Origin of the sequence: Metabacillus litoralis, assembly GCF_003667825.1 — a bacterium.
GTDB lineage: Bacteria > Bacillota > Bacilli > Bacillales > Bacillaceae > Metabacillus > Metabacillus litoralis_B.
Genome location: NZ_CP033043.1, coordinates 1,857,501 through 2,088,186, shown reverse-complemented (window position 1 = coordinate 2,088,186; position 230,686 = coordinate 1,857,501). Strand labels below are relative to the sequence as shown.

General features: G+C 35.1%; 245 protein-coding genes and 2 riboswitches (1 of these 247 running past the window's edge). Of the genes, 201 read left to right on the top strand and 44 right to left on the bottom strand.

Features of this window, described 5'->3' with window-relative positions:
* Positions 1-140: 140 nt before the first annotated feature.
* Together D9842_RS10215 and D9842_RS10210 are read right to left on the bottom strand one after the other, a co-directional pair.
* Positions 141-323: an H-type small acid-soluble spore protein gene (locus D9842_RS10215; protein ID WP_098799307.1), complete on the bottom strand. Its 183-nt coding sequence runs from the start codon at positions 321-323 to the stop codon at positions 141-143.
* Between the two features lie 72 nt (positions 324-395).
* On the bottom strand, positions 396-1,559 hold the full coding sequence (locus tag D9842_RS10210) for a DUF418 domain-containing protein (RefSeq protein ID WP_121662437.1): 1,164 nt from the start codon (positions 1,557-1,559) through the stop codon (positions 396-398).
* A gap of 91 nt (positions 1,560-1,650) precedes the next feature.
* Between D9842_RS10210 and D9842_RS10205 the strand changes: the two genes are divergently transcribed.
* The 11 genes from D9842_RS10205 to D9842_RS10160 all read left to right on the top strand — a co-directional run bounded on the left by D9842_RS10205 (position 1,651) and on the right by D9842_RS10160 (position 11,579).
* Positions 1,651-2,280 (top strand): DUF421 domain-containing protein, encoded by a 630-nt coding sequence (locus D9842_RS10205; RefSeq protein WP_121662436.1) that lies wholly within the window; start codon positions 1,651-1,653, stop codon positions 2,278-2,280.
* Positions 2,281-2,670: 390 nt separating this feature from the next.
* A complete protein-coding gene (locus tag D9842_RS10200) occupies positions 2,671-3,237 on the top strand; it encodes a tetratricopeptide repeat protein (protein ID WP_121662435.1) in 567 nt (188 codons plus the stop codon).
* Between the two features lie 2 nt (positions 3,238-3,239).
* Complete coding sequence (locus D9842_RS10195) at positions 3,240-5,156, top strand: tetratricopeptide repeat protein (protein WP_121662434.1); 1,917 nt, start codon at positions 3,240-3,242, stop codon at positions 5,154-5,156.
* On the top strand, positions 5,153-6,487 hold the full coding sequence (locus D9842_RS10190) for a phenylacetate--CoA ligase family protein (protein WP_121662433.1): 1,335 nt from the start codon (positions 5,153-5,155) through the stop codon (positions 6,485-6,487). The genes D9842_RS10195 and D9842_RS10190 overlap by 4 nt, the downstream gene beginning before the upstream one ends.
* A gap of 12 nt (positions 6,488-6,499) precedes the next feature.
* A complete protein-coding gene (locus D9842_RS10185) occupies positions 6,500-7,255 on the top strand; it encodes an amidohydrolase family protein (protein WP_121662432.1) in 756 nt (251 codons plus the stop codon).
* A 13-nt stretch (positions 7,256-7,268) separates the two neighbouring features.
* Entirely contained in the window at positions 7,269-8,531 is a 1,263-nt protein-coding gene (locus D9842_RS10180) for a phenylacetate--CoA ligase family protein (protein ID WP_121662431.1), read from the top strand.
* 1 nt (position 8,532) lies between these two features.
* Positions 8,533-9,639, top strand: a complete 1,107-nt coding sequence (locus tag D9842_RS10175) for a 3-dehydroquinate synthase II domain-containing protein (protein ID WP_121662430.1) — start codon at positions 8,533-8,535, stop codon at positions 9,637-9,639.
* Between the two features lie 20 nt (positions 9,640-9,659).
* The gene (locus D9842_RS10170; RefSeq protein WP_121662429.1) at positions 9,660-10,424 is read left to right on the top strand and encodes a 2-amino-3,7-dideoxy-D-threo-hept-6-ulosonate synthase; all 765 of its coding nucleotides are present in this window, start codon (positions 9,660-9,662) and stop codon (positions 10,422-10,424) included.
* Between the two features lie 8 nt (positions 10,425-10,432).
* Positions 10,433-10,621: a hypothetical protein gene (locus tag D9842_RS10165; RefSeq protein WP_121662428.1), complete on the top strand. Its 189-nt coding sequence runs from the start codon at positions 10,433-10,435 to the stop codon at positions 10,619-10,621.
* Entirely contained in the window at positions 10,614-10,754 is a 141-nt protein-coding gene (locus D9842_RS25845) for a hypothetical protein (protein WP_162987391.1), read from the top strand. The genes D9842_RS10165 and D9842_RS25845 overlap by 8 nt, the downstream gene beginning before the upstream one ends.
* Before the next feature lie 201 nt (positions 10,755-10,955).
* Positions 10,956-11,579, top strand: a complete 624-nt coding sequence (locus D9842_RS10160) for a CAP domain-containing protein (RefSeq protein ID WP_121662427.1) — start codon at positions 10,956-10,958, stop codon at positions 11,577-11,579.
* A gap of 39 nt (positions 11,580-11,618) precedes the next feature.
* Here D9842_RS10160 and D9842_RS10155 read toward each other — a convergent pair whose 3' ends face one another.
* Positions 11,619-11,801 (bottom strand): hypothetical protein, encoded by a 183-nt coding sequence (locus tag D9842_RS10155; protein WP_121662426.1) that lies wholly within the window; start codon positions 11,799-11,801, stop codon positions 11,619-11,621.
* Positions 11,802-11,933: 132 nt separating this feature from the next.
* A complete protein-coding gene (locus tag D9842_RS10150) occupies positions 11,934-12,152 on the bottom strand; it encodes an alpha/beta-type small acid-soluble spore protein (protein ID WP_121662425.1) in 219 nt (72 codons plus the stop codon).
* 261 nt (positions 12,153-12,413) lie between these two features.
* Between D9842_RS10150 and D9842_RS10145 the strand changes: the two genes are divergently transcribed.
* Both D9842_RS10145 and D9842_RS10140 read left to right on the top strand, forming a co-directional pair.
* Positions 12,414-13,193 (top strand): alpha/beta fold hydrolase, encoded by a 780-nt coding sequence (locus tag D9842_RS10145; protein WP_121662424.1) that lies wholly within the window; start codon positions 12,414-12,416, stop codon positions 13,191-13,193.
* Between the two features lie 143 nt (positions 13,194-13,336).
* The gene (locus tag D9842_RS10140; RefSeq protein ID WP_121662423.1) at positions 13,337-14,383 is read left to right on the top strand and encodes an aldose epimerase family protein; all 1,047 of its coding nucleotides are present in this window, start codon (positions 13,337-13,339) and stop codon (positions 14,381-14,383) included.
* Positions 14,384-14,429: 46 nt separating this feature from the next.
* Here the strand turns inward: D9842_RS10140 and D9842_RS10135 are convergent, their stop codons facing one another.
* Positions 14,430-14,621 carry a hypothetical protein gene (locus tag D9842_RS10135; protein ID WP_121662422.1) on the bottom strand — a complete coding sequence of 64 codons (192 nt, stop codon included), beginning with the start codon at positions 14,619-14,621 and terminating at the stop codon, positions 14,430-14,432.
* 147 nt (positions 14,622-14,768) lie between these two features.
* Between D9842_RS10135 and D9842_RS10130 the strand changes: the two genes are divergently transcribed.
* Positions 14,769-15,050, top strand: a complete 282-nt coding sequence (locus D9842_RS10130) for a hypothetical protein (protein WP_121662421.1) — start codon at positions 14,769-14,771, stop codon at positions 15,048-15,050.
* A 71-nt stretch (positions 15,051-15,121) separates the two neighbouring features.
* On the opposite strand, the gene D9842_RS10125 is transcribed toward D9842_RS10130, so the two are convergent.
* The gene (locus D9842_RS10125; protein ID WP_121662420.1) at positions 15,122-15,901 is read right to left on the bottom strand and encodes a hypothetical protein; all 780 of its coding nucleotides are present in this window, start codon (positions 15,899-15,901) and stop codon (positions 15,122-15,124) included.
* Positions 15,902-16,114: 213 nt separating this feature from the next.
* Here D9842_RS10125 and D9842_RS10120 point away from each other — a divergent pair, with 213 nt between their 5' ends.
* Positions 16,115-16,750 (top strand): hypothetical protein, encoded by a 636-nt coding sequence (locus tag D9842_RS10120; RefSeq protein WP_121662419.1) that lies wholly within the window; start codon positions 16,115-16,117, stop codon positions 16,748-16,750.
* A 57-nt stretch (positions 16,751-16,807) separates the two neighbouring features.
* On the opposite strand, the gene D9842_RS10115 is transcribed toward D9842_RS10120, so the two are convergent.
* Positions 16,808-18,340, bottom strand: coding sequence for a bifunctional metallophosphatase/5'-nucleotidase (locus tag D9842_RS10115; protein WP_121662418.1), 1,533 nt, complete (start codon positions 18,338-18,340; stop codon positions 16,808-16,810).
* 206 nt (positions 18,341-18,546) lie between these two features.
* On the opposite strand from D9842_RS10115, the gene helD reads away from it, so the two are divergent.
* On the top strand, positions 18,547-20,889 hold the full coding sequence (gene helD / locus D9842_RS10110) for an RNA polymerase recycling motor HelD (protein ID WP_121662417.1): 2,343 nt from the start codon (positions 18,547-18,549) through the stop codon (positions 20,887-20,889).
* 20 nt (positions 20,890-20,909) lie between these two features.
* Positions 20,910-21,188 (top strand): hypothetical protein, encoded by a 279-nt coding sequence (locus tag D9842_RS10105; protein ID WP_121662416.1) that lies wholly within the window; start codon positions 20,910-20,912, stop codon positions 21,186-21,188.
* Between the two features lie 72 nt (positions 21,189-21,260).
* Here the strand turns inward: D9842_RS10105 and sinI are convergent, their stop codons facing one another.
* Positions 21,261-21,395 (bottom strand): DNA-binding anti-repressor SinI, encoded by a 135-nt coding sequence (sinI, locus tag D9842_RS10100; protein WP_232273337.1) that lies wholly within the window; start codon positions 21,393-21,395, stop codon positions 21,261-21,263.
* Between the two features lie 176 nt (positions 21,396-21,571).
* The gene (locus tag D9842_RS10095; RefSeq protein WP_121662415.1) at positions 21,572-22,330 is read right to left on the bottom strand and encodes an NADPH-dependent oxidoreductase; all 759 of its coding nucleotides are present in this window, start codon (positions 22,328-22,330) and stop codon (positions 21,572-21,574) included.
* A 124-nt stretch (positions 22,331-22,454) separates the two neighbouring features.
* Here D9842_RS10095 and D9842_RS10090 point away from each other — a divergent pair, with 124 nt between their 5' ends.
* On the top strand, positions 22,455-23,252 hold the full coding sequence (locus D9842_RS10090; protein WP_232273915.1) for a glycerophosphodiester phosphodiesterase: 798 nt from the start codon (positions 22,455-22,457) through the stop codon (positions 23,250-23,252).
* Between the two features lie 45 nt (positions 23,253-23,297).
* Here the strand turns inward: D9842_RS10090 and D9842_RS10085 are convergent, their stop codons facing one another.
* Complete coding sequence (locus D9842_RS10085; RefSeq protein WP_121662413.1) at positions 23,298-23,480, bottom strand: hypothetical protein; 183 nt, start codon at positions 23,478-23,480, stop codon at positions 23,298-23,300.
* Between the two features lie 269 nt (positions 23,481-23,749).
* Positions 23,750-24,652 carry a glutamate biosynthesis transcriptional regulator GltC gene (locus tag D9842_RS10080; RefSeq protein ID WP_121662412.1) on the bottom strand — a complete coding sequence of 301 codons (903 nt, stop codon included), beginning with the start codon at positions 24,650-24,652 and terminating at the stop codon, positions 23,750-23,752.
* Positions 24,653-24,790: 138 nt separating this feature from the next.
* On the opposite strand from D9842_RS10080, the gene gltB reads away from it, so the two are divergent.
* The 7 genes from gltB (at position 24,791) to D9842_RS10045 (ending at position 37,206) form a co-directional block, all read left to right on the top strand.
* Positions 24,791-29,359, top strand: coding sequence for a glutamate synthase large subunit (gene gltB, locus D9842_RS10075; RefSeq protein ID WP_121662411.1), 4,569 nt, complete (start codon positions 24,791-24,793; stop codon positions 29,357-29,359).
* 15 nt (positions 29,360-29,374) lie between these two features.
* Complete coding sequence (gene gltD, locus D9842_RS10070; protein WP_121662410.1) at positions 29,375-30,859, top strand: glutamate synthase small subunit; 1,485 nt, start codon at positions 29,375-29,377, stop codon at positions 30,857-30,859.
* A gap of 135 nt (positions 30,860-30,994) precedes the next feature.
* Positions 30,995-32,626, top strand: a complete 1,632-nt coding sequence (locus D9842_RS10065) for a PAS domain-containing sensor histidine kinase (RefSeq protein ID WP_121662409.1) — start codon at positions 30,995-30,997, stop codon at positions 32,624-32,626.
* A 381-nt stretch (positions 32,627-33,007) separates the two neighbouring features.
* Entirely contained in the window at positions 33,008-33,412 is a 405-nt protein-coding gene (locus tag D9842_RS10060; protein ID WP_121662408.1) for a YuzC family spore coat inner layer protein, read from the top strand.
* Between the two features lie 208 nt (positions 33,413-33,620).
* Entirely contained in the window at positions 33,621-35,489 is a 1,869-nt protein-coding gene (locus tag D9842_RS10055) for an electron transport protein (protein ID WP_232273338.1), read from the top strand.
* 20 nt (positions 35,490-35,509) lie between these two features.
* Complete coding sequence (locus tag D9842_RS10050; protein ID WP_121662407.1) at positions 35,510-36,646, top strand: alcohol dehydrogenase catalytic domain-containing protein; 1,137 nt, start codon at positions 35,510-35,512, stop codon at positions 36,644-36,646.
* 104 nt (positions 36,647-36,750) lie between these two features.
* Positions 36,751-37,206 (top strand): SRPBCC family protein, encoded by a 456-nt coding sequence (locus D9842_RS10045; protein WP_121662406.1) that lies wholly within the window; start codon positions 36,751-36,753, stop codon positions 37,204-37,206.
* A gap of 74 nt (positions 37,207-37,280) precedes the next feature.
* Here the strand turns inward: D9842_RS10045 and yyaC are convergent, their stop codons facing one another.
* Positions 37,281-37,868 (bottom strand): spore protease YyaC, encoded by a 588-nt coding sequence (gene yyaC, locus D9842_RS10040; RefSeq protein WP_232273339.1) that lies wholly within the window; start codon positions 37,866-37,868, stop codon positions 37,281-37,283.
* Positions 37,869-38,139: 271 nt separating this feature from the next.
* On the opposite strand from yyaC, the gene D9842_RS10035 reads away from it, so the two are divergent.
* On the top strand, positions 38,140-38,859 hold the full coding sequence (locus D9842_RS10035; RefSeq protein WP_121662405.1) for a metallophosphoesterase family protein: 720 nt from the start codon (positions 38,140-38,142) through the stop codon (positions 38,857-38,859).
* A 161-nt stretch (positions 38,860-39,020) separates the two neighbouring features.
* Here the strand turns inward: D9842_RS10035 and D9842_RS10030 are convergent, their stop codons facing one another.
* From D9842_RS10030 to D9842_RS10020, 3 genes are all read right to left on the bottom strand, one after another.
* The gene (locus D9842_RS10030; RefSeq protein WP_098798989.1) at positions 39,021-39,299 is read right to left on the bottom strand and encodes a hypothetical protein; all 279 of its coding nucleotides are present in this window, start codon (positions 39,297-39,299) and stop codon (positions 39,021-39,023) included.
* Between the two features lie 127 nt (positions 39,300-39,426).
* On the bottom strand, positions 39,427-40,104 hold the full coding sequence (locus tag D9842_RS10025; protein ID WP_121662404.1) for an NAD(P)H-dependent oxidoreductase: 678 nt from the start codon (positions 40,102-40,104) through the stop codon (positions 39,427-39,429).
* Between the two features lie 100 nt (positions 40,105-40,204).
* Positions 40,205-41,041, bottom strand: a complete 837-nt coding sequence (locus D9842_RS10020; RefSeq protein WP_121662403.1) for a deoxyribonuclease IV — start codon at positions 41,039-41,041, stop codon at positions 40,205-40,207.
* A gap of 292 nt (positions 41,042-41,333) precedes the next feature.
* On the opposite strand from D9842_RS10020, the gene D9842_RS10015 reads away from it, so the two are divergent.
* The 19 genes from D9842_RS10015 (at position 41,334) to D9842_RS09925 (ending at position 63,761) form a co-directional block, all read left to right on the top strand.
* The gene (locus D9842_RS10015) at positions 41,334-42,521 is read left to right on the top strand and encodes an MFS transporter (protein WP_232273340.1); all 1,188 of its coding nucleotides are present in this window, start codon (positions 41,334-41,336) and stop codon (positions 42,519-42,521) included.
* 596 nt (positions 42,522-43,117) lie between these two features.
* Positions 43,118-43,396, top strand: coding sequence for a MerR family transcriptional regulator (locus tag D9842_RS10010; protein ID WP_098799007.1), 279 nt, complete (start codon positions 43,118-43,120; stop codon positions 43,394-43,396).
* 250 nt (positions 43,397-43,646) lie between these two features.
* Positions 43,647-44,813 (top strand): LL-diaminopimelate aminotransferase, encoded by a 1,167-nt coding sequence (locus tag D9842_RS10005; RefSeq protein ID WP_121662402.1) that lies wholly within the window; start codon positions 43,647-43,649, stop codon positions 44,811-44,813.
* Between the two features lie 371 nt (positions 44,814-45,184).
* Complete coding sequence (locus D9842_RS10000) at positions 45,185-46,258, top strand: branched-chain amino acid aminotransferase (RefSeq protein ID WP_121665021.1); 1,074 nt, start codon at positions 45,185-45,187, stop codon at positions 46,256-46,258.
* A gap of 309 nt (positions 46,259-46,567) precedes the next feature.
* Positions 46,568-47,509, top strand: a complete 942-nt coding sequence (locus D9842_RS09995) for a VanW family protein (protein WP_121662401.1) — start codon at positions 46,568-46,570, stop codon at positions 47,507-47,509.
* Between the two features lie 735 nt (positions 47,510-48,244).
* Positions 48,245-49,060, top strand: coding sequence for a Cof-type HAD-IIB family hydrolase (locus D9842_RS09990; RefSeq protein ID WP_121662400.1), 816 nt, complete (start codon positions 48,245-48,247; stop codon positions 49,058-49,060).
* Between the two features lie 257 nt (positions 49,061-49,317).
* A complete protein-coding gene (locus D9842_RS09985; protein WP_162987390.1) occupies positions 49,318-50,661 on the top strand; it encodes a 5'-deoxyadenosine deaminase in 1,344 nt (447 codons plus the stop codon).
* Positions 50,662-50,679: 18 nt separating this feature from the next.
* Positions 50,680-51,684 carry an XdhC family protein gene (locus D9842_RS09980; RefSeq protein WP_121662399.1) on the top strand — a complete coding sequence of 335 codons (1,005 nt, stop codon included), beginning with the start codon at positions 50,680-50,682 and terminating at the stop codon, positions 51,682-51,684.
* On the top strand, positions 51,677-52,300 hold the full coding sequence (locus D9842_RS09975) for a nucleotidyltransferase family protein (protein ID WP_121662398.1): 624 nt from the start codon (positions 51,677-51,679) through the stop codon (positions 52,298-52,300). Before D9842_RS09980 ends, D9842_RS09975 begins: the two co-directional genes overlap by 8 nt.
* A gap of 104 nt (positions 52,301-52,404) precedes the next feature.
* Positions 52,405-53,277, top strand: a complete 873-nt coding sequence (locus D9842_RS09970) for an FAD binding domain-containing protein (RefSeq protein ID WP_162987389.1) — start codon at positions 52,405-52,407, stop codon at positions 53,275-53,277.
* A gap of 5 nt (positions 53,278-53,282) precedes the next feature.
* Positions 53,283-55,550 carry a xanthine dehydrogenase subunit D gene (pucD, locus tag D9842_RS09965; RefSeq protein WP_121662396.1) on the top strand — a complete coding sequence of 756 codons (2,268 nt, stop codon included), beginning with the start codon at positions 53,283-53,285 and terminating at the stop codon, positions 55,548-55,550.
* Between the two features lie 14 nt (positions 55,551-55,564).
* On the top strand, positions 55,565-56,056 hold the full coding sequence (locus tag D9842_RS09960; protein WP_121662395.1) for a (2Fe-2S)-binding protein: 492 nt from the start codon (positions 55,565-55,567) through the stop codon (positions 56,054-56,056).
* A gap of 46 nt (positions 56,057-56,102) precedes the next feature.
* Positions 56,103-56,624, top strand: coding sequence for a 2-oxo-4-hydroxy-4-carboxy-5-ureidoimidazoline decarboxylase (uraD, locus tag D9842_RS09955; RefSeq protein WP_257536061.1), 522 nt, complete (start codon positions 56,103-56,105; stop codon positions 56,622-56,624).
* A 173-nt stretch (positions 56,625-56,797) separates the two neighbouring features.
* On the top strand, positions 56,798-57,586 hold the full coding sequence (locus D9842_RS09950) for an HAD family hydrolase (RefSeq protein ID WP_121662393.1): 789 nt from the start codon (positions 56,798-56,800) through the stop codon (positions 57,584-57,586).
* A 177-nt stretch (positions 57,587-57,763) separates the two neighbouring features.
* Positions 57,764-58,129 carry a hypothetical protein gene (locus D9842_RS09945; RefSeq protein ID WP_121662392.1) on the top strand — a complete coding sequence of 122 codons (366 nt, stop codon included), beginning with the start codon at positions 57,764-57,766 and terminating at the stop codon, positions 58,127-58,129.
* Positions 58,130-58,259: 130 nt separating this feature from the next.
* Positions 58,260-60,488, top strand: coding sequence for a DEAD/DEAH box helicase (locus D9842_RS09940; RefSeq protein ID WP_121662391.1), 2,229 nt, complete (start codon positions 58,260-58,262; stop codon positions 60,486-60,488).
* A gap of 78 nt (positions 60,489-60,566) precedes the next feature.
* On the top strand, positions 60,567-61,256 hold the full coding sequence (locus D9842_RS09935) for a ZIP family metal transporter (RefSeq protein WP_121662390.1): 690 nt from the start codon (positions 60,567-60,569) through the stop codon (positions 61,254-61,256).
* Positions 61,257-61,352: 96 nt separating this feature from the next.
* Positions 61,353-61,673, top strand: a complete 321-nt coding sequence (locus D9842_RS09930) for an ArsR/SmtB family transcription factor (RefSeq protein WP_121662389.1) — start codon at positions 61,353-61,355, stop codon at positions 61,671-61,673.
* Between the two features lie 24 nt (positions 61,674-61,697).
* Positions 61,698-63,761: a heavy metal translocating P-type ATPase gene (locus D9842_RS09925; protein ID WP_121662388.1), complete on the top strand. Its 2,064-nt coding sequence runs from the start codon at positions 61,698-61,700 to the stop codon at positions 63,759-63,761.
* A gap of 726 nt (positions 63,762-64,487) precedes the next feature.
* On the opposite strand, the gene D9842_RS09920 is transcribed toward D9842_RS09925, so the two are convergent.
* Positions 64,488-65,480, bottom strand: a complete 993-nt coding sequence (locus D9842_RS09920) for a hypothetical protein (protein ID WP_162987388.1) — start codon at positions 65,478-65,480, stop codon at positions 64,488-64,490.
* 260 nt (positions 65,481-65,740) lie between these two features.
* On the opposite strand from D9842_RS09920, the gene D9842_RS09915 reads away from it, so the two are divergent.
* Complete coding sequence (locus D9842_RS09915) at positions 65,741-65,995, top strand: hypothetical protein (protein WP_121662386.1); 255 nt, start codon at positions 65,741-65,743, stop codon at positions 65,993-65,995.
* A gap of 47 nt (positions 65,996-66,042) precedes the next feature.
* Here the strand turns inward: D9842_RS09915 and D9842_RS09910 are convergent, their stop codons facing one another.
* Positions 66,043-66,792, bottom strand: coding sequence for a 3'-5' exonuclease (locus D9842_RS09910; RefSeq protein WP_121662385.1), 750 nt, complete (start codon positions 66,790-66,792; stop codon positions 66,043-66,045).
* A gap of 6 nt (positions 66,793-66,798) precedes the next feature.
* On the bottom strand, positions 66,799-68,721 hold the full coding sequence (locus D9842_RS09905) for a DUF294 nucleotidyltransferase-like domain-containing protein (RefSeq protein ID WP_445159126.1): 1,923 nt from the start codon (positions 68,719-68,721) through the stop codon (positions 66,799-66,801).
* Positions 68,722-68,822: 101 nt separating this feature from the next.
* Here D9842_RS09905 and D9842_RS09900 point away from each other — a divergent pair, with 101 nt between their 5' ends.
* The 9 genes from D9842_RS09900 to D9842_RS09860 all read left to right on the top strand — a co-directional run bounded on the left by D9842_RS09900 (position 68,823) and on the right by D9842_RS09860 (position 75,006).
* A complete protein-coding gene (locus D9842_RS09900) occupies positions 68,823-69,464 on the top strand; it encodes a peptidylprolyl isomerase (protein ID WP_121662384.1) in 642 nt (213 codons plus the stop codon).
* 234 nt (positions 69,465-69,698) lie between these two features.
* Positions 69,699-70,595: an HD domain-containing phosphohydrolase gene (locus D9842_RS09895; RefSeq protein WP_232273345.1), complete on the top strand. Its 897-nt coding sequence runs from the start codon at positions 69,699-69,701 to the stop codon at positions 70,593-70,595.
* A 31-nt stretch (positions 70,596-70,626) separates the two neighbouring features.
* On the top strand, positions 70,627-70,947 hold the full coding sequence (locus tag D9842_RS09890; protein ID WP_121662383.1) for an 8-amino-7-oxononanoate synthase: 321 nt from the start codon (positions 70,627-70,629) through the stop codon (positions 70,945-70,947).
* Between the two features lie 164 nt (positions 70,948-71,111).
* The gene (locus D9842_RS09885; RefSeq protein WP_121662382.1) at positions 71,112-71,735 is read left to right on the top strand and encodes a YitT family protein; all 624 of its coding nucleotides are present in this window, start codon (positions 71,112-71,114) and stop codon (positions 71,733-71,735) included.
* 88 nt (positions 71,736-71,823) lie between these two features.
* Positions 71,824-72,108 (top strand): hypothetical protein, encoded by a 285-nt coding sequence (locus D9842_RS09880; protein WP_121662381.1) that lies wholly within the window; start codon positions 71,824-71,826, stop codon positions 72,106-72,108.
* 130 nt (positions 72,109-72,238) lie between these two features.
* Complete coding sequence (locus tag D9842_RS09875) at positions 72,239-72,829, top strand: spore coat protein (protein ID WP_212134108.1); 591 nt, start codon at positions 72,239-72,241, stop codon at positions 72,827-72,829.
* An 18-nt stretch (positions 72,830-72,847) separates the two neighbouring features.
* Positions 72,848-73,264, top strand: a complete 417-nt coding sequence (locus D9842_RS26545) for a hypothetical protein (protein WP_121662380.1) — start codon at positions 72,848-72,850, stop codon at positions 73,262-73,264.
* Positions 73,265-73,395: 131 nt separating this feature from the next.
* Entirely contained in the window at positions 73,396-74,376 is a 981-nt protein-coding gene (locus D9842_RS09865; RefSeq protein WP_121662379.1) for a ring-cleaving dioxygenase, read from the top strand.
* A 12-nt stretch (positions 74,377-74,388) separates the two neighbouring features.
* Complete coding sequence (locus tag D9842_RS09860) at positions 74,389-75,006, top strand: alpha/beta hydrolase (protein ID WP_121662378.1); 618 nt, start codon at positions 74,389-74,391, stop codon at positions 75,004-75,006.
* 39 nt (positions 75,007-75,045) lie between these two features.
* Here D9842_RS09860 and D9842_RS09855 read toward each other — a convergent pair whose 3' ends face one another.
* Complete coding sequence (locus D9842_RS09855; RefSeq protein ID WP_121662377.1) at positions 75,046-75,714, bottom strand: SOS response-associated peptidase; 669 nt, start codon at positions 75,712-75,714, stop codon at positions 75,046-75,048.
* Between the two features lie 161 nt (positions 75,715-75,875).
* Here D9842_RS09855 and D9842_RS09850 point away from each other — a divergent pair, with 161 nt between their 5' ends.
* From D9842_RS09850 to speD, 5 genes are all read left to right on the top strand, one after another.
* Positions 75,876-75,983: a YjcZ family sporulation protein gene (locus tag D9842_RS09850; RefSeq protein WP_098794764.1), complete on the top strand. Its 108-nt coding sequence runs from the start codon at positions 75,876-75,878 to the stop codon at positions 75,981-75,983.
* Positions 75,984-76,229: 246 nt separating this feature from the next.
* Positions 76,230-77,066: an aldo/keto reductase gene (locus D9842_RS09845; protein WP_121665016.1), complete on the top strand. Its 837-nt coding sequence runs from the start codon at positions 76,230-76,232 to the stop codon at positions 77,064-77,066.
* 108 nt (positions 77,067-77,174) lie between these two features.
* A complete protein-coding gene (dacB, locus tag D9842_RS09840) occupies positions 77,175-78,641 on the top strand; it encodes a D-alanyl-D-alanine carboxypeptidase/D-alanyl-D-alanine endopeptidase (RefSeq protein ID WP_257536026.1) in 1,467 nt (488 codons plus the stop codon).
* 71 nt (positions 78,642-78,712) lie between these two features.
* On the top strand, positions 78,713-79,357 hold the full coding sequence (locus tag D9842_RS09835) for an SDR family oxidoreductase (protein ID WP_121662376.1): 645 nt from the start codon (positions 78,713-78,715) through the stop codon (positions 79,355-79,357).
* Between the two features lie 159 nt (positions 79,358-79,516).
* Positions 79,517-80,323: an adenosylmethionine decarboxylase gene (gene speD / locus D9842_RS09830; protein WP_121662375.1), complete on the top strand. Its 807-nt coding sequence runs from the start codon at positions 79,517-79,519 to the stop codon at positions 80,321-80,323.
* A 30-nt stretch (positions 80,324-80,353) separates the two neighbouring features.
* Here the strand turns inward: speD and D9842_RS09825 are convergent, their stop codons facing one another.
* Complete coding sequence (locus tag D9842_RS09825) at positions 80,354-80,884, bottom strand: YceI family protein (RefSeq protein ID WP_121662374.1); 531 nt, start codon at positions 80,882-80,884, stop codon at positions 80,354-80,356.
* A gap of 332 nt (positions 80,885-81,216) precedes the next feature.
* Between D9842_RS09825 and D9842_RS09820 the strand changes: the two genes are divergently transcribed.
* Both D9842_RS09820 and D9842_RS09815 read left to right on the top strand, forming a co-directional pair.
* Positions 81,217-81,735, top strand: a complete 519-nt coding sequence (locus D9842_RS09820; protein WP_121662373.1) for a DoxX family protein — start codon at positions 81,217-81,219, stop codon at positions 81,733-81,735.
* Between the two features lie 135 nt (positions 81,736-81,870).
* The gene (locus D9842_RS09815) at positions 81,871-83,079 is read left to right on the top strand and encodes an acyl-CoA dehydrogenase family protein (protein WP_180320424.1); all 1,209 of its coding nucleotides are present in this window, start codon (positions 81,871-81,873) and stop codon (positions 83,077-83,079) included.
* A gap of 81 nt (positions 83,080-83,160) precedes the next feature.
* Here the strand turns inward: D9842_RS09815 and D9842_RS09810 are convergent, their stop codons facing one another.
* Genes D9842_RS09810 through fdhD form a run of 3 tightly spaced genes read right to left on the bottom strand, consistent with a single transcriptional unit; the run spans position 83,161 to position 85,222 of the window.
* Positions 83,161-83,388, bottom strand: a complete 228-nt coding sequence (locus D9842_RS09810; RefSeq protein WP_121662372.1) for a group-specific protein — start codon at positions 83,386-83,388, stop codon at positions 83,161-83,163.
* Positions 83,389-83,393: 5 nt separating this feature from the next.
* Positions 83,394-84,419 carry a GTP 3',8-cyclase MoaA gene (gene moaA / locus D9842_RS09805; RefSeq protein WP_373995125.1) on the bottom strand — a complete coding sequence of 342 codons (1,026 nt, stop codon included), beginning with the start codon at positions 84,417-84,419 and terminating at the stop codon, positions 83,394-83,396.
* An 8-nt stretch (positions 84,420-84,427) separates the two neighbouring features.
* Positions 84,428-85,222, bottom strand: a complete 795-nt coding sequence (gene fdhD / locus D9842_RS09800) for a formate dehydrogenase accessory sulfurtransferase FdhD (RefSeq protein WP_121662370.1) — start codon at positions 85,220-85,222, stop codon at positions 84,428-84,430.
* A 427-nt stretch (positions 85,223-85,649) separates the two neighbouring features.
* Here fdhD and D9842_RS09795 point away from each other — a divergent pair, with 427 nt between their 5' ends.
* From D9842_RS09795 to fabF, 25 genes are all read left to right on the top strand, one after another.
* Positions 85,650-86,912, top strand: coding sequence for an L-lactate MFS transporter (locus tag D9842_RS09795; RefSeq protein WP_121662369.1), 1,263 nt, complete (start codon positions 85,650-85,652; stop codon positions 86,910-86,912).
* A 74-nt stretch (positions 86,913-86,986) separates the two neighbouring features.
* The gene (locus D9842_RS09790; RefSeq protein WP_098794773.1) at positions 86,987-87,346 is read left to right on the top strand and encodes a Na-translocating system protein MpsC family protein; all 360 of its coding nucleotides are present in this window, start codon (positions 86,987-86,989) and stop codon (positions 87,344-87,346) included.
* Between the two features lie 308 nt (positions 87,347-87,654).
* Positions 87,655-90,015 carry an FdhF/YdeP family oxidoreductase gene (locus D9842_RS09785; protein WP_121662368.1) on the top strand — a complete coding sequence of 787 codons (2,361 nt, stop codon included), beginning with the start codon at positions 87,655-87,657 and terminating at the stop codon, positions 90,013-90,015.
* A gap of 122 nt (positions 90,016-90,137) precedes the next feature.
* Positions 90,138-91,811: a sigma-54 interaction domain-containing protein gene (locus tag D9842_RS09780; RefSeq protein ID WP_251406332.1), complete on the top strand. Its 1,674-nt coding sequence runs from the start codon at positions 90,138-90,140 to the stop codon at positions 91,809-91,811.
* Between the two features lie 213 nt (positions 91,812-92,024).
* Complete coding sequence (locus tag D9842_RS09775; RefSeq protein ID WP_121662367.1) at positions 92,025-93,614, top strand: long-chain-fatty-acid--CoA ligase; 1,590 nt, start codon at positions 92,025-92,027, stop codon at positions 93,612-93,614.
* A 13-nt stretch (positions 93,615-93,627) separates the two neighbouring features.
* Positions 93,628-94,494, top strand: a complete 867-nt coding sequence (locus D9842_RS09770) for a branched-chain amino acid ABC transporter permease (RefSeq protein WP_121662366.1) — start codon at positions 93,628-93,630, stop codon at positions 94,492-94,494.
* On the top strand, positions 94,491-95,498 hold the full coding sequence (locus tag D9842_RS09765) for a branched-chain amino acid ABC transporter permease (RefSeq protein WP_373995102.1): 1,008 nt from the start codon (positions 94,491-94,493) through the stop codon (positions 95,496-95,498). The genes D9842_RS09770 and D9842_RS09765 overlap by 4 nt, the downstream gene beginning before the upstream one ends.
* On the top strand, positions 95,498-96,271 hold the full coding sequence (locus D9842_RS09760) for an ABC transporter ATP-binding protein (protein WP_121662364.1): 774 nt from the start codon (positions 95,498-95,500) through the stop codon (positions 96,269-96,271). Before D9842_RS09765 ends, D9842_RS09760 begins: the two co-directional genes overlap by 1 nt.
* Positions 96,255-96,962 (top strand): ABC transporter ATP-binding protein, encoded by a 708-nt coding sequence (locus D9842_RS09755; RefSeq protein WP_121662363.1) that lies wholly within the window; start codon positions 96,255-96,257, stop codon positions 96,960-96,962. The genes D9842_RS09760 and D9842_RS09755 overlap by 17 nt, the downstream gene beginning before the upstream one ends.
* 82 nt (positions 96,963-97,044) lie before the next feature.
* A complete protein-coding gene (locus tag D9842_RS09750; protein WP_121662362.1) occupies positions 97,045-98,262 on the top strand; it encodes an ABC transporter substrate-binding protein in 1,218 nt (405 codons plus the stop codon).
* 66 nt (positions 98,263-98,328) lie between these two features.
* Positions 98,329-98,760, top strand: a complete 432-nt coding sequence (locus D9842_RS09745; protein ID WP_121662361.1) for a PaaI family thioesterase — start codon at positions 98,329-98,331, stop codon at positions 98,758-98,760.
* A gap of 148 nt (positions 98,761-98,908) precedes the next feature.
* Positions 98,909-100,072 carry a thiolase family protein gene (locus tag D9842_RS09740; protein ID WP_121662360.1) on the top strand — a complete coding sequence of 388 codons (1,164 nt, stop codon included), beginning with the start codon at positions 98,909-98,911 and terminating at the stop codon, positions 100,070-100,072.
* Between the two features lie 28 nt (positions 100,073-100,100).
* Positions 100,101-101,249 carry an acyl-CoA dehydrogenase family protein gene (locus D9842_RS09735; protein ID WP_121662359.1) on the top strand — a complete coding sequence of 383 codons (1,149 nt, stop codon included), beginning with the start codon at positions 100,101-100,103 and terminating at the stop codon, positions 101,247-101,249.
* 33 nt (positions 101,250-101,282) lie between these two features.
* Positions 101,283-102,467: a thiolase family protein gene (locus D9842_RS09730; protein WP_121662358.1), complete on the top strand. Its 1,185-nt coding sequence runs from the start codon at positions 101,283-101,285 to the stop codon at positions 102,465-102,467.
* 27 nt (positions 102,468-102,494) lie between these two features.
* Positions 102,495-103,670 carry an acyl-CoA dehydrogenase family protein gene (locus D9842_RS09725; protein ID WP_121662357.1) on the top strand — a complete coding sequence of 392 codons (1,176 nt, stop codon included), beginning with the start codon at positions 102,495-102,497 and terminating at the stop codon, positions 103,668-103,670.
* 51 nt (positions 103,671-103,721) lie between these two features.
* Positions 103,722-104,486, top strand: coding sequence for a 3-oxoacyl-ACP reductase FabG (gene fabG / locus D9842_RS09720; RefSeq protein ID WP_121662356.1), 765 nt, complete (start codon positions 103,722-103,724; stop codon positions 104,484-104,486).
* A 55-nt stretch (positions 104,487-104,541) separates the two neighbouring features.
* Positions 104,542-104,991, top strand: coding sequence for a MaoC family dehydratase N-terminal domain-containing protein (locus tag D9842_RS09715; protein ID WP_121665012.1), 450 nt, complete (start codon positions 104,542-104,544; stop codon positions 104,989-104,991).
* Positions 104,988-105,407 carry a MaoC/PaaZ C-terminal domain-containing protein gene (locus D9842_RS09710; RefSeq protein WP_121662355.1) on the top strand — a complete coding sequence of 140 codons (420 nt, stop codon included), beginning with the start codon at positions 104,988-104,990 and terminating at the stop codon, positions 105,405-105,407. Before D9842_RS09715 ends, D9842_RS09710 begins: the two co-directional genes overlap by 4 nt.
* Positions 105,407-106,354 (top strand): alpha/beta hydrolase, encoded by a 948-nt coding sequence (locus tag D9842_RS09705; RefSeq protein ID WP_121662354.1) that lies wholly within the window; start codon positions 105,407-105,409, stop codon positions 106,352-106,354. The genes D9842_RS09710 and D9842_RS09705 overlap by 1 nt, the downstream gene beginning before the upstream one ends.
* A 174-nt stretch (positions 106,355-106,528) precedes the next feature.
* The gene (locus D9842_RS09700) at positions 106,529-107,899 is read left to right on the top strand and encodes an MFS transporter (RefSeq protein ID WP_121662353.1); all 1,371 of its coding nucleotides are present in this window, start codon (positions 106,529-106,531) and stop codon (positions 107,897-107,899) included.
* A gap of 305 nt (positions 107,900-108,204) precedes the next feature.
* Complete coding sequence (locus D9842_RS09695) at positions 108,205-108,420, top strand: hypothetical protein (RefSeq protein WP_121662352.1); 216 nt, start codon at positions 108,205-108,207, stop codon at positions 108,418-108,420.
* 168 nt (positions 108,421-108,588) lie between these two features.
* Positions 108,589-109,353: a DUF4397 domain-containing protein gene (locus D9842_RS09690; RefSeq protein WP_121662351.1), complete on the top strand. Its 765-nt coding sequence runs from the start codon at positions 108,589-108,591 to the stop codon at positions 109,351-109,353.
* A 120-nt stretch (positions 109,354-109,473) separates the two neighbouring features.
* The gene (locus D9842_RS09685) at positions 109,474-109,683 is read left to right on the top strand and encodes a hypothetical protein (RefSeq protein ID WP_121662350.1); all 210 of its coding nucleotides are present in this window, start codon (positions 109,474-109,476) and stop codon (positions 109,681-109,683) included.
* A 322-nt stretch (positions 109,684-110,005) separates the two neighbouring features.
* Positions 110,006-110,443 carry a DUF6376 family protein gene (locus D9842_RS09680; protein WP_121662349.1) on the top strand — a complete coding sequence of 146 codons (438 nt, stop codon included), beginning with the start codon at positions 110,006-110,008 and terminating at the stop codon, positions 110,441-110,443.
* A 195-nt stretch (positions 110,444-110,638) separates the two neighbouring features.
* Entirely contained in the window at positions 110,639-111,880 is a 1,242-nt protein-coding gene (fabF, locus tag D9842_RS09675) for a beta-ketoacyl-ACP synthase II (RefSeq protein WP_121662348.1), read from the top strand.
* Positions 111,881-112,102: 222 nt separating this feature from the next.
* Here the strand turns inward: fabF and D9842_RS09670 are convergent, their stop codons facing one another.
* On the bottom strand, positions 112,103-112,402 hold the full coding sequence (locus D9842_RS09670; protein WP_121662347.1) for a hypothetical protein: 300 nt from the start codon (positions 112,400-112,402) through the stop codon (positions 112,103-112,105).
* A 136-nt stretch (positions 112,403-112,538) separates the two neighbouring features.
* On the opposite strand from D9842_RS09670, the gene D9842_RS09665 reads away from it, so the two are divergent.
* The gene (locus tag D9842_RS09665) at positions 112,539-113,639 is read left to right on the top strand and encodes a PRK06851 family protein (protein WP_121662346.1); all 1,101 of its coding nucleotides are present in this window, start codon (positions 112,539-112,541) and stop codon (positions 113,637-113,639) included.
* A 32-nt stretch (positions 113,640-113,671) separates the two neighbouring features.
* Here D9842_RS09665 and D9842_RS09660 read toward each other — a convergent pair whose 3' ends face one another.
* A complete protein-coding gene (locus D9842_RS09660; RefSeq protein ID WP_121662345.1) occupies positions 113,672-114,358 on the bottom strand; it encodes an SIMPL domain-containing protein in 687 nt (228 codons plus the stop codon).
* Positions 114,359-114,508: 150 nt separating this feature from the next.
* Here D9842_RS09660 and D9842_RS09655 point away from each other — a divergent pair, with 150 nt between their 5' ends.
* A complete protein-coding gene (locus D9842_RS09655) occupies positions 114,509-114,778 on the top strand; it encodes a DUF1292 domain-containing protein (protein ID WP_121662344.1) in 270 nt (89 codons plus the stop codon).
* Between the two features lie 102 nt (positions 114,779-114,880).
* On the opposite strand, the gene D9842_RS09650 is transcribed toward D9842_RS09655, so the two are convergent.
* Positions 114,881-115,783 carry an MBL fold metallo-hydrolase gene (locus D9842_RS09650; protein ID WP_121662343.1) on the bottom strand — a complete coding sequence of 301 codons (903 nt, stop codon included), beginning with the start codon at positions 115,781-115,783 and terminating at the stop codon, positions 114,881-114,883.
* A gap of 183 nt (positions 115,784-115,966) precedes the next feature.
* Here D9842_RS09650 and D9842_RS09645 point away from each other — a divergent pair, with 183 nt between their 5' ends.
* From D9842_RS09645 to D9842_RS09630, 4 genes are all read left to right on the top strand, one after another.
* Complete coding sequence (locus D9842_RS09645; protein WP_121662342.1) at positions 115,967-116,893, top strand: DMT family transporter; 927 nt, start codon at positions 115,967-115,969, stop codon at positions 116,891-116,893.
* A 138-nt stretch (positions 116,894-117,031) separates the two neighbouring features.
* Positions 117,032-117,589: a cysteine dioxygenase gene (locus tag D9842_RS09640; RefSeq protein WP_121662341.1), complete on the top strand. Its 558-nt coding sequence runs from the start codon at positions 117,032-117,034 to the stop codon at positions 117,587-117,589.
* A gap of 132 nt (positions 117,590-117,721) precedes the next feature.
* Positions 117,722-118,477 carry an exodeoxyribonuclease III gene (locus D9842_RS09635; protein ID WP_121662340.1) on the top strand — a complete coding sequence of 252 codons (756 nt, stop codon included), beginning with the start codon at positions 117,722-117,724 and terminating at the stop codon, positions 118,475-118,477.
* A 59-nt stretch (positions 118,478-118,536) separates the two neighbouring features.
* Entirely contained in the window at positions 118,537-119,109 is a 573-nt protein-coding gene (locus tag D9842_RS09630) for a branched-chain amino acid aminotransferase (protein ID WP_121662339.1), read from the top strand.
* A gap of 65 nt (positions 119,110-119,174) precedes the next feature.
* Here D9842_RS09630 and ppnP read toward each other — a convergent pair whose 3' ends face one another.
* Positions 119,175-119,489, bottom strand: coding sequence for a pyrimidine/purine nucleoside phosphorylase (ppnP, locus tag D9842_RS09625; protein ID WP_121662338.1), 315 nt, complete (start codon positions 119,487-119,489; stop codon positions 119,175-119,177).
* Between the two features lie 180 nt (positions 119,490-119,669).
* On the opposite strand from ppnP, the gene D9842_RS09620 reads away from it, so the two are divergent.
* From D9842_RS09620 to pepF, 37 genes are all read left to right on the top strand, one after another.
* Positions 119,670-120,587, top strand: a complete 918-nt coding sequence (locus D9842_RS09620) for an AEC family transporter (RefSeq protein WP_121662337.1) — start codon at positions 119,670-119,672, stop codon at positions 120,585-120,587.
* 86 nt (positions 120,588-120,673) lie between these two features.
* Positions 120,674-121,810, top strand: a complete 1,137-nt coding sequence (locus D9842_RS09615; protein ID WP_121662336.1) for a M20 family metallopeptidase — start codon at positions 120,674-120,676, stop codon at positions 121,808-121,810.
* Positions 121,811-122,147: 337 nt separating this feature from the next.
* On the top strand, positions 122,148-122,441 hold the full coding sequence (locus tag D9842_RS09610; protein ID WP_121662335.1) for a WXG100 family type VII secretion target: 294 nt from the start codon (positions 122,148-122,150) through the stop codon (positions 122,439-122,441).
* Positions 122,442-122,518: 77 nt separating this feature from the next.
* A complete protein-coding gene (locus tag D9842_RS09605) occupies positions 122,519-122,758 on the top strand; it encodes an ESX secretion system protein YukD (protein ID WP_121662334.1) in 240 nt (79 codons plus the stop codon).
* Positions 122,759-122,802: 44 nt separating this feature from the next.
* Entirely contained in the window at positions 122,803-124,158 is a 1,356-nt protein-coding gene (gene essB, locus D9842_RS09600) for a type VII secretion protein EssB (protein WP_121662333.1), read from the top strand.
* Positions 124,159-124,197: 39 nt separating this feature from the next.
* The gene (essC, locus tag D9842_RS09595; RefSeq protein WP_121662332.1) at positions 124,198-128,670 is read left to right on the top strand and encodes a type VII secretion protein EssC; all 4,473 of its coding nucleotides are present in this window, start codon (positions 124,198-124,200) and stop codon (positions 128,668-128,670) included.
* Positions 128,670-131,888 (top strand): type VII secretion protein EsaA, encoded by a 3,219-nt coding sequence (gene esaA / locus D9842_RS09590; RefSeq protein WP_121662331.1) that lies wholly within the window; start codon positions 128,670-128,672, stop codon positions 131,886-131,888. The genes essC and esaA overlap by 1 nt, the downstream gene beginning before the upstream one ends.
* 13 nt (positions 131,889-131,901) lie before the next feature.
* Positions 131,902-132,363 carry a type VII secretion protein EssA gene (gene essA / locus D9842_RS09585; RefSeq protein WP_162987386.1) on the top strand — a complete coding sequence of 154 codons (462 nt, stop codon included), beginning with the start codon at positions 131,902-131,904 and terminating at the stop codon, positions 132,361-132,363.
* 25 nt (positions 132,364-132,388) lie between these two features.
* On the top strand, positions 132,389-132,727 hold the full coding sequence (locus tag D9842_RS09580; RefSeq protein WP_162987385.1) for a YwqH-like family protein: 339 nt from the start codon (positions 132,389-132,391) through the stop codon (positions 132,725-132,727).
* Positions 132,728-132,755: 28 nt separating this feature from the next.
* The gene (locus D9842_RS09575) at positions 132,756-133,016 is read left to right on the top strand and encodes a DUF5344 family protein (RefSeq protein WP_121662328.1); all 261 of its coding nucleotides are present in this window, start codon (positions 132,756-132,758) and stop codon (positions 133,014-133,016) included.
* A 29-nt stretch (positions 133,017-133,045) separates the two neighbouring features.
* Complete coding sequence (locus D9842_RS09570) at positions 133,046-135,133, top strand: T7SS effector LXG polymorphic toxin (protein ID WP_121662327.1); 2,088 nt, start codon at positions 133,046-133,048, stop codon at positions 135,131-135,133.
* A 12-nt stretch (positions 135,134-135,145) separates the two neighbouring features.
* The gene (locus D9842_RS09565; RefSeq protein WP_121662326.1) at positions 135,146-135,403 is read left to right on the top strand and encodes a hypothetical protein; all 258 of its coding nucleotides are present in this window, start codon (positions 135,146-135,148) and stop codon (positions 135,401-135,403) included.
* A 792-nt stretch (positions 135,404-136,195) separates the two neighbouring features.
* A complete protein-coding gene (locus D9842_RS09555; protein ID WP_162987384.1) occupies positions 136,196-136,372 on the top strand; it encodes a pre-toxin TG domain-containing protein in 177 nt (58 codons plus the stop codon).
* A gap of 80 nt (positions 136,373-136,452) precedes the next feature.
* Positions 136,453-136,779 (top strand): hypothetical protein, encoded by a 327-nt coding sequence (locus tag D9842_RS09550; protein WP_121662324.1) that lies wholly within the window; start codon positions 136,453-136,455, stop codon positions 136,777-136,779.
* A gap of 60 nt (positions 136,780-136,839) precedes the next feature.
* Entirely contained in the window at positions 136,840-137,268 is a 429-nt protein-coding gene (locus tag D9842_RS09545) for a hypothetical protein (protein ID WP_180320423.1), read from the top strand.
* Between the two features lie 16 nt (positions 137,269-137,284).
* Positions 137,285-137,731: a hypothetical protein gene (locus D9842_RS09540; protein ID WP_121662323.1), complete on the top strand. Its 447-nt coding sequence runs from the start codon at positions 137,285-137,287 to the stop codon at positions 137,729-137,731.
* Positions 137,732-138,144: 413 nt separating this feature from the next.
* Positions 138,145-138,435 carry a hypothetical protein gene (locus tag D9842_RS09535; RefSeq protein ID WP_121662322.1) on the top strand — a complete coding sequence of 97 codons (291 nt, stop codon included), beginning with the start codon at positions 138,145-138,147 and terminating at the stop codon, positions 138,433-138,435.
* Between the two features lie 504 nt (positions 138,436-138,939).
* Positions 138,940-139,188 carry an Imm59 family immunity protein gene (locus tag D9842_RS09530; RefSeq protein ID WP_121662321.1) on the top strand — a complete coding sequence of 83 codons (249 nt, stop codon included), beginning with the start codon at positions 138,940-138,942 and terminating at the stop codon, positions 139,186-139,188.
* 292 nt (positions 139,189-139,480) lie between these two features.
* On the top strand, positions 139,481-140,086 hold the full coding sequence (locus D9842_RS09525) for a hypothetical protein (RefSeq protein WP_121662320.1): 606 nt from the start codon (positions 139,481-139,483) through the stop codon (positions 140,084-140,086).
* A gap of 172 nt (positions 140,087-140,258) precedes the next feature.
* Positions 140,259-141,257 carry a pre-toxin TG domain-containing protein gene (locus D9842_RS26115; protein WP_218975607.1) on the top strand — a complete coding sequence of 333 codons (999 nt, stop codon included), beginning with the start codon at positions 140,259-140,261 and terminating at the stop codon, positions 141,255-141,257.
* The gene (locus D9842_RS09515; protein ID WP_121662319.1) at positions 141,218-141,505 is read left to right on the top strand and encodes a hypothetical protein; all 288 of its coding nucleotides are present in this window, start codon (positions 141,218-141,220) and stop codon (positions 141,503-141,505) included. The genes D9842_RS26115 and D9842_RS09515 overlap by 40 nt, the downstream gene beginning before the upstream one ends.
* Before the next feature lie 960 nt (positions 141,506-142,465).
* Positions 142,466-142,690, top strand: coding sequence for a hypothetical protein (locus tag D9842_RS26315; RefSeq protein ID WP_232273353.1), 225 nt, complete (start codon positions 142,466-142,468; stop codon positions 142,688-142,690).
* 263 nt (positions 142,691-142,953) lie between these two features.
* Positions 142,954-143,193, top strand: a complete 240-nt coding sequence (locus D9842_RS09505) for a hypothetical protein (protein WP_121662318.1) — start codon at positions 142,954-142,956, stop codon at positions 143,191-143,193.
* A 367-nt stretch (positions 143,194-143,560) separates the two neighbouring features.
* A complete protein-coding gene (locus tag D9842_RS09500; RefSeq protein ID WP_121662317.1) occupies positions 143,561-143,884 on the top strand; it encodes a hypothetical protein in 324 nt (107 codons plus the stop codon).
* A 358-nt stretch (positions 143,885-144,242) separates the two neighbouring features.
* Positions 144,243-145,973 carry a carbon starvation CstA family protein gene (locus tag D9842_RS09495; RefSeq protein WP_121662316.1) on the top strand — a complete coding sequence of 577 codons (1,731 nt, stop codon included), beginning with the start codon at positions 144,243-144,245 and terminating at the stop codon, positions 145,971-145,973.
* 98 nt (positions 145,974-146,071) lie between these two features.
* Positions 146,072-146,335, top strand: coding sequence for a cory-CC-star protein (locus D9842_RS09490; protein WP_098799565.1), 264 nt, complete (start codon positions 146,072-146,074; stop codon positions 146,333-146,335).
* A gap of 10 nt (positions 146,336-146,345) precedes the next feature.
* Complete coding sequence (locus tag D9842_RS09485; RefSeq protein WP_257536025.1) at positions 146,346-147,287, top strand: ArsA family ATPase; 942 nt, start codon at positions 146,346-146,348, stop codon at positions 147,285-147,287.
* Between the two features lie 546 nt (positions 147,288-147,833).
* A complete protein-coding gene (locus D9842_RS09480) occupies positions 147,834-148,268 on the top strand; it encodes a YueI family protein (RefSeq protein WP_121662314.1) in 435 nt (144 codons plus the stop codon).
* Between the two features lie 156 nt (positions 148,269-148,424).
* Positions 148,425-148,637 carry an acetyl-CoA carboxylase biotin carboxyl carrier protein subunit gene (locus tag D9842_RS09475; RefSeq protein ID WP_121662313.1) on the top strand — a complete coding sequence of 71 codons (213 nt, stop codon included), beginning with the start codon at positions 148,425-148,427 and terminating at the stop codon, positions 148,635-148,637.
* Between the two features lie 15 nt (positions 148,638-148,652).
* The gene (locus D9842_RS09470; protein WP_218975606.1) at positions 148,653-149,558 is read left to right on the top strand and encodes a hydroxymethylglutaryl-CoA lyase; all 906 of its coding nucleotides are present in this window, start codon (positions 148,653-148,655) and stop codon (positions 149,556-149,558) included.
* A gap of 33 nt (positions 149,559-149,591) precedes the next feature.
* The gene (locus tag D9842_RS09465) at positions 149,592-151,121 is read left to right on the top strand and encodes an acyl-CoA carboxylase subunit beta (RefSeq protein ID WP_373995101.1); all 1,530 of its coding nucleotides are present in this window, start codon (positions 149,592-149,594) and stop codon (positions 151,119-151,121) included.
* Positions 151,122-151,163: 42 nt separating this feature from the next.
* Entirely contained in the window at positions 151,164-152,303 is a 1,140-nt protein-coding gene (locus D9842_RS09460) for an acyl-CoA dehydrogenase family protein (RefSeq protein WP_121662310.1), read from the top strand.
* Positions 152,304-152,328: 25 nt separating this feature from the next.
* Positions 152,329-153,669 (top strand): acetyl-CoA carboxylase biotin carboxylase subunit, encoded by a 1,341-nt coding sequence (locus D9842_RS09455; RefSeq protein ID WP_121662309.1) that lies wholly within the window; start codon positions 152,329-152,331, stop codon positions 153,667-153,669.
* A 15-nt stretch (positions 153,670-153,684) separates the two neighbouring features.
* Entirely contained in the window at positions 153,685-154,467 is a 783-nt protein-coding gene (locus D9842_RS09450; protein ID WP_121665009.1) for an enoyl-CoA hydratase, read from the top strand.
* A gap of 276 nt (positions 154,468-154,743) precedes the next feature.
* Positions 154,744-154,920 (top strand): hypothetical protein, encoded by a 177-nt coding sequence (locus D9842_RS25840; protein WP_162987383.1) that lies wholly within the window; start codon positions 154,744-154,746, stop codon positions 154,918-154,920.
* A 137-nt stretch (positions 154,921-155,057) separates the two neighbouring features.
* Positions 155,058-155,519 (top strand): DUF3052 domain-containing protein, encoded by a 462-nt coding sequence (locus D9842_RS09445; RefSeq protein WP_121662308.1) that lies wholly within the window; start codon positions 155,058-155,060, stop codon positions 155,517-155,519.
* A gap of 70 nt (positions 155,520-155,589) precedes the next feature.
* Positions 155,590-157,377, top strand: a complete 1,788-nt coding sequence (gene pepF / locus D9842_RS09440; protein ID WP_098799575.1) for an oligoendopeptidase F — start codon at positions 155,590-155,592, stop codon at positions 157,375-157,377.
* A gap of 62 nt (positions 157,378-157,439) precedes the next feature.
* On the opposite strand, the gene D9842_RS09435 is transcribed toward pepF, so the two are convergent.
* Complete coding sequence (locus D9842_RS09435; protein WP_098799576.1) at positions 157,440-158,294, bottom strand: MurR/RpiR family transcriptional regulator; 855 nt, start codon at positions 158,292-158,294, stop codon at positions 157,440-157,442.
* A 151-nt stretch (positions 158,295-158,445) separates the two neighbouring features.
* Here D9842_RS09435 and gnd point away from each other — a divergent pair, with 151 nt between their 5' ends.
* From gnd to D9842_RS09375, 12 genes are all read left to right on the top strand, one after another.
* Entirely contained in the window at positions 158,446-159,342 is an 897-nt protein-coding gene (gene gnd / locus D9842_RS09430; protein WP_098799577.1) for a phosphogluconate dehydrogenase (NAD(+)-dependent, decarboxylating), read from the top strand.
* A gap of 93 nt (positions 159,343-159,435) precedes the next feature.
* Positions 159,436-160,779, top strand: a complete 1,344-nt coding sequence (locus D9842_RS09425) for a GntP family permease (RefSeq protein WP_098799578.1) — start codon at positions 159,436-159,438, stop codon at positions 160,777-160,779.
* Positions 160,780-160,842: 63 nt separating this feature from the next.
* Positions 160,843-162,381 carry a gluconokinase gene (gene gntK / locus D9842_RS09420; protein WP_373995124.1) on the top strand — a complete coding sequence of 513 codons (1,539 nt, stop codon included), beginning with the start codon at positions 160,843-160,845 and terminating at the stop codon, positions 162,379-162,381.
* A 119-nt stretch (positions 162,382-162,500) separates the two neighbouring features.
* Positions 162,501-163,331, top strand: coding sequence for a sugar phosphate isomerase/epimerase family protein (locus D9842_RS09415; RefSeq protein WP_162987382.1), 831 nt, complete (start codon positions 162,501-162,503; stop codon positions 163,329-163,331).
* Between the two features lie 27 nt (positions 163,332-163,358).
* Positions 163,359-163,889: an SDR family NAD(P)-dependent oxidoreductase gene (locus D9842_RS09410; RefSeq protein WP_121662306.1), complete on the top strand. Its 531-nt coding sequence runs from the start codon at positions 163,359-163,361 to the stop codon at positions 163,887-163,889.
* A gap of 105 nt (positions 163,890-163,994) precedes the next feature.
* A complete protein-coding gene (locus D9842_RS09405; protein ID WP_121662305.1) occupies positions 163,995-164,207 on the top strand; it encodes a hypothetical protein in 213 nt (70 codons plus the stop codon).
* 140 nt (positions 164,208-164,347) lie between these two features.
* Positions 164,348-164,761 carry a GNAT family N-acetyltransferase gene (locus tag D9842_RS09400; protein ID WP_121662304.1) on the top strand — a complete coding sequence of 138 codons (414 nt, stop codon included), beginning with the start codon at positions 164,348-164,350 and terminating at the stop codon, positions 164,759-164,761.
* A gap of 110 nt (positions 164,762-164,871) precedes the next feature.
* On the top strand, positions 164,872-165,297 hold the full coding sequence (fabZ, locus tag D9842_RS09395; protein ID WP_121662303.1) for a 3-hydroxyacyl-ACP dehydratase FabZ: 426 nt from the start codon (positions 164,872-164,874) through the stop codon (positions 165,295-165,297).
* A 3-nt stretch (positions 165,298-165,300) separates the two neighbouring features.
* Positions 165,301-165,870: a histidine phosphatase family protein gene (locus D9842_RS09390; protein ID WP_121662302.1), complete on the top strand. Its 570-nt coding sequence runs from the start codon at positions 165,301-165,303 to the stop codon at positions 165,868-165,870.
* A 72-nt stretch (positions 165,871-165,942) separates the two neighbouring features.
* Positions 165,943-167,979, top strand: a complete 2,037-nt coding sequence (locus D9842_RS09385) for a molybdopterin-containing oxidoreductase family protein (RefSeq protein ID WP_121662301.1) — start codon at positions 165,943-165,945, stop codon at positions 167,977-167,979.
* A gap of 54 nt (positions 167,980-168,033) precedes the next feature.
* Positions 168,034-168,345 (top strand): DUF3892 domain-containing protein, encoded by a 312-nt coding sequence (locus D9842_RS09380; protein ID WP_121662300.1) that lies wholly within the window; start codon positions 168,034-168,036, stop codon positions 168,343-168,345.
* A gap of 153 nt (positions 168,346-168,498) precedes the next feature.
* On the top strand, positions 168,499-168,627 hold the full coding sequence (locus D9842_RS09375; protein ID WP_121662299.1) for a YjcZ family sporulation protein: 129 nt from the start codon (positions 168,499-168,501) through the stop codon (positions 168,625-168,627).
* 104 nt (positions 168,628-168,731) lie between these two features.
* Here D9842_RS09375 and D9842_RS09370 read toward each other — a convergent pair whose 3' ends face one another.
* Positions 168,732-168,953, bottom strand: coding sequence for a hypothetical protein (locus D9842_RS09370; RefSeq protein WP_121662298.1), 222 nt, complete (start codon positions 168,951-168,953; stop codon positions 168,732-168,734).
* Positions 168,954-169,127: 174 nt separating this feature from the next.
* Between D9842_RS09370 and D9842_RS09365 the strand changes: the two genes are divergently transcribed.
* Positions 169,128-169,346, top strand: coding sequence for a spore germination protein (locus D9842_RS09365; protein WP_121662297.1), 219 nt, complete (start codon positions 169,128-169,130; stop codon positions 169,344-169,346).
* An 85-nt stretch (positions 169,347-169,431) separates the two neighbouring features.
* Here the strand turns inward: D9842_RS09365 and D9842_RS09360 are convergent, their stop codons facing one another.
* Complete coding sequence (locus D9842_RS09360) at positions 169,432-170,280, bottom strand: alpha/beta fold hydrolase (protein WP_121662296.1); 849 nt, start codon at positions 170,278-170,280, stop codon at positions 169,432-169,434.
* 102 nt (positions 170,281-170,382) lie between these two features.
* A complete protein-coding gene (locus D9842_RS09355) occupies positions 170,383-170,823 on the bottom strand; it encodes a DUF2512 family protein (protein ID WP_121662295.1) in 441 nt (146 codons plus the stop codon).
* A gap of 155 nt (positions 170,824-170,978) precedes the next feature.
* On the opposite strand from D9842_RS09355, the gene D9842_RS09350 reads away from it, so the two are divergent.
* From D9842_RS09350 to D9842_RS09320, 8 genes are all read left to right on the top strand, one after another.
* Complete coding sequence (locus D9842_RS09350) at positions 170,979-171,182, top strand: hypothetical protein (RefSeq protein ID WP_121662294.1); 204 nt, start codon at positions 170,979-170,981, stop codon at positions 171,180-171,182.
* Between the two features lie 13 nt (positions 171,183-171,195).
* Complete coding sequence (locus tag D9842_RS09345; RefSeq protein ID WP_121662293.1) at positions 171,196-171,495, top strand: spore coat protein; 300 nt, start codon at positions 171,196-171,198, stop codon at positions 171,493-171,495.
* Positions 171,496-171,693: 198 nt separating this feature from the next.
* Positions 171,694-171,858: a hypothetical protein gene (locus D9842_RS25835; protein WP_162987381.1), complete on the top strand. Its 165-nt coding sequence runs from the start codon at positions 171,694-171,696 to the stop codon at positions 171,856-171,858.
* Between the two features lie 27 nt (positions 171,859-171,885).
* Complete coding sequence (locus tag D9842_RS09340; protein ID WP_121662292.1) at positions 171,886-172,107, top strand: YozQ family protein; 222 nt, start codon at positions 171,886-171,888, stop codon at positions 172,105-172,107.
* Positions 172,108-172,229: 122 nt separating this feature from the next.
* A complete protein-coding gene (locus tag D9842_RS09335) occupies positions 172,230-173,228 on the top strand; it encodes a DUF3231 family protein (RefSeq protein WP_121662291.1) in 999 nt (332 codons plus the stop codon).
* A gap of 58 nt (positions 173,229-173,286) precedes the next feature.
* Positions 173,287-173,727 carry a hypothetical protein gene (locus tag D9842_RS09330; RefSeq protein WP_121662290.1) on the top strand — a complete coding sequence of 147 codons (441 nt, stop codon included), beginning with the start codon at positions 173,287-173,289 and terminating at the stop codon, positions 173,725-173,727.
* A gap of 127 nt (positions 173,728-173,854) precedes the next feature.
* A complete protein-coding gene (locus tag D9842_RS09325) occupies positions 173,855-174,289 on the top strand; it encodes an Hsp20/alpha crystallin family protein (RefSeq protein ID WP_121662289.1) in 435 nt (144 codons plus the stop codon).
* Positions 174,290-174,306: 17 nt separating this feature from the next.
* Positions 174,307-174,519, top strand: coding sequence for a hypothetical protein (locus tag D9842_RS09320; RefSeq protein WP_121662288.1), 213 nt, complete (start codon positions 174,307-174,309; stop codon positions 174,517-174,519).
* 36 nt (positions 174,520-174,555) lie between these two features.
* Here D9842_RS09320 and D9842_RS09315 read toward each other — a convergent pair whose 3' ends face one another.
* Complete coding sequence (locus D9842_RS09315) at positions 174,556-174,780, bottom strand: hypothetical protein (RefSeq protein WP_121662287.1); 225 nt, start codon at positions 174,778-174,780, stop codon at positions 174,556-174,558.
* Between the two features lie 10 nt (positions 174,781-174,790).
* The gene (locus tag D9842_RS09310; protein WP_121662286.1) at positions 174,791-175,036 is read right to left on the bottom strand and encodes a hypothetical protein; all 246 of its coding nucleotides are present in this window, start codon (positions 175,034-175,036) and stop codon (positions 174,791-174,793) included.
* 83 nt (positions 175,037-175,119) lie between these two features.
* Between D9842_RS09310 and D9842_RS09305 the strand changes: the two genes are divergently transcribed.
* The 5 genes from D9842_RS09305 to D9842_RS09285 all read left to right on the top strand — a co-directional run bounded on the left by D9842_RS09305 (position 175,120) and on the right by D9842_RS09285 (position 177,019).
* Positions 175,120-175,467, top strand: a complete 348-nt coding sequence (locus D9842_RS09305; protein WP_121662285.1) for a hypothetical protein — start codon at positions 175,120-175,122, stop codon at positions 175,465-175,467.
* 1 nt (position 175,468) lies between these two features.
* A complete protein-coding gene (locus tag D9842_RS09300) occupies positions 175,469-175,696 on the top strand; it encodes a hypothetical protein (protein ID WP_121662284.1) in 228 nt (75 codons plus the stop codon).
* A gap of 29 nt (positions 175,697-175,725) precedes the next feature.
* The gene (locus D9842_RS09295; protein WP_121662283.1) at positions 175,726-176,547 is read left to right on the top strand and encodes an SPL family radical SAM protein; all 822 of its coding nucleotides are present in this window, start codon (positions 175,726-175,728) and stop codon (positions 176,545-176,547) included.
* 70 nt (positions 176,548-176,617) lie between these two features.
* Positions 176,618-176,809, top strand: coding sequence for a hypothetical protein (locus tag D9842_RS09290; RefSeq protein ID WP_121662282.1), 192 nt, complete (start codon positions 176,618-176,620; stop codon positions 176,807-176,809).
* 12 nt (positions 176,810-176,821) lie between these two features.
* Complete coding sequence (locus D9842_RS09285) at positions 176,822-177,019, top strand: hypothetical protein (protein ID WP_121662281.1); 198 nt, start codon at positions 176,822-176,824, stop codon at positions 177,017-177,019.
* A 66-nt stretch (positions 177,020-177,085) separates the two neighbouring features.
* On the opposite strand, the gene D9842_RS09280 is transcribed toward D9842_RS09285, so the two are convergent.
* Positions 177,086-178,315: a sensor histidine kinase gene (locus D9842_RS09280; protein WP_121662280.1), complete on the bottom strand. Its 1,230-nt coding sequence runs from the start codon at positions 178,313-178,315 to the stop codon at positions 177,086-177,088.
* A gap of 227 nt (positions 178,316-178,542) precedes the next feature.
* Between D9842_RS09280 and D9842_RS09275 the strand changes: the two genes are divergently transcribed.
* From D9842_RS09275 to D9842_RS09225, 12 genes are all read left to right on the top strand, one after another.
* Complete coding sequence (locus D9842_RS09275) at positions 178,543-179,460, top strand: manganese catalase (RefSeq protein ID WP_121662279.1); 918 nt, start codon at positions 178,543-178,545, stop codon at positions 179,458-179,460.
* 55 nt (positions 179,461-179,515) lie between these two features.
* Positions 179,516-179,683 carry a hypothetical protein gene (locus D9842_RS25830; protein ID WP_162987380.1) on the top strand — a complete coding sequence of 56 codons (168 nt, stop codon included), beginning with the start codon at positions 179,516-179,518 and terminating at the stop codon, positions 179,681-179,683.
* 97 nt (positions 179,684-179,780) lie between these two features.
* Positions 179,781-180,626, top strand: a complete 846-nt coding sequence (locus tag D9842_RS09270) for a gamma-glutamylcyclotransferase family protein (protein ID WP_162987379.1) — start codon at positions 179,781-179,783, stop codon at positions 180,624-180,626.
* 256 nt (positions 180,627-180,882) lie between these two features.
* Positions 180,883-181,989, top strand: coding sequence for an HD-GYP domain-containing protein (locus D9842_RS09265; protein WP_121662277.1), 1,107 nt, complete (start codon positions 180,883-180,885; stop codon positions 181,987-181,989).
* A gap of 1,021 nt (positions 181,990-183,010) precedes the next feature.
* Positions 183,011-183,235, top strand: coding sequence for a hypothetical protein (locus D9842_RS09260; RefSeq protein WP_121662276.1), 225 nt, complete (start codon positions 183,011-183,013; stop codon positions 183,233-183,235).
* A 490-nt stretch (positions 183,236-183,725) separates the two neighbouring features.
* Positions 183,726-184,310 carry a GNAT family N-acetyltransferase gene (locus D9842_RS09255; RefSeq protein ID WP_121662275.1) on the top strand — a complete coding sequence of 195 codons (585 nt, stop codon included), beginning with the start codon at positions 183,726-183,728 and terminating at the stop codon, positions 184,308-184,310.
* Positions 184,311-184,388: 78 nt separating this feature from the next.
* On the top strand, positions 184,389-184,583 hold the full coding sequence (locus D9842_RS09250) for a hypothetical protein (protein WP_257536024.1): 195 nt from the start codon (positions 184,389-184,391) through the stop codon (positions 184,581-184,583).
* A 356-nt stretch (positions 184,584-184,939) separates the two neighbouring features.
* Positions 184,940-185,767: a pentapeptide repeat-containing protein gene (locus D9842_RS09245; RefSeq protein WP_121662274.1), complete on the top strand. Its 828-nt coding sequence runs from the start codon at positions 184,940-184,942 to the stop codon at positions 185,765-185,767.
* Positions 185,768-185,890: 123 nt separating this feature from the next.
* Positions 185,891-186,763 carry an SDR family NAD(P)-dependent oxidoreductase gene (locus tag D9842_RS09240; RefSeq protein WP_121662273.1) on the top strand — a complete coding sequence of 291 codons (873 nt, stop codon included), beginning with the start codon at positions 185,891-185,893 and terminating at the stop codon, positions 186,761-186,763.
* A gap of 229 nt (positions 186,764-186,992) precedes the next feature.
* A riboswitch (ZMP/ZTP riboswitch) is annotated at positions 186,993-187,071 on the top strand.
* Between the two features lie 139 nt (positions 187,072-187,210).
* Positions 187,211-188,410, top strand: coding sequence for a phosphoglycerate dehydrogenase (locus D9842_RS09235; protein ID WP_121662272.1), 1,200 nt, complete (start codon positions 187,211-187,213; stop codon positions 188,408-188,410).
* 141 nt (positions 188,411-188,551) lie between these two features.
* Positions 188,552-189,316 carry an NRDE family protein gene (locus D9842_RS09230; protein WP_121662271.1) on the top strand — a complete coding sequence of 255 codons (765 nt, stop codon included), beginning with the start codon at positions 188,552-188,554 and terminating at the stop codon, positions 189,314-189,316.
* Between the two features lie 72 nt (positions 189,317-189,388).
* The gene (locus tag D9842_RS09225) at positions 189,389-190,390 is read left to right on the top strand and encodes an LLM class flavin-dependent oxidoreductase (RefSeq protein ID WP_121662270.1); all 1,002 of its coding nucleotides are present in this window, start codon (positions 189,389-189,391) and stop codon (positions 190,388-190,390) included.
* A 57-nt stretch (positions 190,391-190,447) separates the two neighbouring features.
* Here the strand turns inward: D9842_RS09225 and D9842_RS09220 are convergent, their stop codons facing one another.
* Positions 190,448-191,641, bottom strand: coding sequence for an MFS transporter (locus D9842_RS09220; RefSeq protein ID WP_121662269.1), 1,194 nt, complete (start codon positions 191,639-191,641; stop codon positions 190,448-190,450).
* 361 nt (positions 191,642-192,002) lie between these two features.
* Between D9842_RS09220 and D9842_RS09215 the strand changes: the two genes are divergently transcribed.
* Positions 192,003-193,061 (top strand): LLM class flavin-dependent oxidoreductase, encoded by a 1,059-nt coding sequence (locus tag D9842_RS09215; protein ID WP_121662268.1) that lies wholly within the window; start codon positions 192,003-192,005, stop codon positions 193,059-193,061.
* Positions 193,062-193,214: 153 nt separating this feature from the next.
* On the opposite strand, the gene D9842_RS09210 is transcribed toward D9842_RS09215, so the two are convergent.
* The gene (locus D9842_RS09210) at positions 193,215-194,408 is read right to left on the bottom strand and encodes an MFS transporter (RefSeq protein ID WP_121662267.1); all 1,194 of its coding nucleotides are present in this window, start codon (positions 194,406-194,408) and stop codon (positions 193,215-193,217) included.
* 463 nt (positions 194,409-194,871) lie between these two features.
* Here D9842_RS09210 and D9842_RS09205 point away from each other — a divergent pair, with 463 nt between their 5' ends.
* The 7 genes from D9842_RS09205 to D9842_RS09175 all read left to right on the top strand — a co-directional run bounded on the left by D9842_RS09205 (position 194,872) and on the right by D9842_RS09175 (position 201,304).
* A complete protein-coding gene (locus tag D9842_RS09205; protein WP_121662266.1) occupies positions 194,872-195,801 on the top strand; it encodes a methyl-accepting chemotaxis protein in 930 nt (309 codons plus the stop codon).
* A 177-nt stretch (positions 195,802-195,978) separates the two neighbouring features.
* Complete coding sequence (locus D9842_RS09200) at positions 195,979-196,701, top strand: response regulator transcription factor (RefSeq protein ID WP_121662265.1); 723 nt, start codon at positions 195,979-195,981, stop codon at positions 196,699-196,701.
* Positions 196,702-196,813: 112 nt separating this feature from the next.
* Complete coding sequence (locus tag D9842_RS09195) at positions 196,814-198,013, top strand: sensor histidine kinase (protein WP_121662264.1); 1,200 nt, start codon at positions 196,814-196,816, stop codon at positions 198,011-198,013.
* 150 nt (positions 198,014-198,163) lie between these two features.
* Positions 198,164-198,880 (top strand): ABC transporter ATP-binding protein, encoded by a 717-nt coding sequence (locus D9842_RS09190; protein ID WP_121662263.1) that lies wholly within the window; start codon positions 198,164-198,166, stop codon positions 198,878-198,880.
* A gap of 13 nt (positions 198,881-198,893) precedes the next feature.
* A complete protein-coding gene (locus tag D9842_RS09185; RefSeq protein ID WP_121662262.1) occupies positions 198,894-199,634 on the top strand; it encodes an ABC transporter permease in 741 nt (246 codons plus the stop codon).
* A 118-nt stretch (positions 199,635-199,752) separates the two neighbouring features.
* Entirely contained in the window at positions 199,753-200,670 is a 918-nt protein-coding gene (locus D9842_RS09180) for a glycerophosphodiester phosphodiesterase (RefSeq protein WP_121665007.1), read from the top strand.
* Between the two features lie 112 nt (positions 200,671-200,782).
* Complete coding sequence (locus tag D9842_RS09175) at positions 200,783-201,304, top strand: nitroreductase family protein (RefSeq protein ID WP_121662261.1); 522 nt, start codon at positions 200,783-200,785, stop codon at positions 201,302-201,304.
* 202 nt (positions 201,305-201,506) lie between these two features.
* Here D9842_RS09175 and D9842_RS09170 read toward each other — a convergent pair whose 3' ends face one another.
* The gene (locus D9842_RS09170) at positions 201,507-201,947 is read right to left on the bottom strand and encodes a cell wall hydrolase (RefSeq protein ID WP_121662260.1); all 441 of its coding nucleotides are present in this window, start codon (positions 201,945-201,947) and stop codon (positions 201,507-201,509) included.
* Positions 201,948-202,147: 200 nt separating this feature from the next.
* Between D9842_RS09170 and D9842_RS09165 the strand changes: the two genes are divergently transcribed.
* From D9842_RS09165 to D9842_RS25825, 3 genes are all read left to right on the top strand, one after another.
* A complete protein-coding gene (locus D9842_RS09165) occupies positions 202,148-202,420 on the top strand; it encodes a hypothetical protein (RefSeq protein ID WP_121662259.1) in 273 nt (90 codons plus the stop codon).
* Between the two features lie 16 nt (positions 202,421-202,436).
* Positions 202,437-203,762, top strand: coding sequence for a D-serine ammonia-lyase (locus tag D9842_RS09160; protein ID WP_162987378.1), 1,326 nt, complete (start codon positions 202,437-202,439; stop codon positions 203,760-203,762).
* 185 nt (positions 203,763-203,947) lie between these two features.
* A complete protein-coding gene (locus D9842_RS25825) occupies positions 203,948-204,088 on the top strand; it encodes a hypothetical protein (RefSeq protein ID WP_162987377.1) in 141 nt (46 codons plus the stop codon).
* 208 nt (positions 204,089-204,296) lie between these two features.
* Here D9842_RS25825 and adhP read toward each other — a convergent pair whose 3' ends face one another.
* Both adhP and D9842_RS09150 read right to left on the bottom strand, forming a co-directional pair.
* Positions 204,297-205,310, bottom strand: a complete 1,014-nt coding sequence (gene adhP / locus D9842_RS09155; RefSeq protein ID WP_121665006.1) for an alcohol dehydrogenase AdhP — start codon at positions 205,308-205,310, stop codon at positions 204,297-204,299.
* A gap of 362 nt (positions 205,311-205,672) precedes the next feature.
* Positions 205,673-205,819 (bottom strand): BH0509 family protein, encoded by a 147-nt coding sequence (locus D9842_RS09150; protein ID WP_121662257.1) that lies wholly within the window; start codon positions 205,817-205,819, stop codon positions 205,673-205,675.
* Positions 205,820-206,103: 284 nt separating this feature from the next.
* On the opposite strand from D9842_RS09150, the gene D9842_RS09145 reads away from it, so the two are divergent.
* Positions 206,104-206,292, top strand: coding sequence for a hypothetical protein (locus D9842_RS09145; protein ID WP_121662256.1), 189 nt, complete (start codon positions 206,104-206,106; stop codon positions 206,290-206,292).
* Positions 206,293-206,463: 171 nt separating this feature from the next.
* On the top strand, positions 206,464-206,607 hold the full coding sequence (locus tag D9842_RS25820; RefSeq protein WP_162987376.1) for a hypothetical protein: 144 nt from the start codon (positions 206,464-206,466) through the stop codon (positions 206,605-206,607).
* A 108-nt stretch (positions 206,608-206,715) separates the two neighbouring features.
* Here D9842_RS25820 and D9842_RS09140 read toward each other — a convergent pair whose 3' ends face one another.
* Positions 206,716-206,892, bottom strand: coding sequence for an aspartyl-phosphate phosphatase Spo0E family protein (locus D9842_RS09140; protein ID WP_121662255.1), 177 nt, complete (start codon positions 206,890-206,892; stop codon positions 206,716-206,718).
* A gap of 302 nt (positions 206,893-207,194) precedes the next feature.
* On the opposite strand from D9842_RS09140, the gene D9842_RS09135 reads away from it, so the two are divergent.
* From D9842_RS09135 to D9842_RS09125, 3 genes are all read left to right on the top strand, one after another.
* Positions 207,195-207,635 (top strand): helix-turn-helix domain-containing protein, encoded by a 441-nt coding sequence (locus tag D9842_RS09135; RefSeq protein ID WP_121662254.1) that lies wholly within the window; start codon positions 207,195-207,197, stop codon positions 207,633-207,635.
* The gene (locus D9842_RS09130; RefSeq protein WP_121662253.1) at positions 207,632-208,810 is read left to right on the top strand and encodes a macrolide family glycosyltransferase; all 1,179 of its coding nucleotides are present in this window, start codon (positions 207,632-207,634) and stop codon (positions 208,808-208,810) included. The genes D9842_RS09135 and D9842_RS09130 overlap by 4 nt, the downstream gene beginning before the upstream one ends.
* Before the next feature lie 126 nt (positions 208,811-208,936).
* A riboswitch (SAM riboswitch) is annotated at positions 208,937-209,036 on the top strand.
* 214 nt (positions 209,037-209,250) lie between these two features.
* Positions 209,251-210,354, top strand: a complete 1,104-nt coding sequence (locus tag D9842_RS09125; protein WP_121662252.1) for a 5-methyltetrahydropteroyltriglutamate--homocysteine S-methyltransferase — start codon at positions 209,251-209,253, stop codon at positions 210,352-210,354.
* 133 nt (positions 210,355-210,487) lie between these two features.
* Here the strand turns inward: D9842_RS09125 and D9842_RS09120 are convergent, their stop codons facing one another.
* The gene (locus D9842_RS09120) at positions 210,488-210,589 is read right to left on the bottom strand and encodes a YjcZ family sporulation protein (protein WP_098799660.1); all 102 of its coding nucleotides are present in this window, start codon (positions 210,587-210,589) and stop codon (positions 210,488-210,490) included.
* A 342-nt stretch (positions 210,590-210,931) separates the two neighbouring features.
* Complete coding sequence (locus D9842_RS09115) at positions 210,932-211,492, bottom strand: TetR/AcrR family transcriptional regulator (RefSeq protein WP_121662251.1); 561 nt, start codon at positions 211,490-211,492, stop codon at positions 210,932-210,934.
* A 205-nt stretch (positions 211,493-211,697) separates the two neighbouring features.
* On the opposite strand from D9842_RS09115, the gene D9842_RS09110 reads away from it, so the two are divergent.
* The 10 genes from D9842_RS09110 to D9842_RS09065 all read left to right on the top strand — a co-directional run bounded on the left by D9842_RS09110 (position 211,698) and on the right by D9842_RS09065 (position 223,555).
* Positions 211,698-213,698, top strand: coding sequence for an efflux RND transporter permease subunit (locus tag D9842_RS09110; RefSeq protein ID WP_121662250.1), 2,001 nt, complete (start codon positions 211,698-211,700; stop codon positions 213,696-213,698).
* The gene (locus D9842_RS09105) at positions 213,698-215,497 is read left to right on the top strand and encodes a YhgE/Pip domain-containing protein (protein ID WP_306821517.1); all 1,800 of its coding nucleotides are present in this window, start codon (positions 213,698-213,700) and stop codon (positions 215,495-215,497) included. The genes D9842_RS09110 and D9842_RS09105 overlap by 1 nt, the downstream gene beginning before the upstream one ends.
* Before the next feature lie 166 nt (positions 215,498-215,663).
* Positions 215,664-216,140, top strand: coding sequence for a pentapeptide repeat-containing protein (locus tag D9842_RS09100; protein WP_121662249.1), 477 nt, complete (start codon positions 215,664-215,666; stop codon positions 216,138-216,140).
* A 98-nt stretch (positions 216,141-216,238) separates the two neighbouring features.
* A complete protein-coding gene (locus D9842_RS09095) occupies positions 216,239-216,691 on the top strand; it encodes a VOC family protein (protein WP_121662248.1) in 453 nt (150 codons plus the stop codon).
* Between the two features lie 294 nt (positions 216,692-216,985).
* Entirely contained in the window at positions 216,986-217,801 is an 816-nt protein-coding gene (locus D9842_RS09090; RefSeq protein ID WP_121662247.1) for a lipid II flippase Amj family protein, read from the top strand.
* A 40-nt stretch (positions 217,802-217,841) separates the two neighbouring features.
* Positions 217,842-218,060, top strand: coding sequence for an ATP-dependent Lon protease (locus D9842_RS09085; protein ID WP_121662246.1), 219 nt, complete (start codon positions 217,842-217,844; stop codon positions 218,058-218,060).
* A gap of 24 nt (positions 218,061-218,084) precedes the next feature.
* Positions 218,085-218,900: a GNAT family N-acetyltransferase gene (locus D9842_RS09080; RefSeq protein ID WP_121662245.1), complete on the top strand. Its 816-nt coding sequence runs from the start codon at positions 218,085-218,087 to the stop codon at positions 218,898-218,900.
* 276 nt (positions 218,901-219,176) lie between these two features.
* Positions 219,177-220,193 (top strand): SGNH/GDSL hydrolase family protein, encoded by a 1,017-nt coding sequence (locus tag D9842_RS09075; protein ID WP_257536023.1) that lies wholly within the window; start codon positions 219,177-219,179, stop codon positions 220,191-220,193.
* 308 nt (positions 220,194-220,501) lie between these two features.
* The gene (gene fbp, locus D9842_RS09070) at positions 220,502-222,436 is read left to right on the top strand and encodes a fructose-1,6-bisphosphatase (protein ID WP_121662244.1); all 1,935 of its coding nucleotides are present in this window, start codon (positions 220,502-220,504) and stop codon (positions 222,434-222,436) included.
* A gap of 294 nt (positions 222,437-222,730) precedes the next feature.
* Entirely contained in the window at positions 222,731-223,555 is an 825-nt protein-coding gene (locus tag D9842_RS09065; protein ID WP_121662243.1) for a squalene/phytoene synthase family protein, read from the top strand.
* An 84-nt stretch (positions 223,556-223,639) separates the two neighbouring features.
* On the opposite strand, the gene D9842_RS25815 is transcribed toward D9842_RS09065, so the two are convergent.
* Together D9842_RS25815 and D9842_RS09060 are read right to left on the bottom strand one after the other, a co-directional pair.
* On the bottom strand, positions 223,640-223,798 hold the full coding sequence (locus D9842_RS25815; RefSeq protein WP_162987375.1) for a hypothetical protein: 159 nt from the start codon (positions 223,796-223,798) through the stop codon (positions 223,640-223,642).
* A 67-nt stretch (positions 223,799-223,865) separates the two neighbouring features.
* Complete coding sequence (locus D9842_RS09060; RefSeq protein WP_257536060.1) at positions 223,866-224,864, bottom strand: FUSC family protein; 999 nt, start codon at positions 224,862-224,864, stop codon at positions 223,866-223,868.
* 376 nt (positions 224,865-225,240) lie between these two features.
* On the opposite strand from D9842_RS09060, the gene D9842_RS09055 reads away from it, so the two are divergent.
* The 7 genes from D9842_RS09055 to D9842_RS09015 form a co-directional block, all read left to right on the top strand.
* Positions 225,241-225,693, top strand: coding sequence for an NUDIX hydrolase (locus D9842_RS09055; protein WP_121662241.1), 453 nt, complete (start codon positions 225,241-225,243; stop codon positions 225,691-225,693).
* Between the two features lie 145 nt (positions 225,694-225,838).
* A complete protein-coding gene (locus D9842_RS09050) occupies positions 225,839-226,090 on the top strand; it encodes a hypothetical protein (protein WP_162987374.1) in 252 nt (83 codons plus the stop codon).
* A gap of 247 nt (positions 226,091-226,337) precedes the next feature.
* Positions 226,338-226,559, top strand: a complete 222-nt coding sequence (locus tag D9842_RS09045) for a hypothetical protein (RefSeq protein ID WP_162987373.1) — start codon at positions 226,338-226,340, stop codon at positions 226,557-226,559.
* A gap of 542 nt (positions 226,560-227,101) precedes the next feature.
* Entirely contained in the window at positions 227,102-227,311 is a 210-nt protein-coding gene (locus tag D9842_RS09035; protein ID WP_121662237.1) for a hypothetical protein, read from the top strand.
* A 139-nt stretch (positions 227,312-227,450) separates the two neighbouring features.
* Complete coding sequence (locus tag D9842_RS09030) at positions 227,451-228,023, top strand: sigma-70 family RNA polymerase sigma factor (RefSeq protein ID WP_251395681.1); 573 nt, start codon at positions 227,451-227,453, stop codon at positions 228,021-228,023.
* Positions 228,013-229,320 (top strand): DUF4179 domain-containing protein, encoded by a 1,308-nt coding sequence (locus D9842_RS09025; protein ID WP_162987372.1) that lies wholly within the window; start codon positions 228,013-228,015, stop codon positions 229,318-229,320. The genes D9842_RS09030 and D9842_RS09025 overlap by 11 nt, the downstream gene beginning before the upstream one ends.
* Positions 229,321-230,115: 795 nt before the next feature.
* Positions 230,116-230,686 carry the 5' portion of a GNAT family N-acetyltransferase gene (locus D9842_RS09015; protein WP_121662234.1) on the top strand. It continues 11 nt past the right edge of the window, so the window shows 571 of its 582 coding nt (coding positions 1-571); it begins with the start codon at positions 230,116-230,118; the stop codon falls past the right edge of the window.

Here is a 230,686-nt window from a genome sequence, read left to right as displayed (position 1 = left end):
CATCCTTTAGTAAGGAGATTTAGTACTAAGTACATTATACACATTTTTTCTAACAATATGTATAAATGTTAACAAATTCCTATGTCATTACTTTATATCATGTTTGATTAGCATATTTTACTATCCTTTGGACACACTTATTACTCTACTTCTTTTAGCTCTGCAACACTTACCTGTGAACGTTCTTCAAGTGGCCCTCTTAAATGACAAGTAACCATTCCTTGCTCTTCATGCAACTCATCAATCCAAACAGAACTACCATTATACATGACTTTAATATCAGCAGATGAAGATAAAATTTGTTTTACTCGATTCATATCCATTCGTATAACCTCCTAAAAAATTATCAACATTTTATTTTTACCTGTTTTATTCGCTGTTATACAATTTGGAATTTATTTTTGGATCTTAAACGTGTTTAATTCTTTGTTTATGAAAAAAGGACTTATTTTTTGATAAGTAAAGCTGCGCCAAATCCATTCTACTGGACCATAGTGGAAATATAATAACCATAAATAACTAAAGCAAAGCTGTATAAAAAAGATAGCTACACTAATTAGCAACCCTTCAGTAAGAGTTAGGGTGTTATACAACTGAAAAAAACGAAAAAAGAAAATGACGATTACGGATTGAGCTAAATAATTGGTCAGTGACATTCTCCCAACATATTGGAAGGGGGAAAGAATCTTCTTGAAAAAAGTCCGACTGCTAAACAAATAGCTCGTCGTGAGATAAAAAACAGCAAGAAAAAGACCACTCAAGCTAGTAAGAAAATAGGCAATACTGTCATCAAATTTTGTGAGTAAAGCTAGTCCATTCAAACATACTGTGATCAAGCCTAAAAATAAACTAATTTTCCACCAGTTTTTCATACGAACTATATTTGTATGGTTTCGCTCATATAGCTTCTCTTTTCCTGCGAACAAACCTAATAAAAACCATCCTAATACAGGAATCATGACAATTGGTAGCTGTTGAAGTACCGGCAATACTTCAATGTTAAAGCGAAACAACACCCACTCAAAATAAGGAGCTTCCTTATACATTTGAATATACTCTAATGCGACTTGACTTTGGTTCGCTGTTGGAATCGTCGAAGCAGGAACGAATATAGTCATGAAAAGAAAAAAATGATAAGCAAATAATAAGCTTATACTCCATATTGCAACCGTTTTGCTCGAAAGCTTATGGAAGAAGATGAGAAACACACTTGTTATCGCGTAAACATGTAAAATGTCACCATACCAAATAAAGATAAGGTGAATCATTCCTATCAAAAATAGAAAAAGTGTTCTTGAAACAAAGTTGGAAAGAGTTGATTTAATCATAAAAAGATAAAAACCCAATCCAAATAAAAAGGAAAACATGGGGTAAAATTTCATTTGAATAAACAGTTGCAAAAAGTAATAAAGTCCTTGATCAAAATCATCTTTATAAGAAGTTTTACCGAACATCGTATCAATGAACTCTGAAGATTGAAAGCTCTTCATATTAACGAGAAGTATCCCAAACAATGCAAGGCCGCGAATTGTATCAATTATTTTGAATCTGTTTGTCATTCATTTCTATCCTTTCTTTCCTAAAAAGGCATAAAATAAGGGAATTAACAAAAAATAATGCAAACTAATTATAAAGGTGGTTTTATGAACCATGGATTTGGATTTAATCTGGAAAAGTGTCATTATTGTGATTGGTGGGACAATCCTCTTAAGGATAGCAGGAAGAAAGTCAATCTCGCAAATGACATTGGCTCAAGTTGTAATTATGATTGGAATTGGATCTTTACTTGTACAACCTTTAGTTGGGAAAAATGTGTGGACCACATTAGTAGTTGGTTTAACTCTCGTCCTAACCCTTGTCCTAGTGGAATTTACTCAAATTAAATCTGATAAACTCGAGAAATTCATTTCAGGAAAAGCAAAAATCTTAATTAAAGATGGCAAACTACAAGAAGATCAATTAAAAAAGCTTCGTCTTTCAGTTGACTTATTGGAAATGAAGTTAAGACAATCAAATGTTAATAAGATGGAAGATATTAAATATGCAACATTAGAACCAAATGGGCAAATTGGTTTTGAACTAAAAGAGAACAAAAAGCCAGCAACAAAAGAAGATATAAACATGATCTTACAGGAAATTCAGCAAATAAAACAATCAATGGGGTTCATTCCATTAGACCTTAATATGCAGCAAAATCAATCATCAACACAGGATACCACTTTATTTACTGAAATAACAAAAGGTAAACACAGACCAACACCTCCTAGTCATCTTCAATAAATTAGTTTTATCCTTCTTTTTTAACTGTCAGACAAAATCTGATGGTTTTTTTATGTTTAACATGATTTATATTTTTGGGGATATTGAATTTTGTTCTTTGCTCAAATAGTATTAATCTTTCCTTTAACTCACCTCTTATAAGAATACTTAAGCTCATAAAGCACATTTTTAAAATTCTTCCTTTAATAGGTTTAATAGTCTATACAACAATAAGATCATCAAGAATCATTAAAATGTTATCGCTTACATTGTAGACTCTATCATCAAATATCTTCTTTTCCATTAATGTCTATCACCATACTTTATCGTTCACATAAGTTGTAAATGTACTCAAGAAGATTGAGTGAGATAGATTTACGAACATGTATTGGTTAAAAGGAGGTGGAAGGATTGACTGATCAAAAAGGTGATTGGAAACAAGACTTTGAAGAGGCAGTAAAACTTCATCAAAAGGCAATTGATGGGGATCAACAGGCTGCAAAAAAAGCCTATGATATTTTGAAAAAAATAAAGCTTCAAGCTATGAATCATAGTATTGTTGAAGCATATTTTGGAAGTTCATCTGCCCTAATAGCAAGAGATCACCCTGATTTAATTGAAAAAATGAACTTAGCAAAAAGAGGATTAAAAGCTCTCGATAAGGCAGTGAAGGCAGAACCAAATCACACAGAAATAAGAATGCTTCGAGCAAACGTTGCTTATCGATTGCCCGAAATGTATTTTAAACGAACAAAAACAGCTATTGAAGATTTTCAGTTTTTAATTAGTGATTATGAAAAAAAGAAAACTGATATTTCGAAAGACCAATACTGTGAGTTTCTATTAAATCTAGGTAGTTCATATCAAACAATCGGTGATTCTGAGAATGCCGAGAATACTTGGGAGAAACTACTAAAAATAAATAGCGGAAATTATAAAAAACTTGTGGAACAGGCAAGGAATTCAGGGGGTGAATAAATTTGAGTTTTAGAAAAAGAGAAGATTTGTTGGAATCTCTAATGAAAACAAATCCCTTTATGAATAAAGCAAAAAAAGTAATCAATAAAAAAGTTGCACAATATACCCAGCCAAAATCAAATAATATGGAAGCAGCAACTACTAAAGCAATGAATCACCAAGTAAAAGAACCAACAAATTCTAATATTCCTTCAAAGATTAAAACAGAAGAAGCTTTGTCGAATAAGAGACCTGCACAAATTCAGTCACCTTTAGAAGAAGCAATTAAAGATCATGATGCAGGGATTAAGGGCAATAAACTAGCTGTAAAGAAAGCATATGCATCACTAAAAGAGCTGGCTAAAAAACAGCCTAAAAATTTGGAAATAAAAGCTTACTATGGAAGTGCGACAACTCTTCTAGCAAGAGATGCAAATAGTGTAACAGACAAAATGAAATATGCATTAGAAGGTTTAAAACAACTAGACGAAGTTGTTGAAACATCTCCTGATCTAATTCTAGCAAGATTTTTAAGAGGAAATGTATGCTATCGTCTACCAGAGTTATATTTTCAACGAACGTCAACTGCAATTGAGGACTTTTCATATTTGGTTACTGCGTTTGAAGGGGATTCTTCCATTTTATCTGAAGCTGAGTATACCGAAGTATTAAAGAACTTAGTTGAAGCTTATAAGCGAACAAACCAACTAGAAAAAGCTACAGATTACCAAGGAAAATTAAAAGCACTTAAACATGGTGGACATTTCAATGAAGCTGATGATAACCATAAAGTAGTGAACAGTAATTATGAAGTATCTAATGAAGGGCTAACTGATGAAGCAATGGAATATTATCAAAGGGCCTTATATGGTGATGCTGATGATGTAAAAGAAGCCATGAATTTCTTTGATGTATTTGTATTAACCAATCCTTCCCCAGAGGTGGAAATGATTCATATTGACCTGCAGTCGATGCAAGGTCGGGATTCTATTAACACGTACGAAATGTTCGGATCAGCTATTAAGTCTATGAAGGCAATGGATAGTTTAATTAATGAACATCCATCCTTGTATGAGTTACGTGCGATTCGTTCGAGACACTGCTTACGATTACCTGAACTCTTCTTTAGAAGAGCTGCAATCGCTGTAAGTGATATCGAAACATTATTAAAAGCTGAAAGTTATCTTAAAGAAGCAGGAGCAAACACACATCATCAACTGCTATTTGATTTAGGCTTTGCATATGAAAAGTTAGATATGCTTGAAGCTGCACATGAAACATGGAATAAGCTATTAAAGCTCAGACCTTCCAAAGAAATAAAAGATAGTGTACAAGAGAAACTATCCATTCACTCTTATAAGGAAATTGATCTTCGTACTCTTTCTACTGTAACAAAAGAAAAGCTATATGAAACTGCAAAAGAAATGCATCATTTAGGAGCAAAAGGTAGTAAGGTCGCGGCTAAACAGAGCTTAGAAGCATGGGAAAAAGCAAAAGATGCTTTTCCAGATTGTGAAATTGCTAAAACCTACTACGCAGCATCTGTTGCGTTAATGGGCAAATTCGCAAATGATCCACAAGAAATGTTTGGTGAAACAATTAAAGGCTTAAAACTATTAAAATCATGCATTAAATCTGATGACCCCGAATTAAAATACTTGCGAGGCTGCATTTATATGTGTCTGCCGGAAGGATTTTTCCATACTAGCGATAAAGCAGCTAAAGATTTTAAATCGGTTAAATCAGCATATGAAAACAATCGTGAAAATGCTCCAATTACAAAAGAACAGTATGTAAAACTGTTGTATGATTTAGGGCATTTATACAAAAAAACTAGTTTCATAGACAAAGCAAAGAAAACTTGGAAAACTCTTCTGAAAGAGGATCCACATTCAGAATATGCTCGTCGAATTGCACATCAGGTAGGTGAAGAAGAATGAGCTCATTATTTGAGAAAAAGATCAAAAAGGTGAGAATGCCTTTAACAATAAAGCGATTTTTCAATGGTACCACTCATCCTGATCAAATGTCACAGCAACAGATTGACTCGTATCATTTAGAATCGTTAAAGCATATCGTCAAAAATGCATATGAAAAAAATGAGTTTTACAAACAAAAGTTAGATGAAGTAAACATGAAGCCGAAGGACATTAAATCAGTAAGTGATTTAAGCAAATTACCTTTTTTAACAAAAGACGAACTACGTGGAAAACCGTATATCCTATTAACAGTTGATAAAAAAGACATTGCACTTGTTCAGGTTTCGACTGGTACAACAGGTGGAGAAGAGATTTATATGATGTATACGTGGAATGATTATTATTTACATGATCTTGCTCCACGCTATCCACAGCTTTTTGAAGTAGATCCCGGAGATGTTTGCTTAAATGCATTGCCGTACGAAATGAGCGCAGCAGGTTTAGCTTTTCATAAAACATTTATGGAGGGTTGTGAAGCAACAGTTATCCCTGCTGGTAAAGGTGGAGCTTATTCTACACCAAAGAAAACGTTAAAAATGATGAAAGACTTACAACCAAATGTTGTCATTACAACGCCTTCTTGGGCAATGTTGCTTGCAGAAGAAGCAGAAGAACAACAATTTGAGTTAAAAAGCTTGCAATTAAAGAAATTATGGATCACAGGAGAGGGTTGTTCTCCTGCATTCCGTGAACGTCTTGAAGAGCTATGGGGAGCTACAGCAAACTTCTTTTATGGAAGTCTTGAATGTGGCGTGTTAGGTATTGAATGTGACAGCCATGATGGCTATCACCTAGCTCAAGCTCATGCAATCGTTGAAATTGTTGATCCAAAAACAGGTGAACCACTAGATGAAGGGGAGATTGGTGAAATTGTTGTAACAAGTGCTCTTCGTTATGATACACCAATTTTGCGCTTCCGAACTGGAGACATAGGCTATATTGAGTCTGAAACATGTTCTTGTGGTGTTACGATGCCTAAGTTCTATTTACGAGGAAGAGTTGTTGATCAAATTAAATATAACGGAACATCACTTTCACCATTTTATTTAGAAGAGTTCTTAATGCGTGAGCCTGAAATTGGAAACTGGTTTGAATTTGTTTTGGCAAAAGAAGGAGATAATGAAGCAATCCACGTAAGATGTGAACTTGCTGAAGGTGTTGAAGCTTCAAATCATCTTGCAGATTCACTAGAAAGTAAATTGGAGTTTGCATCTGGAATTCCGTTTAAACTGGAGTTTGTTGATAAACTACCAAGACCTCAAGGGAAGACAGTACGTGTTGTTTATGAATAGAGGTGAAAAAAGTTGATTATTGATGCACATGCACATTTGTCTGACACAGAATATGGAAACACAGAGATGTATTTAAAAGTAATAAAAGAAGCAGGAATTGACCAAGGGGTGGCAGTACCTGGTGCGATGCTTGATGTTCGTAAAATGACTGAATATATTACAGGTCGAGCAAAGCCGGATAATCCTGTTCCTGACAATCAATATGTAGAAAAGGCTATAAAAGCAAATCAAAACATTCAAGGTTTTATCTGCATTAATCCTCACGACAAGGATGTTAACAAACAGCTGGAAAAAGGAAAAAAACAAGGATTTAAAGGATTAAAGCTATCACCTTTGTCACACCAATTTTCCTTTGCCTCAAAAGGTATTACAAGTTTAGCTGATCTTTGTGGTGATTATGGTTTTCCGGTTTATTCTCATGTGGTTTATAGTCCAGGGGCTTCCACAGCTAAGTTTATTCAACTTGCCAAACAGTTTCCTAAAACGAATTTTATTATCGGACATATGGGGTTTGGTCCTGCTGATCAGGAAGCGTTAGAGGCGGCAAAAAATTTATCAAATTTTTATTTAGAAACATCAACAGGCAATTTTCTTCACATCCAAGAAACAGTTAAGAAAATTGGATCATCAAAAGTAATATTTGGATCAGAATACCCGTTATCACATCCTGGAATAGAGCTTGAAAAAATTATGAAGCTACAGATAAAAGATCGTGAACGTGAAGAAATTCTATCCCAAAACATTAAACATCTTTTACAGATGAAATAAGGGTGTGTTTAAGATGAACACACAAGACAAGATTGCTGCTTTAAATGAAGTACTAAACTATGCAAAAACATCACCATTTTACTCTACTCGAATTCAAAATCTACCACTACATTCATTAGAAGACATAAAAAATATACCATTCACAACAAAATCTGATTTAAGAGAGCAATCACCTTTTGGTCTTTTGCCAACTTCTTCAAGTTCTCTGTCACAATACCATGAGTCTTCTGGAACAACAGGTACTCCTGTATCAGTATGGTATAACGAAAAAGATCTTGATGAAATTACGAGCGGTATCGCTAGCTGTGGTGCTTCTTTTAACGAAAGTGATATTGTTCTAATCCGATTTCCTTACGCACTTTCAACGATTTCACATTTTGTTCATCGTGCCGTACAAAGGCAAGGCGGGTGTGTTGTACCTGCTGATAGTCGAACAACAATTACACCAATGTCTAAAGTCATTGATTTAGTAAAAAGGTTAAATGTAACGGTACTGGCATGTATTTCTTTACAAGCAATCATGCTTGCTGAGGTAGCAGAAATGCTTGGATTAAATCCGAAAAGGGATTTCCCTTCATTAAGAGCTATTTGCACTGCTGGTGAACCATTAACACCGTTTCGTAGAAAATTAATAGAGGAAATATGGGGTGTACCTGTATTTGATAATTATGGGATGACCGAAGTAGGTACAACAATGGTTGATTGCTCATCACAACGATTACATGTATTTGAAGATTATTTTCATGTCGAAGTTCTCGCAGATGATTTAAAAACAGATGTAAAAGATGGTGAAATTGGAAATTTAGTGTTAACTACTCTTCGCAAACGGGCAACACCGATGATCCGATATGTAACCGGAGATCTAGTTCAAGTAGTAGAACATCCTTGTTCCTGTGGTAGAAATCGTTCTTTTGTTATTAGAGGTAGAAAAGAAAATCTAATTACGGTTGATCGTATGTCTTTTGATATGCATGAATTAGAGAAAATGATCTCACCCTTACCAGCAAGGCGTTTTTGGTCAGCGGGTAAAATCAACTCTCATCTCTATATCTTTATTGAAAAAGAAACAAAAGATGATCAGGTCTTAGGCGACTATGTGGAACGATTGAAAGAAAAATACGGAGTTGCCCTTTCTATTATCCTCTTAGATAGAGGAGCATTATATGACAGATCTGATGATTTATCCTTTGGCATGGTAGCAAAACCACATTACTTTTTATCAACTCAAGAAACAGAAAATTTATTAAAAATGAGCAGATCGGAAGGAGCTAATTAATATGCAACAAAAAGCTAGGCAAGTATGGTATGACGGTAGAGGAGTCTCAGTTGAAAATATGGATGTTTGGGAGTTAATTAATCATTCTCCAATTGATAAAGTACTAGTTTCTCTTCAACAGCGTCAAGAAGGATATTTCCCACAAAAAATGACATTCATTACAGAAGTAAGCAGCAGTGAAGAATTAGAGCAAGTGCCTGCTGAAGACACCGTTTTTTCTAATAGTCAAGAAGTTTTAGCAGATGCGAAAAAACGCGGTCATCAAACATGTATTTTTTATTCTGTTGATAATCGTGAAATGCTAGAGCGTTGTTCGAGAGAAGCAAGTGAATATGACTATGCTGCAGTAGATTTTGACTTACCAACAAACATTCCACTTGAACTAATTATTGCTAGATTAGAAGAAAGTAACACTGTATTATTACGTGCTGTTAACACAGCAATTGATACAGAAATTGCGTATGGAACACTTGAAAAAGGTAGTGACGGTGTTTTATTTGCGACAACAAATGTTGATGAAGTAAAACGATTAACTGCATTTATGTCAAAACAATCTTTGCCAAATTTAGAATTACACCCAATGGTTGTTACGGATGTTGTGCATGCTGGTATGGGTGTTCGTGCTTGTATTGATACAACAGGCATTATGACACAAGATGAAGGAATGATTATTGGTTCCACTTCAGGTGGAGGAGTATTTGTTTGCTCTGAAACACATTATTTACCATATATGAACTTAAGACCATTTCGTGTTAATGCAGGTGCAGTTCATTCTTATGTATGGCAGCCTGAAGATGCAGCGGAGTATTTAAGTGATCTTAAAGCTGGAGACAAAGTTCTTTGTGTGAATACAAAAGGTGAAACACGCGTATTAACGGTTGGTCGTATTAAAACTGAAGTTCGTCCAATGCTGTTAATCAAAGGGAAAGTAGGAGAGCGTGAATTGAATGTTGTTGTACAGGATGACTGGCACATCCGTATTATGAGTGCAGACGGCAAGCCTCGTAATGCTTCAACAATTAAGCCTGGAGATGAATTATTGTCTTACATTTGTGAACCAGGTCGTCATGTTGGTGTAAAAGTTAGCGAAACAATTATTGAAAGATAGAATAAATTGGAGGAATTTGTATGTCCGGTAAAGAAATTCGTCTGAAAAAATTATATCATCATTCCGATAAGTTACTAATTGTTCCAATGGATCATGGTATTACAATAGGTCCTGTAACTGGTTTAACGGAAATCAATCAAACAGTAAATGCCGTATTTGACGGAGGAGCGGATGCTGTTGTTGTGCATAAAGGACTTGTTCGGTATCTAACAGATGCATTAGGCTCCAATAAAGGTGAGCTAATTATTCATTTATCTGCTTCAACAGCGTTAGCTCCAGAATCTCAAAGTATGCGAAAAGAGCTTGTATCCTCAGTAGAGCACTCGATTCGTTTAGGAGCTACGGCGATTTCAACTCATGTGAATCTTGGGTCGCAATTTGAGGCGGAACAGATTAAGGATGTTGGTTTAATCGCTGAAGAATGTGATAAATGGGGATTGCCATTGCTTGCGATGATGTATGTACGTGACGGCTCAAAAGTACATGAATTTGATCCAGAACGTATACGTCATGCTGCCCGTGTAGCAGAAGAGCTCGGGGCAGACATTGTAAAAGTAAATTACAGTGGGTCACCGGAAACGTTTAGGCAAGTTGTTTCTGGTGTGAAAATCCCTGTTCTTATTGCAGGGGGAGAGAGATTAGGTTCGAATGATGATTTATTGACAATGATCGACGATGCTGTAAGTGCTGGTGCGAATGGAATTTCCATTGGTCGAAATATTTTCCAAGATGAAAATCCTGAAAAGCTATGTGCGAATATTCGCTCAATTTTAAATCAATCATGAGGTGAAACATGGATAATCAAAAAATGAATGAAGCTATTGGAAGTTTATCATCTAAAATCGCTGATTTAAAAAAACAAGGAGCAAGTGGCCAAGAGATTCAAGGTGCCGTATTTGAAATGTTACAAGGATTAGGCCTAAACATTCCACTTGATAAAATTACTCAAAATATGAATGGTGGGAATAAGAACGATGAATAAACAAGAAGTAAAAGAAGTTGTCCAAGAGTTCAAGCAACAAATTAATGCTGCTCTTGAAGGAGAAAACCAGTCAGAAGACATTAAAGCTGCTGTCTATGAAATGCTAAAAGCTTTAAACGTTCAATTACCATAGAAATATGAATGATTGTCAATAAATTCATCGCATTTTGAGGTTGGCCGTGTTATAGGCCAGCCTCTTTTTCATTTTTGTTATAAAACGTTTTAAATAATCTATTAATCATCATAATTTTGTGAAATTTTAATGAATGATTTTCAAGATCTAAGACAAACTATAGTGGTGGAAAAATGAATAATTAAATTGGAGGAAGACATGATGCTAAAAAAACTAGTACTTGCAACTTTTGTTTTTTTATTAGCGATTCCGGCCGTGTCCTATGGACAAATTAAAACATTTAAGGAACCACCATTTGAATTTTACAAAGTTTCTCCTGGCGATACTTTTTGGTACATAGCTCAAAGATATGGCTTAGATTATAAAAAGCTTATGGAACTAAATCCAAATGTTGAGCCAAGAAACATGCATGTTGGTGAGGTTATTCGCCTAAAGGCTTCTGCAGGTAGTGTAAGCAACTTCCAAGATCAAGTTGTCCAACTGGTCAATCAGGAGCGAGCTAAAGCTGGTTTAAAGCCATTAACACATAGAGCTGATGTGAAAAATGTAGCTCAAAAGAAAGCGGAAGATATGATTAATTCTAATTACTTCTCTCACACAAGTCCTAACTACGGATCACCTTTTGATATGTTAAAAACATTTGGCATTAGTTATTCATATGCTGGAGAAAACATAGCAAAAGGTCAGAAAACACCTCAAGAAGTAATGAATGCATGGATGAATTCGTCAGGTCATCGAGCAAATATTTTAAAGCCTGAATTTGATGCAATAGGTGTTGGCTTTTATCACGGAGCATGGGTGCAAATGTTTATTAAAGGAAGATAGGTTAGAGGGTCTGATTGTCAGACCCTATTTTTTTATGTTTTATTTATTTTCCTCGTCATAAACGTCTCTACCAACTGCTCCAACAGATTCATTCGTTTCGCCTCTTGTATTTGATTCACTGATGTTTTTATATTTTCCATGTGATGGTTGTGTAGAACCTAAATATTTTGCTTCATGTTTTGCTTCAGTTTTAATAAATTGATCGAAATTTTCATTTACCATTACGTCAACTCCCAAATTTTTTTGACTTCTCTTTTAGAGTAACCATCTCAAAATTTTTCATTAAATTCATTTTAAAAAGGGCATCGTAATTTACGATGCCCTTAGCCAAATTTATTTTATTTTTTATCTTGATTAAAACTGGTTACGTGTTTCTCCGCCTAATTGTTGCTGAGAAAAAGAAACTAATCGCTTTGTAATTTCTCCACCAACAGATCCATTTGCACGAGATGTTGTTTCTCCACCAAGATCTACACCGAATTCGTTTGCGATTTCGTATTTCATTTGGTCGATCGCTTGAGAAGCACCAGGTACTACTAATTGGTTAGAATTGTTGTTACTGTTGCTTGCCATGATAATCCATCTCCTTTTATAAATGTATTGTTTGGTGGGTTAGGTTGGAATTGCACCAATCCATTAACCATCTAGGTTAACCCCAGATAAATGAAGAAGATGTACTGCCTTGTTGCCTTGCTGTATCGTTGTTGATATTTAATATTGCACGATAAACAATATTTATTCTTTTTTATTGAAAGAAATATTTTCCAATCCTGATGGGTAACAAATTAAGAATGTGGAATAATACGACAAGACGTCTATAAGGAGGGAAATACAGTGCCAACTGTTCAATTAAATGAGAATAAAATAATAGCGTATGATGATTTGGGACAAGGGACACCGGTACTTTTTATACATCCACCTGGGATGGGGCGCCACGTGTTTTATTACCAAAGGAAACTTAGTGAAAAAATGAGAATCATTGTTCCTGACTTATCAGGGCATGGAGATAGCTCACGGATAAAATCCAGTGAAGTCTCAATTCGTCATTATAGTGAAGAGCTCATTGAACTATTAGATAAGCTGAATCTGGAAGAGGTTGTTATTTGTGGTTATTCTGCCGGTGGAGTAATTGCTCAAAATTTATGTATATCATATCCAAATCGGGTAAGTGGACTTATTTTATTTGGTGGATATCCAGCAGTTATAAATACAGCATTTCAGTGGGAACACAAGGCAGGCATGTACATGGTTAAACACCATCAAAAACTTTTAGGTCAATTGTTAGCTATTAGTCATACAAAAAACAAAAAATTGAGAGAATTGCTTATTCAGCATATGGAGAAATGTCAACCTGGTGCTTGGTATAAATACTATCAAGTAGTATTAAGAAGTAATTTGATAAATGATATTCATAAAATTAACGTTCCTATTCTTTTGATGTATGGAACGAGATCTGATTTGATTAATAAATATTTATCTTATTTTAAAAAAAGAACGAATAACCTTAGAGTTGTCTTCTTCAAAAGAACAAACCATCAAGTGCCAACGAAAAGATGGAAATCGGCAAATAGAGAGATTTCATCATTCATTGCCACACTGAACAAAAATAAGTAATATCTGGTTTTGATTAAGAAAATTTCCGTTTTTAGCAGGAATCGAAAAATACATGATTAATTATATAGATAAAGATGTATGAACAAGTTGTGTTATAATATCTTTATGGGAAAACAAAAAAGTGTTTTAAGGGAGAGAGAAAGATGAATATAACTAAAAATACTTTCGGAGAGCTTAATAGCGAAAACGTATACAGCTATTCTCTTGAAAATGATCATGGCATGAAAGTGACATGTATAACATTAGGCTGTATTATTACTGACATCATTGTACCTGATAAAAATGGAAACTATGAAAACGTTGTCCTAGGTTTTGATGATATTGACAGCTATTTAAATGACTCACCATATTTCGGAACAATCGTAGGTCGTGTTGCTGGTAGAATCGGCAATGCCGAATTTGAGTTAGATGGTAAACAGTATTCGTTACCGAAAAATGAAAATAATAACCATTTACATGGTGGACCAGAGGCATTTGACAGAAAACTGTGGGCTGCAAAAGAGTTTCAGCATGACGGAGAAGTTGGAGTTGAGTTTTCTTATTTAAGTCCAGATGGTGAAAATGGATATCCTGGAAACTTGACCGTACATGTAACGTACGTTTTAACTAATAATAACGAGCTGAAGATTTCATACAGTGCTACATCAGACAAGAAGACTTTAGTTAACCTCACAAATCATACATATTTTAATTTAAGTGGAAATCTAAAAGATGATATCCTATCACATAAACTGCAACTAAAAAGTAATCAATTTCTAGAACTAGGTGAAAACTTACTACCTACAGGGGAATTTCTTAAAGTGGGCAACACTCCATTTGACTTCAGAAATAGTAAAGCTATAAAGGAAGCGATTGAGGGAAATCACCAACAAATACAAATAGCGGGTAATGGTGTGGATCATCCATTTTTATTAGACGATCATCATAATGAAGAAATCACTTTAGTTGAAGAACAAAGTGGGAGAAAATTAACAGTTGAAACTGATGAACAAAGCGTTGTTATATATACAAGTAATATGATGGACGACTCCTTTGTAATAAGAGGCACTCAAGCAAGAAAATATCTAGGTATTTGCCTAGAAACACAAGGGCTGCCAGATTCAATACACTTTCCGCATTTCTCTCCTTGCGTCTTAGATGTTAATGATGAGTATAAAACATCTACAACTTATTCTTTTTCAGTACTATAATAATGAAGAAGAAGACCGTAATCATATGATTGCGGTCTTCTTCTTGTTAATCACCATAAGGGTATGGAACATGAATACTGTCAATTGTTCCTGGTTCATCTTGAATCGCATTTAATGATTCCACATATTCTTTTAACTCTTTTTTCATTTCATCTGGTGCACCCTCTTTTAAGTGCCAATTACCAGGTTCATCTACAAAAAATTCACTCTTTACAAAACTAGGATACTTTTTTGACATGATTTCCCTCCATTAATGGTTTCACATTATTATTTTTTCCTTTTTAGGTAATGGCAACTCATACTTTATAAAAATGATTAGATGGCATATTTTCACTTGTTACTAACCAAACTATGGTATATGACAATATGTGAAGGGACAGATAAGATGATTTTTTATGCATGTGTAAAATATGATGAACATCATCCAGAAACTTATAAAGGCATTGAAGTAACAACACTTGGTTCAAGTGATGTTATAGCTAACTTTGAATCTTATGACCCACTTCAGGATTATCACAACTTTGTTAGCTGGTCAGAAGGTGTAGGTCAAGATAACGTTGGATTTTGCGATAGTTTGAAGCATTTTGCAAAGGACTATGAAAGTGTTTCAGATGATGCCTCACATGAAATGATGAATATGATATATGGCGAACATTCAGACTGTTAGAATTAAGTGCATCATAATTAAAAAACTGATTTCATGTAGGTAGTAACACCTTACATGAAATCAGTTTTTTGCTATTTATTTAGCGTTGATTCTTTCTGTTTGTTTTCAGTCTCCACTGGTTTTTTTTGAATGATGTGAGTTTTCGTAAAGAATTGATTAATAAATCCTGTTACATGCCGGTAATTTTCTTCAATTTTGTCAATAACATAGCTAATTCGTTCGAATAATGTTGCTTTTAAGCTATCTACATCCCGTGAAGTTTTTAGGTTGATTGCTTCTTGCTGTTCAAGTTTTTGTAGTATTGTTTTGTGGAATGCTTCTTGAATTTCGACTGTCTTTAAGATTTGTTCGTTAATCTCATTTTGTTCAGCCAATTTATCATTAAGGTCATCATGATTTTCACCAAATTTTTCTAACTTAATTGATAAGTTTTGAACGGCAGTATCTTGAATGGTTAATTGATCAACTATTGCTTGATTAAGCAGGCCTTCATCTTCATGCTTTTTTAACAACTCTTGATTAAACATTTCGATTGCTTCAAATCTTTCGAGTAAAACTTTATAGGCTTCCTCTTGCTTTTGGATGTTATCTAGCAGAGGGGTTGTTCTTTCTTCTTGATTTTCTAATTTTCTTGATAATTGGTCAAAATGATGCTTTTGCTCAACTTTTGTTTCATGAACAAGTGTATTTACTTGTGTTGAAGCATTCTTTAATTGAGAATTTATGTTTTGTTGAGATTGAATAAATTCATGTAAATAGTTCCTGCGATAAGAGTCTTGGTTTGATGTAGCCTTAACGTTTGCTGAATGTTTATATAGTAAAGGATGTTGATCGTTTTTTATATAAACCAAAAAACTCACTCCTTTCAGTCAGTTTAATAGATGATGTTAACATCATATGCCGGTACCCAGCTTTTTGATCTATATTCTTTAAACTTTTTCGTTAAGCTAACTACTAGTTATGCTCAAGCGAGCTTCTAATTTACTCAAAAATAAAAAAATAGGAAAATTTTCAAAAAAGTAGGGAATAGTAAAATAGAAATCAGAGTAAAAGGTGGGGTAAAAATGAGTATGGAATGGTTTGATCGTGTAAGTAGTGAATTACAGGACCATTTGGAGTCAATTTGTGAAAAATATGACCAAGAAGGGCATATGTCAATTGATCGAGGAGCAAAGCATCCGCGTATTGAGTTCTTTGTTGAAACAGAGGATGATGATCGTGATTATTTCTGTACGTTGTTTTTTGATCCTCACAATGAAGAATTTTATATTGAAACGTTTGACCTAGAGTACGAGCAAACATCTAGAACAATACTTGGAGATATTGAAGATATCATTGATGCGGTGCATGAAAGCTTCCATCTTTATACGAATGACGATGACTTCGATGATGTTATATACTCAGATGATGAATTTGATGATGACGAGGATTCGGACATATTCGAAGAAATTGATGTTGAGTGGGAAACACCTGAAGTTACAGCCTTTATTTATGAAGATGAAGTTGAAGTTACTTATCAGTTTGGTGTTGTCCAAGAAACAGGTGATGGAGTTCTCCGTCGAATAAACCGTATTAAAACTGACGATGATGATATGATTAAAGATGAAACAAACTTTATCTTTAGTAAAGAAGAAGCAAGTACAATTATTGCTATGATAGCAAGTCATATGGACTCTCTATCAGAGTTTGATTTGGAATAATTATAGAGCTCCCCTTTAAAAGGGGGGTATTTTTAATTACTAATGTTCAAAAAGATTCTAGCTTTTTTTCAAGTAATGAATAAAAACATCCCGAATAGTTTCACCAGTAAAAATAATTTCTCCTGCTTTAAAAGCGGTAAAACCATCCCCTCCATAAGCAAGGTAATCACTTGTTACTACAGTATATATTTTATCTGGCTCTATTTCTTTTCCTATAGAATCTTTTAGCTCAATTATTTTATTTAATTTATTTTCTGTGTGGGTCATTTGATAACTAATTCCGCTAGATTGCAAAAGATTCTCTTTTTCGTGAGTCCATTGTTGGTTTAAAATGTTGATCAATTGTTGTCCAGTTACTTGCATTTTTACTAATTTGTGATTAAAAGGTAGTGACCTATAAATATCTTCAAGTGTGACCTTTCCTTTATTTAATGAAAACCTAATCCCTCCGTGATGCAGAAATGCAATGTCACTATTTGTTTTGTCTCGAATCGCCGAAACAATCATGCTTCCAAGTTCTGATTGTCCTTTAGTATTCTTTTTTCTAGAAAGATCATGAGGGAGTGAGGATATGATTTCGTTTGTTTGTCTAGAAAGCTTTTCCTCGTATTGAGTCAAAAGGTTTACTACAGTCTGGTCTGGGTTAATAAGAGAATGGAAGGTTAAATGAATGTCAGCTTTTTTGTTAATAATCTGACCATTTTGTGGATTGATTATAATTTTAACATCTGAAATGGCTTTTCCATAGGCATAACCTTGGACAATTAATTTATTATCTACAACTGTGTTGGCGTATCCATGACTGTGACCGGCAAATATAACATCCACTTCATCGTGTAGGAGAGGTGCCATTTTAATCATATCTAACTGAGGGTTTCCACCTTTTAAATTGGATTTAGCGGAAATATGTGCTAGTACAATAATGGAACGAACACCTTGATCGATAAGCTTTTCCGTTGCTAGATTTATTGCTGCAACTTCATCTGAAATTGTAATTTCTTGACGGTTTTCTGTAATGACAAATTTATTTGTTTCGGTAGTTAAAGCACCGATGAAACCTAATTTTACACCATTCATCTCTTTTATCGTGTATGGGGGGAGAAGGGGTGAGTTTGATTTATTTTCTATTACGTTTGCAGAAATATAAGTAGCAGTAGATCCTATAAAAAATCCATCTTTATTTCCTTCTACTAGTCTTAACATTTCTTGGACTCCTTCATCAAATTCATGGTTTCCAAGAGTACCTATATCAACATTTAGGTAGTTTAAAAACTCGATTGTAGGCTCATCATGGAATAGTGCTGAAAGTGGGGGGCTTCCTCCGACCATATCGCCTGAGTGAACAAGGAATGTGTTTTTGTATTGCTTCCTAAATTTATTGATATATGCTGATACATACTCTGCTCCACCAACTTTTTGGCCTAAAATGTTGTGGTGAGTGTTTAATTGACCGTGGAAATCGTTTAGTCCAAGTAAGTGAATTTCAATCGTATCTTCGGTTGACGTTAAGGTTGTTGCTGAATAAACGGTGGTTGATACAAGTAGTAAGCTAATAAGACAGTAAAGAATGATCATTTTATGTTTAGTCATAAGGGATCCCTCCTTCTTTTCTTACTATTAGCTTAGCAATGAAAAATGAACAGACAGCAAATATTCTGTAAAGTTTTAATGAATTTATTAAAAGTAACATAAGCTTTCCAATATGTAGGATTTTCACGATAATGTCTAGAATGTAAAGATAGGAGAACAAAAATAGCGGTTAGTTTCAATAGAATAGTCTATAAAGGCGGGATTTAATGGATACTTTTGAAAAAAATCTTCAAGATGAACAAATTAGAATAAATAATGTTTTACATAAATTGAAACATGATTTAATGGGTCTACAAAAACAAACGTCAACGGTGAAGACAGATATTATCGAAATAAGAAAGAATTTCTGGGAAGATGTAACGGTGAATTTTGATGATGCTGTAGAAGCAGGTGAAACAGCTACAAGTATAAAACAACAAGCTGAATTTTTAGCTGAACGAGAGCATCGACATAAAAATCTGGACCAAGACGAAAAAAACTTAAAACGACTTATTGAAGCACCGTATTTTGCAAGAATTGATTTTGTGGAAGAAGGGGAACAGGAGGTTGAAAGTATTTACTTAGGAATTGCATCTTACCTTGATCCGAGTACAGATGAGTTTCTTATCTATGATTGGCGTGCACCAATTTCTAGTTTATATTATGACTATTCTATAGGTTCTGCAGAATTTACTGCCCCAGGTGGGGTTGTTAGTGGGGAGCTTAAATTAAAAAGGCAGTTTATTATTAAAAACGGAAGCATTAAAAGTATGTTTGATACCGGAATTACAATTGGCGATGAACTTTTGCAGGAAGTGCTTGGAGATCAATCAAACACCCAAATGAAAAGCATTGTAGCTACCATCCAACAAGAACAGAATAAAGTAATTAGAAATGAAAAGGGGAAGCTACTATTTGTGCAAGGAACTGCCGGAAGTGGCAAGACGTCAGCGGCTCTTCAGCGCATGGCCTATTTACTATACAAGCATCGTGAGACTTTACAGGCAGAAGAAATTTTGTTGTTTTCTCCGAACTTTATGTTTAATAGCTATATACGTAATGTTTTACCTGAACTTGGTGAGGAAAATATGCAGCAAACAACATTTCAGCAATATTTACAACATTCACTTCGTGATCAGTATGAGGTGGAAGATCCATTCACTTCAATGGAATATATGTTAACGGAAAAAGATGATTCATTATATTCTGTTAGAAAAATGTCAGCTGCTTATAAATCTTCGTATGATTTTATGAGTGTAATTGATCAATATTTGGATTATTTGAGTAATGAAGGGTTATTGTTTCATAATATTACGTTTAGAGGAGATATTATTTTTAGATCAGATGACATTTCATCGTATTTTTATTCGTTGAGCTCAACACTGTCTCTTTCTAATAGAGTGAAGCTTCTTTCAGAGTGGCTACTGAGCGAGTTAAAGAAAATGGAAAAAGGTGAGAGGGAAAAGTCATGGGTTGAAGAAGAAATTCAGTTTTTAAGTAAAGAAGAATACCAAATTTTTTATGAAAAATTAACGAAACAAAGAAAATTTACTGAAGATACGTTTGATGATTATGAGCGAGAGGAGAAAATGCTACGTAAATATGTTGTTAAGCGACATTTACGTTCAGTTCGAAAAGAAATCAATTCTCACTTATTCCTAAATATAAAGGAAATATATCGACAGTTATATAATATGCCTTCTCATTTTATGATTGGAAAAAATGAAAGCCTCTTAGAAGAAGAGTGGAAAGATGTTTGTTCTTTTACAATTTCCGAGATTAATCAAAACAGACTGCCTTATGAAGATGCAACTCCTTATTTGTATATAAAGGAGAAAATAACTGGATTTCAAGTGAATACGAGTGTAAAATATGTGTTTATTGATGAGGCACAAGATTATTCTGCGTTTCAATTTGCATTTATAAAGCAGCTTTTCCCGAACGCAAGATATACAGTGCTAGGTGATATAAACCAAGCAATTTATTCACACCATTCCAAATCTGGAATTGATGCATTAATGAGCTTATTTCAAGGAGATTCAATTGAAAAAATTACGTTAAACCGAAGTTATCGCTCAACCAAACCAATTATTGAGTTTACTCGTGAAATTCTTAATACTAAAAATGACATTGATCCTTTTAATCGACAGGGACCAAAACCTATTATTATTGAAAAAACAGAGCTCTCAAAAGTTGTTTCTAGCATAGTAAATAGAATCAGAACATTGGAGAACTACCAAACGATTGCGATCATTTGCAAGACTGCAAAGGAGTCACAGGAAGCTTATCAAGAACTTAAACAGCATATGAATGTACAGCTAATTGATAAAAAAAGCAATGAGTTCCAAAAAGGGATTATTGTCATCCCAGCATATCTTGCAAAAGGTATCGAATTTGATGCTGTTATTTTGTTCAATGCTTCTAAAGAGCAATATTATGAGGAAGATGTAAGAAATTTATTCTATACAGCCTGCACAAGAGCGATGCACGAATTATTTATCTATTCTGCAGGACAAGTGACTCCATTTGTTGAAAAAATCTCTAGTCATCTTTATAGCAAGGAAGAATAATGTCAAAAAGGAGGGACAATGTGGAAGTAATAGCTAACTTACCCTATATTACAGTCAAAAGAAATATTGAAGAAAATATTTTATTTCATAGAGAAGAACAACATAATATCACATTGTCTACTAGTGAAATTACCACTTCTTTTGAAACTTTCTTAATAAAGGATGTATTAGATATTTCGTATCGGATCATTTCAAAGGAAATAGGATTTCTTTACTTACATACAACAAGAGGTATGTATTCATTTCAAATGCGATCCAATCCTGAGCAATTTATCAAGGAGTTTAAAAAGATAAAATAAGGTTTTAAATAAAAGGGACAGATTTTTCAAGGAGAAATGAAAAATCTGTCCCTTTTACATATGTACCGAAGATTAAGTGCGTTTTTTTTCTTTTGCTTTTTGTTTCAAAAATTGTTTGAACTCTTCTTTACTAATATTGGACTTCATCGCTTCGAGTGTTAATTCTAAAACTTCATTTTTCCTGTCATTTTTCATAGCATCAGTCAAAATGTATCACCTCCGCAGTTAGTAAAGGATGCTTAGAAAGATACTAATTCTCTATACCCGGATGAAATACGATTAAAACCATTTTTCATTCATTTAATCATAATTTTTTAGAAATGTTAACTAAAATATATGTTAGATTAACAAATGAAAAACTGACAAGGAAAGTATTGTCAGTTTTATGATAAATCTTTACAAGTAAATCCCTGCTTCTTAAGCATTTTGGGTACGTCAGGGTAGTTATTATTATAATGTGAGCCTTTATAAAAGTTCGATATTCTTTCAGTCCACGAAGTATCTCTTTGACCATTTGTTTTATTGAGTTGGTGCTGTTTATACTGCTTGTTGTACTCTTCTATATATTTTTGTTGATTCTCATTATAGGACTCACTATGAACAAAAGCGTCTTTAGGTAATCGAGGGTTTAAACCGGGATCCTCTGAAGGGTAGCCAATACATAATCCTGATATCGGAATAACATATTCAGGTAATTGTAATAATTCAATTACTTCTAGTGGTCTTCGACGTATCCCACCTATTGGAACAGTTCCTAATCCTAATGATTCAGAAGCTGCTATTGCATTACTAAGTGCTATCCCAACATCTGTTGCACCAACTAATAAGGAATCAGCATCATTTACTACTTCAAAAGGAACATTTTCCATTTCACTTGCTATTTTCGCCCGGTAAAAATCCGCACAAAAAACTAAAAAGACTGGTGCCTGATCAATATGTTTTTGATTTCCACATAAAACAGAAAGCTCTTGCTTTTTCTCTTTATTTCTTATAACAATAACAGACACCTGCTGCCCGTTAATCCAATTCGGAGCTGCTTGAGCTGAGGAAAGAATCGCATTTAGGTGTTCTTGTTCAACCTGTTTATCTTCATATTGACGAAAAGAACGGTGACTTGTTAATGTGTTAATAACATCATTCACAAATTTTACCTCCTAACAATCTTCTTAATTGTACTTTACTTGATTTTACCTTTTCTTTCAAAGATTTGAATTTATGTGAGCGGTGTCCTAATATGAACAAGTAAAGGAGCTTGGAAATGTGAAGATGGTTCGTAAATTTAAAGAGAGCTTTCTATTCTCCAAAAGAAAACATCATGATATAAAAGGTAACTTCAAAGTTGTTGCACATCGAGGTGCTTCAGGGCATGCTCCTGAAAACACCATGGTAGCTTTTAATAGGGCAGTAGAGCTTGAAGCAGATTATATTGAACTTGATATACAGATGACAAAAGATGGTAAATTGGTTGTTATTCATGACCCTACCGTTGATAGGACCACGAATGGAACTGGTGAAGTCAAAGAATTTACATACGAGGAATTAAGAAAACTAGATGCTGGTTCTTGGTATCATAAGAAATTTTCTGGAGAAAAAGTTCCAAGTTTAGAAGAAGTATTGCTAACATTCAAAGGGAAAATAGGTTTGTTAATTGAAGTGAAAAATCCTGATTTATATGATGATCTTCATATGAAATTAGCTGAAGAACTTTATGTTTATAAGAAGGATATGTTTAAAAGTGAAGAGGTTATTGTTCAATCTTTTGATTTTGAATGGCTAGAGAAGTTTCATACTAAGTTAGCGCAGGTTCCTCTCGGCTTACTTGTTAAATATCGAGTGCAAGGAGTGTCAAATGTACAATTAAAAGATTGGTCTTCATTAGTCCAGTTTATAAATCCAAATAAAGCTCTTGTTACGAAAAGATTAGTAAAAAAAATTCACTCGTATAATATGAGGACTATGCCATACACAGTTAGAGATAAAAAAACAATTAAACCCCTACTAGATGCAAAAGTGGATGGAATCATAACAGACTATCCTGACTTTTTTATGAGCAACGAGAGATAAATGAACAGAAAAGAGGTTCACTTCGTGAGCCTCTTTGCATAAGGTTTAAAGATTTTCCTGCTGTTGACCAATTTCTTTTTCAGCAATTAATGAATTAGCTACTTCTTGGTTTTTATGCTCCATAACTGAATCACCATCAATATTTTTCTTATTAGGAAACGTACCATCCGTTTGTAATGTGAGTTGCTCTTGTTTTGGTGCATTAGATAGGTATTGTTCTTTTTTCATAAACAACATCCTCCTCCTTTATTTTGTATTCTTATGTTCCTCTAAAACATAGATATCATTCCAAAGAAGAAAATCCTTCAAGCTCTAACTTTTTTTCTGAATACTAAAAATGAAAGCGTTTAATTTGTATATATAATAGAAGAAACTAGGAACAAGCTTACAAGGTAACTGAATGGGAAATCCCATTAATTTCTAATTTCATACAAACTAATAAATGTTATGATTAAGCAAGAGTTGACCTAGCAAAACCAAAGTCAACTCAGGTTGATTTATTGATATTGCTCTAGCATCGAGAAAAAGTCTTTTACAAACTTATAGAACACTTTTTCCGAAGGGGCAAGATCTCTTTTTTTCGAAACGATAATTCCAACTGAACGTCGAACTAAAGGAAGTTCAATTGGTATTTTTACTGTAAAGCGGGGAATGGACTCATGAAATGTACTTTCTGGTAACAAAGTAACACCCATTCCGGCAGAAACTAAACCTTTGATAGCGTCCAAATCTTCTCCTACAGAAGATATGTTTGGAACAAATCCTGCTTGCTTACATGCTTCCACCACAATTTCTTGTAAAACAAAGCCTCTAGGGAAAAGGACGAATGAGTCATTTCTTAACTCATTAAGCAGAATACTGCTTTTGGATGCTAGGTGGTGTGTTGATGGTATTAAAGCCGAAATGCTCTCTGTAAATAAAATTGTTCCTTCAATTTCAGGATTATTTTGAGGGACTGGTCCTAAAAATGCCAAATCAATTTCACGATTCACAACAGAATCAATTAAAAATTTATAAGAGCCTTGACGTAAATGAAAGGCAACATTTGGATGCTTATCCTTAAATGCTGATATAACGGTTGGCAACAAGTGACTTGCGAGACTTGTTGGAAAGCCAATCTTAATTGTTCCTCTCTCAGGGTCTAAGTACTCATCGATCTGTTTTTTCGCATAATCAATTGCTTTCATTGCAGTTTTTGTATGAGTAAGAAACACCTTTCCGATCGGTGTAAGCTTGACATTTCGACCTTCTCTTTCAAATAAGGTAACACCTAGTTCCGCTTCCAGATTAGCAATTTGTCTACTTATTGCTGATTGAGCAACATGTAAATATTGAGCAGCTTCAGATACATGCTCACGCTCGGCTACTTCCATAAAATAACGTAATTGTCGTAATTCCATTATAGGCCTCCAAACTATTTATATCAAAATGAGATTGATTTAATCTAAATTATATATTGTTAACATTAATTTTGAAAGATATAATGTAATTATCTGAAAATTCTCGGGTGTAAGATTATCTAACGGGGGGAGATATACATGACTTACAATCAAATACCTAAAGCACAAGGTCTCTACCGTCCTGAATTTGAACATGATGCATGCGGTATCGGTTTATACGCTCATATTAAAGGCCATGCTACACATGATATTGTAAAAAAAGGACTTAGTATGCTTTGTCAATTAGACCACAGGGGTGGACAAGGCAGTGACCCATTAACAGGAGATGGTGCCGGATTAATGGTACAAATTCCTGATGCATACTTTAAAAAGGCTTGTCAGGAAATGACCCTTCCTGAAAGTGGACGCTACGGTGTCGGGATGATGTTTTTCTCAAATGACGATTCAGAACGTCTACAGATTGAAGAACAACTAAACAACTTTATTGAAGCTGAAGGTCAAACTTTATTAGGTTGGAGAGATGTACCAGTAAACGCAGAGGAAATTGGACCAGTAGCTAAATTAAGCTGCCCAGTTGTTCGTCAGGTGTTTATTGGAGCAGATGAATCAATTCAAGATAACATTACGTTTGAACGTAAATTATATGTGATCCGTAAACAAGCAGAAAACTGGGCAAGAGAGCGTGAACTACGTTTCTATTTTACTAGTCTTTCAAGCAGCACAATTGTCTACAAAGGATTATTAACTCCTGAACAGGTTGATGCATTCTATCTTGATCTACAGGATGAAGATTTCGTATCTGCTTTCTCACTAGTTCACTCACGCTTTAGTACAAATACATTCCCAAGTTGGGAAAGAGCACATCCAAATCGCTATTTAATCCATAACGGAGAAATTAACACACTTCGTGGAAACATGAATTGGATGAAAGCAAGAGAACAACAATTCGTGTCAGAAGCATTTGGCGAAGATTTAAATAAAGTACTACCAATTTTAGATGCAGACGGAAGTGACTCATCTATTTTAGATAACGCATTTGAATTCTTTGTTTTAGCTGGTCGTAAGCCAGCACATGCTGCAATGATGATGATTCCAGAACCTTGGACTGAGAATCCTCATATGAGTCCTGAAAAAAGAGCGTTCTATGAATATCATAGTTGCTTAATGGAGCCATGGGATGGTCCAACCGCAATTTCGTTTACAAATGGTAAACAAATTGGTGCGATTCTAGATCGTAATGGTCTTCGTCCAGCACGTTATTATGTAACAAAAGACGACTACATCATCTTCTCATCTGAAGTAGGTGTTATTGAAGTCGATGAAAAAGATGTTTTATACAAAGATCGCTTAAGCCCAGGGAAAATGTTGTTAATTGACTTAGAACAAGGGCGTATCATCTCTGATGAAGAGATTAAAGAAGAGATGGCGCAAGAAGAGCCATATCAAGAATGGTTAAATGAACAGCTTATTAAGCTTGATGGCCAAGCGGCAGATTTAGAAGAAGAAGTTGTAACAGATATTGCTGAGCGTCAACAAGCTTTTGGTTATACGTACGAAGATATTCAAAAATATTTACTTCCTATTATTACAGAAGGTAAAGACCCACTAGGATCAATGGGTAATGACACTCCACTTGCGGTATTGTCAGATCGCCCACAATCTTTATTTAACTACTTTAAGCAATTATTTGCTCAAGTAACAAACCCGCCAATTGATGCAATTAGGGAACAAATTGTTACATCTACAATGACTTTATTAGGTACTGAAGGAAATATTCTTCATCCTACGAAAGAAAATGCACGTAGAATTCAAATAGATTCACCTGTTCTTTCAAATGGTCAATTAGCACAATTACGTTTAAACCTACACTCTAGTTTCAAGAGTAAAACACTTCAAGCATTGTTTACGGATAATCTTGATGCAGCAGTAAATGACTTATGTGCAGAAGCAGATCAAGCAATTGCTGATGGTGTAAATATCATCATCATCTCAGATCGTGCTATGAACTCTGACAAAGTTGCTATTCCAGCACTTTTAGCAGTAGGTGCACTTCACCAACATTTAGTACGTCAAGGAACACGTACAAAGGCGAGCCTTGTCATTGAATCTGGTGAAGCAAGAGAAGTTCACCATTTCGCTGCATTAATCGGTTATGGAGTGGATGCAATTAACCCTTATTTAGCTTTTGCAACTTATAAAGAAGCTGTTTTAGATGGCAGTCTTTCATATAGCTATGATGAGGTTGTTTCAAAATACATCAAAGGTGTTACTGAAGGTGTTGTAAAAGTAATGTCTAAGATGGGGATTTCTACTGTTCAAAGCTACCGTGGTGCTCAAATCTTTGAAGCAGTTGGAATCAGCCAAGGAGTTGTCGATCGATTCTTTACTGGCACAGCGACACAGCTTGGTGGAATTGATCTAGAAACAATTGCAAAAGAAGCTGTTTTACGTCATAAAGATGCTTTTTCTGAAAAAGTTGATAAAGTATTGGATTCTGGTAGTGACTTCCAATGGAGAAAGAATGGGGAACACCATGCATTCAATCCTAAGACAATTCATACGTTACAGTGGGCTTGTCGTAAAAATGATTACAGCCTCTTTAAACAATATTCAGAAGCTGCAAATGAAGAGAGAATTGGTTTCTTACGTAATCTATTCTCATTCAACAGCAAGAAACAATCCATTTCAGTTGATGAAGTAGAATCAGTTGATTCAATCGTAAAACGTTTCAAAACAGGTGCAATGTCATTTGGTTCATTAAGTAAAGAAGCACACGAAACACTTGCGATTGCAATGAACCGTCTTGGCGGTAAGAGTAACAGTGGTGAGGGTGGAGAAGATCCAAACCGTTTTACTGCTGATGAAAATGGAGATCTTCGCCGCAGTGCTGTGAAACAAATTGCATCTGGACGTTTTGGAGTTAAGAGTCACTATCTTGTAAACGCTGATGAACTTCAAATCAAAATGGCACAAGGTGCGAAGCCTGGTGAAGGTGGACAGTTACCTGGTAACAAAGTTTACCCATGGGTTGCCGATGTTCGTGGTTCAACACCTGGTGTGGGATTAATTTCACCACCGCCTCACCATGATATTTATTCAATTGAGGATTTAGCACAGCTTATCCATGATTTGAAAAACTCAAATCGCGATGCACGTATCAGTGTAAAACTTGTTGCTAAAGCTGGTGTTGGTACAATAGCAGCAGGTGTTGCTAAAGGTGCTGCTGATGTGATTGTTATTAGTGGTTATGATGGTGGTACTGGTGCTTCTCCAAAAACAAGTATTAAACATACAGGACTTCCATGGGAGCTTGGACTGGCGGAAGCGCACCAAACGCTAATGCTGAACGGTCTTCGTGATCGCGTTGTATTAGAAACAGATGGAAAATTAATGACTGGACGTGACGTAGCTCTAGCAGCTATCTTAGGTGCAGAAGAGTATGGCTTCGCTACTGCTCCACTTGTGGTTATGGGTTGTATTATGATGCGTGTATGTCATTTAGATACTTGTCCAGTAGGTGTTGCAACACAAAATCCGGAGCTTCGTGATAAATTCACTGGAGACCCAGATCACATTGTGAACTACATGCGTTTTGTGGCTCAAGAAGTTCGTGAAATTATGGCTGAGCTTGGCTTCAGAACAATGGATGAAATGGTTGGAAGCACAGATGTTCTTGAAGTAAGTGAACGTGCGAAAGCTCACTGGAAAGCAAAACATTTAGATCTATCTACACTATTATTCCAACCTGAGGGTACTCGTACTGCAAGAATGAAACAAAACCATAAAATTGATCAATCACTGGATATGGTTGAAATTTTACCTAAAGTTGAAAAAGCAATTGAATCTGGTACACCAATTGATGCTTCATTTACTATTAAGAATATTAATCGTGTTGCAGGTACAATTGTAGGTAGTGAGATTTCAAAACGTTACGGTGAAGAAGGATTACCAGAGGATACAATTACCCTTCGTTTCACTGGCTCTGCTGGTCAAAGCTTTGGAGCATTTGTTCCTAATGGTGTGACAATGCATTTAACGGGTGATGCCAATGACTACCTAGGAAAAGGTTTATCTGGTGGTAAAATCATTGTTAAACCTTCGGCTGATTCAAGCATTGTTGCTGCTGATAATGTGATCATCGGAAATGTACCATTCTATGGTGCAACAAGCGGTGAAGCATACATTAACGGTCATGCTGGTGAACGCTTCGGTGTTCGAAACAGTGGTGCAAATGTTGTGGTTGAAGGTGTAGGAGATCATGGCTGTGAATATATGACTGGTGGCCGTGTTGTCATCCTTGGTGAAGTTGGTAAAAACTTTGGTGCAGGTATGTCTGGTGGTATTGCATACGTGCTTACTGATAACAAAGATGAGTTCAAAGCAATCTGCAATGATGAAATGATTGAATTTGAGAGTTTAGTAGATGACCAAGAAATAAACTTCTTAAAAGAAATGGTTCAAAATCATTATGATTATACAGGAAGTCCGAAAGCAAAATTTGTTCTAGATCATTGGAGTGAAACAGTAGCAAAATTTGTTAAAGTTATTCCAAAAGATTACAAGCGTATGATGAATCGTATTGCTGAGCAAATGGCAGCTGGACTAACAAATGAAGAAGCAATTATGAGTGCGTTTGAAGCAAATGCGAAATCTGAGAAAAAAGGTTCGGCGACAAAAGCGTCACGTTCCAAAGCAGTAGTACAGTAGAAAGGGGAGAGGAAGATGGGGAAAGCAACAGGATTTTTAGAGTTTAAACGTGAAGAGGCAGCTGAGCGCGACCCTCTTAAACGTTTAAATGACTGGAAAGAGTATTCAGCTCCTTTCTCTGAGGAAAAGTTAAGCAGACAAGGAGCGCGCTGCATGGATTGCGGCACTCCTTTCTGTCACATTGGTACTGAGATTAATGGTTTCACTTCAGGATGTCCAATTCATAACTTAATTCCTGAGTGGAATGACTTAGTCTATCGTGGAAGATGGAAGGAAGCATTAGAACGTTTATTGAAAACAAATAACTTCCCTGAATTTACAGGGAGAGTTTGTCCGGCACCATGTGAAGGATCTTGTAACGTGGCGATCTCAGACCCCGCCGTTACTATCAAAAACATCGAAAAAGCAATCATTGATAAAGGGTTTGAAAATGGTTGGATCACTCCGCGTGTTCCTGAAAAACGTACAGGTAAAAAGATTGCTATTGTTGGTTCAGGTCCTGCTGGTCTAGCAGCTGCAGATCAATTAAACCAAGCTGGTCATACGGTTACTGTTTATGAACGTGCTGATCGCCCAGGTGGATTGTTAACATATGGTATTCCTAACATGAAACTTGATAAGGGCATTGTTGAACGACGTGTGAACTTACTAACTCAAGAAGGTATCACTTTTGTCACGAATACTGAAGTTGGAAAAGACATCACTTCAGAACAGTTACGTGAGCAACATGATGCAGTTATTCTTTGTGTTGGAGCTCAAAAGCAGCGTGATCTGAAAATTGAAGGTCGTGAAGCAAACGGTGTTCACTTCGCAATGGATTATCTTACTGATGTAACAAAAAGCTATCTTAACACAAACTTTGAAGATGGTCAGTTTATCAATGCTGAGGGCAAAGATGTTATCGTAATTGGTGGGGGAGACACAGGTGCTGACTGTGTTGCAACAGCTATCCGCCAAAATTGTAATAGTGTTGTTCAGTTTGGTAAGCATCCGAAATTACCAATGTCACGTACAAAAGAAAATATGTGGCCAGAAGCTCCACATGTTTTCACAATGGAATATGCTTATGAGGAAGCAGAAGCTAAATTTGGCGAAGATCCTCGCCAATATTGCATCCAAACTACTAAGCTTGTTTCAGATGAAAATGGAAATCTTAAAGAACTTCATACTATTCAAATGGAAAAACTAAAAGATGAAGAAGGTCGTTACTACTTTGAAGAAGTACCAGGTTCAGAAAAAGTATGGCCTGCTCAACTAGTATTCATTGCGATTGGTTTTGAAGGAGCTGAACAACCAGTTCTAAAGCAGTTTGGTGTTGACCAGACAGCTAGAAATGTTGTTGCTGCTAAATATGGTGATTTCCGTACAAATATTGATGGTGTATTTGCCGCTGGTGATGCTCGTCGTGGTCAAAGCTTAATTGTTTGGGCTATTAACGAAGGTCGTGAAGCAGCACGTGAAGTGGATCTGTATTTAATGGGTAGTACAGTATTAGCTTAATTTTCAAATAGATTCTTATATTAAAGACCTAAAGTCTCGTACTTTAGGTCTTTTGACATTTATTCCTATTGGACTGCTCTTTTAATCTTTAGTACAATAAACTTTATGTATCCTTCAAATAAGGAGAAGTAAATCTTGAATAAATACAAAATTCTTATTGGTTATGTTTTGTTTAGTTTTATATGGATTTTAGTCACTGACAATGTATTGGTTACTATAAATATATCAAAGGAAGCTTTATTAGTATTTCAAAATATCAAGGGGTTTATTTTTGTTTTAATAACTAGTATTTTTATATACTATTTGGTCTTAAAAAGAGAAGCCTATAAAACGGAAAAACAAGAAAAGACTAAGCTATCATTGTTAATTAATTCGATGGTTGACTTTGTTAATTTTAAGGATGGAGAAGGCCGGTGGACGCGGGCAAATGATTTTGCTCTAAGGCTTTTTCAGATTGAAAACGTAAATTATATTGGGAAAAAAGATTCGGAGCTTGCTGAGTATACGGAATTTTATGCTGATGCACTTAGGTACTGTGAAACTTCAGATGAACAAGCTTGGTTGGAAGGAAAACCAAGTCGATGTATTGAAATTATCCCAATGCCTGATGGCACTACTAAAACCTTTGATACAATAAAGATCCCAAGTTTTTATGAAAATGGTTCACGAAAAGAATTAGTTGTAATGGGAAGAGATGTAACAGAAAAAGTAGAGGCTGAAAAGAAGCTTGCTGAAAGTGAACAACGATATAAATCACTGTTTGAGTTCAATCCTGAACTTGTTTATATGATCAATTTAGATGGCAAGCTTACCGATGTGAATGAACATTTTGTTCGTTTTACTGGTTTTGAAAAAGGGAAATTTATAAATAAATCAGTATTACCTTTAATAGCTAGTAAAGACCATTCTAGAGTTAGAGAGGCATTTAACAGCGTTATTTATCAACATACACCATGGATAAACGAGGAAATTGAACTGATTCAAAAAGATCGTTCAGTTAAAGTGTTAAGGTGTACGTCAATGCCAATGATTATTAATGATAAAACCGTAGGAATTATTGGCTATGCAGTCGACATTACAAAAGAAAAAGAAACAGAGCTATTGCTTCTTAAATCAGAAAAATTATCTGTAGTTGGAGAGTTAGCTGCAAGTGTTGCTCACGAAATACGGAATCCATTAACATCTTTAAAAGGCTTCGTCCAGATGCTTCAGGCAGATTCTACGAAAAATAAACATTATTATAATATTATGCTTGATGAACTAGAACGGATTAACATCATATCAAGCGAGTTATTAGTACTTGCCAAACCCCAAAAAATACAGTTTCAAAAGATAAACATAAACCATCTCTTAGCAGATGTTCAGCAATTACTAAAATCTGAAGCAAATTTATATGGTGTTACATTGGATGTAGAGGTTAACACATCGATTCCTTTAATTGATTGTGAGCCAAATCAATTAAAGCAACTCTTTATAAATATAATAAAAAATTCAATTGAAGCATCAGCAAATTATGTTACAGTTACAGTTGGAATGGCTAATAATCAGAGTATTGATATTACGTTTAAAGATAATGGCTGTGGCATTGATGAGGATCGGTTGCAGCATCTTGGTGAACCATTTTATTCTATGAAAGAAAAAGGGACTGGTCTTGGTCTGACTGTTAGTTATAGAATTGTTGAGTTTCATAAAGGAAAGATTTCATTCAAGAGTGTCGTGAATAAAGGCACTGAGGTGAATGTATTACTTCCAACGACAAAACCCTAATTTTTTAGGGTTTTTTATATCTCTAAAAATTATATGTTTATTTAAAACAGGAATTAAAAATCCACACATTATTTTTGAGTAGGGATAATATATAATAAAAGTTGCATTAGTAAAATTTTTTTAGTGAAACGCAAAATTTAGATCATAAATGAAAAATTTATAAAGAAAGGTAGGTTGTGTATATGGAAAAATCTCGTCGTTTAGAGAAATATGACAAGTTGTTTGTTCAAAAAAGGATTTATCGTTTTCTAATGTCATTTTTACCAGTTTTTGTAGCATTTTGCATTCTGTCATTTTTACAATATTTAGAATTATAATCACGAATTATTGTAAACACCGTATATTATTTATGTGCAATTTTATTAAAAGGAGCTGCTAGTAATGACACAATTATACTGTTATCCAATGTGTTATTGTCCGCCTTACTTCAATGCTGCAAGACAGATTCATCCATTTCCTTCCTTTGCTAGTTATTCACCTTCAATAAGACAATATCCTGAAGTAGACCCGACGTTGTTAGAGCAATCAGCAAAGTCTATGCAAAAGTTAATGAAAGAAGCCAGTTTAGTTTTAAACAAGTTGGCTGATTCAAAAGACTTTGCAACAAAAGTGATGTCTGCAGCGCAACAATCGAATAAGAAAGAAGTGGATAAATTAATTCAATCAACTGGCATTAAATCAAAAGTTAATACTACTTTTAATCCAGATGGAATTAATATGAGACTTTCATCGGCAATTGGAGAAGCTGAATGCTGTCATTTAACCATTGCACTAAGGTGGCTTTAATCTCTCTTAAGTCATAAGGAGCAAAAATTCCTCTATCCTTTTTATATCCTCTAGGTTAAATCTTTAATGACTATAGCACTAATAAAGTTATGCTCCTTAGCTATATTATTAACTTCCATTTTTAAGCACATTGGTCGTATTTTACAATGAATAACTAACCTATTTAGATAAATATTAAGTACAAACATATGAAAAAAGGAGAATTTTTTTGCGAAAAGCTATCCTCATATTATCTGTATTTATCATTGGATTAATAGGCGTTATTACATATTTTTCAATAGTAGGATTCCAATATGCTTATATCCCTCCTGATGAAATTGTTGACAATAAAGAATCAGACAAACTTCCCGATGTGAAAAATGTTTCTTACATACAGGATGAGAATTCTGAAGAGCTTATTAAGCTAGGGAAAAAGCTATTTTATGAAGAAACGTTTGGTAATGAAGTGTTTTTTTCAGATATTATGGGGATGTTTGATGGAACTTTCACCTTAACGAATGTAGGAAAAGCGATAGTAAAGTTAAACGGACAAGGAACTGATAATTTATTAGTGGAGGCCGCTGAAACAGTAAAAATTGGTGATCGGACAATAGAAAAGGGAGAGCTGATCGAAACAGGACTTGATGTACCAAAAGGTGCTCTCACTCCACTTGGTGTTAAATTCGTATATGAAAAGGGAAATATTAAAGCTGGGATTAGTTGTGCTGTTTGTCACTCCACACTAAACGAACAAAAAGAAGTTGTACATGGAATGACAAACAGTGATTTAAATATTGGTTTACTTGTAGCCATGGGTACTAATTCAGCATCGTATTTTTCACATACAGAGATGGAAAGTATAAAAGAATTTATTTCAACAAATGATCGACTAGTCGAAAGTACAAAAGGAGAAAAAGTTGCGCTTCCTGATATTGAACAACTAGAAGATTTTGTTGACAGAGAAGTCATGAAGTGGCCAAAAGGAAGTAATGATACAACCATTGATTTTAAAAATAACCCGGTACAAATAATAGATGTTTATACAAAAGGTGATCATCCGTATGGCTGGAGTGGACAAGGTCAAATTGGACCCTTTAAAGGACTAAGTGCTGCTATAAACAATGCTCATGCTCAAAATATGGATACACTTTCGCAAACATCAATTAGTAATGAAATATTAAAAATTGATAAAGAGCTTTATTTAGGTACTCTTCTTCAAAACGCAGCAAGGAAAAGGTATCGTTATGACCCGGAGTCTGAGGAAAAGCCTTCAGAGTTTTTTGCAAAAGTTGATCCTACACCCGGTGTGGATGGAGTAAACACACTAATCCCAGCACCTACTTATCCAAGACCTTCATATGTAACAAGTGTTGGATTATTTTCAAGTTCTAAAGGATATAAAGCTTGGGAGCAAAAAAATGCATTATCTGCTTTTATGAATTCATTGCATCCTCCTAAAACAACTATAAAATCAAATGAAAAAACAGTAGAAGAGGGACGAAAAGTTTTTGTGAAAGCAGGATGTATAGCGTGCCACGGAGGGAATTATTTAACGAATAATAAAATAATCCCTTCTGAAGAGATCAAAACGGATGATTCTAGAGCAAAGGGCTTTCAAGCAACAGAGAATTATTTTACCTTACCATCCATATATGATCCAAGTACACCAGTGCCATTGCCAGAAAATCCGGTTGTGCAAAAAATTCCGTTAACAGAAGAGCAAAGGGAACAGCTAAGGTTAGCTTGGGCCCATGGTGGAACAAATGGTGCTTATAAAACAATTAGCTTAATTGGCTTGAACTGGAGTGCACCTTATTTGCATGATGGAGGAGTTGCAGTTGGTAAAGACCTTGTGAATGAAATTGGTGTACCTGGGACGATTTTGAGGGGTATAAAACCTGATCCACGAAATAGTTTGTTGGCAATGATTGACTCCTCATTAAGAAAAAAGGTCATCAAGGTAAATAATGAAAATCACAATTTAAAAACGGCTCATGTAAGTGGAAAAGGACATGATTTCTGGGTTGACCCCACAACAGGATTTACAAAAGAACAGCAACAAGCACTGATTGATTATTTATTGAAGGTATCTGATTAAAAAATGATGGAGGGCCAAGCATGAAGGCAGTCACATATCAAGGATTTATGGATGTTAAAGTAAAAGAAATGCCTAATCCTGTGATTAAACAAAATGATGACATTATTGTCAGAGTAACACATACCTCCATCTGTGGCTCTGATCGACACTTTTATCATGGAATGGTCCCAAGTATGGGAAAAGATTATATTATTGGGCACGAAGCAGTTGGAATTGTTGAGGAAATTGGTTCGCGCGTTCATAAAGTCAAAAAAGGTGATAAAGTAGCAATTGCATATAATATCGCATGTGGTGAATGTGTAAACTGCCAAAATCAGCTTGAGAGTCAATGCCTCGTATCGAACCCTGAAGGAGAAATTGGTGCATGTTTCGGCTGTTCTAGACTCTATGGTGATTATAGTGGCAGTCAGACTGAGTATGTACGTGTTCCTTTCGCTAATTTCGGCACTTTTAAAGTGCCGAAAAATAATTCCGTTCCTGATGAAGAACTATTATTATTAACAGATGCTCTTTCTACTGCTTATTGGGGTATAGATCAAGCAGGTGTGAAAAAAGGAGATACAGTCATTATATTAGGTTGTGGTCCCATTGGTCTTCTCACCCAAAAGCTTGCATGGTTTAGAGGAGCTAAACGTGTTATTGCAATTGACCATGTTCCATATCGACTCGAACATTCAAAAAAATGGAATAATACAGAAGTGTTTAATTTTAACCAACATAAGGATCTTGAGCACCATATTAAGGAGATAACAAAAGGTGGAGCTGATGTTGTGATCGACTGTGTTGGAATGAGTGGGAAGATGACTCCGACAGAAATGGTAGAAACAGCCCTTCGTTTACAGGGAGGCGCTCTTGGTGCAATCGAACTAGCAAGCCAGCTTGTTCGTTCGGGAGGTGTCATTCAACTTATTGGGATATATGGACTAAGATATAATCAATTTCCGTTAGGAGACTTATTTGCAAGGAATATTACCTTAAAAATGGGTTTAGCTTCTGTTATACATATCATGCCATTTTTATATGAACTTCTCCAAAGTAAGCAGATTTCTATAAATGATGTTATTACACACACTTTACCTTTAGATAAGGCAGAGCATGCTTACAGGATTTTTAATAGCCATAAAGAGAAATGTTTGAAAATTATTTTAAAACCTTAAGAAGAGACAATGATGTCTCTTTTTTTGTATTGCATAATGTACAGCCCTTATTGAATAAGTAAAAGTAAACAAGTTAATTTTTTAAAAGAAGGGAGAAATAAGAGATGCCAAGTGATTTATATAAGGTAGAAGTAGATCAGCCGATTAAGGCTATATGGGAGTTTGTTAGTGTAATGGACCATTGGGCACCACTTGTACCGGGTTATATTGAACATGAAATAATAAACGATTCAGAATCAACTTGGAAATTCAAAACAGATTTAGGTGTAATAAAGAAAAAAATTCATTTGAAAGTCGATATTACAGACTGGATTGAGCCCAAAAAAGTCATGTTTAACTTAACGGGTATAAATGAGAAGATCATTGGAAGTGGTTACTTTGAAGCGGAGGAAATCTCAGCGAAAAAAACAATGATGTTAGGGTATCTGGATATCACACCTGAAGGAAAAATGGCAAAAATGATTAATTCTAAATTAAAGAAAAGTTTATCGGAAATTACACAAGAATTAACAGAAGCTATTGTAGAAAAAATTGAAAAAAAGGAAAATGTTCTTCGATAATATCGTAATGCTCAAACCAAAAACAGAAGCAAGATGTTTGTCTCTGTTTTTGGTCTTACATAATTACATTAGAGTCATATAGGATAATTTGAAGGATATCGGAAATATTGTCTTACTGCAAGACAAATTCCTTTTGCAATTGTTGTTGTCATCGTATAGATAAGGTGTAGGTTTGTATGAAACAACGAAGAGTGTAGGGAGGAATCGTTTTCCTGAATAACACCCATAATACTGCAATCTCCAATGGCAGGGAGTTTTTTCCCTAGTCCCTCTCCTGGTCGTAATGACCCTTTTCGGATAGCAATGCTATTTACGATTTTTCTCGAACCAAGTACACTGTCAATAGCAATTATAAAGCTATTATTAGGCAGAGAGATGCTTCCATACTCTTTTTCTAGCGTTAAGGCATCCAATGGGAATTGCAGGTTTCCTAACACTGTTAAATGGTTTGGAAATTTTTCATTTAAAAGAGTTCCAACAAATGGACCCAGACTATCACCACTAATTTGATTTGAGCCAATTCCAATAACATATATATGCTCTGTACCTTGTGGAATAAGAGTAAATAAAGAGTTTCGAATATATAATGGAGCTAACTTATCATTATACGGAAAAACTCCTTCTAACATTGAATTCTTACTATCTGAACTTTGATCTATCATAGATCCCCCTCCCACATCCCTAAAAATTAAGCGGTAACAAATTAATTTGTTTACATATAAAACTATGTTAAATGACAATTCTTTTAAATATATCAAAATTCCTTCTTGATATTGATAAAAGTAATTAGTAATTTTTTGCATTTTTTATTCGGAATAAGTAAGATAAGTCTTACATAATAAGAATAAACTAGAGAGTAATTCCCGAGCGTATACATGTTAGAAGTGTACATGATATGATTTACACAACAATGTTTTAAGAGAGGGATTATAGATGAAAATAGCATTTATTTCAGATATTCACGGAAATGCAGTTGCTCTTGAAGCTGTCTTACGTGATTTGAAAAAGAAGGAAATTAATAAAGTATATGTACTAGGTGATATTTGTTATCGTGGACCTGAACCGGAGAAATCTTTATCTTTAGTACGTAATTTACATACAAAGGTCATAAAAGGAAATGCAGATGAATGGGTTGTTCGGGGAGTGAATGAAGGTGAAGTAGCTACACAAGCTCTTGAGATCATGAATAGAGAGCGAGACTGGACTTTTGAACGTTTGGAATCAGGAGATATTGACTATTTAAATACACTCCCACATTCTCTTGCTTTTGAAGAAAATGGGGTTAAAATTCATGCATTCCATGCAACACCAAACAGTTTATTTGATATTGTATCACCTGAGACAAAAGATGAAGACATAAAAGAAAAACTAATGTCTAAGGTTGATTCACATATATATGTTTATGGTCACATTCATAAGCCATATATACGTTACATAAATGGTAAAGTTGTTATGAATGTAGGCAGTATTGGCCTTCCATTTGATGGTTTAGCAAAAGCTTCCTACGGCTTGCTTAAGATAAATGAAAGTGGAATTAGTACATCAATTGAGCGGGTTGATTATGATGTTGAGAAGGTTATAAAACAATATCAAGATTCAGGATATCCTAATGCTAAGATGATGATAAATATTTTAAAAAATGCAAGCTTATAGGAAAGATTATTTCTCGGGAAAGCGCATAACTTGACATTTTAAAATATGAGAGTGTCGGAATATGGAGAGGGAAACTGCTAGTTAGTACTTATCCCTAAAAAGAGACAAGAAAAAGGATCAATCTCTATATATAGACTGATCCTTTTTTCTTGGTTACTTAATTACCACAATAAGAAGGGAAGTAAAGTAAGAGCAGTAAATCCGCCATACGGATATCTTACAAAAGGTCTTCTTCTGAATGGACGTGGACCGTAAAAAGGTCTTGGAGCAAAAAATCCGTATCCATATTCACTTTGATTTTCAGGGGAATGATATTCTTCTATTTCAATCCCGTTGTCATCAATATTCGCTACTCTTCCAACAACCCATTGATTTTCTTTATTTTTAAAACGTACCATCTTACCCTCATATTGCTTTTTCATTTCATTGATGTTTGACATCATTAGCACTCCTTTTAATGGAATGCTATAGTGTATGAAGACATATATTTTTTGATAGGGCTAATTACTAGATTAATTTGTCTATTTATTAAAAGTATCTAATAAACAAGATGTTCTACTTTACAAATTAATCAATAAATTGAACAATATCTTCCATCGATTTTCTTGTTTTTGGTCGAGGATCTTTTGCACGATATCCGAACGCAACCATTACGGAAACAGCTAGATGACCATCTTCTAATAACTCTTCCTCTTCTAATATTTTTTGGACTTTATCAAAATCAAATCCTTCGATTGGGCATGAATCAATTCCTATTAAAGCTGCGGCCGTCATCATATTTGCCAATGCAATATACGTTTGTTTACTTGCCCAGTCAAACATTGTTCGATCATTTTCTAGTAGCTTGAGATCATGTTCCTGAAAGTTTTTATAGCGCTCTTTAATTTGATCAAACAATTCTGGTGGGAATTTTTTTACGTTTAGCATCTGATTTTTCACATAATCTGAATCGTATTTTGTATCTTTTATTGTTCTTGCAAGGATAATCACAAAATGGCTCGCAGTTGGGAGCTGTCCTTGTGCCCCCCATGAAACTTCTCTTAACTTCTCTCTTAACTCTGGGTTTTGTACAACAAGAAATTTCCAAGGTTCATATCCAACTGAGCTTGGGGATAGCCTCGCAGTTTCCAATATATAGCGAAAATCATCTTCTGATATTGTTTTATTTGGATCAAATTCTTTTGTTGCATGACGTGAGCGAAATGCTTCAAGAATAGTTTCTTTTGTCATCGTTTTTTCTGTCATGATTAAATATCCTCCTTTTATGTATTTCACGTAAAAAAGTATAGATGATAGGTCGAGAATTGAAAAATAGTTTGCTCAAATAATAAAAAGGTCTAGCTATTTAAGTCTGAATGAATTGATATAACATTGATATTTCTTCTTGATGAGTAATTCCTTCATCAGAAGGGGTCTCTAGAACAAAGGGAATATCTGAAAGATTAGGTAACTGAAATAGATTTTTAAAGCACTCTTTTTCAATGTATCCATTTTTAAATATATTCGCATGGCGATCTTTACCGGAGCCAAGTTCATACTTTGAATTATTTAGATGGACTGCTTTTAGGGAATTTATATAGCCCAATTCTGATGCTTTGCCCCACAATTCTTCTTGATTCTTTCCGGACCAAAGTCCACTTGCATAAGCATGACAGGTATCTAAACAAAATCCAATTTTTTCAGGATAATCGGTTAAGTTCCGAACCTGGACAAGCTCCTCTAATGTTGTGCCTAGTGCTCCTGATTTCCCTGCGTTATTCTCGAGTAAAATAAGAGTTTGTCCGTTCCACTTCCTTAGAATAAGATTAAGCATCTCGATCATTAATTGATAACTGGCGAGTGGGTCAGTTTTACTAATTTGACTTCCAAAATGAACAACTACTCCAATTGAGCCACAACAATCAGCAATTTCTAAGTCATTAAGAAGAGAATCAATTGTTAGGTCTTTTTTATCTATTGTAGGTGTTAAGCTTGTTGGGTAAGGGGTATGGGCAATTGAAACAAGATTGTTTTCAACACAAAATTCATGACAGAGCTTTGCATCTTGCCGATTAAATTCCTTCACAGTTAAACTTCTTGGATTTTTAGGGAAATATTGAAATGCTTTGCCACCAATGCTATCCATATATTTAGCTGCTGCAAAATATCCATTCCGAATACTAACATGGCTACCAAATCTCATATAAGCTCCTTTCTTTTAAAAAGTTTTTATTTTTCTCCGGCTTCATTCATAAGGAAAAGCTTAAATCAGTAGTCGTTAAAATAATATATAGAGGTATCTTTTTATTATTTTTAAAATAATTAACTTTATTCTCAAATAGAATAGTAAGAACGGTATGCATCTCTTGAAGCAACCTTTGAGCGAAAGAATCATATGAGTTGAAATAAGAGTTAGTAAAGAATAACCTTGAAGAGTAGGATACAAGTTAACTTAGTTAAATTTTCATTTGAAAAATGAGAAAAGGAGGGCTTTTTTGGATCAACAAGCTAATACAAACGGAATTACATTACATAAAGAAAAGATTTGGACACGGGATTTTGTATTGATTTGTTTATCAAACTTTTTCATCTTTCTCGGGTTTCAGATGACGTTACCAACTATTCCCCTTTTTGTTAAGGAGCTTGGCGGAAATGATCAGTTAATTGGAGTTGTTGTTGGAATATTTACATTTTCTGCATTGCTTGTAAGATCATATGCTGGTCACGCTTTGGAATCAAAAGGAAGAAAGTTTGTTTATTTAACCGGCTTAATTATTTTTATCATTTCTGCAGGTTCGTTCGGATTTCTACCTACTATTGCTTTTTTATTTTTTATGAGAGTTATTCAAGGTATTGGCTGGGGTTTTTCAACTACAGCCTCTGGCACAATTGCTAGTGATATTATCCCTCCTAAGCGACGTGGAGAAGGAATGGGTTACTACGGTTTATCTGGTAATATCGCTTTGGCATTTGGTCCTTCTCTAGGACTCAGTTTGGTAGGAATGATAACATTTAAACAATTATTTGTTATTTGTGCTTTTTTAGGGATTGTAGCATTAATTCTGTCTTCACGAATACAGTATAAACAGGTGGAAAAGTCACAGCAAACAATAAAGAAAGATAAATGGGATTTTTATGAAAAAAGTGCACTTCAGCCAGCCATGCTTTTGTTTTTTATTACTGTAACATTTGGAGGAATTGCATCTTTCTTACCTTTATATGCTGAACAAAAGGGAATATTAGGGATTCAATGGTATTTCCTTGTATTTGCTATTGCTCTAATGGCATCAAGAACGTTCGCAGGAAAAATATATGATCGTAAAGGCCACCGGGCTGTTTTTATTCCAGGAGCCGTATTCATTATGATCGCAATGATCTTGTTGTCATGGCTCCCAAGCACAACCATTTTATTAACAGCTGCAGTATTGTATGGAATTGGATTTGGTTCTGTTCAACCGGCACTTCAAGCATGGTCAATTGAAAAAGCACCTAAAAATAGGAGAGGGATGGCAAATGCAACTTTTTTTTCATCCTTTGATCTTGGAGTTGGAATTGGTGCACTTTTATTTGGGCAAATTGGTCATGTTTTTGGTTATCATACAATCTACCAAACATCAGCTATTTCAGTTAGTATCTCAATTATTTTATATATTGTACTTCTTGTCAGAAAGACAAAAAGTTAGTATGTGGGAAAACCTACCATCCTATTGGATGGGAAAAGGGATGTTTTAAATAATGTGTAAGATTATCTCACAAACACCTTTTAATGCATGAATTTTCTGATAATATTAATTTAAATAGATTATTCGGAAGAAGGTTGATCATATGACAGTAATAGAATTAAGAGAAAATATTATTAAAAAAGTAGCGGAAGATTTTAATATATCTCTTGAACAGGCAAAGGACCTTATTAATAGCAGCTTTGAAATTGGGGAGCCTGAATGATTCAAAAAATACTGAAAAGCGGTTTATATTGCTTTCAGTGTGAAGTGTTTTTAGAAAACGACAAGATGGAAGATTGGGAATGCTGGTGTAACAGAAGTTACTGTGAAAAAGCAGATATTACTATAAATGTTCATTCTCATTCCGGATCTATAGAAAAAGACATCTAGATGGAGATGTCTTTTTCTATAGATTTTTTATAAAATTCTGTAAATTAATCTTGTTGGAAAACGCTTCCTATTGGTAAAGTAATGAAGAGATCAGAAAATAACGTACAAAAACCGGGGGCGTTTCTTTGGATAAGACGAAATCATATCGTGATAAAAAAGTGATATCAATGGGTACTGTGTGTGAATTGACCGGGTTGTCAGAAAGAAGAATCCGCTATTACGAGGAAAGAAAATTAATTTTTCCAGATCGTACGTCAACTGGATTTCGTAAGTATTCTTTTTCTGATATTGAGAAATTAATGGACATTGCTGAAAAGGTGGAGGAAGGCGTTCAAACCGACGAAATCCGTAGAGACTACAAAAAGAAAGAAACTGATGCTGATCTTAAGAAAAAAATGATTCGCGGTCAATTAAACTCTCATTTTCAAAGAAGTGGCTTTAAGTAAGGGGAAAAATAAAATGTTCTAATTTAGGATGCTCAACAAACAGCATTCTTTTTTATTTTGGATATTCAAGTATGAAGCAAGTGGAAAAAAGCTCGAATGTTTCATTTTATGCAAAACTTTACAATTGAAAAAAACGATTAAAAATTCAACTATTTCAAAAGATTTAAACTTCATTATTCCCGTATAACGTTTAGTTATGATACACTTATTTTCAGAAAAATGAGAACTTGCGATATAAGTGGGGTATAAAATGACTATTACATTATCAAATAAAATGAGCTTTTTTAAGCCTTCTATTTTTAGTGAGCTTGCACAATATAAACAGAGAAAAATAAGTGAAGGTGCACCGATTATTGATTTAAGTATTGGTAGCCCGGATTTGGCTCCACCATCTTTTATTACCAATGCTTTATCTAAAGAAGTGTTGAAATCAGATCAATATGGCTATTCTTTAACTGGAACTAATGAGTTTAATAGAGCAGTTTCTTCTTTTTATCATAGAAACTATAAAGTGGAGTTGGACTCAATAGAAGAGGTGCTATTATTAATGGGTTCTCAGGACGGACTTGTTCATTTTCCAATGGTTTTTGCAAATCCAGGGGATGTGATTTTAGTGCCGGATCCAGGTTATACTGCATACGCTGCTGGAATTGCGATGGCTGGGGCAACTCCTTATTTTATGCCATTGAAAAAGGAAATGAATTTTTTGCCTGATTTATCAATTATTCCTTCTGAGGTGGCTGAAAAAGCGAAGTTGATGATCTTGAATTTTCCTGGTAATCCGGTTCCCGCATTAGCTGATATAGAATTTTTTGAAAAAGTCGTTGCATTTGCTAAAAAATTCAATATACTCGTCCTACATGATTTTGCATACTCTGAGCTTTATTTTGAAGAAAAGAAGCCAGTAAGTTTTCTTTCGATCGAAGGAGCAAAAGACATTGGAGTTGAGATGTCTTCATTTTCAAAAAACTATAATATGGCAGGTACTCGAATTGGCTTTCTTGCTGGTAATAAAGAAATGGTACAAGCAATGAATCAATTGAAAAGCAATTTGGATTATGGTGTGTTTTTACCAATTCAAAAGGCTGCAATCCTTGCTCTTGAAGAGGGTGCTCACTTTTGTGAAGAAAGTAGACAGGTGTACCAAGAACGCCGTGATACTTTAGTTGAAGGTTTAAATGAATTAGGTTGGACCATAACAAAGCCTGATGCAGGTATGTTTATTTGGGCTGAAGTTCCTACGGGCTTCAGTTCGACAGAGTTTACTTATGAACTAATTGACAATGCACATGTTGTTGTAACGCCTGGACATGCATTTGGTCCAACTGGTGAAGGGTATGTAAGGATTGCTCTTGTTCAGGATGTAGAAAAGTTAAAGAAGGTTATTACCTCAATAAAGAATGCGAATATCTTATAGATTCTCATCAATTAATAGTGAGGGACCCATGAGCTTTTTAACAACACAAAAAGAACATTAATAACAATCGAACAAGTGGAATAAGATATTTTATATAAAAGAGTGGGAAGGCTACCCACTCTTTTTGATTGGATTAAATACCAAGAATAAAAATTTTTCTATAGAAAAATAACTTTAATATTGGGCTGAAATAATATTTTTATTGATTATTTTGAATCTTTTGTCGAAAAACAGTTGTTAACTGCTCCATGAAAGTTATAAAATAGTGAAATATAGAAAGTTTGATTAGATACCTTTTGTAAAATGATCAGAGGTTAGTTCTAGAAAATGATAACTTCTTTAAATTTTGTTGATTGGGAGAGTTTAAAATGATGACAAAAACAAAAATTGATGTAACACTTAGTACAACACGAAAAGAAAAGCCCAAATCAGATCAGTTAGAGTTTGGCCGCGTTTTTACTGATCATATGTTTGTAATGGATTATAGTCCGGCAAAAGGATGGCATGATCCAAAAATTGTTCCATATGAACCAATTACACTTAGTCCAGCTTCAATGGTCTTCCACTACGGACAAACAGTATTTGAAGGGTTAAAGGCATATCGTACGGAAGATGATAAAGTATTATTGTTCAGACCTGAGAAAAATATGGAAAGACTTAACTTATCAAATGATCGACTTTGTATCCCTCGAATTGATGGCGAGTTTGTTATTGAGGCCCTAAAACAACTTGTTTCGATTGAAAAGGATTGGATTCCTACTGCGGAAGGAACATCTCTTTATATTAGACCATTTATTATCCCAACTGAGTATTACTTAGGGGTAGCTCCATCGAAGTTTTATCGATTTATGATAATTCTTTCTCCTGTAGGTTCGTATTATAAAGAAGGAATTCATCCGGTAAAAATATACGTTGAGAACCATTACGTTCGTGCTGTAGAAGGTGGAACAGGGAAAGCTAAAACCGGCGGTAACTACGCTTCAAGCCTAAGAGCCCAAGAAGAGGCTGCGCAAAAGGGCTACTCACAAGTTTTATGGTTAGATGGAGTTGAAAAGAAATATATAGAAGAAGTAGGAAGTATGAATATTTTCTTTAAAATTAATGGGGAAGTTGTCACACCTGAAGTAAATGGTAGTATTTTAGAGGGAGTAACAAGAAGATCAATCCTAGAATTACTAAAATCATGGGAAACACCTGTTTCTGAGCGAAAAATATCAATGGAAGAAGTGTACCAAGCATATAAAGATGGACAATTAGAAGAGGCTTTTGGTACTGGTACTGCAGCAGTTATTTCTCCAATTGGTGAATTCTTATATGACGATAATAAAATTGTGATTAATAACGGAGAAACTGGTGAATTATCTAAAAAACTTTATGATACATTAACTGGCATACAAAAAGGTACGAAGCAGGATCCATTTAATTGGGTTACTGAAGTAAACTAATTAGTTAAAAAGGTTAATTCAACAAACTAAGCCGTTCTAAAGTTTTGTAACCACTCACTTTGCAAACGGGAACTATTGTTGAATTGGCCTTTTTTGTTTTAAACAAAAAAATGATAAATTTACATCCCATTTGGAAAAAATATGAAACATTTTCCCTTAATTAAACGTCTTACTAATGAGAAGAATATTAACTCATATATATTGTTCAGGAAGATTTTAACAAATATTAGGATATTTTGATTAAGTGAAAAATATATATGAGAATATAATAAGTGGTAAAGAAAATTTAATGGGAAATGTGGGAGAGTTATGCGTAAGAAATATGTTTCAACGTTGATTTTCTTGTTCATGATGACGGGTTGTAGTTCGAATGTAGTTAGTGGCAATGAAAAAGATGAACCTTTACCAGTGAAGAGCTTGGCAATGAATAGTTTTCAATTAGCAGAGAAACAAGTGGAATTTCAAGTTCAATTGCTGCATCCTGACACACAAAAAATATTATATTCCTTTTCTCCTTCACTAAATCAAGAGTCGGAAGCTTATGAGGAAGAAGTCAGGCGAGTTGCGAAGGACTTAGCTGAAAGTCTTGATCAACCGATGATACCGGTGAAGTATATGGGCAATGGTGGCTTAACAGGAGGAACAAGTCGTGTTCTTTTAGATGAAGAAAAATTAGTTGATATGTTATTGAATGTTCATGCGCTTGATAAAACATTAGATCTACCTATAGAAGTGATGTCACCGAATGTATCAGCAGAAACTGTAAAAAATATTGACGAAGTAGTTATTGGCCATTATAAAACATCTTTTAATCCCAACGTAGCTGGTCGCTCACAAAATATATTTTTATCAGCAAATGAGATTAATCAAATTGTATTGGGTCCAGGTGATCGCTTTTATTTTAATTTAGTTGTTGGTGAGCGTACTGCAGCAAGAGGCTATCAAAAAGCAAAAGAAATTGTAGATAAAGAATTCGTTGAAGGAATTGGTGGGGGTATTTGTCAGACTTCCTCTACTTTATATAATGCAGTTGCAAATGCAGGATTGGAAGTTTTAGAAGTTAACTCACATTCAAGATCTGTTGGCTATGTTCCTACCGGGAAGGATGCAACAGTATCCTGGGGAGGTCCAGATTTTAAATTTATGAATAACAAAGACTTCCCAGTTATGATTAAAACATTTGTGAATAAACAATCTGGAACAATAGAGGTTCAAGTAGTTGCTTCAAAGCATGATGCATCAAGGGTTTAATAGCTTAACACAAACTGGTTTGTAAGTATCTAACTGGTTCGGTTCCGTATACAAAAACTAAATTAGCCCACCAATTAGCAGCCTTATCACAACTGAGTAAGACTGCTAATTTTTTGTTGATATATTGGAGGTTAACAAAATGGACGGTAAATTAAAATGGTGACATAAATCAAGCTCTTTGTTATTCCAATTGGTATCCTGAAAATGATATTTATCTACCAGGGGTGGAGGATGATGGTGATTGAAGGGCGGATAAATAAAGAAGGCCTTGTTGAATTGAGTAACGGATAGTTTAAATAAGTGGAATTTTTACGGTTAGACTGAAGAATGGAACTCGGTTTGGATGATATAAGCGGATATATTCCGGTTAAGCAAAGTGAAATGGTCCATCTTCACCTTTTTAGATAAAATAAAAGGAACCTTTCCGTCTATTTTATCTTTTTTTCGTGCTTTTTCCTCAATAAGAGGAATTTCTCCGCTTATTTTCGTGTGATTTACTTATCAAATTGCCTTTTAATCCTAGTACGAATTACTCTATGTTAATTTTTATTTTCTTCAAATCAGAACTCGTTAGTGGATGTTAGACCAGTATTTTTATTTGTTGATAAGAGTTAAAGCGGGGTTCTAATGATTAATATAACATTAATTTTGAATTCCGGAATGTTTTTTTCCCTTAAGCCTCTTTTTATAGTAGGATATGAATATAGTGATCTATGTATAGAAAGGACTTAAAACATGACATATAAAATGATTGTATTAGATTTGGATGATACGTTATTATGTGACGATCATTCGATATCACCTCGTACAAAAGAGGCGTTAATGAGAGCGCAAGAACAAGGTGTGAAAGTGGTTTTAGCATCAGGTCGTCCTACTTTTGGAATGAGAGAGTATGCAAATGAATTATTACTACATCAGTATGGAAGCTATATTCTATCTTTTAATGGTGGTAAAATCATTAATTGCTCTTCAAATGAAGAAATGTTCAGCAGTACATTAAGTGCAGAATCTGTTCATCAATTGTTTGACATAAGCCGTCGTGAAAATGTATTTATTCATACATATATAGGTGATGAAATTATTACGATGGATGAAAATCCTTTCACGAAAAAAGAATCTACTTTAACCGGATTACCTATTAAGATGGTATCAGACTTTGTACAGTCAGTAACTGTGCCAGTAGTAAAAACATTAATGGTAGCGGAGCCAGATGTACTTAAGGATGTTGAAAAGAAGTTGCAGAAAGAATTAGACAATCAATTTTCAATCATGCGTTCAAAGCCGTATTTCCTGGAGTTTACTGAAAAAGGTGTTACAAAGGGAACAAGCTTACATCAACTAATTCAAAAATGTGGCATTAAACAGGAAGAAGTTATTGCAATTGGAGATAGTTATAATGACATATCCATGATTGAGTTTGCAGGTCTTGGAGTTGCAATGGGAAATGCTCCTCAAGAAATTAAAGATCTGGCAAATTTTGTTACAGATACGAATATGAATGATGGAGTCGCAAAGGTAGTAGAAGATTTTATACTAAATGTTACTGTTTAAGTAGTGATAAGGGTTGCTTACAATCATGTAGGCAACTCTTTTTTATTTCAGCTGAATAATAGAAAATACTTTCATTTAAAACTCTCTGTGAGAATTTCTAACATAAATGTAACAATAATTTACAATTGAGGATATAATTTAGCTAATTTAATAGATGAGAATGAATGTTTCTCTAGAAAGCAAGCTTCGTGTATTTATGATTGTTAGATTTAGTAACAAGGTGTTGGGATTGTCAGGTAGGTGGGAGGCGGAACTTAGTGGAAATTTTAATTAAAAATGCTGAAATCATAACGATGAATGAAAAAAGTGAAATTTTGCACGGAGATCTTTTAATAAGGGATGACCGAATTGTTGCAATAGAGGATAAAATTGAGAATGTGACTCCGGATAAAATGATTGATGCAACAGGGAAGACGGTTATTCCTGGTTTAATTCAAAGTCATATTCATCTTTGTCAAACACTGTTTCGCGGGCAGGGTGATGATTTAGAACTTTTAGACTGGCTCTCCAAAAAGATCTGGCCCCTTGAAGCTGCGCATGACGAGGAATCAATTTACTATTCAGCTATGCTTGGTCTAGGAGAATTAATTAGAAGTGGAACAACATCCATAATCGATATGGAAACAGTTAGGCATACCGAATATGCTTTTCAAGCTATAGCAGAAAGTGGAATTAGGGCTATAGCTGGTAAAGTTATGATGGATCAAGGAGCAAATGTTCCATCAATTTTATTAGAAAATACTAGTTCTTCCATACAAGAAAGTGTTGACCTATTAGAAAAATGGCATCTGTTTGACAATGGTCGTATTCATTATGCATTTTCACCACGGTTTGTTATTTCATGTTCAGAAAAGATGTTAACGCAAGTAAGGGATTTATCTCAGCAGTATCAAGTAATGGTACACACCCATGCATCAGAAAATCAAACAGAAATAGAAATGGTTGAACGTGAGCGAGGAATGAGAAATGTTGTTTATTTGGATCATATCGGCTTAGCAAATCCCAGATTATTACTAGCTCATTGCATTTGGCTCGACGAACAAGAGAAAAGAATTATTCGTGATAGAGGAGTAAAGGTAAGTCATTGTCCTGGCTCAAATTTAAAGCTTGCTTCTGGAGTGGCAAATACTCCTGAGATGCTTGATCAAGGAGTATTTCTAAGTATTGGTGCTGATGGTGCACCTTGTAACAATAATCTTGATATGTTCAATGAAATGAGGTTAACAGCACTTATTCAAAAGCCAGACCATGGTCCAACGGCTATGGATGCAAAAAAAGTATTCAAAATGGCAACGATGGGTGGAGCAGCTGCAATGGGAATGGAAAAAGAGATTGGTAGCTTAGAAGTCGGGAAAAAAGCTGATGTTGTGATATTAGACTTAAATGATTTTCATACGTATCCTTCAACAGAGGTTGACCCTATTTCAAGAATTGTCTATTCAGCAACGAGAGCAGATGTAGAAACATCGATCATTAATGGAAAAATTGTGATGGAAGACCAACGTTTACTAACAATTGATAAATCAATTGTGCTAAAAGAAGCAAATTCTTCTATTCAGCGATTATTACGAAGAATATCGAGAGTCGATACGATGATTTAATAGAGAGGGAGGAGCAGGATGGGAACCGACATTTATGAAATCCTCGACACCATTTCAGAATCCACACAGGAAATGGTATTAGCAACGATTGTTAATGTGGATGGCTCTTCGTATAAAAAGGCTGGATCCACTATGCTTTTTCATGAAGATGGAGTTCAAACGGGCCTGTTAAGTGGAGGATGTTTAGAAGAAGACTTAAAAGAAAGATGTAAAGAGTATTTTCATCAGAAGGGCTCCACTTTGATAACGTATGACTTAACAGCAGAAGATGACTTGTCATGGGGACAGGGGGTTGGATGTAACGGGACAATAAAGGTATTAATTGAGTCAATAACCCCAGAATTGATGTCGCACTTAAAAAAGGTAAGAGAGCTTACTAATCATGGTATATCGGTCTCGTACATTAAACAACTATCTCTTGAAGGTGATGTTTACGGTTATCTTTTTTATACAGAAAATGCTGAGTATTTTGGACAATGGAAAGGAGATTTTCCCCAAAAAGAAAAATGGCAATCAGAAGCAATAAGGATGGAGAATGACTATCTCCTTTTTAAACAAGAAATTCAAGCGAGACCTAGACTATTTATCTATGGAGCAGGAGCTGATGCTAGACCTCTTGCACAACTTGCTCAACAATCAGGCTATGGAGTCATTGTTGCAGATTGGAGGCCAGCTTATTGTCACAAAGATTATTTTCCTTCAGCAACCGAAACCGTTGTACGATCTCCTGAAGAATTTCTAACTAGCTATACGTTTTCAACCTCAGACTCAATTGTGTTAATGACACATCATTTTCAAAAAGATCTCGAGTTAGTGAAGTACTTACTAAAAAAACAACTATCATACTTAGGGATCTTAGGCTCAAAAGATCGAGCGCAAAGGTTGTTACAAGGAAAAAAGGTTCAAGATTGGGTTCATTCACCTGTTGGTTTATCAATAGGGGCTGAAGGACCACATGAAATTGCTGTTAGCATTGTTGCTGAATTAATCGAACAGAAAGCAAGGAGGTGTGTAAATGTATAACGAAAACATCGTGGGAATTTACTTGGCAGCAGGTCACAGCTCACGTATGGGTACTTGTAAACTATCATTGCCTTTAGCAGGTGACACTCTTGGAACAATGGCATTAAAGGAAATTGTTAAATCTAAGATTAATCATTTAGTCATTGTCACAAAAGACTTTCAACCAAACTGGCTTCGAACGATTGAGCCGCTTCTTACAAATTCTATTCATTGGGAGCATATTATCAGCTTGCAAGCACATCTCGGTCAATCTTATTCACTTCAAGCAGGTATTCAAAGAGCAAAGCAAGTAGGAGCTGATGCCGTTTTAGTTTTTTTAGCGGACCAACCGTTTATTACTTCACAATTGATAGATAAATTAATAAGTCGAACATCCAATGAACATGATTTTATCGCCTCGTTCGATGGAATTTCAATGAAACCACCAATCTTATTTCAAAAGAAGGGATTTGATTCTTTATTAAAAATTAAAGGTGATCAAGGGGCGAGAAGGCTTTTGAAAACGGGAATGTTAAATGGTTTAAAAATAAATACAGATTATCACCAATTAATAGATATTGATACACTAGAACAGTATGAGACTTATAAACAAATAGTAAGTCCCCAACTTGGCTAATCAAAGAATGTACTAGGTTTTAAATTAACCTCAAACTACTAACCTCCATTTTCTATTCTCATCTGTTTTATTCACAAAAATTCTAAATGAAATTAGGTGATGTAATGAATGCCGAACAACAATCAACTATGCTGAAATCCGAGATCTTCGTCGAACATCCAATAACAATTGAGAATGCAATAAAATTGAAAGTGCTTTTTGAAGGCGAATATGTAGCAGGAGGTACGCTTCATCAAATCCAATGGGAATCAGGTGTTCCCCTTCCTTCAAGACTAATTAATCTTTCCTGTATTGAACAATTAAAAAAAGTTAGATATGAAAAGAATGATGAGAATATTTTAGCAATCGGTGCACTTACATCGATTGCAGAGTGTATCACGCATCCTGAGATAGTAGAACACTGTCCATTATTAACTGAAGCTTGTAGAAACATTGCTGCACCTGCTGTTCGGAATCGTGCAACAATAGGAGGAAATGTAGCAAGTGGAATTGGTGACGCAATTCCAGCCCTTCTTGTGTTAGATGCGAAAGTGAAAATAGCGCTTAAAGACCAAATATACGTGATTGATTTAGCAACCTGGTTAAAAGAAAAAGGATCATACCCCTTTTTGCTTCTTGACATTTTAATTCCTCTTCAAGCTAAGAAAACAAAAAGTTTTTATCGAAAGGTTGGAAGAAGAGAAGCCTTTACAGCTTCTTTAGTGACGGTTAGTTGTTGTTGGAGCAAGTGCGGTCATAATGAAAATTCATTTATTCGCATAGCTGTCGGGGGAGGAACACATTTTCCTATTAGACTACAAAAACTAGAAAAGCTATTGACCGGTAGTAGATCTCAAATAACAAGAGACATTATATACAATACAATTTTAGAAGAATTTCATTCATATTCGGATGCCTTTGTAACAGAGTCGTACCGGAAGAAGGTTACAGCAAACATTCTTACAGAAAAATTAGAAACGATCCTAAGGGAGGGATAAGAGGGATGAAGGAGTTAAATAAAAACGAGTACAAAAGTAAATGGAGAATCCGTCCTGATGGCCATGATAAAGTAACTGGCTCGCTAAAATATTTAACTGATTATTGCTTCCCAAACATATTAATTGGGAAAGTGTTAAGAAGTTCGTTTCCTCATGCAAAAATTAACTCAATTAACACAACTGAAGCAGAACAACTTGAGGGAGTTGAAGCGATCATCACATATAAAGATGTTCCAGGGATGAATCGTTTTGGATTAATATTTCCTGATCAGCCTGTTTTGTGCGAAGACACTGTTCGCTACGTAGGTGACGCAGTTGCTGCAGTTGCAGCGATTAATGAGGAAATTGCTATGAAGGCACTTTCGCTCATTCTTGTTGAATATGAACCACTGGAGGTGATTGATTGCCCGGACAAAGCTTTAAGTTCACAAATGAAATTACATCCTGCTGGAAATGTTTTGCATCGTGCAGGGTACAAGAACAGTGAACATGTTTTAGATGAACTTAAAAAATGTCCTTACATTGTTGAGGAAACCTATGAAACTCCAAGACAAATGCATGCATATATGGAAACAGAGGGAGGAGTTGTTGTTCCAGAGAATGATGGTAAATTAACGGTTTATGCGGCAACACAACACGGTTTTAAAGACCGGATGCAGCTAGCTAGAATCTTATCTATACCTGAAAGTTCCATCCGAGTGATATCAAGTCCAATCGGTGGTTCATTCGGTGGGAAAGATGAGTTAAATATCCAACCATATGCGGCTTTGTTAGCTATTAAAACACAAAAACCAGTAAAGCTCCATAATAAGAGGACGGAATCAGTAAGAGCGGGTATTAAACGACATCCTATGAAGATAACCATGACAACAGGGGCGAACGAAGAAGGAAAATTAGTAGGACATATTGTTCGAATTGTTGCAGACACAGGGGCATATGCAACACTTGGACCAGCTGTTTTAGACTTCGCAGTTGAGCATTCAACGGGTCCTTATATCATTCCATATGTTGATATTGAAGGAGTCTCTGTGTTTACAAATAATGGAGTTTCAGGTGAATATCGTGGATTCGGAGGGAATCAAGTTACCTTTGCATTAGAGTCACAAATGGATAGACTAGCTGAGTTGTTACAAATTGATCCATTAGTATTTAGAGAACAAAATCTTAGAAATGCAGATGATCCCGGGCCGTTAGGACAACGAATAGTAAGGAATGATGGAGCTAGAAGTGTTTTAAATATGATTAAAAAATCTCCCATATTAACGCAGCCTTTAAAAACAGAGCCTCTAAATGTGAAAGGTAGAGGCGTGGCAATCACTATGCATGGCGGGGGTCTTGGCTTTGGTCGACCTGATCCTTCAGGTGCTCGCCTTTCTTTAACCAAGGATGGGAAAATTGAAATTGCTTTCGGATTTGAAGAATTTGGCCAAGGATTGTTGGCTTCAATCGAAATTATGATGATGGAAGCTTTAGGGTGTAGAAAAGAAGATTTAAAGATTGTAATAGGTGATACAGATCTCGTTCCTTCTTCAGGTTCCTCAACTGCATCTCGTTCAACAAATATGATTTGGAATGGCATTCAAAAGCTAAGAGATCCATTTTTAAATAAAATATTAGATGAGGCAGCCTCTTACACAGATACGACACGTGATCTCCTTTATTTAGGGGGAAAAGGAATTTGGCGGAAAGGAAAAATTGATCAACTTATTATCAGTTATTATGATTTAGCAAACTATTTATATGATAAACTTCCCGTTTTTCATACACAATTCCATTTTCCAACCACCCCAGATGCAGTTATAGGGGGACATTATTTATACTCCTTTGCCGCAGTTGTAGCAGAGGTGGAAATCGACCAGTTGACAGGGAGGGTAAAGGTAACAAAAATGGACCATTGTGTGGCTGCGGGGCCAGTAGTGAATCCACTAGGTTATTTAGGGCAGATTGAAGGCGGGGCAGTTATGGGGCTTGGTTTTACAATAAATGAAGATTCAGTGATGGAAAATAGTCGCTATCATACACAAAATCTTGATTCGTATCTCATTCCAACCATTAAAGATATTCCAAAAGAAATGAAGGTGTTTGTTGACGAGTCTTTAATGGAGGGAGATGTATTTGGTCCAAGAGGTGTTGGTGAAATTGGTACTGTTGCAATTGCACCTGCAGTAACTGCTGCTATTCATGATGCATGTGGCTTATGGGTGAAGAATCTCCCCGTTTCTCCCGAAGAAGTTTTGGATGCATTAACAATTAACACCTTTGTCGATAAGTAACAGGAGGTGCTTCTATGAAAGAGGCAAAAGTGGAAAATAAAATAGATCTTTCTTTTGAATTAAATGGTCAACCGTATCATTTAACCGTACCGCCAACTTATCGGTTAGTCGATATTATAAGAACAGATTTACAATTAACAGGCACTAAAATATCTTGTGAAATCGGAAGGTGCGGAGCATGCTCGGTATTACTAAATGGAAAAGTTGTAAATTCTTGCTTAGTCATGGCCTATCAGATACACCTTTCAACAATAGAAACAATTGAACATGTATCACATCAATCACTTCATCCTATTCAGCAGGCATTTCTTGAAGAAGGTGGACTTCAATGTGGATATTGTACTCCAGGAATGATCATAGCGCTAAAGGATTTATTAGAGCAAAATCAGCAGCCAACAGATGAGGAGGTTATCGAACATTTATCAGGCAACCTTTGTCGGTGTACTGGTTACACAGGAATCATTAGAGCTGTTCAACGATACAGAGAGGTGGTAAACAAAAAATAAGAAATTCAATAAGATAAAAATCTTTAATGGAGAGTGATATCTAGTGATGACAATTCATGATGCGAATGTGCTTACACGTGAGGAATTTGTTTCAACTTTTCGTTGGATTTTTGAGCATTCAATTGCCGAACAGGTATCCGAATTAAGACCTTTTCCCTCTTATCAATTTCTTCATCATGCAATGAAAAAACGTGTGAAAAAATATACAATCGAAGAAAGAGTTGCCCTACTTCAAACTCTTCCGGATTTTATTGAAACAATTCGAGGTCAAAACCCTTACAATTATGTAGGCAAGCAATCGGGATTTAGATCTTTAACACCTAGAGAATATAAAAAATTCATCGCTTATCATAATAAATATATAAAGAAATTCGGTTTTCCCTTTATCATCGCAATGCGTGGACACAATAAACAATCTGTTTATGATGCATTAAAAAAGAGATTAAAAAACAGTGAAAATGAAGAAATAGAAGCAGCAATTGAAGAAATGTTCCGCATTTATTTTTATATTTTAAGGGAAATTATTTCTAATGAAGATCGAGATGAAATAAAGAAACAATCCGTATAAATTTAATTGTAACCAAAAACTGCTCATAGAAGAGCGGTTTTTTTGCTGTTTTGAATATTTCATAAAAGGATTTTCTCAGGTACTATTTACATATTAATCAAATCTCTGTAAGCTATTGTTTGAATAGTAAGAGTTTTTAAATATGAAAATACATAGATTCTAGGGGGACAAACATGATTAAAGCTATTTTCTTTGATTTAGATGATACGTTATTATGGGATCAAAAAAGTGTAAAGGAAGCATTTGTTGCGACATGTCAATTAGCCGAACAAAAATATGGAATACATTCTGAAATGCTTGAAGAAGCTGTTCGAAGAGAAGCGAGGGAGCTTTATTCCTCATACGAAACATATGATTTTACGCAAATGATCGGAATCAACCCGTTTGAAGGTCTTTGGGGTAACTTTTTAGACGATGAAGAGAATTTTCGCAAGATGAAAGAAATCGTTCCCACATATCGGAAAGAAGCATGGACAAGAGGCTTAAAAGCATGTGGAATTGATGATCCTGACTATGGAGCAACACTAGCTGAAGAATTTCCAGCACAAAGAAGAAAAAAACCTTTTGTTTATGATGAATCTTTTCAAGTGTTGGACAAGTTAAAGGAATCTTACCGTCTTCTTTTGTTAACAAACGGTTCTCCAGACTTACAAAATACTAAATTAGAAATTACTCCAGAGCTTGTTCCTTACTTTGAGCAAATAATTATTTCCGGTGCTTTTGGAAGAGGAAAACCTGATCCAACTATTTTTGAGCATGCATTAGAAAAAATGAATCTTTCAAAAGATGAGGCAATAATGGTAGGAGATAATCTTATGACAGATATTTTAGGTGCATCAAGAGTTGGAATGAAATCTGTTTGGATTAATCGCCATAACAAAGAACGTAACGAAGTACAACCAGACTTTGAAATCACTCATCTTGAAGAGCTGTACCCAATTTTAGATCAACTTAACAAGTAGGGGTATCTTTCATATAAGTAAGGTAAATGCCTGAAACTGTAAGCTGCAGCATGCTAACTAGCTAGCTATAAAAAAATGATCAGATTCAAATCCAATTACTTGATAAAACCATCTAAAAGCATCTATATTTATATAAGTTAATAACATTGTCATTTACTTCTTAGAGGGGGAAGGGAGATGCTTTATCTCATAGCTGGTATTATTCTTATCGTGTTAATCGGAAGTTTTTTAAAAAGGTCAATTTCTATTAAGAATGTACCTTGTGTAGATATAGATCATCATGATCAATCTAGTCAAGTTGTGGATGTAAGAGATTATAATAATTTGTCAACGATGAAAAATTTCGATTCAATTGTTATACCTATTGCATATTTAAGAAGATACTTTCATGAAATTCCTAATAAAAGAGTACATCTTATTGCTGGAAGTCAACTTGAAAAAAACATGGGCGTTCGCTTCTTACAAAAAAATGGATTTCAAGTTACAGGCTACAGCTTAACTGAATGCACATGTACCAACCATTCAAAGGATATGTTGGTATAAGATAAGACTCGTGTTTAAGGGACCAATTTTGGTCCTTTTTTTATTTTAAAGATATTCGCTTTTCAAACTCGATCATGGTATAGTTTGTTTCGGTGAAAACTGTCAGAAAAACGATAAGGACGTTATAAACATGAAATCTACCAATTATTATATAAAAACATGGCAAAAGGCAATCCGTGTGGAAATCATGCATCTAAAGAAATATGGAAGTACGAGATACGCATTAAAAGATGGTCAACTGATGTCAAACGATGGGTCATTTACTTATTATTTTGAAACCACTGTACCCATTCGAGTGCCAATAGGCTCTTCAATTAAAGTCGAATTTGGAAAAAGAACAGTGAACGGTAAAGTTCTTTCATCAGAGGGGAAAAGTGTAATCTTATCCTTGGAGGAATCCCTTGGACATGAACCTTCCGAGCTCTTTTTACTTCATGATCCATGGGAGTTGTTAGATCAACTACATGAAAGATTCGATGAAATAAAAGAAAGTAAGCGGAAGAAAGTACGAATGAAAAGATTGATGAATCCATCTAATGCTCCTAAGCACCCTACCGAAAAAATAAAATCAGCTGTTCATGAACTTGTTTTACGAAGCAAATATAATCCTGTTACATTTGTTTGGGGTCCCCCTGGTACAGGTAAAACCTATACCTTGAGCAGGGTAGCAGGAAATAAATATGTAAAAGGCGATCGAGTATTAGTTCTGTCACAAAGTAATCAAGCAGTTGATGTGCTTATGATGGAAATTTCTCGTTTTATTCATAAAAAGGGCCATTTTCGAGAAGGTGATTTGCTTCGTTATGGATCGCAAACATCGATTACATCAAACGATAACCTAACAACATTGGAGCTGATTCATAAAAGGCACCCGGAATTAGCAAAACAAAGAAATGATTTGCATGAACATAGAAGAGGGATGAAACAAACTCTTTCACAATCCTATAGTCAAAGGGATTCTGAACAATTGCTTGAAATTGAACGTAAATTAGCGACAGTTTTAGAAAAAATAAGACAAAAGGAAATTGAGCTTGTTAAGGATGCCAATATTGTAGGAACAACATTATCAAAGGCTGCGAACGATCCGAGTATTTATGAAAAAGACTATGATCTTGTCATAATTGATGAAGCAAGTATGGCCTATATTCCGCAAATTGCTTTTGCTGCAACTCTCGGCCGAAGAGTGATCATTTGCGGAGATTTTAAGCAGCTTCCTCCAATTGCGGCTGCAAAACATGCTCTTGTTGATGAATGGTTAAGAAACGACATTTTTCATAAAGCAGGTGTAGTTGATTGGCTTGATGATCATTCAAGTAGTACTCTACATCCTCATCTTTTTCTTTTAAAAGAACAAAGAAGAATGCACCCGGATATTTCTTCATTCACAAATAAGTACATTTATCATGATCTTGTTGGAGATCACGAAAGTGTGAAATCTGCTAGAAATTCAATTGTAGAAAGAGAACCATTTTCAAATTGTTCGTCCATATTGTTAGACAGCAGTTATAGCGGAATGTACAGTATGCGTGAAAAAACATCAAATTCACGATATAACCTTTGGCATTTACTTTTATCCTTTCAAATAATACACGAGTCATTCTTAGCAGGAGCAAGGTCAATTGGATATGTTACACCTTATCGTGCTCAGGCAGCTTTAATGGACATGCTACTAAATGATGTATATTCAATAGAACGATTGGATTCGGACATTATTTCTGCAACAGTTCATAGATTTCAAGGAAGTGAAAGGGATGTTATGGTATTTGATACGGTCGATAGTTATCCGCAAGAACGACCTGGAATGCTTTTAATTGGCAAGGATAGTGAGCGACTTATTAATGTTGCCATGACAAGAACTAGAGGAAAGTTTGTTCATCTGGCTGATCAACAATTTCTTCAATCTAAGGTGTTCCGGGGAAAAACAATACGTCAGCTTGTTGATCATCAGGTAAGTAAAAATCAAAAAGTCGGACAACAGCAAATAGGGACATGGATTAAGAACCAACATGCAAATTTAACATGGGTTCATGCAAAAAAGCTGGAACTTATCATGAAAGATGTGAAAAAGGCCTATTCTTCAATAATTGTTGGACTACCTACTACCAAAGGGTTATCCGAGGAGTGGAAAGACATAATCAATAGCCGAAGCAGCAATGTCCGTTTAACTACAATATCCCCTGATAACATGAAAAGCATTAAAGCCCAATCAGTTTCATTTCCATTCATAATTATAGATAAAAAATATCTGTGGTTAGGTATGCCATATGAGATGAACAACCATATAAGGCCTCCATATGTTGGAGTACGTTTACATTCTGAAAGTGTTATTGATTACTTTCTTTCACAAATCATCTCTTAATTGCCCTTGTACTAAACAGGTAAAGCTGTTCATAACTTAAAGTAATTGCTTTATCTGTAATGTAATGGAGGGAATAGAGTGGATTTTTTGTTTTGCCTTTATGTGTTTTTATCATTGATAGCAGGTGGGGTTCTATCACTTATCATTAGTAAAATAGGAAATTGGAAGATCGACTACTTGTTCTCTCTTAGTGCCGGTATGATTGTGGGAATACTATGTCTTGAGTTTATTCCACATAGTTTTTCACATTATCAGCCTTTATCTATTATTTTGGGAATAGGTGTTGGTCTTCTATGTATGATAGTAATGGATCAGTATGTACATCATTCATCAAAAGATGAATCAAAATCAACGTTTTTTCTTCTGCTTATTGCCATTACATTACATAATGCACCTTCAGGGTTTGCTATGGGGAACCATGCGGACCACGAAGGACATCTTTATCATCTCATTATTTTACATCACTTACCGGAGGGGATGGCATTAATGATGCTAGCTATTGCATTAAAGCTTAAGCCTCATCTTATAGTCACTGCTTTTCTTTATCTTACATTTAGTCTTTATGGATTTGTCTTACTAGGAAATATTGTGACGATAAAAAATGACATGATTTTAGGGGCCTTATTAGGTGTTGCAATTAGTACAATGCTATACATTTCGATTGTTGAATTATTTCTAACATCAAGTAAGAAGGCAAATCGTTTTTATCATTTGCTTAGTTTATTAACCGGTATTTTCATATTGGAGGTATTTTTATTAATTGGTTAGGATTGACAAGAGTCAATCTTTTTTTTATTATTTAATTAGATAATATGAACATATATGCATATTTTGATATATACTAAAAAGTAAGAGGTGCTGATCATGGATGAATCAGGTAAAAAGGAACCACAAGATCAATTAGACGAAGAAACATTATTTATTGTTTCACAGACGTTTAAGGCATTAGGTGATCCAACCAGAATTAAAATATTACACTTACTCTCGCAAAGTGAACATTCAGTGAATGAAATTGCTGAAAAATTATCGTTACTTCAATCAACCGTTTCACATCAATTAAGATTTTTGAAAAATTTACGCTTGGTTAAGTATAGAAGGGAAGGGACAACATTATATTATTCGCCCGATGATAATCACGTAATGAATGTTCTGCAACAAACAATTAACCATGCACAGCATCATTAAGCATTTATTTTGGAGTTGAGCACAATGGAAGAATATAAAGTTAAAGGATTAACATGTGCAAACTGTACAAGAGAATTACAGGAAGAAATAAATAAATTACCATCAGGACATACAGCATCTTTAAGCTATAACACAGGTAAGCTTAAACTAGAAAGTAATGTTGATATTGAAAAAGTAAAAAAGATTTTATCTTCAGATGGGGCATATATAGAAGCTGACGAACACGAGCATGATCATGAGCATCATCACCCTACAGGGGTTAATTGGATTTTACTTTTATCCCTATCAGCTGGTTTCTATCTTGCAGGTTTTCTAACAGATTTCTTTTTTAATGAATATATTGCAATCGGACTTTTTCTAGCAGCAACCGTTTTAAGTGGATACCAAACCTTTATAAAGGGATTGAAAAATCTATTTAAATTAAAATTTAATATCGAAACGTTAATGACAATTGCCTTAATTGGTGCATTAGGTATTGGAGAATGGAAAGAAGGAGCTTTAGTTGCAATTCTTTTTGGTTTAAATGAATACCTAGAAGGCTTGGGGATGCAAAAAGCTAGAAATTCAATGGAAAAACTGCTAGCGATAGCTCCAAAGGAAGCAACTGTACTTGAAAATGGTCAAGAAAAAATAGTCGAAATTTCATCTTTAAAGGCAAATCAAATTGTTTTAGTTCGTTCTGGTGAAAAAATTCCTTCGGATGGTTTAGTGTTAGAAGGAAAAAGCTCTGTAAACGAAGCAGCTATCACAGGAGAGAGCATGCCAGTTGAAAAAGATAAAGATGAGCCGGTTTATGGAGGAAGCATTAACAATGAAGGTGTACTAAAAATAAAAATTACTAAAGCATATGAAGAATCGTCATTAGCAAAAATTCTCCATTTAGTAGAGGAAGCGCAAGAAACAAAGACACCAACAGAATTGTTTATAAATAAGTTCGCAAAATATTATACGCCCTTGATCATGATTATTTCTGCAGTTGTGATGCTAATTCCACCATTGTTATTCAACGGTAGCTGGGGAGATTGGTTTTATCAGGGATTAGCGGTATTAATTGTAGGTTGTCCATGTGCCTTAGTTTTATCTTCACCGATCGCCATTGTGTCTGGTATTACCAAAAATGCTCGCAATGGAATACTTGTAAAAGGAGGAGTATTTTTAGAGCAGTTAGGTAAAATTCATACGATTGCCTTTGATAAAACAGGCACCCTAACAAAGGGGCAGCCATTTGTAGAGGATTTTGTAGAATATGATCCGAAGTTTTTACAAATTGCAGCTTCCATTGAAAATAGCTCATCACATCCGATTGCAAAAGCAGTGATGAGAAAGGCTGAAGGACTATCTTTGATTGAACCAGAGGAAATAACAACAGTTTCGGGAAGTGGAATTGTTGCAAAAATAGATGGAGAGACTTACTTCCTTGGTAACGAAGCACATATGAAAAATGTGCATATAGAGGAAGGTGTAAAAGCACAAATTAAACAATATAAACAATCAGGCATGACATTAGTAATATTAGCTAGTACTGAAAAAGTACTTGGCATCATGGGGATCGCAGATGAAATAAGAGAAGAGAGTGCGGATGTTATTAGGGCTTTACATGCAGCAGGAATCCAAAAGACAGTCATGTTAACTGGTGACCATGAAAGCACAGCAGAGAAAGTAGCATCAAAGGTAGGTTTAACTTCATATTTTGCTGGCTTGCTACCAGATGAGAAAGTTGAAAAAGTAAAAGAGCTCTCTAAAGGGACTAAGGTTGCAATGATTGGTGATGGAATAAACGATGCACCAGCACTTGCAACAGCAGACTTAGGAATTGCCATGGGGAAAGGGACTGATAGTGCAATTGAAACAGCTGATATTGTATTAATGCAGGATCACCTTGGGAAATTACCATCCGCAATAAAGTCAGCAAAGAAAGTGAATTCCATTATTAAGCTTAATATTACACTTGCACTTGGATTGAAGCTAATTGCCTTATTGTTGACGATCCCAGGCTTGCTAACATTATGGATTGCAATCCTTTCAGATATGGGAGCAACGATACTTGTCACTTTAATTAGTTTAACTGTTTTGTATGAAAGAAAATAGGGAACGGGATTGTGAATGTATGTAGAGGGTTTCGTTAGCTAGTATGAAATTAAAAGAATTATCTGAGGTGACCATCAAATTAGCACTGTTTTGATGGTCATTTTTGTTTTATCACTGTAAAATGATATGCAAATGGATAAAAATTACAATTTAGAACATTTTTAATGTTGTTTTTTACATTTATTGGATTAAACGAATGGTTTTAAACTTTCAATCTAAGCAAAAGCATACACATTTGTCGTTTTCGAATGCAATTTGTACATTCTCACTGTAAAATGATACGCAAATGGATAAAAAGCACAATTAAGAACATTTTTAATGTTATTTTTTACATTTATTGGATTAAACGAATGGTTTTAAACTTTCAATCTAAGCAAAAGCATACACATTTGTCGTTTTCGAATGCAATTTGTACCATTCTAACTATAAAACCATACGCAAATGGATAAAAATCACAATTAACACCACTTTCGATGTCATTTTTACCAGTTGTTGGATTAAACGAATGGTTTTAAACTTTCAATCTAAGCAAAAGCATACACATATGCCGTTTTCGAATGCAATTTGTACACTTTCATTATAAAACGATACACATATGGTTTTCACATACAAATAATGGTCCAGTTCGTCAATACTGGACCATTATTATAATTGGATTAGAAAACAATGTAATTAGCCATACATATAGTGTGTTAGGATAACAGTATCCCATTCCTCTTTTATCTTTTAAAAGTTCAATGTTGTCTCCTTTGTCTCAAATCCAATCGAAGTTGTTAAATCCACAACATCAATTGATATAATGGCAGATTCAAAATCTGAAAAGCGCCCGAGGCCAACATCATCTAAAGAAAATTCGATCTCATTGTCTTTATTATCTGTAATCTTATAGAGCTCTACCGTTTGTTGGTCGCTAGATGGACTAAAAAGTTCTATATTTAATCTATAAGCAATGTTCGTCTTTTCGGAGACAGAAAAGCTTATTTTGTCATCTTCAATATTTGTGAAAAATGGTGTTTGGATAAGGCGCTCTTTATCAATAGCAACTCCGCTTTCTTCTTCTAAATAAGCTAGAAGTTCTTTATTTTCTAACACATTTGGAAGTTGCTGATTTTCATGTTGTGTTCGGAGGTAAAAGGCTTCATTACTATAAACATCTTTTGAATTAACATAATTTGTTGCACCATATAAAAGTACGTAATCATCTGCAATAATTTCTTGCGGATAGAAAGAATGATTTTTCTCTTCATAGTTCCAAAACGCATCCCATCGCAGCTGGGCAATGTTTATGCCTCTTAACTTTTGCCACTTAGAAAAAGGGAGGTGGTGGGATGGAAAATAATAATAAGCAAAATGATGGCCATATTCGTGTGACAATGTTTCTCGATAATCATCAGGTTCACGATACTTGTCACCTTGATAAAGTACAATTGTCTTTGATGTTGGATGGTAGCTGCCCTTTGTATCTCCTGAGGAATGATTTCCTGCCACAACCCTAATTTCTTGAAGCATATTTATTTCTTCTCCATACTTGTTTTGTTTAAGTTCCTTATATAAATCTATTAATTTATGCTCGTCCCATTCATGGGAATAACTAACAAATTGAATACCTTCTGGAGACAGAAAGGATGAATAGGCCCCAACCGTACTGCCTGAAGTAAAACTAACAAGAATAGGCAATGATAATAGTAATATAATAAAAAAAACTATAAATTTTTTCAAAATCATCACATCCTCCATCACATTTTAACATGAATATTCTCTTTGGTAATTGGTATCATTTGCTTATATCCTTGAGAAAAGGGGAGTGGTGGTATGATAATAAATGGAAAAGATTTTGAGATTTTACTATAGTCATAATATGACAAGAAAAAATAATAATAATTTTTAAAAAATAGTTTTCAAACGAGAAGTTTTGGTGTATTATATAAATAATCAGAAAATACAGAAAACAAAGAAAATAAAAAGGTGAGGTGCTTTAAATGAATTTTTACAACATTCCTTTAGAAAAACGTCTAGAAACAAATCCTTTCGTCCACTACTTACAGGAGGGGGATTTACAATTTTACTCTGAAAATGAAATTCTTTTGAAGCATTTACACGAACTACCACAAGATTTTATGGAAATGACATTATTTGATATTGATGGATACGGATGTGTCTACAAATTCTCACATATTACTAATTATCAAGCAGGAGAAATAACGTCACAAGCTGCTATTTTCAAAAAAATATAAACAACAAAAAGGTGTGGCAATTTGCCACACCTTTTTCAATGCTCTTTTTAAGAGTAACCCTCATTAACTGTATCGTTTTCTTCGATTTTATCTAATAATTGTTTTGGGTTTCTTATAACGGAATGATCATAATGCTGTAGAAGTTTGATAAAAACATTAGCGGTCATAACAGCGTCATTTAAAGCATGATGTCGTTCGCGCTCTGATATATTAAAACGCTCTATGAGATTATCTAAATAATTTCTTTCTTCTGTAAATAAGTCATTTGCGATCAAATGGGAGTCAAGAAAATCCACTGAGAAATCCGGAAAATTCCATTGATTAAGAACTGTTTTCATAAACTCTATATCGAATGTAGCAGGGTGGGCAACCAAAATACTTCCTTTGCAATAGTCAAGAAATTTACTTATGCCAACAGGAAATGATTCGGCTTTTGTTAAGATCTCTCCCGATAATCCTGTTAGTTCTTCAACTGTTTTCGGAATTTTATTAATTGGTTTCATAATCGTATAAAATGCCTCATCATATAATATTTCAAAGTTTTTTACTTTAATTGCCCCGATTGAAATAATTTCATCCCCCATGTTTGGAAAAAATCCAGTTGTTTCAAGATCAAAAATTGTAAACGTACAGGAGCTTAAATCTTTATTCATTAATCCTTTCTGACTTTCTAAAAATTGTTCAGTTGAAGTAAGGGCATGATCATATTCTGGAAGCTGAACCATTTTGTTCATACGGTGTTTAAAGAATAATTGATCCCAAAATAAATATTTTAATATCTTTATATCATCTGGCAAACTGTTCTACACCACCCGATTTCGATTAAAGCTAATCTTGGTTACTTGCTGCATACGATGAGCAACCTGCAGTGCTTCCTTTAGCTTTATTCGATCCTCTTTTGAAAGCTCATACACATTAATTTCATTTGAAACATCTTGATTGTTTTCAAGCTGATTAAGGTTTTGCTGCAATCGAAAATAATGTAAATAGTGAAGTGCTGTTTTAGCATTTTCAACATCACGTGGATGCATGGCTTGAACTTTTCTTAATTCATTAAGACGTTTCACCGTGCTTACCTCATTGACTCCATATTTAATGGCATTAATTCTTGTTGAGTAAATAATTTGTGTTAATCCTGTCTTTTTAACATTAATTTTTTTGTTTTTTTGCTTTAAATTTATAATACCTAGAGGATGTGCAGGAATCTTAAATCGAAGAGCATCCTTCATTAATAATTGTTGTAAGGTTTTTGACTTTTTAGCTTTGTTTGTAAGAAAGTCTCTTATTTCTTCAGCAAGGGAAAAATCACCAAAAATTGGTCTAAAATCATAAAACATCGTGAAATTTTGAATTTCTTGAGCATCAAGTTCATCTTTCCATGTTTGAATTTCTCTTTTCCATTCTGATAAAGACTTTCTCCATTTAGACTCTTTCGCCATAATTCCACCTGTACATTCAGGGAAACCAGCTAAACTTAAATAATGATTAATTTTTTGAGTGAATTTTTTAAAATATTCATCAATGTTAGAACGATTAGGTAGGTGATAATAATTTGTTAAAATAACACCATTATCTTGGTCTGTGTGAAATCCTTGTTCGTGTCGTGCTTGACTTCCCATTATGATAAAACAGTAGTTAATTGGCGGAGTTCCATAGCCCTCTGCTTTCATCTCATTTTCTGCTAGTTTAATAATTTGTCTATGAATATTATCATTATGATTTGTGATTACTTCAGATACTTCATAAGCGTAACTTTCCTTTTCAACAAGCTCTTGAACAAACGATTGTAACGTAGTATTCACTAAAGAACTTTGCTGTAAGAGAGTATTAATTGATCTTGAATTTTTTACATTATAGGTTAAATCTAAGTAGCTGGAATTTTCAAGATTAAGGAATGAACGACTGGTTAATACTCCGATCGCACTCCCATTATGAATAACAGGAATAAACTCATTTGCTTTATTTTTAATATAAGAAAGAGCTTCAAATGCAAACGCATCAGCCTCAACATAATATGGCTGCTTGTTCATCCAGTCTGAAACTAAATTAGAGGAAGATGGCTGGGATGCATATTTTAATATTTCCTTATTGGTGATAATTCCTTTCATTTTTAATTGTTCATCATTCACAATTAATCCTGAAACATTCTTCTCATCTAAAAGCTGTGCTGCTTTATCCATTGTAAGGTGAGGTTGAATAAGAATAGGTTGATTCATTAGTGTTTTCACACGTGTTTTTAATAAGTGTACATTTTCCTCGTCATCATGGGTTGCTTTGTTTTTCATCTCATCATATAAGGACTTTGTTCTTTCTCCAATACTTTCCCAAATGACCTTTGAAAAATCGTTGTTTCGGGTCATAATTTCAAAAAAATGACGCTTGTTCAGCTTGAAAACCGTACAATCTTCTAATGCTTGAACAGAAAACTCTAACTCACCACTTGTGAACATAACCATTAATCCAATAATGTCTCCAGGATAATAGTAACGTAGTGATAACTGCTTTCCATTTGATTGATGTAAAATATTTTTCGCTAGCCCAGATACTAAAAAATAGATATCAATATGATCAGCATCTTCATCTTCGTGAAAAATAAATTCATTTTGAGCAAAGGTCGCTTGTGTAGCTTTATCGGTCATTTCTTGTAACTGAAAATCTGTTAACAATGTAAATGGGTAGTAATCTTTCAAAAGATGCTTTAATTCTGTATATACCAAGTTAGACACCACCTGTTCCTTTACTGTATACTTTTACCGTAACATAGATGAAGTCTATATATAAAGTGATGTGGGTTAGAAAAGTACATATATGTTGAAAGGAGAAGGTCATGAAAATTAAAAGTGTATTAAGTATTATCTTTTTAGTCATGCTCATTGTTGGTGGCTGTGGTACAAATGAACAAAGTCAACCTGATAAGGATGATGTAAAACAACCAGCACAAGAAATTGAAGACAATCCAATTGCTACTATTACAATGGAGAATAATGATACGATTAAGGTGGAGTTATATCCAAATATTGCTCCAAATACGGTAAATAATTTTATTTCCCTTGCTGAATCAGGCTTTTATGATGGACTTATCTTTCATCGGGTGATACCAGGTTTTATGATTCAAGGAGGAGACCCTGAAGGTCGAGGTACTGGTGGACCTGGTTATGCAATTAAAGGTGAGTTTGAATCTAATGGAGTTGACAATGAGTTAAACCATGAAAGAGGTGTTCTTTCAATGGCGAGATCTCAAGACCCCGATTCAGCAGGTTCTCAATTCTTTATTATGGTTGCTGAAGCTACACATTTGGATGGTGAGTATGCTGCATTCGGTAAAGTAACAGAAGGAATGGACGCAGTCGATAAGATCGTAAATGTGGAAAAGGATAATCAGGACAAGCCTCTTGAAGATCAAAAAATTAAGCAAGTTACAGTTGAAACATTTGGGGTTGAATTTCCAGAACCGGAAAAAATAGAGTAGCCAGAAGAAGCAGGGGACATATAGAGTTCCCTGCTTCATTTGGGTTTTTTGAACCTTTGTCGATTTTAGTCGTAGAACAAGTATGAACGTTGAAAATTTTCGTTCATGAATTAAACTATTGTTAGGAGATAATCCCTAAATTGGTACTATCTTCATCTTAGGAAAACTATCTATTTTATTTGAAAGATATTCATTATAATAGGTTAGTTAAATTAATTCTAAGGTGAGGTTTCTATGACTGAATTCGCAAATAAAAATGACTTCATCGAGTCGGTTCAGATGAAGGGCTTAACCATTTCACTGCTTGCATCAGGAGATCAAACGGAAATTATTCACCATCAGCTAGAACCTAATACAAGATGGGCGCTTGAACCTGAAGCTGGCTGGCATGCACTCGAGTATTTGTTTGTAATTGTAGGTCAATTAAGGCTACAAATGGATGATGGTAGCTTTAAAACCTATAAAGCCGGTGATTCTTTTTACCGTTCGCCAATTACTAAGCATTATGTATTCCAATCTATTGGTCCTACTGAATTTATCTATGTTACGTCGCAGCCTATTTTTCATCGCTATAGTCAGGTATCAAGACAATTGGCTAATCTTGCCGTTTCTATAGAGGAAAAAGATGGATATACAGGGGATCATTGTGCAAGAATTGCAAACCTGGCTATGAAGGTTGGAGAAAAAATAGGTTTAAATTCAAACGACTTATTACAACTGAACATGGCTTCTTTTTTTCATGATGTTGGAAAAGTAAGAATACCACTGAACATTCTTCAAAAACCAGGGAAACTAACTGCCGATGAGTGGGAAATTATGATGAAGCACACAATTTATGGAAGAATGATATTGGAAGAAACAAAATTGCCGATATTAGTAAATGCCGGTAAAATTGTTGAGCAGCATCATGAGCGTTTCGATGGAAAAGGGTATCCATATGGATTATCTAAGGAAGAGATTGATATTAAAGCTTCAATTATATCAGTGGTTGATGCATATGATGCCATTACTAGTGATCGATCATATCAAAAAGCTCGTTCAAAGGAAGAAGCAGTTCGTGAAATAAAGAAAAACAAAGGTACTCTTTATCATCCTGAAATTGTAGATGTGTTTGCTCATTTACAGCTATAATCATTTACAGCTATAAAAGGAGGTGATAAAGATGAAATATGTGTTAACTTTATTTACAGCAATCTCTCTAGCCATCATTTTTACCTTTTCTCCTGTTCAAGCTGCATACTTATCAGAATATGATCAGTATGTTGAAGTTTCATATGAGGATGCCAGATATATTGCTGATCTATTTGGTATGAAAAATATACCTTTAGGTGATAAAACAGCTTCGATAAGCTTTCAAGTACAAGAAGATATCATTCAAAAAATAGAAAATCGCTTAGATATGGAAATTGATCATTATTATATTTGGCTAACAATAAATGGACAACCTGTTCTAGCAATAGACCCTCCTGTCCCAATGTTTTAATCATTTAATAGATCTTTTTTCTTGGGAGGTGCATTTTTATACCCGAGAAAAAAGATCTTTTTTTGTTCGGAAAAAACGTAAGATTCGGAATACTTTTCAAGCCATTGACCTTGTCAATCCTTTGCGATAAGTTATTATTGGATAACAATGATCGGGGGATATTTATGAATATAACGAAAAAGCTGATTCTTGTTTTAGTTGGTCTAGTTTTAACCTCGTTAGGAATTAAATTATTATCAGATAATAATTTAACCTTTGGCGGAACTGCCGGAATTGCAACTATTTTATCATATCTTACAACCTTCTCTTGGGGTTCACTGTTTTTTATTGTGAATCTGCCCTTCTTCATCATCTCTATTCAAGAACTTGGTAAGTGGTTTACCATTTCAAGCTTATTATCAATTACTGGGATTTCTCTAATTCGCGAATGGTTTGACATCATTATTCCTGTCTTTGAGATAAATACGATTATTGCTGCTATTATTGCTGGTCTTTTAATTGGCATTGGTGTGACATTTGTATTGAATAACGGATCTTCACTAGGTGGAATTCATATACTTGGCTTATATATTGATAAAAAATTCGGGTTAAATAGAGGTTTAGTTCTTTTTGTATGTGACTCTGTTATTATCTTATTTGCACTAGCTTTAGTTGGTTGGGAAAGAGCTATTCTCTCAATCTTTTGTATTTTTATCGCGAGTACGATAATCGGACGTTATAAAAAATCACCTATTAAGGAAATGGATCGTGACCAAGAAGAATCTATTGAAAATAGTCATGTTTCTTAATGAATTAAATAAAACAATGGAAACATTTTAGCATAGTTTTTTCTCTCTTATTCATCTAATCTTGTAGATAGAGAGTGAGGGGAATATAGTGCAGTATAGAACAGTAAACGAAATCATTAGTTCACAGCAATCAGCTGAAGCGATAAATTATTTAAAAGAGTTATGGTATGCAGTCGTTGAAGGTCAATTTTCTTTTTCGTTTAAATATGATATCTACAAAATGCAATTAATGCATTTGCGTGCAAGTGCTCCTAAAGGTTGGTCTTTAGAGTGGAACGGGCTGTACTTTTATTTAACGAGCAGAATTGAAAACCAAGGTAAAATAATCATTCAACTAAAACCGAACGGACATTTTATATACAAGTTTTCTTGAAAATCCAGATGAAAATCTGGATTTTTTTATGTTCAAACTATTATTCCTTTACTAATTAGTTGAATAATTTACGCTCAATAGTGGTAGTTTAAATTTGGCTTCAAAAAATGTATTTAAGGAGGATTACACCTTGCAAAGCCAAATGAATTCAGTAAATATTGGTGCTCATGAGTTAATGGAATGTCATGAAGTATTAAGCTGTATGGTTAATGGAATTAATCAATTTCAGCTTTTACAACCACATTGTCAAGATCAAAACTTACAGAACATTTTACAAAATCAGCTTTCTTTCATGACGAATGAATACAATGCTGTTGTAAATGCGCTTCAACAAAAAGCAAATGTTGGATCACTTCCGACTGTAAAATCAAACATTAGTGCAACTCCAACTTACGGTATGAACAGAAATAGTGTACCTGAATCACCTAACGCATCGATCAATCAATTAAACGATAAAGATATATCGTCTGCTATGCTTGGAACTCACAAAGCTTCTGCAGTAACGAAAATGCATGCTGCATTAGAATTTACAGATTCTCAACTAAGAGAATTGATGATTCAAGGGTCAAAAAATTGTGCAGATCAAGCATATGAAACATGGAATTACATGAACCAAAGAGGTTATTACCAAGTACCAACATTTGACCAAACAACAACAAAAACAATGATTAACAGCTATCAACCAAATGCACTATATAGTAATCAACAACAAACATATTAAAAAATGGAGGGATTATTTATGCATACACAACAACATGCAATGCAACAAATCAATGAATGTCGTCAAGTAGTTCAACAATTAATTCAACAAACACAACAAGGTAGCCAACAATATAAGCAAATGCTTCAACAAGAACAACAAAATGTACAAATGTTGCAACAGTTATTACAAAGAGAACAACAAGCAACTCAAATGATTCAACAAAGCTTACAAGGACATAACCAAGCATTACAACAATGTCAACAAATTTTAAATGTTTGCAACCAAATGCAACAAGAACTATCAAGTGGTGTTGGTTATAACCAAACAACTTCTTATCAACAAAGTCCAAATCAAACGATTCATTCTTACAATCAATCAGAACAACGTCATATTCCTAGTTACAGAAGTTATCAGCAGCAACAACAACAAAATAGACAATACATCCAGCAATAAGAAACAAGAGGTTAGCGTTTGTTCGTTAACCTCTTTTACATATATCTTGATTATTTGACGTTCTTAGTTATTTTTATTATAATTATCTTGAATTCGAGATATTATGTTAGACTTAGAAAGGAAGTACTACCATGACGATTAAACCTTTAAAAGGAATTCATCATGTTTCTGCTATTACAGCTAATGCATTGGACAATTATACTTTTTATACAAAAGTATTAGGATTAAGACTGGTTAAAAAAACAGTTAACCAAGATGATACCTCTGTATACCATTTATTTTACGCAGATGAACGAGGAAATCCAGGGACAGATTTGACCTTTTTTGAAATTCCGCGTGCTGGTCGAACTTATCCTGGTACAAATAGTATCACTGCCACTTCCTTACGAGTGAGTGACGATCATGCACTTCAATACTGGAAGGACCGTTTTGAGCATTTACATGTAGATCATGATGATATTCAAGTTGTTAATGGCCGCTCCAGTCTTTCATTTAGAGATAAGGAAGGTCAACGTTTAGTCCTAGTTTCGGATGAAAACAATAGTGGTGTCTCTGGAGGGAAGCCTTGGGAAAAGAGCCCGGTTCCTGTAGAAAATGGAATTATTGGTCTTGGACCAGTAGAGCTTACTGTTTCACGTCCAGAACGAACAGCTAATATCTTAACAGATTTAATGGGCTTTCGAGAATTAGCAGGATACGTTAGACAAACTGATCAGAAAAAGGTTCGTGTATTTGAAACGGGTGAAGGCGGTACTGGTGCGGAAATTCATCTTATTGAGGACAACGAGAGCAGTCGTGAAAGACCTGGGCGAGGAAGCGTCCACCATGTTGCCTTCCGAGTTGAAGATGAAGAAGAGCTAAACAAGTGGGTACAATTGTTGAAGGAAAGTCATTTACCAAATTCTGGTTTCGTAGAACGATATTATTTCCGTTCTTTATACTTTAGAGAACCAAATGGGATATTGTTTGAGCTTGCAACCGACGGACCAGGCTTTGAAGGTGATGAGGACTTTGAACATCTTGGAGAAAACCTTGCACTACCACCGTATTTTGAGCCACAAAGAAATGAAATAGAAGCAAAATTAAAACCATTAATTACAAACGAATCTTAAAGGGTTTAGGAGATGGATAAATTGCAACATATATTTATAGAAGGAAAAGATCAAAACGAGCCAACTTTACTACTACTCCATGGCACTGGAGGCAATGAACGTGATTTACTTCCGATTGCGGAAATGATCGCTCCTACTGCTTCCATACTTGGTGTAAGAGGAAATGTTTTGGAAAATGGAATGCCTCGCTTTTTCCGTCGTATATCAGAGGGTGTTTTTGATGAGGAGGACTTGGTTTTCCGCACAGAGGAACTGAATCAATTTATTGAAGATGCGGCTGATAAATACAAATTTGACCGCAATCGTGTTTTAGCGATAGGCTACTCAAATGGAGCGAATATCGCAGCCAGCTTAATGTATCATTATAAACATGCATTAAATGGTGCTGTTTTACTTCATGCTATGGTACCGAGAAGAGGGGTAGAAGTACCTGATTTAACTAATACACCTGTTTTCATAGGTGCAGGAGTTAATGATCCATTAATTCCTCAAGCAGAAACAAAAGAACTTGCGGAAGTATTAAGAAACGCTAACGCACATGTAACAGAACACTGGGGACAAGCAGGACACCAGCTAACAAGAGAAGAGATAATGGAAGCTAAAACGTGGTATGAACAAAATTATAAGTAAAAATAAAAGATCAAACCTTTTGAAGAAGGTTTGATCTTTTTATTGACTATTAAGGGGCTCTAAACATTCTTTTTGATCATTTTTAGGAGAATTTACAAGAGTTGAAACTGGGTATAAATCCATAAGTTGAGCATCATAGGGTACTAACAATGATTTTAGGTGTTCAATGTTATCTTCTTTCCGGTCTAACCATGTATCATATGTATGTGGTGGTAAAATTACAGGCATTCGGTCGTGAACATCTTTTGTTACCTCATTTGCCGAAGTTGTTAAAATTGTACAGGTAAACAATGGTTCGGTGCCTTTATCCCAACATTCCCATAAACCTGCAAAAGCAAAAGGGCGTCTATCCTTCATCACAAATCGATAGGGTTGTTTACCACTCTCTGTTTTTTTCCATTCATAAAAACCATCACTTACAATTAAGCATCTTTTCTGTCTGAACGGGTATTTAAAGCTAACTTTTTGTTCAATTGATTCAGAACGTGCATTGATCATTTTATGTCCGATTTTTACATCTTTTGACCAAGGTGGAATTAATCCCCATCGCATGCTAGTAGCTACACGATCATGACCATTTGATCCTATAACAAAAACGTCCTGAGATGGGGCAATGTTATATCTGTATGTAAGTTCTTCATTAATAATTAGTTGAAACTGATCTTCGATTGCAGTTTGATCTGTTGCAAGTGAAAACCGTCCACACATCAAAATCACCTCAAACTATTACTTTCTACTATCGTAACAATTTTTCATTTATAATCCTAATACATTGTGACAAAAAATAGATTTTTAGAACTGGTCTTTTACCTATAACGAAGTTAGTGTCCTTTACATATAGTAAAACAAATGGATTTGGAGGTGACATCATGGGCGCTACAGGTGGATACGGTTATGGAGCTGGCTTTGCTCTAATCGTTGTATTGTTTATTCTTTTAATTATCATTGGAGCTTCTTACGTAGGTTACGGATACTAATTAATTAAGAAAAAGAGCCCATTTATCTTACAAAAAAGATAATGGGCTTTTTTATCCGATCAGAAAGTATAAATTTTTGTAGATGATAGTATAAGGAGAACTAAGGCTTTCGGCAATAGGACTTGGCGATAAGCCAAGTTTTTCTAATACCTCCTTATGCTAAAGTTTTGTAAACGTAAGCAAATTTCTTTTCATTTTTAAGATGCTATAGGAAAATAATAAGGTGAAATGGAAGGCGCTGAAATAATGGAAAGTCTACAAAGTACTACAACATTACATAATGGTGTTAAAATGCCTTGGTTTGGCTTAGGCGTCTTTAAGGTGGAAGAAGGATCAGAGGTAGTGAATTCTGTTTTAGCGGCAATTAAAACCGGTTATAGAAGTATTGATACAGCTGCTGTTTATGGGAATGAAGAAGGTGTTGGTAAGGCAATTGCAGAATGTGGCGTGTCACGTGAAGAATTGTTCATCACTTCAAAGGTGTGGAATGCAGATCAAGGATATGATGAAACGATCTCTGCATTTGAAGAAAGCTTAAGAAAGTTACAGCTAGACTACCTAGATTTATATCTTATTCATTGGCCTGTACCTGCACAAGGGAAATACATTGATACTTGGAAAGCATTAGAAAAGCTATATAAAGACGGGAAAATCCGTGCAATTGGCGTAAGTAACTTTAAGGAACATCACTTACAAGATCTTATCGATCAAGCTGAAGTTAAACCAATGGTCAATCAGGTTGAATATCATCCACGATTAACACAAGAGAGTCTACACAAATTTTGTAAAGAGCATCAAATTCAGCTAGAAGCATGGTCACCATTAATGCAAGGTCAGTTACTAGATGAGCCAACGCTAGTAGAAATTGCTCAAAAATATAATAAGTCTACAGCACAAATTATCTTACGATGGGATTTGCAAAATGAGGTTGTTACAATCCCTAAATCAATTAAGCCTCATCGTATCGAAGAAAATGCAAATATTTTTGATTTCACATTAAGTGAAGATGATATGAAAAAAATTAGTTCATTGAACCAAGACAAACGTGTTGGTCCTGATCCTGATGAATTTAATTTAGTGTAAGAAATACTAAACAAAAACAGCTGGTCAGTATTGATCAGCTGTTTTTATATGGATAAATAGAAGATACTTGAAGACCTTAAAGATAGAAGGTTGAAAGGAGTATCTTTTATGGCAAAATTAACTCTCTGTATGATGATCTTGTCCTTTACAATGATAAGCACTTTTCAAGCCCCATCGCTTACACAAGCAAAACAAGTGGATGTATTTTCTTCCTTACATACCTTAATAACTAAAGATCCTATCTTAGAAGGTGCTATTGCAGGTGTTAGTATTCGTTCAGCCTCTAATGGTCAGGTATTGTATTCGTATAATGGCGATGTATCGTTAACTCCAGCGTCCAATTTAAAATTATTCCCTGCAGCAGCAGCCTTAGCTTCCTTAGGGCCGGATTATTCTTATCAAACGGGGTTATTTACAGATGGAAAGGTTAGACGTAATGAAATAAAGGGAAATGTTTATTTTGTTGGACATGGTGATCCCACACTCCGTGTAAAAGATATTGAAAGCATGGCTAAGACTCTTAAAAAGCAGGGAATACAATCTATTACAGGAGATATAATTGCTGATGATAGTTGGTATGATGATGTGCGGTATTCAGTGGATCTTCCTTGGAGTGATGAAACAGCTTATTATGGTGCGCAAATTTCAGCGTTAACGGTTTCTCCTGATCATGATTTTGATGCCGGAACGGTTATCATTGAGGTATCTCCAGGTCAAAAAAATCAAAAGGCAGAGATTTCAGTTTTTCCTAGCACTGATTTTGTTACGCTTATAAACAAAACCAAAACGGTTTCCACAGATGAAGAAGGTGAACTGTCAATCTCTCGTACTCATGGTAAAAATGAGGTCATTATTAAAGGAACCATTTCACTTAAAGCATCCCCAGTAAAAGAGTGGGTGGCAATATGGGATCCAACAAGCTATTCACTTTCAGTCCTAAAAAAAACATTAAAACAACACGGAATTAAGGTGAAAGGTAAGGAACGTAAAGGGGTAAAACCAGAACATTCGAAAATGCTTCTTTCACATCAATCAATTCCTTTAAAAGAAATACTTGTTCCTTTTATGAAAAATAGTAACAATACACATGCGGAAATGCTTGTCAAAGAAATGGGGAAGGTGTATAAGCAAGATGGAAGCTGGGAAGCAGGTTTAGAAGTTGTAGAACAAACATTAACATCACTAGGTATAGATGGTGAAAAAATGATTTTAAGAGACGGTTCGGGTATTTCTCATGTTAACGCTATTCAGGCAAACTCAGTTACAGATCTTTTATATAAATCTCAATCACAGGAATGGTTTCCTTTTTTCTATCACTCTTTACCAGTTGCAGGAATAAAAGAAAAGAATATAGGTGGTACACTGCGTAATCGAATGACCGAAAAGCCTCTCAAAGAAAATGTCATTGCGAAAACCGGTACCCTTACTAATGTAAGTTCTATATCGGGTTATTTAACATTGTCTGACGGAAATAAACTTATTTTTTCCATTCTGATGAATCACTTAAAAGATGAAGAGCAAGGAAAATTACTTGAAGAAAAAATTTTATCCGTAATTGCTCAATCTACATTGTAGAGCAAACCTTTTGAACTTTTGTTTTTTCTCTGAAATAATGAATAGGAACAATAAGAGGAGGGGATAAAACAATGAAAGTATTTGTCGTTGGAGCAAATGGACAAATAGGGAAACAACTCACAGAACGTTTAAATGAAAATGAAAACCACACTGTACTTGCAATGGTAAGGAAGGAAGAGCAACAGAAGGAGTTTGAAAATAAAGGAATAGAAACAGTTTATGCTAATTTAGAAGGAACAGTTGAAGAACTTCAAAAAGCATTAAGTGGCTGTGATGCAATCGTATTTACTGCTGGATCCGGAGGAAGCACAGGATCTGATAAAACACTCCTAATTGATCTTGATGGAGCAGTAAAAACGATGGAGGCTGCTGAAAAAGCAGGTATTGAGCGATTTATTATGGTTAGTGCTCTTCAAGCAAACAATCGGGAAAATTGGAACGAAAATCTTAAACCATATTATGTAGCTAAACACTATGCTGATAAAATGCTAGTTCAATCAAACTTAAATTATACAATTATTCGCCCGGGCGGTTTACTTAATGAAAAGGGAACTGGAAAAATCACAGCAGGTGATAAAGTGCCAAGAGCAACAATTCCACGAGAAGATGTAGCAGCAACAGTAATTGAAGCACTTGAAAATCCAAATACCTATCACAAATCTTTTGATATTGTGTCAGGCGAAGACACCATATCTGACGCCTTAAATAATCTATGATCCATATTTATAAAAAGACAGCAGTCCCCATGGGTTGCTGTCTTTTTCGCGTAGTGATTTTTCTTAAGCTCGAGAATTATGATTGCCTTCTCAAAAAATGGGTAATATAACTATGTAAGCTTGTATCGGAACTATCATAAATATAAGGGGGAAGAAGTAATGGTCCTTACTCCAGAACAAAGAATCCAATTACATGGTTTTAATAATTTAACAAAATCACTAAGCTTTAATATGTATGATGTGTGTTATACAAAGACGAGGGAAGAGAGAGAGGCATATATTGAGTATATTGATGAACAATACAATGCAGATCGCTTAACAAAAATTTTGAAAAATGTCACGGATATAATCGGTGCTCACGTATTAAATATTGCTAAGCAAGACTATGTGCCACAAGGATCAAGTGTAACCATTCTTGTTTCGGAAGGTCCTGTTGTTGAGGTTCCGACAGAATCCTATGATGAATCTCCAGGTCCACTCCCCGAAGCAGTTACTATGGGACTGGATAAAAGTCATATTACGGTGCATACATATCCTGAATATCATCCAAATGAGGGAATAAGCACATTTCGTGCAGATATTGATGTTTCAACTTGTGGAGAAATTTCACCTCTTAAAGCATTAAATTACCTCATTCATTCTTTTGATACAGATATTATGACAATGGATTATCGAGTTAGAGGATTTACAAGAGACATCAATGGAGATAAATTATTTATTGATCATGATATCAGTTCCATTCAAAATTATATTCCTGATGAAGTACAAGAAGATTTTGACATGATTGATGTAAATATTTATCAAGAAAATATATTTCATACAAAATGTAAGCTGAAGAAATTTGATTTGAACAACTATTTATTTGGATACACTAAAGATAAATTAAGCATAGAAGAACAAGAACAAATTACAGATAAATTGACGAAGGAAATGGATGAAATTTTCTACGGAAAGAATATAAAATAGGGGGCGAGTCCGACTCGCCCCTTTTTATAATTAAGCTTTTGCAGCTTGAAGTTGAAGAGAAACTTTAATTTGATCTCCTACTAAAACTCCACCAGCTTCTAATGGTGCATTCCAAGTTAGACCATAATCACTACGCTTTAATTTTCCCTCTACAGCAAAGCCAGCTTTTTCATTACCCCATGGATCAACACCAGTTCCTTCAAAAGAAACGACGAATGTTTCGGATTTTGTTACACCGTGTAAAGCTAAGTCTCCAGTCACGTTATACTCGTTTTCATCAGTTTTTTCAATGTTTGTAGCTTTAAAAGTCAAAGTTGGGTGATTTTCAACATCAAAAAAGTCTGCAGAGCGTAAGTGGTTATCTCGGTCTTCGTTACGAGTGTCAACACTTGCTAAATCTACTGAAAAAGCAATATCAGCAGTTGTTAAGTCTGTTGGATCAGCCTCGATTTCTGCATTAAAGCTTTGGAAACCACCTTTAACTGTTGCAAACATCATGTGTTTAACAGAGAAGTCCACTCCACTGTGTGTTGGGTCAAGATTCCATTTTGATTTTGTCATTTTTTTCTCCTCCAATAATTATATATTTTAAATTAAAATATCTCAGTTTAAAGATTTATAACTTCGAGATAAATTATAGTATTTAAAAAAGTAAATGTCAATTAAAAAAATAGAAGGAAATCGAGATTTCTGTGATGAAAATCACATTATAAGAAATTTCAGATACTTTTCGAACACTATGTGAAGTGTATTGAAGGTAAGAGGAAATGGGAGTATAGTAAAGGTGTAGAAAGAAAGTGAAGAACTTCACAAACTTTCTACTAGGAAGCTAGCTGCCTTAAATTTTTTAATAAATTATGTGAAAAACTTCACAAATAAGGAGATGCTAAACCATGAATATGTTAAGAGGACCTAAAATGGCAATTATATGGACAGTGTTACGAATTTGGTTAGGCATACAATGGCTTGAAGCTGGAATTCATAAAGTAGCAGATGGATTTGATGCAACTGGTTTTATACAAGGAGCGATTGCGAAAGCAACAGGAGATCATCCAGCAGTCCAAGGCTGGTACGCAACATTCCTTGAAACATTTGCTCTACCGAATGTGAACGTGTTTAACATCTTAATACCTTGGGGAGAAGTATTGGTCGGTATCGGATTAATTTTAGGAGCTGCGACAATTCCAGCCTTACTTGCTGGAGCATTCATGAACCTAAATTTTTTACTAGCAGGAACAGTTAGCACAAACCCGGTACTCTACACAGCAGCCATTCTATTAATGGTCGCTGGCACAGCAGGATATTTCTACGGAGCAGATAGGTTCTTAATCCCTTATATTAGAAAAATGATCAACAACAATCGCCATACTAAAAAAAATCATCACGAGCAAAACCACCTTCCAGCTCATTAAAAATAGAATTAAAAGATTCAGCAAACTTTATTAGCTGAATCTTTTTTTTTATTTAAAAAGGACTTTACACGAATTTAATAGAATAGGATAAATATATGAAAACGCTTTAAATCTAACGTTTTAGGAGGATAAAACATGTTGAACTTTAATCTATCTCAGGAACAAGAAATGGTGAAAAAACTTGTAAGATCATTTGTTGATAAGGAAATATCACCAAATATGACTGAATGGGATCGGAAAGGTCATTTTGAAACAAGTATTTTGAATCGACTTGCTGATTTGAATTTAATGGGCGTTTGTATCCCTGAGGAATATGGTGGAAGTGGTATGGATTATAATGCATTGGCAATTGTTTGTGAAGAGCTAGAAAGAGGTGACACAGCATTTCGTACAGCAGTTTCGGTTCATACGGGTCTTAATAGCATGACGCTTTTGCAATGGGGAAATGAATGGCAAAAGCAAAAATATCTTACTCCTCAAGCAAAAGGTGAGAAAATTGGGGCGTTTGGTTTAACGGAGCCTAATGCTGGATCTGATGTAGCTTCAATGAAAACGTCAGCTGTCAAACAAGGTGATTACTACATACTGAACGGTCAGAAGACATGGATTTCATTATGTGATGTGGCTGACTATTTCCTCGTGTTTGCCTATACAGATACAAGTAAAAAACATCACGGAATTTCTGCTTTTATTGTTGAGCGAACAATGCCTGGTTTTTCATCAAAAGCCATTAAAGGTAAGCTGGGCATCCGGGCTGGAAATACAGGTGAACTATTTTTTGACAATGTAAAAGTTCCAAAAGAGAACTTGCTAGGAGAAGAAGGGGAGGGCTTTAAAATTGCCATGTCTGCATTAGATAATGGAAGGTTTACTGTTGCAGCAGGGGCATGTGGAATTATTTCAGCCTGTCTTGAAGCAAGTGTTAAGTATTGTCATGAGCGGAGCACGTTTGGAAAAGAAATCGGTAAACACCAGCTTGTTCAACAAATGCTTGCTAAAATGGAAGCAGGTTTACAAATGTCTCGTTTGCTCGTTTATCGTGCAGGCTGTCTAAAGAATGAAGGAAAACGAAACACCCGTGAAACATCGCTGGCCAAGTGGCAGGCTTGTGATTTTGCTAACGAAGCAGCAAACGATGCTGTCCAAATTCATGGAGCCTACGGTTACTCAGATGAATACCCAGTTGAAAGACACCTACGAAATTCAAAAGCACCAGTTATATACGAAGGAACAAGAGAAATCCATACTATTATGCAAGCTGAATATGTACTTGGCTACCGCAATGATAAACCACTGAATAAATCACTCCCTGCTTGGGAAGATATTGAGCAGTTGCTGCATTGAGGGGTGCCTGTCACTTCCCGAATTTTGTCGAACACAAAAAGGATGGTTCACACCATCCTTTTTATTATATCTATATAACAATCACTGCACTAATTTTTCGATTTTATTCATCCGAGTTTTCTTTTCCTCTTCAGATGCTAAGTCATATTTTTTTAATAAGTGAAACAGTTCGTTTAGATCAGCTTGAGAAACTGAAGTAGACAAGAAATTGGAACACTTTTCAACTATACTAGTATCCATATAAGGAGTTTGTTCGTTTAGCTTTTTAGTAACATCATCAATTGTATGATCAATTTTACATGAACTCATCTAGTTTATCCTCCAATATGAGACATCTCAATTTTTTCACGCTTAGTCGATCGTTCACTTCGTTCAACAGAGTATTGATCTTTTCGTCCACTCCAAAGAGATGCTACATGATTGGCAAGCTCTTCATCCGTTTTCTCTGATCTAATTACATCGCGTAAATCATGACCTTTTGAAGCAAACAAACATGTATAAAGAGAACCACTTGCTGACAGACGAGCACGATTACATGTTGAGCAGAATGCATCCGAAACTGATGATATAACCCCGATTTCATCTTGTGAACCTACGTAACGGTAACGGCTTGCTACTTCACCTTTATAGTTTGGATCCACTGGTTCTAAAGGCATTTCCTTATGAATATCCTCTACAATTTGTTTTTTTGGATAAACATCTTGTAAGTTCCACTTATTTGTATTACCAACATCCATAAATTCAATAAAACGTAAAATATGACCTTTTTCACGAAAATACTTTGCCATAGGAATAATTTCATGTTCATTCATTCCACGTTTGACAACCATGTTGATTTTAACTTTTAACCCTGCTTCGGAAGCAGCATCTATGCCGTCTAAAACAGCTTTTACAGGTACACCTCGTCCATTGATTTTACCGAACACATCATCATTTAGGGAGTCAAGACTAATGGATACACGTTGTAAGCCTGCTGATTTAAGCTCTTTGGCGTATTTAGGTAAAAAGTATCCGTTCGTGGTCATCGCTATATCTTCCACACCGTTAATAGAATGAATGCGATCAATAAGAAAAGCCAAATCTTTTCTCATTAACGGCTCTCCACCCGTAATTCGAATTTTTTTAACACCTAGTGATTGAACAAAAACTTTAGTTAATCGCTCAATTTCTTCATAAGATAAAAGTTCATTTCTTTTTAAAAAAGGATAGTCTGGACCAAATATTTCCGCGGGCATACAATACGTACAACGAAAATTACATTTATCTGTTACAGAAATTCGCAAATCTCGAAGAGGACGATCAAAATAATCATAAACAGATTTGTTATTCTTCAATACGATTCCTCCCTCTATTTTTCGTTAATAATTCGTTCCGGATGGGAATAAACATTAAAGGAATTTCCTCTAATAAAACCAACAGCCGTTATATTTAGATCATTTGCTAATTTAATAGCGAGATCAGTTGGAGCAGATTTTGATAGAACAATACCAACACCAATTTTTGATGCCTTTACTAAAACCTCGGATGAAATTCTTCCGCTAAAAACAATAATTTTATCTCGCACAGAAATCTGATTCAAAATACTATATCCGTATAATTTATCTAAAGCGTTATGACGCCCAATATCTGTTCGGCTTACAAGCATTTCCTCTGGTGTACACAGTGCAGCATTGTGAACACCACCAGTTTCTTGAAAAACAACACTGCTTTCCTGCATAGCTTTCATAAGTGAAATACATTGGTCAGGTGTAAGTGTTTGTTTGCTTGTAGAGGTTTTTGATGTTTTTACATCATTTTGAAAATAAAATTGTCTGCTTTTACCACAGCAAGACCCAATAAAACGTTTCGAATAGTGTTGATGACTCGTAGTGACTTCTGAATGTAAGCTCACGTAGGCATATCCTGCATTTTCATCAATTGAAATTGACTCGACTTCATTATAGAAACGAATGACACCTTCTGACGCTAAAAAGCCAATGACCATTTCTTCAAAATGAGTGGGTGTACATACCATTGTAGCAAATTCTTCATTATTCACAAAAATTGTTAGGGGAAATTCAGTTACAATATCATCGGTTGTTTCTACTAATTTTCCGTTTGTATATTTTATTATTTGTTGATTTATACTCATTTTCATATCCATATCATCTCACACCCGAATTCTAAGATTACTAAAATATAAACATAGTTTGATTTTTTAAACAAGTATTAAAGATTTCCTAGTGAAAAGTTAGGATAGCTAAAAGTAAAAAATTATTCTTGCGCATTAAAATAGAACATGGTAATATTTCGTTACAAAGTTCATGATTTTGTAACAAATTGCTTCCGAGATAGCGATCCTGTCATCGACTCAACTTGTTGCGAATTTGAAAGCGATTAACTGTTGGTCCGATAGTAGCGATTCCTGCTTGAAACTAACCGTCAATCACCTTTAAGATAGGCATTTATTTGTCATATTTTAATGGGATTGGCGGTTTTCTTTGTTTAACAAGATATTATTCTATTTATTTTGTTAAGATTTGATTTTACATCGTAGAAAATTTTTAATGCTTACCTAAGGGGATGACCACATGAAAAAGACAAAAAATCGTTGGCTGATTGCTGCATCTGCAGTAGGGATCCATATCTCAATTGGATCAGTGTATGCATGGAGTAATTTCACCAATCCATTAATGGAAGAGTTTGGATGGACAGCTCAACAAGTACAATTAACTTTTAGTATTGCTATTTTATTTCTTGGATTGTCCGCAGCGTTTTTAGGACACTTTGTTGAAAAATACGGTCCAAGAGCTGCTGGTTTACTTGCAGCTGGATTCTTTGGTGCTGGGATAATCGGTTCCGGTTTAGCGGTTAATCTAGGATCATTACCTTTCCTCTATGTTACATATGGTGTTCTTGGAGGAATTGGACTTGGAGTTGGATATATTGCACCTGTTTCAACGTTAGTAAAATGGTTCCCGGACCGTCGTGGCCTTGCAACTGGACTGGCTATTATGGGATTCGGATTTGCTGCTGCCATTGCAAGTCCAGTTATGGAGTCACTAATTAATTCGGTTGGTACAGCAAACACATTCTTTATTTTAGGTATTTCTTATTTAGTTATTATGACATTATCTTCATTATATTTAGAGAAACCACCAGTTGGTTGGGCTCCTAAAGGGTTTAATGAAAAAGGACAATCTGGAAAATCTAGAATCAAAGAAGATTTATCACAATTAACGGCAAATGAAGCAGTTAAAACATCAAGATTTTATTATCTATGGATTATGTTATTCATCAACGTAACATGTGGTATTGCCATTCTTTCTGCTGCAAAACCATTAGCTGAAGAAAGTATTGGTCTAACAACAGCACAAGCTGCAGCATTAGTTGGTATCCTGGGAATATTTAATGGATTAGGACGTATCGGTTGGGCGTCAATTTCAGATTTTATTGGTCGACCAAATACGTATACAACTTTCTTCGTCTTACAAATTGTATTATTTGCCGTTTTACCACATACTACAGAAGCATTTTTATTCCAAGTTATGTTAGCAGTGGTATACACTTGTTATGGTGGAGGATTTGCAGCAATTCCTGCTTATATTGGCGATTTATTCGGTACAAAACAATTGGGTGCAATTCATGGATACATTCTTACTGCATGGGCTGCTGCTGGATTAGCTGGTCCAATGTTTGCAGCGTGGATGAAAGATACAACTGGAAGCTATGCAACTAGCTTAACTTTCTTCTCGGGAATGTTTGTAGTTGCATTAATCGTTTCTATTGTTATTCGTCGTGATATTAATAAGTTACGTCAACAACAAGTGTCAGGATCAAAAATAGCTGGATAAATAATACTTCCACAATGCACTGAGGTGTGGTAAAATACCTCATGCTAAAACCTGTCTACAGGTAGGAGGATATTATGAATAAGTATGAAGCAGAGTTTAGTAATATCGTTCGTTCTTTCCGAAAAAAGCATATGGGAAAAGGTCCGAGTAAAATCACAACAACCTTTTGTAAAAACTGGGCTATTTGTGAGATGGAGGGGAATTTATCACCTGTTGAAAAATTCATTGCCAGTGCTGATGAAGGAAAGCAAGCGTTACGATCTGCAAGAACTGAAATGGTTAAACAAATTTACAAGAAAAACCCTCCTATTGAAATGGAAGAGTTTTTAAACTGTAAATTCGTTGATTTGTTTGTAGATATTGATATTGACAGAGATTTTGGTATGTCGATCTTTGTTTTCGATGAAGACTTACAACAAAAATTCTCTAAATAAAAATAAAGAGTAATAATAAACATATTTATTCATTCAATTAAATAAATTGGTATGGCACTTAGTAGCGATCCTGCAAAAGACTAACCACCGTTTGACTCGCACATTCTTTGTACTATGAGTTTACGGTGGTTTTTTGTTTCATAGGGCATGCAGCGACACCGATCATCCAAGTTAGTTTGTTGAAACGAGTTAAAGAAAAATTAGCCTATCAATAAATCAATTGAATTAATGATAGGCTAGTTTTTCTAACTAATAACTCTATAGATAAGAAGATAAAAATTACAGGCAGAACGAGGAGTGAAATTCAAATGGGAGAGACAAAACATCAAGGACCTATAAAGGCAACAAAAGCACCGCAACCAAAGCACTGGGTAAGTCCAATTCCGTTTGGTCTAGGAAAGGTTAAACCACATCATTTTCGCGATACGATGAAAATAGCATGGGATAATAAAGATAATCTAGGTTATGCATCACGCATTTTAACAAAAGGGGTTTGTGATGGCTGTGCCTTAGGTGTGTCTGGCCTACATGATCAAACTTTAAAAGGGCCTCACATGTGTACAACTAGGTTAAATGTTCTTCGTTTAAACACGATGCCGGCATTAAAAGAAGAAATTGTACATGCAGATATTGATGAATTAAGAAAATATAGTAGTACTGAGTTAAGAAAATTAGGTCGAATTCCTTATCCGCTCATTCGACGTAAAGGAGAGAGAAAGTTCTCACGTATATCTTGGGATGAAGCGATGGATATGATTGCAAATAAAATGAAGCAATTGGATCCGAAACAGTATGCTTTTTACTTAACCTCAAGAGGAATAACGAATGAATCTTACTATGTAGCCGCAAAAGTATCTCGTTTTCTAGGAACAAACAATATTGATAATGCATCACGTATTTGTCATTCACCAAGTAAAACAGCATTAAAGCGTTCTATTGGTGTTGGAGCCTCAACGGTTAATTATCAAGATTGGTTTGGAACAGATGTATTATTATTCTGGGGTAGTGTTGCATCAAACGCATCACCAGTTTCAACAAAATATATGTTGGAAGCCAAAAAGAGAGGTACAAAAATAATTGTTGTTAATCCATACAGTGAGCCTGCGATGGATAAATATTGGATACCATCTAATATGGAATCAGCTTTATTTGGAACAAAAATTGCTGATGATTTCTATCAAGTAAACATTGGTGGAGATATTGCCTTCATGCATGGAATTATGAAGCACTGGTTCGAGATGGAAGAAAAACAATATGGTTCAGCGATTAATCATGAGTTTGTAGAAAAACATGTAAACGATTATGAAGAATTAAAATCACATGTTGAACAACAATCATGGGATGAAATTGTTAAATCATCGGGCATTTCAAAAGAAAGAATCATTGAATTATCTGATCTTTTAGCAAAAAGTAAAAATGCGATTTTTGCTTGGGCTCTAGGATTAACGATGCATTCATTTGCAACAGATAATATTTCACAAGTTGCAAACCTTGCACTCCTGCGCGGCTTCTTGGGACGTAAGAACAGTGGATTAATGCCTTTCCGCGGTCATTCCTCAGTACAAGGTTCAGGTGAGATGGGAGCTGATCCATTTGTTTTACCTGGTGGTGGATTTGAAGAAGAAAACGCCAAACGTATAGAGAAAATTTGGGGCTTTGAGCTACCAAAATGGCAAGGTGATATTGTAGGTGTTACACTTGAAAACATCGTCCTACCTGAAGATCATGAAAGAAAAATTAAGCTTTATTATTTATCAGGTGGTAACTTCCTAGAAACGATGCCAGATCCTGATTTTGTAGAAAAAGCATTATCAGAACTAGACATTCGAGTTCACCAAGATATCATTTTCAACACATCAACACTTGTTGATGCCAAAGAAGCAGTAATCGTTTTACCTGCTAAAACACGCTATGAACAAGAAGGCGGCGGAACATCAACTTCAACAGAAAGAATGGTCTATTTTTCACCAGAAATTGAAGGAAATAAAAATGAAATTAAAGAGGCCCGTGCAGAATGGAAAATTTACGTTGATCTTGCAAAACGTGTGAAGCCTGAAACTGCTCATCTTGTTGATTTTAAAACAGGTCAGGAAATTCGTGATGAAATCGCGATTGCCAACCGCGACTATAATGGCATTCAGCACTTGAAAAACGTAGGTGATGTTTTCCAATGGGGTGGGGCTTGGTTATGTGAAGGTGGAGTTTGTCCTACGCCAGATGGAAAAGGAAACTTGATTTCAGTTGAAATACCGGATCTTGGTAAAAAAGAAGGGCAATTTGTTGTCACGTCGCGTCGTGGTAAGCAGTTTAACTCAATGGTTTATAAAGAAAAGGATCCATTTAATGGGGCAGACCGTTACGATGTTCTTATGAATGCAGAAGATGCCAAACGTCTAAGTATTGCTGAGGGAGAAGGAATTGTCGTTTATAATGGCTTTGGTGTTTTCCAAGGAAAAGCAAAGTTCGTTGACATTGCAACAGGAAACCTAGAAGTGCACTTCCCTGAAGGTAACTTCTTATTACCACGAGGAAGATACGAAAAATTCGCCGGAATTCCAGATTACAATATTACAGTTACGGTTGAAAAAGCAGATCGCTACAACGCTCGTAAAGATGTTCAATATTTAGAAAAACGAGTGGAAGATTTAGAAGTAGATGCACCAATTTAATATTTTCATATAAAGACAGAGCAACATGTTCTGTCTTTTTCTATGGTTTTTTTCCTTTAAAACCATTAATATTTAATTATGTAAGCGTTTTAAATTATACTATTTAAATAAGGGGTGAGGAAATGATTAAAACCGAAAATAGCTTAATGCTTTTTAATACAATCATAACATCAATAGATGGAAGCATTATAGATTTCCATTTTGGTCAAACAGATGAGTTAGAGAAATTCGTATGCTTACAAAAGAAAATGAAAGATTTATTTGATTTTTGGGAAGAGAAGGAATCAAATATGATCATTGCCTCAAAAAATACCCTTCAATACTTACTTCTTTTTAAAGATTTTACAATAGAAAACCAGCATAGAAGAATGTACATATTAGCAAACGGTGTGCAATGGTTTCGCCTTGAGGAGCGAATTAAGGAGCTTGATAAATCAAACCGTGAATTAGATGCAATTATCGAGAGCTCATTTGATGGAATTTATATTACTGATAAATTTGGCAACACACTAAAAACGAATTCTGCTATTGAAAGGATTACAGGAATTCCTAAGCATTATTATATTGGTAAAAATATTAATCATTTAATAAAAAGAGGGATATTAGAAGAATCTGTAACATTGAAAGTTATGGAGCAAAAGCGTTCAGTTTCAGTTGTTCAGCAAAATTTTAATCAAAAAGAAACACTAATGACGGGGAATCCTATTTTTAATGAAGAAGGTGAAATAGAAAAGATTGTTACGAATATTCGTGATCTTTCTGAATTAAATCAATTAAATAAAGAGCTAAAAAAAGTGCAACAGCTTAATGAGAAATATAAAGAAGAGCTTGATAGATTAAAATCATTTGCCATCCAAGACCCTGATATTATCCTCAAAAGTGATAAAATGATTGAGATTTATCAAATGATCGGCAGGCTTGCTAACTTTGATACAACGATTCTTGTTCTTGGTGAAACAGGAGTCGGAAAGGACGTGTTGGTTCGATATTTATATCGCTCAAGTGACAGATTTAATGAGGGGCAACTTATAAAAGTCAATTGTGGGGCAATCCCAAATGAGCTTCTTGAATCAGAATTGTTTGGTTATGAAGGTGGCGCGTTTTCGGGGGCTAATAGGACAGGAAAAGTGGGGATGTTTGAATTAGCACATAATGGCATGCTTTTTTTAGATGAAGTTGGCGAAATGCCAATGGATCTTCAAGTAAAGCTGCTTCGGGCAATACAGGAAAAAGAAATTATGAGAGTAGGTGGCACAAAATCGAAAAAAGTGGATGTTCGGTTAGTGGCTGCGACAAACAGAGACTTAAAGGAAATGGTCAAAAATGGAAAATTTCGAGAAGATCTTTATTACCGATTAAATGTTGTCCCAATTTTCGTGCCTCCTCTTAGAGAAAGGCGTGCTGATATCCTTCCACTTGTTCATTATTTTTTAGAGCTGTACAAGAATAAATATTCAGTTGAAAAAGTGTTAGATAAAAAGATTAGTAACTTTTTTTATCATTTTGATTGGCCAGGCAATGTAAGGGAACTATCTAATTTATTAGAAAGACTTATTTTGACCGTACCAAACGAATACGTATCCATCAATGATCTGCCAGATGAATACCAACAAACAACATCAGATGAAGAAATTGTTCTTGAAGAAATGTCATTAAGAGAGATCGTAGAGCAAGCAGAGAAAACAGCACTAAAAAAAGCTCTGTTAAGATATAAAACAACTTATCAAATTGCTGAAAAGCTTCAAACAAGTCAAGCAACAGTTTTTCGAAAGCTACAAAAATACAATTTATCATAAATTCAAAAGTGAATGATCAATTCATTTTTAAATTACCATAGCTCCTAGTAAAACAAGAAGGTAACATACTCGGGTAAATCATTCCTGAATTAAGTGACAACTTGGTGAACAATTCACCTAGTTGTCACTTATTTTTTGTTTTGGCATGAAAATTGCTTAAAGTAAAGCAGTAAGGTTATGACCTTGATAAGAAGGAAATAGGGGGAATGGAATTTGAATAGACCATGGTTAAAGCATGTTGTTGAAGGAAATCCGGTTGAAATTGAAATACCAGAAATATCGTTACCTGATTTGTTTCAACGTTCTGTTGAAAAATATGAAAATAAGATTGCGGTCACATTCTATGATAAATCATATTCTTACTCACTTTTAAATGATTGTGTAAATAGAATGGCGAGTTCACTTACTAAACGTCAAGTAAAAAAAGGTGATCGAGTCGCAATCATGCTTCCGAATTGTCCTCAATATCCTATTAGCTATTATGCCAGCTTATTATGTGGGGCAACAATTGTACAAATTAATCCAATGTATCAATCATCTGAACTTCTATACGTCCTCAACGATTCACAGGCAAAGGTCATCATTGTTTTAGATCAACTCCTACCCGTAGTAGAAAAAATCTTAAATGAAACATCAGTTACTACAATCATTCCTGTTTCTTTCGAAAAAGAAAGCTTGTTTCATCAATTATTAAAAGATCCTGGTGATAGAATCCCTAATGAAAAGATTGATCCTATAGAAGATATTGCTGTTCTTCAATATACAGGGGGAACAACAGGACGTTCAAAAGGGGCAATGTTAACACATTATAATTTAGTAGCAAATACACTCCAAAGTGCTGCTACTGCACATGTTAAAACAAATACTGGGGAAGAGAGGGTTCTAACCATTTCTCCTTTATTTCATGTATATGGGATGACAAGTGCGATGAACCTTACTTTTTATAATGGAGGTAACTTGATTCTCGTACCTCGATTTGATGTGGAAGAGGTCGTGAAAATAATAGAAAAAACAAAGCCAACCTCATTTCCAGGTGTTCCAACAATGTATATTGCACTACTTAATTACTATAAAACCTATAAGTTTGATTTAAGCTGCCTTCAAACCTGTACAAGTGGTTCTGCCCCACTTCCTGTTGAAGTGATAAACCGTTTTAATGAAGTGAGCGGTACAAATGTTGCTGAGGGATATGGGTTATCTGAGGCATCGCCTGTCACACACCGTAATCCGATTTCTGGACTTCAAAAGCGTGGAAGTATCGGAATACCTATACCTAACACAGATGCTAAGATTGTTGATATAGCTACCGGTGAGCAAGATTTGTCAATTGGAGAGGTAGGAGAGTTAATTATAAAAGGACCTCAAATTATGAAAGGGTATTGGAATATGCCTGAAGAAACAGCTAATACGATACGTGATGGCTGGTTATATACTGGAGATCTGGCCATGATGGATGCTGATGGATTTTTCTATATTGTTGGACGTAAAAAAGAAATGATATTAGCAAGTGGATTTAATGTGTATCCGATTGAAGTGGAGGATGTGATTTACAGTCATTCAAAAGTGCTTGAGGCAGCTGTTATCGGAGTTCCAGATGAATACCGCGGTGAAACAGTTAAAGCAATTGTTGTTGCCAAAGAAAATGAAATAATAACGGAAGAGGAATTAATTCAATTCTGTCGAGATCGATTAGCAGCTTATAAAGTGCCAAAAGAAATTGCTTTTGTAGAGGAACTTCCAAAAACAGCGGTTGGAAAGATTTTGAAACGTACGTTAAAAGAAATGTATTCTGTATCCAAATAAGAGGAGGGAACACATGGATATTTTATTTCAGCAAATATTCAATGCACTTACAATTGGAAGCGTTTACAGTTTGGTTGCACTTGGATTGACATTAGTATATGGAATTTTGCATATTCCAAATTTTGCACATGGAGCTCTATATATGGTTGGTGGCTATATCACACTCTTATTTATGGAGAGCATGGGTATCCACTATTGGCTGGCGATTTTTATTTCGATTATTATCGTTGGCTTATTAGGCGTTGTTATGGAACGGCTAGTTTTTCATCCACTACGGAACGCACCGCCAATACATGACAAAATCGCAGCAATTGGAGTTCTCTTATTTTTGGAAGCTTTAGTTCAGTTAGTATGGGGTGCTGAATATCGCAGAATGTTATCACCTTATGATATTGTTGTAGATTTTCTAGGGCTAACTGTTACTGCACAAAGACTCCTTATTATCGGTACAGCTATTATTGCGATGATACTTTTACATCTATTCTTGAAAAAAACGATAACAGGATCAGCCATTATTGCGATGTCCCAAAACCGTGAAGGTGCATTTTTAGTAGGAATCAATGCAAACAAAGTGGCCATGATTACGTTTTTTATTTCAGGAGCTCTAGCAGCATTTGCCTCTTCGATAGCTTCACCTATTAATCTTGTTTTTCCAGGTATGGGTCATCTTGTTATTTTAAAAGCTTTTGTCATCATCATAATTGGTGGAATGGGAAGTATCCCAGGCGCAATCATTGGTGGCTATATTTTAGGATTTTCCGAAAGCTTAAGTGCAACATTTATTTCAAATGATTATAAAGATTTAATTGCTTTTATATTATTAGTGGCGATATTGACTATTAAACCGAAAGGCTTGTTTGTAAAGGGGGCTCAATCTTGATGAGTTTCTTAAATAAAAGAAATACCACCATATTGTTAGTTGTAGTGGCGATTTTGGTGCCTTTGTTAACAGATAATCCATATTTATTACACATTTTTTCTACTGCTTTTATATGGACTATTGGAGTTTATGGATTAAATTTGATTGGTGGGTTTACTGGTCAGCTTTCATTAGCACATGCCGGATTTTTCGCCATCGGTGCCTATTCGGTTGGAATATTAACAGTAAAAGTGGGGCTTAATTTTTGGTTGGCACTACTGCTTGGAATAATGATTACTACCATTATGGGATTTTTAATAGGCATAATCGCCCTACGAACAAAAGAGCATTTCTTCGCCATTTATACACTTTGTGTTGGGTACATCATATATCTTGTTATTTACAAATGGGAGGGACTAACCGAAGGGGTTCGTGGTTTAATTGGGATTCCTCCGCCAGCACCGATCGGACCGATAACATTTCAAACACCTAAGTCACAATACTATCTTTTATTATTCTTTCTCGTGTTCACTATATTTATTTTTACTAGAATCATTAACTCTCTTATCGGAAGAACATATATGGCCATTAGAAATAGTGAAGAGTTAGCTCAAACGATTGGAATTGAAACAATGAAACAAAAACTAGTTTCCTTTGTTTTATCTACCTTCTTTGCTGGGTTAGCAGGTGGATTATATGCCTCATTTGTTCGATTTATAGGACCTGATATCTCGTATATTAACGTTACTTTTGATATGTTGATGTATTTGCTAGTTGGAGGGATCGGCACACTCTCTGGACCACTTGTTGGGACACTTCTTGTTGTCTGGATTTCTCAATATCTACAATTTTTACAAGACTATCGGATGCTTATTTTTGGTCCGATACTTGTTCTCCTGATTATTTTTTATCCAAGGGGGATTGTTGGAGGGGTGCAAACATGGCTAATCAAGCAGAGAGCTAAAAAGTCACAGAAAGAAATTTCTCAAAATCTGCAATCTGTTGTTGTAAAGGAGGAGAAATAATGCTTGTTCAAGTAAGGGGACTGACGAAAACATTTGGTGGGTTGACCGCAGTTAATTGCGTAGACTTTGAGATTGAAAAAGGAAAGGTAACGGCAATTATAGGTCCTAATGGTGCAGGAAAATCAACTTTTTTTAACTTAATCAGTGGATTTCATCAACCCTCGTCAGGCTCGGTTATGTTTGAAGGCAAAGATATTACACCGTTAAAGGCTCATCAAATTGCAAAGCTTGGTATAGCTAGAACATTTCAAACTACAAATTTATTCGAGCAAACTACGGTATTGGATAATGTACTAATTGGGCATAGATTACGAACCTCGTCCGGATTATTTGATGCGATTTTTCGAACATCTCGGATGAAAAGAGAGGAAAAGGAATCATTAGAAAAGGCATATGAGGTATTAGAGTTTGTTGGGTTAACAGACCTTGCCAATAAGCCTGTGTCAGAGATCTCGCAAGAAGCAATGAAGCGTACAGCATTTGCTTTAGCACTGGCAACTGACCCAACAATTGTGTTTTTAGACGAACCAGCTGCAGGTGTAAATCCTGAGGAAACAGACGGTTTAGCAGAGTTAATTAAGAAGATGGTTTCAAAAGGAATAACAGTTTGTCTCATTGAACACAAAATGCAAATGATTATGAATCTAGCAGATAAGATTATGGTTTTAAATTATGGACAAAAAATCGCAGAAGGAACACCAAAAGAGATCAAAAGAAATCCAGCTGTAATTGAAGCTTACTTAGGAGGTGAAGCTGTTGCTCAAGCTTACTGATGTTTCTGTTTCTTATGGTGGATATCAGGCATTAGAAAATATCAATCTTAGTGTGAAACAAGGAGAATTTGTTGTTTTATTAGGTGCCAATGGTGCTGGGAAAAGTACAATCTTTCGAACGATAAGCGGTTTAAGTAAACCTTCTTCAGGAAGCATTGAATTTAACGATCAAAGTATAAGTGGACTGTCAGCAGATCGACTTGTGTCACTTGGAATTGTTCAATGTGCAGAAGGAAGAAAGTTATTTCCACAAATGTCTGTTTACGAAAATCTCGTCTTGGGTGGCTTTGTTCATCGAAGAGATAAAGAAAAACGAAAAAAATCACTTCACGAAGTGTTTGAGCTTTTTCCTATTTTAAACGACAAAAAAGATGATCCAGCTGGATCGTTAAGTGGTGGTCAGCAACAAATGCTAGCTATAGGGAGAGCCCTTATGGCATCTCCAAAGGTTATTTTACTTGATGAGCCATCTATTGGTCTCGCTCCTTTAATTGTAGAACAAGTGTTTAGTGTTATCCAACAAATCAACAAAAATGGAACAACAGTCCTTTTAGCTGAACAAAACGCAAATGCTGCATTAAAAATCGCTGATCGAGGCTATGTAATTGAAACAGGGAAAATTGTTTTAGAAGGGAAAAGCAAGGATTTATTTGAAAATGACGAAGTGAGGAAAGCGTATATAGGTGCTTAAGGTTCTAAGCTTCATTGAAAGGAGGTGTCTACTCCATTTTACAGGTTTATTTCTTTTAAAAAAGATTTAAGGGGGAATAAGGATGAAAAAGCTTGTTTATTTCTTTGCTTTTGTACTCATTTTTATGCTTGCAGCTTGTAGCGGGAACACATCAACAGAACCAGCAAACCAAAGCGAAGGGGACACAGGAGAAACAACATCAAATACAGAAGAAAAGCCGGCCGGTGAAGTTGTTAATATTGGGTATAGCGGTCCTTTGAGTGGACCTGCTGCCTATTACGGAGAGAACACATTAAGTGGTTTATCTATGGCTGTAGATGAAATTAACAACAATGGTGGATTTGAAGTGGATGGTAAAAATTATTCTTTAAACCTAGTTTCTTTAGATGATAAATACTTACCGAATGAAACAGGAGCAAATGCAAAACGGTTAGTTCAAGAAGACAAAACACCAATCATTTTTGTTCCACATAGTGGTGGTATTTTTGCTACACAAGTTTTTAATCTTCAGGAAAAATTTATAATCGGAGCTTATTCTAGTGAGCCGAAGATAACGGAACAAGGAAATCCGTTAACATTACGTATTCCACCAAAGTATAGCTCATATATTGAGCCGTTTTCTAAATATCAAATGGAACGTTTCGGCAAAAAGATTGCGATGCTTCCAACTGCTAGTCAATATGGAAAAGACTGGGCTGCATTACTTGAACCAGGTTGGAAGGATTTGGGTGGAGAAGTGGTTTATAAAGGATCCATTGACTTTAGTAAAGATACAGACTTTTTCACAATCGTTACGAATGCATTGAAAGAAAAGCCTGATGTTTTATTCGTTGGTGGTCCATCAGAGCCGACTGCCCTTGTTATTAAACAAGCTAGAGAACTTGGTTTTAAAGGAGGATTCCTCATAATGGACCAAGCAAAACTGGATGAAATTGAAGCAGTGTTGGGTGGTCCAGATTTGATAGAAGGATCTGTTGGGGTTTTACCACTTATTCACTCTAAAAATGATGGCAATGCGAAATTCATTGAAGACTATGCAGCAGCACAAGGTAAAAACCCTGGCTCAGAGGCTGGGTATCATTACTTGGCCATGTATCTGTTTGTAGAGGCTATGAAAGCTGCAGGATCCGTTGATGATCCAGAAGCAATTATGGCACAAGTAGAAGCTGGATTAAATAACCTCCCTGCTGACAAACGAATCTACGAAATTACTGAAATAGAAGAAAATGGTGGTTTAACAACAGAGCTTCGAATGGCTGTTGTGGAAGATGGGAAAATCGTTGATAAATCAGTTCAGTAAAGGTGTTAGAGGGTGGTGCCTGGCACCACCCGATTTTTCTTGTTTCTAAAAAAAGAGGAAAGGAGAATGATTGTGATACTAGAGCCGGAACTAAGACTTGTTGACAAAAGTTCATTTTCAAAGCTGCTTGGTGTAAAAACCGTTACGTATGAAAAAGGGGAGGTTGTTCTTGAACTAAAGATTCAGGAGCACCATCTAAATGGAATAAAGACAGTACATGGAGGAGTTACTGCAACACTTATTGATAATATTATTGGTGCCACGATTACCTCACTTGTTCAACGTCCATCTACTACAATCAATTTAAATATTTCCTATCTTTCACCACTTTCAAGCGGTGTTTTAACAGCAAAAGCGAAAATCCTTCACTTAGGCTACAAAATTGTGACAGGTGAAGGTGTCATTACTGATCAAAATGGCAAAATGATTGCAAAAGGTACAGGAACGTTTAAAATTCTCCACACTAAGCAAGAGGATTCTTCATGCAAAAATGAATGATAGCTTGCAAATTTGAATTAACATTCCTTTAAAATAATTCAAAAATGAGTTGCTTTTTTCTTTAAGTCTAATAGATATTACGAAGATTATTGGCATGAAAATTGCTTCATAAAGAATAAATGAAACAAATAAAGAGGAGATGGTTTAAATGCCGCAAGCAGTTATTGTTTCAGCAGTTAGAACACCAATTGCCAAAAAAGGTGGGGCCCTTTCAGGATTAGATCCTTACATTTATGGGGCGATTACTATAAAAGAAGCATTAAAACGGATCAATGTAAAGGGAGAAGAAGTTGATGATGTCATTTTAGGAAACTGTTTATCCGGTGGAGGTAATATCGCCAGACTTACGTTACTTGAAGCAGGATTACCTTTTTCGGTACCTGGATTAACGATTGATAGACAATGTGGCTCAGGTATTAATAGTGTTGCCTTAGCAGCAGAAGCAATCATAGCAGGTCAAGCAAAACTTGTCATTTCAGGCGGAACTGAAAGCATGTCACGAACACCATATTTATTAGCACCACAAGATAAACCATTTGATCGCATGCCACCCAAGTTTGTTTCTCGAAACCTTTCACCAGATCATATTGGTGACCCACCAATGGGGATAACAGCTGAAAATTTAGTAGAGAAATACAGCATCTCAAGAGAAGAACAAGATGAATTTTCCCTACGAAGTCAACAACGCATGGCTACTGCGATGGAAAATCATTATTTTGATGAGCAAATTGTTTCAATTCCAATACAAACGAGAAAAGGTGAGCTTCTTTTTTCAGCCGATGAACACCCAAGACCAAATGTAACAATGGAGCAGCTCGCCAAGCTACCACCGGCCTTTATGCAAGGAGGAAGTGTTACAGCTGGTAACTCTTCTGGTGTGAATGATGGGGCTTCAGCGCTTGTCGTGATGTCTGAAGATGAAGCAAAGAAAAGGGGATTACAACCCTTAGCTAAAATCACAGGCTGGTCAATCGCAGGAGTGGATCCGAACATCATGGGAATTGGTCCGGTCCCAGCTGTTAAAAAGCTCTTATCTCAAAGAGAGGAAGATTTAGAAGAATATGATTTAATTGAAATCAATGAAGCCTTTGCTGCACAGGTGTTAGCATGTGACCGTGAACTCTCCTTTAACATGGATAAAGTAAACGTAAATGGTGGGGCGATTGCACATGGACATCCAATTGCCGCAACAGGAGGAATGTTAATCACGAAACTCGTTTATGAGATGAAACGCCGAGATGTAAAAAAGGGCTTAGTAACTGCGTGTATTGGCGGAGGGCAAGGTATTGCCCTGTCATTAGAGAGAATATAAGGAATCTAAGTGTGAAAGGAGTGAAAAAATGGATTTTCAGTTTGATGAAGAAATTCTTTATTTAAGAAATAATATAAGAGATTTTATTAAAAATGAAGTTGAGCCACATGCCATGCAAATTGAAGATGATGATGAAATTCCTAAAGAAATCATCGAAAAGTCGAAGGAACTCGGATTGTTTAGCCTTAGTATTCCAGAGCAATACGGTGGACTTGGGATCGGAATGGTTGGAAAATGTGCGCTTTATGAAGAAATTGGGAAAACACATAATGGCTATACAACATTAATCGGGGCTCATACAGGTATCGGAACTGTTGGTATAGTTGAAATGGGCAATGAACAACAAAAGAAAAGATTTTTACCTGATATGGCAAGAGGAGACAAAATTGGAGCTTTTGCTTTAACAGAACCTCAAGCTGGTTCACATGCTACAAACTTGAAAACAACAGCAATTAAGAAGGGAAATAAATATATTTTAAATGGGACGAAACATTATATAACAAATGCAACAGTAGCCGAAGTTTTTACGGTTATGGCTGTAACTGATCCGGAAAAAGGTGCTAAGGGGATCACGTCTTTTCTTGTTGAAAGAAATTCTCCAGGCTTTAAGATTGGAGCAATTGAACGAAAAATGGGACTTCATGGTTCACAATCAGCAGAACTGATTTTTGAAGATTGCGAGGTTCCCGAAGAAAACGTATTGGGCGAAGTTGGTCAAGGCTATGTGAATGCTCTTAAAATTCTAGCAAATGGCAGAGCGGGTCTAGCAGCTAGAAACTTAGGATCTTCCCAAAAGCTTTTGGATATGTGCATGATCCATGCCGAGGAAAGAGAGCAATTTTCTGTACCAATCATTGAGCACCAAGCAGTTGCCCATATGCTAGCTGAGATGGCAATGGAGATTGAAGCACTTAGATCATTTACGTACAGAGTTGCATGGATGGTTGATCAAAATGAAAAGGTGATTAAAGAAGCAGCCATGCTAAAGCTTTATGGCTCTGAAGTTTATAATCGGGTTGCAGATAAAGCTGTCCAAATTCACGGTGGTCTAGGTTATATAAGAGATTTTCCAGTTGAAAGATATTATCGAGATGCAAGAATTACAAGAATCTATGAAGGAACATCCGAGATTCAGAAAAATATTATTGCTGGACAATTAAGAAAAGAATATTGCTAGATTCCTGAAATAAGATAAGAAGGGAGGAAAAGAATGATTGATGATATTGTAATTGTAAGCGCTGTCCGAACACCTGTTGGTCGATTCGGCGGATCATTAAAAAATCTAAACTCAGGATCTTTAGGAGCAATTGTAATTGAGGAAGCCATAAAACGGGCTAATCTTTCTCCAGAATTAATAGATGAAGTGATTTTGGGAGAAGTCAGGCAAACTACAGAATCCTCGAATGTTGCTAGAGTAGCGGCATTAAGAGCAGGAATACCTGAAACAACACCAGCTTTTACAGTTAATCGACTTTGTGCTTCTGGTATGCAAGCTGTTGCTTCAGCTGTTCAACAAATTTCGTTTGGGCATGCTGAAATCGTTGTTGCCGGTGGAACAGAATGCTTAAGCCGAGCACCAATTTATTTGAGACATTCCAGATTTGGAGAAGGTGCTCCTACCTTGGTAGATTCTAATCTTGAAAACGGTCAGCAACCAATTGAATTATATGGGAAAAACCTAGGGATGGGAATGACAGCTGAAAATGTTGCAGAGAGATACACTGTTTCACGAGAAGATCAAGATGAGTTTGCTTATAACAGTCAACAAAAAGCAGCAAAAGCAATTGAAAGAGGAAGGTTTAAAGAGGAAATAACACCAGTGGAAATAAAGGAAAGAAAAAAGGTTTTCCAAGTTGTGGAGGATGAACATCCACGACCAGATACTAGTCTAGAAGTGTTAGCTAAGTTAAAGCCAGTTTTCAAGGATCTTGGCACAGTTACGGCCGGTAACTCCTGTGGTAGAAATGATGGCGCTGCTACGATGGTTATGATGAAAGCAAGTAAAGCAAAAGAATTAGGTTTAAAACCATTAGCTAGAATCGTAGATTGGGCAACCGCTGGTGTTTCTCCTAAAGTAATGGGAATTGGTCCTGTACCGGCAATAGAAAAGCTACTTGCACGAACAAATATGACACTTCCTGAAATCGATCTAATCGAATTAAATGAAGCATTTGCTGCACAAGCATTAGCGGTTATCCGAGAGGCTGGACTAGATCAGCAGAAAGTTAATGTAAATGGTGGAGCTATTGCCCTTGGCCACCCCCTTGGGGCGACTGGCTGTAAGATCATGATCACGCTTTTATATGAGATGAGAAGAAGGCAAGTGCAGTATGGGATGGCAACTTTATGTGTCGGTGGAGGCCAAGGAATGGCCGTTATGCTTCAATTATTATAAAAAATACTTGTTAATGAGGTGAAAGGGATGCACTTACGTTTAACAGAAGAACAAAAAATGGTTCAAAAAACAATTAGAAAATTTGTGGAAAAAGAATTAATGCCTCTGGAAAATGAAGTATTACGGAACGAACGTGAAGGGAAACCAAGTTTGCCGCCGGGGAAATTAAAGGAATTACAACTAAAAGCAAAAGAAGCTGGTTTCTGGGGTATTAACACGCCTGAAGAATACGGTGGAGCTGACCTAGGTCAAATGATGTTAGCGATTGTGATGATGGAGGTTTCGAAGACATTTGTCCCGTTCCAGTTTGGTGGTTCAGCTGACAATATTCTTTATTATGCTAATGAAGAGCAAAAAAAGAAGTATTTATTGCCAACGATTAATGGTGAGAAAAAATCTTGTTTCGCGATGACAGAGCCTGGAGCTGGTTCTGATACAAGAAATATTAAAATGACAGCTGTAAAGAACGGAAATGAATGGGTATTAAATGGAGAAAAAACATTCATTACTGGTGGCAATGAAGCTGACTTCGTGATGGTTATTGCGATTACAGATAAAGAAAAGCATCATACAACAGGTCGTGATGGTGTAACATGCTTTATCGTTGACCGAGATATGGGCTGGAAATCAGAATACATTCACACGATGGGTGAGTGGGGACCAGCAGGACTTGTTTTTGAAAATGTCCGAGTTCCAGAAGAAAATATCCTTGGAGAAGTAGATGGGGGATATAACCTAGGCCTTGAATGGATTGGTTTTGCAAGATGGATTGTAGGAGCCAGAGCTGTAGGTGCCGCAGAAAGACTCCTACAAATGGCAATTGATTATTCAAAAGAGCGTGAAACATTTGGAAAACCGATTTCTGAACGACAAGCAATTCAATGGCAAATTGCTGACTCTGCTGTAGAAATTGATGCAGCGAAATGGCTCGTATTAAACGCTGCTTTCACACTTGATCATGGTGAGGATAACCGTCATTTAGCATCAATGGCAAAGCTTTATGGAGCAAACATGGGAAATCGGGTAGTAGATCGGGTACTTCAAATTCATGGAGGAATGGGATATACAAGAGAACTCCCTATTGAACGTTGGTATCGTGAAGCAAGATTGTGGAGAATTTACGATGGAACAGATGAAATTCAACGCTTAATCATTTCTCGTAATCTTTTAAAAGGCCATGTAAAGGTAGGGCAATTTATTTAAAATATAACACAGTAAGATTGAAATAATGACGAATTAATAAGGAGGATATTTATGTCTGGAAGATTTAATGGAAGAGTCGCTTTTGTAACGGGAGGAAGTCGTGGGATTGGGAAAGGAATTGTTGAACTTTTTGCTAGTGAAGGGGCTAAAGTTGCTTTTATTGATGTGAATGAAGAGGCAGTCCACGAAACTACAAATGAATTACGTGAAAAAGGGTATAACGTGTTTTCGAAGGTTGCTAGTGTGGTAGAAGCAGATCAAATGGTAGACGCAATGGAGGAAACGTATAACAATTTTGGATCACTTGATATCCTTGTAAACAATGCTGGTGTGATTCGTGACAATCTGCTTTTTAAAATGACGGACGATGATTGGCAGCTCGTTATGGACGTTCATTTAAAAGGCTCGTTCAATGCGGCTCGAGCTGCACAAAAATATATGGTTGAAAACCGATATGGAAGAATCATCAATATTTCTTCAACATCCGCTTTAGGTAACAGAGGGCAAGCCAATTATGCAACGGCTAAAGCAGGTTTACAAGGCTTTACAAAAACCTTAGCGATTGAGTTAGGAAAATACGGGATTACTGCTAATTCAGTAGCACCAGGTTTTATTGAAACAGATATGACAAAAGAAACAGCAAGACGTCTTGGTATTTCTTTTGAAGATTTAATTCAGGCGAGTGTCTCAAAAATACCAGTTGGTCGCAGTGGGAAACCAAGTGATATCGCAAATGCAGTCGCTTTTTTTGCTGATGAAAAATCTTCCTTTATCAACGGACAGATTATATATGTTGCAGGTGGTCCGAAAAATTAACTTTCTGTTTGTGATGAATAAAGCAGGAAATTTTGCAAAAAAAGGAGGCATCAATATGTTTAAAGATGCTATTGGAAAACGATCTCCAGGTGTAAAGAATGTTGTTGAAAGAGGTGCGGTAAAAAAGTTCGCCGAATCGATTGGTGATCTTCACCCTATTTTTATAGATGAAGAGTTTGCAAAAACAACAAGATATAAGAAAAACATTGCTCCACCTACATTTCCAAGGGTTTTTGATTATGGTGTGATAGATGAGCTTGATTTACCAGCTAAGGGGTTAATTCATGGTGAACAAAAATATCATTACAAACGTCCGTTGCTTGTTGGTGAAGAGATCATCTGCTATCAAGAAGTGGAAGATTACTATGAAAAGCAAGGAAAGCTTGGGAATATGGGGTTTTTGGTGTTAAAACAGTATGGTGAAACTCTTAACGAAGAGCTCATTTTCACTGCTGAGCAGGTTGTCATTATTAATGAAACTGTTAGGAAGGTGATGAGTATATGAGCAGGTTATTAAGGTGTCAGCTAGGCGATGAGCTTCCCATCGTTACATTACCACCTGTGTCAAGATTGGACCTTATAAAGTATGCTGGTGCTTCAGGAGATTACAACCCGATTCACACAATTGATGATGAAGCCAAAAAAGCCGGTTTACCAGCGATCATCGCTCACGGTATGTGGACGATGGGGAATTTGGCAAAGTTATTTACTCCATATCATGAAGAAGGTTTTATACAGGATTATCAGATCCGCTTTAGGGGGATGGTTTTTCTTGGAGACATCATTACATTAAAAGCAAGATTAACAGATGAGAATGAAACACATTCTATTTTCCAAGTAAACGCAGTTAATCAAAATGGAGTGGATGTTATTAAAGGAATGATAACCTTTACAAAATATAAGAATAAGGAGGAATCATAATGACTCTACATCCACAAGTTATTGCACTTTTGCAACATTTTGAAAAACGAAATGTACCTCCAGTTGAGCAGCAAAACCTGAAGGAAGCAAGGGCTCTTTTCGTTGAATCTAGTTCTTCTTTAAACTTAACAGAAGAAATTCATCAAGTAGAAGATAGAAAAATTCTAGGATATGAACATGATATATCAATTAGAATATATAGTCCTAATGATAACAGTTCATTACCAGCTTTAGTCTATTTTCACGGAGGTGGCTGGGTAATAGGCAATATAGAAACTCATGATTCATTATGCCGAATACTAGCTAACCATGCTCAGTGCAAAGTCATATCTGTAGACTATGGTTTAGCTCCTGAACATAAGTTTCCGGTCCCTGTTGAAGATGCGTATCTTGCAACGAAATGGGTGTATGATCATGCTGACGATTTAGGTGTTGATCGAAAGTTTATTGCAGTTGGAGGTGACAGTGCCGGTGGAAATCTAGCTGCAGTTACTTGTTATTTAGCTGTTCAAAGGAAAGATATTAGTATTAGTAATCAGTTATTATTTTACCCATCAACAGGTTTTGAACCAACAGAATCTTATGAAAAATATGGTGAAGGATATTATTTAACAAAATCAACGATGAACTGGTTTAGGCAACAATATCTTTCAAGCATATCTGATACCCAAAGTCCATTAGCTGCGCCTATGCTCATTCCTGAAGAAGATGCTGCTAAGCTTCCCCCAGCATATATTGTGACGGCTGAATATGATCCGTTATGTGATGGTGGAGAAGAATATTCCAGGAAGCTTTCACAAGCTGGAGTTCCAACTACGTATGTATGTTATCCAGGAATGATCCATGGTTTTATGTGTATGACCCTTCCGTTGGAGGATGGAAGAAAAGCCATATATGAAGCAGCTGAATATTTTAAAAATCAATATCAAAAACAGCAGGTGACATAATGTAACTGTTTTGTAAGGGTGAACCTATACCATGTTCATCCTTTTTTGCTTATTTGGGACAATGTTTCACAAAGTTCATTTTTCGATACTCGAAGCATTTTTCTTTTATAGGAAGAAAAAACGTATTATGATAGTATTATTGTTTAATAAATTGAAAGAAACAGGTGGTATTAAATGTCTTCGGTTTCCATTGCTGCTCCTAAAAGTACAGGGGTAGAATCCATTCAGGAAAACAAAATTGTCTTGATTTGGAGTTTTATTGTTTGGCTTGTTGTCATGAATACAACGATGTTTAATGTGGCCTTACCAAGTGTGTTAACAGATTTATCTCTCACCTCTTCAACTGCATCTTGGATTGTGTCGGGATATTCAATTGTCTTTGCCATAGCGACTTTAACATTTAGTCGGCTTTCTGATTATATTCCAATCTCGAGATTACTTCTTATCGGACTATCCATATTAGGAGTTGCTTCAGTTATTGGCTTTTTTGCCAACTCATTTCCACTTCTATTAACAACAAGGATTCTTCAAGCAGCGGGAGCAGGGGCTGTGCCAGGTCTTGCCATGGTGCTTGCAGGAAGATATATCCCCATAAGTAGAAGAGGGAAAGCAATGGCCCTCATTGCATCAGCCTCTTCACTAGGATTTGGACTGGGTCCTGTTATTGGAGGAGCTATCACGCAATATTTAGGATGGAATTATTTGTTTGCAGTAACAGGTTTGGTTGTGTTCTTTATTCCAGTTTTACAAAAGCTGTTGCCGAAAGAAGAGATTAAAAAGGTGAAGTTTGATACGGTAGGTGGGTGTTTAACAGCAATAGGTGTAACAGGTGTCCTGTTATTTCTCTCAACCTTTTCATATTTCATTTTATTTTCAAGTATGATTGTCTTGTTGTTGATGTGGAGGCATATTAACCAAGTCACGATGCCGTTTATTCAACCAAAATTGTTAAAAGAGAAACAATATCTTAAATTGCTTTTTATCGGATTTGTCGCATTTGTCACCCATTTTTCTACCCTTTTTCTTATGCCGATCATTTTAACAGATGTTTTTGGAAAGGATCCTGCAGAGGTTGGCTTGATGATTTTCCCTGGAGCTATCTTGTCTGCTGTGGCTGCACAGTTTATTGGAAGGTTAATTGACCGGTTTGGCAATGGACCGCTTATTTATTTTGGGCAGCTTTTCTTATTTATTGCAACGGTTTTATTTACATTGTTATCAACGAAGTCACCGTATTTTATCTTACTAACTTATATGTTTATGAGTACCGGTTTCTCAGCCCTTACATCAAGTATAGCTAATGAAGTTTCAAGGATTCTCCCAACTGAAGAGATTGGGACAGGAATGGGAATGACCCAGCTTATTCAATTTTTTGGAGGAGCTTTTGGTGTGACTTTAACAGGAATTATGATTACTCTTCAGGATGGCTTGGCTGTCGAGCTTATTTATCGTCATATTTTTGGTGGATTGGTTGTACTCATCACTATTGCTATTATAATGTTTCGTTTTTATATTAAAGGAAGATTAAATTCGACACACGGATAACCCGTGTGTCGTTTTCTTATTCCTCATCGTTGATTTCACCATCACCGATTTCATCTTCACCAGGAGCATCATCACATGCCACAACAGAAGTAGCAAGAAGTGCTGCTAGTAAAATTGCTAGTAACTTTTTCATTATCTTTTCACCCCACATTTCCATAGTATCTGTTTATTTTTTCCTGACTTAGAATTGATTATGTAACATTTTTTTGAAGGCTATAAAATTGGTGAGTTGTCCCACTATACTCGTCCACTCGTATTTCTGTTTGTTTCATAAAATGTAGTAAAAGAGATTGGAGGTGGGGTAAATGTCAGAAAATAGAAAAAGGCTAGTGATTAATGCAGATCGTGTGATTATTAATGCTGATGAAGTGTTTATCGTTGAAGCAGAAGATAAAAGACGTCGCGGTCGTTTTAATCAAGATGTTGCAGGTGTAGAAAATAGAAGAGATAGAAGATATGACCGAGATGATGATGTACTAGGTGCTGAAGATCGCAGAAGAAGAAGAGGCTTTCCTTGGTAAATAGATGAATAAGATTGCTGAAAACAGAGTAGAGAAATCTGCTCTGTTTTTATGCAGAATATATTACCATTGCAAAAATAATTTTTTGTAAAAAATGACATAAAATAGGAAACTATATAGGCATTTTACATATTGTATGGTGTTAATACTATTTTAGGGGTGAATAGCATGCACCAAAATGAATCAATGTTGGTACTTGAATCGGCAAAATATCAAATGCTTGCTGACTACTACAAATATTCAAATCCTCAGCTGCACATCATGTATTATCAAAAACATTTAATGTGTGTACAACAACTTGCAGCTGTAGATTTTCACGGACATACTTACGGAATGGTAGACAGAGCTGGACAACAGAATTCTTTTGTACGTGTATTTCATGCCTCACCAGACACACCAGGCGTTGATGTTTATGTAAACGGAAATAAAGCCATTACGAATCTCGTTTTTCAAGAAACAACGGATTACTTACAATTACCTAATGGACGCTACACGATTGAAGTGTACCCAACTGGTGAAACAACTCAACCTGTTCTAAGAGAACAGCTTTCTTTAACAAGAAATACTTACTACACTGTTGCAGCAACTGGTAAGGTAGCAAACCTTAAATTAACTGTTTTTGTAGATAAACCGTATGTAAGCCCGAATCAAGCAAAAGTCCGGTTTATTCACCTCTCTCCAGATGCTCCAAATGTTGATATCGCTGTTCAAGGTGGAAAGGTGCTCTTTCCCAATGTTCCGTACGAAAAAGCTACAGATTACATGACATTATCTCCATTAACCGTTAATTTAGAGGTTAGAGTTGCCGGAACTAATAATGTTGTGATAACGATTCCTCAAGTTCAGCTTAAAGCTGGAAAAACCTATACAGCAGTTGCGGTTGGTCTTGCAGGTGGAAATCCTCAATTAGAAGCCCTGTTTTTGATGCCTTAGCTCTAAGGATCCTAGAAGGAAAAGTTACGACCGTAGCTTTTTCTTTTTAAATGATAAGTTTAATTAAGAGAGTGAGGTGTAATTATTTTCTACTTTGTACTCTTTCTACTATTAATATTATTGTTACTAATTGTTGGTAAACACTTCAAATATAAAAAGAAACTCATTCAAACATATACCTTTCAGAATTTTATTGATACAGAACATGCTCAGCATCACCCAACAGAAAATGACGATTCGATTGTTGAAAAAATAAATGAGTTCTTTGATACTAAAGAGAAAAATGAACATGATAAAGATGATTCAGATGATATTCTGGATGAAGAATAATTTAAAATTTTTTACCACTTACCATATGAACGTGATAAAATAAAGAAGTTCTTATACATACTAGGGGGATATTCATGGACGAAATGGCAAAAAGATACATAGAGTTATATTTATATTTTTCAAGAGACTTAGGTCGATTTCTTACTGAACCCGAACAGGAATTTCTCAAATGGTTAGTGACAAGTGAATCATAAACAATAAAAGGTTAACAACCATGATGTTAGCCTTTTATTGTTTTTAGCGTCATTTGTAAGAACAAAGTATTTGAAACTTTCTTCACCAATTATACGTATATAACTTATAAACTCATAGGAGTGATAAAATGAAAAAGCTTTCTTTTCTTATCATGATTGCGGTTTTTATGCTAACCTCTGCGTGCTCTGTAGTAGATGAAGTAAATCAATCATTGGACTATGTTAATGAAGCAAATAGCTTATTGAATTCAATGAGTGAATTTGCTGAAAATGCACCAGGTCTAGTTGAAAATGCTGCAACTGATCCAGAAATAAGAACTGAACTAGAAAATCAGGTAAACACATTAACCGAGAATATTGAAGAATTTAATAACATAGATGCCCCAGCAGTTGCTGAAGACCTACACCAGGATCTTGTTTCGAAAAATGAAGAATTACTAAATCAGTTTGAACAAGTTCAACAAGATGGAGAAGTGATGGTGGAAGAAATAAAAAATAGTGAAATATTTCAAACTGTAGAGGATATCACATCACTAATTGATGCTGTTGAAAAACTGGAACTATAATGGAAAAGACCTCAAAAAGAGGTCTTTTTACATTTAAAAAAAATTTCTTTTAGTACAGGTAACTTTTCATTTTTCATAATCTAGTATAAGATATATGTATGTGCTACTAAGACCAAGTAATAATTTATCTATTTAACAATCAAATGAAAAGAATTAATATATATCATATCATTGTTAAAAAGGAGAGAAGCTAACATGAAGAAGCGAGTTGTCATTACAGGTATTGGAGCTGTAACACCCCTAGGTAATGATGTACGAACAACCTGGGAAAATATTAAAAGTGGAGTATCGGGCATCGCACCATTAACACGAATTAATTCAGAGCAGTTTCAAGTAAAAGTAGCTGGAGAAGTAAAGAATTTTTCAACAGATGAGTATATTGATTTTAAAGAAGCGAGAAGAATGGCAAGATTTACTCATTTTGCAATAGCAGCAAGTAAAATGGCAGTGAATGATTCGGGAATTAAAATAGGAGAAACAATTGACCCAGAACGTGTTGGAGTATGGATAGGTTCAGGAATCGGTGGACTTGATGAATTTGAGGAACAACATAAACGCTATTTAAATAAAGGTCCAAAGCGTGTTAGTCCGTTTATTATTCCTATGTTCATCCCAGATATGGCCTCTGGCAGGGTTTCAATTGAGATTGGAGCAAAGGGGATTAACAATTGCTCAGTAACTGCATGTGCTTCGGGTGCTAATTCTATTGGCGATGCTTTTCGAGTTATTCAAAATGGAGTAGCAGATATGATGATTGCCGGTGGATCTGAAGCATCGATTACCGAGATGACAGTCGCAGGGTTTACTAACATGACGGCTTTATCGACAAATCAGGACCCAAACACTGCAAGTCGACCTTTTGATAAAAATCGTGACGGATTTGTTATCGCGGAAGGGTCAGGTGTTGTTGTTTTAGAAGAATTAGAGCGCGCCTTAGCTCGCGGTGCTAAAATTTACGGGGAGATTGTTGGCTATGGTGCGACTGGGGATGCATATCATATTACCACACCTGCGCCAGAAGGAGAAGGCGGACAACGTGCTATGAAACTAGCATTATCAGATGCTAATTTGAAGGCAGAGAATGTTGATTATATTAATGCCCACGGTACAAGTACTTATTATAATGATTTAAATGAAACAAAAGCGATAAAAGAAGTATTTGGTCAACATGCATCCAAACTTTCTGTAAGCTCAACAAAGTCGATGACAGGACACTTGTTGGGTGCAGCAGGTGCAGTGGAAGCAATTTTCTCTTTGCTTTCAATCAAAGATGGTGTAATTCCTCCAACCATTAACTATGAAACACCCGATGAGGAACTAGATTTAGATTATGTACCTAATGAAGCAAAGCAATCAGATGTTTCTGTTGTTTTATCGAATTCATTTGGCTTTGGTGGACATAATGCCACGTTAGTGTTTAAAAGATTTGATAAATAAGGAAAGCACGCCGAATATTGGCGTGCTTTTTACATAAGAATCTTGCCTTTTATCCTGCTGATTTGTATCTAAGTATCAGAAATGTATCAACCTTTCAGGAAAATCTATCAACTATGATCAAAAATCTATCAACTTCTCCGAATAATCTATCAACTTATACAGAAAATCTATCCTTCGGCAAGGCAAAAAACGGCTTTGACCACCACCTCAAATTCTTCCTTCTTATTTTTTTCTTTTATTTATTTCCTCTGTTACAACAAAAGCGAGGTCTTCATTGCCAAACAATGATAAAACATTAAGGAGGGTTTGATCTGGGATGTGCTCTGATTCTTCCTTAGAAACGGTTAAATCAATTGTTTGTTGAAGGGCATAATTTTCAGATTGCCCAGGATAGGCTCTTAAATAAAGTTCTGTTGGATTAAGATCATGATTCACACACCATTGTGCAAAAATCAAAATCATCATTCCTTCATCTTGCTGGTAGTTTTGAATAATTTTTTGTTCTAGATCTTTTGAGTTCAATCGAAACGGTCTCCTTTATTAAATATAGGAATATTATACAAAAGTTTTGAGGAATAAGCGATTTTGAAAAAATAGGCATTCACCCTTGTAAGATAATCTACATATGTTAAGGTAAATGGCGCTAAGGGGTGATTAGATGACAGGTAAAGTTCATCATTATTATGCAGGAGGAAACACTGCTAAAGGATTTTATAGTTTATATGACTCAGTATTACAAGATTTACAACGTTTATATATATTAAAGGGAGGCCCAGGTACGGGAAAATCTTCTCTTATGAAGCATGTTGGTCAAATTATGGAAGAAAAGGGATATGATGTAGAGTATTTACATTGTGCTTCTGATAACAAGTCCATTGATGGAGTGATTCTTCCAAATGAGGGATTAGGAATTGTTGATGGAACAGCACCACATGTTATTGAACCTAATGCACCAGGTGTTATTGAAGAGTATGTAAATCTAGGTGTTGCTTGGGATTCTAACAAATTATCGCAGCATAAAGAAAAAATACTTACTCTTAATCAGGAGATTTCAAAGAAATTTAATCAAGCATATGAAACATTTGCTGCCTCATTAAGAGCGCATGATGATATTGAAGACATTTATATTTCTAACATGGATTTTGCTAAAGCTAATCAATTAACAGATGAAATTATTTCCTTGTTTTACGGAGAGGAAGAATTAGATAAAAAACCTAGAGTTCAGCATCGTTTTTTAGGAGCAGCAACTCCAGATGGAGCTGTTGATTTTATTCAGAATTTAACAGAAGATATCGAAAAACGTTACTTTATAAAAGGAAGAGCCGGTTCAGGTAAGTCAACAATGTTAAAGAAAATTGTGGCTGCAGGTGAGCAAAGAGGTTTTGATGTAGAAGTGTATCATTGTGGTTTTGATCCTAACAGCCTTGATATGGTGATTTTACGTGAAAAGGGAATTGCTATTTTTGACAGTACTGCACCACATGAATATTTTCCTGAAAGAAATTCTGATGAAATAATTGATATGTATGAACGCTGCATCACACCTGGAACAGATGAAAAATACGCAGAGGACATTGCTAGAACAACAAAAGCATATAAAGACAAAATGAAAGAAGCGATATCCTATCTTGCTGAAGCGAAGCAGTTAAGAGATCAGTTAGAATCTTATTATATAGAAGCAATGGATTTCAAGAAAATTGATGCTATTAGAGAAGAATTAACAGAAGAAATTAAGACTTTTTTAGAGCAAAATGAATAATGAAGGAGGGCGAATGATGTATTCGCCCTTTCTTAATAAGAAAAAACTGCTGTTACGATTGCCTCAATTTCAAGCTTACTTCTTTGTATAGGAGGTGCTGCTTGTAAAGTGGCTTCAGCAGAGAAAGAAAGTGTATAGTCTCTTGGTGAAATGACTGTAGAATTCTCTGTAACTTTGATTGGAACGGAATTCATGCTAACACCCAGCAGCTGACCAATGCTTGACGCTTTTTCAGTTGCATTTTTGATTGCAAGTTGTAATGCTTGCTGATAGTAAAAATCTTTATTTGAAACAACAAACTCGATATTCTCTGCGATATTTGCTCCCGCTGCTACAACCGCTTGGTACACTGCACCAACTAGGTTTAAATCTTTTACTGTTATTTCAAAAGTATGTTGTACTTTATATCCTTTTAAGATAGAAGATCCTTCGGTGAATTCGTAAATAGGTTGAATGATGTACGAGACTGTTTGAATATCTTCTTGTTGAATATTTATTTCCTTAAGAGCAGTTAAACCTTGATTTGTCAATACAGCATTTTGAGCCTGTGCCTTCTTAGCATCTTTATTCTCCGTAACAAATCCAATCGTAATAATCGCTTGATCGGGTGGGGCAATTACTTTTCCTCTACCTTCTAAAATAAGTGTTCTTTGTTGTGTTGTGTGTAATTGAGCAGAGGGAGTTGAACGGTTGAAAGGCGGATAAGAAAAATAGGACATAATTAAGCACCCTTTCTTTTATCAAATATTAAATGTGATAACTAAAAAAATAGAATTTTTTTTAAAAATGTATTGAATGAAATTACATAAATTTGGCATGATAAAGAAGTAATCATCATTTATATGTACGTGTGAAGGGAGCTATTATTCATGGATAAAGTAGAAGTAGGAGAAGTATTTACGATTACGGACGAAAATGATCAGGAAAATGAAGTGGAAGTTCTTGCAGCGATTACTTTAGAAGGAACTGATTATGTAGCAGTAGGATTTGTTGATGATATTCAAGCGGAAACGGAAGAAGATATTGATATTTTCTTTTTAAAGATTGATGGTGAAGGAGATTTGTCTCCAATTGAAAGTGACGATGAATTTGAAAAAGTGTCGGCTGTTTTTGAGGATATGATGGACGAGGATGAATAAAGAGTATGGATAGGGAGTTGACTAGAACTTTCTATCCATCATTCATCTAAAGGAGGTCCACAGCACAATGGTGATGAGGAACTCCATATGGGTGCTACAAGATCATTTTTTATTAGAATAAACCAAATGTTTGATCGTTCCATTCTCAACCTTATAGCCTAAACGATGAAGATGTTTTCTTATTCCACTTCGTTCCCACGTTTTAAGAATAGAATGCTCTAAAGTGTTTTTTGGATAAAAAATACCGATACTTGTTAATTCTTCAAAATCTAAACCTAGTTTTACATATTTTTCAATTACGTTATCTCGCTGGTCGATGATTGTAAGGTATTTTTTCATTGCAGCGTGAAATTCGTCTTTCTGAAATGTTCCTTTTTGATGGCCTGTAATAAACGTGTTAGCATCTAAGGAGAGAAGGCGTTGGGCTGAAGAGATAAACTCATCAATGTTACCATCTGTACCGTTGTACCATGGACCAAATGTTGTCATATCATAATCTCCTGTAAATACAACACCAAAGTCAGGAAAATAAGGGCAATTAAAGCCTTTGGTATGACCTGGTGTATGCAAAAAGATAACGTTAACGTCTCCAAGACGGTATTCTTTCTCGTATTCGTAATACCCGTTAATTTCAGAAAGGCTTTGAATCCATGTTTGTGGAATGTTCTTTGCCCATTCCTTTACGCCTGGAGAACCCCATTCTTGATAAACTCCATTTGCTTTTGCAATTCCTTCAACTGTTAATGACATCTCGTATTCAATTTTATTTATCCATTTTTCTGCTTTCGGAAATAAATAATTATGACAAGTATGATCGGGATGGTAGTGTGTATTAATAACTAAGTCAACGCCGGATTGTTTGTTTAATTGTTGGAGCGAGTGTGGATCAGCACCTGTATCAATTAACACCTTTTCATGAGAACTTGCTATATATAGACTTCTGGAATACGGAACTTTACTTTTATGTGGACCTTCAATAATTTGGATTGGACCAATTTGTTGCACGTTACCACCTCTGTATTTCTAATTTATTTAACTATTCTTTATGAATGAATACTCATTCATTGTACCATAAACAGACTATAATTCAAATAATACGTGAGGTAAGGATGAACTTTCGTATTTTTATACATTCGTCAAAAGGACAAGCATATGATAAGGAGAGACTAAAATAGAGAGGTATTTATTATGTTATCATCAAACCATAAATTAGCCGCTTCGCTTTATGCCACAATGTCCATCACATTTTGGGGAGTATCCTTTGTTTCGACAAAAGCGGTGTTAGACAGGCTAGATCCTTTTACATTGCTTGTTATTCGATTTGGGATCGGTGCTCTCTTTCTTCTCTGTCTTTTACTTTTATTAAGGGAAAAACTGAAAATCAGTCCTGTGTATATCCCACATTTAATTGTTTTAGGCATATTAGGTGTTTTTATTCATCAGGTTATTCAAGCTAGTGCATTGCTAACAATTGATGCATCTTCTGCAGGTTGGATGATTTCTTTATCACCTATTTTTACTGTAATCTTGTCGATGATTTTCTTAAATGAAAGAATGACGATTCTAAAAGCAATTGGCATGATACTAGCTCTTTTTGGTGTACTAATGATCACGACAGGTGGTAGTGACAAAACGTTTGAACCTGCATTAAACATAGGTTACTTACTAATGTTACTAAGCACACTTAACTGGGCGGTTTATTCTGTTTTATTAAAAAAATTAAATATCCCTCTTTCACCGCTAGTTATTACGTTTTATATGAGCTTACTAGGCTTTGTTTTAACAATACCTTTTTTGATTCGTAATAAGGGATGGGAGGCTATTTCTCATTTACAGGCTGGAGAGTGGGCTCATTTACTTTTTTTAGGTGTGTTTGTATCAGGGGTTGCTTATTGGTACTGGGCAAAAGCCTTACATGTACTAGAAGCATCTCAGGTTTCTGTTTTTCTTTATTTAGAACCAGTTGCAACATTAATCGCAGCTGTTCTTTTACTAAACGAAAAAATTATTCTCATAAGTGTAGTAGGAGGAATCATAATTATAATAGGAGTGATTTTTGTTAACGGTCAATTTGAAAGGTTGTATGGTTTCTTTTTTTCAAAAAAGTACAAATAAATTAAGTCTTTTACAAAGGCTTCACCGTTACTAAAATAATAATTTTTTACTTAATAAACAACAAGAACTTACCAATACATATGAACAGCCTGCTGCCTAAAAGACATCCAGAAAAGCAACAACAGGAGGTACATTCGTATGGATTATAAAGACCGAATAAGTGAGATTCTTGGAAATTTGGAAAATACATCGAGTGATGCTTTAAAACAGGCGTTGGAGGAACTGGCTATTCAGCATGAAGAATTGGAGCCTATATTGGGAACAGAAGAAGATAAGCCATACTACCGGAAATTACTTTATAAAAACGAAAAGGTTGAATTGTTAGTAATGAATTGGTCTCAGTTAGAATGTGCGCCACATGATCATGGCAGCTCCTTTGGATGGATTCAAGTGATAAATGGGACGGCAAAAAATACGGTATATAAAGTAGATGGAACGAAAATGCCTAAAGAAATCTTTACCGAATTTCAAGAAAATGGTGAAATATTTTTTGCACCCGAAAAGGGTGTGCATAAAATGTCTGTTTCAAATAAGTCGAAGCTGGTTACTCTTCATTTATATTCACCTCCAATTACTGGAATGAAGGTGTATGATTTAAATACATGTGCAGCATGTGTTGTATCGGACGATTGTGGAGCATGGTGGCCTGAGGAGCAACGACAAAAAATAAAAGAAATTCAATTGGATAAGAACTAGCTAATAAGCGGTTAAAAGCCAAAAGCTTTTACCGCTTATTTTATTATCTAGAGAACATATGTGTTTAGTATTTTAGTGAAATCGTTTAGTATATAAGTTCAACAGTCAATTTTAGAATCAGGGAGAAAATAGATGAAATTAGTATCATGGAATGTAAATGGAATAAGAGCTTGTGTAAAAAAAGGATTTTTAGACTACTTTAATGAAGTTAACGCCGATATATTTTGTATTCAGGAAACAAAAATGCAAGAAGGACAGCTTTCTTTAGAGCTTGAAGGTTATCACCAATATTGGAACTTCGCCAAAAGGAAAGGATATTCAGGTACTGCCGTTTTTACGAAACAAAAGCCATTGTCTGTTTCGTACGGTGTTGGTGATTTGAACGAAGAACCAGAAGGTCGAATTATAACGTTAGAATTTGAACAATACCTTCTCATTACGATGTACACACCTAATTCAAAAAGAGATTTAGCAAGGCTTGATGAGAGACTTCAATGGGAAGAAGACATTCGTGAATATATAACAACCTTGGAGAAAAACAAGCCTGTTATTTTATGTGGAGATTTAAACGTAGCACACCAGGAAATAGATTTAAAAAATCCTAAATCAAATAAAGGAAACTCAGGCTTTACAGATGAAGAGCGCGAAAAAATGTCTTTACTACTGAATGAAGGATTTGTTGATAGTTTCCGTTACTTGTATCCGGAACGAAAAGATGTTTATTCTTGGTGGTCTTATATGAGTAGAGTACGTGAACGGAATATTGGTTGGCGTATTGATTACTTTATTGTGTCAAAAGCATTAACAAATCGTCTAGTAGATTCTCAAATCCATTGTGATATTTTGGGTAGTGACCACTGTCCGGTTCTTATTGAAATGGATTTATAAATTGAAATAAAAGGTTATACTTGTAAATAGAGAGTATTGGAAAGAATGGAGGATATATATTGTTAAAGAATCAGATTCAGCAATTAGATAAAGAAATGCCATTATATCTAGTAGAAAAAGAGTATATGAAAGAAAATGATATTTCTTTTCATGAAAATGGTAGTAATGAGAATATAGAAAATAGGTTTTTGGGTGCTTATATTGAGCGAAGTAATAAAGAAACAGATGAATTGATTGAAACAGAATCAGATTCTTTCTTATCTGAATCTATATCATATTTTAAAAAACAGAAAGCTGAATTTCTTTATGTTGAATCAAAATGGTTTCACATCATAGCAATTGATGCAGTTTCATTAGAGGTTGACGATGTTTTTGGAACATATGAGGCTATGCTTGGATTAAAGCTCAAAAAGAATCAAGAAAAAACAATTAAGTCCTTTCTAGACCGTGAGTTACTAGAAGGAGAAAAGAAATATAATTTAATGTTTAATCAACAAGACGGATTATGGGACTTAAATATTACGCTTGATGTGTTAAAGGGTTTTGAAGAAACGATGACTATTGGTGAAGTAATTGGATCTCTTTATCAATTTATTTTTCAATTGCTAGTAGAAGTTGAAAAAACATTATAAAGTGGAAGCAAGAAGATAAACTAAAGTAAGATAAAAGTCGTCCTGTTAGGGACGACTTTTAATGTTTATTCACTTATGTATGAACAACAATAATCAACAACAGAGTTCGCTTTTACTTGAAATGTTTCATTTGCCGGTACATAAAAAACACCTTGACCGTCAATTGTTTTCCAATCTTCACCTTGTAATTTATACTCTAAATGACCTGCTGTGATATCCATCTCTTCTTTGAAGCTAGTAGAAAATTCATACTCACCTGGCTGCATGACACCAAGAGTTTTTTTCGTTCCGTCTTCAAATAAGATGGTACGACTTGTCACCTTACCCTCAAAATAAACATTTGCCTTCTTTTCTATCGTAATGTTTTCAAATTTTGTCATTTCCTGCAACATCCTCTCAAAGTAGTCCTACTTAATTTATCATAAAATTATGAATAATGAAATAGAATGGTAGGATTGAGTTGATTAGATTGATAATGTGCTAGATGTCAGGTAAAATGAGCAATATTGTATACAGTAGTCAACTAAAGGAATTTAATACATGTAAGGAGTCTTGTCATTTTGGGTAGTTTTAATTTGCAGTTTTTGTATTGCGTCGTCATTATTGCCTTAGGTTATTTTTTGAAAACACGGGGCATTATTAAGGAAAAAGACGGTGAGGGATTATCAAGAATTATTTTTAATATCACTCTACCAACTTTAATCATCGTGACTTTTCATGATATTAAAATAGAAACATCGTTGTTTTTACTAATCTTAATAGGCTTTCTCTACGGGATCTGCATCGGTTTTTTTGCCCTTTTTTTATTTAGGAAAAAACAAAGAAACATAAAGGGTATGCTTGGGATGATGGTACCGGGCTTTAATATTGGTCTTTTTGCTTATCCATTAGTAGAAGTTATTTTTGGGAAAGAAGGACTTACCTATTTTGGGATGTTTGATGTTGGAAATGCATTTATTGTTTTTGGCTTAAGCTATTTAATTGGGAGTTTTTATTCAAAAGAAGATGTAAAGCTGGATCCTAAAACAGTGATTATTAAGTTATCAAAATCGATCCCTCTTATGACCTATATTATCGTAGTGATCGTTAATTTAATTGGGTTACAAATTCCTTCAACCATATTAAATGTTGCTGATATTATTTCTGCAGCAAATATGCCTTTATCTTTATTATTGCTAGGAATTTATCTGAATTTTACATTTGATAAAAGCTATATAAAACTAATGGTGCAATTTCTAGGGGTAAGATATGGGATTGGTTTATTAATAGGGATTTCTTGTTATTTTCTGCTCCCATTTGATGATATGTTTAAATATACTTTATTAATGGGGTTCTTGTTACCAACATCTGTTTCAGTGTTACCTTATTCTGTCGAATTTGAGTATGATCAAAAATTTGTAGGAACTTTATCTAATATAACGATCATCTTAAGCTTTGTCCTGCTTTGGATTTTAGCAAATCTTCTCATATCATCCTAGGAAACACTACTTACCTTTCTGCCTTTATTCTGGTAAAATCTTTTTAACTGGATATTAACAGGTAGAGGAAAGAAGGAAACGGCTCCATGGAATCATTTATATATCAGCAACAAAATGAAATGCTGACTTTTATTGAAAAACTAGTAAACATAGATAGCGGCTCACATGATAAAGAAGGTGTCGACCAAATTGGACACATACTACAGGATAACTACACCGCACTAGGTTTTCATGTTAAAGTTATTCCACAAGAAAGTTACGGAAATCATTTGGTTATTCAGCATAAAGAAGCAAAAAATCCTAACATCGTTATTATAGCTCATATGGATACAGTTTTTCCGAAAGGAACTGCATTAGAAAGACCTTTTAAAATTGAAGGCAATCGAGCATATGGACCGGGTGTTATTGATATGAAATCTAGTCAAGCGGCTGTTTTATACGCTATAAAAGCATTACTAAACGAAGGACATGAAGGCTATAAAAAGATTAAAATTATCCTTAATAGCGATGAAGAAATTGGTTCACCAACATCACGATCTCTCATTGAAAGTGAAGCAAAAGGTATGAGATATGCTCTCGTCATGGAACCTGCGCGAAAGGATGGCTCATTGGTTACAGCGCGCAGAGGGAAAGGTAATTACACACTTATTGTTGAAGGAAAAGCGGCACATTCGGGGATTGAGCCTGAAAAAGGGCGAAGTGCAATTGAAGAGCTGGCACATAAAATTATTCAACTACATGAACTTTCAGATCATGAAAATGGCATTAGTGTTAATGTAGGTTTAATTGAAGGTGGCTCAAGTGCTAACACAATTTCTGATCATGCCGAAGCTCAAATTGATGTGCGAATGAAAGAAATGGAGCAGGTTGAAATCATTGAAGAACGACTTGAAGAAATTTGTTCAACTACTGAGGTGTCTGGAACGAAAATAGTTCTAGAAGGTGAAATGAATCGACCACCTATGGAGAAAAATAAAAAAACAAGAGCGTTGCTTCGAATTATTCAAGATGTTGGAGATGAAATCGGGATCGAAATAGAAGATACAGCAACAGGCGGTGGTTCTGACGCATCCTATACCTCTTCACTTGGGGTTGCAACGATAGACGGATTAGGCCCTGTTGGTGGAAATGCTCATAGTGATAAAGAATACTTGGAAATTCCGAGCTTAGTAGAAAGAACACTTCTGTTGGCAACGATTATTAAGAGACTTTCTCAAGATTAGGAATAAAAAGGCAAACTATTTTTTAATAGTTTGCCTTTTAATATTTTACAAGACAAAACGTTAATTAACATACATATTAATGCAATATTACCAAAAAAAGGAATAGTACTAAATACCTTTCTGTCTCATATTTATTTATAGGTATTTTAACCTTATGATGAATTTGAAATGAGGAATATACTACCATTTAATGTTAAAAAATACAAAAATATCTATATTATGACTCAATAATATGGTATTGATATATAGTGAATTGGTTATCTATAGACGACATAGACATCCATTTCAAATCACTTATACATAAGTGAAATAAAATTCATTAAAAGGAGAGGTTACAATGTCAGGTACAATTCGCGTAACACCAGAAGAGCTAGAACAAGTCGCAGATCTCTATGGAAAAGAAGGAGTAGAAGTACAGGATCAGATCGTTCGTCTAGACAAAATGATTGAAAGATTAGTAGGGATGTGGGAAGGGGAATCTTCAAGGGCATTCCAAGATCAATATGTTATGCTTCGCCCATCATTTGTAGATATGCAGGAATTATTAGATAGTATTAACCTTCAACTTAAAAGCACTGCTCAAGCACTTCGAGATGCAGATGCAGATATTGCTAGTCAAATCCGTAGATAAGACAAACGAGTTTATAGATAACATAACCATAGGGAGCGCTTATCTAATAGGCGCTCCCTCATTATGAGGTGGTATGTGTGTACATAGAGGTTACTGTAGATTTATGCAATTATATCGATGATAAATTAGATTTACGTTTATCGGATTACCATACTGTTAAAAAACTAGTTGATATTGCTTGGAAACAAAAGCAATTAGATATAAATATACGTGAAGGAACATGGGTACGAGTTGTGAATAAAAATAACATCATTCCAGGTCATCATCGGTTGGTTGATGTTGGGATTATGACAGGAGATAGGATTGAAGTTTTATAGTTAAAAGCAAATGAACCAAGCGTGGTAAAGGAGATTTTGAAGTCATGGCTGAAAATGAGCTTTCTTACATTGAAGAAAAACTAGAAGCAACGATAAAGAAAGAAAAAAATATCGTTACCTTTTCTTTTCAGAAAGAAAAAATAAAACTAGATTCGCTAGAGGAGATATCCTTCCTTGAACAGATAGAAAAGCAGTTTAACAAGAAAGTAACCATGACGGATGATCAAGTAGTAATTGATTATCGTTTGCCCGATTCTTATTTAAGTATAAGCTCTTTCCTTAAGCTAGAAGAGAGAGATCGAACGGTAACTGCCTATCAGTTAGTAGGTAAAGTGAAGGAACATGATTTGCTTCGAACACATTTAGTTGTTTGTCCTGATAATTTAGTGTTTGACCAAGGTTTAGCACCGTATTTTCTACACTATGGAGTTATGGAAAGTATCCCACCTTATGAAAAAAATCAAGAGGTCCAATTGTTAGAAACTAAGGCAACTGTAGCTGCTTTACTCGATAACGACTATTCCTTTGAGGAATACTTTCACTATTATAAGACATTAAATTTGTCTAAACTTGCGCAATCGATTCTTCAAGCAACTGATTATGATCATTTACTAAAAGTCATTCAATCCCATAGGAAGAAGTTAAAAGAAAAAGAATCTACACTGATCCGTATCAGTAAAAGGAAATGGAAGTGGAGTCGATCTGTATTTTGGACTGTTTGTGTTTGTTTTGTTCCAGTTCTTATTTATTTGATTTATTCTTTATTTTTTCTGCATCCTAGACAGTCCAATGTAATTGAAGCACAGGAGCATTATTTAAATAAACGTTATAGTCAAGTCGTGACCACATTAGAATCTTATGAAATTGACCAATTACCTAATGTTGCACAGTTTGAACTAGCGATATCATACATTGTGAATGAGTCATTAACGGAAGAACAAAAAGACTACGTAGAAAATACCGTAACACTGCAATCGGATCCACTTTATTACAAGTATTGGATTCATATAGGCAGAGGAGAGGCTGACAAGGCGTTAGATGCTGCTAGATTTCTGGAAGATCGCGATATTATCATTTACGGTTTAATAAAATATCGAGAACAAATAAAGGCAGATGAAGAAATAGAAAATGAAGAACGACAACAGAAAATCTCAGAAATAGAACAAGAATTGGATGCTTTTATGAAAGAGATTGAAGAAGAGAACAATCAACAAGACGAAGCAGACGTGCAGTCTAATGCAGAGACTGAACAAAATGCTGAAACATCGACTCAAAATAATGTACAAACGGATACAGCTCAAGAAAAGACGGAGGAATCGCAAACAGAACAGAGCAATGTCCAAAACGAGGTAACAGGGCAAGAGGAAAAAACAGAGAAGAAGACACCCGAGTCCAACTAAACAGGCTCAACCAACAACGAAGCAATAGAGGTGAATAGCTTGATTCGACTTTGGATATTTTATCAGAACACCTATCAATCTATTTTAGTAGAGCAAGGAAGAAAAGAACCGATTACGATTGGTACTAGTCTTACTGATACGCTGACAATATCTAGTGTAAAAGAGGTAGAGGACACTATTTTAGTATTGGTAGAGGAAAATGCTGCTCGTATAAAGATAGATAATGAATTAGAGATTAATATTAATCTTAATCAAGAACAACAGGTTTCCCTAGGGGACCATTCATTAAAAATGATGATAACGAAGGAATTTGCTTTTGAGAGAACATTTTATATTGGTCATAAAGGTGAGTGTCTGTTTACGATTGCTCCACAAACTGGTGATTTAGTGAAGGGGATAAATTCCCTTTCTGATAATGAAGAATTTACCCTATATAAACAACATACTGAGTGGAAGATAAAAGGATTGAAAACTAGATTATATGTGAATGGTCATCAGCAAAAGGAACGCTCTGTTATTAAAAAGGGAGATACTATTCTTTGGGATTTCATGCAAATTACTTTAATCGCTGAGGATACGATACAGGTAAAGTACCTTGAGAAATTCGAGTGTAGCTTGCCTATTATAGAAATGCCTCAATCAGAAATGCAAAAGCGTTATCCTATTTATCGACGGACACCTCGAATGATTTATGATCTTCCTGATGATAAAGTGCAGTTGGCTTTCCCCTCACAGGAAGTAGAAGACAGCCGTCGTGGCTTGTGGCTTATTATCCTTCCTCCGTTAACAATGCTCATTGCGATGACATTCATAACAATTTTTGTTCCAAGAGGAATTTTTATCGTTGTTTCGATTGTCATGTTCCTAACAACTTTACTAACGTCAACCGCACAATACATTAAAGATAGAAAACGCCATAAACAAAATGAACAGCGTCGTAGAAGAATTTACAAGCAATACCTTGTAACAAAGCGGGAAGAGTTAGAGCAATTAGCCCTAAAGCAGCAGAAGGTTTTAGAATTTCACTTTCCCAGCTTTGAACGAATGAAATATCTTACTTCTCATATTTCTGATCGAATTTGGGAGAGAACAATTGAGAGTGATGATTTTTTACAATTTCGACTTGGTAGAGGGACAGTTCCTGCGAGTTTTAGCATGACTAATAATAATACAGATATGTCAAAGCGTGAAATAGATGATTTATTAGAAGAGTCACAAAAGTTAGAGAGTACCTATCGTTCCTTAAAGAATCTTCCGATTACAGTCAATCTTTCAGAAGGAGCAATCGGGTTAATTGGTAAAAGGTCTGTACTCAAAAAAGAGCTACATCAACTAATTGGACAATTGGCTTTTCAGCATAGCTACCATGATGTTCGTTTTATTTTCATCTTTAATGAAGATGAGTATGGTGAATGGGAATGGATGAAATGGCTTCCACACTTTCAATTTCCGCAATCATTTGCAAAAGGGTTTATTTATAACGAAAGAACTAGGGATCAACTACTCACCTTTATTTACGAAATGATTAGAGAACGTGACCTTGCAGAAGATAAGGAAAAGTTGAAATTTTTGCCTCATTTAATCTTTTTTATTACAGACCAGCAATTAATTTCTGAGCATGTGATTATGCAATATTTAGAGGGAGAGTATAGTCACTTAGGAATTTCAGTAGTATTCGTTGCCGAGGTAAAGGAAAGCTTCTCGGACAATATTCATACACTTGTCCGTTATATCAATGACGAAGAAGGCGATATATTAATTCAGCAGAAAAAAGCAGTGCAGATTAGTTTTCGCTTAGATGAACATACACAAAAAAATAATGAAGCTTTTGCAAGAATGCTACGAACTCTCGATCACCAGGTTGGGATGACTAACTCAATACCTGATTCTGTGTCATTTTTGGAAATGCTTCAGGTGAAGGATATAGAGGATCTTCCAATCTCACAAAACTGGTTGACGATGGAGTCTGCAAAATCATTGGCTGTTCCCGTTGGTTTAAAAGGGAAAAATGACCTTGTTGATTTAAACTTGCACGAAAAGGCTCACGGTCCTCATGGTTTGCTTGCAGGAACAACTGGATCAGGGAAAAGTGAATTTTTGCAAACCTACATATTATCACTAGCCGTACATTTTCATCCGCATGAGGTGTCATTTCTGTTAATTGACTATAAAGGAGGAGGAATGGCTCAACCATTTAAAGGGATTCCTCATTTGTTAGGGACAATTACGAATATCGAGGGAAGTAAAAACTTTAGCATGCGCGCACTTGCCTCGATAAAAAGTGAATTAAAACGCAGACAGCGTTTATTTGATGAATATCAGGTTACACATATAAATCAATACACACGAATGTACAAAGAAGGGAAGACAACTGATCCGCTTCCCCATCTATTTATCATTTCAGATGAGTTTGCTGAATTGAAAAGTGAGGAACCTGAGTTTATCCAGGAGCTAGTCAGTGCAGCTCGTATTGGAAGAAGTCTCGGTGTTCACCTTATCTTAGCAACGCAAAAACCAGGTGGGGTGATCAATGATCAGATTTTAAGTAATGCTAGATTTAGAGTAGCGCTAAAAGTTCAAAATGTTGAGGACAGTCGAGAGATTCTGAAAAATGGAGATGCAGCTGGTATAACCATAACTGGTAGAGGGTACTTGCAGGTTGGGAACAACGAGGTATATGAACTTTTTCAATCAGCATGGAGTGGAGCACCTTATCAAGAAGATACAACGATAAGTGAGGACGAGGTGGCGATAGTAACTGACCTGGGACTTATCCCATTATCTGATCTTGCAACTGAACAGAATGTAATAAATACAGTGAAGACAGAAATTGAACTAATTGTGGATAAAATCGAGAGCACGCAAAAGAAGCTTGGAATTAAGAAGCTAAGAAGTCCATGGTTAGAGCCTTTAGCAAATCGTTTATATAAGTATTCAAATCATCATGCTAAGGAAAAATCACCACGTGTATTAGTGGCTATGACGGATGAACCAGATAAGCAAATTCAATCACCTTATTATTATGAATTAATTGAGGATGGAAACATCGGATTAATCGGTTCTTCCGGTTATGGAAAAACGCAAACACTAATAACACTTTTAATGGGAATGGCTCACGAATACTCTCCAGAGGAAATACACTATTTCCTTTTAGATTTTGGAAATGGAGGCTTGCTGCCGTTAAAACAATTACCGCATACAGCAGAATATTTCATCATGGATGAAGATCGAAAATTAGAAAAATTGGTTGGTAGATTACGCGAGGAAATGGCTAATCGAAAGGTGCTGTTTCAGGAATTAGAGGTCAGCTCGATAAAAATGTACAACCATTTGTCGGAAAAAAAGCTTCCACTATTATTTATCACAATTGATAATTTTGATGTTGTAAAAGAAGAAATGCTTGATTTTGAAACAACGGTGCAACAAATTGCCAGAGACGGACAATCGTTAGGAATTTATATCATTTTATCTGCAACAAGACTAAATTCAATTAGACAATCATTATTAAATACATTAAGAACGAAAATTGTTCACTATTTAATTGATCATAACGAAGCATTTTCGATAGTTGGGCGGGTACCGTTCATTCCTGAACCAATCCCTGGACGGGTCCTTATTAAAAAGGATGAAACTTATCTTTCACAAGTTTATTTGTCCAATGAAGGAAAGGATGATTATGAGCAATTGCGACTATTGAAAGAAGAGGTACAGCATTTACAAGACAAATACAGTGACTTGGATGAACCTGTTGGAATTCCAATGCTACCAACAGAATTAAATTACAAACAGTTTGTAACTTATTTGAAAAATTCACAAACAGGTGTGACTCCAATCGGCTTAAACGAAGAGACTGTTCAACCTGTATGTGTTGATTTTAAGCAGCATAAGCATTGTGTTATTGTTGGGCAATCTCAAAAAGGAAAAACAAATATAGTAAAGGTACTGCTCCATAACACCATAGATCAAGGTGTCCAACAATTAGCTATATTTGATTCAATTGACCAAGGTTTAATTGATTACAGAGATAAGGAGCAAGTTGTCTATTTAACTACTAATGATTCTATTAAAAACTGGTTAGATTCCCTCGATGATATCTTACATGAAAGAGCCAGAGAGCAACAGCTTATGCTGGAGCAAGGTATTAACACTGTTCAGTATGAGTCAATTTATCTGTTTATTGATGGTTATGCAAGATTTTTACAAACCATTGATAAAAAGACACAGGATCAACTCGTTCGATATATGACAAGCTTTGGACACTTAGGCTTCCATATTGTTGTTGCTGGTTCTAATAACGATTTATCTCGAGGATTTGAACCATTAACAGCTGAAGTGAAGCAGATCCAACAAGGTATTGTTTTAATGAAAAAAACAGACCAAACCTTATTTAACCTCCCTTATGTACGAAAGGAAACAGAAATTCAACCAGGCTTTGGGTATTATGTTTCAAATGGAAAGGATACGAAGATTCAAATTCCTCTTATGTTAACTGAAAGGAAGGTGCATACGTAATGAAGAGTGGCTTATGGAAGCTAATTATTATAACGATTTTCATTATTGTGTCTCCATTTGTCTTTTTTCAGGCAATTGGGAAAGAGCCTTTTAAGATCAAAGAAAATGCCACGCAGGTTATCGCTATCGTCAACGAGGACATTGGAATGGAAGAAGATGGCGAGAAATTGGAGTTAGGCAGTAAGATTACAAATATTCTTGAAAATGATTCTAATTATAAGTGGAATGTGGTAAGTCGGAGCTCGGCTGAAAATGGCCTACGCAATTTAAAGTATGATGCCGTGGTTTACATTCCATCGGATTTTTCACAAACTGCCATGACTTATGATGAGAACAATCCAAGCAAGGTAAACTTTGATTATAAATTACAAACACAATTGAATGCAGTGAATCAGGAAAAAGCGTTATTAGAGATTGAACAAGCAAGTAAACGAGTGAATAAAAATTTGTCTTCGCTCTATTGGAACTTTATCGCGACCGACCTAAATTCTGTTCGTAAGGAGTTTGACCAAATTTTACAAAAAGAACGAGATTTCCAAGAAACGATGCACGCTTTTTACAAGCCAAGCTCTAAGAGTTTGGCGGAGCAACTAGATGGTCAACAATCTCTTCTTGTTGGATTACAAAGCTCGATTAAAGAGGTAAACCAAGAGTCAGATGGTCAAGAAGATATTCTAAATGGATTCACGCAGAATTTATCTAACTTTATTCAGGGTGTGGAGAAGTATAAAGCCTACCAAGAGGGACAACAGCAGCTATTAGCACAAATACAGACAGAATCAAAGATGAAAATTAATAAGATAACACAAATGCAGCAACCACGCCTACAAAAAACAGAACAACTATTTAACAAAAATCAGCTGCAACTTTTAAGGCAAATGACTGAAGTAGAGCAAGAAATGGAAAAGGGACAACAGCTGTTCCAAACCATGCAGGAGCAACAAAATAGCTTTACCAATAACCAAAAGCAATCACTACTAAACTATCACTCAAGTCTTCTAGATCACTATCAAAAGCAATTGATTAATACTGTTTCCTTAAATCATTTTCAAACGAAAATAATTGAATTGAAATGGAAATTAGCGGGATTAGAAGGAGATCCAATCATTCCAGATATTCCAGACACTCCACCACCTCCTACTTATGGGGGAGGAGGCGGAAATGATGAAGAACCGGAGAATCCTGGAGAAATTGGTGGGGAAGAAGAATCGGAGAATCCAGAAGTCAATGATGGGGCAGTAGATTCGAAAGGTCCCGAAGGCAATGTTGCGGCAGAAGGTACGCCGGAGTCAGGAGATAATGAAGATGCAGAAAAAGACTTGCCTGAGTCCGAAGACAATGCTGGGACAGGAAATCAGTCTGAGACCGAAAATGAAGGAGGGACTGTAGGTTCACTTGATTCTGAAAATGAGGTAGGTAATGAAGCTTCACCAGATACAGGAATGGATAATGAAAATGTTGAGTCACAATCTCCAACAGCAGGCGATGATGCTACAAACCAAAATGAAATTCTTGTAAGTCAGAAATCATTAGCAAATGTCTCTAGTCGAATAGATGAAGTGAAAAAATCCATTAAAATGGTGGAAAATGAAGATCAGGATCAACTATTAACAGAAATGGATGATTTAAGTAGTCAAATTAACAACCTTAATAAAAAGATTGCCGAAAAACCCGAAACTGATGCTTTGAAAAAAGAGGTAAAAAGTTTGGCTGCGGCAAACGATAAGTTATTGAGTCGCTTTCAGTTAATGACGGATAAATATAACGAATTATCTCGCTATAAAGACGATTTATTAGAGATAAATAAACAGCTAAGAATTCAAATTGCTCAGGTGACGGATGATATTTTGATCATAATTGATGAAATTAATAAAAAAGAACAAGAAATTTTGAGCTCATCTTTACTTTCAGATCGTAGAAAAGAAGTATTGACAGAAATGTTCTCTAATGAAATTGTTTCTGGAGATATTATTGACTTACTACATTATTATGCATACTTATCTCAATATGAGACGACCTTGACTGGTAATACTCTGGATAAAGATATTAAAAAGGAAGTTCTTGAGAATGAAGAATTAGTAAGTGAGCTTGAAGAGATTCTTAAGGTACCAGACTCAAATACTGATATCTGGGAAAAGATGGAGCATCATTTACCTACTACAAAGGATGGGTTAGTAGCTTTAGAGGATGCATTCACAGTCTTTGCTGCTCAATATCATGGAGCGATTCAAGAAAATCACGAAGATTTAATGAACGATTTAAGCTCTATCGGTGATGAAGCAGAAGCAATTTTGGAGCAAATAAAGCGAGCAGAACAGGGAAGTATCTCCGAAGCACCTATATTAGCTACTAGTAAAACTAGTAGTGATCTTGTCTCCAATCAGGTGCAAATGGCTGGGAAAATGCAATCTATTTATCAATGGATAAACTCTGCTAAAAATAGTCAGGATATTATCGTTGACTATACAAATGATCTGCAACAACAAGTCAATAAAGTGCAAGCAAATGCAGATCTTTTAAATGATAAATGGAATGCAAATGTCGTTTCAACTGAGCTTATCCGAGATGATGTGTTTAGCGTCTTAGGGAATGCTTTTGTGGATGGACAAAAGAATGGCCATGTGTATGAATTTTTAGCAAGTCCTCTTCAGTTAACAGCAGGTGAGACAGTGGAAAAGCAAGAAAAAATCGTTCCACCTGTAGTTGTGATGTTTATCGTTTTATTAGCAAGTTTAATGATTGGCTTTTTGATTCATTTCTTTCACTCTTTACCGCACTGGTTAAAAGCTGTACTGTTCTTATTATTAAACTTAACGGTCGGTTTTGTGATTAGTTTGTATGGAATGAATATATATGGGTTAGATGAGACAAAAGGAATGGAATGGACAATCTTTACCGTTATGTTAATGCTCGTTAGCTCGGGAATTATTTTGGTGTCCTTTACAATTCAACGTTTAGTTGGAGCGATAGCTGTAATGGGAATGATTGTATTCTATGTTGTTCCATTACTGGCTCTAACTACGCCAAACTTTACTTTTAATGACCCAATATCAAAAGTATATACATCTATCCAGTATGGTCGCGATTCCTTGTTTTTACCAGGAATAAGTATATTAGCGGTTATGTTCCTAATCCTTCTAGCAGTCCAAATTCTATTGGAACGTCGCAGCTTGAAGGCAATCCAAACGGAAACAGATGATTATAATGAAGCGATGTAAGGTGATAGCCTTTATGCTAATTATTTTCCTCTCGTTAGCCCTTGCTTCTCCTGTTAATGGGAGTACTAATATTGAAAGCATAGAGGAATTAAGTCCGAATGAATACGAACGAGAAACGGATAATAAAGACACAGACCTTATCGAGGGAGGTGTTTTAACGAAAGAAAAGCATCAAATACCTGAAGAACAAAAGGTATTAACGTTTGAACGAAAAAAGATCTTTAACGTTGATGAAATAAATTCAGAGTTATTTAAGAAAGAAAATCAAAACACAAATACAATTATTCACCAAGCAAAGCAGCTAAAGCTATTCTCTGGACCACAGTCAATAAAGGTAGTGAAAACAGAAGAGGATTCTAAATCCTCTTTATCCTTATCTCTGTTAATTCTTGGTTTCATTATCCTTTGCCTAATCATGCTTACAATTGTGTTTGTTACATATGGTAAAGCAAATAATAGGATAGAAAACTCATAACTTTTGAATGGAGAGGAGCGATAGGATGGGGCTATACGCAGGAGCAATACGTGCCAGAATTCAAGAATTACAAGAACAAATTTCTAGACTCCAAACAGCCAATGCTGAAATTGGAGGGGAACAGCAATCTTTATTACAAGAAATCAAAATGATAAAGGAGCCTGAGTTAGCACCTAGTTGGAAAGGTGTACGATCAGATGAATATGATGATAAACGAGAACTTGCCTATAACAATATGCAATGGATTGGGAACGCCCAATATGACACCTATCAAAGCTCAATAAGTGAAAAAATTTCTTCATTAAAGGCTGAAATAGCAAGTTTATACGCCTTATTGTGGTCACTAGAAAATAATGAAGACTAAATATTAGATTAAGATAGGGTGACTTTTTATGAAAATTCAACTAATTCATTCAGATGTAATGGATAAGTTAGACGAGGTTCAAAAAGCAATCGAAAATGTAAAGCTTGAGGATGCACCTGTCTCTCTGCTAGGCGAAAACTATCTTACTTATACAATAGAATGGAAGGAAAGAGAACAAAATATTATTAGGTTAATAGATGATTATATGAAGGAATTAGAAAAAAATGTAGCAGATACTAAAATTAACGTAACGGCCATGAAAAATCAGGACGAAGCCATATCAAGATGAAAAGAGTTTAGAGAGATGAGGTGGACGAATTGAGGGTACTTGATTCACAATCTTTGGTCGATGCGATGGAAAAGAGATCGAATGATTACGAAAAACTACGATCACAGCTAGAATCCTTACAGAAAACGTTTCAAGCACTTGTCGAACTAGATTCATTTACCGGTAAAGGTGCTGAAGCGATTAAAGGGTTTTATAAAGCGCACACTGAGGTCATAGATGCCTGGTTTCAATTAATAGATTGTCAGATTGCGTTTTTTAATGGAGTTAACTATAAATTAATCAGTGATAAGCTAGGTGCAGAAACAGTTGTACATAACAGCTTTTTAGAAGATGATGTAAGTAAAAGTGAAAGACATGCGGAAGATATGGTCGATCAACATCGAAGTGAGTTAAATAGCATTTTCCAAAAAATAAATGATATACTTTCCTTACAAGTATTTTCCACCTCAGACTTTCAAGCATACATGGACGATTCACGAGTGAAAAGGCAAAAAACGATAGAAGCTGTTGAGAGAGTCGATCAAGAATTACTCAATGAGTATATGTATTGTATGTATGAACAGGACAATGCACAATCATTGTATCAGGCATTGAAAGATGCCACATCAACAGGAGTGAAAATTCAACCTATTTCCTTTGATGCAGAAGCTTTTCGTACTAGTGAAATCTATCAGCTTCAAGCAGGAGCGAAGTTTCATACGGATAACTACTTACGACTGAAAAATAAAGAGCTTGAGGAACAGGGAATTCAAACCAATACATTGTTTGCAGGAAATTTGAAAAATGCTGAGTTTAATGTGGCTGAATTCTCTGGTTATAATGATTTACTTCGTGCAATATATGGGTTTGATCCTGTAACGGGATCACAGTTAAGTAAAGATGAACGATTGAACTGCACAATGCTACTATATATGAGGTATGGTTTATTAAAAGTTTCGCCCGAGAAAGTAGAAAAAAAGGAAAATGAAGAATTAAATTTTTTTGATAAATCTTTGAATAGTTTTAAAGAGATAGGTCAAGATGTCTGGTACGGTCTCGAAACTAGAGCCGATAAAATGTTTGATTCTCCATATGACTTTGCTAATTATCTTACACTGGGTGGTCTAGATGGAGTGAAAGTCACTTGGGAAGGGGCAAAACTTCGTTACAATAACTCTACAGACTCTTTCTATGACTTTTTAAACTATTTAACTTTTGGTTCTGCAGATATAATCAATGGTACATTCAATCCTGAGGATCTCCTTTCAAAGGAGCACTGGTTGAATAGTTTAAGCGTGATAACATTAGGTGTCGGAGGAGCATCTTCAATTTTGCTTAGAAATAGACCGAATATTAATGGTTCTATTGAAGGGAAGCGAAAGGGGAATGAAGATGGTGTAGAGGGTGCGGATAATCTTAAATTTAAAAATGCAGGAGAATATTTTGATTACATAAACCAAATTGGTAAGCGTTCAGATTTATCAATTGAACAGAAGCTTTCCAAGATACTAGCTGGCTACAATGCTTTAGAAGTAAAGGGTGATGTTACGGTTATCTCGGATGCCAAGTTTTTAAAGCCCGAAGGTTTTGGAGCAAATGGCAGGATGATTGTAGACTGGCCTAAAGATATGGGATTTAATAAGGATTTCATTCAATCCATAAGCAATAATAACCCTTTACCGATAAAATGGGATAGGATTGGAGGCAAGACTGGTGAAAATTTCACCACCTTACCTGAAAATGGTGTTCCCTATACTTATGATCAACGAGCAATTCCTTATTTAGAGAACCCATCTGCTAGACATGTGGGAACCTTTGATAATGATTCGTACTTTGATGCTATTGACGCCATTAAGGACGAAAATCTTGACGTGTTGAATAAAATAGTAGCTGCTAATGGAAAGAATCCTATTTCATCAGTTGATTTTGATGACTTTATGGCACACTACAAAGACTTTCAAAACAATGCAAAAAATGTAGTTGGAAATGTTGATGCTACTTACGGTTTAAAGGGAACGGCGGCACCATGGTATAACAGTTCTACTGGTGAGCTTCTTATGAATGGTGGAGCAGAGCAAATTGTAACTCCACTCAACGCGGAAATGTTAGAGAAGATTGGAATAATAACCAAATACTAAGGAGGCTGTAATGTGACAAAGCAAGAGTTCCTAACGATATATGAATCGAGAAAATTTAATTTAGGTGAGTATATAGTAGTGATTGATAATATTACGGATGAACCACTTGTTATGGGGTGTGCATTTGACAATGGTGTTTGGAAAATTTATAAAACAAAGGAGAGAGGAGGACATTATGTAATTAAAGAGTTTTTACACGAGAATCAAGCATTTGATTATTTTTATGAATTACTCCTAAGTAGACATAACTATTTATCTGGGAATAGTTAATATACGAAACACTGTTAATTTTTAAAATGAAACCAATGTGGATGGAAGACCGCCTACAGCATGATGAAGCGCCTGACAGGTCTCATGCCTCAGGCAAGCTAATATAATGGTGATAATGCAACTTTGTATTTGTAATATTAAAAGCAAATGTAGATATTACATACGAAAAGAGTTCAAACATGGTTGCACTGGCCCCGTCAATTTCTACTCGCAAAGGTTTTTTATTAGTTTTATCAAGATTAACTTTACCCTATGTTATAATCTTAAACTTAGGAATAGAGAAGGTGGCAATCAGTTCTCCTATCACACATGGTGAAATATTAAAGGGGCAGTAAGAATGTACTATTCAGATAGTGAAATGGAACATGTATTATTTACTTCACCTTTTTATAGAAAAAGCATATTTCCCTAGACTTTATAGGTAAGAAAGTTACATGGTTACTTGTAGTACGAATTTCTACAAAAGAGTTATTATTTGTTGAGAGAGAAGGAACAGAAGCCTTAGAAGACTTGTTTGAAGAAAAGACATATTAGTAGAAATTCAGTTATATAACTATTATTTAACCCTGATTAGCTGTCGCTTTTCAGGGTTCTTATTTATAGACCTAGTGACGAATGAATTAATGGTTAAAAACAGGATACAACTATCTTTTGTTATCCATGCATGATATCAAGTAATCTTTACCAAAACAGATGCATGATGCCAAAGGCTTTAAATTTCATTAGGTAATCACTAAATTAAACGATCCAGTTAGTATAGAAAAGACAATTGGGAATGATGCTGCGTTTAATGTGGCTGAATTCTCTGGTTATAATGATTTACTTCGTGCAATATATGGATTTGATCCTGTAACGGGATCACAGCTGAGTAAAGATGAACGATTGAATTACACAATGCTACTATATATGAGGTATGGTTTATTAAAAGTTTCGCCCGAGAAAGTAGAAAAAAGGAAAATGAAGAATTAAATTTTTTTGATAAATCTTTGAATAGTTTTAAAGAGATAGGTCAAGATGTCTGGAACGGTCTCAAAACTAGAGCCGATAAAATGTTTGATTCTCCATATGACTTTACTAACTATCTTACACTGGGTGGGCTAAATGGAGCGAAAGTCACTTGGGAAGGGGCAAAACTTCGTTACAATAAATCTACTGACTCTTTCTATGATTTTTTAAACTATTTAACTTTTGGTTCTGCAGATATAATCAATGGTACATTCAATCCTGAGGATCTCCTTTCAAAGGAGCACTGGTTGAATAGTTTAAGCGTGATAACATTAGGTGTCGGAGGAGCATCTTCAGTTTTGCTGAAAAATAGACCGAATATTAATGGTTCTATTGAAGGGAAGCGAAAGGGGAATGAAAATGGTGTTTAGGGTACGGGTAAAGCTGATCCGTCTGAAATAGCTCAAAGTTGGCAAGGAAATTTCCCGTATGTGGGGGTAGACAAGTATCGAAACATTACACTAAAAAAGGGGAAAGTAATATATGTAGGTGAACCATATCCAACAGAATATGCAACGACTAAAAATGCAGTTGAAAGAGTAAATGGTGATTCAAGAAAATTATTTGAAGGATTACAAGTAAAACCATATTGGGAAGATGGAATGGATGCTGCTGAGTATAGAAGTAAAATGATGGCTTATGAAATAACAGAAGATACAAATGTAGCCTATGGAATAACTAAGGCTAATCCACAATTTGGTGATGGTGGATTACCACAAATGTTCATTCCTGATTTTAATGAATTGGTAAAGACGGGGAAAATAATGAAAATTGAATCTGAGGTAATAGAATTGAATAATTATAAGATGAATTTAAGCGATTATAATAATATGATGGATGTCCTAGAAGGATTAAAATAGCAATAGGAGGAGAATGATGGGATTAAATACAGGGGAAATAATAATTAATAATAAAAAAATATATCATGGAATGAATAATGGTAGTTTTATGAACATATTTTCATCTGAAGTAAATACTTATGCCAATGGAGATATTGAAAGGTATAATTTCAAAAATCCACAAATCATAAATGAACTATCATTTTGGATAAGGACTGTATTTAAAAAGAGCTACATCTCATCAATCGAGTTAAAAAATGCTGACCCAAAATTAAAGAATTCTTATGAAAACTGGTCAGCTGATAAAGTAGAAATAAAAAGGAAAAGTCATGATGAATGGTTAATAAATCAATTGGGTCATCCAACTGAAATCAACCAAGCAAATATAGAATATAATTATAGTTGGGGTGAGGTATTATCATATTATGATCCAAGAAGTGGGGATATTGGAATAATAATAAATTATTATGAGCAGGATAAATAATGGATAAATTGTTCAACTAGTAATGAAGTTCGTATCTGTTGGTGTTTGGGTAAATGAAGGGAACATTCCTTATTCCGCCAAATGAAGTGACTTATTGTAGCTATTTGAAAAAAAGCTCTTTGGAGAACAATGCTCTCTGAAGAGCTTATTTTATTTATAGGAATAATCACTCCTTAATCCGATGCTTCCAGCATGTAATAACATATAAATACTTCATACACTAATGCTGCTTTCATAGTCAAATAAGGGTACAGGTAAAGGTGTACCGGAGATTAACCCTAAATATGCTACAGCAATTGATAACAACGTAACTATTATGGAACAAGTGGTACTACCATCATGGCATAAAATAACACATATGAATGGATAAAAGAAATTAGGGAAGTCCCATGCAGATAAGGAAGGAGAAGGGAATGTCAAAAGATGAAAAGCAGGATAGATTACTTATACAGTTAAGAAAGGTACTAGCTCTTTTAAAGGAGAAGTATAGTACACAACCTACACCCATGCTCGAAATGATTATTTCACGTTATCAACATGCTAATGATATCTTGGAGAGCGGTAATATTGAAGATCTAAGGAAAGACATGTTCAGGATCAGTGGTTTAGTAAGGGCATATTTGGAATCGTACAGTGATTATATGAATCCAGTGCTTGGTGAAATGGATAAGGCCGAGGCTATGCTTAAAGATATATTTACTTGAAAAGTAGGTTACACAGTGCTGAATGAACTAATTATCCAACCAATAAAACACTTTAAACATGTAATACCAGATAAGGATTTTGATAATTCAATTTGTACCCACAACATTGATTGAATCTTATATACTAGGCAAAGCAAACACGTTAAATTAAACAGGTCAATTATGGTCACATTCTACTAAGATTGACCTGTTTTTTATCTTCGATTTTTGCGGATTTCCAATCAAAACCCGACCTATTTGAATAGAAAGCCCGATGGATATCAAAGCTTTGATAAATTACACAAGCAAGTATACGAGTTACAAAGTAAACTAAGGAAATTACAAGAGAAAAGTTTACCTTTGTATGGAAGCCAAGGAGCATAGCAGGCTTGTATCATATAAAGGAAATGCGGCAGCTGTTGAAGGTTGGGAAGAAGGAGGAGCCGTTCATTATGAGTTTAGTCATACGGTTGAATAATTAGAAAGATTAGGTTTGCTTAAGGAAATTAAATAGGAGGATAAACCATGAATATAAAAGAGGCAATAAGAATTATACATGAGGAGAAATTACAAGATTATAATATAAATGAAGTAAGGGATAATAGAGAAAATGAAGTTGTTTTAAGGCATGAGAATGATAAATGGATTGTTTATGTAACAGATGAAAGGGCTAGCAAGATTACAAATTCACAAGATACCTATGCGGACGAGGAAGAAGCATTAGATGATTTTATTGATAGATTAAGAGCTTATAAAATATTAAGGGAGCTATAGTTTTTACAATCCAATGAAACTTTCAAACCAAAACATGAAAGCTTAGAAAATACTTGAACTTAAAGCTCGTTGCGATAAACACTGGATAATGTAAAAGTGTTCACTTGTGCTACCTTGGCTTAAAGTTTTGTATTGTATTTTTGCTAGATATGGTCTTATAATACTCGCTATTCATTAAAAAGCGTTACTCAAATTATGTAACGGGAGGATGGGGAATTGAAAGTTGTTTAGTATATACGTATCTCCACTCAAGTCAGAGAGAAAATAATCGAGTAATGAAGGAGAGATACCTTTGGATAGAGAACAATTATTTAAAATTTGTAATGAGTTAGGTATAAAACTTATTGTTAGTGATTCATATATAAGAGAAAAAGCAGGATACTATGAAAATTATAATCAAATAGAGAGTAACAATGGTGAATGGTATTACTCCGAGATGAACTTTGAAAATAGGCCATCTCCCGATAAAAAAGAAATGAAAAGATTTCATTACAAAGAGGAAGCGGTTAAATATTTTTTTCTAAAGACTTTAAGAAAGTTCTATATAAATAAAATTCATACTCCAAATAATTCTATAAGAAATATACGAACTTTCGAAGAAACCAAAAAATATTTTGATACTTTAGGCATTATGAAGGAATGTTATTGTTTTGATAAAATGACGCCACAATCAGTATTTGCTGAGATGCTTAATGGTCAGATTGTAGTAAGTTATATAGATCAAAAAAATAAAATTAAATTTTCTACAAAGCCCTTAAATAACGAAAGAGGTGTTTTTGTAATGTACAGACTGACATATTCTTTTCACTTACTAAAATTGGTAGAAAAGACATATATAGAAAGTGGGGTATTAAAAAGGAAATTTAGCGATGATGATATAGAGATATTTATTAAATAAGACAACTTAATGTGGTAGTCGTAGAATATCTAACGACCACCTTTTGTATTTATTTGAGAAAGAAACCAAAACAGATGTATGATGCCAAAGACTTGAAAACTCTTTAAGTAATCACAAAATTAAACGATCTAGTTAGTAGACAATAGGAAATTGGAATAATGCTAAGTTTAATATGGCTGAATTCTCTGGTTATAATGATTTACTTCGTACAATCTATGGATTTGATCCTTTAACGGGATCACAGCTGAGCAAAAATGAACGATTGAATTACACAATGCTACTATATATGAGGTATGGTTTATTAAAAGTTTCGCCCGAGAAAGTAGAAAAAAAGGAAAATGAAGAATTAAATTTTTTTGATAAATCTTTGAATAGTTTTAAAGAGATAGGTCAAGATGTCTGGTACGGTCTCGAAACTAGAGCCGATAAAATGTTTGATTCTCCATATGACTTTGCTAATTATCTTACACTGGGTGGTCTAGATGGAGTGAAAGTCACTTGGGAAGGGGCAAAACTTCGTTACAATAACTCTACAGACTCTTTCTATGACTTTTTAAACTATTTAACTTTTGGTTCTGCAGATATAATCAATGGTACATTCAATCCTGAGGATCTCCTTTCAAAGGAGCACTGGTTGAATAGTTTAAGCGTGATAACATTAGGTGTCGGAGGAGCATCTTCAATTTTGCTGAGAAATAGACCTAATATTAATGGTTCTATTGAAGGAAAGCGAAAGGGGAATGAAGAGGGTGTAGAGGGTACGGTTAAACTTAATGACCCATATAACGGTGTAAAACAAGCATCTGATTATTTAAAATCACAAGGAGTACCACGTCAATTCAGAAAGACTACATTAGAATCGTTTGAAATAGGTACAATTAAGCTCGATGTTGCTGGTACAAATACTTATGGTTTAAGATTTTATGATGACATTAATGCTAGTGCAAAAGGGAGATATTTATTTGAAACATTTTCGCCACAAGTGAATAGAAGTAATTTAGCTCTTCCACCAGATTGGAACAGAATGACAGGTATTCAACAATGTCAAGTTAAACCACACACAATTATAATTAAAGGAAAAGCTGGCCCGCAGTTTCAAATGGGTAATCAATATATTGGAGAAGTAGAACAATGGTATATAACGAACCTAGACGACTTAATAAAACCTTAAACTTTATCAAGGAAGCTGAAAAAGTAAAAATAAAGTTAGAGTGTGAAATTAAAGCTCACAAATTAGGGCAAGGTAAAGATGGGACAATAAGTCAACTTGAAAGTTTCTATAAAGATATAGAAATAATGATTGAATCTAAAAGTCATATCCCATCATATCCAAGGGTTATTACCGATACTTGGGATTTTAATAGCGAACTTGGAGTTCAATTATTAGATTTATATGAGTTATATAAGAAGCTGGGATAACTAACTTCGAATGTAACTTAATATTATGAAATGATATAAGAGATCTCTTGTGGTAGAAAGTTCAAAAGTTTTTAAGGAAGTAAGAGTATTTAAGTTTAACCAATGAATTTAAAATGTATTAAACTGAATTTTGGGTTTGAAGATAGGAATAGTAATGAATTACTTTATATAGCTAACTATAAAGCACTTGATTGTCTTTTAGGCAACAGGTGTTTTTTAGTAAGTAATTTAAACTTTGAACGACATTGAACAATGTTTTATGAAATTCATAGCTCTTGAAGGTAGGTCCGTCATGGAGAACCGTTTTAGCTCTATGGAAACTGAACCAGAAAGAGTATCGCAAAATGGCATAATTTGCATAATTAGAAGACTTGTGATGTTTATTGCATGATGAAGCATAAAACAGCCTATAATTGCCGATAGTGCAAGAAAAAGAAGTAGTTTAATAGGATGGTTAAATGACTGACTTTTTTCATTTTTAGCTTATAAGATTACAACATAAGTTGCGGGTAATGTTAAACAAGTAATTTCTGAAAGGATAAGGTTAAAATATCTGGTTGGAAGTATCCTCCAAATGATGAGTTGTATTTAAACTATAAGGATGTATTTGATAATCCTAAATACTATAATTAAGAAACAGGTATATTAATAAATACTAATCATAACATTATGAGCTTTTAGAACTTGTTAGAGATAAAGAAAACAAAGTAGATGTATTTATAGATAAATATAAATCAGCATGGGTTTTATATATTCTTTCAAAAAGTAGTTGAAGTATGAACATGTGATTCAATGTTCAAAAAAAGATTAAGATTGCAACATCATTAAATAGTATTAAAGAGATATTTGAAAAATTTTCTGATGGACTTTAAAATCTCTTAGACGAAATGAAAGGATTGGAAATTTATTTCTATTGTCTTAAATATAAACAGATATATATAACCAATGGAGGTAGAAAGAATGGAAACAATACATCGTGGAGATAGCTTTACAATTATTGAGAAAGATGGAAAATATCAAATCTTTTGGGTACAGGAACCATATAATGAGCCAGTTTTTTATTCTATTTCTAAATGCAATATGGAAAAAGCGTTTAAATCAGATCAAGACGCTTATGAAGTAATGATTTACGCTGAAACAGGTCAGTGGCCTTCAGATGTGGAGGAAGAGACAAGAAATAAATAAGGCTTTTGTACAAAAATCTCAGAATTACTATTAAAAGTTCCAGAAAACTAGGAATTATTTCAAAGTCTGAACTGGATGAACTGTTGCCTTTAGCTAAGCAAGCGCTCCAGGAATCAGATGATTAATTTAATGATTATTTAGTAAAAATAAACATTGAAAATTCACTTTGTTAATAACCTAAATCAAATAAGTATACAAGAAACACTGAAACTATTCCACTCTCAACCTCTTACAAATTTTAAGTACTAATAGGGAGATAAAGAATGATTGATAAATTAACCGGTGCCATCATATTAGATAATGAAAATATAGTTTTAAACTCAGAGATGACTCCTGTAACTTTTATGAGTACTTCATTGTACAAGGGAGGAATGGTTGATAATAAATACTTTTTAAAAGATACAGAAGAAATAAATGGGAAAAGCTTTTCACTAACATTATTCTTTAATAATGAAAAGCTTAAAGAGGTACATTTATCAGAAGTAATAAATGGACTATCTTGAATAATTGGACAGACAATGAAGAGTTTGCAAAGAAAAAAAGTCATAACCGGTGGTTGTTAACTGTTTTAGGAAAAGAATCTTATCGTTGTTCTTGGGGGAATGTAGAATCTGTATTTGACAAAAAAGGTTGTGTTAGTTCAATTATTCTAAGGTATTATTAATTTCTAAAACCTTGAAAGGTCATTGATTTAGCATAGCTTCTTTCAAAATTTTTATACATAAACCAACTAAATTAATCTACATATATTGGGGTTTAATATACACCTAAAAGTTCTATTCTGCTTTAATAAAACTAACATATATTTTCTAGATAGTATTTATAAAAATACACAATTTTTATGGTGCGATTTGATAAAGGGGAAATTCTATGAAGTTAAATTTCTTTATTAGCATTATTGGAAAAACAATTGAGGAAATAAAAGAGTGTAAAAAAATGGGGAACATAGCTGCTACAAAAACAGAGAAGTCTAAATACCTAGCATTACTTATAACGAACATACTGTTTTTACTTGTCTATTTAATTCCTATTATATATTCATTTGTCATGATTGTAGGAGCTTTTATCTATGGACCAATAGTGTTATTGGGGCTGATAATGTGCTTTCCATTTATCCTATTTGTACTTCTTATAAAAGTAAAAGCATACCCCGAAATGAAAAAGAACTTTCTGAGAGCTCACAATAAGAGTTAGTAAAATCCTGTTTTTTCTATAACGGGATTTTTTTTGAGGACATATAATGCTGTGATAGGGAGAAATATTCCTTGATCAGACCTGACCTAAATTTAGACAAAACAAATGCGAGAAAGATACATTAGTTATTATTCTTCTAATAAATTTCAACTGTATCTGGCAATGCAGATAATAAAAACATACACAACATCTATTTATAAATTTAGAGATTAGATAATAAGAAAAAGGTCCGGGACGATGAACCTGTCCCTCTGTCCCGTTTTTAAAAATTTCAAAATGTTGATACTTAATTGGTAACGCTTACATATACTTTCCTTGAAGTGATTTTTTCCATTATTAAAAGTGGGAGGGGAAAGAAATGCATGCTGTTTGGTTAGCTGTTATTGGGACAGTTGTATTCTGGTTAGGTTATCGCTATTATTCTAAGTTTGTTGCAGAAAAAATTTATCGCCTTGATCCTAACTATGTTACACCTGCACATGAATTTCAGGATGGAGTCGATTTTGTTCCAACGAAGAAATCTGTTTTATGGGGACATCATTTTACTTCTGTTGCAGGGGCAGCGCCAATTGTAGGTCCTGCTATTGCGGTTTATTGGGGCTGGCTTCCTGCACTGCTTTGGGTGCTGTTAGGAACTGTTTTTGCTGCAGGTGTTCATGATTTTGGAACACTAGTATTATCTGTCCGTAACAAAGGGCAATCAGTCGGTACGCTAGCAAACAAGTTAATTGGGAAAAAAGCAAAGTTATTATTCCTGTTTATTATTCTCATTTTAGTACTCATGGTAAATGCCGTTTTTGCCTGGGTTATTTCAAATCTTTTTATTAAGTTTCCAGCAAGCGTTATTCCGGTCTTTATCGAAATACCGCTTGCGATCTGGATTGGCTACGCTGTTTACAAAAAGAAAGGCAGTATGCTTTTACCATCAATTATCGCTTTAGCCGTTATGTATGGTTCAGCAGTTTTAACAAGTAAAATACCTGCCTTACAAATTGATCTAGTAAAATATTTCGGCGGGGCTGAAGCTAGTGTTGCTTTCGGGTTAAATGGTGTATCAATGGCTTTCTTTATTTGGATTATTATTTTAATGATTTATTGCTATTTTGCCTCGACTCTGCCGGTATGGAAACTGCTACAGCCAAGGGATTATATTAATTCTCATCAATTAGTTGTTGGTTTAGTCATTATGTACGCAGGGTTATTATTCTTAAATCCGGAAATTACAGCACCTATCACGAATCCAGATGCTGCTGATAAGTCTTGGTTTCCACTTTTATTTATAACGATTGCATGTGGGGCAATTTCAGGTTTTCACGGACTTGTTTCCTCTGGAACTTCATCCAAACAGTTGAATAAAGAAACAGATGCACGATTTGTTGGCTACTTAGGAGCTGTCGGTGAAGGGTTTTTAGCTTTAATTTCAATTATTGCCTGTGTAACAGTATTTTCAAGTGCAGGAGAATTTAAAGAAGCCTACAGTTCATTTGCAGCAGCAAATGGTGGAGGACTTGGCAATTTTATTGCAGGCGGAGCTCAGCTGGCAACTGGAATCGGTATACCAGCTAATATTGCGGCTACCATTATTTCTGTTATTGTTGTTAGCTTTGCAGCGACAACTCTAGATTCTTCTGTTCGTTTAATGAGGTACATTATCGCTGAACTTGGAACAGAGTATAAATTGGACACTTTAACAAAACCACATGTAGCAACATCAATTGCTGTAGTTGCAAGTGCAGCTTTAGTTTTATTACCAAAAGGCCCTAACGGATTTGGTTCAGGTGGTTATCTACTATGGCCGTTATTTGGCACATCCAATCAGCTTTTAGCAGGAATCAGCTTGCTGCTTATTTCCATCTGGTTAAAACGACTTGGTCGAAACTATCTGGTGTCCTTTATCCCGATGGTGTTTATCCTGTTTATGACGATATGGGCAATGATTCAGCAGGTTGTGTTTGAGTGGTCGGGATTAGGTTCGACTGACATGAATCTTTTATTATTTATCTTCGGTAGTATTATTCTCGTGTTTGCGATTTGGATTGTGTTAACAGCTTTGAAAGAGTTAACGAAAAAAGATCATAAAATGATTTAGGATTCGTATGTTGATAGGGGAACCTTTTATGAGGTTCCCTAGTTAGGTTATAGATTATCAGAGTAAAATATTTGACTAATAAGAGTAGGTGAGTACATATGATAGGACTTTCCTCCATTAAGAAAATACTTCAGCTATATGATGATATTCTCTCTGTTCAACACAGAACGGAAATAGCAAGAGAACTGAGAGATGAAGATGATTTGTTTTTATTTCTTTGTCTATCTGAAACGCTAGGACTTCCTAATCCAGCATTTTACTATACACTTGAGCTTTATCCTTATATAATTGAAAAATTTCATGATTGGCACTTGCGAATGGGAATGGAGAAGTCTCCATTAGATGGAATACGATGTTGCTAGGAGGAAGCTAATGATTAAGAAAGAAAAAATCTTGTTTGTTGGTGGCAAAGGCGGTGTTGGAAAATCAACAAGTGCTGCAGCAATCGCCTTAATGCTTGCAAATCTTGGGGAAAAAACCTTATTAGTGTCAACGGATCCAGCTCATAATGTTGGTGATATTTTTCACAAAACGCTTAAAAATGATCCAATTCAAGTGTATCCGGGTTTAGATGCGCTTGAAATTGATCCATCTATTGAAACTAGGAACTATATTAAAAAGGTTAAGGAAAACATACGTGGTGTTGTAAAGTCACATATGCAACAAGAGGTGTACCGGCAAATTGATGCAGCAAGCTCTACACCAGGTGCTGAGGAAGCCTCCCTATTTGACCGTATTGTTTCAATTATCCTTGATGAGGGAAAAGCATATGATCGAATAATTTTTGATACTGCTCCAACCGGGCATACGTTAAGATTATTAACACTTCCTGAGCTTATGAGCGTGTGGATTGATGGGATGCTTGAACGAAGAAAAAAACGTAACGAAACATATACACAGCTCTTGAATGATGGTGAGCCAGTAGAAGATCCTGTTTTTCAAGTTCTTCAGCAACGTAAAACGCGTTTTATGAATGTGAGAAAAATTCTTCTAAATAAGAATGAGACAAGCTTTATTTTTATATTAAACCCAGAGCGATTATCAATCATAGAAACGTCTAAAGCCGTCAAAACGCTAGCTGACCATGATTTACATGTTAGCACTCTTTTTATCAATAAAATTCTATCTCAAGAAGTTGATGGAGACTTTTGGCAAAAAAGAAAGAAAAATGAACAGGATTATCTTACTTGGATTGAAAAAGAGTTTAAGCAGCAGGATAAGCGTTATGTCCCTTTGTTTGAAACTGATATTAATTCTTTGAAACTTTTAGAAGGTTTTTCGACATACTTGAACAACCATTTAAAAACAACATAAAGTGGAATGATTGATTGATTGATTGATGAGCGACAAAAGTACTGAAAGAACGAGGATAATGTCGTTCATAAGCGGTATGAACGACAAAAGAAGCAGGTGCCACGGGAGTAGTGTCGTTCATAAGTGGTATGAACGACAAAAGAAGCGGGAGACACGGGAGTAGTGTCGTTCATAGGTGGTATGAACGACAAAAGAAGCGGGAGACATGGGAGTAGTGTCGTTCATAGACGGTATGAACGACAAAAGAAGCGGGAGACATGGGAGTAGTGTCGTTCATAGGCGGTATGAACGACAAAAATAGCGCGAGGCACAGGTGTAGTGTCGTTCATAGCCGTTATGAAAACAAAAGTAATGCACCTGTGCAATGTCTCTCATCACCCAAATTTATAAAAACCTTAAGTAGAAAATAAAATGTCTTTCGCACAGCAAATAAATTTAACGTAAAAATATTATGGTAAACTAAACAATCAATCATCCATACCACATCTTTTTTTTATATCGAAAAATAGGATACACTAAATAAAAAGAACAAAAGGAGGGAAAAGTATGGATCGTTTAGACGAATACATTCAACAAGGAATCACTGGTCCTCGTGAAATAAATCCAGATGAACGAAGGAAATTTCTTGGTACCTTAAGAGAAAGAGTGGTTGTTGCCTTAACACAATCTCAGGTTAGAGAAAAAGGGACCTATTCTGAAGTAGAAGAGTTAATGAAACAAAATAAAGAAGCGACATTATTTCTAAATGGAAAGATGAATTACACATATTTGTCTGACTATATTAAGCTTGCAAATAATGTTGGGAATAAATATCTCATATCAACAGATAAAGAGCATGAAACTGATTTAGGACTTGTTTTAGCCTATGATTATGCTGTTGATAAGGAAAATATATACATAACAAAAAAAGAGGATTCACAAACCCCTGAACAAGATACTGATGATAATCGCCTTGTTCAGTTTTTTAAGAAATTATTTTAAGCCAATACTTGATGTGTTGGCTTTTTTCATCACCACATACAAAAATTGACTTTTCTAAATAGTTTAAATTTGATTATCCGATTATAAGTGAATTTTTATGCGAATAGGATAGTTATAGGCATTCATTTGCTATCAAGTTGGTGGGAGGGATTGAGTGTGAGTCACATACAAGCAAATATGGCCGGAAGTGTATGGAAAATACTAGTCGATGTAGGTGAACAAGTTGCAGAAGGTCAAGACGTAGTGATTTTAGAATCGATGAAAATGGAAATTCCGATAGGTGCTGAAGAAAATGGAGTGATAAAAAGAATTAATGTAAATGAAGGTGACTTTGTCAACGAGGGTGATGTATTGGTTGAATATGAATAGAAAGGAGGAAATTTGGTGAAGTGGCCACAATCAGTTTCAATTAAGGAAGTTGGCCCTCGTGATGGCTTGCAAAATGAGAAGAAATGTATTTCAACTGAAGATAAAATACAATGGATCAATCAACTTTCACATACAGGATTATCTTATATTGAAATTACATCATTTGTTCATCCAAAGTGGATTCCAGCTTTAGCTGATGCGTACTCTGTTGCAAAAGGAATTAAACGAGTTGAAGGTGTAACTTATGCTGCACTTGTCCCAAATCAAAAGGGTCTTGAAAAGGCTCTTGATGCAAACATAGATGAAGTATCTATCTTTCTTTCTGCAAGTGAAACACATAATCGTAAAAACATTAACAAATCAATTAATGAGACTTTAGCTGTTCTTAGTGATGTTGTACAAGAGTCTCTCACTTCCGGAAAGTCAGTTAGAGGCTATATATCAACGGTTTTTGGATGTCCATATGAGGGTCGGGTTTCGTTACAAAAAACAATGAGCATTTGTGAAGAGTTATTTGAAATGGGAGTTTATGAAGTATCTTTAGGTGATACGATTGGTGTTGCTACTCCCAAACAAGTACAAGAGGTTACCAACGAGATGTTAAAAAGGTTTCATTCGGATAAACTAGCGATGCATTTTCATGATACAAGAGGAACTGCGCTCGCAAATGTAACCGCTTCCTTGTGTTTAGGAATTACTCGATTTGACAGTTCTATTGGAGGACTTGGAGGGTGTCCCTATGCCCCGGGTGCATCGGGAAATGTCGCAACAGATGATTTACTATATATGTTAGAAGGAATGGAAATTGTAACAGGTTTATCTAAGGATAAAATCCACAATGCTGCTTTATTTATTCAAGAAAGAATTGGACGCTCATTAGCTAGTCATAGCCTACAAGTTTACCAGGCGAAGCCATCATAACTCTATGAAAATCTGAAAATGGAGGGAGCAATCGTGACACTTGAGAAATCCTTACAAGAAAGGCTAGAAAAAATAAAAAAGGGTGGACCGGATAAATATCATGAGAAAAATAAAGAAAAGGGCAAGTTGTTTGTTAGGGACAGACTGGCATTATTATTTGATCAAGGTCTAGAAACGGAAGACGGACTGTTCGCTAATTGTTTAGAGGAAACATTACCAGCCGATGGTGTTGTAACAGGAATGGGAAAAGTAAACGGTCAGACTGTATGTGTGTTGGCAAATGACTCAACAATAAAAGCGGGTTCATGGGGAGCAAGAACAGTAGAAAAAATGATCAGAATTCAAGAAACCGCTGAAAAATTAAAGGTACCCTTACTTTATCTTGTTGATTCAGCAGGAGCAAGAATTACAGACCAAGTGGAAATGTTCCCAGGACGAAGGGGAGCAGGAAGAATTTTTTATAACCAAGTAAAGTTGTCCGGAAAAATTCCTCAAGTTTGCTTACTGTTTGGTCCATCTGCAGCAGGAGGAGCTTATATCCCAGCTTTTTGCGATGTTTTGATTATGGTGGACGGAAATGCCTCCATGTACCTAGGCTCTCCACGAATGGCAGAAATGGTGATTGGTGAAAAAGTCTCCCTCGAGGAAATGGGTGGAGCAAAAATGCATTGCACAACGTCAGGCTGTGGAGATATACTAGCAAAATCTGAAGAAGAAGCAATCGAATTAGCCCGCAATTATCTCTCATTTTTTCCAGCAAATTATACAGAAAAACCACCACAATTAGATTTGATACCTCCAAAATCCTTTGAAAAAACATTAGAAGAAATCATACCTACTAACCAAAATGCACCTTTTAATATGTACGATCTTATTGAACGAATCATTGATGCTGATTCATTTTTTGAAATAAAGAAAAAGTTTGCTCCAGAACTTATTACAGGTTTTTGTCGTTTAAATGGTCAGTCAGTAGGTATTATCGCGAACCAGCCGCGTGTAAAGGGTGGAGTTTTATTTCATGATTCAGCAGATAAAGCGGCAAAATTTATTACATTATGTGATGCCTATCATATTCCATTACTTTTCTTAGCTGATATTCCTGGGTTTATGATTGGAACAAAGGTTGAACGAGCCGGAATTATCCGTCATGGAGCAAAAATGATTTCAGCTATGGCTGAGGCAACAGTTCCAAAAATATCGATTATCGTTCGTAAAGCATATGGTGCTGGATTGTATGCAATGGCAGGTCCTGCTTTTGAGCCAGATTGTTGCTTAGCGCTTCCTACTGCATCAATTGCTGTTATGGGACCTGAAGCGGCAGTAAATGCTGTTTATGCAAATAAAATTGCCGACCTTCCCGAGGAAGAACGATCACAATTTATAAAGGAAAAACGAGATGAATACCGTGAAAACATAGATATATATCGGTTGGCTTCTGAAATGATTATTGATGGAGTTATTCCTGCCAACTCACTAAGAAGTGAGTTAATTACAAGATTTGGTCTTTATCGTTCAAAGTATGTTACATTCTCAACACGAAAACACCCTGTTTATCCCGTATAAGCATCAATTGCTCAAAACATAAGATAGAGGGGATTGAAGAAAATGAATTTTGACTTATCGAAAGAGCAAGGGATGATTCGTCACATGATTCATGAGTTTGCTTACGAACAAGTGGCCCCGGAAGCAGATGAAAGAGATCGTTCGGGGGAATTTCCAGAGAACATTTTTAACAAGTTAGCGGAATTAGGGATGATGGGTTTACCGTTTCCTGAGCAATATGGTGGTGGTGATGCTGACACAATTAGCTTTGCCATTGTTGTTGAGGAGTTGAGTAGAGTATGTGCTTCAACAGGTATAACGTATTCTGCGCATATTTCGTTAGGGGCCGCCCCCATATTTATGTTTGGAACAGAACAGCAGAAGGTAGACTATCTCACTCCATTATGTAAAGGTGAGTACTTAGGTGCCTTTGGCTTAACAGAACCAAATGCGGGATCAGATGCAGCAGGCACTCAGACAACAGCCATATTAAAGGGAAATGAGTGGCAGCTTTCAGGTTCAAAATGCTTTATTACAAATGCAAGCTATGCAAAAAATTTGGCCATCACAGCTGTGACAGATCGTTCAAAAGGGATAAATGGTATTAGTGCCTTTCTTGTCCCAACAAATTCTAAAGGTTTTACTGTAATCGATAATTACGAAAAAATGGGGTTACACGCGTCAAATACTACTGAATTAATTTTAGAAAATGTCAACATTCCAAGAGAAAACCTTCTTGGTATAGAGGGGAACGGCTATAAACAATTTTTGGCTACGCTTGATGGAGGAAGAATCGGAATTGGTGCAATGGCAGTTGGGATTGCACAGGGTGCTTATGAAAAAGCCCTTCAATATGCCAAAAATCGTACTCAGTTTGGAAAAAACTTATCTAAATTTCAGGCAATTCAATTTAAGCTAGCTGATATGGCAATGAATATTGAGGTTGCTCGTAATATGGTATATAAAGCTGCATGGCTTAAAGACAAAGGAAGAGGATTTAAAACCGAAGCGGCCATGGCAAAGCTATTTTCTTCTGAAATTTGTATGAAAGTATGTGATCAGGCCATTCAAATCCATGGTGGCTATGGCTACATGAAGGAATACCAAGTAGAAAGGTTTTTCCGTGATGCAAAATTATTGGAAATTGGTGAAGGAACATCAGAAGTTCAACGAATGGTTATTGCAAAACAAATTGGATGCTAATGATAAAAATGGAGGTGTACTTCATTTGTTCAAAAAAATACTTGTTGCAAATCGAGGAGAGATTGCTGTTCGAATTATGAGAACATGCAAAGCATTAGGCATCACAACGGTTGCCGTCTATTCTGAGGCAGATCAGGACGCTCCACACAGACAATTTGCTGATGAAGCATATTTGGTAGGTGGACCACGTGTGGCAGACAGTTATTTAAAGATCGAAACGATTATCGAAATTGCAAAAGAGGTGGGTGCTGAAGCTATTCATCCCGGCTATGGACTATTATCAGAAAATCCAGAGTTTGCTAGAAAATGTGAAGAAGTGGGACTTATTTTTGTTGGACCGTCTCCACAGGTAATTGCTAGCATGGGAAGTAAAATTGAAGCACGGAAAATAATGAAACAAGCCGGAGTACCAGTTGTTCCTGGTATTTCAACATCTTTAACCAATTCAGAACAGGCAGTTAAGGTTGCAAATGAAATTGGTTATCCAATCATGTTAAAGGCCTCTTCTGGTGGCGGTGGAATTGGCATGCAAATTGTTAGAAATGATGAGGAAATGGTAAAGGCTTTTGAAGGAAATCAAAAAAGAGCGATTGCATTTTTCGGCAACGGAGAGATGTATTTAGAAAAATACATTGAAAACCCAAGACATATTGAAATACAGCTTTTAGCAGATAACAAAGGAAATACTGTATATCTATGGGAACGAGAATGTTCAATCCAAAGAAGACATCAAAAAATAGTAGAAGAAGCTCCATCTTCTTTTGTAGACTATCAATTAAGAAAAAAAATGGGGGAAACAGCTGTTCAAGCTGCAAAGGCAATAGGCTATAAAAATGCAGGCACAATTGAGTTTTTAGTAGATGAAAACAAAAACTTTTATTTTCTTGAAATGAACACAAGATTACAGGTCGAACATCCTGTAACAGAAGAGATTACCGGAATTGATCTAGTCGAAGAACAGTTACGAATAGCGGCAGGAGAATTGTTGCGTTTTTCTCAAGAACAAATACCTATTATAGGACATTCCATTGAAGTTCGAATATATGCTGAAGATCCAAAAACCTTTTATCCCTCACCCGGGACTATTACTTCTCTTTCTTTACCAGAGGGAGATGGAATTAGGCACGAGCTTGGGATACATGAGAAGTCAATGGTTACCCCTTACTACGATCCGATGGTTGCAAAATTAATTGTTAAAGGAAAAGTTCGTGAGGATGCGATAAATAAACTGCAACTTGCGTTATCGGAATACCATGTTAGAGGCATTAAAACAAATATTCCTCTGCTTAGAGAAATTGTTGAACATGCTGCATTTCAATCAGGTGATACAACAACTAACTTTCTAGCAAAATATTTTGAGCGATAGGGGAAGATCATGTCGATGAATGACAAAGCGATCATAACAGAGGTAAATGAAGGTATTTTAAAGATTGAATTAAATCGCCCTAAAGCAGCAAATGCCTTGTCTATTAATATGTTAAAAGAACTTCAAGAAGTTTTTGAGCTTGCTAAATATGATCAAAGCATTAGATGCATTGTGATAACGGGATCTGGGGAGAAAGTATTCTGTGCAGGGGCGGATTTAAAGGAACGTGCTGAAATGGATGCTATTCAAGTGAAGAAAACAGTATCTTTGATTAGAGAAACAGTAAATGAACTAGAAACTTTACCTCAGCCTGTTATTGCAGCAATTAATGGAGCTGCATTTGGTGGAGGGCTAGAGCTGGCATTGGCCTGTGATCTAAGAATTGCTTCCCAAACTGCTAAACTTGGATTAACGGAAACATCGCTCGGAATCATTCCTGGTGCAGGGGGGACGCAAAGGTTGCCTCAGTTAATAGGAAAAGGAAAATCAAAAGAATTAATTTTCACAGCTAGAAAAATAGCAGCAGAAGAAGCGCTCCAAATTGGTTTAGTAGAATATGTTGAAGAGCCTGAAAATCTGGAAGGAAAGGCTCTTGAGCTAGCCAATCAAATTGTGCAAAACGCGCCAATTGCCATTACACAAGCGAAAAAAGCCATTAATGAAGGTTATCACCTTGATCTAACTACAGGACTTAGTATTGAGAAAGCAGCATATGAACTGACCATTCCAACAAGGGATCGCTTGGAGGGGTTAAAGGCATTTAAAGAAAAGCGAAGACCACATTATATAGGAGAATAAAAGATGGAAAACAGGACAATATGTTGAAGTCCTGTTTTTATTATGAAATTCAAAATAAATGATAATATTATTATGTAAACTTGTTAGAGGATTTAATCTAACATTTGGAATAACGTCATATCTGTAAAGTTCGTTAACGTTTCTTAACAATAGTCAAATCATAAAAAGGTTCCTCCCAAAATACATTTTATTGGGAGCTAATCTTACACTCTATTTCCTGCGTAAAATCCAAATAGCTAATCCAGCTCCAATAACGATTCAGGAGGGCAATGTAGCATGAAATGTAAAAACTGTAATGGTAGTAAACATTTCAATTGCAAAGACTGTTGTGGTGAAGGGTATAAACTTGGAAATCGAGTATGTATTACCTGTAGTGGAGAAGGATCAACAGCTTGTTCCGTTTGTGAAGGGCAAGGAAAAGTAGGTTTTATTAAATGGTTAAAATCTAGTTAATCATATAAGGGTGGTGCTACTTCAGGCTAGCACCACCTGAAGTTTATCCAATAGTCAGTCTATATCTATGCATTGCATATCTTTCGGGTAAAGTGATATATATAGGATAATGCAAATATAGAATGGAGTGACCTCACATGGCAGAAAGTAATCCATTACTGAAAAAACTACAATTTAAAGATAGTGGACAACCAGTTCTCATTGTTCATCATCCTAATTCCTACAATGATGTAATTTCATCTTTTACAGGAGAAGTACATAACGAAAGCAAAGGCCATGAATATGATTTTGTCCAAATTTTTGGTACAGCAAATGATCAGTTGAAGTCGCTCGCACAAGAATCAGTACAAGCTGTTAAGGAAGATGGTTTATTCTGGATTTGTTACCCTAAAAAATCATCCAAAACATATAAGGGTTCTGACTGCAGCCGTGAAACAGTTGGTGGCTTATTAGCTGCCGAGGGATATGAACCGGTTCGGCAAATAGCCATAGATGACGATTGGTCAGCTTTACGGTTCCGTAAGGCTGAAAAGATAAAAAAGATGTCACGTAAATTTGCTGTAACTGACGAAGGAAAGCAGCGTACTGAGCAAAATTAATAGGGAAAAGGGTAAAAACAAGGGACGTAGAATATAGTAGTAAAGGTACCTTTTGGAAAGGGGAGTTTTCATGTCAACATATACTTCGAGAAAAGATGTTCCGATTGAGGAAAAATGGAATTTAGATGACCTTTATTCAGACCTGAAAGATTGGGAGAAAGACTACAGTACAATTAATGAAAAAGTAGATGAATTAAAGCAATTTGACGGAAACATTCATGACGGCCCATCACTTTACTCATTTTTAAAGAAAAAGGAAGAAATGTCTTTTACCTTTAACAAGCTTTATGCTTATGCGATGTTAAAGGTGGATGAAGATACACGGGAAACAAGTTCACAATCGCTGCTAGAACGTGCTAAACAACTGAGTATAAAAGCTGGCTCATCAACTTCTTTTTTTATGCCATTTCTTTTGAGCTTAAAAGAAGAAACATTAAAAGAATACATAACATTAGAACAAAAGCTTGAGTATTTTGAGGAAGACTTATGGGAAGCTTTTCGGTACAAAAAGCATGTATTAAGTAAAGAGCAAGAAGAAGTGATTTCAAAGCTTGGTGAAGCTCTATCTTCACCAAGTCATACATTTGGCATGATGAACAATGCTGATATCAAGTTTGGAGAAGTAACAAGCGATGATGGTGAAAAAGTTGAGTTAACAAGAGGCATGTATGCAAAATTAATCGAGGATGAAAATCGAGAAAAACGTAAAGAAGCATACAAAGCATATTATAAACCATATCTGCAACTCAAAAATTCTATCGCTTCAACTCTGTCATCAGCTATTAAAAACAATGTCACAATGGCAAAGTTACGAAACTATCCTTCTGCTTTAGAGAAAGCGTTATTTGGTGATAATGTTCCTAGAGAAGTATATGAAAATCTTATAGAAACAACGAAGCAAAATATCTCTTCTTTGCATCAATACTCTAGGCTACGTAAGCAAAAATTACAACTTGATGAACTTAGACAATATGATTTAAGTGTTCCATTAGTAAGTGGTGTAAAGCAAGAAATTTCATATGAAAAGGCATATGAAATCATGTGTGAAGCTCTTTCACCATTAGGGGAAGATTACATCAAAACACTAAAGGAATTTAAGGAACACCGATATCTTGATGTGAGGGAAACACCAGGTAAGCGCTCGGGTGCATATAACCTTGGAGTTTATGGAGTTCATCCGTATATTCTTTTAAATCATCAAGACAATTTGGACAGTTTGTTTACTTTGGTTCATGAATGCGGTCATGGTGTTCACAGCAAACTTAGCTCGTTACATCAACCACAAATCACAGCCCGGTACAGCATATTTGTTGCAGAAGTTGCTTCTACTGTTAACGAAGTACTATTAATTAACTACCTTTTAGATAAAGAAGAAAATCCAGATATACGAAAGCATCTGGTTAATCATTTTATTGATCAATTTAAAGGAACATTTTTTACACAAGTAATGTTTGCAGAATTTGAAATGAAAACACATGAAATGGCAGAGAAGGGAATGCCACTAAATGTAGAAGTCTTTAATACAACATATGAGGGGTTGTTCCGTGAATATTACGGAGATGATGTTGTGTTTGATGAAGAGGTAAAATACGGCTGGTCAAGAATTCCACATTTCTACCGTCCTTTTTATGTGTATAAATATGCGACAGGCTTTGCTTCAGCCATTCACCTTGCTACAAAAATTTTAGAAGGTGATGAAAAAACATTACATTCTTACTTGGAATTTTTAAAAAGTGGAAGTGCTGATTATCCATTGGAATTATTAAAGAGTACCGGTGTGGATTTAACTGCACCATATCCGATTGAAAACTCATTAAAGAAATTCAAGGAACTTGTTGAGGAATTTTCTGCTTTATAATAAAAAACAGAGAAGACGTTTGTGCGTCCTTCTCTGTTTTTTATTTCTACGAATAATCAAAGCTAAATTCTCTTCACTAGAATAGCCTCACGCATTTTCTTTAATGCTTCTTTTCCTTCATTGCCACGTTTTAATAAAATATTCACATAAAGAACATCAATTAGCGTTAGTTGTGCGATTCGAGATGATAAAGCTTCTGAACGATATTCGGTTTCCTCAGACACTGTATAGAGAGGAATATCAACAGCTGCACTTAACGGAGACTTAGCATAATTGGTAATTGCGATCATTTTCGCTCCTGTGGATTTTACAACATTCAAGATATGAAGAATATCTTTCGAAGAACCTGAATGAGATATAAAAACGGCGCAGTCTTTTTCCGTCATTTGCGATGCTGCCATTAGCTGGAAGTGTGTATCAATAACAGAGTGAACCTTTAAGCCTGTTCGCACCAGTTTGTGATAGGCATCAAGGGCGATAATGCTTGAACCGCCACTTCCAAAAAATTCAATTGAATTTGCACTAATCATGCAATCAACAGCTGCTTGTAAATGTTCCTCATTTAATACAGATAATGAATCTTCAATCGTCTTTATATTTGATCGAAATACTTTTGAAGCCACTGTATCAACCGTGTCACCTTCTGTTACTTTTTCATGAATATCCTGAATAGGGGAGACAACTTCGGATGCAAGGGCTATTTTCATCGCTTGATATCCTTTATAACCAAGTCGTTTACAAAAGCGAAAAACAGTTGAATCGGCAACCTCTAAATCTTCTGCTAATTGATTAATGGATGAATGAATAATTTTATTTGGGTTTTTTAAAATAAAATCGGCAATTTTTCTTTCCGTTACACTGAACTTTGGATAGAGCTTGCGAATCGTGACTAAACAAGGCTCCTGAGCTTTTTTCATAGATCTTCCCTCCTGGTAGGGCTTTCTTTTATTATACTAAATTTCACAAAAAGAAAAAATATTTTTCTGGAATCGCTTGCAAAAAGAATTTTTTTTCATATAATAAAGATATCAAGAAAATTTATTCCGTAAACAGTTAGGAGAAATACACATGCAAATAGGAATGATAGGCTTAGGAAAGATGGGATATCAGTTATCTCTTAATTTAGTAGATAAAGAGTATGATGTTGTAGCCTTTGATGTTAATGAAGAATCTATGAAAAAAATTTCCTCAATGGGAATACAAACAGCGAATTCAATTCAAGAGCTGGTTCGTAAACTATCAAAGCCAAGAACCGTTTGGATGATGGTTCCAGCTGGAGAGGCAACACAATCTGTTTTTGAACAATTGCTTCCCTATTTAGAAGAGGGAGATCGAATAATAGATGGTGGTAACGCCCACTACAAAGACTCATTAAGAAGAAATGAAGAGTGTGAAACGAACGGAATTTATTTCTTTGATTGTGGAACAAGTGGTGGCGTAGATGGTGCTCGTAATGGAGCTTGCACAATGATAGGTGGAAATGAAGAGGTTTTCAAAGAAATTGAACCGGTTTTCAAAGACATAACGGTTGAGAACGGTTACCTTTATTCTGGGAAAGCAGGAAGTGGTCATTTTCTGAAAATGGTTCATAACGGAATAGAATACGGAATGATGCAAGCGATTGCGGAAGGATTTGATCTTCTTGATAAAAGTCCATTTGAGTATGATTACGAAAAAGTCGCAAGAGTTTGGAACAATGGATCTGTTATCCGTTCTTGGTTAATGGAGTTAACGGAAAATGCATTTTCTAAAGATGAAAAGCTTGATGGAATCAAAGGAATCATGCATTCATCAGGTGAAGGGAAGTGGACGGTAGAAACGGCACTTGATCTTCAAACTGCTGCACCTGTTATTACGATGGCATTAATGATGAGATATCGTTCGCTTGAAGATGATACGTTTACAGGTAAGGTTGTCGCGGCACTTCGTAATGAATTTGGCGGACATGCTGTAGAGAAAAAATGAATTTTTTTCAATAATTAGGAAGACTAAGAAGACAGCGTTTTAAAAACAGCGCTTTCTTCTTACCCCATAAAAGTAAGGAAGGTAGTGTTCTAGATGTCAGATCAAATGTTAATTTTAGTGGCATTAGCAGGAATTTTTCTATTGTTATTTTTAGTTATTCGTACCAAATTACACGCATTCGTTGCGTTATTATTAGTCAGTTTAATCGTAGGTATTTTAGCAGGAATGCCTTTAAATGAAGTTGTGACCTCGATGCAAAACGGTATGGGTGGAACCCTTGGATTCGTTGCAGTCGTTGTTGGTTTAGGTGCAATGTTTGGGCAAATGCTTGAAGTTTCAGGTGGAGCAGAGCGTTTAGCACAAACACTTGTTAAGAAATTTGGTGAAGATAAATCACAATGGGCGTTAGGTGTAACAGGATTCCTTGTAGCGATCCCGGTATTCTTTGATGTTGGATTTATCATTTTAGTACCAATTGTTTATGGTTTAGCAAAGAAAACAGGAAAATCTTTATTATACTATGGTATACCATTGTTAGCAGGACTAGCAGTAACACATAGCTTTATTCCTCCAACACCAGGTCCTATTGCTGTTGCTGATTTAATCGGTGCTGATCTTGGTTGGGTTATCTTATTCGGTACGATTGCAGGTATTCCTGCGATGATCATTGCTGGACCACTTTTTGCAAAATATATTTCGAAAAAATTACATGTTGTTGTTCCGGATTATATGAACTTAGAAGAAATTGAGTATGACAAAGAGTTACCTAGCTTTAAATTAATTGCTTCATTAATTATGATTCCACTTGTATTGATTTTACTCAATACGGTTTCAGGAGTATTATTAGAAGAAGGAAATATTGTACGTTCGATTCTTACATTCCTAGGACATCCTTTCGTAGCATTAACAATTGCAACGATCCTAACTTTTGTCTTCTTAGGAACAAAACGTGGATATTCTCGCCAAGAAGTACAAGATATCGCGACAAAAGCATTAGAACCAGCGGGTATTATTATCTTAGTAACAGGTGCTGGTGGGGTATTTAAGCAAATCTTAATTGATTCAGGTGTAGGTCAAGTTCTTGGTGATATGATGGCAGGTTCTGCTCTACCACCAATTTTGTTAGCGTTTTTAATTGCAGCAGCAGTTCGTGTTGCCCAAGGTTCTGCAACCGTTTCAATGGTTACAGCAGCAGGATTAATGGCTCCACTTATCGAAATCTTAGGATTACAAGGACCTGTACTTGGATTACTTGTTATCGCGATTGCATCTGGTGCAACTGTACTATCACATGTAAACGATTCAGGTTTCTGGTTAGTAGGACGTTATTTTGGTATTAGCGTAAAAGACACATTAAAATCTTGGACTGTTATGGAAACATTAATTGGTTTAGTTGGTGTAACAGTAGCGTTAATTTTAGGAGTGTTTATTGGATAATAAAGGATAAGGGACATAAGGGACGACCATACCGGTTTTCCCTTTTCTCTCATTTAGGAGGATATTGCTATGGGTAATTATATGATGGGCGTTGACATTGGTACAACAAGCACAAAAGCTGTACTTTTTAATGAAGAAGGAAAGGCTGTTAGTCGATTTGGTGTTGAGTATCCCCTTTACACACCTACACCAGCAACAGCTGAACAAGATCCAGAAGAAATTTTTCAAGCTGTTCTTACAGTTATGAAAAGCAGTTTGTTAGAAGCAAATGTTTCAGGTGAGCAAGTTCGCTTTGTATCCTTTAGTTCTGCCATGCATAGTTTAATAGTTGTTGATGGAGAAGGACAACCGATAACAAAGTCCATTACATGGGCTGATAACCGCAGTGCAGAATATGCTGATAAATTAAAACAAGAACATAATGGACATGAAATCTACTTACGTACAGGCACACCGATTCACCCAATGTCACCTTTAGTTAAGCTGCTTTGGTTAAATACTGAACATAAAGAGTATTTTGCACAAGAAAACAAGTTCATTTCGATTAAAGAGTATGTTTTTTATCGATTATTTGGAGAATATGTGATTGATTATTCAATTGCTTCTGCAACCGGGATGTTTAACCTTGAAAAGCTGGATTGGGATGATGAAGCACTTGAGATTGTTGGTGTAAAAAGAGGACAATTATCAAAACCAGTAAGTACAACTGACAGTATTAGAGGCTTAGATCCGGAATTTTCAAGGTTTACGGGATTACCTGTTGATACTCCATTTATTGTTGGAGCAAGTGACGGGGTGCTTTCCAATCTTGGAGTGAATGCCATTGAGCCAGGTGTTGTAGCAGTAACAATTGGAACAAGTGGGGCTATTCGTGCTGTAACAGATCGCCCTGTAACAGATCCAAAAGGAAGGATCTTCTGCTATGCGCTAACAGATAAGCACTGGGTAATTGGTGGACCTGTGAATAATGGTGGCATGATTTTTCGATGGGTGAGAGATGAATTAGCAAACGCAGAGGTAGAAACAGCTAAAAGGCTAGGGAAAGATCCTTATGATGTGTTAACAGAAATTGCGGCTACAGTTGCTCCTGGATCAAACGGATTAATTTTCCATCCATATATGGCAGGAGAGCGAGCTCCTCTTTGGAATGCAAATGCACGTGGTTCATTCTTTGGTTTAGGCTTGCATCATAAAAAAGAGCATATGATTCGTGCAGTCCTAGAAGGTATTATGATGAATTTATACAGTGTTCTGCTTGCTCTTGAGGAATTAATCGGAACTCCGACTCGTGTACAAGCAACAGGAGGGTTTGCTCGGTCAGTGTTTTGGCGACAAATGCTAGCCGATGTTTTTGACCAAGAAGTTACAATTCCAGAAAGTTTTGAGAGCTCATGTTTAGGTGCAATTGTGTTAGGAAAATATGGTCTTGGAGAAATTGAGTCTTTAAGTGAAGTGGAAAAAATGGTAGGATCACTTCATTCACATCAGCCGAATAAAGAAGCAACTGCTGCTTATCGCGAACTCATGCCAATCTTTATTCGCTTACCGAGATTACTTGAAAACGAATATAACGCAATTAGTGAGTATCAAAATAAATTTTAATAAAACTGTATGGCGTGTAAAGGATGTATGACCTTTACACGCCTTTTAATATATTTAATAGAGGAAAAAAAGGAAGATATGTGGAATATCAATTAAAAACAACTAGGAGGAGTTTTATTATGTCTCATTTATCTTTAACAACCTGGAGTCTTCATCGAGAGCTTGGTCCATTACGCTGGACATACTGGGATGATATAGAGAAAACACAAAAAACACGTATAGAACAACAACCGGAAAATACTACATTATTGGGATTACCATCTATATTGGAAAAACAGGGGTTTAAATCACTTGAAGTTTGCCATTTTCATTTTCAAAATACCGAAAATGAATACCTTGTAGAATTGAGAAATGCTTTTGAAAAATCAGGAATAACCTTTCATTGCTTATTATTGGATTATGGTGATATTAGTTCTCCAGATGATGAACGAAGAAAATCTGACATAAAATATATAAAAAAATGGATTGATATCGCTGAGAAGGTAGGAGCAAAAAGTATTCGGGTGATTGCTGGAGAAGCAAATCCGAGTGATACGGCAGCATTCGAACGATCAATCGAAAGTTTTCAACAATTACTTGATTATGCTGAACCAAAAGGTGTTCGTGTTGTAACGGAAAATTTTAAATCGCTTACATCAACTAAAGAAAATTGTGAGAAACTTATTAGTTCATTCGATAAGAAATTAGGATTAACGGTTGATTTTGGAAACTTTGAACAAGGAGTTAAATTTGACTCAATTGAAGCTTTAGTTCCTTTAGCTGAGTCTATACATGCAAAAGCGAATTATGATATTAATGGTTTAATAGATAAAGGAGAATTTGAAACGTCATTACAAATTGTAGCAAACAGTGATTACGATGGTCCGATTACGTTAGTATATGATGGTCCGGGTAATTTATGGGATGGAATCAATAAAGTGAGGGAGGTAGCTGTAATATACTGTGAGTAGCAGTTTGATTGCAACGGAGGGATTAGCATGAAGTGTGCTTTGGTTATAGGTGGTTCTGGAATGTTAACAGACCTTTCAATTCTGTTAGCTGAAACTGGCTATCTTGTTTATGTAGTCGGAAGAAGTACTGAGAAAATGAACAATTTATTAAAAAAATCAAATAACAACAAAAATCTTATACCCGTATTTCTTGACTATTCAAATGAGCAAAGCTTGAATAAGAAAATAGATGAAATCATCCAAGAAAACAAGACCATTCATTTAATTGTAGCTTGGATTCATTCATATGCTGAGCATGCCGTTCAATCAATTATAAAACAGATACCGAGTACATCTGAATCATCTAGATTTGTCCATGTACTTGGCAGCCGCTCGAACTTAGATAAAATTAAGACAGAACTGACGATTCCTAATCACTGTTTTTATAGTCAAGTGAAACTGGGATATATGAAGCAAGGCGATGGAAAACGATGGTTGACACATGAAGAAATTTGCAACGGTATTATAAAAGCAATCAATAATAAGAAAAACGTTCATGTTGTAGGGATGTTAAATTAATCACTATTATATTCAAATATGTAAGGAAAATGAAAAAAATGCCTATAACGCTTACTCCTTTATTGAATAAAATATAACGACTATAGGGGTAAAGGAGTGGGGAAAATGTCTAAAAGAAAAGAACAAGTGATTAAGGTTGATACATTAGTTATCCACGCGAAAGAAGTAAAAGTGGTTGAGGATCGTGACAGACATGATGACCACAGAGAAGATGATCGTTATGAAAGAAGAAGAGATCCTTGGGGCATGTTCTGGGGAAGAAGACCAGTTGTAGACGTTGAAGAAGACCGAGATGATTACCAAGAGGACGATAAATAAAAAACATTAAATAGACGGGGAAACTCGTCTTATTTTTTGTAAGTAAAATATTTTTGTTTTTAGTTGAATTTTTATTCAAGTTGTTGTATAAATATATGTATAGTTACATAACGATACATTGAATGTAGAAGGTGAATAGAATGGGCCATCAATTTTCCGATCAACTTCCTTCCTTTGAACAATTTGTTTCTTTGCATGAAGCAAGTGGATTAATAAAAAGTAAAAAAGGTACGTATACAAGAGAACAATTATATCAAGCAGCTGAAAATAGCTGGTATCACATATCCATTTATGACCAAGAGCAACTAATTGCATTTGGAAGAATGATCTCTGATGGAGTTTATCAAGCATTAATTTGTGATGTAATGGTTGATCCTTCTTATCAAAAACAAGGCTTAGGTAAAAAAATAATTGAAGCGCTTTTACAAAAATGTAAAGACTCTGGTATACAATCTGTTCAGCTTTTTTCTGCAAAAGGAAAGCAGCAGTTTTACAAGAAATTAGGATTTGAAGAAAGAGAGCTAGATGCTCCTGGAATGTCACTTATAATATAGAAAACTCAGTGTATAGAAGAAACACTGAGTTTTTTTGCGTCAGTATTTAGTACCAAGTTCTAATAACAAATGGTAAAATATAACATAAGAAGATTGTGAGGAGGAATACAATGTTAGATAGTAATAAAATTAAAGAGATTATACAACATCGTTATCCTTTTTTATTAATAGATAAAGTGATAGAGATTGAAGAAGGGAAGAGGGCGGTTGGAATGAAAAATGTTACAGTAAATGAACCGTTTTTCATGGGACATTTTCCTGAATATCCAGTAATGCCGGGTGTATTAATAGTAGAAGCATTAGCGCAAATGAGTGCGGTTGCCATGTTAATGAAAGCAGGAAACGAAGGCCGGTTGGGGCTATTAGCGGGAATTAATAACTGCCGGTTTAAACATCAAGTAAAACCAGGAGATCAATTAAAGCTAGAAATAGAAATTACCCGTGTAAAAGGTTCGATCGGGAAAGGAAGAGGAATTGCTTCAGTGGATGGGAAAGTCGCTTGTGATACAGAATTAACTTTTGCATTTGGTAAGTAAGGAATGGAGATTACATTAATTAGGCATGGACGTTCTCAGTTAGATGCTAAAAAAAGTATTACATTCCAAGAATTTTTAGATTGGGTAAACCAATATAATTCTCGTGGAGTGGTTGAAGAAACTCATTATCCACAAGAAGCTGTAAAGAAAATGAACGAAGCAAATCTTGTTATCACTAGTGATTTAAAAAGATCGATAGATTCAGCGTACCTTTTAAGAAAAAATGTCAAAGCAATATCAAGCAGTCTATTTCGTGAATTAGAATTACCTGTAACAACTAAAAGTTTCCCAAGCATTAAACTATCTTCAGATACATGGGCCGTTTTGCTTAGAATTTTGTGGTTTAGTGGCTATTCTGCTAACTGTGAATCCTATAAAAGTGCTAAACAACGAGCAGAATTAGCAGCAAATAAAATCATGGAACTTACAACTAAACATCAAAATGTTGTTTTAATAGGACATGGCTTTTTTAATCGGTTACTTGCAAAAGAGCTTCAAAACAAAGGATGGAAAAGAAAAACAAAAATAACCGCAAAGCATTGGGGTGCCATCACTTTTACAAATCATGTTTAATCTTTCTAATCATTTCAGAAGATTCTGTTCTAATCAAATTAACAATTTTTTATATTTGAAAGGATTGAAGATATGGAGTCATATAAAAACATAGAAAATGGGATTGTGCCTTCTGTTTGCTCACTTGATTGTCCAGATCAGTGCGGATTGCTTCTTCATAAAAAAGACGGTCGAATCACGAAAATTGAAGGAGATCCTGACCATCCAGTAACAAAAGGCGCCATTTGTAATAAAGTTCGCCATATGGGAGAGAGAATCTATGATGCTAATAGACTTCAATCTCCTCTCAAACGAGTAGGTAAAAAAGGAGAAGGTTGTTTCGAGCCCATCACCTGGAAGGAAGCCATTGATACGATTGCTACCAGGTGGAAAAATATCATTTCTGACGCGGGAGCTGAATCCATTTTACCATATAGTTTTTACGGAAATATGGGAAGAATTAATTCAGAGGGAATGGATCGACGTTTTTTCAATCGACTTGGTGCAAGTCAGCTTGACAGAACGATATGTTCAGTAGCTGGTTCAAAGGGCTATCGTTATACAATGGGTGGCAGCTATGGAACTGATCCTGAAGACATGACAGATACTAAGTTATTTATTATGTGGGGAATCAATGCAGTTAGTACGAACATGCACCAAATGATGATTGCTCAGAAAGCAAGGAAAAACGGTGCTAAAATCATTGTGATTGATGTTCATAAAAATCAAACTGGGAAAATGGCAGATTGGTTTATTCCTATATTACCAGGAACAGATGGAGCACTAGCGCTAGGAATTATGCATATTCTTTATAAAGAAAATCTAGTAGACCGATCATTTTTAGAACGATATACTATTGGCTTTAAAGAATTAGAGGAACATGTGCAATCATATGAACCCAAACTTGTTTCGAGCATAACAGGAGTTCCTGAAGAAGAAATTTATTCATTAGCCCGAATGTATGGGGAAATCTCTCCATCGATGATTCGAATTGGAAATGGTCTACAACATCATGATAATGGTGGAATGATAGTTCGTACGATTGCTTGTTTACCTGCTTTAACAGGTCAGTGGTTAGTAAAGGGTGGCGGTGCCATTAAAGGAAATTCAGCATTTTTAGCTTTTAACACGAATTCATTGCAACGACCTGATTTATTAAAGCAACAAACGAGAACAATTAATATGAATCAATTAGGAAAAGCACTATTAGACATGAATTCCCCTGTTCAGTCATTGTTTGTATATGGCACGAATCCAGCTGTTGTTGCACCAGATGTGAACAAGGTAAGAAAGGGATTAGAAAGAGAAGATTTGTTTACGGTTGTTCATGATTTGTTTATAACAGAAACTGCTATGTATGCTGACATTGTTTTACCAGCTACTTCTGCCTTTGAGAACATTGATTTTTATACGTCCTATTGGCATCATTACATACATCTGCAGGAGCCAGTTATCCGTCCTATTGGTGAAAGTAAATCGAATACTGATGTTTTTCGAATGCTTGCGAAAGCGATGGAATTCGATGAATCGGATTTTAAGGACGATGATGTGGAATTAATTAAACAATCGTTAAATCAAACAAACAATCCTTACTTAGAGCATGTAACCTATGAAAAATTAAAGAAACACAGTTATATAAAAGCAAATAGAACTAGTCATTTGTTAGATAATTTAAAAACACCTTCAGGAAAGATCGAATTATATTCTCATCAGATGGAGGAAGAGGGTTATCCACCTTTACCTACTTATATCCCGATTTTTGAAGAAAGTGATTTTCCGTTTTTATTTGTCCCTGGACCAAATCATAATTTCTTAAACTCTACATTTTCTCATCAAGATAAACATATGAAGCTCGAAAAAACATCAAAACTTTTCATGAATTCTCTTGATGCAGAAAGACTTGGTATAAATGATGGTGATACTGTGCGAATTTGGAATCAGCGAGGCGAATGTGAATTACCTGCTTCAGTTGGTGAACAAGTTTTACCAGGTGTTGTTGTGAGCCAAGGATTATGGTCAGATATGAAAGGCAAAAACCATATGGTGAATGCGTTAACTCCAGATCGTATTGCTGATATGGGTGGAGGTGCAGTGTTCTTTTCAGGTCGTGTGAATGTAGAAAAAATGTAGTAGCAAGAATAAAATCACTTCAAATGGAAATAAGAAACATGAGGTGATAATGTGATGGATCGTTTCGAACAAGTGTTTAATCAATACAAAAATCAAGCAGATCTAGAGGAAATGAATGTTGAAATATCAAATGATATGAAGATGAATCAAGAGAAAATCATTGCAGTAAGAAAAAACGATGATGGCGATTTAATTGCATTTCAAACAGAATCGGGTAGACAGTTAGACTATATGCAAGCACTTTCAGAGGCAAAAGGCGGTAAGCTAGCACATGTTGATGTTTTTCATAAGTATGGGCGTGACATTCTTCGTAGCGAGCCTGATGGTGATAAAAGTAATAACTTAGATTCTTTACCAGAATTTTAGAGGTTAACAGTCCATTTTATGGGCTGTTTTTTATTGAATTTATAAGTCATATTAGGTATATATCTATTACGTAAATAAGCCTTCTAACATATGTATAAGTAAAACAGTATCTACAAAAAGATATGGTTTAGTAAATGAAAAGGAGGAAATGACATGGGCTTTGGTTGTAACTATGGATGTGGATATGGATATGCACCAGTTGCATCTCCAGGAGTAAATCCATTTGTGTTGATTGTTGTTTTATTTATTCTTCTTATCATTGTAGGAGCAGCTTGGTGCTAAGAAGTAGAAAAAAGGTTGCCCTGGCAACCTTTTTTATTATTTCGGCAAATATAAGGAAAATTACGCTGACACCAAAGGGACTAGGCAATAAGCCAAGTTTTCTTTTATTCAAGAATCATTCCTTTTTGATAACCCCTCATAAAGCCTGATAAAACCTCTTCTACTGAGTCATTTGCTTCAGGAATTTGTACAATTACCTCATTGCGACTTTCTACACTTGTGATTTGAATCGTTTCCATTCTGTTTATATCAAGTTGTACTTTGAGATCTTCTGCAACTTGGTTTGCTTGAAATTCATCTTGTATTAAGTAACGAACATTTTTCAATGATATACCCTCCATTTTTGCGGAATATTTGCTTCACCTTATGCTTTGTGTAAAGTAACCATTTCATGTATGAAAAACTTCGTCTATCTTTTCATTGAATAGGGACGTGTCCACAACATTATACATAAACTCCATACAATAGCGTAAAAGCTTTAATGAGAGGAGGCTAGCTAAATGCCATGTATTATTAAAAATTTAAAAATTGATAGTGTTAGTGGTGGAGTGATTAATTTTGGTGATTCGTATTGCATTTCACCTAAAAGCATCGAAAAAGCCATAACAGGATCAGGTGGTGGGGGAGTTGGGGACTTTCAATTAGTTATGAATGGTCAGAGTATAACAAATGGTGTTGATCCTGAAGTTTTAGATCAAAATTTACTTGGTAATAATTAAATTCATCATAATAGACCAGAGAGATCCAAGAGTTTCTCTTAATCCAACTCCTGAATCAAGTGGTCCACGTTTTACTCACTTTATGCTAGGCTTCTAACTCTCTAGGATACCCTAAGGAAGCACGTGAAAGATGCAGCAATAGTTCCTTTGAAACAATACTAGGTTGGTCAATCATTGAATAGTGACTGGCATTTGGGATAAGTTTAAATGTTGAATTTGGAACAGTTTTGTGTAGTAAGAATCCCCAGTATGGTACCAAATATCGGTCATGTTGTCCCCATAAAAATGTAGCAGGACATTTAATATGTGGTAAATAAGGAACAAGATTTTCTGTTTGATGATGGTCTAATGCAAGTGAAGCTTGTTGAAGCTCTGTTGGTCCAGTTGGTGTATCAAACGGAAGAATAAACATTTTAAGTAATTCCGGAGTTAACATAGAAGGATAATAAACGCCTTCTCTTAACATTCTTTCAATAAATAATGGTGAAGGGAAAAACTCTTCAGCAACAGGATAACGAATGGATACTACTTTTGGAAGAGGCCAATTTGAGAAGCAGACGCCATCAATGACAACAATACTTTTTACGCGCTCAGGATGAGTGACAGCCAAGATTTGAACAATTCCTCCTCCAAGATCATGGCCAACAAAGTGTGCTGAGGGAATATGCAGTTGATCAAGCGCACGAAGAATATAAGTAGCCTGTTTTGGAAGAGTTAGGTCTTCATAAGGTCCACGATCTGATTTCCCATAGCCTATAAGTTCAACAGCGAGTACGGAGTAATTTTTCTTTAAATAGGGAATAACGCGATCCCATAAATGAGAATTAGTTGGAATTCCATGTATAAGTACAACTACTTCTTTACAGTTTTCGTGATGATAATGACGAACGTTCATCTGATACTTTCCTACATTTATCCGGTTTTCTGCAAACATTTAGTAAATCCCCCTAACGTTCATGCTTCATTGTAATGTATGCAGAACTGAAATTGTGTTGCCTGTATATGATGCAAAAAACCTAATCATTTCGATTAGGTTTTAATCTTCCTTTAATTTTTGATAATCTGGGGAAATTTCTTCTGATACTTCAGTATTGTAACGTAGATTTCCTATGTTCACACGGCTTTCTTTTTCATATAGAACGTTTTTTCTCATATATCGATGGAAGACGCTCTCAAATAAAGCAACTCCAATTGCTGTGATAAGTGATGCAATAAACACATTAGTCGCATAGGTCGTGATTGTCGCTAGGTAAAACCATGTAAGTAACATTGCAATGGCAAAATCAGAAATTGTTGCTGTGAAGTTTGAAGTTCTCGGTAAAAGCATTAAATCTCCTAATATATAAGATACCAAGCCTAAAATTAGGGTAAGTCCTAATATAACTGAAAAGGAATATTGAAATAGCAAGCCAAGCACCACAAAAAGTAAAAGAAATGACACAACAGATTTTATCGCCAGAGCTTTTAAATGGTTCACTTATTTTTTCCTCCAATCTTTGCCCTCTTAATATCATCAATATTGATATCCCTTATGTTAGAAATTGCATCCAAATTCACATCATTATGGATAATAATAAAAATAAAGATAAATACTAACGTAAGAGAAGGACTTTAAAGTAGGAGTGACTATACATGAAACAGCTAACAATGAAGGAATTATCTTTTATAGAAGATGAAATTAGAGCGGAAGAAATTACAGCAAAAACAATGAACTGGTGTGCTTCTCTTTGTGAAGATGAAAACTTAAAAAAGTCATTAGAGCAAATGGCAGAGCAACATCAGCTAAAAGTTGCAGACTTATCACAATACTTTAATCAATCAAAAATGATGCAATAAAGGAGATTTTACAATGCCTAACAATATAGAAGGACGAGGATTAACGGATCGTGAAATGGTACAACTTTGTTTGGAGCTAGAAAAAGGAAGATGCCGAAGCTTAAGCAGTACGATGTTGGAAACTACTCATAAGGAACTTCGGGATATCTATACCGAATGTTTTGATACTGCATCCAAAAATCATTATGAGTTATATCAGTTAATGGATGAAAAAGGATGGTATAAAACAGAACTTGCAACTGTTGATCAAATTAAGAACGTTCAGGAATATATGCAAAATAATTTACATCCTGATGATCAGTTTAAGTCATAGGAAGTTTGATTTACATATACAAAAAAAGAGCAGTTCTGCTCTTTTTTTGATGTTTAAGCTATCAATTTAACATTGAGACGTATATGAAAAATAGGTAGTTTAATTTTGTACATGGATTTTTTTGCATTGGACATAATGAGTTTTGAAGGTCTTATAGAAAGTGTTTCTTAAAAGAGCTAAGAGGAAAAGGAGATCATCATGAAAGAAAACAATAAACAGTTTCAACAAGATGCCGATCAATACAAAATGCCGCAAGCATTACAAGAACAACAAGACGTTACCTATAATGTTGGCTATGAAGCATCAACAGGAAACCAAACAAATCCAAATCATGATATATCAAAAAAAGAAAATCGCTCATAAAGATTTATAATGAAGGAGTGTTTAGGAATGACGGTTAATAAAGCAAACGAAAACACTAAAGATCTTGCAGGGAAGATTTATGATGTGAAAGACTATCAAGCAACTGATACATTATCTGCTGGAATAGCGACAACTCATGAACAAGCTTCTGATGCATATATGGAAGGTGAAATACACCCTGTTATTGATGATGTAAACGGTAAAGATGTTGAAGTGAAAAGAGAAGGTTACGAAAAAGAATCACGATAAGAAAAAAGGTAAGCCATTTTTTATGGCTTATCTTTTTACATATTTCACTTTTTCTGCAAAGTAAATACTTTTTACATGGCTGGTTAAACTACGAATAGTTATTAGAAACGGAGGTTTTTAGAATGGAGTCACATCATTTGCGGTTAACAGCTTCTGAAATTGGAGGACTTTGGACTAACTATGTATCAGATAGTATGTTTGTTTGTGTGTATAAATATTTTTTAGCTCATGTCGAGGATCATGAAATAAAAACTGTTTTAGAACATGCATTAGATTTAGCTCAACAGCATATTGAAGTTGTAACGAAGATCTTTAAGGAAGAGGAACATGCATTACCTGAAGGATTTACTGAAAAAGATGTTGATATAAAAGCACCGAAATTGTTTATAGATGAATTTCTCCTTTTTTATACGAAACAAATGACAAAGGGAGCACTTGTAACTTATAGTACCTTACTTCCACATACATTTCGAAATGATATAAGAGAACATTTTATGTCTTGTATCTCCTCAACAATGGAATTATTCAATGATGTAACAAAAATTATGTTGTCTAAAGGATTACAAGTGAGAACACCTTACATACCTTACTTAAAAGAAGTAGACATGGTTGAAAAGCAACGCTTTTTAGCTGGTTGGATTGGTGAACAAAGACCTTTAACGGCGATGGAGATTACAAATTTTCATGCAAATTTACAAACAAATTTCCTTGGAGGCACTTTAGTAACAGCATTCGGACAGGTTGCTCGGACTGAAGATGTGCGAAGGTATATGAGGGAAGGAAAAAAATTAGCAAATAAACATACAGAAATTATGAGTAAATATTTAAAACATGATGATCTTCCTGCTCCAACTCCATGGGATGCTTATGTGCTAGTGACAAAAGAACCTCCTTTTTCAGATAAATTGATGATGTTTCAAGTATCTATGATGTCTGCTGCAGGGATGGGGAATTATGGAACAGCTATAGCAGGAAGTCCGAGACGTGATATTGCTGCAGAATATTCCAAGTTATTAGGAGAGGTTGGTTTATTTGCAGAGAATGGGGCAAGCTTACTGATTAAACATAAGTGGATGGAGCGTCCACCACATGCAGTTGATCGGAATGAATTGATGAAATAGTCAGGTGTGAGGTGTTCTTAGTTTTCTAATTGAAAATGTTGAGAAGGGTTAGACGTGTGTGAATAAAATAGAAGCAATTTTTTGGAGTGTTGCATTGCCTGGATTAGGGCAACTACTTAATAAGAAATATATTAAAGGCATTACCCTTGTTGCGTTAGAAATCATTATTAATGTTCAAGCAAATTTTAATACGATTATCATAAATAGTTTTCACGGAGAAATTGAAAAAGCGATCTATAATACAAATTATCAATGGCTTATGTTTTACCCTTGTTTGTATTTCTTCAGTATTTGGGATGCTTACAAAGATGCTGCTGGTGAACAAGGGAAATACTCTTTTTTACCTTTTGTGTTCGCAGGCTATTTTGTTACAGTTGGACTGATTTATTCATCTAAGTTTAAAATTTTCGGAATAATATTTGGTCCGGTTTGGCTACCCATTTTAGCTGTTATTCCGGGATTAATAGTTGGATTTCTGTTAAAAAGGCTGTTAAGATAAATTTTAAAAAAGAGGCCCTAGGCTTCTTTTTTGTGACTTCTCTTATAAATGAAAAATAACTGATATGCTCACATAAATATCAATTATCATCATAAACATGATGATAAAAGGTAAAAGAGGGAATTGAATGAAAAAACACAACAAAAATTTTAATACCTTTCAAGAAGCACAGAAAGTATTAGGGGAAGATTTTTGGGATGTCCTATCGGATGCATATCCTTTAATTGGACCTCGAGCAGATATCCTTCAGTCTGAGGTAGAAATGGTTATTATTATGGATATACCAGGAATAAAAACGCAACAAGATATAAAAATTTCCCTGCAAGACCCATACCTAGTCATTCAAGGTGAGATTCCAAATATTGAAGTTCCACACTATGAGTATCTCCAACAAGAAAGGTTTTATGGATCTTTTAGAAAGAAGATTAAAATGCCTTCTAATGCTATATATCAGCAATTAAAAGCTTCTTACCGTCAAGGTATTCTTCAAATCAATATTCCAACTTCAGGTCGTACCTCATCAGAAGATGTTACTGTTCCAATTGAGTTTTTCAATGAATAACTAGGGGTGACAATTCAGTGGTAAATATAAAAATAGGTGAACTTAAGATTCAAGAGGTAGGATCAACTTCAGGTGTTTTTTCGGGAAAAAACCTACAGAAGGACTTTTCGCACTATAGTAAAGAAACGGCGGGGTTTGGCACTGTTGACGGTAATTTTAACAAGGTGGGTAAAAACATAGGTATGTCAAAGCATAATCAAATAATTGATCAAGGTTTTATTACTGAATAGTACTAATTGATTTATACAATTAATACTATTCAGCATTTATCTTCTGTTAATAGGTGTATCGATTACATCGTCATCTTTAAACAAAATGAAATTTTCAGAAGCTTTATTAAAATTGCCATAAATTGAACCAAATCCATTTTTTCGGTCTGAGGAAGAAGTCCAATTTAATTGTGTATTTGTACCAACAAATATTCCTGAGTTCGTATCAATTACATATACTTTAATCGCATCAAATTGTACAAATGGACTAGAATAGCTCATAAAAGTTCACCTACACTTGCATTCCTGGTGCCGGAATCACTTCATTTGCCATAATAGGCGTGTCAATTGCATCATTATCTAAAATTACATTATAGTTCGCAGGAAATGTATTAAAAGCTCCTAAAATTAAACCAATCGAAAAGATATTTTTATTATGTGAATCCCAACCGTTCGCATTATTTTGGCCGATAAACAAACCAGCGTTTGTTTCTTGTGCGTTAATAGCAATTGTATTAAAGATGATTGAATTTGGCATGTTACCCCTCCATCCTTATGGTATATAACAACCTATGTAAATACAGAATAAATCGTTACAAAATACGAATTGAGTTGAAGGAAATGAGCAAAATAGATGATTTGTTAAAAAATATAGAGGAAATAAATAGCAAATTAACGCGAATTGAATCTCTTTTGCAAAATAAGGGAAATACAATTAATATTGAGACTCTTACAATGAACGAACCAACATTAAATGAGTTAGTGTTTAATATTGATGCTGTTGATGTAAAAGAAAACAGTGGCTCTCTTAATATTGGCACAACCTTCAATCCAACAGTTGTTAACGAGAAAGAAAAGCAAAAAAAGAAAGAGGAAGAAAAACATAAAGAGGAAAATGAAAAGGAAAATGAAATTACTATTTTCGTAAATGGGGAGCACAGGAATTATTCTATCGAAAGAGGTGTCTAGCATGAAGTTTCCCGCGCCAATTATGAATATTCGCAACTTAAATATCGGAACAGTGGAAGGTGCCTCATGTGTGAATATAGGAAACAATTTTCCGAACAACTTTACAAGTCATAAAAAACAAGTTCAAGGCTTTGGATCTATTTCAGGTGATTATAATAATATTCAAGATATCATTTCACAAGGACTAACGAAAAGCCAATTTGAAATGATTAATCAAGCAAAAGGATAAACCCTAGACTATAAAAGCTGTGGTGAAATATGAAACCAATCATTGATTATAAAATACCTAAAAAAATTTTGACTCCCACAAGCGGTTTTTTATATGGATATACTCATTCATTGAATCCTTATGCCGGCTGCTCATTTGGTTGTTCTTATTGCTATGTAAGGCAAAGTCCGGTAGGGTTGTTTCGGAAGCAGGAGTGGGGGTCATGGGTTGATGTGAAACAAGATTCTCACGAGAAACTCTCTCGTGAAATGATGAATTTAAGAAAAAGAGACAAGCCTGTAACAATATTCATGTCTTCAAGTACTGATCCCTATCAGCCTGTTGAATATAAAGAACAAATAACAAGGGGGTTACTTGAGGCTATGGCTGAAAACCCACCAGACTTTTTATTTGTACAAACAAGAAGTCCATTAGTAACCAGAGATATAGATTTGTTTCACAAACTGCAGGAGAAGCTAAGGATTAGTATAACAGTGGAAACAGACGATGATGATGTTCGCAAGCGCTTCACTCCGCAGGCACCACCAATACAAGCAAGATTAAAAGCTATTTCAAAGCTTAAAGTGGCTAATTTGCCTGTTCAAGTAGCAGTTGCACCAGTGCTACCATTTACAAATGAATTTCCAAAAATTCTTTCAAGCTTAGTAAGTCGAATTGTTATTGATGATTACTCAGGTGATGGAAGCCAAGGTAAAAGAAGTGAGAGATTGAATGTAAGAGAATTGTACAAAACTGAAGAATTAGATACTTGGTACGGAAAAGATACCTATCAAGTTGCAGTAGAAAAGTTAAAGCAATCACTTTCTTCAGATCAAATATTGATTAGCCAAGAAGGCTTCATGCCATATTAATGACGAATAGAAACCCTCTTGTTAGATAAACTATGACAAGATGAAATTTCATAGAAAGAGGGGACAAGCTTTGCGAGCTGTTCGCAGAAATGAAAAACAAATCGAAACAATCTATTGGTTTTCAATTATTGGCTTTTTATTTAGTGTTATCTATACCATTGTGGTTATGACAAAAGGAGCTCAAGTAATCGATAAAATTGATTATATTTATAACCGCAACCAAAGAGAATCAGAAAGAAAATGGAGAATGACTTTAAAATAGGAGTGGTGCAAAATGAATCAAGAAAAACAACTTGCAGATGAATTAAGTAAAATGATTGAAGAAGATCAAATTCCTTTATCTATTACAGAAGATATCCATGAAATTAGTGGAAGTTTACGCTCGGGTAATATGAGTTTAAATGACTTAAAAGGAAAAGATGCATTTATAGAAAAGGCTATAAATGAGGCTAAAAGTCGTTTACATATGTGAGGAATAACGAATGTAGTCAATGACAGGTTAGGCGTAGTATTACAATTTACATGACTACGCCACTGTCTATCTAGGTACAGCAATCGGAAATTTTATCGTAAACTTTGTTCCAACCCCTTGCTTGCTTTCAATTGAAATGCTTCCCTTCATCCCCTTTATAATACTAAACACGACCATCATGCCTAGTCCTGTTCCTTTTTCCTTTGTTGAAAAATAAGGCTCCCCAATCCGATTGATTTGCTCTTGTGACATGCCAATTCCGGTGTCAGATATCTCAATTAAAACGTGTTTATTTAAGATCGATGTATATATTTTTAATGTTCCACCATCTGGCATAGCTTCTATACAGTTTTTGGTGATGTTTAAAAAACATTGCTGAAATTGTTGCTTGTTGCCCTGTATAACACATGTTACAAGATCTGATTCGATTACTACAGAGTTCATATTCGCATAAGAGGAGATAATGTCTTCAATATATTTAAGGTGAATACCTATATCAAGCAACTCCCAATAGGCAGGTGCCGGCTTTGCAAATGTTAAATAATCATTAATAATGTTTGAAGCAGTATCAAGCTCATCAATTGCAAGCTTAATATACTCATCTCTTTTCTCTTTCTCAATAGTGTCACTTTCTAACACAAGTTGTAAAAATCCTCTTGTAACAGTCAAGGGGTTACGCACTTCATGAGAAACACTAGCAGCAAGTTGACTAACTACTTCAGATTTTTCAGTTTTAATAATTTTTTGCCTTAGAGAGATTGTTTCTCGAATGCTTTCAAATATATAACCAACAACAAATATAGCGACTGTTGGTGAGAATAACATCATAATTGTATGAATTGAGATTATTTCTTCTTTATTTGTGAACACAAATAAAAAAATGGTAAAAACGAAAGTAACATAAACCATCGTCTCAAGCTTCTTTGAAATGGTTGAATTCAAGAAAGTGGAAGACATGAAACCACACACTAACCCTAATACCCCATAAATAATTAAAAAGGAAAAGTATGTGTCGGTTACACCATAAAAGAAGGTAAATACGATAACAATGACAATAAATAAAATGGTCGAAGTAACAATTCCGCCATAAAGCCCTCCGATTATATAAGGAATAAGCTTTAAATCCTCAACAAATGAACTTTCTAAGGGAAAAGGAATACAAAGGGTAATTGTTATGGCAGAAGCCATACCAATGACAACTTTATTTTGGTGATGACCTGTTTTTTCTGACCAAAGATGCTGAAGGAAGATTCCAACCAAAATAAAAAGTAAATTCAATAAAAATTCATTTAGCATATTACAACCTTGCTTTCATCTTTAATTTCAAACCTAAGCAATGTTTGTATTCGGCTAAATAAATATAAAATCCTCTTATTTCGATAAAAATTAACAAACTTTACATAGAGAAAATTGTAATTGATTAATGAAGTATTGGTTACATTTGGGCGTTATATCTTTTCTTACTATCCCCACACTAGTAGTGTAAGTTAATTTAACGATACTTTCTTAAAGGGAGAGATTTTATGTTTTATCATGTAAAGGAACTGCAATATAACGCAAAGCCAAGTCAACCAGACCCGGTATATGCAAAAAAATTACAAGAAATCCTTGGTGGACAATATGGGGAAATGTCAGTTATGATGCAGTACCTTTTCCAAGGCTGGAACTGTCGTGCTGAAGGAAAATACCGTGATATGATTTTGGATATTGCAACAGAAGAAATTGCCCATGTAGAAATGATCGCCACAATGATTGCCCAACTACTTGACGGTGCACCAGTACAAGACCAAGAGCAGGGGGCAAAAGATCCTGCAGTTGAAGCTGTTTTAGGCGGAATGAACCCTCAACACGCTATTGTAAACGGACTTGGGGCACAACCAAATGACAGTGTAGGCTTCCCTTGGACAGCACGCTATACAATTGCAAGTGGAAACTTATTAGCAGACTTCAGAGCTAATTTAAATGCGGAATCACAAGGTAGACTTCAGGTTTGTCGTTTATACGAAATGACAACAGATCCTGGAGTAAGAGATATGTTATCATTCTTGATTGCGCGTGATACAATGCACCAAAACCAATGGATGGCAGCAATTGAAGAAATTGAACAAACACAAGGTGCGATTGTACCAAGTAACTTTAACCAAGAGTATGAGAAACAAGAGGTATCTTACTCATTTATGAACTTCTCTGAAGGAGAAGACAGCAGCACTGGTAACTGGGCACATGGACCAACACTAGATGGACAAGCGAATTTTGAATATATCCAACACCCAGAGCCAATGGGACAAAAACCACAATTACAACCAGGCCCAGCCTATATGCATGGAACAAATCCTAAAGATATGCGTATCCAGCAAGGGATGGGAAAATTAGAACCGAATCAATCAGCAAATAACAATGTCTTTTCAAAATCACAGCAACCACAAAACCAAAACTTCTAAAATAATGAACCCAAAGCATCTACCATGTTGGTAGGTGCTTTGGAGTTAGAAAGGAATGAAAACTTTGGAAAAGGATCATTTTGGTGAAAACTTAAGTATAGAAGGAAAAAGAAAAGAGGAGCACTTAGAAATAAGCTCTACAGGTTATGGATTAGAATCTGTAATTTCATCTGATCCAACTAAATTAAATGAAAAGCAACAGTCAACGTGTGGAGGATTATAACAGGTTGAACTCTTGAAAAGAAGAATGGTCCTCCTCACTCTGAAGATTCATGATACCATTGGTATTAAGAATGGTATATAGAGGAGGACATTTTTCCATGGAAAAGACATATAAGGTTTTTGTGTATGGTACACTCCGTGAACATGAATTCAATCATCATTTGCTAAATGGAGCAGTGTGTCTTGCGAAGCAATGCTGGACTTATGGAATTCTTTTTGATACAGGTTTAGGTTATCCAGCGATGATTACAGATAAGGTAAAAAGAATATACGGAGAGTTATATCAAGTAAATGAAACTATATTAGAAAAGCTAGACTGGTTAGAGGGCTACAAAAAAGAAGGGATCAATAACGAATACGAACGAATAACTCAAACCATTTATACTGATCATCACTCAGAACAAGCCCATGTATATTGTTACATACATAAAAAAGTAGAAAATCTGCCTATGATTAAAGGTGGTGACTGGAAATGTCACCTATATACAAATAAATCTAAATTACTTTATTTTGCTTATGGTTCATGTATGGATAATGAGAGATTCAAGCTAGGGAAAGTAGAGCACTTGTTTGAAAATATCGTAGGCTGTGGTCATGCCACAAATTTTTCTTTAGCCTTTACGGTTCATTTTCATGACGGAAGTCGCGCGGATATGATAGAAGCAGATGATCTTGTAGAAGGAAAAGTATATGAAATAAATCAGGAAGCCTTGCATTATTTGTATGAACGAGAAGGAGTATTGGCTAACATTTACCGCCCTGCATTTATTAATGTAGTGATAAATGGTGTCATACATAAAAATGTCCTTACATTTCTTGTTAAGAATAAGAAGGAAGAAGTTGCACCACCTGAACATTATTCAAATGAAATACTAAGAGGTGCGAAGGGATTAGTGAGTAGTGGTTATTATCGTAAGTTGCAAAATAAACTATTAACTTTATAGTAGGAATGACATATTGATATTTTAATATAGTAATTTATAACTACAAACTTTATCATTTTATTTCCTGAATATGATGATCACGAACTTTCATTGAAATATAAAGAAAAATTGACTATAATCGACAGTAAGAGACATTAAGTATGACATGAAAAAGACATCAAGAAAAGAATTAATGTGCTGGTTAACCGAACACATAGTGAAGACGCATTAATCTTAACTTTTTCAAGGATTACATGTGAGACAGGAGCAAGAAAGAATGCGTTTAGTTAGATTAGAGCGATGCTCATCGGGAATAAAGCTAGGAAGATCTATTTATAGTGAAAATGGCAAAATTCTACTAACAAAAGGAACGGAACTTACTGATAGCTTTATTAACAGACTTAAAAATCTTAATATTAATACAGTATACATAGAAGATACAGCATCAGAAGGTATCGATATTATTGAATCTATACCTGTTGAATTATTAAATGAAGCAACGAATGTTATTACAGATGGATTAAATACAATTGCAGATATAAATATTACGAAACCTACCGTCAAGGGTATGATGGAAACGGAAAAAACAATTAGAAATTTTCAACGTATATTCAAGGATATTTTAACGATCTTAACCGAAAACCCAACTGTCCTAAATCTGCTTGCTACCACAAAAATACATGAAAGTCATGTGTATACCCATAGCTTGAACGTAACAATCTATTCGTGTCAGCTTGCAATAAAAAACGGTCTTCAAACAAAAGAAATTGAAGAAATTGGCTTAGGAGCATTATTACATGACCTTGGAAAAATCTTCGTAAAGCCTGAAGTGCTAAACAAGCCTGGTCGATTAACACAAGAAGAATTTGAACAAATGAAATCACATTCACAACTAGGTTTTGATATTTTAAGAAAAGTACATGAAGTACCTTATGTTGTTGCGCATTGTGCTCTTCAGCATCATGAAAGAATTGATGGAGCGGGTTATCCAAGGGGACTGAAAGGAAACGAAATTCATCACTATGCAAAAATTTTAAGTGTGGCTGATGTGTTCGACGCGGTAACAAGTCACAGAGTCTATCGCCCAGCTATGCTTCCACACCAGGGAATGGAGCTTTTGTATTCGGGAAGTGGCACGCAATTTGATACAGATCAATTGAAGTTATTTAAAGACTGCATTGCGATCTATCCACAAGGACTAACTGTTAAATTAAATGACGGAAGAACAGGAATTGTCACTAAATACAATTTCCATTCAGTAGGACGGCCGGAAATCCGGATCATTCGTGACGAAGAAGACCAGGAAGTAGCACCATACGAAATTGATTTATCATCTTCAGGAAACCTTACGCTGGAAATTGTAGAAGCTGATGCATTGTTATAAATTATAGAGTAGATGACCCATGCACTTGAAATTGGTGCTGGGTTATTTTGTGTTAAGCGGTGTTTTCATATCGGGACAAGAACGAAGGTGTAACAGCATAATGTGTCTCGATAGAGGGAGAATCGGGACAGAGACTGGTAGAAGCAAGCAAGAAGTGTCTCGAAACATGGGGAATCGGGACAGAAAACGTGAGAGGCAAGCATGATGTGTCTCTATAGGAGGAGAATCGGGAGAGAAACTGGTTGAAGCAAACATGAAGTGTCTCGATACATGGGGAATCGGGACAGAAACTGGTAGAAGCAAGCATAATGTGTCTCGATAGAGGGAGAATCGGGACAGAAACTGGTAGAAACAAGCATGATATGTCTCGATAGAAGGAGAATCGGGACAGAAAACGTGAGAGGCAAGCAAGAAGTGTCTCGATAGGAGGAGAATCGGGACAGAAACTGGTAGAAGCAAGCAAGAAGTGTCTCGATAGAGGGAGAATCGGGACAGAAACTGGTAGAAGCAAGCAAGAAGTGTCTCGATACATGGGGAATCGGGACAGAAAACGTGAGAGGCAAGCATGATGTGTCTCGATAGAAGGAGAATCGGGACAGAAACTGGTGGAAGCAAGTATGAAGTGTCTCGATACATGGGGAATCGGGACAGAAACTGGTAGAAGCAAGCAAGAAGTGTCTCGATACATGGGGAATTGGGACGGAAACTGGTAGAAGCAAGTATGAAGTGTCTCGATAGAGGGAGAAACAGGACAGAACCTGGTTGAAACAAGTATGAAGTGTCTCGATACATGGGGAATCGGGACAGAAAACGTGAGAGGCAAGCATGAAGTGTCTCGATACATGAGGAATCGGGACAGAAACTGGTAGAAACAAGCATGATATGTCTCGATAGAAGGAGAAACGGGACAGAAAATGTGAGAAGCAAGCATAATGTGTCTCGATAGAGGGAGAATCGGGACAGAAACTGTTAGAAAACAAGCATGAAGTGTCTCGATACATGAGGAATCGGGACAGAAAACGTGAGAAGCAAGCAAGATGTGTCTCGATATAAGGAGAATCGGGACAGAAAACGTGAGAAGCAAGCAAGATATGTCTCGATACATGTGGGATCGGGACAGAAACTGGTAGAAGCAAGTATGATGTGTCTCGATATAAGGGGAATCGGGACAGAAAACGTGAGAAGCAAGCAAGAAGTGTCTCGATACATGGGGAATTGGGACAGAAAATGTGAAAAGCAAGCATGATATGTCTCGATAGAAGGAGAATCGGGACAGCACAATGTGTCTCAAAAAAAACCACTACCTTATTTCGGCTAAATAAATTCGCTATAATTAACTCAACAATGGATTTTTGCCCACCAATAACTCCGACAAAAACTTCTTTTTCCATAACATTTATTCATCAAGTTGTAAAAAAAGACCTGTAATGCTAGCAAACTATGGGTATTTCGGGCATATGTGAGAATTGCATGCGATGTGGACATGGCTGCCGACATTCTTAGCTGCTAGTTTTTACAACTAATCACCTGAGGTTTCACCTTGGATTATCGCCTTTTCCTCATTGCTTTCAAGTGGAATTGCAGGAGGGATTGGATGTGTGGTAGTGGGCATTGCCCGATAAATTATAGGGTGGGAGTGGGTTTTCACACTATTAGCGATTGGACCAGTTCTTAAAATCGTAACTATTGATCAAGTTTAAATTTTATGAGTTAACAGCAATTGGAGGGAAATAAAAATGAAGATAAAGCAACAAGAATTTGAACAAAATCAATTGAAGTATATGATAAGATCTGCAGAAGAAAACGATGCATTCGTCTTATCAGAACTGAGAGTTAGGATTGATGGTGAAACGGAAAATCTAGACAGAGAACCCGGTGAAGCATATATAGATGAAGCTGGTTTTAAACAGTTAATAAAAGAAGATACTGAAAAGCAATGCAACCTTTTTTTGGTCGTTGAAGTAAATAATAAAATTGTAGGTTTTTCACGATGTGAGGGAAGTGAGTTGAAAAGATTAGCTCATAAAGTGGAATTTGGAATTTGTGTGTTAAAGGAATTTTGGGGATATGGTATTGGAAGAAATCTTTTAGGTGAATCTCTAAAATGGGCTGATTCTACTGGTATCAAGAAAGTAACGCTTAGTGTTTTAGAAACCAATGTTACCGCAATTGAGCTTTACAAAAAATTCGGTTTTGAAGTAGAAGGCATACTAAAAAATGATAAGCTGCTATCTGATGGACAATATTATCATACTATGATTATGGGAAGACTATATAAAAAAAAAAATGAGTTTCAAAAGGATTTTTTGTTTGGTAATTGAATGGGTAACTTTAGAATTTGGAAAATATTACAATAAATGTTATAATGGAAAAAGCTCTAAATGGTAGGAGGTTTTCCAATGCAGATGGGGGCATTTACTGTTTATCTTATATTAATCGCAGCCATTGTCATTGATTTCTTTTGGCTTGATGTTGAACAAAAGAGATGGGGCTGGATGAAAAATTGGTCCAGGTTACATAAGGGGTTATTTTTCTCTGGATTTATTGCCGTAACTGCATGTATTTATATTGGCCTAAGCTTGAATTATATGTAAAGAAAGCTCTCAATTTGATAGCTTTCTTTTTTAGGTTAAGGAGGAACAATGGATATTTTTCTAAAAATTCTAGTCTATGTTGTATTTATTTTAGGATCGCTATATTTTTTCTTTGGTAGAATCAACTCTGAAAGTAAGGAAAAAAGAAAGCATATTAGATTCATAATGTTAGTAAGTATTGTTCCATTAAGCTATTACTATTGGTTCAAGTATTAAAGTTAAGAAGGCATTTATCCTTGAGGCTGAAACATTTTTATTTACAAGTTAGTGATAATCTATACCTGCAATTGTTATTATATGGTATTATTGCAAGGTAATTTTAGATATAATGAGGTTTTTAAAAGGAAGTGTAATTCTTGTCTACGAAACTACTAATTAGTGAAAAATATAGCGCTGATTGTGTAAATTGTTTTGGGCTTTGTTGTGTGGCCTTACCTTATGCAAAATCAGCAGACTTTGCTAAAGATAAAGCTAGTGGATCGCCATGTGAAAATCTTCAAGAAGATTATCGCTGTAAAATTCATAAAAACTTACGAAATACAGGATATCGCGGGTGTACAGTTTATGAATGCTTTGGGGCAGGACAGAAGGTTTCCCAAATGACATATAAAGGGAAAGATTGGCGTGGACACCCAGCAATAGCGAAAGAAATGTACGATGTGTTTCCAATTATGCAGCAGCTTCATGAAATGCTTTGTTATTTAACAGAAGCATTACAGCGAGCCGAAGCTAAACCTATTTATAAAAATCTAAGAGATATGCTTGAGAAAACGGAGGCTCTCACTGCTCAAAATCCTAAGTCTATACTCGAGTTGAATCTCCATGTCCATAGAGCTGGTGTGAGTGAGTTACTAAAAAAGGTAAGTGAGCTAGTCCGTTCACAAGCAAACAAAGCTCAAAAAAGACATGAAAAAAGAAGTGATTTTATAGGTGCGAAGTTAAGAAAAGCTAACCTAAAAGGAGCAAATTTAAGAGGAGCACTGCTTATTGCAGCTGATTTAAGAGAAGCTGATATGAGAGCAACTGACCTTCTTGGTGCAGATTTACGTGATGCAAACTTAAGTGGAGCAAATTTAACGGGATGTATTTTTCTAACACAAGCTCAAATAAATTCCGCTAATGGAAATCGTGATACGAGGTTACCACTTGGTATAAAAACACCAGATCATTGGCTGGTGAAATAGTAAAGTATTCCCCATCTATAATTAATAATAATATTATGTTAACTAATTGTCAGTTATGTTATTTCGAAATAATGAAGATGTAATTTTATTAAAGAAGTTTTGCCAAGTAAAAGGAGTGAAAGTATGGCCAGCAAAACATGCTTAATAACTGGTGGAAATTCGGGTATTGGAAAAGCTGCAGCCATTCAACTAGCAAAACATGGGGTGAAAATTATTATCGGTTGCAGAGATGAAAAAAGAGGTTTGGCTGCATTAAAAGAAATCAAGGAGAAAAGTAAGAGCAATTCTGCGGAATTATTACTACTAGATATGAGTTCTCAACGTTGTATTAGATCTGCAGTTAATGAATTAATATCTAATCACAGCCACATCGACGTTCTTATTCACAATGCAGCTGATTTTGATATAAGTAGAAAAGCACCTCAATATTCAGATGAAAACATCGAAACTGTTTGGGCAACAAACCACGTTGGACCTGTTTTGTTGACAGAACTATTACTAGATAAACTAAAACAAAGTGAACAAGGTCGAATTATTACAATTGCATCACAAGGTTTAGTTTTACACCCGTTTTTAAAAATCAATTATGCTAATCCTGAATTTACGAACGAGAATTTTCGAGTTGAAACAGCGTATTATCAATCAAAACTTGCTCAAGTGATGTACACATATTGGCTTTCCGATAAGTTGAAAAACACAAAAATTACAGTGAATTGTATAAGAGTAACCAATGTGAAAATTGATATTGAACGTTATCCAAACTTATCTCAACTTATGAAGTTTATGTATTCAATAAAAAGTAAGTTTTCCCTCTCTCCCGATGAAATGGCTCAAACATACTTATATTTAGCAACATCACCTGAGTTACAATCAGTTACCGGAAAGTACTTTGACGAAAAAAATAGACTAGTAACTTCATCAAAGTTCAGCAAAGATAAACATCAGATTGAGAAATTGATGGAGGTAACCGCAAAGTATATTTTTACTGACTCATAATCTTCATAATCTTTACTAGATGTTAAAAAGATTGGAGAAATAAGTCAGTATTTGCGCTTCCCCAGGAAATGATGCAATATAAAAAAGGTAGAAACTAGAGGTAGTATTTTGTAAACGTTTAATTATTGAGTATAAAATGACAGGGATTAGTACTCAAAAGTTTAAACAAGAATATTCTTAAAATTAATGTTGAAGTTCACGCGAATTGTGTTAAAATGTATTTAATTCAAAGGCTATGTGTAACTGGCGAAACGCGGATAACCGTGAGGGAGCACATAGTGTCGAAGCCGTTCGCCTGGGCAAAGGTAAGGGAAATCTCCCCTTGCCTTTTTCTGTTTAATAGGAGAGGATAATTCGAGTAAACTATGTTATAATTCCATTATTCTATTAAAATGAAAATATTCATAAAATTTGAAAACTTACCTGATGAAAAGAGGAGATCGAAAGATGAGTACAACAACATTAGAAAAAGTAAAGACAATTAAAACGTTAAATAACATTGCGGAAGTCGGTTTAAATGTATTTAACAAAGGTAATTACGCTATCGACAATAATAGTGAAAACCCTGATGCAATTGTTCTTCGCAGCTTTAACATGCATTCAATGGAATTTGCAAACAACTTAAAAGCTATTGCACGTGCAGGTGCGGGCGTAAACAATATTCCAGTTGATAAATGCACAGAGCAAGGTATTGTTGTATTCAATACTCCTGGTGCGAATGCAAATGCAGTAAAAGAAATGGTACTAACAACTCTGATGGCTTCTTCACGTAACCTTTTTGCAGGTGTTGAATGGACGAAAACATTAGATGGTGAGGGCGATCAAATTCCTAAGCTTGTCGAAGCGGGCAAAAAACAATTTGTTGGGAAAGAGATCAAAGGTAAAACGCTAGGAGTTATCGGTTTAGGTGCGATTGGTGCGCTAGTAGCGAACGACGCTCTTGGGCTAGATATGGATGTGATCGGATTCGACCCATTTATTTCTGTAGATACTGCTTGGAATTTATCTCGTAAAGTTCAACGTGCAATGAGCCTTGAGCAGCTTTATGCTAACTCTGACTATATTACAGTACACGTTCCATTAACTAACGATACAAGAGGTATGTTTAACCAAGAAACATTCAGCATCATGAAGCAAGGTGTTCATATTATGAACTTCTCACGCGGTGAGCTTGTAAATGAGGATGATATGAAGGTAGCATTAGAAAGTGGAAAAGTAGGGAAATATGTAACAGATTTCCCTAATCAAAACGTTTTAAAAATGACAAACGTTGTACCGATTCCACATCTTGGGGCATCTACACAAGAATCTGAGGAAAATTGTGCAATTATGGCAGCACGTCAAGTGAAGGAATTCTTAGAAACAGGAAACATTCGTAATTCAGTAAACTTCCCGAATGCGTCTCTTCCATACACAGGAAAACGTCGTGTAGCAACTTTCCATAAAAACGTGCCAAATATGGTTGGTCAAATTACTCAAGCCATTTCAAGCTATAACTTGAATATTGCAGACATGGTAAACAGAAGCCGCGGTGAGTATGCATACACAATGATTGATATTGACAACGAAGTAAATGGGGACATCATTCCTCAATTAGAAGAGAAAATTACTCAAATTGAAGGTATTGTGACAACTCGTTTAATCTAATATAGTCTATATTTTTATTCAGGTTGCTGTAAAACAGCAGCCTTTTTTGTGTTTCAAAAAGTCACTATAGAAGAAGTAATGATTGATTTTTTGTAAAATATAAACAATAAGACCACAATTGATTGTTAGGAAGTGACCTGAATGTGTTTAATTAATTTTGCGTACAAAATAGATCCAGTATATCGTCTAATACTTTCTGCAAATCGTGATGAATTTTATAAACGATCTACAGCTCAAGCTGCGTTTTGGGAAGATGTCCCATCTATATTAGCAGGAAGAGACTTAGAGAAAATGGGAACATGGATGGGAGTTACAAAAAACGGCCGATTTGCAGCACTTACGAATTACCGAAGCTCAGCCATTGATAAGAAACAACTACGTTCACGTGGTGAATTAGTGAGTCGATTCCTGCAATTCAATGAAAATCCCAAGGACTACTTGGATAAGATACAAAAAAATCGTGAATATTACCCAGGATTTAATTTACTTGTTGGAGATCAAGCTGCACTTTACTATTATTCAAACGTAGAAAATCAAATAAAATTACTTGAACCAGGTTTGTATGGCTTAAGTAATTCCTTACTTGACACACCATGGCCTAAAGTCCGTAAAGGGAAGAAAGGATTACAAACCTGTTTGAATAATGCACGTGAAAATTTGACAGAGTGTTTATTTTCAAGCCTACAATATGAGGAGCCAGCTGCTGATTCAGAATTACCAAGCACTGGAGTGTCTATTGAATGGGAACGAAAGCTTTCTCCATTATTTATAAAAACACCGGAATATGGTACAAGATCTTCGACAGTACTTTTCATGAAGAGTGAGGAAGTTAAGTTTGTTGAAAGGACATATATTGGAGACGAGGTCAAGGAAAAGAATTTCGAATTTCGAATTGAAATGAAGTAAGCATAAAATTTTTTTTCTTCGATTTAAATTGGTACGATAGTAAAGAATTTGATGAAAGAAAGGACAATTACTATGTCAAATATACAAATACCTGTTTCTGTTTTGAATTTGGTTCCTATTCGTAAAGGGCAGGAAGCTAAAGATGCAATCGATTCTATGGTTGATTTAGCGCAGGCAACAGAAAAAATGGGATACTCACGATACTGGATTGCAGAGCATCATAACACATCAACACTTGTAAGCTCTGCTACAGCCATTTTAATTAAACATACTCTGGAAAACACAGAAAGAATTCGTGTAGGTTCTGGAGGGATTATGCTGCCAAACCATTCTCCACTGGTTGTTGCTGAACAATTTGGAACAATGGCTACTATTTATCCAAATCGTCTCGATTTAGGTTTAGGTCGTGCACCAGGGACAGATATGATGACAGCAAGTGCGTTAAGACGATCACAAAACGATTCTGTTTATACATTTCCGGAAGATGTTAATTCATTACTTACTTATTTTGGTCCGATGGAGCGTCAAGATTATGTGAAAGCACATCCAGGAGTTGGTACAAATATTCCTATATATATTCTTGGTTCTTCAACAGATTCTGCATACTTAGCAGCTAAACTAGGCTTACCATATGTATTTGCTTCTCATTTTGCTCCGCGATATATGGAGGAAGCCATTTCAATTTATCGAGCAAGATTCCAACCATCTGAATATTTAGATAAACCATATATGACGGTATGTCTAAACGTGATTGCAGCTGAGAGTGACGAAGAGGCGAGATGGGAACAAACCTCAATGCAACAATTTTTCTTAAATGTTGTGCGTGGTACACAAAATCCATTGCAACCACCAGTAGAAAGTATGGATGACATTTGGCAGCCACACGAAAGAGAAATGGCAACGTCGATGTCCAGTGTGACATTGCTGGGAAGTAAAAATTCAATTCATCAACAATTAACAAACTTCCAAGAAAAATATAATGTTGATGAAATCATGGCTGTTTCCTACATTTATGATACTGAAAAACAAAAGCGTTCGTATGAGATTTTTAAAGAAGTGGTAGATGGTAAGTAGGAAGTGTGCAAGTAAATACTAAAGGTTGAAGCGAAATAGGAGTGTTCATTCACATTCCTATTTTGCTATATGAATCCTTCTTACCTGTTTTGTATTTATTCTTTTATCATACTCACTCTTATTAAACCAAAGGCAAATGATTGTTAATATAATGAGAAAAACAAAACCTAACGAGTAAGTCCCTGTTTGGTCTTTAATAACCCCTAATAAAATTGGTGGGAAAAATCCACCAATACCACCAGCTGCTCCAACAATACCTGTTACAGTACCAGTAGAAGTTGGGAATAGATTAGGAACAAGTTTAAAAACAGCACCATTTCCAATGCCTACCGCAAAAGCTAAAAGTAAGCTAGCAAACGTCATGATATAGAAGTTTTCGACTGCCAATGTAAGGAGGAGGCCACAGAAAATAATCACGAGGAAAACACCAGTTAAAATTTTCCCAGGGTTTAACTTATCTGAAAAATAACCTCCGAAAGGTCGTATAAATGTTGCAATCACAATAAATCCTGCAGCCTTCATTCCTGCATCAATTGCTGAGAGCTGGAATAAATCCATTAGAAGAGTAGGTAAGTAGATGCCAAAAGCAACAAATATCCCAAACGTTACAAAATAAAATAACGAAAGAATCCATGTTTGCTTATATTTTAGTACTGATAACTCATTTTTTATAGTTTTTGTTGAATTTGTGTTGGTTGTTTCAGGTGTGAAAAACCAGATAATCGCGGCCATCATAAGTACTGGAATAATTAATCCCCAGAAAATCCATTGAATTCCTACAATTAAAACTAGTGATGGCAGAGAAAAAGAAGCCACTGCAGTACCGATGTTTCCTAAAGCATTGATTCCTAGAGCCGTTCCTTGTTTCTCTTTTGGTGTCCATTTCGATACAAATGTCATCGAAACGGCGAATGAAGCACCAGCTAATCCAATAAAAAAAGCACTAATTAAAAGCATGATATAGGAACTGGAAAACCCTGTGATCATTAGTGGTATGACTAAAAACAAGAGTAAAAGTGTATAAACTTTTCGACCACCAAAACGCTCCGTAAAGATCCCTAATGGAACCCTCATAACCGACCCTAATAAAACCGGTATAGCAATAAGAATACTCTTTTCAGTTGTGTTAAGATCATACATTTTTCCAATTTCATTAATGATTGGAGAAAACGCATTCCAAACAGTAAAAGCAATAACCATACCGAAGGTCGCAATAATCAAGAGTCTTTTGTTTAACTGTTCGTGACTCATTGTTATATGCCCCCTTAACGTTTAAATAATTCCTGTTATCGATTATGACACGGACATGTTGAGATTGTCTTTGAACATGTGAGGTTTCCTGACGTGGATTTATATTTAAACTTTTATATGAGGGGCTTACATTTATTTTGCCTGGCAATTGAATTGGTTTGTTAGAGGATGAATGGAGTATGTATTGAAAAAGATCGTTCTATTCATTCTAATCCGTCATTACATTTAAGCATTTCATTATCAGGTGTGCTTATTAACTTTGAAGTAGAGTTAATTTGCTAATAAGTAAAAGTACTTATAAAGAGAAATTTAAAACTTTTTGTTATAATTCTAACTATCCATAAAAATAGGAGGAACAACAATGGAAATAGGAGTAAGTACCTTTGTTGAAACAACACCAGATGTGAAAACAGGCAAGGTAATAAGTCATGCCGAGAGAATACGAGAAGTCGTAGAGGAAATTGTCCTTGCAGACCAAGTTGGTCTAGATGTATTTGGCGTTGGTGAGCACCATCGTGAAGATTTCGCATCTTCTAGTCCAGCAGTTATTTTATCTGCTGCTGCCTCACAAACAAAGAATATTCGGTTAACAAGTGCGGTTACGGTGTTATCATCAGCTGATCCAGTTCGAGTTTTTCAAGATTTTGCAACACTTGATGCCATTTCAAATGGACGAGCAGAAATTATGGCAGGACGAGGTTCATTTATTGAATCGTTCCCTTTATTTGGTTTTGATTTAAAAGATTATGATGAATTGTTTGAAGAAAATCTTGCATTGTTATTAAAAATCCGAGAATCTGAAACAGTATCATGGAAAGGCGGACATCGACCAGCTATACATAACCGAGGTGTTTATCCACGACCAGTTCAAGATCCTCTACCAGTTTGGATTGGAAGTGGAGGGAATTCTGAATCTGTTATTCGTGCAGGTATTCTTGGGTTACCGCTCGTATTGGCTATTATAGGAGGAATGCCTGTACAATTTGAGCCGCTTGTACAATTATATAAAAAAGCTGTAGCTCATGCTGGCCACGACATGTCCAAGCTAACCGTAGCCTCACATTCTCACGGGTTTATTGCAGATACAACAGAAGAAGCAGCCGATAAATTTTTCCCATCAACTCAATATGTGATGAACAAATTAGGTAAAGAACGCGGCTGGAGTCCATATACAAGAGGAAGCTTTGATACAGCTCGCACTCTTGAGGGGGCATTGTATGTAGGAGATCCCAAAACAGTTGCTGAGAAAATCATTTATCTCAGAAAAAATGTAGGAATCACACGTTTTATGCTGCATGTGCCAGTTGGAAGCATGCCTCATGATGATGTAATGAGAGCGATTGAACTTTTAGGAAAAGAAGTAGCTCCTTTGGTACGTTCGGAAGTTGCAAAATGGGAAAAACAAGAGAGCGGGGAATAGGTTGGACTACTCCCTATTGTCTGAGAAATACATTCAAATCGTTACTCAAAATAAAAGCAAACCTCTGGTTTAATAACGAGGTCTTAATCTGCATTACTTTGAAACAAAAAAGACACGTCATACTAACGTGTCTTTTTTAGTCATTTGTATCTACTATGACAATATTTTCTTTTTAATAGTTAAATATATTGCTGAACTCAATAATAATAATGCTGCTATGATAAAAGAAATACTAACAGAGTACAACTCTGTTAAAAATCCAAATGTAACTGAGGAAACAGCAAAAACAAGAGAAAGCAGCGTACCTTGTGCAGCATAAATTTTAGGTAATTGATCAATTGAAGCAGCTCTTTGTAGGGACGTTTGTAACGATATGCTTTTCACTTGCTCTAAAAATCCACATAATGCTGAAAGAAAGAGGGCAGCTAGCGGTGATGAAGTAAACCCGAAGGTAAAGGTGCCAATACAAATTCCAAATGAAGAAATGATGATAACATTAGGAAGATGTGTATCAACCCCCTTTGCAAACTTCACGGCAAAAAGCCCTCCAATGACAAGACCAAGAAAAAAGGTTGCATTAATATAACCCCACCATGCCTGATCTTTCCCTAATATTTCATCAACATAAACATAGAGAATTGCTGCAATCCACACTGCACTCGCAAAATATTCTAAAACATAAATGAAAGAAATCGATCTGAGCGACGGAACTTCCCAAATATAAAGCCAACCTTCCTTCAGTGATTCCCATCTAGAAAAAACTGTGTTTTCATTAACAATTTGTTTAGTCTCATCTCTAAGCAATTGCATAAAAAACGTTGACAGAATAAATAAGCTTAGAGTGAGCCAAATCACTTTATTCCCACCAATTAGGGCAACGATTATTCCTCCTGATGCCCAACCTCCGAGTTGAACCGTTTGATCTAAGGTAGAAACAAAACTGTTTGCTTTTACTAATTCATCTCTGTGGACAAGACGAGGCAGCATTGCATTTCTGGCTGGTGTTGCCCATCCATCAAAAAAAGAAATGAAAAACACAAAAACAAAGGTGATGACGAGATTCCATGAGAAGAAGATCGTTGCCATTTGCATAGTGAAAAGGAACAATGTCTTACCTAGTTGTGAAAAAACCAACAGCGATTTTAATCGATATTGGTCCAAAAGCAGTGGTGCTATAAAACCGCTACTGAATTTCGCAACAGTGATGATAAACGGAACAACTGCTAAATAAACAGCTGATCCTGTTTGCTCATGGATAATGGCCATAAGCCCAACAATGTAAAAAACATCACCACTGTTTGCTAGTAACTGTCCGAGCCAAAGGTGTTTAAAAGATGGTGTTTTCATTTTTTCTCCCTCACTTATATTCAATTTTAGTTTTGGGTAGAAAAAACAACCTACATCTTTTAACCTCCTTTTTTGATTTATAAAAATTATAAAACAGAAACGTGATATTGAAAAGAAGTACCTGTCTTCACAAATAAAAGTGACAATGTGTGTACCTTTACTGTCCAAATGAGTACTAAGCAGGTACTCTAAAACATTTTTAGTATAGAGATATAGTGTTTATTTTTTAGGTTAAATACATATTTCGGGATTATGATTGATTTTGTTGAATATTGTAGAAATCATCAATCGTATTTTTCGACATTACTAGGTTAATAGGAAAAACGATTAAATGTTAAGAATGTGTAAATATTACTAGATCTAGAGGGTTTAAGTTTTACATCTATAGTATTTTTGAACTATGATAAATGAGTGAACAATAATTTTTCATAAAAATATTAGGGCAGAATTGAGGACATTTATTATGTTAGTATCTAAATTAGCAAACGTTTCCAAATCCTCCCAAGTTTTAGAGGAAGGAGCCGTTCTAGCTGCAATAGAACGATCAGTTGCAATGATTGAGTTTGATCCAAATGGAAAAGTGTTATGGGCAAATGAAAATTTTGCCAAAACAATGGAATATCACATGGATGAAATGCCTAACCTTCTACATAGTAAATTTTGTACAGAAGAATTTTCTAAGGGAAGAGAATACCTAGTGTTTTGGAGAAATTTACGGAATGGAAAAAGTTTTCAAGAAAAAATACAGCGTGTCACCAAAACAGGTCGACATATTTGGCTTGAAGCTACTTATACACCAGTTTTAGATGAAAATGGGATCGTGCAAGGTGTTGTCAAAATTGCTACAGATATTACTGCACGAGAAAATCATACAGTAGACGTTGCATCGCGTTTACAGCAAATGTCGGCTGATCTTTTAGATCGGGCTGAGCAAGGAATTTCAAAAAGTGAAGATGTCGCAGAGGCAAATGCGGAGCTTGTCTCACATTCTGGAGAAAACTTAGAAATATTAAAGATGTTAAAACAAAAAGCATCTTCTATTGAAAACATTACAAAAACAATAAGAGAAATTGCATCGCAAACCAATCTTTTAGCTTTAAATGCAGCGATAGAAGCGGCACGTGCTGGTGAACATGGAAGAGGTTTTAACGTTGTAGCAGATGAAGTTAGAAAACTAGCAAATCGTGTACAAGATTCTGTTCAAGAAGTTAATGCACATATCGAAGGAATTACAGGAGAAATTGTTAAAATCAGTGATGTAACTCAGCGTTCACAAACTGGAATAACAAGCAGTCAAGAATTGATTAATCAAGCGATGCAGGAGTTTAAAAGTATTGGCATATCCGCACAACAACTAGATGAGCAAGCTAGAACATTTAAGAAAATGCTTTAATCCTAAAAATACTACATTGTTTATAGACTACTTATAAGAAGCTTACCTTATAAAAGAAGAGAGGTAAGCTTTTTCTCTGTTTGAAAATGACAAATTTTTCTATTCACTTTATTCATAGCTTGCTATACTAAAGATAGATGACAAAGGATCTATTATACATAGAGAGAAGGACCAGTGGTGAGTAGAACTATTTTAATTGTTGATGATCAACCAGAGATTACAGAATTGCTCAGCCTATACTTGAAAAAAGAAGGCTTTCAAATTATCGAAGCCCATGATGGAATGGATGCCTTTCAACTAATTGCGAAAGAAAAAATAGATTTAATGCTTGTGGATATAATGATGCCGATTATTGATGGATATCAGCTTATTAAAAAAGTAAGAGAAACGTTGAGAGTCCCAATTATTATTATCTCGGCAAAGCAGGAAGATCAAGACAAGATAGAAGGGCTGAGTTTAGGAGCGGATGATTTTATTCAAAAGCCATTTAATCCTTTGGAAGTTGTTGCGCGAGTTCAAGCACTTTTAAGAAGGAGTTATAACTATTCCATAGAAACAACAACGCAACCAGAAGATTATAAATACAGAAAAAAAATTGTCGGTGATCTTACTTTAGACGAGGATTCGTTTGCAATTATAAAACAGGAAAAGATCATTCAGTTAACTAAAATAGAGTATAAGATTATTGAGATGTTGATGGAAACTCCTGGAAGGGTGTTTACAAAGCAGCAAATTTTCGAAAGAGCATGGAATGATTATTATATTGGTGGTGAAGAAGACAACACGATTAATGTCCATATTTCAAAGCTCAGAGATAAGATTGAGGAAAATCCGAAAAAACCAATCTACATAAAAACGGTTAGAGGATTGGGGTACAAATTTGAAAAAAAGAATATATAGGCCTTTTAGTAGGTCTATTTTTTTCGAGAAAAAGTGAATGCCCCATTTTAATAGCCTTATCAAAATAAATAATGCTAGTTTATTTCAGAAATTTATTAATATTGGGGAAGGGATGAATTTGACTTTCACGCTGTTTCCAAAGGAAGAAGGACTTCTTCCATATTTGTATATAGCCAACATGTGTATTCCATTTTACTTTTTATTACAAGAACCTCCAAATAAAATGTACCCTGGTTTATTATTAATGCTTGCATTTGTCATTATCTACCGACAGATGTTCTGGAATAAGGGATTAATGAAACTTTTATTAACAAGTGAGATTATAATTACCCTTATTTTTGCGTATTTTTACAATCCGATGTATTTATATATCGTTTTTGTTTATGTGTACCTTGTTGTTCAGGTGCCGTTAAAATGGATGTACGGTTTAAGTATGCTTTATACAGTTTCTAGTGTTTACCTTATTTATCAGACCATCTTTCCTGATCAACTGCATTTACTGATTAGCTTTCTGCCCCCATTATTTGGTGGGGGAATATTACCGTTTATTATGAGAGCATCACTTAGATACAAAGAATTAAATGAAAATTTGCAGCGACTAATGGAAGAAAAAGAACAACTTGAAGAAAGTAAGAAAAGAATGTTGGCAGATCTTTCTCATGATTTAAAAACACCCATGACAACTATACAAGGATATTCAAAAGCATTATATGAAGGTTTTGTGGAAGACGAAGAACAAGTAAAACGTTATGTAAAGTATATCCATGATAAGTCTGTGAGAGTAACAATTTTAATTGATGAGCTTTTTATGTTTACAAAACTGGAAACTCCGGACTCCCGAATGAATATAGAGAAAAAAGATCTTTGTGAGTTTTATAGAGAAGTTATTGTAGAATATTATCAGTTATTCTCAGAGAAGAAAATGGAGCTAATCATTGATATTCCAACTACTAAATTGATATATGAATTTGACTCGAAGCTTTTATACCGTGCTATTTCAAACTTATTAGAAAACGCTGCTAAGTACAATCCCGAACAAACAGCAGTGTTTATCACGTTAACAAAAAAGGCGAATTGTATCAGTCTAGAAATTGGAGATGATGGTATTGGTATTAAAGACGACCTGACCAATACATTATTTGATCCCTTTGTGAGAGGAGATAAAAGTAGAAAGAAAGACGGTGGCTCTGGTTTAGGATTAGCTATTACAAAGAAAATTATCGAAAAGCATGAAGGGAAGATCATACTCGATACAAAGCCCGTGCGTGGGAAAACGAATTTTATCATAGAACTTCCTGTTAAAGAGGTATAGCACATTAGTGTTATACCTCTTTATTTTGCATTACCCTTTGATCAATTACATGTAAGTTTAATAGTAAAATATGGTTCAGTTAAGATTAAATTAAGACTCAGTTTGTAAGATAAGGTTATAAATAGAGCCAAGACAAAAGGAGTTGGGAAGATGGTAAATGTAATTGAACTTGAACATATTGTGAAAAGTTACGGAGATGTTATAGCAGTTGATGGAATTACCCTACAGGTTAGAAAAGGAGAGGTACTTGGTATTATCGGGGCAAATGGAGCTGGAAAATCAACAACATTAGAGATGATGATGGGACTTAGAAAGCCCGATTCTGGATCAGTGAGGGTTTTAGGGATGGATATGATATTAGCTTCAAATGAAATGAAACAAAAAATTGGGATTCAGCTTCAGCAAACAGCTCTTTATGATCGGATTAAAGTAAAAGAGGCACTTAATCTATTTAGTTCTTATTATGAAAAAAGACGAGACTTAAAAGAAATCATTTCAACACTTGAACTTGAGCCTTATCTCAATAAATATGTTAAAAATTTATCAGGTGGTTGGCAGCAGCGAACGTCTCTTGCACTAGCGCTGGTGAACGATCCAGAGATTATTTTCTTAGATGAACCAACTACTGGATTAGATCCACAGGCACGATTTGAACTATGGAAGGCTATAAACAAGTTTAGAGCGGAAGGTAAAACAATTATTCTTTCGACTCATTATATGGATGAAGCACAAAGGCATTGTGATCGAATCGCAATCATAAAAAAAGGCAAACTGGTTGCATGTGATGAGCCTATTAAGTTAATTCAATCATTGAATGATAAAGGTTCAATGGAAGATGTTTACTTAGAATACGCGGTAGGTCATTAAAGGAGGAGTAAACATGCAGTCAGTTATTACACATACAAAAATGGAATTAACATTATTTTTTCGTGAAACATTAGCGTTACTTTTTACGTTTATTGTACCAGGAGTTAGTTTTGTTGTATTTGGGTTAATGTTTAAAACAAATTCCTATGATGGGTTGGATTATTTTCAGGCTTATATTCCAAGTATGATTGCGATTATTATTTTTACAACAGCATTTTTCTCAATGGGGCTTCAAGTAGTGATTGACCGGGAAAAAGGAGTTTATAAGCGGCTTAAAGGAACGCCAATTAATCAAAAAGCCATTTTTACTGCAACGATTATAAAAGGATTTTTTGCGATTTATATTGGCGTCATAGAAATTTTGCTTATATCAAAATTTGGATTTTCTACGAATTTAACAAAAAGTCCAATCGAATTTTTCCTTTCATTAACATTTTGTTCGATCACATTTTTTTCATTAGGTTTTCTCGTTTCTAGTCTGGTGAAAAGAATGCAAACAGCACTAGGAATCGCCATGGTCGCCATGTATCCGATGATGTTTTTATCAGGTGCAACGCTTCCGCTTGAAGCTCTACCTGAAATTTTACAAAAAATAGCGATCATTGTTCCTTTAACTTATGTTGTAAATGTGTTAAGAGATGGTTGGAACGGGATGCTTTTTACAGCACAAGCCTTGGGTGATATTGGGGTTTTAGCTATGATTTTTGTTTCTTGCTCCATCATTGGAATGAAGTTTTTTCGATGGACTGATTGAACTAGAAAAAAATCGGTGGTAAGTATAAAGAAAAAATTTACAAAAAAGAAGCTTGAAATTTACAAACTCCCTTTAAAGTGAGAGATATACATTACTTGAGGGAGTTTGTTGTATGAATATGAAAAGATTGGCGCCGGCATTTTTCTTTATCACGATCGTTGTTCTTATGATTTCTAAATTACAAATTCCATTATCACAACAAGTGAATTCTTCAAAATCTAATACAAGCCATTTAATTGTTGCGCACCGTGGTGCTTCAGGACATGCACCTGAACATACGATTGCATCTTATAAACTGGGGGAGAAGGTTAATGGGAGTTATATCGAAATAGATTTGCAAATTTCAAAGGATGGTCATCTTGTTGCCATGCATGATGAAACGGTGGATCGTACAACAAATGGAACTGGATTCGTTAAAGATATGACATTGAATGAAATTAAGAAATTGGATGCTGGTTCGTGGTTTAATGACATGTACCCGAAGTATGCAGACGAAGCTTTTAAAGAATTGGAAGTACCTACTTTAGAGGAAATTTTTCAAACGTTTGGAAAAGAAGCTAATTATTATATTGAAACAAAATCACCAATAATATATCGAAATATGGAGGAAAAACTACTAGAACTTCTAGATATCTATCAGCTTACCAGCCATAATGATGATTCTAACCATGTGCTTATCCAATCATTCAGTTCAGAAAGCTTAGAAAAAATTCACGAGCTAAACCCTAACATCCCTTTAGTTCAGCTTCTTGCTTATACAGATAAAGCCTGTATTTCGGACAAACAACTAGCTGCTATTAAAAAATACGCGATCGGAATTGCTCCTAACTTTCAATCTATCGATCAAGCATATGTAGAAAAGGCTAGGAAAAGTGGTCTTGACATTCATCCCTACACAATAAATGACGAGGAAGAAATGGAAAACGCATTGTTATGGGGAGTTAACGGTGTATTTACGAATAATCCTGAACTTTTTCAAAATGTATTAAATACATTTAATCGAAGTGAAAAGAAAGATGGAAAGATTAGCAAATAGTAATAATGACAAGGTAATTCCTTTACATAAGATGAAATGATTGATTTCTTTTCCTATATTTGGTGAAATAAAGATGCATATAAAATATATCTTTATTGTGGAGGGGAAAAGAATGGAATTTACTCAGGTGATTAAGAAACGTAGAGAAATTACAAGTTTTTTAGAAGAAAAAATTCCAAAAGAAGTGATGAAGGAACTTCTTAATCAAGCTTGTTTAGCCCCGACTGGTAACAACTTGCCTTCTAGAGAATTTATTGTTGTAACAAATCGTGAGAAATTAGATCTTCTTTACCATTCAACACCATATATGAAGTGGTTGAAAGAAGCGCAAGCTGCGATTATTGTTACAGGGCGTCCTGAAATTAGCAAGTATTGGCTGCAGGATGCATCTATTGCGTGTAGTTATATTTGGTTATCAGCAGTTAACGAAGGACTTGGTTGTGCTTTTGGAGCTGTTTTTAATATGGAGGATGAAGTAGAATCTGAACAAAGAGAAGAATATGTTAGAAAAACCCTTCACATTCCTGCTGATCGAAGGGTTGTTGCGGTCTTAGGTTTGGGGTATCAAAGAGAAGCCCCAAGTAAAAAGGATAGTACTCCAAAAAATGAACTCGTTCATTACGAATTATTTTAGTATGGGAAAATTATTATGGTCGAAAAAGTAGGGATTTGTATTGAATGTAGAAAGACGATATATTGTATTGACGGATTTTTAAATGGAGAGCTAAACGATCAATCAGAGCTATTTTGTTTTCAATGTTTCGATCCAAAAAATGCAAATGATTCTAATACGAAAGATTAATAACAAAAATCCCCACAAATGTGGGGATTTACTTTTACCAAACGTAAGCACCTTCGCATGTGTTAGGCTTTGGTTCGTAATAGCAATGTTGTTTGTATTGTCCTGTGATAGGTTGATCGTACCATGTAGGTGGACATGCAGCATAAGGATTAAAGTACCAAAGTGCAAACTTTGAAGGATGTTCTCTCCAATATTCAAGATTTTGTTTAGCTAATTTTTTTTCTATACCTCTTGCTCTTTGGTAAAAAACATTCCCTTTTTGAACGGCCTCAAAAGAATAATTTCCTCCCTGCACTTGATAAATAACATCTCGCACTGATCGTAAGTCTTTAAAATCTAAACAATTAGCCTTTAGCCGATTAACAATAACATTGCCAACCATCAGCATTCCTAGTTTGCCTTCACCTTCTGCTTCTGCTCTCATCATCCTTGCCATTAAATCGATGTCACTCTCGGTGTATTTTACTCTTGGCATTTTTATCACCTCTAAAAGAATTGTATTAAAAAAATCCTACAAAAATGTAAGGTTTAGCTAATTTTTATAAATTTGGATTGGCCACTTTCATAAAAGCTTAGTTGAATTCTTTTTTTAGAGATTTTTAAAATTAAAAAGCAGGAACTATCTAAGTTAAATATAATGTTATTACTTAAGAAGAATTGGGAAGGGAGCAGAATATGGAAACGGCAAAAAAAACAGGACCGAAAGCAAAGAAGCAAACGAACATAACACAAATTTTCCGCGCTTTATTTTTTATTATACTTTGTTTATTCATTGTGAACATATATTATCTATCTACTAAGGATCAATTGGCACCACAAATCCTTAAAGCATACTCTGCACTTGTAAACTTTAGTCTATCCATCCCAACACCTATTCTTATGTTAATTGGTTATTCAATCGTTATTTTTTATATTGGTTATTTTTTAGGAATGAAAAAGAAAAAATAAAAAGAGGGTAATTTTAATGAAATTAATTCATGGTAAAACATTAGAAGAATGGAAAAGAGAAGATCCAAATTTACATAGAATTATTGAAACAGAGGAAACATTTTGGAGGAATCCTAAATATAAGAATTTTGAAGAAGCTGTATTAAAACTTTCCATTACGCTGGATGATGTGAAGGAAGCGGAAGAAAGGCTAATAAGATTTGCACCATATCTTATCAAGGCTTTCCCAGAAACAAAAGAGGCAAATGGAATGATTGAATCGCTAACTATTCGTATTCCTAAAATGAAAAAGGCGATGGAGAATTACTATAAGATGCATGTAAATCAAGAAGTTTTTCTGAAAACTGACAACATGTTACCTATTTCAGGTTCCATTAAAGCTAGAGGTGGAATTTATGAAGTATTAAAATATGCTGAACGAATTGCTATAGACAACGGAATGTTATCATATGATGATGATTACTCCATTTTAACTAACAAATCGTTTAGAGAATTATTTTCACACTATTCAATCGCTGTAGGTTCGACAGGTAATCTCGGACTTAGTATTGGAATCATAAGTGCCAAATTAGGGTTCAATGTATATGTGCACATGTCAGCTGATGCGAAAAAATGGAAAAAAGACTTATTAAAAGAAAAAGGTGTTACTGTTATTGAGTATAATTCAGACTATAGTAGAGCTGTTTCTGAAGGAAGAAGGCAAGCTCAAGCAAATGAGAATATGCATTTTATAGATGATGAGAATTCGAAAGATCTGTTTTTAGGATACGCAGTCGCAGCGCTGCGATTACAAAAGCAATTAGAAGAGTTAGGGATAGTAGTTAATGAAGAAAAACCGCTATTCGTCTATTTACCTTGTGGTGTGGGTGGAGGTCCAGGCGGAGTTGCTTTCGGCTTAAAATTGATTTTTAAGGATGCTGTGCATTGCTTCTTTGCAGAGCCAACTCATTCTCCAGCAATGCTACTAGGTTTATTAACTGGACTACATGAAAAAGTTTCTGTCCAAGATTTTGATATTGATAATGTCACAGAAGCTGACGGATTAGCTGTAGGCAGACCTTCTGGTTTTGTTGGAAAGCTTTTAGAAGAACTCATCAGTGGGGTTTATACTGTTGAAGATAAACATCTGTTTCAACTGCTTACTATGTTAGTTGACACAGAGGATATAAATTTAGAACCTTCAGCTTTAGCAGGATTTCCAGGTGTAATACATGTAATTCATCAACCCGAATTTCAGTATCCTCATGCAACTCATTTGGTGTGGGCAACAGGGGGAAGCATGTTACCGGAAGAGATGAAGAAGGAGAACTATGAAAAGGGGAAATATTTTCTGAAGAAATAAATCATAATTTTAATTATTGGTTTATTGGGTATTTTTTGTAGATGGCATGTATTTGGTAAAATATTTAAAACCTGTTCTGAAAGCTTAACTGAATGTATTTACCCGCTTATATAATCGGTATAACTTAAATTCAAGTAGGAATATTAAGAATAATCGTTATTAAAGGTAAATGCAGGAGGAAAGCCATGAAAAATGAAAAAATAAAGCAAATTGAAAATAACTTTGTTGGAATAATTATTGCCTTCATATTAGCTTATATTATTGGATCATTTATATTTGGCTATGAACTAACAGATGGATTTATAGGTGGTGTCTTTCATAACTAGTATTGCTCAAGGAATTCTCAGTTCTTGAGCTTTTATTGTGCTTTTCATTCAAAGATAAAAAGCATTCATTTGTACCATGTAATTTTGGTCAATTGAACGCTTTTTTTATGGTTTTGTTTTTTTATTATATGGTTAATTAAGTTAATAAAGGGATGACGATTTTACTCTCGACAAAAATAAAGTTATCCTCGTCCATACTAATTAACGACTATTCAAGTGTTAGTACAACACGTCCGTTAATTTGACCTTTCTCCATTCTTTCGAATACCTCATTAATGTTATCAAGTGGCTCTGTTGAAATATTTGTTTTTACTTTTCCATCTGCAGCAAACTGCACGGCTTCTTGGAGATCTTTTCTTGTTCCAACAATTGAACCTTTTACAGTAACACCGTTAAGAACAGTATCAAAAATTGGAATTGGTAACTCATCGTTTGGAAGACCAACAACGACTAGAGTTCCACCACGCTTAACAGATCCATAAGCTTGTTCAAATGCTTTTTTCGTTACCGCAACACTAACAGCTGCTTGAACTCCGCCTACTTTTTCTTTAATTTCCTGAATAGGATCACATTTTAAGCCATTGATTGTTAAATCTGCTCCTAACTCGGATGCTAAATCAAGCTTGTCATCTTGAATATCTACAGCAATCACGTTGAAGCCCATTGCTTTTGCATATTGCAGTGCAACATGTCCAAGACCGCCGATACCATAAATCGCTACCCAGTCACCAGGTTTAGCTTCACTTACTTTTAAAGCCTTGTATGTTGTAACCCCAGCACAGAAAATTGGAGAAATTTCAGCAAGATCAACACCAGCTGGTACTTTTACAACATAGTTTGCAGGTGCTTTACAATATTCTGCATAACCCCCGTCAACTGAATAGCCGGCATTTAACTGATCATGACAAAGTGTTTCTCTCCCAGTTAAGCAGTATTCACATTCACCACAAGCTGAGTATAACCAAGGAATACCAACAATATCTCCAATTTTAATGGAAGTGACACCTTCTGCCATCTTTAAGACCTCTCCAACACCTTCATGTCCAGGTACTAATGGAAGCTTTGGTTTTACCGGCCAGTCACCGTGTGCAGCGTGAAGGTCAGTGTGACAAACTCCACATGCTTTAATTTTCACTAAAATTTCGCCATACTCAAGAGTTGGGACTGGAATTTCTTTTACCTCTAGTTTTTGTTTGAATTCGTTTACAACTGCAGCTTTCATTGTTGTAGGAATAACTGGATTTGTTACTTGTTGGTCAACACTTGTTTTCATATTTAAGCCCTCCCTTTGTTTTTCGATAAACATATATGCAAGAGGTGTGCCAAGATTCTAAAGTTTAGACTTTTTATAAAAGATATGATTTTATAAGCTTTATTAACTAGTTTTAACATGATATGAATTGAAAGTAGGCCAAAATTCTGGCATGAAATAATCAAATTATTGGCGATGTTTCGTATTTTTGGTAATCGTGGTTTAAAAAGTTGTTCCGTATTTTAGGGATTCATGAGCTTTAAAAGGGGATTGTAAAAACAAAAAAGCTTTTGTACAAAGTACAAAAGCTTTTTCTTTATTAATATAGTAAATTACATATAGTCGTAAACAGAATCTTCAAAATAGAGCCAGTGATAGTATTCAATTTGCGGATCTGTCATTTCTGCGATTTCTTTTTCATTGAATTTGTTCTTCGCTAATAAATCCTTCACTTTAGATTGTCTAGCTAATTGGCTCATGGTAAATCCTCCTTAAATATGGAAAAAACGTTGTCTTGTTAGTGTTGTGAACGCTTTCTATTTTGTTCTTGTTTTTATTATATATCTCAAATTGATATTAAACAAATATCAATTTGAGATTATTATTTTAAAAACAATATAGAATTGTTATTTATTGATTATTTAAGGGAGATAAACTAGTTAAATCAGGAGAAAATCTGTAGTTAATGGAAAAATTATGGTAAAATAAAAATAATCTGAATACTCTATTTTTGGGTATGTCGACTACTAAAAGGGGAGATTTTGTGATTTGGTTGCTTTTTTTGATACCATTAAGCATTGTAATTACACTAGCTATATATTTTGATAAAAAAACAGGAGCTGTTCCTCCAGATGTTAACAAAGGGAATCATAATGTAGAGTCTGAAGTGTTGGGAAATCAATTTAATCATCTAAATCATCTAAATGGCGGGGGAGGGGAAGGTGGATTCTAGAGGGACAGTATACTGTCCCAATTTTTTTTGGCAAAAATATATTCTTAATAAATGAACCAGATAGGAAATTTACATTAAATTTACCGATTTGTAATAAGTTTACTGTCATTAATTAATATTCATTCGTTATCATATGTTAGAAAATGATCTTTAAAGTGAGAGGTAATTCTAATGTTTGTAAATGATAAAGTAATGTATAACGGTTGTCTTTACACAGTATTGCATGATTATCAAAATGGACAACTTGAAATTATGAAAATCGATGAAAAGTATTTAGTTGAATTAGTGTATGAAAAAGAAATTATTAGACTTTAAAGCTACCTATCAGGTGGTTCTTTTTTTATAAGACTTTAAGTTTATGTAAGTTGGATTATATATCATTAATAAATCCTTCTATGAGGTTTGGTTAAATGAATTTTTGAGTCATTCAATAGTATTGTTTTTTTCATTTTCCTGATGATATCGCTTAATTAGTTCATCCAATTGAATACTACATTCCAACGTATACCGACTATCTAGACCGGTATTTTCCGCAATTTGAAATAAATCAGATTTAAGACCATTAATGCACATCATCAGTTGCTTGGTTTCCTTAGCCATCGTTCTTATCCTCCGAAAATAAAATAGACACAAGGAATATTATGCAAAAATTTGTCTTTAAATGAAAGTGTTTCGACAGAAAAACAATCTAAATGACAAAAACTTAACAAACTAAGGGACAGGTTCACTGTCCCTTAGTTTGTTTTTTATACAAATCACTGTTTAGAGCAATTATTGTTGGTCATATCGTTAATTTCTTTAATCAAACCTTTCGCCACAATTTTTAACATGAAATGTATGGGAAACTTGATAGACTTCCCAATAGGACATAGATATAGTAATACATATAAGGAGTTGAAAGTATGATTGGTATGAATATTCGTATTTTGCGTAAAAAGAATAAAATGAGTCAGGAACTATTAGCTGAGAGATTAAATGTTTCTCGTCAAACTGTAGCAAAGTGGGAAAATGAGGAGGCACTCCCTGATATTTATAAAAGTAAAATGTTAGCTGAAATCTTTCAAGTTACTTTAGATCAATTATCTGGTGAACTGGAGGAGGAAGAGGTTGAACAACTTGCTCCAAAGGGGAAACAATTTTTTGGTGTTGTAAAGGTAGGAGAACGAGGCCAGATTGTTATACCGAAGCAAGCGAGGGAGATGTATCAAATAAAATCAGGCGATAAACTGGTTGTATTAGGGGAAGATGTGACAAAAGGTATTGCCGTCTTAAAAAGTGATGCTTTTCTGGAATTTGCAGAAATGATTCGTAGGGAAGACGTAACAGAAGAGGAAATAGAATGAGAAAAATTGTTTTCTTTTCGATTCCAGCACACGGACATACAAACCCAACAATTCCTGTAGTAGCAGAGTTAGTAAGCCAAGGTCATGAAGTGTGGTATTATTCATTTTTAGAATTTCAAGAAAAAATAGAAAGCGCTGGTGCTCGGTTTATTTCATGTGATAAATTCTTACCCCCGATATCCCAAGAAGAATTAAATCGCAAAGTGGGAAAAGATTTTGCTGCTTTAATAGAAATGATTGTAGATACAACAATTGCTTTGGATGAGAAGGTGTGTCAAGAATTAAGAGAATACCAGCCTGATTGCATTGTTTCTGATTCTTTATGTTTTTGGGGAAAATTAATTGCAATGAAATTGGAAATTCCTTATATCTGTTCAACAACAACTTTTGCTTTTAATAATCATACAGCAAAATTAATGAAACGTAGTTTACAAGAAATCGTACGTATGATAACGGGAATGCCGAGAATAAACAAGAAAATGGAATTGCTCCGTTCACACGGATATGAAGTAAATAGTTTTATCTCCATCGTTCAAAATGATAATGACACAGATACAATTGTGTATACATCAAAAGAATTTCAACCGATGGCTGAAACCTTTTCCGACAAATATACATTCGTTGGTCCTTCAATTCGGCAAACAGCAGCATCGAATGAAGTGAATCATAACAAACTTATTTACGTTTCATTAGGAACTGTACTTAATCACAATAAACATTTTTACCAAAATTGTATAAGTGCTTTTGCGAATGGTCCATACAAAGTATTAATGTCTGTTGGTGAAAAAACAGAGATTGCTTCTCTTGGCAATCTTCCGGACAATATTATTGTGAAAAACCATGTCGATCAAATTTCCGTTTTAAAGCAAGCAGATGCATTTATTACACATTGTGGAATGAATAGTGTAAATGAAAGTTTGTACTTTGGAGTTCCAATGGTGTTATTTCCGTTGCATAGTGAACAAAGGGTCGTAGCAAATCGAGTTGTAGAACTTGGAGCTGGGATTAAACTAAGAAGAAGCAAACCGAGCTTTTTGGAAAAAGCTGTAGATGGCATAATAAAAAATGAAATATACTCAGAAAATGCACAAAAAATTTCAGAGACCTTTCGGAATGCAGGAGGAGCTAAAAAAGCCGCTATTATTATCTTAAATAAAATAAAAGAAAGGGGATAAAGCACAGGTACTTGTCCGGTATTTTAACTAGAAACCTTTCCTTTGATTGGTAAAATTCTCTATAAGTGTTGACAGCTTTCATAGTTTAATTGTATAGTAATAAAACAATTTAATATTTTCAAAAATTTCTTATCAAGAGAGGTGGAGGGACTGGCCCTTTGAAGCCTCGGCAGCGGACTGTTATAGTACTGTGCCAATTCCAGAGCAATCATGCTTGAGATAAGAGGATCAGGTCATATTTATAAATAACTAACCCCCTCTTTCTTTTGGAAGAGGGGTTTTTGTTTTAAAAGTATAGTAAAGTCTATAGGAAAAACAAGCCTACATATTTTTACCCTGGTGATTTTATAATTACATTTTGCTGACCTGATCCTTTTTTCACTAGGGATTACATCTATAGCCCTTAATTTCAATTACCCAAAGTTAGGAGAGAGATTTATATGACAAAAACACTAGTAAAAGCGCCTTTTAGAGCCGACCACGTTGGAAGTTTATTACGTCCAGAAAGAATTCATCAAGCAAGAAAGGATTTCCAAAAGGGGAATTTAACGTCTCTGCAACTACACGAAATTGAAACGGAAGAAATTATAAAAATTGTTGATAAGCAAATCGAAGTTGGTTTACAAGCTGTGACCGATGGAGAGTTTCGTCGTAGATTTTGGCACACCGATTTTCTAGAGCATCTAAATGGTGTAGAGGGATATGTTCCTGAAAGTGGGTTTGCGTTCAAAGGTGAGGAAACTGAGAGATACGATGTTCGTGTTATCGGAAAAATTTCATTTAACCCTGACCATCCACATATTAAAGACTTTATCGAGTTTAAAGAAATTGTCGGAGATCGTGCGGTTGCTAAGCAAACGATTCCTAGCCCGAATCAATTATTTAATGCAGGGATCCGCAACCTGGAATTTTATCCAGATATTGAAGAATATACGAATGATGTTATTCAAACATATAAGGATGCAATTAAAGCATTTTATGATGCTGGTTGCCGCTACTTACAATTAGACGATGTATATATTGCTGGACTTAATGCACCGGAAATTCCGTTTAATGATAGTGGTTTTTCGCGTGAACAATTAATTGACTTAGCTTTACGTGTTGTAAATGGCGTTCTTGAAGATAAGCCAGAAGATTTAACGATTACTACTCACCTTTGCCGTGGTAACTACCGTTCTAAATGGGCATTTGAAGGTAGCTATGCTAAAATTGCACCAACATTATTCGCAAAAGAAAAAGTGAACGGATTTTTCTTAGAGTATGATGATGATCGCTCTGGTGACTTCGGGCCATTAGATTATATACCAAACGATGGTCCAAGAGTTGTTCTTGGGGTTTTCACATCAAAACATGGACAATTAGAAGATAAGGAAAATATTAAAGCTCGTGTCGAAGAAGCAACAAAATATGTACCATTAGAGCAGTTATGCATTAGTCCACAATGTGGGTTTGCTTCAACACATCATGGAAACATCTTAACCGAAGAAGAGCAGTGGGAGAAGCTAAAATACATTGTTGATGTTTCAAAAGAGATCTGGGGATAAGGATGGTAAGCGAACAACAGTAGATTGTTGTTCGCTTTTTTTGTGGAAATAAGTAATGTGATGATCAATATCCTTATTTTTCAAAAAGCAGACTACGCTGTAGCCTGCTTTAATTTTGAATTACTTTTTTAAATTAGTAACCACCGCCAACATAAGCAGCACCAACGATAATTAAAAGAATGAATAGTACTACGATTAGCGCAAAACCTGCACCAGAACCATATCCACCTGACATATTTTTCACCTCCTTTATCTGAGGTTAATTTATAATATGAAGACTTTCATGATTGGTTTGGACGTAGTCATCATTTTTCGATAAATGACGAAAACCGCCCGCTGGCGAGCCTTAGGGGAGGAGGGGTCACGTTAAGTAGTGCTTTATAGCTTTTTCGAAAAATACATAAAAAGACACTCTATCGAGAGCGTCTTTTAGAGGTCTTACATGGGTGCTTAGGATTACTATAGTTTATTCTTAAACGAATAATTTGAACTGGACAATAGTGGATAAAGCTTTAATTTGGATTTTAAAAAATGAGATGAGGTTTTTTTTGTTTGATATGGGACAAGGAACCTGTCCCTATGTCCCGAAAAGGCCATTTTTTATAAGATTGTTAATTATTTCAGCCATTTGTTTGGGTGTTTTGTCCATTCCTCTGTTTAACCATTCTTTGGTTACATATATACTTCCACTAATGATGAACGTACTTAAATATTCAGATGGATATCCATTAAATTGATTATTGGCTTTCCAGTTTTTAATAAAGAAATGATGTGCGACTGTCATGACCTTTTTTTGAAATGTTGTGTCCACTTTTTCATTCAAAAGTATTTTGCAAATTTCTTGCTTCGAAGCGAAGTAATCCAACAATTTTTCAATCATCTTTAGGTCGTCTTCTTCATAGCTGTATTGACTCAAATACCCTGTCATATCTTCAATCAATTCTTCTTCAATTTTGTCAAGAAGGTCAAATTGATCGGAATAGTGAGCATAAAATGTAGAGCGATTTATATCAGCTACGTCACAGATTTCTTTAACAGTAATGGAAGAAATCTGTTTGTCCTTTAACAGTTGGATTAAACCTTCTTTCAGAACCATACGCGTATATTTTTTACGGCGATCTAATTTTGAAGTTGTCATAGATTTCTCCTTTTTTCATCGTTTTCCAACACAATGGATGAATATGTTGGAAAAATCACAGATCTAAAATAACTGTTTGTTGAATAGGCAACACCGTGTCCATATAATGATAGAGTGTAAAGGAAAAAGTCGCAAGAGAGGGTGAAATACAATAAACATTGCATCATGGATTATTAAACATAAAAAAACTGTTGCGATAACATTTATGATTGTTACAGTCATTTGTGCACTAGCTACCTTAAAAGTCTCAGTCAATTACGATATGAAGGATTACCTACCGGATGATGCTCAGTCCACAATCGCGATGAACATAATGGAGCAGGAATTTGAGGGAAGTGTTCCGACGAATCGGGTCATGATTCATGATGTGACCATACAGGAAGCATTAGATTTTAAAGAGAAACTTTCAGCGATTGATGGTGTATCAGACGTTACCTGGTTAGATGATGCCGTTGACTTAAGATCTCCACTTGAAATGGCTGATGAAGAAACGGTAGAAACCTATTATAAAGAAAATAAAGCGTTATTTTCATTCAGCATTCGTGAAGGTGACGAAGTATCAATCACAGATGAGATTTATAAGCTTATCGGCAAAGAAAATGCGATGGCGGGGGAATCACTTAATACAGCCACACAACAAAAAATGGCTGGTACCGAATCCATGTATGCAGGTGCATTACTAGTCCCTATTATCATCTTAATTTTAGTTTTATCCACCAATTCCTGGATAGAACCATTGTTATTCTTAACAGCTATTGGGGTTTCTGTATTAATTAATATGGGATCAAACATTTTCCTTGGAGAAGTTTCCTTTGTTACTCAATCAGTTGCACCGATTTTACAGCTTGCCGTATCACTAGATTATGCCATTTTCCTTCTTCATAGTTTTGCAGACTATCGGAAAAAGGTCGCAGATCCTCACGAAGCCATGGAGCTTGCGATGAAAAAATCATTCTCGGCAATTACCGCTAGTGCGTCGACCACATTTTTTGGTTTTATCGCGTTATCGTTTATGAATTTTGAAATTGGTTCGGATTTAGGAATTAATCTAGTAAAAGGGATTCTATTAAGCTTTATTAGTGTGATGGTTTTCCTTCCTGCACTAACACTACTGCTTTATAAATGGATCGATAAAACACAGCACAAACCATTACTTCCGAGCTTTAAAAACAAGGGAAATGCTGTGCTAAAACTAAGAATACCAAGCTTAATTCTAGTTTTACTAGTTATTGTTCCCGCTTTTCTAGCACAAAGTCAGACGAACTTCATCTATGGCATTGGAGAGCAACCGGAGACAACAAGAGCTGGAAGTGATTTTCAAGAAATAAAAGATCAATTTGGAGAAAGCACGCCGATCGTTTTGCTTGTTCCCAAAGGGGATGTCACAAAAGAAGATGAGCTAGTACAAGAGCTAGAGAATATCGAGCATGTGTCTAGTGTGCTTGCATATGTGAATACAGTTGGTGCTGCCATTCCGCCGGAGTATTTGGATCAATCCATTACAGAGCAATTTTATTCTGAAAATTATAGCCGAATGATTGTTCAGACCAATACGAAGAACGAAGGAGAAGAGGCATTTCAGTTAATTGAAAAAGTCCACAGTACAGCAAATCAATACTATGATAAAGTCTATTCTGTTGGAGAAAGTGTAACATTGTATGATATTAAAAAAACGGTTCAAAAAGATAATCAATTGGTAAATCTTTTAACGATTATTACGGTTGCTTTCGTTTTGTTTGTAACATTTAAATCACTTTCAATTCCATTAATACTATTGCTTACTATTCAAACGGCTGTTTGGATTAATCTATCAGTACCGTACTTTACTGATTCTTCATTAGTATACGTTGGCTATTTGTTAATCAGCATTATACAGCTCGCGGCAACAGTAGATTATGCAATTTTATTAACTGATGCCTATAAAGAGTATCGAAAAGAAATGACTGCGTTACAAGCAATTATGAAAACAATTGATGAAAAAATGTTTGCCATTGGAATTTCCGCTTCCATTTTATCCAGTGTTGGATTTATCTTATGGATTACCTCTTCAAACCCAATTGTTACATCGATTGGTTTATTGCTAGGAAGAGGTGCATTACTTGCGTTTATTATGGTCGTGCTCTTTTTACCTGCATGTATGTTGGTCTTTGATAAACTTATTACAAAAACAACATGGAAAGCTAACTTTTATAAGGAGGAGGACTGATGATGAGGAGAATGAAGAAGTTTTTGTTTACTTTTGCCGCAATTAGTTTACTTTTACCTTCACTTCCAGCGGCAGCTGCTACCCAAGAAAGTGGAGAAATCTCCTCGAAGGATGAAGTAGTTTATGCAAAACTAAGTGCAATTGGTGAGGAACAAGAACTATATGTTGTTAATATTTTAGACGTAGAAAAAGCAGGAGAAATTGTTGATTATGGTCTCTATACTAGTTTGAAAAACTTAACGAATTTAGATGAAATAAATCAAGTCGATAATGCTGTTAAGTTTACGGCTTCAAAAGGTAAATTTTATTATCAAGGTAATATGAATGAAGAACCATTACCCTGGAATATTTCTATTTCTTATTTCTTAGACGGAAAAGAAATCTCTCCTAAAGAACTTGCTGGGGCAAATGGGCATGTACAAATGAAGATAGCTACGTCCTATAACGAACAAGTAGATTCTGTCTTTTTTAACAACTATTTATTACAAATTTCTCTTGCTTTAAACACAGATCTCTTCAACAACATTGAAGCTCCTGATGGAATGTTAGCCAATGCAGGAAAAAACAAGCAAGTAACCTTTACTGTGATGCCTGAAAAGGAAGAAGAGCTTGTTGTTGAAGCTGATGTTGTTAATTTTGAACTAGAAGGAATTGACATCACGGGTATTCCATCGTCTATGCCAATTGATGCACCTGATATAGATGATATGACAGGTGACTTATCTGAGCTGACTAGCGCCATAAAAAAAATAAATAATGGGATGGCGGATCTAAAAACTGGACTTACAGAATTAAACACAAAGACGAAGGATTTACCGAATGGATCAGAGAATTTTCGCGGGGGAATGACAGCGATTAGCTCGAAATCCTCGGAAATAGTTGGTGCTTCCCAATCCATTTCACAAGCACTTCAAAAACTAAATTCATCTCTTGCTAATGGTTCTAAAGAAATGAATGTTGGCGATTTGGAACAGCTGACTGCAGGACTTTCGGAAATATCAAAGGGTTTAAGAAACACTTCTGAGGGGTTAAATGCTTTAAAAGAAAATTATGCAACAGCATACAGCACTCTAAACAAAGCGATGGAAGCCATTCCTGAATATGAAATCACAGAAGAACAAACCGCACAGCTTTTTAATAGTGGCGGAGATCAAACCGTACTGAATCAATTGCTTGAAACCTATTCTGCTGCACGAACTGCAAAGGGTACTTACGAAGCTGTCAAACAAGCCTTTGATGCAGTAAATGGAACGCTAGAGGAAGTTAGCCGATCACTCCCACTAATGGCTGATCAGTTGGATACAATGTCAGGAGCGCTTACTACTTCTTTGGAGGAGATGGACTTTGCTAAGTCATTCTCTCAATTACAGGTTGGAATAAGTCAGCTAACTACAAATTACAAAACATTTCATTCTGGGATAGTAAAATATACTGGAGGAGTGAACGAATTATCTCATTCATATACACAAATTCACAAGGGAGTCGTAGGTTTGTCTCAAGGAGCAAATGAAATAGAGAATGGACTAAGCAGACTTCATGATGGAACGAATGAACTTTATGAATCTACAGCGGATTTACCAGAACAAATGAAAAAAGAAGTCGATCAAATGATTGATGACTACGATAAATCAGATTTTAAAGCTGTATCCTTTGTCTCACCTGAGAATGAAAAAATAAACTCCGTTCAATTTGTTTTTAAAACAGAAACGATTAAAAAAGAAGAGAAAAAAGAAGAAGAGAAAACAAAAAAAGCTGAAGAAGAAAAAGGATTTTGGAAGAAGTTAATGGACTTGTTTTAATGGAAAAGGTGTCATCCTCTAATTATAAGGAATGGCACCTTTTTTATTATTTAAAATGGCTCTTATAGAATTAGTTAAGTTCCGAAAAGGAATTTTTTGTTAAAAAGAGAATATTTAAAAGGGGTCTGGCTTTAATCTGAATAAATATAAAGGAGTTGTTTTTTTTATGTCATTACATGTTCAAAAATTAGATTTACAAAAAGCTAATATATCTGGATCAAGGTGGCAAGAAGTGAATGCTGAGGAGCTTGAGATAGATAATGTAAGCTTGGCAAAAACAAAGGTTAATAATGCAAATATGAAAAGTATGTTATTAAATGATGTTAATTTGGAACAAGTTGAAATCTCCAATACTAATTTATCTCGGGCACAAATAAAACATGCCAATTTTAGTCATGCCGTTATAGATCACGTTCACTTATTTGGAACAGAGTTTCGTAATGCTGTTCTTCCGGAAGAAGGAGCTCCAAATTTTAATGAAAACGGAGAATACAAACCAGTAAGCTTCGATCATTGTAATCTCGCAAAAGGGCAAATAAAAAATTGTAACTTATCTAATATGGAAATTATCGATTGTGACATTTCAGGGCTTAAGATTAATGGGATATTAATTGAGGATTTAATTAGGAAACAAGAAAAGTAAGAGAGAGGTTGAACCTGAATAATTTGTAAAAGGCAAGGTTTTATTGACTTTTCATGGTTGATCTTGACCAAATCGAATGAGAGTGGTGAAATAAGCAAATGAAAAAAGAGTTAGGGGGATTAGAAGACATTACAGGTGTTACTTGCATTTATATTCTAGTAAAGGATGTTTACGAGTCTGTTAAATGGTACCAAAAGAACTTAGGCTGTGAACCTACAATCCATAACCCTGTTAGTCCTGGGATGCAAAGATCTATCCTAAGATTTCCAGATCATAATGGTGACATTCTGGGGCCAGGTCTTAGGCAAACGACCCCAGCTATATTCCTTGTGACCGACAAGACGCGAGAAGAGAGAGTGGATCATGCTGTTAAGAGTAACAATCTACACCCTTTAGTTTGCTTCATTACTCCACGTATTCAAGAAATGTACAATCGTTTCATAGAAAATGGTGTAGAAATAGTAAATGAAATTTCCGAGGATAGATCTGTTGGAGATGCTTTTAAATTTTACGATTTAGATAGAAATCTGTTAGAAATATGGCAACCATGAAATAAATAAATCAGTTTATTCTGATATAAAAAGCCAATCCCTAGATGCTGTCCCTTTAGGAAATGGCTTTTTTATTTTTTTGATTATGAATGAGAATATTTCTTCCTCAACATCTGTTTCAATTGGATAAGCTTTGTGAAAAGGTTTGGTATAGATTTGCTAAAAACAAACATGAAGCCTTTGTCTTTCACACGAGCTTAATGAAAAATTATGGAAAATTGAGCTCTTTATCATCCCATTATAAAATGTTTTACTTTATAATATAGCAAAAGATAATATGTAAGGAGTTTATTTATGGAATTGATAACAAGTAAGTTGATCATTATATCATTGTTTATAATGGTCATTACAATGGTAGAGACTTTAGCTTACTCGACAAGGATTTCAGGTACACGGGTCAAGCTAATTGCGACAGCAATTTCTTTATTTAGTACTCTTGTCATTGTTTCAAGATTTTCGACAATGATTCAACAACCCCTAACAGCAAAATTAATTGCAGAGGCACCTGATTGGAACAAACTACATTTTATAGAGGAACAATATAGAATCTTAATTGGAGTTACCACAATTGGAGTATTGCTAGGAATTCTTCTTTTCCCAACATTTATCAATATTTTTTCAAGAGCCATCGTTCAGCTATCAAAACAACGGGGATCTATGGTGGCATTATTTCTTAGTCAATTTAATAGAAAAGGTTTTAGGAAAATAATGAAATGTATAAGAATGCCTAAACTATCATATCTAAAGGGAATTACATATAAAACCATACCCAAAAGGCTTTTTGTTACCAATGTAATCGTTTCAGCAGTTTTTACGATTGGGGTACTTTCTTCTATCTATGCATCCATGTTGGTTCCTGAAGATTATGCTCAAGCTGCTTTAATGTCATCAGGTATTATTAACGGCATTGCGACAATATTGCTAACATTATTTATTGATCCTAAAGCTTCAGTTTTGGCAGATCGAGTCATGAAAAAAGAATGTGATTACATTTATTTGAAAAGCTATTCTTTAACAATGGTTAGTTCTAAATTAGTCGGTACAGTTCTAGCTCAATTATTATTTATTCCGGCTGCATACTATGTTGCTTGGTTTGCTAGTTGGATATAAGTAAAACGCCTCAGTAATTCAAATTTTTAGGAGTATAGAGATGAAACTATTTTTGTCAATTATAATAGCCGGACTATTAGGTTTATTAGTTTTCTTTGGACCTGTTGGAATTTATCTATTATGTTCAACTATTGTGGGAGTGCTCTTTAGAACATGTATATTAATAAGAGAGATTCATAAACAAGTGATTCCAGCTGGAGGAACTGATAAAGCTAAAGAAGTATATGAGAGGTATTTAATAGAAAAAGGCGAAAAATGAGATTGAAATATAGGGGGAAGATCGATGATTCGTAAACTAAATAAAGATGATCATGAATCAGTAATGAAGTTAATTGGTCCTAAACCAGCAGAAAATTTATTTATTATAGGTGATATTGAAGCATATGGATATGATTCTGACATACAAGATCTATGGGGACAATTTGAACGTGGTAAATTAATGGCTGTTTTATTACGATATGATCGAAATTACATTCCATTTAGTGAGGGTCAATATGATGTAAAAGGCTTTGCAGACATTATTAATCTTAATCCATCACGAATTGAAATCAGTGGATTAAAGCATTTAATTGAGCCTCTGCAACAATATATTCATAGAGATGTAAGAAAGCATAGTGAAACATATTACGCAAAATGTATAGGTTTAAGTTATGAGGTAGATAAGGAGAAAATAAAACTTGCAAGCTATTTACAGTCGTCAGAATATCATGAAAATGTAGAGATGTTACGTTCAATACCTGAGTTTGCTACTGGGAATTTCAGTGTTGAAGCGAGAGAACGTGCTGAAAAGGATAAAACTGGGAGAACCTATTTTGTTCGGAATGAAGAAGGAGAAATGGTTGCTTCAGCATCCACAACAGCCGAAAATTCTCAATCTGCGATGATCGTGGGAGTTGGAACAAGACCAGGATTTGAACGGAGAGGATATGCAACATTATGTATGGAAAAGCTTTGCAGTGAATTACTTTCTGAAGGAAAATCACTTTGTTTATTTTATGATAATCCTGCTGCAGGAAAGATCTATAAAAGATTAGGATTTTCTGATATTGGATTTTGGACTATGATTCGTTATGAATCAATTGGTGGGCAAGTTGAGTGATAAGGTTCTTATACCTTATGAACGCTAGGCACTATCCAAAAGGATACGTGCTTATTTTAGTTTTAAGGGAAAAATGAGATGATTAATGCATAGATGTTCCGGGTAAATACAATAAAATTATTAATGTTTGTGAAGAAATATTCATAAACATGGGAGTAGCATGTTGTGGAATAAAATCCCATAAGTTTTTCAGAATTTTTATAGTACAATTATGAGACATTGCACAATGATTATGAGCAATTATTTATTTAACAACTAGAAATGGTGTGGTTATAGATGCAAAGACTAAAAGTAATAGTCACGATTGCTAGTTTACTAGTAGTGTGCTTTAGTTTATACTTCTTTCTTTCTCATTTTAATCAAACAAAGCAGAGTAATATCGAAACATCAATTATGAATGAAGCGACAGAATCTGTTGATACATCAGAAAAATCTAAAACGGAAGATAAGAAAATTTCTGAAGAAGCGCCACTTGTAAAAGACGTGAAGATTGAGGATGTTTCAATTGAATTAGCAGATGAAGAAAAGAAAGAAATTGTAGAAGATGAGAATAATAAACATACAATAACAGAAGGTATCAAGGAGAAGGTAAAAGAAGCTGTAGAAGGTGTTATAAAACTTTTTGAAAAGGATCTACAGGTCGTAGCGATTGGTGATTCTCTCACTCAAGGTGTTGGAGATGAAACTAAAAATGGTGGTTATGTCGGGATTTTAAATACCACGTTTGAAAATAATAACATAAAAGTTACGATTGAAAACTACGGGAAAAGAGGAAACCGTACCGATCAATTACTAAAACGTCTTGAGAAAAAAGAGATTGAAGCATCTATTCAAAAAGCTGATATCGTTTTAGTTACAATAGGAGCCAACGATATTATGAAGATTGTTAGAAGCAATTTTACAAACCTTCAGCTTGAGGATTTTGAAAAAGAGGAACAACAATATATTGAAAGATTAACAGCTATTTTTAGTAAAATTAATGAACTAAATCCAAACTCTAAAATATATTATATTGGTTTTTATAATCCTTTTGATCGTTATTTTCCTGAAATTCAAGAAATGCAAATGATTGTTAACGACTGGAACGAAATTGGCAAGTCTATAACAGAGGATTTTGAAAATGTAAATTATATCCCAATCGCTGATCTTTTTAGTAACTCAGATGTAGAATTATTATCCGAAGATTATTTCCATCCTAATACAACTGGTTACAAGCTTATGGCTAAGCGTATTTTAGAAAGCATGGAAGAGGTTAGTGTTGAAAAAGAGGCGATAGCTGAGGATGAAGAATAGACAATTTCAATATCTCATCTATGAAACACTATAAAAAACACATGAAAAACATGCACTGTCCAATAGGATAGCGCATGTTTTTTGGTTAAGTGGTACTTAAAAATGAAGTGTGTTATCTTTTCACCCTCTAAAAATACCCCCAAAAATTCTGAAAAATGATAAAATAAAAATGTCTTTTAATAGAATAGTAGAAATAAAAACTTTATAATGGCAAATAAAGACAATAAAAAAATCATAACCGTTATAAATACCCTCTATGCTTTTTCTTATAATATAAATAACATAAGTCGTGAAAGGGGATACATATCTTGAATACAAAATTCTTAGATTTACTGGCCCAAAAATATGATAGTGAAGAAAAAGTGGTCACTGAAATTATAAATCTAGAAGCCATTCTAAATCTACCAAAGGGAACAGAGCATTTTGTAAGTGATTTGCACGGGGAGTATCAAGCCTTTCAACATGTGTTAAGAAATGGTTCTGGAAAGGTCAAAGAGAAAATTGAGGACATATTTAAAAAGGTTTTAACCGAAAAAGAAATAAAAGAATTTGCCACATTGGTTTATTATCCGGAAGAAAAATTAAAGCTTATTAAAAATGATTTTGACAATGAACAAGAATTACACCACTGGTATACTGTCATTATTGAGCGCATGATTAAGCTTATTTGTTATGCGTCTTCTAAATATACACGCTCGAAATTGCGTAAAGCATTACCTAGTCAGTTTGTTTACATTGTAGAAGAATTACTATATAAAACAGATGAATTTACAAATTTTAAAGAACCTTATTATTCAAAAATCGTCCAACAAATTATTACTCTCGGACAAGCAGATAAGCTCATTATCGGACTTGCCTATACGACTCAGAGACTAGTTGTTGATCATCTTCATGTTGTAGGGGATATTTATGATCGTGGACCTGAACCAGATAAAATCATGGAAGCTCTCATTAATTATCACTCTGTTGATATTCAATGGGGAAATCATGATGTTCTCTGGATTGGGGCTTTTGCCGGATCAAAGGTTTGTCTGGCAAACATTATTCGAATTTGTGCACGTTATAACAACCTAGATATCATTGAAGACGTATATGGAATCAACCTAAGGCCGCTTCTAAATCTAGCTGAGAAATATTATGGTGATAACCCTGCCTTTAGACCTAAGGTGCAGGGAGATGAATCAATAACGGAAGAAGAAAAATTACAAATCACAAAAATCCATCAAGCCATCGCAATTATTCAGTTTAAGCTTGAAAGTCCGATTATCAAAAGACGTTCGAATTTTAATATGTCAGAAAGACTTTTGCTTGAAAAGGTAGATTATGAGAATAACGAGATTACAATTAATGAACAAACATATCCACTTGAAAATCCCTGCTTTGCAACAATAAATCCAGCTCAACCTGATCAACTCTTAGAAGAAGAACAACAGGTAATAGATAAGCTATTATTTTCTGTTCAGCACTCAGAAAAGCTTGCAAGACATATGAATTTTCTTATGAAGAAAGGCAGTCTTTATTTAAAATATAACGGAAACTTATTAATACATGGCTGCATTCCTTTAGATGAAGAAGGAAATATGGAAAAAATGATCATTGAAGATAAAACCTATGGTGGTCGTGAATTACTTGATGTGTTCGAACATTATTTACGTTATTCGTTTGCACATCCTGAAGAAACAGATGATCTTGCGACAGATATGGTATGGTATTTATGGACTGGTGAATATTCTTCATTGTTTGGCAAAAGAGCAATGACAACCTTTGAAAGATATTTTATTAAGGACAAGGCAACACATAAAGAGAAAAAGAATCCTTATTATCACCTGCGCGAGGATGAGGAAACATGCCGCCGCCTACTAAAAGAGTTTGATCTAGATCCAGATCAAGGCCATATCATTAACGGCCATACTCCTGTAAAAGAAATTAATGGAGAAAATCCTGTAAAAGCAAATGGAAAAATGATTGTGATTGATGGGGGCTTCTCGAAAGCCTATCAATCTACCACTGGCATTGCAGGATATACATTACTATATAATTCCTTTGGTATGCAGCTTGTTGCTCATCAACATTTTAATTCAAAAGAAGATGTTCTCTTAAACGGAACAGACGTTTTATCAGTTAGACGTATAGTAGACAAAGAGTTGGAGAGAAAGAAAGTGCTAGAAACAAACATTGGGGAGGACTTATTACAGGAAGTCTCAATGTTAAATAGCTTGATGGAATATCGTTATATAAAGTGATGGGACACGGGGACAGGTTTACTGTCCCGTTTTTATTTCTAACTTAAAAAGATAACAACAGCCTTACACTATTGTTCTACATATAAAAAAAAGTATCTCGATGCTATGAACAGTTTTTTTATAAAATGTCAGATGCGGCATATTATTTTAAACTATATGAAAACAAGACTGCAAGTGAATTCATTGAAGTAAATGAAGCTGCGCTTATTTTATTTTGAGGTTTATGTTTTATATTTTTCCAGAATTGCGTTAGAATTATATAGAATTGGTTTGACCTAAATGGAGGATATAATAATGAAAGAACTAAAGGTATTGCAAAAAGAGGCGATGGAAGTATTAAAGGCAACAAGTCGAACATTTTATATACCGATTACTTTTTTGAAAAAAGATTTAAAAGATGCGGTGGCAGTAGCTTACTTAGCAATGCGGGCTATAGATGAAATTGAAGATCACCAAGAACTCTCAAATGATGTAAAGCATGATTTACTAATGGAAGTAAGTCAGTTATTACTTGAAGAAAACTTTAATAATCAAAAGTATAATGAAGTAGTTTCGCCATATAAAGATGTATTACCTGAAGTGACATTGCGATTAGCGGATTGGCTATCATTAACTCCTACAGGTGCGAAAAGTCGTGTACAAGCTGCTACAAGTGAAATGGCAATGGGAATGGCAAAGTGGTCAAAAGCAGGTTGGGACATAAAAACACGTGAAGATTTGGATGACTATACCTATTATGTTGCTGGATTAGTTGGGGTTATGCTATCAGATTTATGGCAGTGGCATGACGGAATTGAAACAGACCGTGACTTAGCAATTGGCTATGGAAGAGGACTACAGGCTGTTAATATTTTACGTAATCAACATGAAGATATGGATGAACGTGGAGTAAGCTTTGTTCCTGATGGCTGGAATCAAAATGAGCTATTTTCTTATGCTAACGAGAACCTAGCAATGGCAAATGAATATATCAAAAGTATTAATAAAAGAACGATTTTATTATTCTGTCGTTTACCGCTGGCAATTGCTCATAAAACTTTAAAGGCATTAAAGGATGGTCGCGAGAAAATCAGTCGTGCTGAAGTAGAAAAAATTGTTCAGGAAGTACAAGTTGATTAGATAACCTGGAAACCTTAATTCCTTAAAGCTCAGAGTTATAAAACTCTGAGCTTCTTTCTAATGTAACTAGAAGAATCCTTTATTTTAATTGTCGTTCATTGCTCCAGCTTCTCGGGAAGTCATTGCACCTTGTCCTTGACTTATATCTTTTTGAATTTCCTGTTTCACCTTTTGTGGGTCAGTGCCGGCAAACCCAGGACTCATTGCTGAACCTGAGTTCTTATGAGCTTGTTGGTTTTTCATTATAGGCCTCCTGCAGTGTTATTTAACACTGCTTATTATTTACAAAAAAACAGGTAGTATATCCATATTACTGAGTATGTAATTGACTAATTAATTTATCTAATCTTCTTAAATGAAAGGAATAATCAATAATAGAAGATACGACAATCAATAAACGAACATTTTGATCAGCATTTTGCATATATAAGTTTAATTTAAGTTCATAACTTTCTTTCATCTCTTCATACTCAAAGCTCGAATGTTTTTCTTTTATTTTACCTTGATATTTTAAAAGTAAAAATTCATGATACTTCATTAAGTATTCAAGTTGATCGTCAAAAAATTGACTTTCCTTTTCAGATTTTTTGCTTTGAAAAAAGTGTTCCTCGATATTTTCTAAAAGCTGTTCACCTTCTTGCAATGTTTTAAACAACTGCCTGAAAACAAGGAGTTCTCTTACTTGCAGCTGATTTGACTTTCTTCCGAGTTTTACTCTTTCTTCATCAAACAATTGAAATAGCTCTTCTAATTTTTTTATATCCTTTTTAAAATTCTTACTATACTCCTGATATGAGCTCTCTGTTAACTCATTGGAAATGGCAGTTCTGATGAGCAATGACATATTTTGAAATGTTGTTTCAACAAGCTGTACAAATGACTTCTTATATTTTGGTGGAAAAATAAGAAGGTTAATTAATATGGCTGTGCATGTTCCGATTAAAATAATATAAAATCGTTCTAAAGCAAAATATAGATCCTCACTTCCAGCGGCACTCATCACAGCCAGGACTGTTACTAGTGTTAGGGAAATGGTACTTTGCAGCTTTAATTTTAAACTAATTGCGATAACTAAGATAATAACGAAGCCTATAATTACTGGATTTTCTCCAAAGAAATAAATAAAAAACAGGGAAATCGTAGCTCCTATCGTATTAGCCAAAATTTGATCAACCATTTGCTTCCAAGTACGATAAACAGAAGGCTGAATAGCTAAAATGGCCGCAACTCCAGCAAAAACAGCATGTTCAAGATGCATCAACGAACATATGTATATCGATAAAGCAACAGCTAAACCTGTTTTTAATATGCGTGGACCGAACGTAATAGTAAACCCTCCAAACTAAAATAAAATGGGACAGAGGGACAGGTTCACTGTCCCGAAATAAACAATACTTGTTAGATAGTAGGATAATTTATATCAACTATATCATTAACCATTATAGATAAAACTGTAATGATATCAAGATAGAGACAGAGGATTATGTTTTTATTTAGCCCAGTAATCAAGAGTTTATTAAATAAAGAAGGATATGAACAATTTCAATAGAAGAAAGAAGGGTCTTAATTTGTTTTATGAATTGATACGTAATAAAACAATTTTTGAGAGTATTCTTCACATTTCTTAGTACCAGCTGGTACAGTATTGGACAAGTAGTTGTAAAAATAGATATAGGGAGATCGTAATGTCACAAAATAAATTTGTATTAGTGGTTAGTGTATCAATTCTTTGTAATGATAAAGTGTTAATAATAAAAGAAAATAAGCCTACTGCACATAATAAATGGAATTTTCCAAGTGGACGAATTGAATACAGTGAAGACATTCTTGAAGCAGCTCATAGGGAAGTAAAGGAGGAAACTGGGCTCGAGATAAAATTAACAGGTACAACGGGTGTTTATCAGTTCATGAGCAGTACAAACAATCAAGTATTTCTTTTTCATTTTATCGCCGAGGTTACTGGTGGTGCTCTATCTCTTGAAGAGGATGAAATTGTAGATGCTAAGTGGATTAAAGTTAACCAACTTTCTGAATTAAAAGATAAAGAATTGCGGGAAGCAGGCGTACTAAATCAAATAATACAAAACGTATTAAGTGGGAACATACAATCAATTCAACTTTTTAATAATTATATCTAGGGTTATTCTAATGTTAGACAAAACTTGTGAGGAGAGTTGTTCATAGGGTTATGAACGACAACGTGGGGAAAACTTGAGAGGAATGTCGTTCTTCTTCTGGTATATGAACGACAAGCAGTGCAACTGAGGCTCGGTAGTGGGCGAATTGGGACAGAAAAAAGAGTGGGCAGCCAAAATGAGTCTCGATAGTGGGCGAATCGGGACAGAAAAGAGAGCGGGCAGTGCAATTGTGTCTCGAAAGTGGGCGAATCGGGACAGAAAAGAGAGCGGGCAATGTAACTGTGTCTCAATAGTGGCAGAATCGGGACAGAAAAAAGAGCGGGCAGCCAAAATGAGTCTCGATAGTGGGCGAATCGGGACAGAAAAGAGAGCGAGCAATGCAACTGAGTCTCGATAGTGGGCGAATCGGGACAGAAAAGAGAGCGAGCAATGCAACTGAGTCTCGATAGTGGGCGAATAGGGACAGAAAAGAGAGCGAGCAGTGCAATTGAGTCTCGATAGTGGCCAGAATCGGGACAGAAAAGAGAGCGAGTAGTGCAACTGAGTCTCGATAGTGGGCGAATAGGGACAGAAAAGAGAGCGAGCAATGTAACTGTGTCTCAATAGTGGCAGAATCGGGACAGAAAAAAGAGTGGGCAGCCAAAATGAGTCTCGATAGTGGGCGAATTGGGACAGAAAAAAGAGCGAGGAGTGCAATTGTGTCTCGAAAGTGGGCGAATCGGGACAGAAAAAAGAACGAGAAGTGTAACTGTGTCTCAATAGTGGCAAAATCGGGACAGAAAAAAGAGCGGGCAGCCAAAATGAGTCTTGATAGTAGCAGAATCGGGACAGAAAAGAGAGCGAGCAGTGCAACTGAGTCTCGATAGTGGGCGAATCGGGACAGAAAAAAGAGCGGGCAGCCAAAATGAGTCTCGATAGTGGGCGAATCGGGACAGAAAAAAGAACGAGCAGCCAAAATGAGTCTCGATAGTGGCAGAATCGGGACAGAAAAGAGAGCGAGCAATGCAACTGTGTCTCGATAGTGGCAAAATCGGGACAGAAAAAAGAACGAGCAGTGCAATTGAGTCTCGATAGTGGGCGAATCGGGACAGAAAAAAGAGCGAGCAATGCAACTGTGTCTCGATAGTGGCAAAATCGGGACAGAAAAAAGAGTGAAAACGCTGAAAAACAAGAGAGAAAAGTCGTTCATCAGGCATATAAACGACAAAACGTTAGTAGAACAAGAGGGGAGTATGGTTCAACAGCATTCAAGCTCTTTCTTTTCACAATGACTGATGTACTTGTTTTCTATTTATCCCGTACTATCGATCAGCTTATGCTATAATTATTTACTTAGGGAAATAATAACCTTGTTCATATGGAACGGAGAAAGCCTCCGCCTAGTGATAAAATATGGAGGTGTATATTAATGAATAAACGCTGGACAATCGGTAAAATTAAAGAATTTGTTGAAAAAAACTCTGATACTAAGCTGTTAACGACTGAATATCACGGTTTTTCTCAAAAGTTACTTTTTAAATGTTCATGTGGTAACAATTTTGAAAAAACATTTACAAAATTTAAGAACAATAACCAACGTAAATGTGAAGAATGTCAACCGCCAAAACCATCACGTTAAACGAATGTAGTGCTGATTTTATTACATAAAAATCAGCACTATTTTTATTTTTTATAAGAATCTAATACTGGAAATTTAAAATTATGAACCTGTTGCTACTTCTTAAAACGTCTAATAGTTGGAAAGGAGGTTATGAGATGTGAAACCTAATGGGGAAATGCTTTATAAGGAGTTGAAGTATGCTAGTGCTGACGATTTAGATCTAATCCTAACTGAGTTAATGATACAGTATGGCACGGATCTCACTACATTAGCTTATACTTACACAAAAAATACAGAAGCTGCTAAGGATATCGTTCAAAATGTATATATTAAATGCTATAAAAAATTACATACATTTAAAGGACAGTCTGCCATTAAAACATGGCTTTTCCGGATCACTATTAATCAATGTAAAGACTATTTAAGATCTTCATATTTTCGGAGAGTAATTCCAATTGGAATGAAGCCTAGAGAAGATATAGAAGAAAGAAATAGTACGGAAAAAGTAGTACTACAAAAAAATATGAAAAAACAAATTCAGGAATGTATAAATAAATTACCAACGAAATATAAAGACTCCATTTATTTATACTATGTACAAGAGCTAAGTTTAAAGGAAACTGCGGAAATTTTAGGTGTGCCAATTGATACAGTAAAAACGAGGTTAAGAAGGGCAAAAGAAAAACTCCTACCACTCTTAAATGAGGAGGATATGTTTTATGACGAATAAATTAATTGAGTTAAAGGAAATTCTTATAGAAGATGAAGTAAGAAACGACTTAGAATTCACCTCGAAAGATAGAGAGAAAGTGTTAAATAGTATACATCAGCCAATAAAACAAAATAGACGTATAAACACACCCGTTATCATAGCTTCTACATTTTCGGTTGCTTTAATTTTTTTACTTGTAATGAGCTCAACTTGGATTCCAACTGAACGTAAAAATACTGGTCATGAAGAACAAATCGAATTTGTTGATCAAACAAGTTTGTTTACAGAACTAAATCAGACAGTTGAGAATAATGGTATCAAAGTAACTCTGCAAAATGTTATGTACGATGGATCACGAATACTAGTAGAGTATGAAGCGGAGTCCACCAATGGTGAGGAACTTGAAAGAGTTACAGGTCATTATCGACTAACGGTTAATGGTGAAAAGGGTAAAGATTTAACTCTTGTTCCCCAGGAAGGTAATGAAAAAGGTACTGCCATTGTAGCTATTGAATTGTATAAGGAGTTTCCTGAACAATTTGAGCTAGGTTTTAATATCAACATGATTGAGGAGCAAAAGGGTACTTGGAATTTCAGTATTCCGATACAGCAGGTGCCTGGAAAGATTAAAAGGTTTGAACCAAAAACTGTTGTCAAAAAAGATCATTTACAATTAACAATTAACGAAGTGATTGCTTCTCAAAGTGCCATTAAAATTAGATATGAAGAAAGTGAAAATGGTAATATTGATAGAAGCTCACCTTTATATAATAAATCTGTCATATATGAAATACTTGATCCAAAGGGGAATGAAATTGTACCTATATCTTCCCGTGGACTAAGTTTAGATTGGTTTTCGTATGGTGTTGGAAAACATACAACAACAACATGGTATCATGCTCCAAAAGAATTGCCTGAGTATCTTGTGTTAAAAGCGTATATTCCAAAACAGGATTCCAAATCAATCTCAATAAAAAAATCAATTAATGAATCATTACCGATTGTTTTAAATCAAGATGCTACTAATAAACTAGTTATATCAAAAATTGAAAAGAAAGAAGGGCAGGTCTGGTTACATTATTCTATTGATGGAAATCTAAAGCAAGCAAGAAATTGGCTAAGTTTAAAGTGGGAAAAAGATGGTGAAGAACAATACTTTCAACCTATTTCTTATCCTGATTATAAGCCAAATCAAGAAAATATCGCAAAATTTGATGTTAACTTCTCAGAAAACCTATATATTGTAACGGAAAAGATAAGCTTTGAGGAATATGAAGAATTAGATATGAAAATTCCGTTAACTGATTCTCAGTAGCATCGTTTACATGCTCATTATAAAAAGGCGGCGTTATGCCGTCTTTACTTATGCCGATATTTCCAAAAATTATATAAGTGATTTGTCTTAGTTATTTCAATAATTTTAAAGTTAATAGGATATTTATGGTAAGCTGATTATGATAACTCGAATATCATACATTAATAATGTTATAAAGTTTAGAATCAATACGAGAGGGGTTTTAAGAAGGAAACTAACTTAACACTTAGTATCGTTCATTAAATAACTCCAACTGTATCTGCTCAAAGAAATAATCTATGGGGGAAATATGCTAGTAGTTTCTTGATCACATTATCTTTAATAATGATTGTGTTGAGTTTGTCTTTTACGAAACAAAAAAGAAAAAAGAGAATATTAGTAGGGATTGGGTTAATTTTGTATTCTGTTATAAGCTATCCTTTATTAGTCCCAGCTTTTGGTGAACTTATGGCTCTAGAAGGAGTAGTAAGTTTGATGGTTATGAACATCATATTATTAATTGGAGGAATTCTTACAAGTATAGTAGGGATGTTCACTAAGGATAAAATAATATAAGTGGTATTGATACCTACGATTTGGCTATATGTTTTGATACCACTTACTGTTATTAGTGCAATGGTGGTTTATTTCGAAAAAAAGTCTGGAATGACTACACCTAATGAGAATGTGCAAGCTTACAAAGAGGTCAAGTAATGAAACAAAAAGGTGTAAATAAGAGTGGATCTGGTATGAAAAGTATCTACTATAATTGATAAAGAAAATCAATAATTTAGCGATAAATGAAAGGAAAAAGATATGAATATAGAAGCTTCATTAATAGCATTACCATCCTTTGAAACAAATCGGCTAATTTTAAGAAAAATTAATATTAATGACCTAGATGATATATATGAATTTTCCTCTGATCCAAAGGTTGCCCACCATATGACTTGGGAAGTAAATAAAACGAAAGAGGAGACATTACATAATTTTGTCAGTATAGTAATTGAAAAATACAAAACTGGTCAATCAGCAGATTGGGCGATTGTACATAAAGAAAGTAATAAAGTAATTGGTACTTGTTCTTTTGTTGATTGGTCTAATAACAATCAAAAAGCTGAAATAGGATATGTTCTAAATAGAAACTACTGGGGACAAGGGTTAGTTTCTGAGGCTATTAAAGTGGTCATTAAATTTGGATTTGAGATTCTTGAGTTAAATCGAATTGAGGGTGGATGTGATACTGATAATATTGGTTCTGAAAAAGTAATGTTGAAGGCAGGATTTAAGTATGAAGGGACTCTTAGAAAAAATGAGTACATAAAAGGGGAATTTCGCGATACTAAGGTTTATTCCATTATAAAGGAAGATTTCTTTTTAAATAGGA

Coding starts and splice junctions, on each gene's coding strand:
- D9842_RS10215 (WP_098799307.1), bottom strand. CDS start 323: ATGGATATGAATCGAGTAAAACAAATTTTATCTTCATCTGCTGATATT.
- D9842_RS10210 (WP_121662437.1), bottom strand. CDS start 1,559: ATGACAAACAGATTCAAAATAATTGATACAATTCGCGGCCTTGCATTG.
- D9842_RS10205 (WP_121662436.1), top strand. CDS start 1,651: ATGGATTTGGATTTAATCTGGAAAAGTGTCATTATTGTGATTGGTGGG.
- D9842_RS10190 (WP_121662433.1), top strand. CDS start 5,153: ATGAGCTCATTATTTGAGAAAAAGATCAAAAAGGTGAGAATGCCTTTA.
- D9842_RS10180 (WP_121662431.1), top strand. CDS start 7,269: ATGAACACACAAGACAAGATTGCTGCTTTAAATGAAGTACTAAACTAT.
- D9842_RS10175 (WP_121662430.1), top strand. CDS start 8,533: ATGCAACAAAAAGCTAGGCAAGTATGGTATGACGGTAGAGGAGTCTCA.
- D9842_RS10170 (WP_121662429.1), top strand. CDS start 9,660: ATGTCCGGTAAAGAAATTCGTCTGAAAAAATTATATCATCATTCCGAT.
- D9842_RS10165 (WP_121662428.1), top strand. CDS start 10,433: ATGGATAATCAAAAAATGAATGAAGCTATTGGAAGTTTATCATCTAAA.
- D9842_RS25845 (WP_162987391.1), top strand. CDS start 10,614: ATGAATAAACAAGAAGTAAAAGAAGTTGTCCAAGAGTTCAAGCAACAA.
- D9842_RS10160 (WP_121662427.1), top strand. CDS start 10,956: ATGCTAAAAAAACTAGTACTTGCAACTTTTGTTTTTTTATTAGCGATT.
- D9842_RS10155 (WP_121662426.1), bottom strand. CDS start 11,801: ATGGTAAATGAAAATTTCGATCAATTTATTAAAACTGAAGCAAAACAT.
- D9842_RS10150 (WP_121662425.1), bottom strand. CDS start 12,152: ATGGCAAGCAACAGTAACAACAATTCTAACCAATTAGTAGTACCTGGT.
- D9842_RS10140 (WP_121662423.1), top strand. CDS start 13,337: ATGAATATAACTAAAAATACTTTCGGAGAGCTTAATAGCGAAAACGTA.
- D9842_RS10135 (WP_121662422.1), bottom strand. CDS start 14,621: ATGTCAAAAAAGTATCCTAGTTTTGTAAAGAGTGAATTTTTTGTAGAT.
- D9842_RS10130 (WP_121662421.1), top strand. CDS start 14,769: ATGATTTTTTATGCATGTGTAAAATATGATGAACATCATCCAGAAACT.
- D9842_RS10120 (WP_121662419.1), top strand. CDS start 16,115: ATGAGTATGGAATGGTTTGATCGTGTAAGTAGTGAATTACAGGACCAT.
- D9842_RS10115 (WP_121662418.1), bottom strand. CDS start 18,340: ATGACTAAACATAAAATGATCATTCTTTACTGTCTTATTAGCTTACTA.
- helD (WP_121662417.1), top strand. CDS start 18,547: ATGGATACTTTTGAAAAAAATCTTCAAGATGAACAAATTAGAATAAAT.
- D9842_RS10090 (WP_232273915.1), top strand. CDS start 22,455: ATGGTTCGTAAATTTAAAGAGAGCTTTCTATTCTCCAAAAGAAAACAT.
- D9842_RS10085 (WP_121662413.1), bottom strand. CDS start 23,480: ATGAAAAAAGAACAATACCTATCTAATGCACCAAAACAAGAGCAACTC.
- D9842_RS10080 (WP_121662412.1), bottom strand. CDS start 24,652: ATGGAATTACGACAATTACGTTATTTTATGGAAGTAGCCGAGCGTGAG.
- gltB (WP_121662411.1), top strand. CDS start 24,791: ATGACTTACAATCAAATACCTAAAGCACAAGGTCTCTACCGTCCTGAA.
- gltD (WP_121662410.1), top strand. CDS start 29,375: ATGGGGAAAGCAACAGGATTTTTAGAGTTTAAACGTGAAGAGGCAGCT.
- D9842_RS10060 (WP_121662408.1), top strand. CDS start 33,008: ATGACACAATTATACTGTTATCCAATGTGTTATTGTCCGCCTTACTTC.
- D9842_RS10050 (WP_121662407.1), top strand. CDS start 35,510: ATGAAGGCAGTCACATATCAAGGATTTATGGATGTTAAAGTAAAAGAA.
- D9842_RS10045 (WP_121662406.1), top strand. CDS start 36,751: ATGCCAAGTGATTTATATAAGGTAGAAGTAGATCAGCCGATTAAGGCT.
- yyaC (WP_232273339.1), bottom strand. CDS start 37,868: ATGATAGATCAAAGTTCAGATAGTAAGAATTCAATGTTAGAAGGAGTT.
- D9842_RS10035 (WP_121662405.1), top strand. CDS start 38,140: ATGAAAATAGCATTTATTTCAGATATTCACGGAAATGCAGTTGCTCTT.
- D9842_RS10030 (WP_098798989.1), bottom strand. CDS start 39,299: ATGTCAAACATCAATGAAATGAAAAAGCAATATGAGGGTAAGATGGTA.
- D9842_RS10025 (WP_121662404.1), bottom strand. CDS start 40,104: ATGACAGAAAAAACGATGACAAAAGAAACTATTCTTGAAGCATTTCGC.
- D9842_RS10020 (WP_121662403.1), bottom strand. CDS start 41,041: ATGAGATTTGGTAGCCATGTTAGTATTCGGAATGGATATTTTGCAGCA.
- D9842_RS10010 (WP_098799007.1), top strand. CDS start 43,118: ATGGGTACTGTGTGTGAATTGACCGGGTTGTCAGAAAGAAGAATCCGC.
- D9842_RS10005 (WP_121662402.1), top strand. CDS start 43,647: ATGACTATTACATTATCAAATAAAATGAGCTTTTTTAAGCCTTCTATT.
- D9842_RS10000 (WP_121665021.1), top strand. CDS start 45,185: ATGACAAAAACAAAAATTGATGTAACACTTAGTACAACACGAAAAGAA.
- D9842_RS09995 (WP_121662401.1), top strand. CDS start 46,568: ATGCGTAAGAAATATGTTTCAACGTTGATTTTCTTGTTCATGATGACG.
- D9842_RS09990 (WP_121662400.1), top strand. CDS start 48,245: ATGACATATAAAATGATTGTATTAGATTTGGATGATACGTTATTATGT.
- D9842_RS09980 (WP_121662399.1), top strand. CDS start 50,680: ATGGGAACCGACATTTATGAAATCCTCGACACCATTTCAGAATCCACA.
- D9842_RS09975 (WP_121662398.1), top strand. CDS start 51,677: ATGTATAACGAAAACATCGTGGGAATTTACTTGGCAGCAGGTCACAGC.
- D9842_RS09970 (WP_162987389.1), top strand. CDS start 52,405: ATGAATGCCGAACAACAATCAACTATGCTGAAATCCGAGATCTTCGTC.
- pucD (WP_121662396.1), top strand. CDS start 53,283: ATGAAGGAGTTAAATAAAAACGAGTACAAAAGTAAATGGAGAATCCGT.
- D9842_RS09960 (WP_121662395.1), top strand. CDS start 55,565: ATGAAAGAGGCAAAAGTGGAAAATAAAATAGATCTTTCTTTTGAATTA.
- uraD (WP_257536061.1), top strand. CDS start 56,103: ATGACAATTCATGATGCGAATGTGCTTACACGTGAGGAATTTGTTTCA.
- D9842_RS09950 (WP_121662393.1), top strand. CDS start 56,798: ATGATTAAAGCTATTTTCTTTGATTTAGATGATACGTTATTATGGGAT.
- D9842_RS09945 (WP_121662392.1), top strand. CDS start 57,764: ATGCTTTATCTCATAGCTGGTATTATTCTTATCGTGTTAATCGGAAGT.
- D9842_RS09940 (WP_121662391.1), top strand. CDS start 58,260: ATGAAATCTACCAATTATTATATAAAAACATGGCAAAAGGCAATCCGT.
- D9842_RS09930 (WP_121662389.1), top strand. CDS start 61,353: ATGGATGAATCAGGTAAAAAGGAACCACAAGATCAATTAGACGAAGAA.
- D9842_RS09925 (WP_121662388.1), top strand. CDS start 61,698: ATGGAAGAATATAAAGTTAAAGGATTAACATGTGCAAACTGTACAAGA.
- D9842_RS09915 (WP_121662386.1), top strand. CDS start 65,741: ATGAATTTTTACAACATTCCTTTAGAAAAACGTCTAGAAACAAATCCT.
- D9842_RS09900 (WP_121662384.1), top strand. CDS start 68,823: ATGAAAATTAAAAGTGTATTAAGTATTATCTTTTTAGTCATGCTCATT.
- D9842_RS09895 (WP_232273345.1), top strand. CDS start 69,699: ATGACTGAATTCGCAAATAAAAATGACTTCATCGAGTCGGTTCAGATG.
- D9842_RS09890 (WP_121662383.1), top strand. CDS start 70,627: ATGAAATATGTGTTAACTTTATTTACAGCAATCTCTCTAGCCATCATT.
- D9842_RS09885 (WP_121662382.1), top strand. CDS start 71,112: ATGAATATAACGAAAAAGCTGATTCTTGTTTTAGTTGGTCTAGTTTTA.
- D9842_RS26545 (WP_121662380.1), top strand. CDS start 72,848: ATGCATACACAACAACATGCAATGCAACAAATCAATGAATGTCGTCAA.
- D9842_RS09865 (WP_121662379.1), top strand. CDS start 73,396: ATGACGATTAAACCTTTAAAAGGAATTCATCATGTTTCTGCTATTACA.
- D9842_RS09860 (WP_121662378.1), top strand. CDS start 74,389: ATGGATAAATTGCAACATATATTTATAGAAGGAAAAGATCAAAACGAG.
- D9842_RS09855 (WP_121662377.1), bottom strand. CDS start 75,714: ATGTGTGGACGGTTTTCACTTGCAACAGATCAAACTGCAATCGAAGAT.
- D9842_RS09850 (WP_098794764.1), top strand. CDS start 75,876: ATGGGCGCTACAGGTGGATACGGTTATGGAGCTGGCTTTGCTCTAATC.
- D9842_RS09845 (WP_121665016.1), top strand. CDS start 76,230: ATGGAAAGTCTACAAAGTACTACAACATTACATAATGGTGTTAAAATG.
- dacB (WP_257536026.1), top strand. CDS start 77,175: ATGGCAAAATTAACTCTCTGTATGATGATCTTGTCCTTTACAATGATA.
- D9842_RS09835 (WP_121662376.1), top strand. CDS start 78,713: ATGAAAGTATTTGTCGTTGGAGCAAATGGACAAATAGGGAAACAACTC.
- speD (WP_121662375.1), top strand. CDS start 79,517: ATGGTCCTTACTCCAGAACAAAGAATCCAATTACATGGTTTTAATAAT.
- D9842_RS09825 (WP_121662374.1), bottom strand. CDS start 80,884: ATGACAAAATCAAAATGGAATCTTGACCCAACACACAGTGGAGTGGAC.
- D9842_RS09820 (WP_121662373.1), top strand. CDS start 81,217: ATGAATATGTTAAGAGGACCTAAAATGGCAATTATATGGACAGTGTTA.
- D9842_RS09815 (WP_180320424.1), top strand. CDS start 81,871: ATGTTGAACTTTAATCTATCTCAGGAACAAGAAATGGTGAAAAAACTT.
- D9842_RS09810 (WP_121662372.1), bottom strand. CDS start 83,388: ATGAGTTCATGTAAAATTGATCATACAATTGATGATGTTACTAAAAAG.
- fdhD (WP_121662370.1), bottom strand. CDS start 85,222: ATGGATATGAAAATGAGTATAAATCAACAAATAATAAAATATACAAAC.
- D9842_RS09795 (WP_121662369.1), top strand. CDS start 85,650: ATGAAAAAGACAAAAAATCGTTGGCTGATTGCTGCATCTGCAGTAGGG.
- D9842_RS09790 (WP_098794773.1), top strand. CDS start 86,987: ATGAATAAGTATGAAGCAGAGTTTAGTAATATCGTTCGTTCTTTCCGA.
- D9842_RS09785 (WP_121662368.1), top strand. CDS start 87,655: ATGGGAGAGACAAAACATCAAGGACCTATAAAGGCAACAAAAGCACCG.
- D9842_RS09780 (WP_251406332.1), top strand. CDS start 90,138: ATGATTAAAACCGAAAATAGCTTAATGCTTTTTAATACAATCATAACA.
- D9842_RS09770 (WP_121662366.1), top strand. CDS start 93,628: ATGGATATTTTATTTCAGCAAATATTCAATGCACTTACAATTGGAAGC.
- D9842_RS09760 (WP_121662364.1), top strand. CDS start 95,498: ATGCTTGTTCAAGTAAGGGGACTGACGAAAACATTTGGTGGGTTGACC.
- D9842_RS09750 (WP_121662362.1), top strand. CDS start 97,045: ATGAAAAAGCTTGTTTATTTCTTTGCTTTTGTACTCATTTTTATGCTT.
- D9842_RS09745 (WP_121662361.1), top strand. CDS start 98,329: ATGATTGTGATACTAGAGCCGGAACTAAGACTTGTTGACAAAAGTTCA.
- D9842_RS09740 (WP_121662360.1), top strand. CDS start 98,909: ATGCCGCAAGCAGTTATTGTTTCAGCAGTTAGAACACCAATTGCCAAA.
- D9842_RS09735 (WP_121662359.1), top strand. CDS start 100,101: ATGGATTTTCAGTTTGATGAAGAAATTCTTTATTTAAGAAATAATATA.
- D9842_RS09730 (WP_121662358.1), top strand. CDS start 101,283: ATGATTGATGATATTGTAATTGTAAGCGCTGTCCGAACACCTGTTGGT.
- D9842_RS09725 (WP_121662357.1), top strand. CDS start 102,495: ATGCACTTACGTTTAACAGAAGAACAAAAAATGGTTCAAAAAACAATT.
- fabG (WP_121662356.1), top strand. CDS start 103,722: ATGTCTGGAAGATTTAATGGAAGAGTCGCTTTTGTAACGGGAGGAAGT.
- D9842_RS09715 (WP_121665012.1), top strand. CDS start 104,542: ATGTTTAAAGATGCTATTGGAAAACGATCTCCAGGTGTAAAGAATGTT.
- D9842_RS09710 (WP_121662355.1), top strand. CDS start 104,988: ATGAGCAGGTTATTAAGGTGTCAGCTAGGCGATGAGCTTCCCATCGTT.
- D9842_RS09705 (WP_121662354.1), top strand. CDS start 105,407: ATGACTCTACATCCACAAGTTATTGCACTTTTGCAACATTTTGAAAAA.
- D9842_RS09700 (WP_121662353.1), top strand. CDS start 106,529: ATGTCTTCGGTTTCCATTGCTGCTCCTAAAAGTACAGGGGTAGAATCC.
- D9842_RS09695 (WP_121662352.1), top strand. CDS start 108,205: ATGTCAGAAAATAGAAAAAGGCTAGTGATTAATGCAGATCGTGTGATT.
- D9842_RS09690 (WP_121662351.1), top strand. CDS start 108,589: ATGCACCAAAATGAATCAATGTTGGTACTTGAATCGGCAAAATATCAA.
- D9842_RS09680 (WP_121662349.1), top strand. CDS start 110,006: ATGAAAAAGCTTTCTTTTCTTATCATGATTGCGGTTTTTATGCTAACC.
- fabF (WP_121662348.1), top strand. CDS start 110,639: ATGAAGAAGCGAGTTGTCATTACAGGTATTGGAGCTGTAACACCCCTA.
- D9842_RS09665 (WP_121662346.1), top strand. CDS start 112,539: ATGACAGGTAAAGTTCATCATTATTATGCAGGAGGAAACACTGCTAAA.
- D9842_RS09660 (WP_121662345.1), bottom strand. CDS start 114,358: ATGTCCTATTTTTCTTATCCGCCTTTCAACCGTTCAACTCCCTCTGCT.
- D9842_RS09655 (WP_121662344.1), top strand. CDS start 114,509: ATGGATAAAGTAGAAGTAGGAGAAGTATTTACGATTACGGACGAAAAT.
- D9842_RS09645 (WP_121662342.1), top strand. CDS start 115,967: ATGTTATCATCAAACCATAAATTAGCCGCTTCGCTTTATGCCACAATG.
- D9842_RS09640 (WP_121662341.1), top strand. CDS start 117,032: ATGGATTATAAAGACCGAATAAGTGAGATTCTTGGAAATTTGGAAAAT.
- D9842_RS09635 (WP_121662340.1), top strand. CDS start 117,722: ATGAAATTAGTATCATGGAATGTAAATGGAATAAGAGCTTGTGTAAAA.
- ppnP (WP_121662338.1), bottom strand. CDS start 119,489: ATGACAAAATTTGAAAACATTACGATAGAAAAGAAGGCAAATGTTTAT.
- D9842_RS09615 (WP_121662336.1), top strand. CDS start 120,674: ATGGAATCATTTATATATCAGCAACAAAATGAAATGCTGACTTTTATT.
- D9842_RS09610 (WP_121662335.1), top strand. CDS start 122,148: ATGTCAGGTACAATTCGCGTAACACCAGAAGAGCTAGAACAAGTCGCA.
- essB (WP_121662333.1), top strand. CDS start 122,803: ATGGCTGAAAATGAGCTTTCTTACATTGAAGAAAAACTAGAAGCAACG.
- esaA (WP_121662331.1), top strand. CDS start 128,670: ATGAAGAGTGGCTTATGGAAGCTAATTATTATAACGATTTTCATTATT.
- essA (WP_162987386.1), top strand. CDS start 131,902: ATGCTAATTATTTTCCTCTCGTTAGCCCTTGCTTCTCCTGTTAATGGG.
- D9842_RS09580 (WP_162987385.1), top strand. CDS start 132,389: ATGGGGCTATACGCAGGAGCAATACGTGCCAGAATTCAAGAATTACAA.
- D9842_RS09575 (WP_121662328.1), top strand. CDS start 132,756: ATGAAAATTCAACTAATTCATTCAGATGTAATGGATAAGTTAGACGAG.
- D9842_RS09550 (WP_121662324.1), top strand. CDS start 136,453: ATGTTTGATTCTCCATATGACTTTACTAACTATCTTACACTGGGTGGG.
- D9842_RS09540 (WP_121662323.1), top strand. CDS start 137,285: ATGGGATTAAATACAGGGGAAATAATAATTAATAATAAAAAAATATAT.
- D9842_RS09535 (WP_121662322.1), top strand. CDS start 138,145: ATGTCAAAAGATGAAAAGCAGGATAGATTACTTATACAGTTAAGAAAG.
- D9842_RS09530 (WP_121662321.1), top strand. CDS start 138,940: ATGAATATAAAAGAGGCAATAAGAATTATACATGAGGAGAAATTACAA.
- D9842_RS26115 (WP_218975607.1), top strand. CDS start 140,259: ATGGCTGAATTCTCTGGTTATAATGATTTACTTCGTACAATCTATGGA.
- D9842_RS09515 (WP_121662319.1), top strand. CDS start 141,218: ATGGTATATAACGAACCTAGACGACTTAATAAAACCTTAAACTTTATC.
- D9842_RS26315 (WP_232273353.1), top strand. CDS start 142,466: ATGGAAACAATACATCGTGGAGATAGCTTTACAATTATTGAGAAAGAT.
- D9842_RS09505 (WP_121662318.1), top strand. CDS start 142,954: ATGATTGATAAATTAACCGGTGCCATCATATTAGATAATGAAAATATA.
- D9842_RS09500 (WP_121662317.1), top strand. CDS start 143,561: ATGAAGTTAAATTTCTTTATTAGCATTATTGGAAAAACAATTGAGGAA.
- D9842_RS09495 (WP_121662316.1), top strand. CDS start 144,243: ATGCATGCTGTTTGGTTAGCTGTTATTGGGACAGTTGTATTCTGGTTA.
- D9842_RS09490 (WP_098799565.1), top strand. CDS start 146,072: ATGATAGGACTTTCCTCCATTAAGAAAATACTTCAGCTATATGATGAT.
- D9842_RS09485 (WP_257536025.1), top strand. CDS start 146,346: ATGATTAAGAAAGAAAAAATCTTGTTTGTTGGTGGCAAAGGCGGTGTT.
- D9842_RS09480 (WP_121662314.1), top strand. CDS start 147,834: ATGGATCGTTTAGACGAATACATTCAACAAGGAATCACTGGTCCTCGT.
- D9842_RS09460 (WP_121662310.1), top strand. CDS start 151,164: ATGAATTTTGACTTATCGAAAGAGCAAGGGATGATTCGTCACATGATT.
- D9842_RS09450 (WP_121665009.1), top strand. CDS start 153,685: ATGAATGACAAAGCGATCATAACAGAGGTAAATGAAGGTATTTTAAAG.
- D9842_RS25840 (WP_162987383.1), top strand. CDS start 154,744: ATGAAATGTAAAAACTGTAATGGTAGTAAACATTTCAATTGCAAAGAC.
- D9842_RS09445 (WP_121662308.1), top strand. CDS start 155,058: ATGGCAGAAAGTAATCCATTACTGAAAAAACTACAATTTAAAGATAGT.
- pepF (WP_098799575.1), top strand. CDS start 155,590: ATGTCAACATATACTTCGAGAAAAGATGTTCCGATTGAGGAAAAATGG.
- D9842_RS09435 (WP_098799576.1), bottom strand. CDS start 158,294: ATGAAAAAAGCTCAGGAGCCTTGTTTAGTCACGATTCGCAAGCTCTAT.
- gnd (WP_098799577.1), top strand. CDS start 158,446: ATGCAAATAGGAATGATAGGCTTAGGAAAGATGGGATATCAGTTATCT.
- D9842_RS09425 (WP_098799578.1), top strand. CDS start 159,436: ATGTCAGATCAAATGTTAATTTTAGTGGCATTAGCAGGAATTTTTCTA.
- D9842_RS09415 (WP_162987382.1), top strand. CDS start 162,501: ATGTCTCATTTATCTTTAACAACCTGGAGTCTTCATCGAGAGCTTGGT.
- D9842_RS09410 (WP_121662306.1), top strand. CDS start 163,359: ATGAAGTGTGCTTTGGTTATAGGTGGTTCTGGAATGTTAACAGACCTT.
- D9842_RS09405 (WP_121662305.1), top strand. CDS start 163,995: ATGTCTAAAAGAAAAGAACAAGTGATTAAGGTTGATACATTAGTTATC.
- D9842_RS09400 (WP_121662304.1), top strand. CDS start 164,348: ATGGGCCATCAATTTTCCGATCAACTTCCTTCCTTTGAACAATTTGTT.
- fabZ (WP_121662303.1), top strand. CDS start 164,872: ATGTTAGATAGTAATAAAATTAAAGAGATTATACAACATCGTTATCCT.
- D9842_RS09390 (WP_121662302.1), top strand. CDS start 165,301: ATGGAGATTACATTAATTAGGCATGGACGTTCTCAGTTAGATGCTAAA.
- D9842_RS09385 (WP_121662301.1), top strand. CDS start 165,943: ATGGAGTCATATAAAAACATAGAAAATGGGATTGTGCCTTCTGTTTGC.
- D9842_RS09380 (WP_121662300.1), top strand. CDS start 168,034: ATGGATCGTTTCGAACAAGTGTTTAATCAATACAAAAATCAAGCAGAT.
- D9842_RS09375 (WP_121662299.1), top strand. CDS start 168,499: ATGGGCTTTGGTTGTAACTATGGATGTGGATATGGATATGCACCAGTT.
- D9842_RS09365 (WP_121662297.1), top strand. CDS start 169,128: ATGCCATGTATTATTAAAAATTTAAAAATTGATAGTGTTAGTGGTGGA.
- D9842_RS09360 (WP_121662296.1), bottom strand. CDS start 170,280: ATGTTTGCAGAAAACCGGATAAATGTAGGAAAGTATCAGATGAACGTT.
- D9842_RS09350 (WP_121662294.1), top strand. CDS start 170,979: ATGAAACAGCTAACAATGAAGGAATTATCTTTTATAGAAGATGAAATT.
- D9842_RS09345 (WP_121662293.1), top strand. CDS start 171,196: ATGCCTAACAATATAGAAGGACGAGGATTAACGGATCGTGAAATGGTA.
- D9842_RS25835 (WP_162987381.1), top strand. CDS start 171,694: ATGAAAGAAAACAATAAACAGTTTCAACAAGATGCCGATCAATACAAA.
- D9842_RS09340 (WP_121662292.1), top strand. CDS start 171,886: ATGACGGTTAATAAAGCAAACGAAAACACTAAAGATCTTGCAGGGAAG.
- D9842_RS09335 (WP_121662291.1), top strand. CDS start 172,230: ATGGAGTCACATCATTTGCGGTTAACAGCTTCTGAAATTGGAGGACTT.
- D9842_RS09325 (WP_121662289.1), top strand. CDS start 173,855: ATGAAAAAACACAACAAAAATTTTAATACCTTTCAAGAAGCACAGAAA.
- D9842_RS09315 (WP_121662287.1), bottom strand. CDS start 174,780: ATGAGCTATTCTAGTCCATTTGTACAATTTGATGCGATTAAAGTATAT.
- D9842_RS09310 (WP_121662286.1), bottom strand. CDS start 175,036: ATGCCAAATTCAATCATCTTTAATACAATTGCTATTAACGCACAAGAA.
- D9842_RS09305 (WP_121662285.1), top strand. CDS start 175,120: ATGAGCAAAATAGATGATTTGTTAAAAAATATAGAGGAAATAAATAGC.
- D9842_RS09300 (WP_121662284.1), top strand. CDS start 175,469: ATGAAGTTTCCCGCGCCAATTATGAATATTCGCAACTTAAATATCGGA.
- D9842_RS09295 (WP_121662283.1), top strand. CDS start 175,726: ATGAAACCAATCATTGATTATAAAATACCTAAAAAAATTTTGACTCCC.
- D9842_RS09285 (WP_121662281.1), top strand. CDS start 176,822: ATGAATCAAGAAAAACAACTTGCAGATGAATTAAGTAAAATGATTGAA.
- D9842_RS09280 (WP_121662280.1), bottom strand. CDS start 178,315: ATGCTAAATGAATTTTTATTGAATTTACTTTTTATTTTGGTTGGAATC.
- D9842_RS09275 (WP_121662279.1), top strand. CDS start 178,543: ATGTTTTATCATGTAAAGGAACTGCAATATAACGCAAAGCCAAGTCAA.
- D9842_RS25830 (WP_162987380.1), top strand. CDS start 179,516: ATGAAAACTTTGGAAAAGGATCATTTTGGTGAAAACTTAAGTATAGAA.
- D9842_RS09270 (WP_162987379.1), top strand. CDS start 179,781: ATGGAAAAGACATATAAGGTTTTTGTGTATGGTACACTCCGTGAACAT.
- D9842_RS09265 (WP_121662277.1), top strand. CDS start 180,883: ATGCGTTTAGTTAGATTAGAGCGATGCTCATCGGGAATAAAGCTAGGA.
- D9842_RS09255 (WP_121662275.1), top strand. CDS start 183,726: ATGAAGATAAAGCAACAAGAATTTGAACAAAATCAATTGAAGTATATG.
- D9842_RS09250 (WP_257536024.1), top strand. CDS start 184,389: ATGCAGATGGGGGCATTTACTGTTTATCTTATATTAATCGCAGCCATT.
- D9842_RS09240 (WP_121662273.1), top strand. CDS start 185,891: ATGGCCAGCAAAACATGCTTAATAACTGGTGGAAATTCGGGTATTGGA.
- D9842_RS09235 (WP_121662272.1), top strand. CDS start 187,211: ATGAGTACAACAACATTAGAAAAAGTAAAGACAATTAAAACGTTAAAT.
- D9842_RS09230 (WP_121662271.1), top strand. CDS start 188,552: ATGTGTTTAATTAATTTTGCGTACAAAATAGATCCAGTATATCGTCTA.
- D9842_RS09225 (WP_121662270.1), top strand. CDS start 189,389: ATGTCAAATATACAAATACCTGTTTCTGTTTTGAATTTGGTTCCTATT.
- D9842_RS09220 (WP_121662269.1), bottom strand. CDS start 191,641: ATGAGTCACGAACAGTTAAACAAAAGACTCTTGATTATTGCGACCTTC.
- D9842_RS09215 (WP_121662268.1), top strand. CDS start 192,003: ATGGAAATAGGAGTAAGTACCTTTGTTGAAACAACACCAGATGTGAAA.
- D9842_RS09210 (WP_121662267.1), bottom strand. CDS start 194,408: ATGAAAACACCATCTTTTAAACACCTTTGGCTCGGACAGTTACTAGCA.
- D9842_RS09205 (WP_121662266.1), top strand. CDS start 194,872: ATGTTAGTATCTAAATTAGCAAACGTTTCCAAATCCTCCCAAGTTTTA.
- D9842_RS09195 (WP_121662264.1), top strand. CDS start 196,814: ATGAATTTGACTTTCACGCTGTTTCCAAAGGAAGAAGGACTTCTTCCA.
- D9842_RS09190 (WP_121662263.1), top strand. CDS start 198,164: ATGGTAAATGTAATTGAACTTGAACATATTGTGAAAAGTTACGGAGAT.
- D9842_RS09185 (WP_121662262.1), top strand. CDS start 198,894: ATGCAGTCAGTTATTACACATACAAAAATGGAATTAACATTATTTTTT.
- D9842_RS09180 (WP_121665007.1), top strand. CDS start 199,753: ATGAAAAGATTGGCGCCGGCATTTTTCTTTATCACGATCGTTGTTCTT.
- D9842_RS09175 (WP_121662261.1), top strand. CDS start 200,783: ATGGAATTTACTCAGGTGATTAAGAAACGTAGAGAAATTACAAGTTTT.
- D9842_RS09170 (WP_121662260.1), bottom strand. CDS start 201,947: ATGCCAAGAGTAAAATACACCGAGAGTGACATCGATTTAATGGCAAGG.
- D9842_RS09165 (WP_121662259.1), top strand. CDS start 202,148: ATGGAAACGGCAAAAAAAACAGGACCGAAAGCAAAGAAGCAAACGAAC.
- D9842_RS09160 (WP_162987378.1), top strand. CDS start 202,437: ATGAAATTAATTCATGGTAAAACATTAGAAGAATGGAAAAGAGAAGAT.
- D9842_RS25825 (WP_162987377.1), top strand. CDS start 203,948: ATGAAAAATGAAAAAATAAAGCAAATTGAAAATAACTTTGTTGGAATA.
- adhP (WP_121665006.1), bottom strand. CDS start 205,310: ATGAAAGCTGCAGTTGTAAACGAATTCAAACAAAAACTAGAGGTAAAA.
- D9842_RS09150 (WP_121662257.1), bottom strand. CDS start 205,819: ATGAGCCAATTAGCTAGACAATCTAAAGTGAAGGATTTATTAGCGAAG.
- D9842_RS25820 (WP_162987376.1), top strand. CDS start 206,464: ATGTTTGTAAATGATAAAGTAATGTATAACGGTTGTCTTTACACAGTA.
- D9842_RS09140 (WP_121662255.1), bottom strand. CDS start 206,892: ATGGCTAAGGAAACCAAGCAACTGATGATGTGCATTAATGGTCTTAAA.
- D9842_RS09135 (WP_121662254.1), top strand. CDS start 207,195: ATGATTGGTATGAATATTCGTATTTTGCGTAAAAAGAATAAAATGAGT.
- D9842_RS09130 (WP_121662253.1), top strand. CDS start 207,632: ATGAGAAAAATTGTTTTCTTTTCGATTCCAGCACACGGACATACAAAC.
- D9842_RS09125 (WP_121662252.1), top strand. CDS start 209,251: ATGACAAAAACACTAGTAAAAGCGCCTTTTAGAGCCGACCACGTTGGA.
- D9842_RS09120 (WP_098799660.1), bottom strand. CDS start 210,589: ATGTCAGGTGGATATGGTTCTGGTGCAGGTTTTGCGCTAATCGTAGTA.
- D9842_RS09115 (WP_121662251.1), bottom strand. CDS start 211,492: ATGACAACTTCAAAATTAGATCGCCGTAAAAAATATACGCGTATGGTT.
- D9842_RS09110 (WP_121662250.1), top strand. CDS start 211,698: ATGATTGTTACAGTCATTTGTGCACTAGCTACCTTAAAAGTCTCAGTC.
- D9842_RS09105 (WP_306821517.1), top strand. CDS start 213,698: ATGATGAGGAGAATGAAGAAGTTTTTGTTTACTTTTGCCGCAATTAGT.
- D9842_RS09100 (WP_121662249.1), top strand. CDS start 215,664: ATGTCATTACATGTTCAAAAATTAGATTTACAAAAAGCTAATATATCT.
- D9842_RS09095 (WP_121662248.1), top strand. CDS start 216,239: ATGAAAAAAGAGTTAGGGGGATTAGAAGACATTACAGGTGTTACTTGC.
- D9842_RS09090 (WP_121662247.1), top strand. CDS start 216,986: ATGGAATTGATAACAAGTAAGTTGATCATTATATCATTGTTTATAATG.
- D9842_RS09085 (WP_121662246.1), top strand. CDS start 217,842: ATGAAACTATTTTTGTCAATTATAATAGCCGGACTATTAGGTTTATTA.
- D9842_RS09080 (WP_121662245.1), top strand. CDS start 218,085: ATGATTCGTAAACTAAATAAAGATGATCATGAATCAGTAATGAAGTTA.
- D9842_RS09075 (WP_257536023.1), top strand. CDS start 219,177: ATGCAAAGACTAAAAGTAATAGTCACGATTGCTAGTTTACTAGTAGTG.
- D9842_RS09065 (WP_121662243.1), top strand. CDS start 222,731: ATGAAAGAACTAAAGGTATTGCAAAAAGAGGCGATGGAAGTATTAAAG.
- D9842_RS25815 (WP_162987375.1), bottom strand. CDS start 223,798: ATGAAAAACCAACAAGCTCATAAGAACTCAGGTTCAGCAATGAGTCCT.
- D9842_RS09055 (WP_121662241.1), top strand. CDS start 225,241: ATGTCACAAAATAAATTTGTATTAGTGGTTAGTGTATCAATTCTTTGT.
- D9842_RS09045 (WP_162987373.1), top strand. CDS start 226,338: ATGAGTCTCGATAGTGGGCGAATTGGGACAGAAAAAAGAGCGAGGAGT.
- D9842_RS09035 (WP_121662237.1), top strand. CDS start 227,102: ATGAATAAACGCTGGACAATCGGTAAAATTAAAGAATTTGTTGAAAAA.
- D9842_RS09025 (WP_162987372.1), top strand. CDS start 228,013: ATGACGAATAAATTAATTGAGTTAAAGGAAATTCTTATAGAAGATGAA.